General features: G+C 65.6%; 237 protein-coding genes and 1 pseudogene (2 of these 238 only partly in view). 145 read left to right on the top strand and 93 right to left on the bottom strand.

Annotated features, from left to right (window positions below; translation table 11 throughout):
* The 13 genes from ACIG5A_RS22740 to ACIG5A_RS22680 all read left to right on the top strand — a co-directional run.
* A protein-coding gene (locus ACIG5A_RS22740; RefSeq protein ID WP_397243070.1) for a hypothetical protein crosses the window boundary here: on the top strand, positions 1–171 show its 3' portion. Its footprint begins 1,452 nt before the window's first position; only the last 171 of its 1,623 coding nucleotides appear in the window; its start codon lies off the left edge, out of view; it ends in the stop codon at positions 169–171.
* 58 nt (positions 172–229) lie between these two features.
* Entirely contained in the window at positions 230–619 is a 390-nt protein-coding gene (locus ACIG5A_RS22735; RefSeq protein ID WP_397243068.1) for a hypothetical protein, read from the top strand.
* Positions 620–1,036, top strand: coding sequence for an ankyrin repeat domain-containing protein (locus ACIG5A_RS22730; RefSeq protein ID WP_397243066.1), 417 nt, complete (start codon positions 620–622; stop codon positions 1,034–1,036). It abuts the gene before it with no gap.
* A gap of 356 nt (positions 1,037–1,392) precedes the next feature.
* On the top strand, positions 1,393–2,181 hold the full coding sequence (locus ACIG5A_RS22725; protein ID WP_397243064.1) for a hypothetical protein: 789 nt from the start codon (positions 1,393–1,395) through the stop codon (positions 2,179–2,181).
* A 95-nt stretch (positions 2,182–2,276) separates the two neighbouring features.
* Positions 2,277–2,879: a hypothetical protein gene (locus ACIG5A_RS22720; RefSeq protein ID WP_397243062.1), complete on the top strand. Its 603-nt coding sequence runs from the start codon at positions 2,277–2,279 to the stop codon at positions 2,877–2,879.
* 255 nt (positions 2,880–3,134) lie between these two features.
* On the top strand, positions 3,135–3,338 hold the full coding sequence (locus ACIG5A_RS22715) for a hypothetical protein (RefSeq protein ID WP_397243060.1): 204 nt from the start codon (positions 3,135–3,137) through the stop codon (positions 3,336–3,338).
* 73 nt (positions 3,339–3,411) lie between these two features.
* Entirely contained in the window at positions 3,412–3,630 is a 219-nt protein-coding gene (locus ACIG5A_RS22710) for a hypothetical protein (RefSeq protein WP_397243058.1), read from the top strand.
* A 119-nt stretch (positions 3,631–3,749) separates the two neighbouring features.
* Positions 3,750–4,268, top strand: a complete 519-nt coding sequence (locus tag ACIG5A_RS22705; RefSeq protein ID WP_397243056.1) for a DUF6907 domain-containing protein — start codon at positions 3,750–3,752, stop codon at positions 4,266–4,268.
* 160 nt (positions 4,269–4,428) lie between these two features.
* Positions 4,429–4,923: a hypothetical protein gene (locus ACIG5A_RS22700; RefSeq protein ID WP_397243054.1), complete on the top strand. Its 495-nt coding sequence runs from the start codon at positions 4,429–4,431 to the stop codon at positions 4,921–4,923.
* A 150-nt stretch (positions 4,924–5,073) separates the two neighbouring features.
* A complete protein-coding gene (locus tag ACIG5A_RS22695) occupies positions 5,074–5,382 on the top strand; it encodes a hypothetical protein (RefSeq protein WP_397243052.1) in 309 nt (102 codons plus the stop codon).
* A gap of 93 nt (positions 5,383–5,475) precedes the next feature.
* Entirely contained in the window at positions 5,476–6,087 is a 612-nt protein-coding gene (locus tag ACIG5A_RS22690) for a hypothetical protein (protein WP_397243050.1), read from the top strand.
* A 626-nt stretch (positions 6,088–6,713) separates the two neighbouring features.
* Positions 6,714–7,136 carry a hypothetical protein gene (locus ACIG5A_RS22685; RefSeq protein WP_397243048.1) on the top strand — a complete coding sequence of 141 codons (423 nt, stop codon included), beginning with the start codon at positions 6,714–6,716 and terminating at the stop codon, positions 7,134–7,136.
* Between the two features lie 360 nt (positions 7,137–7,496).
* Positions 7,497–7,901 carry a hypothetical protein gene (locus ACIG5A_RS22680; RefSeq protein ID WP_397243046.1) on the top strand — a complete coding sequence of 135 codons (405 nt, stop codon included), beginning with the start codon at positions 7,497–7,499 and terminating at the stop codon, positions 7,899–7,901.
* Between the two features lie 235 nt (positions 7,902–8,136).
* On the opposite strand, the gene ACIG5A_RS22675 is transcribed toward ACIG5A_RS22680, so the two are convergent.
* A complete protein-coding gene (locus ACIG5A_RS22675; RefSeq protein WP_397243044.1) occupies positions 8,137–9,099 on the bottom strand; it encodes an ATP-dependent DNA ligase in 963 nt (320 codons plus the stop codon).
* An 840-nt stretch (positions 9,100–9,939) separates the two neighbouring features.
* On the opposite strand from ACIG5A_RS22675, the gene ACIG5A_RS22670 reads away from it, so the two are divergent.
* The 3 genes from ACIG5A_RS22670 to ACIG5A_RS22660 all read left to right on the top strand — a co-directional run bounded on the left by ACIG5A_RS22670 (position 9,940) and on the right by ACIG5A_RS22660 (position 11,018).
* A complete protein-coding gene (locus ACIG5A_RS22670; RefSeq protein WP_397243042.1) occupies positions 9,940–10,143 on the top strand; it encodes a hypothetical protein in 204 nt (67 codons plus the stop codon).
* A 100-nt stretch (positions 10,144–10,243) separates the two neighbouring features.
* Positions 10,244–10,633, top strand: coding sequence for a hypothetical protein (locus ACIG5A_RS22665; protein WP_397243040.1), 390 nt, complete (start codon positions 10,244–10,246; stop codon positions 10,631–10,633).
* Positions 10,634–10,829: 196 nt separating this feature from the next.
* The gene (locus tag ACIG5A_RS22660) at positions 10,830–11,018 is read left to right on the top strand and encodes a hypothetical protein (protein ID WP_397243038.1); all 189 of its coding nucleotides are present in this window, start codon (positions 10,830–10,832) and stop codon (positions 11,016–11,018) included.
* Here ACIG5A_RS22660 and ACIG5A_RS22655 read toward each other — a convergent pair.
* Positions 11,002–11,301 (bottom strand): hypothetical protein, encoded by a 300-nt coding sequence (locus ACIG5A_RS22655; RefSeq protein ID WP_397243036.1) that lies wholly within the window; start codon positions 11,299–11,301, stop codon positions 11,002–11,004. The two genes, ACIG5A_RS22660 and ACIG5A_RS22655, sit on opposite strands and share 17 nt — an antisense overlap.
* A gap of 61 nt (positions 11,302–11,362) precedes the next feature.
* On the opposite strand from ACIG5A_RS22655, the gene ACIG5A_RS22650 reads away from it, so the two are divergent.
* On the top strand, positions 11,363–12,976 hold the full coding sequence (locus ACIG5A_RS22650; RefSeq protein ID WP_397243034.1) for a hypothetical protein: 1,614 nt from the start codon (positions 11,363–11,365) through the stop codon (positions 12,974–12,976).
* 128 nt (positions 12,977–13,104) lie between these two features.
* Here ACIG5A_RS22650 and ACIG5A_RS22645 read toward each other — a convergent pair whose 3' ends face one another.
* Positions 13,105–13,629, bottom strand: a complete 525-nt coding sequence (locus tag ACIG5A_RS22645; RefSeq protein WP_397243032.1) for a hypothetical protein — start codon at positions 13,627–13,629, stop codon at positions 13,105–13,107.
* Between the two features lie 178 nt (positions 13,630–13,807).
* Positions 13,808–14,215 (bottom strand): hypothetical protein, encoded by a 408-nt coding sequence (locus ACIG5A_RS22640; protein WP_397243030.1) that lies wholly within the window; start codon positions 14,213–14,215, stop codon positions 13,808–13,810.
* A gap of 137 nt (positions 14,216–14,352) precedes the next feature.
* On the opposite strand from ACIG5A_RS22640, the gene ACIG5A_RS22635 reads away from it, so the two are divergent.
* Complete coding sequence (locus tag ACIG5A_RS22635) at positions 14,353–14,613, top strand: hypothetical protein (protein ID WP_397243028.1); 261 nt, start codon at positions 14,353–14,355, stop codon at positions 14,611–14,613.
* 340 nt (positions 14,614–14,953) lie between these two features.
* Here the strand turns inward: ACIG5A_RS22635 and ACIG5A_RS22630 are convergent, their stop codons facing one another.
* Together ACIG5A_RS22630 and ACIG5A_RS22625 are read right to left on the bottom strand one after the other, a co-directional pair.
* The gene (locus tag ACIG5A_RS22630) at positions 14,954–15,409 is read right to left on the bottom strand and encodes a hypothetical protein (protein ID WP_397243026.1); all 456 of its coding nucleotides are present in this window, start codon (positions 15,407–15,409) and stop codon (positions 14,954–14,956) included.
* Positions 15,410–15,571: 162 nt separating this feature from the next.
* Complete coding sequence (locus tag ACIG5A_RS22625) at positions 15,572–15,991, bottom strand: hypothetical protein (protein WP_397243024.1); 420 nt, start codon at positions 15,989–15,991, stop codon at positions 15,572–15,574.
* A gap of 301 nt (positions 15,992–16,292) precedes the next feature.
* Between ACIG5A_RS22625 and ACIG5A_RS22620 the strand changes: the two genes are divergently transcribed.
* Entirely contained in the window at positions 16,293–17,054 is a 762-nt protein-coding gene (locus ACIG5A_RS22620) for a hypothetical protein (protein WP_397243022.1), read from the top strand.
* A 144-nt stretch (positions 17,055–17,198) separates the two neighbouring features.
* On the opposite strand, the gene ACIG5A_RS22615 is transcribed toward ACIG5A_RS22620, so the two are convergent.
* A complete protein-coding gene (locus ACIG5A_RS22615; protein WP_397243019.1) occupies positions 17,199–18,320 on the bottom strand; it encodes a helix-turn-helix domain-containing protein in 1,122 nt (373 codons plus the stop codon).
* Between the two features lie 86 nt (positions 18,321–18,406).
* Between ACIG5A_RS22615 and ACIG5A_RS22610 the strand changes: the two genes are divergently transcribed.
* Positions 18,407–18,832 (top strand): DUF6884 domain-containing protein, encoded by a 426-nt coding sequence (locus ACIG5A_RS22610; RefSeq protein WP_397243017.1) that lies wholly within the window; start codon positions 18,407–18,409, stop codon positions 18,830–18,832.
* A 538-nt stretch (positions 18,833–19,370) separates the two neighbouring features.
* On the opposite strand, the gene ACIG5A_RS22605 is transcribed toward ACIG5A_RS22610, so the two are convergent.
* Positions 19,371–19,523, bottom strand: coding sequence for a hypothetical protein (locus ACIG5A_RS22605; RefSeq protein ID WP_397243015.1), 153 nt, complete (start codon positions 19,521–19,523; stop codon positions 19,371–19,373).
* Positions 19,520–20,092: an ADP-ribosyltransferase gene (locus ACIG5A_RS22600; RefSeq protein WP_397243013.1), complete on the bottom strand. Its 573-nt coding sequence runs from the start codon at positions 20,090–20,092 to the stop codon at positions 19,520–19,522. Before ACIG5A_RS22600 ends, ACIG5A_RS22605 begins: the two co-directional genes overlap by 4 nt.
* Positions 20,093–20,192: 100 nt before the next feature.
* Here ACIG5A_RS22600 and ACIG5A_RS22595 point away from each other — a divergent pair.
* From ACIG5A_RS22595 to ACIG5A_RS22580, 4 genes and pseudogenes are all read left to right on the top strand, one after another.
* Positions 20,193–20,447: pseudogene (locus ACIG5A_RS22595) on the top strand (transposase); the annotation flags it as partial.
* Between the two features lie 138 nt (positions 20,448–20,585).
* On the top strand, positions 20,586–20,867 hold the full coding sequence (locus tag ACIG5A_RS22590) for a helix-turn-helix domain-containing protein (protein WP_397243011.1): 282 nt from the start codon (positions 20,586–20,588) through the stop codon (positions 20,865–20,867).
* Between the two features lie 80 nt (positions 20,868–20,947).
* Positions 20,948–21,169, top strand: coding sequence for a hypothetical protein (locus ACIG5A_RS22585; RefSeq protein WP_397243009.1), 222 nt, complete (start codon positions 20,948–20,950; stop codon positions 21,167–21,169).
* Positions 21,170–21,219: 50 nt separating this feature from the next.
* Entirely contained in the window at positions 21,220–21,453 is a 234-nt protein-coding gene (locus ACIG5A_RS22580; RefSeq protein WP_397243007.1) for a hypothetical protein, read from the top strand.
* A 536-nt stretch (positions 21,454–21,989) separates the two neighbouring features.
* On the opposite strand, the gene ACIG5A_RS22575 is transcribed toward ACIG5A_RS22580, so the two are convergent.
* The 4 genes from ACIG5A_RS22575 to ACIG5A_RS22560 form a co-directional block, all read right to left on the bottom strand.
* Complete coding sequence (locus tag ACIG5A_RS22575; protein ID WP_397243005.1) at positions 21,990–22,469, bottom strand: macro domain-containing protein; 480 nt, start codon at positions 22,467–22,469, stop codon at positions 21,990–21,992.
* A gap of 300 nt (positions 22,470–22,769) precedes the next feature.
* Complete coding sequence (locus tag ACIG5A_RS22570; protein WP_397243003.1) at positions 22,770–23,060, bottom strand: hypothetical protein; 291 nt, start codon at positions 23,058–23,060, stop codon at positions 22,770–22,772.
* Positions 23,061–23,182: 122 nt separating this feature from the next.
* The gene (locus tag ACIG5A_RS22565) at positions 23,183–23,641 is read right to left on the bottom strand and encodes a hypothetical protein (RefSeq protein WP_397243001.1); all 459 of its coding nucleotides are present in this window, start codon (positions 23,639–23,641) and stop codon (positions 23,183–23,185) included.
* On the bottom strand, positions 23,641–23,973 hold the full coding sequence (locus ACIG5A_RS22560; protein ID WP_397242999.1) for a hypothetical protein: 333 nt from the start codon (positions 23,971–23,973) through the stop codon (positions 23,641–23,643). Before ACIG5A_RS22560 ends, ACIG5A_RS22565 begins: the two co-directional genes overlap by 1 nt.
* Positions 23,974–24,291: 318 nt before the next feature.
* Here ACIG5A_RS22560 and ACIG5A_RS22555 point away from each other — a divergent pair, with 318 nt between their 5' ends.
* The 3 genes from ACIG5A_RS22555 (at position 24,292) to ACIG5A_RS22545 (ending at position 25,423) form a co-directional block, all read left to right on the top strand.
* Positions 24,292–24,528, top strand: coding sequence for a LuxR family transcriptional regulator (locus tag ACIG5A_RS22555; RefSeq protein WP_397242997.1), 237 nt, complete (start codon positions 24,292–24,294; stop codon positions 24,526–24,528).
* Between the two features lie 15 nt (positions 24,529–24,543).
* Positions 24,544–24,705, top strand: a complete 162-nt coding sequence (locus ACIG5A_RS22550; RefSeq protein ID WP_397242995.1) for a hypothetical protein — start codon at positions 24,544–24,546, stop codon at positions 24,703–24,705.
* A 250-nt stretch (positions 24,706–24,955) separates the two neighbouring features.
* Positions 24,956–25,423 carry a putative phosphothreonine lyase domain-containg protein gene (locus ACIG5A_RS22545; protein WP_397242993.1) on the top strand — a complete coding sequence of 156 codons (468 nt, stop codon included), beginning with the start codon at positions 24,956–24,958 and terminating at the stop codon, positions 25,421–25,423.
* Positions 25,424–26,020: 597 nt separating this feature from the next.
* On the opposite strand, the gene ACIG5A_RS22540 is transcribed toward ACIG5A_RS22545, so the two are convergent.
* Positions 26,021–26,386: a hypothetical protein gene (locus ACIG5A_RS22540; RefSeq protein ID WP_397242991.1), complete on the bottom strand. Its 366-nt coding sequence runs from the start codon at positions 26,384–26,386 to the stop codon at positions 26,021–26,023.
* Between the two features lie 1,531 nt (positions 26,387–27,917).
* Between ACIG5A_RS22540 and ACIG5A_RS22535 the strand changes: the two genes are divergently transcribed.
* The 15 genes from ACIG5A_RS22535 to ACIG5A_RS22465 all read left to right on the top strand — a co-directional run bounded on the left by ACIG5A_RS22535 (position 27,918) and on the right by ACIG5A_RS22465 (position 39,150).
* Positions 27,918–29,180 (top strand): tyrosine-type recombinase/integrase, encoded by a 1,263-nt coding sequence (locus ACIG5A_RS22535; protein ID WP_397242989.1) that lies wholly within the window; start codon positions 27,918–27,920, stop codon positions 29,178–29,180.
* Positions 29,181–29,183: 3 nt separating this feature from the next.
* Positions 29,184–30,185, top strand: coding sequence for a hypothetical protein (locus ACIG5A_RS22530; RefSeq protein WP_397242987.1), 1,002 nt, complete (start codon positions 29,184–29,186; stop codon positions 30,183–30,185).
* 120 nt (positions 30,186–30,305) lie between these two features.
* On the top strand, positions 30,306–30,506 hold the full coding sequence (locus tag ACIG5A_RS22525; protein ID WP_397242985.1) for a hypothetical protein: 201 nt from the start codon (positions 30,306–30,308) through the stop codon (positions 30,504–30,506).
* A 205-nt stretch (positions 30,507–30,711) separates the two neighbouring features.
* Entirely contained in the window at positions 30,712–31,374 is a 663-nt protein-coding gene (locus ACIG5A_RS22520) for a hypothetical protein (protein WP_397242983.1), read from the top strand.
* A 148-nt stretch (positions 31,375–31,522) separates the two neighbouring features.
* Positions 31,523–32,206: a hypothetical protein gene (locus tag ACIG5A_RS22515; RefSeq protein ID WP_397242981.1), complete on the top strand. Its 684-nt coding sequence runs from the start codon at positions 31,523–31,525 to the stop codon at positions 32,204–32,206.
* A 704-nt stretch (positions 32,207–32,910) separates the two neighbouring features.
* Positions 32,911–33,573: a hypothetical protein gene (locus ACIG5A_RS22510; protein ID WP_397242979.1), complete on the top strand. Its 663-nt coding sequence runs from the start codon at positions 32,911–32,913 to the stop codon at positions 33,571–33,573.
* On the top strand, positions 33,570–33,944 hold the full coding sequence (locus ACIG5A_RS22505) for a hypothetical protein (RefSeq protein WP_397242977.1): 375 nt from the start codon (positions 33,570–33,572) through the stop codon (positions 33,942–33,944). The genes ACIG5A_RS22510 and ACIG5A_RS22505 overlap by 4 nt, the downstream gene beginning before the upstream one ends.
* Entirely contained in the window at positions 33,944–34,900 is a 957-nt protein-coding gene (locus ACIG5A_RS22500) for a hypothetical protein (protein ID WP_397242975.1), read from the top strand. Before ACIG5A_RS22505 ends, ACIG5A_RS22500 begins: the two co-directional genes overlap by 1 nt.
* Positions 34,897–35,328, top strand: a complete 432-nt coding sequence (locus ACIG5A_RS22495) for a hypothetical protein (protein WP_397242971.1) — start codon at positions 34,897–34,899, stop codon at positions 35,326–35,328. The genes ACIG5A_RS22500 and ACIG5A_RS22495 overlap by 4 nt, the downstream gene beginning before the upstream one ends.
* A 68-nt stretch (positions 35,329–35,396) precedes the next feature.
* Entirely contained in the window at positions 35,397–35,816 is a 420-nt protein-coding gene (locus ACIG5A_RS22490) for a hypothetical protein (RefSeq protein ID WP_397242969.1), read from the top strand.
* A 165-nt stretch (positions 35,817–35,981) separates the two neighbouring features.
* Positions 35,982–36,977, top strand: coding sequence for a hypothetical protein (locus ACIG5A_RS22485; protein ID WP_397242967.1), 996 nt, complete (start codon positions 35,982–35,984; stop codon positions 36,975–36,977).
* 439 nt (positions 36,978–37,416) lie between these two features.
* Positions 37,417–38,034, top strand: a complete 618-nt coding sequence (locus ACIG5A_RS22480; protein ID WP_397242965.1) for a hypothetical protein — start codon at positions 37,417–37,419, stop codon at positions 38,032–38,034.
* Positions 38,035–38,102: 68 nt separating this feature from the next.
* Positions 38,103–38,462, top strand: coding sequence for a hypothetical protein (locus tag ACIG5A_RS22475; RefSeq protein WP_397242963.1), 360 nt, complete (start codon positions 38,103–38,105; stop codon positions 38,460–38,462).
* On the top strand, positions 38,459–38,653 hold the full coding sequence (locus ACIG5A_RS22470; protein ID WP_397242961.1) for a hypothetical protein: 195 nt from the start codon (positions 38,459–38,461) through the stop codon (positions 38,651–38,653). Before ACIG5A_RS22475 ends, ACIG5A_RS22470 begins: the two co-directional genes overlap by 4 nt.
* Positions 38,650–39,150 carry a hypothetical protein gene (locus ACIG5A_RS22465; protein ID WP_397242959.1) on the top strand — a complete coding sequence of 167 codons (501 nt, stop codon included), beginning with the start codon at positions 38,650–38,652 and terminating at the stop codon, positions 39,148–39,150. Before ACIG5A_RS22470 ends, ACIG5A_RS22465 begins: the two co-directional genes overlap by 4 nt.
* A gap of 114 nt (positions 39,151–39,264) precedes the next feature.
* Here ACIG5A_RS22465 and ACIG5A_RS22460 read toward each other — a convergent pair whose 3' ends face one another.
* Positions 39,265–40,386, bottom strand: a complete 1,122-nt coding sequence (locus tag ACIG5A_RS22460) for a hypothetical protein (protein ID WP_397242957.1) — start codon at positions 40,384–40,386, stop codon at positions 39,265–39,267.
* A gap of 1,858 nt (positions 40,387–42,244) precedes the next feature.
* Between ACIG5A_RS22460 and ACIG5A_RS22455 the strand changes: the two genes are divergently transcribed.
* From ACIG5A_RS22455 to ACIG5A_RS22430, 6 genes are all read left to right on the top strand, one after another.
* The gene (locus ACIG5A_RS22455) at positions 42,245–42,601 is read left to right on the top strand and encodes a hypothetical protein (RefSeq protein WP_397242955.1); all 357 of its coding nucleotides are present in this window, start codon (positions 42,245–42,247) and stop codon (positions 42,599–42,601) included.
* 779 nt (positions 42,602–43,380) lie between these two features.
* Entirely contained in the window at positions 43,381–43,611 is a 231-nt protein-coding gene (locus ACIG5A_RS22450; RefSeq protein WP_397242953.1) for a hypothetical protein, read from the top strand.
* Positions 43,612–44,019: 408 nt separating this feature from the next.
* Entirely contained in the window at positions 44,020–44,574 is a 555-nt protein-coding gene (locus ACIG5A_RS22445; RefSeq protein WP_397242950.1) for a hypothetical protein, read from the top strand.
* Between the two features lie 997 nt (positions 44,575–45,571).
* Positions 45,572–45,919, top strand: a complete 348-nt coding sequence (locus ACIG5A_RS22440; protein ID WP_397242948.1) for a hypothetical protein — start codon at positions 45,572–45,574, stop codon at positions 45,917–45,919.
* 268 nt (positions 45,920–46,187) lie between these two features.
* The gene (locus ACIG5A_RS22435; protein WP_397242946.1) at positions 46,188–46,688 is read left to right on the top strand and encodes a hypothetical protein; all 501 of its coding nucleotides are present in this window, start codon (positions 46,188–46,190) and stop codon (positions 46,686–46,688) included.
* Positions 46,689–47,813: 1,125 nt separating this feature from the next.
* On the top strand, positions 47,814–48,164 hold the full coding sequence (locus ACIG5A_RS22430; RefSeq protein WP_397242944.1) for a hypothetical protein: 351 nt from the start codon (positions 47,814–47,816) through the stop codon (positions 48,162–48,164).
* 995 nt (positions 48,165–49,159) lie between these two features.
* Here the strand turns inward: ACIG5A_RS22430 and ACIG5A_RS22425 are convergent.
* The 5 genes from ACIG5A_RS22425 to ACIG5A_RS22405 all read right to left on the bottom strand — a co-directional run bounded on the left by ACIG5A_RS22425 (position 49,160) and on the right by ACIG5A_RS22405 (position 54,094).
* The gene (locus ACIG5A_RS22425) at positions 49,160–51,148 is read right to left on the bottom strand and encodes a hypothetical protein (RefSeq protein ID WP_397242942.1); all 1,989 of its coding nucleotides are present in this window, start codon (positions 51,146–51,148) and stop codon (positions 49,160–49,162) included.
* 558 nt (positions 51,149–51,706) lie between these two features.
* Positions 51,707–52,741 (bottom strand): ParB/RepB/Spo0J family partition protein, encoded by a 1,035-nt coding sequence (locus ACIG5A_RS22420; RefSeq protein WP_397242940.1) that lies wholly within the window; start codon positions 52,739–52,741, stop codon positions 51,707–51,709.
* Entirely contained in the window at positions 52,741–53,451 is a 711-nt protein-coding gene (locus ACIG5A_RS22415) for a ParA family protein (RefSeq protein ID WP_397242938.1), read from the bottom strand. Before ACIG5A_RS22415 ends, ACIG5A_RS22420 begins: the two co-directional genes overlap by 1 nt.
* An 83-nt stretch (positions 53,452–53,534) precedes the next feature.
* On the bottom strand, positions 53,535–53,795 hold the full coding sequence (locus ACIG5A_RS22410; protein WP_397242936.1) for a type II toxin-antitoxin system RelE/ParE family toxin: 261 nt from the start codon (positions 53,793–53,795) through the stop codon (positions 53,535–53,537).
* 14 nt (positions 53,796–53,809) lie between these two features.
* Entirely contained in the window at positions 53,810–54,094 is a 285-nt protein-coding gene (locus ACIG5A_RS22405; RefSeq protein WP_397242933.1) for a type II toxin-antitoxin system Phd/YefM family antitoxin, read from the bottom strand.
* A gap of 278 nt (positions 54,095–54,372) precedes the next feature.
* On the opposite strand from ACIG5A_RS22405, the gene ACIG5A_RS22400 reads away from it, so the two are divergent.
* The 4 genes from ACIG5A_RS22400 to ACIG5A_RS22385 all read left to right on the top strand — a co-directional run bounded on the left by ACIG5A_RS22400 (position 54,373) and on the right by ACIG5A_RS22385 (position 57,138).
* Positions 54,373–54,702, top strand: a complete 330-nt coding sequence (locus tag ACIG5A_RS22400; protein WP_397242931.1) for a hypothetical protein — start codon at positions 54,373–54,375, stop codon at positions 54,700–54,702.
* Between the two features lie 200 nt (positions 54,703–54,902).
* Positions 54,903–55,571 carry a hypothetical protein gene (locus tag ACIG5A_RS22395; RefSeq protein ID WP_397242929.1) on the top strand — a complete coding sequence of 223 codons (669 nt, stop codon included), beginning with the start codon at positions 54,903–54,905 and terminating at the stop codon, positions 55,569–55,571.
* Positions 55,572–55,853: 282 nt separating this feature from the next.
* Positions 55,854–56,207: a hypothetical protein gene (locus ACIG5A_RS22390; RefSeq protein ID WP_397242927.1), complete on the top strand. Its 354-nt coding sequence runs from the start codon at positions 55,854–55,856 to the stop codon at positions 56,205–56,207.
* Positions 56,208–56,676: 469 nt separating this feature from the next.
* Positions 56,677–57,138, top strand: a complete 462-nt coding sequence (locus ACIG5A_RS22385) for a hypothetical protein (protein WP_397242925.1) — start codon at positions 56,677–56,679, stop codon at positions 57,136–57,138.
* Between the two features lie 112 nt (positions 57,139–57,250).
* Here the strand turns inward: ACIG5A_RS22385 and ACIG5A_RS22380 are convergent, their stop codons facing one another.
* Both ACIG5A_RS22380 and ACIG5A_RS22375 read right to left on the bottom strand, forming a co-directional pair.
* Entirely contained in the window at positions 57,251–57,595 is a 345-nt protein-coding gene (locus ACIG5A_RS22380; RefSeq protein WP_397242923.1) for a hypothetical protein, read from the bottom strand.
* Positions 57,543–57,788 carry a hypothetical protein gene (locus ACIG5A_RS22375; protein ID WP_397242921.1) on the bottom strand — a complete coding sequence of 82 codons (246 nt, stop codon included), beginning with the start codon at positions 57,786–57,788 and terminating at the stop codon, positions 57,543–57,545. The genes ACIG5A_RS22380 and ACIG5A_RS22375 overlap by 53 nt, the downstream gene beginning before the upstream one ends.
* Before the next feature lie 509 nt (positions 57,789–58,297).
* Between ACIG5A_RS22375 and ACIG5A_RS22370 the strand changes: the two genes are divergently transcribed.
* From ACIG5A_RS22370 to ACIG5A_RS22360, 3 genes are all read left to right on the top strand, one after another.
* Positions 58,298–60,007, top strand: a complete 1,710-nt coding sequence (locus ACIG5A_RS22370; RefSeq protein ID WP_397242919.1) for a hypothetical protein — start codon at positions 58,298–58,300, stop codon at positions 60,005–60,007.
* Positions 60,008–60,205: 198 nt separating this feature from the next.
* Positions 60,206–60,403 carry a hypothetical protein gene (locus tag ACIG5A_RS22365; RefSeq protein ID WP_397242917.1) on the top strand — a complete coding sequence of 66 codons (198 nt, stop codon included), beginning with the start codon at positions 60,206–60,208 and terminating at the stop codon, positions 60,401–60,403.
* Between the two features lie 412 nt (positions 60,404–60,815).
* Positions 60,816–61,427, top strand: a complete 612-nt coding sequence (locus ACIG5A_RS22360; protein ID WP_397243962.1) for a hypothetical protein — start codon at positions 60,816–60,818, stop codon at positions 61,425–61,427.
* Positions 61,428–61,652: 225 nt separating this feature from the next.
* Here the strand turns inward: ACIG5A_RS22360 and ACIG5A_RS22355 are convergent, their stop codons facing one another.
* The gene (locus ACIG5A_RS22355; protein ID WP_397242915.1) at positions 61,653–61,826 is read right to left on the bottom strand and encodes a hypothetical protein; all 174 of its coding nucleotides are present in this window, start codon (positions 61,824–61,826) and stop codon (positions 61,653–61,655) included.
* Between ACIG5A_RS22355 and ACIG5A_RS22350 the strand changes: the two genes are divergently transcribed.
* From ACIG5A_RS22350 to ACIG5A_RS22340, 3 genes are all read left to right on the top strand, one after another.
* Entirely contained in the window at positions 61,819–62,160 is a 342-nt protein-coding gene (locus ACIG5A_RS22350) for a hypothetical protein (protein WP_397242913.1), read from the top strand. The genes ACIG5A_RS22355 and ACIG5A_RS22350 overlap by 8 nt on opposite strands.
* 124 nt (positions 62,161–62,284) lie before the next feature.
* Positions 62,285–62,635, top strand: coding sequence for a hypothetical protein (locus ACIG5A_RS22345; RefSeq protein ID WP_397242911.1), 351 nt, complete (start codon positions 62,285–62,287; stop codon positions 62,633–62,635).
* 65 nt (positions 62,636–62,700) lie between these two features.
* Complete coding sequence (locus tag ACIG5A_RS22340; RefSeq protein ID WP_397242909.1) at positions 62,701–62,991, top strand: hypothetical protein; 291 nt, start codon at positions 62,701–62,703, stop codon at positions 62,989–62,991.
* Positions 62,992–63,387: 396 nt separating this feature from the next.
* Here the strand turns inward: ACIG5A_RS22340 and ACIG5A_RS22335 are convergent, their stop codons facing one another.
* Positions 63,388–64,023, bottom strand: coding sequence for a hypothetical protein (locus ACIG5A_RS22335; RefSeq protein ID WP_397242907.1), 636 nt, complete (start codon positions 64,021–64,023; stop codon positions 63,388–63,390).
* A 958-nt stretch (positions 64,024–64,981) separates the two neighbouring features.
* Here ACIG5A_RS22335 and ACIG5A_RS22330 point away from each other — a divergent pair.
* The 6 genes from ACIG5A_RS22330 (at position 64,982) to ACIG5A_RS22305 (ending at position 71,073) form a co-directional block, all read left to right on the top strand.
* A complete protein-coding gene (locus ACIG5A_RS22330; protein ID WP_397242905.1) occupies positions 64,982–65,491 on the top strand; it encodes a hypothetical protein in 510 nt (169 codons plus the stop codon).
* A gap of 880 nt (positions 65,492–66,371) precedes the next feature.
* Positions 66,372–66,533 carry a hypothetical protein gene (locus ACIG5A_RS22325; RefSeq protein ID WP_397242903.1) on the top strand — a complete coding sequence of 54 codons (162 nt, stop codon included), beginning with the start codon at positions 66,372–66,374 and terminating at the stop codon, positions 66,531–66,533.
* Positions 66,534–67,235: 702 nt separating this feature from the next.
* Positions 67,236–68,738, top strand: a complete 1,503-nt coding sequence (gene istA, locus ACIG5A_RS22320) for an IS21 family transposase (RefSeq protein WP_397242901.1) — start codon at positions 67,236–67,238, stop codon at positions 68,736–68,738.
* 26 nt (positions 68,739–68,764) lie between these two features.
* A complete protein-coding gene (gene istB / locus ACIG5A_RS22315; protein ID WP_397242899.1) occupies positions 68,765–69,589 on the top strand; it encodes an IS21-like element helper ATPase IstB in 825 nt (274 codons plus the stop codon).
* Between the two features lie 139 nt (positions 69,590–69,728).
* Positions 69,729–70,130 carry a hypothetical protein gene (locus ACIG5A_RS22310; protein WP_397242897.1) on the top strand — a complete coding sequence of 134 codons (402 nt, stop codon included), beginning with the start codon at positions 69,729–69,731 and terminating at the stop codon, positions 70,128–70,130.
* A 370-nt stretch (positions 70,131–70,500) separates the two neighbouring features.
* On the top strand, positions 70,501–71,073 hold the full coding sequence (locus ACIG5A_RS22305; RefSeq protein ID WP_397242895.1) for a hypothetical protein: 573 nt from the start codon (positions 70,501–70,503) through the stop codon (positions 71,071–71,073).
* 391 nt (positions 71,074–71,464) lie between these two features.
* Here ACIG5A_RS22305 and ACIG5A_RS22300 read toward each other — a convergent pair whose 3' ends face one another.
* A complete protein-coding gene (locus ACIG5A_RS22300) occupies positions 71,465–71,590 on the bottom strand; it encodes a hypothetical protein (protein ID WP_397242893.1) in 126 nt (41 codons plus the stop codon).
* 317 nt (positions 71,591–71,907) lie between these two features.
* Here ACIG5A_RS22300 and ACIG5A_RS22295 point away from each other — a divergent pair, with 317 nt between their 5' ends.
* The gene (locus ACIG5A_RS22295) at positions 71,908–72,201 is read left to right on the top strand and encodes a hypothetical protein (protein ID WP_397242891.1); all 294 of its coding nucleotides are present in this window, start codon (positions 71,908–71,910) and stop codon (positions 72,199–72,201) included.
* Positions 72,202–72,373: 172 nt separating this feature from the next.
* Here the strand turns inward: ACIG5A_RS22295 and ACIG5A_RS22290 are convergent, their stop codons facing one another.
* Complete coding sequence (locus ACIG5A_RS22290) at positions 72,374–72,679, bottom strand: hypothetical protein (protein ID WP_397242889.1); 306 nt, start codon at positions 72,677–72,679, stop codon at positions 72,374–72,376.
* Between the two features lie 552 nt (positions 72,680–73,231).
* Here ACIG5A_RS22290 and ACIG5A_RS22285 point away from each other — a divergent pair.
* The 11 genes from ACIG5A_RS22285 to ACIG5A_RS22235 all read left to right on the top strand — a co-directional run bounded on the left by ACIG5A_RS22285 (position 73,232) and on the right by ACIG5A_RS22235 (position 81,726).
* Positions 73,232–73,492, top strand: a complete 261-nt coding sequence (locus tag ACIG5A_RS22285) for a hypothetical protein (RefSeq protein ID WP_397242887.1) — start codon at positions 73,232–73,234, stop codon at positions 73,490–73,492.
* Between the two features lie 313 nt (positions 73,493–73,805).
* Positions 73,806–74,258: a hypothetical protein gene (locus ACIG5A_RS22280; protein ID WP_397242885.1), complete on the top strand. Its 453-nt coding sequence runs from the start codon at positions 73,806–73,808 to the stop codon at positions 74,256–74,258.
* 143 nt (positions 74,259–74,401) lie between these two features.
* Positions 74,402–74,794, top strand: coding sequence for a hypothetical protein (locus ACIG5A_RS22275; protein ID WP_397242883.1), 393 nt, complete (start codon positions 74,402–74,404; stop codon positions 74,792–74,794).
* A gap of 202 nt (positions 74,795–74,996) precedes the next feature.
* Positions 74,997–75,590, top strand: coding sequence for a hypothetical protein (locus ACIG5A_RS22270; protein ID WP_397242881.1), 594 nt, complete (start codon positions 74,997–74,999; stop codon positions 75,588–75,590).
* A 227-nt stretch (positions 75,591–75,817) separates the two neighbouring features.
* Positions 75,818–78,349, top strand: coding sequence for an ATP-dependent DNA helicase RecG (locus ACIG5A_RS22265; protein WP_397242879.1), 2,532 nt, complete (start codon positions 75,818–75,820; stop codon positions 78,347–78,349).
* Between the two features lie 182 nt (positions 78,350–78,531).
* The gene (locus ACIG5A_RS22260) at positions 78,532–79,053 is read left to right on the top strand and encodes a hypothetical protein (RefSeq protein WP_397242877.1); all 522 of its coding nucleotides are present in this window, start codon (positions 78,532–78,534) and stop codon (positions 79,051–79,053) included.
* Positions 79,054–79,275: 222 nt separating this feature from the next.
* Positions 79,276–79,494, top strand: a complete 219-nt coding sequence (locus ACIG5A_RS22255; RefSeq protein ID WP_397242875.1) for a hypothetical protein — start codon at positions 79,276–79,278, stop codon at positions 79,492–79,494.
* 165 nt (positions 79,495–79,659) lie between these two features.
* Complete coding sequence (mihF, locus tag ACIG5A_RS22250; RefSeq protein WP_397242873.1) at positions 79,660–79,971, top strand: integration host factor, actinobacterial type; 312 nt, start codon at positions 79,660–79,662, stop codon at positions 79,969–79,971.
* A 140-nt stretch (positions 79,972–80,111) separates the two neighbouring features.
* Positions 80,112–80,459 (top strand): hypothetical protein, encoded by a 348-nt coding sequence (locus tag ACIG5A_RS22245; RefSeq protein WP_397242871.1) that lies wholly within the window; start codon positions 80,112–80,114, stop codon positions 80,457–80,459.
* A 27-nt stretch (positions 80,460–80,486) separates the two neighbouring features.
* Entirely contained in the window at positions 80,487–81,377 is an 891-nt protein-coding gene (locus tag ACIG5A_RS22240; protein ID WP_397242869.1) for a hypothetical protein, read from the top strand.
* 46 nt (positions 81,378–81,423) lie between these two features.
* Positions 81,424–81,726 carry a hypothetical protein gene (locus ACIG5A_RS22235; RefSeq protein ID WP_397242867.1) on the top strand — a complete coding sequence of 101 codons (303 nt, stop codon included), beginning with the start codon at positions 81,424–81,426 and terminating at the stop codon, positions 81,724–81,726.
* Here ACIG5A_RS22235 and ACIG5A_RS22230 read toward each other — a convergent pair.
* Entirely contained in the window at positions 81,716–82,282 is a 567-nt protein-coding gene (locus tag ACIG5A_RS22230) for a hypothetical protein (RefSeq protein ID WP_397242865.1), read from the bottom strand. The two genes, ACIG5A_RS22235 and ACIG5A_RS22230, sit on opposite strands and share 11 nt — an antisense overlap.
* A gap of 348 nt (positions 82,283–82,630) precedes the next feature.
* Here ACIG5A_RS22230 and ACIG5A_RS22225 point away from each other — a divergent pair, with 348 nt between their 5' ends.
* The 3 genes from ACIG5A_RS22225 (at position 82,631) to ACIG5A_RS22215 (ending at position 85,862) form a co-directional block, all read left to right on the top strand.
* Complete coding sequence (locus tag ACIG5A_RS22225) at positions 82,631–83,890, top strand: hypothetical protein (RefSeq protein ID WP_397242863.1); 1,260 nt, start codon at positions 82,631–82,633, stop codon at positions 83,888–83,890.
* Positions 83,891–83,975: 85 nt separating this feature from the next.
* Positions 83,976–84,932 carry a hypothetical protein gene (locus tag ACIG5A_RS22220; protein ID WP_397242861.1) on the top strand — a complete coding sequence of 319 codons (957 nt, stop codon included), beginning with the start codon at positions 83,976–83,978 and terminating at the stop codon, positions 84,930–84,932.
* Between the two features lie 282 nt (positions 84,933–85,214).
* Positions 85,215–85,862, top strand: a complete 648-nt coding sequence (locus ACIG5A_RS22215; protein WP_397242859.1) for a hypothetical protein — start codon at positions 85,215–85,217, stop codon at positions 85,860–85,862.
* Between the two features lie 63 nt (positions 85,863–85,925).
* Here the strand turns inward: ACIG5A_RS22215 and ACIG5A_RS22210 are convergent, their stop codons facing one another.
* Together ACIG5A_RS22210 and ACIG5A_RS22205 are read right to left on the bottom strand one after the other, a co-directional pair.
* Complete coding sequence (locus ACIG5A_RS22210) at positions 85,926–86,366, bottom strand: hypothetical protein (RefSeq protein ID WP_397242857.1); 441 nt, start codon at positions 86,364–86,366, stop codon at positions 85,926–85,928.
* The gene (locus ACIG5A_RS22205) at positions 86,363–87,691 is read right to left on the bottom strand and encodes an AAA family ATPase (protein ID WP_397242855.1); all 1,329 of its coding nucleotides are present in this window, start codon (positions 87,689–87,691) and stop codon (positions 86,363–86,365) included. Before ACIG5A_RS22205 ends, ACIG5A_RS22210 begins: the two co-directional genes overlap by 4 nt.
* A gap of 354 nt (positions 87,692–88,045) precedes the next feature.
* Here ACIG5A_RS22205 and ACIG5A_RS22200 point away from each other — a divergent pair, with 354 nt between their 5' ends.
* Positions 88,046–89,734, top strand: a complete 1,689-nt coding sequence (locus ACIG5A_RS22200; protein ID WP_397242853.1) for a VWA domain-containing protein — start codon at positions 88,046–88,048, stop codon at positions 89,732–89,734.
* A gap of 422 nt (positions 89,735–90,156) precedes the next feature.
* On the opposite strand, the gene ACIG5A_RS22195 is transcribed toward ACIG5A_RS22200, so the two are convergent.
* Positions 90,157–90,843: an XRE family transcriptional regulator gene (locus tag ACIG5A_RS22195; RefSeq protein WP_397242851.1), complete on the bottom strand. Its 687-nt coding sequence runs from the start codon at positions 90,841–90,843 to the stop codon at positions 90,157–90,159.
* A 182-nt stretch (positions 90,844–91,025) separates the two neighbouring features.
* Here ACIG5A_RS22195 and ACIG5A_RS22190 point away from each other — a divergent pair, with 182 nt between their 5' ends.
* From ACIG5A_RS22190 to ACIG5A_RS22180, 3 genes are all read left to right on the top strand, one after another.
* Complete coding sequence (locus ACIG5A_RS22190; protein ID WP_397242849.1) at positions 91,026–91,970, top strand: DUF932 domain-containing protein; 945 nt, start codon at positions 91,026–91,028, stop codon at positions 91,968–91,970.
* A 477-nt stretch (positions 91,971–92,447) separates the two neighbouring features.
* Entirely contained in the window at positions 92,448–92,771 is a 324-nt protein-coding gene (locus ACIG5A_RS22185) for a hypothetical protein (RefSeq protein WP_397242847.1), read from the top strand.
* A gap of 34 nt (positions 92,772–92,805) precedes the next feature.
* Positions 92,806–93,246 carry a hypothetical protein gene (locus ACIG5A_RS22180; protein ID WP_397242845.1) on the top strand — a complete coding sequence of 147 codons (441 nt, stop codon included), beginning with the start codon at positions 92,806–92,808 and terminating at the stop codon, positions 93,244–93,246.
* Positions 93,247–93,296: 50 nt separating this feature from the next.
* Here the strand turns inward: ACIG5A_RS22180 and ACIG5A_RS22175 are convergent, their stop codons facing one another.
* The gene (locus ACIG5A_RS22175; protein WP_397242843.1) at positions 93,297–93,641 is read right to left on the bottom strand and encodes a hypothetical protein; all 345 of its coding nucleotides are present in this window, start codon (positions 93,639–93,641) and stop codon (positions 93,297–93,299) included.
* Positions 93,642–93,921: 280 nt separating this feature from the next.
* Positions 93,922–94,926, bottom strand: coding sequence for a hypothetical protein (locus tag ACIG5A_RS22170; protein ID WP_397242841.1), 1,005 nt, complete (start codon positions 94,924–94,926; stop codon positions 93,922–93,924).
* Positions 94,927–95,160: 234 nt separating this feature from the next.
* On the opposite strand from ACIG5A_RS22170, the gene ACIG5A_RS22165 reads away from it, so the two are divergent.
* Both ACIG5A_RS22165 and ACIG5A_RS22160 read left to right on the top strand, forming a co-directional pair.
* On the top strand, positions 95,161–96,474 hold the full coding sequence (locus tag ACIG5A_RS22165) for a hypothetical protein (protein WP_397242839.1): 1,314 nt from the start codon (positions 95,161–95,163) through the stop codon (positions 96,472–96,474).
* Positions 96,475–96,957: 483 nt separating this feature from the next.
* Positions 96,958–99,270, top strand: a complete 2,313-nt coding sequence (locus tag ACIG5A_RS22160) for an AAA family ATPase (RefSeq protein WP_397242837.1) — start codon at positions 96,958–96,960, stop codon at positions 99,268–99,270.
* Between the two features lie 193 nt (positions 99,271–99,463).
* Here ACIG5A_RS22160 and ACIG5A_RS22155 read toward each other — a convergent pair whose 3' ends face one another.
* Positions 99,464–100,717 carry an AAA family ATPase gene (locus ACIG5A_RS22155; protein ID WP_397242835.1) on the bottom strand — a complete coding sequence of 418 codons (1,254 nt, stop codon included), beginning with the start codon at positions 100,715–100,717 and terminating at the stop codon, positions 99,464–99,466.
* Positions 100,718–101,153: 436 nt separating this feature from the next.
* On the opposite strand from ACIG5A_RS22155, the gene ACIG5A_RS22150 reads away from it, so the two are divergent.
* The 6 genes from ACIG5A_RS22150 (at position 101,154) to ACIG5A_RS22125 (ending at position 108,738) form a co-directional block, all read left to right on the top strand.
* Entirely contained in the window at positions 101,154–102,506 is a 1,353-nt protein-coding gene (locus ACIG5A_RS22150) for a hypothetical protein (RefSeq protein WP_397242833.1), read from the top strand.
* Positions 102,507–102,758: 252 nt separating this feature from the next.
* On the top strand, positions 102,759–103,484 hold the full coding sequence (locus tag ACIG5A_RS22145; protein ID WP_397242831.1) for a hypothetical protein: 726 nt from the start codon (positions 102,759–102,761) through the stop codon (positions 103,482–103,484).
* Between the two features lie 157 nt (positions 103,485–103,641).
* The gene (locus ACIG5A_RS22140; protein ID WP_397242829.1) at positions 103,642–106,080 is read left to right on the top strand and encodes a hypothetical protein; all 2,439 of its coding nucleotides are present in this window, start codon (positions 103,642–103,644) and stop codon (positions 106,078–106,080) included.
* 138 nt (positions 106,081–106,218) lie between these two features.
* On the top strand, positions 106,219–106,515 hold the full coding sequence (locus ACIG5A_RS22135; RefSeq protein ID WP_397242827.1) for a hypothetical protein: 297 nt from the start codon (positions 106,219–106,221) through the stop codon (positions 106,513–106,515).
* A 442-nt stretch (positions 106,516–106,957) separates the two neighbouring features.
* Complete coding sequence (locus ACIG5A_RS22130) at positions 106,958–107,506, top strand: hypothetical protein (RefSeq protein ID WP_397242825.1); 549 nt, start codon at positions 106,958–106,960, stop codon at positions 107,504–107,506.
* Between the two features lie 245 nt (positions 107,507–107,751).
* Entirely contained in the window at positions 107,752–108,738 is a 987-nt protein-coding gene (locus ACIG5A_RS22125) for a hypothetical protein (protein WP_397242823.1), read from the top strand.
* Positions 108,739–108,740: 2 nt separating this feature from the next.
* Here ACIG5A_RS22125 and ACIG5A_RS22120 read toward each other — a convergent pair whose 3' ends face one another.
* The 4 genes from ACIG5A_RS22120 to ACIG5A_RS22105 are packed head-to-tail and all read right to left on the bottom strand — an operon-like array spanning position 108,741 to position 110,792.
* Positions 108,741–109,367 carry an alpha/beta hydrolase gene (locus ACIG5A_RS22120; protein ID WP_397242821.1) on the bottom strand — a complete coding sequence of 209 codons (627 nt, stop codon included), beginning with the start codon at positions 109,365–109,367 and terminating at the stop codon, positions 108,741–108,743.
* Positions 109,364–110,152: a metal-dependent hydrolase gene (locus ACIG5A_RS22115; protein WP_397243960.1), complete on the bottom strand. Its 789-nt coding sequence runs from the start codon at positions 110,150–110,152 to the stop codon at positions 109,364–109,366. The genes ACIG5A_RS22120 and ACIG5A_RS22115 overlap by 4 nt, the downstream gene beginning before the upstream one ends.
* Positions 110,146–110,403: a hypothetical protein gene (locus ACIG5A_RS22110; RefSeq protein ID WP_397242819.1), complete on the bottom strand. Its 258-nt coding sequence runs from the start codon at positions 110,401–110,403 to the stop codon at positions 110,146–110,148. Before ACIG5A_RS22110 ends, ACIG5A_RS22115 begins: the two co-directional genes overlap by 7 nt.
* Entirely contained in the window at positions 110,400–110,792 is a 393-nt protein-coding gene (locus ACIG5A_RS22105; RefSeq protein WP_397242817.1) for a hypothetical protein, read from the bottom strand. The genes ACIG5A_RS22110 and ACIG5A_RS22105 overlap by 4 nt, the downstream gene beginning before the upstream one ends.
* A 49-nt stretch (positions 110,793–110,841) precedes the next feature.
* Here ACIG5A_RS22105 and ACIG5A_RS22100 point away from each other — a divergent pair, with 49 nt between their 5' ends.
* The 5 genes from ACIG5A_RS22100 to ACIG5A_RS22080 all read left to right on the top strand — a co-directional run bounded on the left by ACIG5A_RS22100 (position 110,842) and on the right by ACIG5A_RS22080 (position 117,002).
* Positions 110,842–111,918, top strand: coding sequence for a hypothetical protein (locus ACIG5A_RS22100; RefSeq protein ID WP_397242815.1), 1,077 nt, complete (start codon positions 110,842–110,844; stop codon positions 111,916–111,918).
* 474 nt (positions 111,919–112,392) lie between these two features.
* Entirely contained in the window at positions 112,393–114,072 is a 1,680-nt protein-coding gene (locus ACIG5A_RS22095) for a UvrD-helicase domain-containing protein (RefSeq protein ID WP_397242813.1), read from the top strand.
* A gap of 80 nt (positions 114,073–114,152) precedes the next feature.
* The gene (locus ACIG5A_RS22090; protein WP_397242811.1) at positions 114,153–114,317 is read left to right on the top strand and encodes a hypothetical protein; all 165 of its coding nucleotides are present in this window, start codon (positions 114,153–114,155) and stop codon (positions 114,315–114,317) included.
* Positions 114,318–114,814: 497 nt separating this feature from the next.
* Complete coding sequence (locus ACIG5A_RS22085; RefSeq protein ID WP_397242809.1) at positions 114,815–115,174, top strand: hypothetical protein; 360 nt, start codon at positions 114,815–114,817, stop codon at positions 115,172–115,174.
* Between the two features lie 307 nt (positions 115,175–115,481).
* Positions 115,482–117,002: a serine/threonine-protein kinase gene (locus ACIG5A_RS22080; RefSeq protein ID WP_397242807.1), complete on the top strand. Its 1,521-nt coding sequence runs from the start codon at positions 115,482–115,484 to the stop codon at positions 117,000–117,002.
* 97 nt (positions 117,003–117,099) lie between these two features.
* Here ACIG5A_RS22080 and ACIG5A_RS22075 read toward each other — a convergent pair whose 3' ends face one another.
* The 5 genes from ACIG5A_RS22075 to rpsF form a co-directional block, all read right to left on the bottom strand.
* Positions 117,100–121,392: an LAGLIDADG family homing endonuclease gene (locus ACIG5A_RS22075; protein WP_397242805.1), complete on the bottom strand. Its 4,293-nt coding sequence runs from the start codon at positions 121,390–121,392 to the stop codon at positions 117,100–117,102.
* A 69-nt stretch (positions 121,393–121,461) separates the two neighbouring features.
* A complete protein-coding gene (locus ACIG5A_RS22070) occupies positions 121,462–122,421 on the bottom strand; it encodes an NADAR domain-containing protein (protein WP_397242803.1) in 960 nt (319 codons plus the stop codon).
* A 76-nt stretch (positions 122,422–122,497) separates the two neighbouring features.
* On the bottom strand, positions 122,498–122,851 hold the full coding sequence (locus tag ACIG5A_RS22065) for a hypothetical protein (protein ID WP_397242801.1): 354 nt from the start codon (positions 122,849–122,851) through the stop codon (positions 122,498–122,500).
* Between the two features lie 148 nt (positions 122,852–122,999).
* Positions 123,000–123,563 (bottom strand): single-stranded DNA-binding protein, encoded by a 564-nt coding sequence (locus ACIG5A_RS22060; protein WP_397242799.1) that lies wholly within the window; start codon positions 123,561–123,563, stop codon positions 123,000–123,002.
* Between the two features lie 92 nt (positions 123,564–123,655).
* Positions 123,656–123,943: a 30S ribosomal protein S6 gene (gene rpsF / locus ACIG5A_RS22055; RefSeq protein WP_397242797.1), complete on the bottom strand. Its 288-nt coding sequence runs from the start codon at positions 123,941–123,943 to the stop codon at positions 123,656–123,658.
* 190 nt (positions 123,944–124,133) lie between these two features.
* Here rpsF and ACIG5A_RS22050 point away from each other — a divergent pair, with 190 nt between their 5' ends.
* Entirely contained in the window at positions 124,134–125,603 is a 1,470-nt protein-coding gene (locus ACIG5A_RS22050) for a glycosyltransferase family 87 protein (protein WP_397242795.1), read from the top strand.
* Here the strand turns inward: ACIG5A_RS22050 and ACIG5A_RS22045 are convergent.
* Complete coding sequence (locus ACIG5A_RS22045; RefSeq protein WP_397242793.1) at positions 125,600–126,136, bottom strand: CGNR zinc finger domain-containing protein; 537 nt, start codon at positions 126,134–126,136, stop codon at positions 125,600–125,602. The two genes, ACIG5A_RS22050 and ACIG5A_RS22045, sit on opposite strands and share 4 nt — an antisense overlap.
* Before the next feature lie 79 nt (positions 126,137–126,215).
* Here ACIG5A_RS22045 and ACIG5A_RS22040 point away from each other — a divergent pair, with 79 nt between their 5' ends.
* Positions 126,216–127,115: a DMT family transporter gene (locus ACIG5A_RS22040; protein ID WP_397242791.1), complete on the top strand. Its 900-nt coding sequence runs from the start codon at positions 126,216–126,218 to the stop codon at positions 127,113–127,115.
* 1 nt (position 127,116) lies between these two features.
* Here ACIG5A_RS22040 and ACIG5A_RS22035 read toward each other — a convergent pair whose 3' ends face one another.
* From ACIG5A_RS22035 to ACIG5A_RS22025, 3 genes are all read right to left on the bottom strand, one after another.
* Positions 127,117–127,737, bottom strand: coding sequence for a Tellurium resistance (locus tag ACIG5A_RS22035; protein WP_397242789.1), 621 nt, complete (start codon positions 127,735–127,737; stop codon positions 127,117–127,119).
* A gap of 80 nt (positions 127,738–127,817) precedes the next feature.
* A complete protein-coding gene (locus ACIG5A_RS22030; RefSeq protein ID WP_397242787.1) occupies positions 127,818–128,927 on the bottom strand; it encodes a DUF475 domain-containing protein in 1,110 nt (369 codons plus the stop codon).
* 172 nt (positions 128,928–129,099) lie between these two features.
* Complete coding sequence (locus ACIG5A_RS22025; RefSeq protein WP_397242785.1) at positions 129,100–129,675, bottom strand: TerD family protein; 576 nt, start codon at positions 129,673–129,675, stop codon at positions 129,100–129,102.
* A gap of 183 nt (positions 129,676–129,858) precedes the next feature.
* Here ACIG5A_RS22025 and ACIG5A_RS22020 point away from each other — a divergent pair, with 183 nt between their 5' ends.
* The 4 genes from ACIG5A_RS22020 (at position 129,859) to ACIG5A_RS22005 (ending at position 135,931) form a co-directional block, all read left to right on the top strand.
* Entirely contained in the window at positions 129,859–131,070 is a 1,212-nt protein-coding gene (locus tag ACIG5A_RS22020; protein WP_397242783.1) for a hypothetical protein, read from the top strand.
* A 118-nt stretch (positions 131,071–131,188) separates the two neighbouring features.
* Positions 131,189–132,346: an HpcH/HpaI aldolase/citrate lyase family protein gene (locus tag ACIG5A_RS22015; protein WP_397243958.1), complete on the top strand. Its 1,158-nt coding sequence runs from the start codon at positions 131,189–131,191 to the stop codon at positions 132,344–132,346.
* A gap of 70 nt (positions 132,347–132,416) precedes the next feature.
* Positions 132,417–135,068 (top strand): phosphoribosyltransferase, encoded by a 2,652-nt coding sequence (locus ACIG5A_RS22010; protein WP_397242781.1) that lies wholly within the window; start codon positions 132,417–132,419, stop codon positions 135,066–135,068.
* A complete protein-coding gene (locus tag ACIG5A_RS22005) occupies positions 135,068–135,931 on the top strand; it encodes an HAD family hydrolase (RefSeq protein WP_397242779.1) in 864 nt (287 codons plus the stop codon). The genes ACIG5A_RS22010 and ACIG5A_RS22005 overlap by 1 nt, the downstream gene beginning before the upstream one ends.
* A gap of 12 nt (positions 135,932–135,943) precedes the next feature.
* Here ACIG5A_RS22005 and ACIG5A_RS22000 read toward each other — a convergent pair whose 3' ends face one another.
* Together ACIG5A_RS22000 and ACIG5A_RS21995 are read right to left on the bottom strand one after the other, a co-directional pair.
* Positions 135,944–136,123, bottom strand: a complete 180-nt coding sequence (locus ACIG5A_RS22000) for a hypothetical protein (RefSeq protein WP_397242777.1) — start codon at positions 136,121–136,123, stop codon at positions 135,944–135,946.
* Between the two features lie 73 nt (positions 136,124–136,196).
* On the bottom strand, positions 136,197–136,667 hold the full coding sequence (locus ACIG5A_RS21995; protein ID WP_397242775.1) for a MarR family winged helix-turn-helix transcriptional regulator: 471 nt from the start codon (positions 136,665–136,667) through the stop codon (positions 136,197–136,199).
* Positions 136,668–136,819: 152 nt separating this feature from the next.
* Here ACIG5A_RS21995 and ACIG5A_RS21990 point away from each other — a divergent pair, with 152 nt between their 5' ends.
* Entirely contained in the window at positions 136,820–137,977 is a 1,158-nt protein-coding gene (locus ACIG5A_RS21990) for a hypothetical protein (RefSeq protein WP_397242773.1), read from the top strand.
* 12 nt (positions 137,978–137,989) lie between these two features.
* On the opposite strand, the gene ACIG5A_RS21985 is transcribed toward ACIG5A_RS21990, so the two are convergent.
* From ACIG5A_RS21985 to ACIG5A_RS21970, 4 genes are all read right to left on the bottom strand, one after another.
* Positions 137,990–138,400: a PIN domain-containing protein gene (locus tag ACIG5A_RS21985; protein ID WP_397242771.1), complete on the bottom strand. Its 411-nt coding sequence runs from the start codon at positions 138,398–138,400 to the stop codon at positions 137,990–137,992.
* Positions 138,385–138,639: a type II toxin-antitoxin system Phd/YefM family antitoxin gene (locus ACIG5A_RS21980; RefSeq protein WP_397242769.1), complete on the bottom strand. Its 255-nt coding sequence runs from the start codon at positions 138,637–138,639 to the stop codon at positions 138,385–138,387. The genes ACIG5A_RS21985 and ACIG5A_RS21980 overlap by 16 nt, the downstream gene beginning before the upstream one ends.
* Positions 138,640–138,707: 68 nt before the next feature.
* Entirely contained in the window at positions 138,708–140,282 is a 1,575-nt protein-coding gene (locus ACIG5A_RS21975) for a TerD family protein (protein ID WP_397242767.1), read from the bottom strand.
* A 36-nt stretch (positions 140,283–140,318) separates the two neighbouring features.
* Positions 140,319–141,644, bottom strand: coding sequence for a TerD family protein (locus tag ACIG5A_RS21970; RefSeq protein WP_397242765.1), 1,326 nt, complete (start codon positions 141,642–141,644; stop codon positions 140,319–140,321).
* Positions 141,645–141,826: 182 nt separating this feature from the next.
* Here ACIG5A_RS21970 and ACIG5A_RS21965 point away from each other — a divergent pair, with 182 nt between their 5' ends.
* From ACIG5A_RS21965 to ACIG5A_RS21915, 11 genes are all read left to right on the top strand, one after another.
* Positions 141,827–142,450, top strand: a complete 624-nt coding sequence (locus ACIG5A_RS21965) for an AIM24 family protein (RefSeq protein WP_397242763.1) — start codon at positions 141,827–141,829, stop codon at positions 142,448–142,450.
* Positions 142,451–142,461: 11 nt separating this feature from the next.
* Positions 142,462–143,157 (top strand): AIM24 family protein, encoded by a 696-nt coding sequence (locus tag ACIG5A_RS21960; protein ID WP_397242761.1) that lies wholly within the window; start codon positions 142,462–142,464, stop codon positions 143,155–143,157.
* A gap of 2 nt (positions 143,158–143,159) precedes the next feature.
* Positions 143,160–143,921: an AIM24 family protein gene (locus tag ACIG5A_RS21955; RefSeq protein WP_397242759.1), complete on the top strand. Its 762-nt coding sequence runs from the start codon at positions 143,160–143,162 to the stop codon at positions 143,919–143,921.
* A gap of 443 nt (positions 143,922–144,364) precedes the next feature.
* On the top strand, positions 144,365–144,649 hold the full coding sequence (locus tag ACIG5A_RS21950; protein ID WP_397242756.1) for a hypothetical protein: 285 nt from the start codon (positions 144,365–144,367) through the stop codon (positions 144,647–144,649).
* A 216-nt stretch (positions 144,650–144,865) separates the two neighbouring features.
* The gene (locus ACIG5A_RS21945; RefSeq protein ID WP_397242754.1) at positions 144,866–147,469 is read left to right on the top strand and encodes a polymorphic toxin type 28 domain-containing protein; all 2,604 of its coding nucleotides are present in this window, start codon (positions 144,866–144,868) and stop codon (positions 147,467–147,469) included.
* A 116-nt stretch (positions 147,470–147,585) separates the two neighbouring features.
* Positions 147,586–148,008 (top strand): contact-dependent growth inhibition system immunity protein, encoded by a 423-nt coding sequence (locus tag ACIG5A_RS21940; RefSeq protein WP_397242752.1) that lies wholly within the window; start codon positions 147,586–147,588, stop codon positions 148,006–148,008.
* Between the two features lie 159 nt (positions 148,009–148,167).
* Entirely contained in the window at positions 148,168–148,611 is a 444-nt protein-coding gene (locus ACIG5A_RS21935; RefSeq protein WP_397242750.1) for a hypothetical protein, read from the top strand.
* 167 nt (positions 148,612–148,778) lie between these two features.
* On the top strand, positions 148,779–149,351 hold the full coding sequence (locus tag ACIG5A_RS21930; RefSeq protein WP_397242748.1) for an SMI1/KNR4 family protein: 573 nt from the start codon (positions 148,779–148,781) through the stop codon (positions 149,349–149,351).
* A gap of 123 nt (positions 149,352–149,474) precedes the next feature.
* Positions 149,475–150,311 (top strand): SUKH-4 family immunity protein, encoded by an 837-nt coding sequence (locus ACIG5A_RS21925; protein ID WP_397242746.1) that lies wholly within the window; start codon positions 149,475–149,477, stop codon positions 150,309–150,311.
* Between the two features lie 90 nt (positions 150,312–150,401).
* On the top strand, positions 150,402–150,719 hold the full coding sequence (locus tag ACIG5A_RS21920; protein WP_397242744.1) for a YrhB domain-containing protein: 318 nt from the start codon (positions 150,402–150,404) through the stop codon (positions 150,717–150,719).
* 11 nt (positions 150,720–150,730) lie between these two features.
* A complete protein-coding gene (locus ACIG5A_RS21915) occupies positions 150,731–151,609 on the top strand; it encodes an ADP-ribosylglycohydrolase family protein (RefSeq protein WP_397242742.1) in 879 nt (292 codons plus the stop codon).
* 108 nt (positions 151,610–151,717) lie between these two features.
* Here the strand turns inward: ACIG5A_RS21915 and ACIG5A_RS21910 are convergent, their stop codons facing one another.
* The 4 genes from ACIG5A_RS21910 to ACIG5A_RS21895 form a co-directional block, all read right to left on the bottom strand.
* Positions 151,718–152,110 carry an SgcJ/EcaC family oxidoreductase gene (locus ACIG5A_RS21910; protein WP_397242740.1) on the bottom strand — a complete coding sequence of 131 codons (393 nt, stop codon included), beginning with the start codon at positions 152,108–152,110 and terminating at the stop codon, positions 151,718–151,720.
* Between the two features lie 65 nt (positions 152,111–152,175).
* Entirely contained in the window at positions 152,176–153,882 is a 1,707-nt protein-coding gene (locus tag ACIG5A_RS21905) for a glycosyltransferase family 87 protein (protein ID WP_397243956.1), read from the bottom strand.
* Between the two features lie 40 nt (positions 153,883–153,922).
* Positions 153,923–156,058: a transglycosylase domain-containing protein gene (locus ACIG5A_RS21900; RefSeq protein ID WP_397243954.1), complete on the bottom strand. Its 2,136-nt coding sequence runs from the start codon at positions 156,056–156,058 to the stop codon at positions 153,923–153,925.
* Positions 156,059–156,742: 684 nt separating this feature from the next.
* Positions 156,743–157,156 carry a DUF5318 domain-containing protein gene (locus tag ACIG5A_RS21895; protein WP_397242738.1) on the bottom strand — a complete coding sequence of 138 codons (414 nt, stop codon included), beginning with the start codon at positions 157,154–157,156 and terminating at the stop codon, positions 156,743–156,745.
* A 157-nt stretch (positions 157,157–157,313) separates the two neighbouring features.
* Here ACIG5A_RS21895 and ACIG5A_RS21890 point away from each other — a divergent pair, with 157 nt between their 5' ends.
* Together ACIG5A_RS21890 and ACIG5A_RS21885 are read left to right on the top strand one after the other, a co-directional pair.
* Complete coding sequence (locus ACIG5A_RS21890; protein WP_397242736.1) at positions 157,314–157,868, top strand: PadR family transcriptional regulator; 555 nt, start codon at positions 157,314–157,316, stop codon at positions 157,866–157,868.
* Positions 157,861–158,961: an inositol-3-phosphate synthase gene (locus ACIG5A_RS21885; RefSeq protein ID WP_397242734.1), complete on the top strand. Its 1,101-nt coding sequence runs from the start codon at positions 157,861–157,863 to the stop codon at positions 158,959–158,961. Before ACIG5A_RS21890 ends, ACIG5A_RS21885 begins: the two co-directional genes overlap by 8 nt.
* A gap of 64 nt (positions 158,962–159,025) precedes the next feature.
* On the opposite strand, the gene ACIG5A_RS21880 is transcribed toward ACIG5A_RS21885, so the two are convergent.
* The 6 genes from ACIG5A_RS21880 to ACIG5A_RS21855 form a co-directional block, all read right to left on the bottom strand.
* Entirely contained in the window at positions 159,026–159,451 is a 426-nt protein-coding gene (locus ACIG5A_RS21880; RefSeq protein WP_397242732.1) for a GyrI-like domain-containing protein, read from the bottom strand.
* Between the two features lie 9 nt (positions 159,452–159,460).
* Entirely contained in the window at positions 159,461–159,919 is a 459-nt protein-coding gene (locus tag ACIG5A_RS21875; protein WP_397242730.1) for a GyrI-like domain-containing protein, read from the bottom strand.
* Between the two features lie 277 nt (positions 159,920–160,196).
* Positions 160,197–162,452, bottom strand: a complete 2,256-nt coding sequence (locus ACIG5A_RS21870) for a transglycosylase domain-containing protein (RefSeq protein ID WP_397242728.1) — start codon at positions 162,450–162,452, stop codon at positions 160,197–160,199.
* A gap of 263 nt (positions 162,453–162,715) precedes the next feature.
* Positions 162,716–163,555, bottom strand: coding sequence for a carbohydrate ABC transporter permease (locus ACIG5A_RS21865; RefSeq protein WP_397243952.1), 840 nt, complete (start codon positions 163,553–163,555; stop codon positions 162,716–162,718).
* Positions 163,556–163,596: 41 nt separating this feature from the next.
* Positions 163,597–164,589, bottom strand: coding sequence for a carbohydrate ABC transporter permease (locus tag ACIG5A_RS21860; protein ID WP_397242726.1), 993 nt, complete (start codon positions 164,587–164,589; stop codon positions 163,597–163,599).
* A gap of 45 nt (positions 164,590–164,634) precedes the next feature.
* Complete coding sequence (locus ACIG5A_RS21855; protein ID WP_397242724.1) at positions 164,635–165,936, bottom strand: ABC transporter substrate-binding protein; 1,302 nt, start codon at positions 165,934–165,936, stop codon at positions 164,635–164,637.
* A 123-nt stretch (positions 165,937–166,059) separates the two neighbouring features.
* On the opposite strand from ACIG5A_RS21855, the gene ACIG5A_RS21850 reads away from it, so the two are divergent.
* The 3 genes from ACIG5A_RS21850 to ACIG5A_RS21840 all read left to right on the top strand — a co-directional run bounded on the left by ACIG5A_RS21850 (position 166,060) and on the right by ACIG5A_RS21840 (position 168,473).
* On the top strand, positions 166,060–166,905 hold the full coding sequence (locus ACIG5A_RS21850) for a DUF2786 domain-containing protein (RefSeq protein ID WP_397242722.1): 846 nt from the start codon (positions 166,060–166,062) through the stop codon (positions 166,903–166,905).
* 182 nt (positions 166,906–167,087) lie between these two features.
* Positions 167,088–167,600: a TIGR04338 family metallohydrolase gene (locus ACIG5A_RS21845; RefSeq protein ID WP_397242720.1), complete on the top strand. Its 513-nt coding sequence runs from the start codon at positions 167,088–167,090 to the stop codon at positions 167,598–167,600.
* Between the two features lie 495 nt (positions 167,601–168,095).
* A complete protein-coding gene (locus tag ACIG5A_RS21840) occupies positions 168,096–168,473 on the top strand; it encodes a hypothetical protein (RefSeq protein ID WP_397242718.1) in 378 nt (125 codons plus the stop codon).
* Between the two features lies 1 nt (position 168,474).
* On the opposite strand, the gene ACIG5A_RS21835 is transcribed toward ACIG5A_RS21840, so the two are convergent.
* From ACIG5A_RS21835 to ACIG5A_RS21825, 3 genes are all read right to left on the bottom strand, one after another.
* Complete coding sequence (locus ACIG5A_RS21835; protein WP_397242716.1) at positions 168,475–169,443, bottom strand: o-succinylbenzoate synthase; 969 nt, start codon at positions 169,441–169,443, stop codon at positions 168,475–168,477.
* A 319-nt stretch (positions 169,444–169,762) separates the two neighbouring features.
* Positions 169,763–170,521: an SDR family oxidoreductase gene (locus ACIG5A_RS21830; protein WP_397242714.1), complete on the bottom strand. Its 759-nt coding sequence runs from the start codon at positions 170,519–170,521 to the stop codon at positions 169,763–169,765.
* 187 nt (positions 170,522–170,708) lie between these two features.
* The gene (locus tag ACIG5A_RS21825) at positions 170,709–171,878 is read right to left on the bottom strand and encodes a thiolase family protein (protein ID WP_397242712.1); all 1,170 of its coding nucleotides are present in this window, start codon (positions 171,876–171,878) and stop codon (positions 170,709–170,711) included.
* 101 nt (positions 171,879–171,979) lie between these two features.
* Here ACIG5A_RS21825 and ACIG5A_RS21820 point away from each other — a divergent pair, with 101 nt between their 5' ends.
* A complete protein-coding gene (locus tag ACIG5A_RS21820; RefSeq protein WP_397242710.1) occupies positions 171,980–172,495 on the top strand; it encodes a winged helix-turn-helix transcriptional regulator in 516 nt (171 codons plus the stop codon).
* Positions 172,496–172,609: 114 nt separating this feature from the next.
* On the opposite strand, the gene ACIG5A_RS21815 is transcribed toward ACIG5A_RS21820, so the two are convergent.
* The 5 genes from ACIG5A_RS21815 to ACIG5A_RS21795 all read right to left on the bottom strand — a co-directional run bounded on the left by ACIG5A_RS21815 (position 172,610) and on the right by ACIG5A_RS21795 (position 178,346).
* Entirely contained in the window at positions 172,610–173,692 is a 1,083-nt protein-coding gene (locus ACIG5A_RS21815) for an ABC transporter ATP-binding protein (protein WP_397242708.1), read from the bottom strand.
* Between the two features lie 112 nt (positions 173,693–173,804).
* Positions 173,805–175,253 carry an MFS transporter gene (locus ACIG5A_RS21810; protein WP_397242706.1) on the bottom strand — a complete coding sequence of 483 codons (1,449 nt, stop codon included), beginning with the start codon at positions 175,251–175,253 and terminating at the stop codon, positions 173,805–173,807.
* A 15-nt stretch (positions 175,254–175,268) separates the two neighbouring features.
* On the bottom strand, positions 175,269–176,117 hold the full coding sequence (locus ACIG5A_RS21805; RefSeq protein WP_397242704.1) for an acyl-CoA thioesterase domain-containing protein: 849 nt from the start codon (positions 176,115–176,117) through the stop codon (positions 175,269–175,271).
* A gap of 9 nt (positions 176,118–176,126) precedes the next feature.
* Positions 176,127–177,404 carry an NAD(P)/FAD-dependent oxidoreductase gene (locus ACIG5A_RS21800; RefSeq protein ID WP_397242702.1) on the bottom strand — a complete coding sequence of 426 codons (1,278 nt, stop codon included), beginning with the start codon at positions 177,402–177,404 and terminating at the stop codon, positions 176,127–176,129.
* Between the two features lie 30 nt (positions 177,405–177,434).
* Positions 177,435–178,346, bottom strand: coding sequence for a TauD/TfdA dioxygenase family protein (locus ACIG5A_RS21795; RefSeq protein ID WP_397242700.1), 912 nt, complete (start codon positions 178,344–178,346; stop codon positions 177,435–177,437).
* 241 nt (positions 178,347–178,587) lie between these two features.
* On the opposite strand from ACIG5A_RS21795, the gene ACIG5A_RS21790 reads away from it, so the two are divergent.
* The 8 genes from ACIG5A_RS21790 to ACIG5A_RS21755 all read left to right on the top strand — a co-directional run bounded on the left by ACIG5A_RS21790 (position 178,588) and on the right by ACIG5A_RS21755 (position 185,727).
* Positions 178,588–179,367, top strand: a complete 780-nt coding sequence (locus ACIG5A_RS21790; RefSeq protein ID WP_397242697.1) for an LLM class F420-dependent oxidoreductase — start codon at positions 178,588–178,590, stop codon at positions 179,365–179,367.
* A 193-nt stretch (positions 179,368–179,560) separates the two neighbouring features.
* Positions 179,561–181,351, top strand: a complete 1,791-nt coding sequence (locus ACIG5A_RS21785) for an ABC transporter substrate-binding protein/permease (protein WP_397242695.1) — start codon at positions 179,561–179,563, stop codon at positions 181,349–181,351.
* 2 nt (positions 181,352–181,353) lie between these two features.
* The gene (locus ACIG5A_RS21780) at positions 181,354–182,079 is read left to right on the top strand and encodes an amino acid ABC transporter ATP-binding protein (RefSeq protein WP_397242693.1); all 726 of its coding nucleotides are present in this window, start codon (positions 181,354–181,356) and stop codon (positions 182,077–182,079) included.
* Between the two features lie 148 nt (positions 182,080–182,227).
* Entirely contained in the window at positions 182,228–182,524 is a 297-nt protein-coding gene (locus ACIG5A_RS21775; RefSeq protein ID WP_397242691.1) for a hypothetical protein, read from the top strand.
* Positions 182,525–182,612: 88 nt separating this feature from the next.
* Positions 182,613–183,671, top strand: a complete 1,059-nt coding sequence (locus tag ACIG5A_RS21770) for an alpha/beta fold hydrolase (RefSeq protein ID WP_397242689.1) — start codon at positions 182,613–182,615, stop codon at positions 183,669–183,671.
* Between the two features lie 10 nt (positions 183,672–183,681).
* A complete protein-coding gene (locus ACIG5A_RS21765; protein ID WP_397242687.1) occupies positions 183,682–184,521 on the top strand; it encodes an alpha/beta fold hydrolase in 840 nt (279 codons plus the stop codon).
* Positions 184,522–184,573: 52 nt separating this feature from the next.
* Positions 184,574–185,551, top strand: coding sequence for a UDP-glucose 4-epimerase GalE (galE, locus tag ACIG5A_RS21760; protein ID WP_397242685.1), 978 nt, complete (start codon positions 184,574–184,576; stop codon positions 185,549–185,551).
* Positions 185,548–185,727, top strand: coding sequence for a hypothetical protein (locus tag ACIG5A_RS21755; protein WP_397242683.1), 180 nt, complete (start codon positions 185,548–185,550; stop codon positions 185,725–185,727). Before galE ends, ACIG5A_RS21755 begins: the two co-directional genes overlap by 4 nt.
* Before the next feature lie 316 nt (positions 185,728–186,043).
* On the opposite strand, the gene ACIG5A_RS21750 is transcribed toward ACIG5A_RS21755, so the two are convergent.
* From ACIG5A_RS21750 to ACIG5A_RS21735, 4 genes are all read right to left on the bottom strand, one after another.
* Positions 186,044–187,303, bottom strand: a complete 1,260-nt coding sequence (locus ACIG5A_RS21750) for a CHAT domain-containing protein (protein WP_397242681.1) — start codon at positions 187,301–187,303, stop codon at positions 186,044–186,046.
* Positions 187,304–187,373: 70 nt separating this feature from the next.
* A complete protein-coding gene (locus tag ACIG5A_RS21745) occupies positions 187,374–189,083 on the bottom strand; it encodes a tetratricopeptide repeat protein (protein ID WP_397242679.1) in 1,710 nt (569 codons plus the stop codon).
* Between the two features lie 213 nt (positions 189,084–189,296).
* Positions 189,297–190,322 carry a hypothetical protein gene (locus ACIG5A_RS21740; RefSeq protein WP_397242677.1) on the bottom strand — a complete coding sequence of 342 codons (1,026 nt, stop codon included), beginning with the start codon at positions 190,320–190,322 and terminating at the stop codon, positions 189,297–189,299.
* Complete coding sequence (locus ACIG5A_RS21735; RefSeq protein WP_397243950.1) at positions 190,322–191,710, bottom strand: hypothetical protein; 1,389 nt, start codon at positions 191,708–191,710, stop codon at positions 190,322–190,324. The genes ACIG5A_RS21740 and ACIG5A_RS21735 overlap by 1 nt, the downstream gene beginning before the upstream one ends.
* 146 nt (positions 191,711–191,856) lie before the next feature.
* On the opposite strand from ACIG5A_RS21735, the gene ACIG5A_RS21730 reads away from it, so the two are divergent.
* The 3 genes from ACIG5A_RS21730 (at position 191,857) to ACIG5A_RS21720 (ending at position 195,575) form a co-directional block, all read left to right on the top strand.
* On the top strand, positions 191,857–192,402 hold the full coding sequence (locus tag ACIG5A_RS21730; RefSeq protein WP_397242675.1) for a lipoprotein LpqH: 546 nt from the start codon (positions 191,857–191,859) through the stop codon (positions 192,400–192,402).
* Between the two features lie 127 nt (positions 192,403–192,529).
* Positions 192,530–193,333: a hypothetical protein gene (locus tag ACIG5A_RS21725; protein WP_397242673.1), complete on the top strand. Its 804-nt coding sequence runs from the start codon at positions 192,530–192,532 to the stop codon at positions 193,331–193,333.
* Positions 193,334–193,505: 172 nt separating this feature from the next.
* On the top strand, positions 193,506–195,575 hold the full coding sequence (locus ACIG5A_RS21720) for a PhoX family protein (protein WP_397242671.1): 2,070 nt from the start codon (positions 193,506–193,508) through the stop codon (positions 195,573–195,575).
* 3 nt (positions 195,576–195,578) lie between these two features.
* Here the strand turns inward: ACIG5A_RS21720 and ACIG5A_RS21715 are convergent, their stop codons facing one another.
* Positions 195,579–196,307 (bottom strand): glycoside hydrolase family 25 protein, encoded by a 729-nt coding sequence (locus ACIG5A_RS21715; protein ID WP_397242669.1) that lies wholly within the window; start codon positions 196,305–196,307, stop codon positions 195,579–195,581.
* A gap of 89 nt (positions 196,308–196,396) precedes the next feature.
* Positions 196,397–197,734, bottom strand: coding sequence for an amylo-alpha-1,6-glucosidase (locus ACIG5A_RS21710; protein ID WP_397242667.1), 1,338 nt, complete (start codon positions 197,732–197,734; stop codon positions 196,397–196,399).
* A gap of 174 nt (positions 197,735–197,908) precedes the next feature.
* Between ACIG5A_RS21710 and ACIG5A_RS21705 the strand changes: the two genes are divergently transcribed.
* The 3 genes from ACIG5A_RS21705 to ACIG5A_RS21695 all read left to right on the top strand — a co-directional run bounded on the left by ACIG5A_RS21705 (position 197,909) and on the right by ACIG5A_RS21695 (position 200,451).
* Positions 197,909–198,604, top strand: a complete 696-nt coding sequence (locus ACIG5A_RS21705; RefSeq protein WP_397242665.1) for an SDR family oxidoreductase — start codon at positions 197,909–197,911, stop codon at positions 198,602–198,604.
* A gap of 127 nt (positions 198,605–198,731) precedes the next feature.
* The gene (locus ACIG5A_RS21700) at positions 198,732–199,508 is read left to right on the top strand and encodes a polysaccharide deacetylase family protein (RefSeq protein WP_397242663.1); all 777 of its coding nucleotides are present in this window, start codon (positions 198,732–198,734) and stop codon (positions 199,506–199,508) included.
* Between the two features lie 148 nt (positions 199,509–199,656).
* A complete protein-coding gene (locus ACIG5A_RS21695) occupies positions 199,657–200,451 on the top strand; it encodes a polysaccharide deacetylase family protein (RefSeq protein ID WP_397242661.1) in 795 nt (264 codons plus the stop codon).
* Positions 200,452–200,510: 59 nt separating this feature from the next.
* On the opposite strand, the gene leuS is transcribed toward ACIG5A_RS21695, so the two are convergent.
* Entirely contained in the window at positions 200,511–203,357 is a 2,847-nt protein-coding gene (gene leuS / locus ACIG5A_RS21690) for a leucine--tRNA ligase (protein WP_397242659.1), read from the bottom strand.
* 351 nt (positions 203,358–203,708) lie between these two features.
* Here leuS and ACIG5A_RS21685 point away from each other — a divergent pair, with 351 nt between their 5' ends.
* Complete coding sequence (locus ACIG5A_RS21685; protein ID WP_397242657.1) at positions 203,709–204,113, top strand: SdpI family protein; 405 nt, start codon at positions 203,709–203,711, stop codon at positions 204,111–204,113.
* 14 nt (positions 204,114–204,127) lie between these two features.
* Here the strand turns inward: ACIG5A_RS21685 and ACIG5A_RS21680 are convergent, their stop codons facing one another.
* Genes ACIG5A_RS21680 through ACIG5A_RS21665 form a run of 4 tightly spaced genes read right to left on the bottom strand, consistent with a single transcriptional unit; the run spans position 204,128 to position 208,607 of the window.
* Entirely contained in the window at positions 204,128–205,165 is a 1,038-nt protein-coding gene (locus ACIG5A_RS21680; protein ID WP_397242655.1) for an aminotransferase class I/II-fold pyridoxal phosphate-dependent enzyme, read from the bottom strand.
* A gap of 5 nt (positions 205,166–205,170) precedes the next feature.
* Positions 205,171–206,199, bottom strand: coding sequence for a 3-oxoacyl-ACP synthase III family protein (locus ACIG5A_RS21675; protein WP_397242653.1), 1,029 nt, complete (start codon positions 206,197–206,199; stop codon positions 205,171–205,173).
* A 9-nt stretch (positions 206,200–206,208) separates the two neighbouring features.
* Entirely contained in the window at positions 206,209–206,916 is a 708-nt protein-coding gene (locus tag ACIG5A_RS21670; protein ID WP_397242651.1) for an SRPBCC family protein, read from the bottom strand.
* Positions 206,913–208,607, bottom strand: coding sequence for a thiamine pyrophosphate-binding protein (locus ACIG5A_RS21665; protein ID WP_397242649.1), 1,695 nt, complete (start codon positions 208,605–208,607; stop codon positions 206,913–206,915). Before ACIG5A_RS21665 ends, ACIG5A_RS21670 begins: the two co-directional genes overlap by 4 nt.
* Before the next feature lie 169 nt (positions 208,608–208,776).
* Here ACIG5A_RS21665 and ACIG5A_RS21660 point away from each other — a divergent pair, with 169 nt between their 5' ends.
* The 3 genes from ACIG5A_RS21660 to ACIG5A_RS21650 all read left to right on the top strand — a co-directional run bounded on the left by ACIG5A_RS21660 (position 208,777) and on the right by ACIG5A_RS21650 (position 211,179).
* Complete coding sequence (locus tag ACIG5A_RS21660) at positions 208,777–209,292, top strand: EXLDI protein (protein ID WP_397242647.1); 516 nt, start codon at positions 208,777–208,779, stop codon at positions 209,290–209,292.
* Positions 209,293–209,410: 118 nt separating this feature from the next.
* Positions 209,411–210,412 carry an ATP-binding cassette domain-containing protein gene (locus ACIG5A_RS21655; protein WP_397242645.1) on the top strand — a complete coding sequence of 334 codons (1,002 nt, stop codon included), beginning with the start codon at positions 209,411–209,413 and terminating at the stop codon, positions 210,410–210,412.
* Positions 210,409–211,179 carry an ABC transporter permease gene (locus tag ACIG5A_RS21650; RefSeq protein WP_397242643.1) on the top strand — a complete coding sequence of 257 codons (771 nt, stop codon included), beginning with the start codon at positions 210,409–210,411 and terminating at the stop codon, positions 211,177–211,179. Before ACIG5A_RS21655 ends, ACIG5A_RS21650 begins: the two co-directional genes overlap by 4 nt.
* Before the next feature lie 67 nt (positions 211,180–211,246).
* On the opposite strand, the gene ACIG5A_RS21645 is transcribed toward ACIG5A_RS21650, so the two are convergent.
* The 3 genes from ACIG5A_RS21645 to ACIG5A_RS21635 all read right to left on the bottom strand — a co-directional run bounded on the left by ACIG5A_RS21645 (position 211,247) and on the right by ACIG5A_RS21635 (position 213,281).
* On the bottom strand, positions 211,247–211,954 hold the full coding sequence (locus ACIG5A_RS21645; RefSeq protein WP_397242641.1) for an anti-sigma factor family protein: 708 nt from the start codon (positions 211,952–211,954) through the stop codon (positions 211,247–211,249).
* Positions 211,951–212,502, bottom strand: coding sequence for a sigma-70 family RNA polymerase sigma factor (locus ACIG5A_RS21640; protein WP_397243948.1), 552 nt, complete (start codon positions 212,500–212,502; stop codon positions 211,951–211,953). The genes ACIG5A_RS21645 and ACIG5A_RS21640 overlap by 4 nt, the downstream gene beginning before the upstream one ends.
* A gap of 134 nt (positions 212,503–212,636) precedes the next feature.
* Positions 212,637–213,281, bottom strand: a complete 645-nt coding sequence (locus tag ACIG5A_RS21635) for a YqgE/AlgH family protein (RefSeq protein ID WP_397242639.1) — start codon at positions 213,279–213,281, stop codon at positions 212,637–212,639.
* Positions 213,282–213,521: 240 nt separating this feature from the next.
* Here ACIG5A_RS21635 and ACIG5A_RS21630 point away from each other — a divergent pair, with 240 nt between their 5' ends.
* Positions 213,522–214,283, top strand: coding sequence for a lysophospholipid acyltransferase family protein (locus ACIG5A_RS21630; RefSeq protein WP_397242637.1), 762 nt, complete (start codon positions 213,522–213,524; stop codon positions 214,281–214,283).
* Positions 214,284–214,288: 5 nt separating this feature from the next.
* Here ACIG5A_RS21630 and ACIG5A_RS21625 read toward each other — a convergent pair whose 3' ends face one another.
* A complete protein-coding gene (locus ACIG5A_RS21625) occupies positions 214,289–214,600 on the bottom strand; it encodes a GNAT family N-acetyltransferase (RefSeq protein ID WP_397242635.1) in 312 nt (103 codons plus the stop codon).
* Positions 214,601–214,728: 128 nt separating this feature from the next.
* On the opposite strand from ACIG5A_RS21625, the gene ACIG5A_RS21620 reads away from it, so the two are divergent.
* Together ACIG5A_RS21620 and ACIG5A_RS21615 are read left to right on the top strand one after the other, a co-directional pair.
* The gene (locus ACIG5A_RS21620) at positions 214,729–216,279 is read left to right on the top strand and encodes an alpha/beta hydrolase (protein WP_397242633.1); all 1,551 of its coding nucleotides are present in this window, start codon (positions 214,729–214,731) and stop codon (positions 216,277–216,279) included.
* A gap of 85 nt (positions 216,280–216,364) precedes the next feature.
* Positions 216,365–217,483, top strand: a complete 1,119-nt coding sequence (locus ACIG5A_RS21615; RefSeq protein WP_397242631.1) for a glycerate kinase — start codon at positions 216,365–216,367, stop codon at positions 217,481–217,483.
* On the opposite strand, the gene ACIG5A_RS21610 is transcribed toward ACIG5A_RS21615, so the two are convergent.
* On the bottom strand, positions 217,480–217,836 hold the full coding sequence (locus tag ACIG5A_RS21610) for a winged helix-turn-helix transcriptional regulator (RefSeq protein WP_397242629.1): 357 nt from the start codon (positions 217,834–217,836) through the stop codon (positions 217,480–217,482). The genes ACIG5A_RS21615 and ACIG5A_RS21610 overlap by 4 nt on opposite strands.
* Positions 217,837–217,974: 138 nt before the next feature.
* Between ACIG5A_RS21610 and ACIG5A_RS21605 the strand changes: the two genes are divergently transcribed.
* Positions 217,975–218,856 (top strand): NAD(P)-dependent oxidoreductase, encoded by an 882-nt coding sequence (locus ACIG5A_RS21605; protein WP_397242627.1) that lies wholly within the window; start codon positions 217,975–217,977, stop codon positions 218,854–218,856.
* The gene (locus tag ACIG5A_RS21600; RefSeq protein WP_397243946.1) at positions 218,775–219,737 is read left to right on the top strand and encodes an NAD(P)-dependent oxidoreductase; all 963 of its coding nucleotides are present in this window, start codon (positions 218,775–218,777) and stop codon (positions 219,735–219,737) included. Before ACIG5A_RS21605 ends, ACIG5A_RS21600 begins: the two co-directional genes overlap by 82 nt.
* Here the strand turns inward: ACIG5A_RS21600 and ACIG5A_RS21595 are convergent.
* Positions 219,726–219,980, bottom strand: a complete 255-nt coding sequence (locus ACIG5A_RS21595; RefSeq protein WP_397242625.1) for a helix-turn-helix transcriptional regulator — start codon at positions 219,978–219,980, stop codon at positions 219,726–219,728. The genes ACIG5A_RS21600 and ACIG5A_RS21595 overlap by 12 nt on opposite strands.
* 118 nt (positions 219,981–220,098) lie before the next feature.
* The gene (locus ACIG5A_RS21590; protein WP_397242623.1) at positions 220,099–220,578 is read right to left on the bottom strand and encodes a hypothetical protein; all 480 of its coding nucleotides are present in this window, start codon (positions 220,576–220,578) and stop codon (positions 220,099–220,101) included.
* Positions 220,579–220,827: 249 nt separating this feature from the next.
* On the opposite strand from ACIG5A_RS21590, the gene ACIG5A_RS21585 reads away from it, so the two are divergent.
* Complete coding sequence (locus ACIG5A_RS21585) at positions 220,828–221,274, top strand: nitroreductase family deazaflavin-dependent oxidoreductase (RefSeq protein ID WP_397242621.1); 447 nt, start codon at positions 220,828–220,830, stop codon at positions 221,272–221,274.
* A 7-nt stretch (positions 221,275–221,281) separates the two neighbouring features.
* Here the strand turns inward: ACIG5A_RS21585 and aroQ are convergent, their stop codons facing one another.
* Together aroQ and ACIG5A_RS21575 are read right to left on the bottom strand one after the other, a co-directional pair.
* Complete coding sequence (gene aroQ, locus ACIG5A_RS21580) at positions 221,282–221,719, bottom strand: type II 3-dehydroquinate dehydratase (RefSeq protein WP_397242619.1); 438 nt, start codon at positions 221,717–221,719, stop codon at positions 221,282–221,284.
* 31 nt (positions 221,720–221,750) lie between these two features.
* Complete coding sequence (locus tag ACIG5A_RS21575) at positions 221,751–222,356, bottom strand: hypothetical protein (protein WP_397242617.1); 606 nt, start codon at positions 222,354–222,356, stop codon at positions 221,751–221,753.
* A gap of 376 nt (positions 222,357–222,732) precedes the next feature.
* On the opposite strand from ACIG5A_RS21575, the gene ACIG5A_RS21570 reads away from it, so the two are divergent.
* On the top strand, positions 222,733–224,412 hold the full coding sequence (locus ACIG5A_RS21570) for an NTF2-like N-terminal transpeptidase domain-containing protein (protein ID WP_397242615.1): 1,680 nt from the start codon (positions 222,733–222,735) through the stop codon (positions 224,410–224,412).
* Here ACIG5A_RS21570 and ACIG5A_RS21565 read toward each other — a convergent pair whose 3' ends face one another.
* The 3 genes in view from ACIG5A_RS21565 to ACIG5A_RS21555 are tightly spaced (at most 53 nt apart) and all read right to left on the bottom strand, a layout consistent with a single transcriptional unit that may run on beyond the window.
* Positions 224,413–224,781 (bottom strand): DUF3054 domain-containing protein, encoded by a 369-nt coding sequence (locus tag ACIG5A_RS21565; protein WP_397242613.1) that lies wholly within the window; start codon positions 224,779–224,781, stop codon positions 224,413–224,415. It abuts the gene before it with no gap.
* A 53-nt stretch (positions 224,782–224,834) separates the two neighbouring features.
* The gene (locus ACIG5A_RS21560; RefSeq protein WP_397242611.1) at positions 224,835–225,923 is read right to left on the bottom strand and encodes a YbhN family protein; all 1,089 of its coding nucleotides are present in this window, start codon (positions 225,921–225,923) and stop codon (positions 224,835–224,837) included.
* 4 nt (positions 225,924–225,927) lie between these two features.
* Positions 225,928–226,729 carry the 3' portion of an adenylate/guanylate cyclase domain-containing protein gene (locus tag ACIG5A_RS21555; protein WP_397243944.1) on the bottom strand. It continues 719 nt past the right edge of the window, so 802 of the gene's 1,521 nt are visible here — the last part of the coding sequence; the start codon falls outside the window, past its right edge; it ends in the stop codon at positions 225,928–225,930.

Here is a 226,729-nt window from a genome sequence, read left to right as displayed (position 1 = left end):
TGCGAGCTGATCCGTCACGACTACCTTCTCGACACCGGCGCGACCGTCACCTGGTGGCAGGTCGACTACTTCGAGGGCGGGATGAGTGGCGGTGAGGGAGACAGCTTCGAGTACTACACCCTGCACAGCAGCGAACAACCCGCCCGGCAGGCCTGGCGGACCGCGGATTGACCTGCTGCACAACATGATCCGACACCCGGGTCTGCCTGCCCCGCCGAGGAGTTTCACTATGCCGCGACAGCCACCCACCCCAAGCAGTCGCTACCACAGCCGCCGCGACCGCAGCCCCGAGGCACGTAACGCTCACGCCGATGCCTCCAAACGCTGGCGTCGCGACCTGGCCCGGGCCGCGTTCACCGACGCCGACCAGGACGCGCTGCTCGCCGCGATCACCCACGGCGCCCGGCTCCGCGACGCCGCCGCCGACCTCGGACTCAGCTACCAAGCCGTCTACAAACGCGCCGAATGGGACACCCGGTTCGGACAACGACTCGAGGAAGTTCTGGCGCACACCTGCCCGGCTGGAATCCATTGCGGCACACCGACAGGAGCCCGCTTCCACCACGGGCACTGCCACGCCTGCCGCACCGCCCACCACCCCATTGCCCCAAGGAAGTAAATGACGCACCGAGACGAATGGGGCCGGACCCCACTGCACTACGCCGCCCTCGACGGTGATCTCGATACCCTCGAGCGTCTCCTCGAAACCGAGGACGTCAACGGCCGCGACAACGAGGGCTGGACCCCGCTGCACTTTGCCGCACAGGAAGCGCGCCCCGCCGTGGTCGAACGACTCCTCGATGCCGGTGCCGACATCGACGCCTTGACCCAGAAGGGCCTGCCCGCGATCTACTGGGCTGCCACGGCCACCGGCGGTGACCCCGTTGCCACCATCCGCGTGCTACGCGCACGCGGCGCCGATCCCAGACGCGAGACGATCCAAACCTACTTCGGCCCCACAAGCCCGCTGCGCTACATCGGCGAGACCAGCAAACCCCACATCCGAGTCGAATTCGCCGACCTGCTCGATCATTAACGTGGGTTCATCACCCCGTCGGAGCCCCTGGAGTTCGAATGCTTCGGTGGATCATCACCACCGTCAGTTTGGCGTTCCTGATCTTGTCCCTGGTCAGGCTGGCGTGCGGCATGGACTTCGGACGCCCCCGCCTGCGTCCCCGTTGAGGTGTCTGGGAGACGCAGCCAAGGTCGCGAGCCCCGCCCCAGGAGTGGGGCCGGTCTCTTGCTCCTGTATTCCGTCACGCCTGTTTGTCGGTGCGCTGGCCGATGATGGTGGCGGCATCGGCTTGTATTCCTGTGGCCGCCATAGGGATACAGGATGCTTGTTCACCGGCAGGCCCGGCCTGATGCCCACGATGGATGTGAGGGGACTCGATGACCACCACCGACCGCCCGGCCCGGCAAGGCCAGCCCTGGACCGCCGAGGATTATGCGTTGTTGTTCGATGCGCTCGCTCGTGGTCTCGACGATGACGATGTCGCCGATTTCTGTGATCGCACGCCGACCGGGATCCGAGCGCGGGCGCGGTGGCTGCTGGATGACGCGTATACGAGCAGTTCGGCGCTGCGTGCGCTGCGCAAGATGGCGACCGCGCCGGATTTCGAGTGGGAGCCCTTCGTCCGGGAGGCGCACCAGCGGCACGGGCTGCCGCTGTGGGACGCGGCCGCCGATGAGGTCCTGATCACGGGCTGGTCGGCGGCGCGGCCGCCGGCCATGGCCGAGCTGACCGAGCTGCTGGGCGCCGACGAGCGCGACATCGCTCGCCGGTGCATCCGGTTGCGGCTGGCCGAGCACTGCGGCGAGGTCGTCGACCACTTCGGCGCTGCGGCCGGGGGAGAGCTGGAAGTCTTGGCGCGGTTGGCACGTTCGGCGGTCCCTGTCGGTGTCCTGACGGTCACCGGTGTGGACGGAGTGGTGGTGCACCAGTCGCTGCATCCGAATATGCGCGCCGCGCTCGCGGCGCTTCCGGAGCTTCGTTTCGGTGAGGGGGTCGAACCGGTGGTGTGGACGGCCACCCTGCGGGCCGTCGGCGAGGGACACACTCGCGGCCTGCGTACCGGTGTGTGGGGTGAGTGGCCCGCGGACCTCGTCGCGAGTGCGGACCTGTCGCCCTCCGTTCAGCCGGTGCGCCGCGGGTGGCGCAGGCTTCTCGGAAGAGAATAGAGCCAGAGATCGGGCGAATACGCCCTCGTTCGCGAGTACCGTTGCGGTCCAGCCGATCCGGCGGGCATGTCGGAGGTCGGTGGGAAAATCGGGCGATGGGTGATTTGGAAGACGACCTCGAAAAGCTTCATGCCGCCGAGCGCGAAGCGGCAGCGGCCAAAGCCGACGACCGTCAGCAGCGCGTGAGGCTGGTCGCGGAGTTCTTGGCGCTGCTCGAGCGGCGGGGCTGTACGCCGGAACCGGTGTGCCGGGTGGTCGGCGCGAAGGCGGTGACGGAGAAGACCGGATTCCTCAGTTCGCGGCAATGGTGTCTGCACGCTGTGGAGATCGTCGCGCGCGGGTGGTGGCTGCGTCCTCCCGGAACTGGTTGGGCTACCAAGGGAAACGGGGAAATGCTGCTCACCGATGGGCGCTACGCGCTGGTGCTCGTGCATGATCTGGACCAGGCGCTGTTCGACGTCGGTATTCGCCGACACGCCAAGTGGATCGAGGACGAGCCCAACTATCCGCCGTTTCCTCGCCATAAGGTGAAGACGGTCGACGGGGAGGACTTCGACTACCGTCCGGTCTTGACGTTGAGCCCGCCCAGCCCGCCTGTGCCGTTCATGGCCTGCGCTGATCGGTACCCGATCGGCTCTCTCAAAGGGTTGCTGCTCAACGCAGCCCACGCCTACACGCGAGATGGCGGCAGGTCATGAGCGACACGAAGCCTGTGCAGGACAACGATGATGGATCCGAGCGGTAGGATTCGGTCAGCTCCTCGGTCAACGGGAAGGTTGCCTATAGGGCACATCTCCATCCGAGACGTTCGTCGAACGTCTCGCCCGACGTTGCGAAGACGTCTGGATGGGGTTGTGTCGCGCCTTCGGAACACTTGACGACTCCTCGCCATCCGGACCCGGACCCGAGGTGGATCGTTGTTCGAGGCAATTCGTACCTTCGGCGGAATCACGGTGCTGGTAGCGATCTCGCTGCTGTGCATCCTGTCCCTGACCGCGGTGTTCTCGTCGATTCCCGAGCGGCGAAGAGCCGCTGAACGCGTGCTGATGATCCTGTGGCGACCGACGTCGGGAATCGTGCGCCCGCGACTGGCTCGCAATGCCGAACCTCCAGAAGCCACGGAGGACGTGAAACAACCGGACCGTGAGAACCCGTGACTGCTCTGCCGCCCTTTCGACGACGGCGGCCGGTGCCCCGATAGCATCGGCGTGAGTCGAAAGGAGCTGAGGGATGAGCGATTTCGAGTATGAGCTGCTGGGGTTGTGGGATCAGCTGCGCGCGGTGCGCGAGTCCGGCGCGCTGGGTGATTACCGGCGGATCCGATCGGAGATCGTGGCGCTCGAGCCGATTGCCCAGGCCCTCGATGAAGGCGACAGCGACGAGCTTCGGGCGCGGATGCTGTACAGCTACCTGCGGGCGGCCAGCGCGCCACTCCGGCGGCATCGGTGAGCGCTGCATGCCACGATGTGGCTAGAGTGTGCTCACCCGCTCTGGTGGAACGAGGGTGAGGATTCATCTGGGGTGGGAAGTGTACCGCGTAGCTGGACAAGTAAAGGGGGAACCCCGCAATGACCGTCGTTCTGGCCTGCCCGTCGTGGTGCGATGTCCATGTCAATCCGGATCCGACCGAGCCGGAACACGGCGGATCGCACTACGGTGTCGCTCAACGGGTTCCATTGAGCCGCGAGGTCACCCGCAGACCACCAGAGCCCGTGATGTTCGTGCAGCTGTTCGGATACGACCACGCCGGGTCCCGAGACAGCATGATCGACCTCGTGCTGCCCACGAAGCTGCACGTGGAGCTGACCGCTGCCCAGGCACGGGCAGTCGCCGAGGCGGTGATCGCGGCCGCAGATGTGTGTGGTGCTGCCCCCGGAGCGGTCAGCGAGAAATTTGGTGTGGACATACACGATCCGTTCGATTTCCCGGTGCAAGTGCAGCCCGTCGGGCCCGCCGGGGCCGACGACATCGCGTATGTGGAGTTGCTGCTGCGCCACCGATACTCGGCGGAATTGACGGAGGCGGAAGCCAGGATATGCGCCGCGAACCTGCTGAACTCGGCCGAGTTACTCGACGCCGTCGAGTAACCGGCACCGACAGCGTGATTCACCTACCTGGGCTCGCGCGCCGGGCGGTATGACCAGTAGCGCCGGTCAGTTCGGTCGCTGCCGAAGGCTGCAAGAAGTGTCGGCGAATTCGCACGTCAGCGGCGGGAATTGGGTTGAAACACGGTGATCGGCCTGGCATATGTTCGACGTGTCCGACCGACGGTCCTGCAGAGCCGAAGAGAACCAGCATGAGATCGCCGAACCTCGCCGAATCGCTGACAACGTCAGTGGGTTCGCCGACCGCACCTACGATTTGCCGGAAAGTGCAGCGATGAGCAGTGACCGTGAACAGCTCGCCGCGATCGTGCGCGTCGTATTCGACCGTGGCCCAGTCGAAGGGCCGATCGCGGCGATAAACCTCGCCGACGCCTTGCTAGCCGCAGGCTGGCATCCACCTGCCTGCGTCATCGAGACCCCAGCCGATCTGGCGCTTCTTCCCACGGGAACGCCGATAGGGTCACGAAGCTGTGGTGTCGGTCAAATTGACCACGGAATGGGTGGTTGCTTGGTCGGGACGATGACCATCGTGTACATGCTTGCCGAGGGCATGATCGGTGAGTGCATCCGCGATCTGCCGCCCGCTTCGTTCCTGTGGACCGTGCTGCACACTCCGACCGAGGGCGGGACAGAATGAGCACACCAGAATTTCGCGTCTGCCATCGGTGCGGCCGTCGTGGAATCCGCCAATTCATCTACGTTGCGGAGGGCTGGAAATGCGCATCATGGGCGTCCTGCACGCGGCGTTCTATGGAGCGTAAGAAGACCACGGAGAAGGCGGGTACTGATGGCGAATGACAAAACGCTCAAGCAGATCGAGTGCGCGCTCGCGGACATGCTCGACGCCTACGCCGGACTGCGTGCAACGTACATCCCCCGCGACTGCCACAGCCTCGCGCCAGGTGACCGGGAGATCGCCAACGAGGTCGCCGGAATCCGACAGGCCGCGTACATGATCCGCAACCGCGGGGGCGAGAACACGGGCATTGGGCTGCCGTCGTGGCTGTGGGACGACTGGGAAGCGAAGCAGCGAGAGGTATCGGAGCAGCTCGCCGAGTTCTTGGTCGTTCCGCGTTCAGAGAGCATCGGCCCGTGAACTCGTCTCTTCCTAGTCTTATGGCTCAAAATCGTTGCTAATCAACGCAAATCACGCCTGAATCGCAAGCCCAACTCCGCAAACGGGGGATCGATGACCGACCTGACTGACCTTGACCAGCGTTTGCACGTCGCCCTCACCAGCGGCTGCGGCGAGCTGCTCGCAACGGTGGCTGATGAGCTGGACCGGGCTGAACTGCCGACACTGGCCCAAGTCGTGCGTGAACGTGGCAGCTGGCAGGCGCGGCTTTCACCCAAGGTTGCTCCACTCGACCGCGGTGACACCACTGATCGCCGTCGACTAGCGACCGAAGTCGCTGCTGCCCTGGACAATCTCAACCCCGAAGACCCGACGGCGCGCACTGCGCTCGCCCGCCGAATCGCCGAGGCAGGCATCACGGACAGGATGCACGTGCAAGAGCTGCTGAGATCCGGCCCTCCTACCAAACTCATGAACTACGGTGTATCGCTCGACGAAATGAGAGCGATCACACGTGAGAACCTGTCGAACGCGTTCGCTACGCAACTGATCACACTCAACTGGCCGCGCGACAAGCGAATCGAATACACGTTAGGGCAGTTACTGCCCGGACTCGCGGAAGGCGCTGATCGCTCGCGCTGGCAGGAGCTCGGCCTCGAAGGGATGGCACTGACCCGGTACCGGGATCAGTTGCTGGAGCTGCGCGACCTGCCAAGTGATGCTTGAGCATTGGCGAGCCGCGGCGCCGTCTCCCGCATCACCGCAGTCTCCCCGGCAACGATCTACTCCGACGGGGAGCCGCTGGAACAAGCGATGACCCGCTACCCCGAAGACAACGAATTCGGGCCGTATGGCGACGCCGCCAAATCATGGACGACCAGTCGAAGCTGATGCCCGCCAGCGGGGGAACTGGACAGCCAGTGACCGCTGAGTTCAAGAGCGCGTGCGGTGCCGGCGCATGTCCGCCTTGGTGTCGTCGGTCAGGATCGCGGCACAGCCTGCGCGCAACTGGCCCCCGCGGCTGTGCCCGGATAGGTAAGGTATGCGCACCCGCACAGCGCACACGGGATCGGTGTAGCCATGCTCGGCCTGCGGTGTCTTCAAGGCGGGCGCCTTGTCCACCCGCGCGGCTGTGGTGAATCCGGACGGGTACACGGCCCGCAGCTTCCGCCCTTACTGCAGGTACTCGAGGGCAGGTACACGTGGTGGGAAAGGTCGGTGGTCGAGTTAATCTGCGATGATTCTCGGTTCGGGTGGGGGTAGGCGTATGCCGTGCGCGTTGTTCGATCTCAGTCTCCAGGTTCGAGCGCATCGCCAAGCCTTCTGCGCAGTAGGCGGATTGGGCAGAATCTATGACTGAAACAGTCGGCAGGCCCATGCACGAGAGTGAACGTGGCATCGAGAAACAGTACTCACGAACACGGATGGACTCCATGGGCTGCATAGCAGAATTTACCGGCGAACTGACTGTTAACCCTCCCCTGAACGAACGCGAGACCGAGCTGGTGGAGGACGTTTTCGGCTACGGCGTGAGCTCTGAAGGCGCGGTGATCACTATCCACGTCGCGACTAAGCCCTCTGCGACCATGGAGAACTTGGAAGACCTGCTCGAGCTCCTTGCACGAGGTAGGGCATCGGAGATCGATCCCGACACGATCAGATTCCTCACAACGCCACCAACCATGCACGTCATCTCCGGTCAAATTGAGTACATGGGCGAAGAGAGTGGCGAAATCACGATCGAAAACTCCCAACTCTCCGGCGGCGGCTGGTAGTCAGACCACCACCGCACAAGGGTGCGGTCAGTGTGGGCCTCGACCTCGACGACGAGGAAGGCCCGCTGGACCGGTTCGACACCACCGCAGTCGTCGCCGGATAGATGTCACCCGGCGGACCAACAGCCGGTCGGCCTTGAGCTGTCAACGCCAGCTAGGGATGCGGCCAACCCCGTTCTGATCGCCAAATGCCTTGCACCGATTGGAGTTTCCATGCCAGACAAACAACGACCCAACACAGAAGCCACTCCCGCCGGGCAGAAGTACTTCGACCTGCACTGTGATTCGCCTGGCACCAGGCTCAGCACCGCCCGTGCGGAAGCCCGTTGCGACTGGCCATCCTGCGGATTCCCGGCCGCCGTGACCCCCGAGCGTGTCGCCAACGCGTTCCGCTCTTATCTTCGCTCCGACCCCGGCATCGACCACATTCTTTTCACCTCGATCGGGCGACGCCTCAGCCGCCCTTACCTCGAAGCGCACGTGGTCGACGGCCGCGTGCACGTGAAGGTGGCACCACTGCACCACGCTGATCCTCATACCCGCGCCATCGTGCACCATCTGCACGCCACCATCACCGATACATTCGAAAGCATCTGCCCCACGACGATCCTGATCACTCCAGACATCGCCGGATTGAACCGATGGGCGCAGACAGTGCTCGCGAACGAACGTGGCGAAAGCACCGATGCCGGGATCGCGCGCAGCGTGTTGGGCCTGCTGCGCGGCGATCCAACCGACGCTCCCGGTCCGACAAACGAGCACTAGCTGCGCAGCGGCGTGCGGACACGATCTCGACGCACTCGCGGAAGAATTGGCCACCCTGAGTACCTGGAATTTGAGGCTACCGCGAGTGGAGTCGGGGCAGGGCGCCACCCCTGCTGCGCCTTCTCGCCGACAGCCACCAAATCCAGCAGGCCATGACCGCTAGGCCGGACGGTGCCTGAGTCATAAGCCAGGGCAGGGAAGTTGTCGCGACGGCCGGGACCGAAGCCTGGGCGGTTCATTTCGACGGTAGTTTGACCTCGTTCGGAGCACGGTCACTGCGCAATCCGAGCCACACCGGGTGGCGCAGCGCAGCGGGACTGCGTTCCCGATAGCGGACCTCACCGACGATCTCGGCGCGGACCCACCGCACCCCAGGAGGCAGAGCCTGCGGCGGATGGACAAGTGGGCAGGTCGGGGTGGCCAGCGCGTTCAGCCGAGATTGCAGCGCGCGGCGTTCGAGGTCGCTGAATCCGGTGCCGACACTTCCCAACCATTCAAGCTCACCAACATCGTTGTGGGCGGCCAAGTGCAACGACGCGAACATGCCACGGTTGCTGCTCGCCCGGCTGGGTGTCCAGCCGCAAATGATCACTTCGGTCCGGCGCGTCAGCACCACCTTCAACCACATGCGGGACCGGCCGGGGGTATAGGCGGAGTCCAAGCGCTTGGCTATTATGCCTTCAAGCTGGTGTTGTTGGGCGACTTCGAGCATCCGCGACGCTGGAATCCCTTGCCAGGCGGGGGGAGTCACGATCGGCGGTGTCGACAAGTCGAGGGCATCTAGCATCGCCCGACGCTCCCGCAGCGGCAACTCTGTCACGTCCTCGCCGTCGACGCGCAAAAGGTCGAACACGTGGAGGCGGGCAGGTATGGAACGCAGTAGATCGGCAGTGGGACGGGCGGTGTGCAGGCGGCGCTGCAGGCGCCGAAACGAAGGCGCCCCGCTGGTCGGGTCCGGCGTAACGATCTCCGAGTCCAGCACCATATCGCGGCCAGCGGCTTGTTCGGACAAGGCGACGGCGAGGTCAGGAAAGCTGCGGGTGAGGTCGTTGCGGTTACGGCTCATGATCCGAACCGAGCCACCAACTATCTCGACGAGCCCGCGGGCGCCGTCCCATTTGAATTCCAGCGACCAGCGAGGGTCATTGTCCGCAGGCGGCTGGCCTGCGGACGCCAGCATCAGCGCCGGTAGTGACACCGGATCAGCTTACTTGTAGCAAATTGCATCCGCGTCGGCCGGCTGGCTTCGTTGGCATCAACTCCGAATGAGACGATCGCGGGTGCATGCGTGCTGCGAACTGAGCGGAAACAGCCCAGGAACTCGGCGACCTCGACTTTGTCCGAAGGGAGTCACGCGTCCATGATCACCGTCTCGCGGCCCACGGGCGCAGACGTTGGGCCCCTGCCTGACACCAGCACAAGCTAGCGTGGCAGCAAGAGTTCACACCCCCGAACTGGAGAAACACGATGTGGGACTGCGAGGCGTACGGACCGGAGCTCACCGCGATCGGAGTGCTGTGTTTCGTGGCAGATCGTGACCACGAACGGGTGTGCGCAAACACGCAGGAGTGTCACATGCAGGTAGTCGCAGCACGACAGAAGACCTTCCGGCGAATCAACGAGAAGGCGGCAGCCGACCCCCGCGACCCGACATGGGTTCATCTCGCCGAAGTGATCAACCGACCTGAGCAGCTACATGGTGGCACCGACCAGACTAGCGACGAAGATCCCAACCGCTGAGCAGGTCAGGGCAGGGCGATCGACAACCAGCCGCCCCGGCACCGTCGTCGGCAGAACCGCGGAAGCCACCGAGAAGCCGCGCAGAGCCCTCGCGAGAACCACTGACAGTGCTGGCGTTGCCTTTGCCGAAACATGTTGGCGGGTTACGGAAGTCGCGCCTTGGTCGGCGTTGCAACAGCGGAGAACGCGGCTGAGACGATGGCAAATGTCGGGCCCGTGGGGTGACCAAACCCCCGTCGAGCCTCCCCCACGGGCCTGACATGCCAAGCCCACCTTGCCACAAAGGACAACCCCGACCATGACTCACCCCACCACACCCGAACAGAAGATCGAAGCCCTCCGCGCCATACTGAAGCCTGTAATCGACTGGTACGAAGGTGTTCTCGCGCAGGGAGAGCCGGACGGAAGCTACCTCTACGACGCCACCATCGAGCAGTTCCAGGATCGGCTGAATCGTGGTGACTTTCAGTCGATCATCGAGATTGTGCGGCGCAGCGAATGACGCGTGGCAAGCCGATCGTGGGCCGTGCGTAAGCTGTTCCATTTCCGGAACGCGAGATAGGCTTGGTGTTCCACTTCCGGAACAAACCGTCAGGGAAGCCATGAGCGACACAGAGTATCGCGATTGCGTCAGCGTCGAGAAAACCCGCCGCATGCTCACCCGAATGCGCGAATTGCTCGACAAAGCTGAGGCGACACTGGACCCGGACTTCGGGACGATCCACTCCGACCCTGTCGCCCGTCGCGGCAACGCTGCCGCGATCCGGGCCGACTACCTGGCGAAATTGCAGCGGGTATCGGGCTGGGTACTGCGCGACGCGGTCGCCGACGGCCTGGCGCACGAGATGACCTGGCGGTGGATGGGGGTCTCGTGCCAGCTGCCGGTAGGCACACTGCATCGGCAGTACAAGGCTGGCGGGCGGATCGTTGTCCGCGACAACGTCACCCAGGAGTTGGACTACACCGAACCGGGACAGCCTGCCGAGAGCTGATCGCTTTCCAACTCACGCAGGTCGATCCCATCGTCAACGATTTGACCGCGCACGTTCGGAGCTGGTCGACGAGCCGACAGAGTCTGATGCGGGCTCACCGGACTGTGGCCGAGCAGAGCGATGTCGTTCTCCGCACTATCCCCAACCCGAACCACTATCCCCAACCCGAACCGACTACAGCAGCAAGGATCAGCCCATGAGCATCGATCACGCCTTCAAGCTCGGTGACCCCGTCTGGTACGGCGGATACGAGCACCGCATCACCACCGTCTGGCCCGACGGACACCTCAGCGTCGTATCGGACCGGCCCGACGCTCCGACGGCGTTCCGCGGCTACACCCACGCTCAATTCGTCGCTCACCGCTACGTCAACAGCGAGGACTGACCATGCACGCACCGTCGAGCACATCGCCGCCACTTTCCAACTCACCGTCGAATGCCGCCGACAGGGAAAGCCGGTGTGGCGTCCACAGTCGCGCTTCCGCTGCCTGCTGGGTCGCTTCGGGTCTGCATTCCTCTGTCGCAATTCGGTCGAGCAGGCGAGCGTGTTTGTCCTGGTCGACCACTGAATACGGGTCGGGGTAGAGGTGGTTGAGCGCGGCGTGTACCTGGCTCTTCTCTTTTCGATCAGCGGCCAGCGAGGGGGCCGCCTCGAGCCCTTCGGTCACCAGTCGCCGACCAGGGGCCCCGGATTGTCGGAGCCTGCAACAGATCGGTGCCATGCCAGTAGTGTCGGCGAAGATCGACCGCCGCCAGGCAGTCTCACCCCTGCCGGCCAACCGAAACAAGGGAATTGTGATGATCCGCCAGGACGGCGCAACTTGCGCCAGACTCACCCGCGAGCAACTGCTGCAGCGATTCGGCGAGCAGCTCATCCCGACCACATCTGGGAAGCTCGGGATCTGGCGCACATTCAACCTGGACCGATCCGTCGCTGCGGAGTACGACGCCCGGGCAGATGAGTCTGGTGAGTTCGCGTGGGCAAGCGACGACGAATACGAATCTCTGCGGCTCAAAGCGGCCCGGCTACTGGTAGCGATGCGCGCGGACCATCTCGCGGAGAGCATGGGCGGAAACAGATTTGGCTTCGCTGACCAGATCGCTCGTGAGGGTGACCAGGTCACCTATCAGGTGTCGGCAGCGTTCGGATTGACCGGACCAGACGGATTGCTGCCGTGGCTCGGGCCGGTCACGGAGGAACAGACTCCGATGTTCCACACTGACCGTGAGCCCAGTTTCGCGCGGGTGCTGCGCGCCGAGGTGACCATCGACCTCAAGGAAACCCCCGACGCTGTTGTGGCGCTGGAGCTGCCCCACGAACGACAGTTGGTGACATTCGGCCCCGATCCGCGCCAGCCTAATCGGGTAAACAACGAGGTCGCGCACCAGCTGCACGTGAAGATGACAAGAGGTGAGGACCTGGTTCCGGTTCCCTTCGTCGCCGCAGCGAACCTTCACTGGGCCGTGGAGCCGGTCCCAGCCTTCACCGATCCGGGGTCGGCGCAATTCGAAGTACTGGCAACCGCTGACGACATCACCCAGGCCCAACGGCTCGCCGTTGACAACCTCGAATTGATTCACGCACACCGTGCGGGATCCGACGCCTACCAGCGAGCTCTGACGGTTGTCGGATCCTCAACACGCGAGGTCGTCTCCGTCGAGGAGCTCGGTGATCTGGTCGCAACCCGCCTCGGGATCGCCATTCGACCAGCCTCTCGACCGCATACGCGGGCATCCTGGGGCGACAAGCGGGAAGAGTTCGACGACCTGGCATTCCTTAGGCACTACGCCGAGGAACTTCGGTCGGCCGAGCTTCCTAGAGCTCAGCTCGCCAGCGAGCTCGCTGGCGTGCGTCGGGAAGCGGCCGACAACATCCACCTGCGCAAGTCAGCTGGATGGGCGTTGGCCACCAACCTGATCGAGCGTCTGATCGCTGACTTCGGATCCATCGACACTGTCGGATTCGTGTCGTGGGACGACAGCCCCTACCGCTACGACATCAACTTCTCAATTGCAGTGGAGGACTTCACCGGCCACCGCCTGCGCATCGACGGCGAACAGATGTGCGCGAAGTTCGAAATCCGCGGATTGGTCGTCGATGTCAGCACACTCACTGCCGACCAGATCTGCGCGGCGGCACTCGAAGGATCCGCCATGTTCCCCAACGGCTGGAGCGACCATCAAGCCCACCAGCAGCCCCTGTTCGACAACGCCTGCGCGGGCCGACTTAAAGGCCTGTTTGCCAGCGTGGAAGCCGTGCACGCCAACGGGTTCCACGCAGGCCGGGCACGCGCCCTACGACAGTTGCGGGTGATCGCGGACCCGAACAGCGTGCACATCTAGGCACGATCGGTCCCTCGGGTTCCGCCCACACCCAATCGGTGCTAGGACGATTGGCACCCCGTGACAAAAGCTACTGCCACCAGTGAGTTCCCTCCCAAGGAGGTCATTGAGGAATTCCCGATTCGATGTCAGTAGCGCTCGGACCGTACTGCGGTACACGCCCGCCACAGCACGCCCCAAACAGCATCAACCATCACCGGGGACCGGGTGGATTGGGCGTGGGTGAAATCTGCCACGGCGCGCGGGGTCAACGTCCAGACCCGCATGAACTGCTGGGCGAGCGGAATCGCCTCGGCGAAACGCGCGTTGGACGCCTTGGACTCCGCCGTCGACGCGGGAAACCCGAATTCTTTACTTATAGCCATGTGCGCGGCGGTTCCACCAGGCAGTTCAAACCCATCACCAACCAGCAGAGACATGCGCGGAACACCCTGGTCATCACGTGCGTCGGCAGGACATTCCCGGCTCAGGAGTCGTGCGAACGCGAATGCCAAGTGGATGTTCCCAAACCCGGGGTGTTGTCGATCCAATCCTTGCAGCACTGACGCGGTGAGCGCCTTCTTGACCGCCTCCGGATCCTGTAGCCGATACGCGTTGAGTAGATCCTCCGCGACGGCTCCCACCGCCTGGTCGATTGAAGTTGCCTCACCCACCCACCTCACGCTACAGGCTTAGGTCAAGCCCGTTTCTCGGGTCCAAGCCGGAATCCGCGAGGCCTGCCGACATCGCCTGCGTTGCGTGAGAAGGGGATGCCTTGGCCCGGTTGGTGCCTGGGCGGATGCAGGCCGAATGCTGGGCTCGGCTCCCGGCAACAGGGAAGCCTCCAATATGTTACTTGGTCTCACGCTCGGCGAGCTGCTGGGTGATCATCCAGGCCAGCACGCGCCGCACCGTGCTGGCATCGGCGCCAACGAGCCCAGCGATTTCCTCGAGCCGATACGGCACACTGCGGTCCGGCAGAGCAGTGATCGCCTGGAACACGGTCAGATCGCCGGTGTCCTGGCTGACCGCCTCGAGATCGGGGAGCAGCTTCTCGCACACGACGGCCGCGTCCGTGCCCGGCCAGCACAGCGCGATCTCAAGCTGCGCCACGTCAGCGAGGTCGCCGGATTCTGTGGTGAGTTTCTCGATGAGGGTGCGCAGTTGTTGGGGCTCCACGCATTCCAGCGTCGTCCTGCTGTCGGGTGGTGTCCAGGGGCGGGCTGGTTCTGTGGTGTCAGCCCGGTGGTCTTCGCGCATCGTTCGTGGGCGGATTGTCGAGTCATGTAGGCAACGCGCCCCGATTGCTTCTCAGGAGGCCCCAGGTACAACGGTTTGCGAAACTCATTCTTCGAATCATCATCCCGAGAGGGCTGTTCGCCGATTGGAGACCCTTCATGTCCGATGACGAGCGCGTGGACGAGCTCGGTCGCTTCTCGTTCCGCACTGCTGGCCAACTGCGACTGCTCGGCGAGCGGATGACTGCGCTGTCGTGGCAACCCGACGGATACACCCCGGCCGACCTCAGCAAGCTCGCTGATGCGCTGCAGGGCATGGCATTGCGCTGCGCGATGAGCACCGGGAACACGGCTCTGCTCAACGAACTGTCAGGCCACAACTTCCGCGAACTCGGCGGCGACACCGGAGACTCGCAGTGACCCGCTACGGCTACGCACGGGTCTCGACCCGCGACCAGTCCACCGACTACTAGGTCGATGCCCGGCGAGATCGAGAGTTGACGAGGAGAACCTGTCCATCGAGAAGGTGACCGGCGAGCCCGACGGAAGCTATCTCCACGGCAACTATCAGCCGATCGCCGAGATTCTGCGGTGCAACAAGCGACCCTCGGCAAGTACGTTTGGCGGGTGGTCGTCGACGCCTGGCCTCCCACGGCGGCCAACCCATCGCTGACCAGCCGTTCGAATGGCGGGAAGCGATCGTCAACAACCGCACCTCAACCCCGACGACGCCAAGCCCTGCCCGTGATCCGGCGCCTGGTCAGCATCCGGGCATTCGGCGTTCGTCGCCGGGTGTTAGGCACGGTGTGAGATTCGCCCAGCCGTCCGGACTCACCCAGCCGTCCGGTGGGTCCGGGAAGTAGGTGTCGTGGGCGTCGAGGTGATCGACGACGTGCGGGCCGATGAGCCAAATCGACGTCTGGCCACCCGGGTAGAGGACAACACGGTAGAACTCGTCCCAGTAGCGCACAGGGACGTACCGGTTGATCCTGTGTCGTACGCAGTGGATGAAATCGATTGTCTCACCGAGGTACTCAGCTTCGAGCTCAGCGAGCACCAGCTCGAAGCCTTCAACCAGTTCGGTTCCGGTGCCGAGCTCTTCGGTGACAATGGCTGCCAGGACGTCGTTGAGTGCGCGCCATACCCGCAGGTGTGAGGTCGCGAATCCCGGAAAGCCGGTGAACTTCCACTGCGGCTCGTCACGAAGCAGCTTCATGAGCTGCGACGATAGCCGCCAACGGGCGTCAGGCGGCCGCGATGAGGCTCGTGTCGCCCGCAGGTTGTGGGCGCGGAGGGTTACTTACCGATCGACAACGACCAGAGACCTGCGGTGTTCACCCGACTGTCCGGGCGCGGCGGATGACCTTCAACGGCGTCTTCATTCACCGAGGACGAAGAATGATGCCTGGACCCGGAGGATGTGGTCGGGTCGTTCCTGTTCGTAGCGTTCGAGGATCTCGGCGGATTTCTTGCGCTTGAACAGCAGCACGTTGGCGGGATCTTCGTCGAGACCGCATTCGAGGGCCAACTGGGCGCCCTCGCGCAGGGCAATATCACGGTCGGGATACACCCACACATCGAGGCGGCCACCACCGCTGTAGCCCTTGTGCGCGAGAGTCCACACGGCCGGACTGGTTTCGATCTCGACCGTGCCATCGGGATGGTATGCCTCCGAAGAGATCTCGTACCGGATGGACGCTGCGGACTTCGTGCGACTGCCCCGGCGGCGGCGGATGATCAACCGATCATCGTCGACACGCAGCGACGGCTGGGGCTCCGGATCGCGGCGATCGGTCACGTGGAGCACCCTATCGGTTACTTGGAGTATCGGGGCCGGCTCTGAGTTGGGGGTCATTCCCGGTGGTCGCGTCTTCTGGCGCCTGGTCGGCAGAATCGTTTCGGCGGGTTCGGGCGTCGACGACATGTAGGCAGATCATTTCCTCGGGCGCTGCTGGGCGCGCACATCGTCACTACCGACGCGCTGCTGCTGACCAGCGACAACCTCGCCGACGTCGTCGACTCCAAGGCCATGATGTGCGTTCGCGGCGACGCGTAGATTGAACACGGAGTCACGCTCGGTGAGAGGAAAGTCCCCGATCATGTCCGAGGCCATGCGAGTGCTGGTACCCGACCATCCCGACCTGACCGGCCAACTCGGCCGTGCCATCGAGTTCGCCGCGGCCCTGCGCCACGCAAACGACATCGACGACACCGACGGCGAGGAGCCGTGGCGGCTGCCCGATCAACTCGTCGCTCCAGAGCTCCAGGCGGCGCTGGAAGCGATCGTGTTGCACGACTGGCGCTTCGACGTGGGCAGCGACACCGCACGCACCGAGATCGGGCTCACCCATGCCGACGTTGAACACATGGGCCTCTACATCGCGACCGCGACCAGAGCACAGCTGTCACTGCTGCGTGCCGCATTGGATACGATCACGCAGGCCGAAACCACCCCGCTCGCACAGCGCGGACCTGAACAGCGGGAGATCGCCCATTTCGCCGAGGTTTGGTCCGAGGTCGACGAACACGACGACTACGACGCGTCGCTGTCCGCGTGGCGGACCGTCGTGCAGATTCTGACGCTCGCCATCTCGACGGCACCGGCCGGAGCGGGCGAGCGCCCATCGCGGCTCTACAACGCGGAAGGGTTCCTGCTACCGGCCGCCGACGTCGCCGGGTCGACCCCGGCCGGGGACACCGTGGTCGTGCTGGACCGGATCGACTCCGACCAGGGGCGGTCGGTCGACTTGGACAATGCGGCCTGGAGGGCCTGGCAGCGACTCAGCGTCGAATGGCACGCCGCCGTCTACGGTGCCCGGTCCAACGACCCAGACGCCCGCTTGAGCTCGTTCGCCTACTGAGCTACGGCAGGGTCAAGCTGCTCGACGGCCCGATGACGTTCCCCTAGGCCATGCCACTGGCGTGCATCGCTGGGCCGACGACATCGGGGAAGTAGGGGACGGTGGCGCCGTGTGCATCGACGACGCACAGATCGACAGCGGTACTCACGAGGTGGATTCCTTCCACGCAGGGTTGGGCTGGCCGTCGGGGTCGAACGGCCAAATCGGAAGCGCCGGTGTGGCATTGAGTCGGTCGAGATAGGGCGCGACGGTCTCAGCGGGCAGCTCTGCCGCCAGCTCGCGCGCGTAGGCCCGGTGACGCGCGGCCGCCGCCCAGGACTTGCTGGCGTCTGAAGTCCGCTCGCACGCGGCGATCGCCTCATCCAGTTCTGCGGCACGCAGCGTAATCTGCAGCATCAATTCCGCTGGCGGGCCGATGAATTCGTCACGCACGGCATCACGAAGCGTGGACAGGAACATCGACTCGACCAGCATGCTCATCGGCCGCACTCGTTCGGCGACAGCGTGCACGCCCGGGTCGTACTCGCCCCGCCGTCGCTGCTCCGCCAGCCACTTCTCGAGCCGTGCCACCCGATCTTCGGCGGGTCCGAACTCTTCGCCCGGCGGACGACCACCGAGAGCGAACCGGCGCACCTGCCCGCGGTAGTAGGTCGCGAATTCCGTAACCGCTGAGCCCCAATCGGTTTGCGCGGTCTGCTGGTCGACCTCGAATATGTCAGCGATCTGCTCCCAGGTCGCGCCGCGGGTGAACATGGCGACAACGCTCTTGGCGAGCGCGTCCTGGGCGTAGTAGAGCAGCCGGCGCAGGTCTTCGGCCTCGGATGCGAGGCTGTTCTCATCGCTGCGGCTGCGCCCGGTGGGCACCATCGCGCGTGCGAAGTCCGACAGCTCCCGCATCGCTTCGCCCGCGATCAGCTCCGCGAGCGCGTTCTCCGAATAGGGCGCGCCCGCCAGCGATTTCGAGAGAATGTCGCGCTGAGTGCTCGGCTGCGGGGGTGTCACCGTCGCGGGCTGCGGGTCGGGGAACAGCGCGCCGATCTCGACACCGAGAGCGTCGGCGAGCGCGAACTGATTGTCCAGAGAGATGTTCTCGTTGCCGAGCTCGACCTGGGTGTAGTACGGCCGCGACAAGCCGGTTGCGGTCGCGATCGCCGCCTGCGTCAGGCCCGCCTGCTTGCGCAGGTCCCGAAGGCGCTGACCGAATGCGCGGCGGCGGGCGAGGACACGGTCATCGGCAGATTCCGGCACCTCTGGACTGTAGGACACCCACCAAATGTAATCTATACCGAACTCATATGTTGGATATACATTACGTTCCTATTGGATGTCCTGCCTGAAGGGTGGTTCTTGTCATGAGCACATCGCCGCTGGTCATTTCCTCGTGCGGGGCGCGCAAGGCCCCCGCCGCCTGCTCGGCGGGCAGCCTCTACACCGGTTCGTATGCGCGAATGTGCCTGCGCGCGGCCCGCGCGCTCGCCGCGGACTCCGACATCCGCATCCTGTCGGCTCGCCACGGCCTGCTCGGACTCGACCGCGAAGTCCAGCCGTACGACACCCGCCTCTCGTCCCGCGATGCCATCACCGCCGACCGACTGCGCGCCCAGGCCGCTGACGACGGGTTGCTGCACCGGCCCGTGATCGTGCTCGCCGGAAGCGCCTACACCGCGCTCGTCCGCCAGGTATGGACCGAGGTCACCACGCCGTTGGCCGGGCTGCCCGGGATGGGCGCGCACTTGGCCCGCCTCGCCGATATCGCCACGACGAAGGCGCTGTCGTGAACGCCGCGAATGCCCCGCGACCCGCGTGAGCGCACTGGCATCCCAAGAAGTCGCACCGGCCGGCGCGGACGGACTCATCCACGCGCTGATCGGATACCGCATCCATGTGGATCCGATGCGCGCCAATCTCCGTGACGCACGCAGGCTGTGCGACGAGATCACGTGCGATATGTGCCTGCACGATTGCCCGTGTTTGGCCTGCTCAGGGTGGTGCTACTGCGAAACACCACCAGAGCGAGCCGTCTACACCGACACGGCACCGGCGCCGCACCTCTGACCGTCACCGTGCAGGTGTCGCGCGGGACTCGTCCAGCCAATCCCGCTGTCCAACAGCCTGATCTAACGTCTCATGGGACAGGATTCGCCCTGTTGTCCCCGGTAATCTTCATCGGGTCGATTGATGGATTCGTTGTGACACCTCCCCCGTGCGCCGACGCCTGTTCCCGCAGGGGCACCGACAACCGACTGCGGGCCCGACGTCGCAACGTCGGGCCCGCGATCGGGGTCTATGGAGTCGGATTCAGCGATGCAGAAGTTTCTACCGCTCGCGCGTGCCGGTGGCAGTCGCAGCGGGACGTGAGGGCAGCTTGCGGCCCAGCAGTTTCTCGGCTTCGCGGCGGTTCGCCTCGATCTGTTCCGGGGTCAGCGGCACCCTGCGCGCGCGCCATGGTTCCTGCGTCAATGCGCTCATTGCTCGCCTCCCTTGACGATCGCCTGAATGACCCAGATCTTACCCGTTCGGTCCGGGCTCACGCCGAGTACGACGTACCGGCGGGCGTCGATAAGGAGCACCTCCCGCTCGCGGGGAACTGGGCTCAGTTCTCCCAGCCGCAGTACGGGCGTGCCGGTCGGCACCAGCAGATCCAGGATCACCGGGTTGCGTCGGCGCAGGGACCGGGGCGGGACGGGTGTGCCGGAGGTCGACAGAAACCCGTCGTGGGTGAACTCGGCATCGATGAGTGCGGCCGCCGACTCCTCATCGACGAGCCCGTACGCCGCGGCTTCGGCTTCGCGGGTCACGCGAACCGTTTGCGGTAGAGGATATTTCGCCAGACCTGACCGAATAATCTTGATCCGGCGCTCCAGTGCAGTCGTCATCGGGATCTGCCCCCATAAGGCATCGTTGACGTCCTGGAACGCATTGTGCGCGTATGCGGAAATCACGTCCCGCTCGGAATCGGTGAGTCGGTCGAGGCTCTGGCTCGCAAGCGCCGCATCGGCCCAAGGCCACTCGTTGAAGCCGAAATCGTCGTCTGCCACAGCGCGGATTGTGCCGCACCTGTCCGTCCGCCTGCTTGTGGCACAGCAAGTCGCACGATGGGCCCGGCTCAGCGAGGTGAGCGGGGCCCGTGCGCGGGCCGAGGATCCGATCCCGGTCGCGACCGAGACCGAGCACGGATTATGGGTCGCGGCGCTGCGGGAGACCGGACGAGCGATCTACCCGATCAACCCACTGGCCGCATCCCGCTACCGGGCACGACATGCGGTGTCGGGCGCTAAATTCGACGCCGCCGACGCGGTGCTGCTTGCCAACATCCTGCGCACCGACGCCGCCGCGCACCGACAGCTGCCCGCCGACACCGAGTTGGCTCGGGCCATTAGAGTGCAAATGCGCTGGCACTGACCAGATGCAGTTGACAGGGAACTGTGCTCGTGCCCGCGCTTGCCAGCGTCTGGGGCAGCCGGTAATGGCGTGGGTGAACCGAGAACGCACAACGGGGGGTGACGACCAGCAGTGACACCGGACGAGGACGTGATCAGACGTGCGCTCGGCGCGGAAGTCCTGCGACGCCGAAACGCACTCGGCTTGGTCCAGCGCGACGTCTGGCAACGGGCGAACCTCGCCAAGAACGTATACCTGCGCATCGAGCGCGCCGAGCGCACCGCCGCCATACACCAACTCATCGCGATCGCGGACGCGCTCGAGGTGGGTCCGGCCGAACTGCTCACCGCCGCGCTCGACCGCATCGACCGCGGCGACGTAGCGCCACGACGCGGTACCGAGGACGAATGGCGCAGCGCGCCACGTGAGTAACGCTAACTTCGCTCGTTCTGCCAAATGCCGATCTCGGCACGCTTGAGGTGTGGGCCGGCACCCCGACCGTGGATCGCCCCATGATCGGAATGTGTGACTCCGCGAGCTGCCCGCAAGCCACCCACCACCACTTCCCCGTCTGGGCCGAGCACGCCGAACGCACCAAGACCTTCCTCGGCCAACTCGGCAAAACCCGAACCACCGAGCGCACCCGGCTGCAAGTCGACTACGACCGCGCCGTCCGGGTCATCGCCAGCATCGACACCGCCACCCAAACCATCGCGCAGGAACACCAGGCATGAGAATCACTGCCGCGCAGCGAGTTCAGAACGAGAACCGAATCCGCGCCGCCATGGACCGGCTGCTGCGCGAAATGTCAGCGGGCCTTCAGTCACTGTGTGAGGTCCGGGCCCACCGGCGAACGCTGCGGCAGTTCACCGACGAGATCGACAAGCAACCCGACGAGTTCGCGATCCGCAGGCTCCAGCGGGAGCGTGCCACTGGTGTCGGCGTCGAGGAGGTAGCGGCCGATCAGGGCCAGTTCGCGCGCCTGGCGGTTGGAAAAGTGGACCGACTGATCGTATGAGCCGGTGGCAGCGCTGATTCGGCGTAGGACCGACAGATCGTATCCGTCGGGTAGCGCGACCGGATGTCCATCCTCAAGGGCTCGTTCGGCGCGGTAAGCGATAATGAATGGGGGGCAGCCGTACATGCGGGTACACCGTGAGGTGTACCCGGTCCCGTTCGGAACGAAGGAGGCGGTCAGCTCGGATGGCAGGTATTGACGGTCCGTGATGGAGTCGCTTTCGGTTCTGTCTGGAATGGCCCTGGCCGTACATAGAAGGCGATTGCTGGGTTCCGGGGTCAAAGGTTCGAGGGGTTCTGCAAGCTGGCCTGCAGAGGGGGCATTTCCTCAAACTTACGAGCGTACTGCTCCCTATGGGGTGCCGTCATGGCTGTAATCCTGCGCGACTGGCTGCTGGTGGTTCCATGCCTGGGTTTCGCGGTCTTCGCGGTCCGCGAGTACCGCGACTTCGCCAGGGAAGCAACGCAACACGACTGAGTAGCCGCTTGTCAGTGATGTGTTTGGCGACGGCCTTTCTGCCAGATCGCTGCCCGGCATCAGGCGAGATCGTAGATGGTGACCGCGATGCCTCGGTTGATGAGCTGGGCGTGGAGGAGTGGCTCGATCTCGGACCAGGTCCCTCCGGCCAGGCCCGTGCCAATACGCGGTAAGTGGACAGACGCGTGTAGATCGATCGCCTTGTCTGCCACCGTGTTCAGGCTGGCCTCGATCGCGGCGTAGCGGATGGGTGGGGTGCCGGTGTTGCCACGGCGGATGCCGTGCTGGCCGATCATGTTGGCCACCCAGAGCTCCGGCTCGACCTGTACGAATTGGACAGCGCCGAGCTGGAAATTGTTGCTGGCGCGGTCACGGTACCAGGCGCGATACGCGCCTTCCGGTGCACGCCAGCGCCGCGAGAGCGCGACGACGAAACCGCGACCCCAGCCGCCCCCGTCATTGCAGACGTGGGCGAGGATCTTCACCCCGTGGCCGACTGGAGCGGTCGCATCTCCCTGGACATATCGAATGTCGGTCATGGTGTTTTCCGTCCAATCACAATCAGAGTTCGAGGGTTGGGAAGAGTGTCGATCAACCGCCGTGGCCAGGGTTTCAGTTCACCGGTGACGGGGTCCGGGATGCCGTGCTGCGCGGCCATGGCCATGACATAGTCGATCAAGGCTTGGAGCGACCCACCGAACTTGTGCCGGATCAGATCCCGCAGTGCCCGCAGGTCGTGGCCCCGGCGGAACTCGCCGGTTGCGGGCTTCGTGCACCCGCACCCGCACAGACGCGGTGCGGGCGCGGGCATGTTCGAGTCGATACTGGCGCAGTGCATTTCAGTGCCAGCCTTCGAGGCGTCCGAAGCGGCGCACGATGGGCCGATGGAGGCTTCCGTGTCGGATGAAGTCGGCGATGTCTTCGGCTTCGGTGGTTTCGACGGATTCGTCTGCAGGCAGCAGCCCGGCCTGACGTAACGCCGCCAGGATCGCGTACTGGGCCCCGAGCGGTGAAGCGGTGCCGCCCTCCTGCAAACGGAACAGCATCACGATGTCGCCAGGGCGAGCGTCGAGAGGGTCGGCAGTCGGCTCCACGGCCGCCGGGAGGTTCTGCATGAGCTTGTTTCCCATCGATTCAAAAGGACTGGTAGATATTAGGATTGGTGATCGACGTCGTTGTTCCGGATCTGAGAGAGACGCCGGGTTGGGGTCGGGCCAGCCCGGCGTGTTGCCAGGCTGACCGCGTTGGTTCGTCACAAGTTTCGGCGGCGGGCGTCATCCTCGGCGGCAGAGCGGGTGAGGTAGTCGTAATGGCCTCGCTCAAGCAGGAAGTCGGCGTGGTCGTCCCGGTAGATCAGCAGGTGGGTGCTGTAGTTCTCGCCGCGACGGGTGAGCACAGCAGCGTGGGCGTAGGTGTGCGTGTCGAAGCTGCCGCCGTCGAATCGAGTGATCTCCAGGACTTCGATGCCGGAGAGGTGTCGGGGCGCTTTGGCGCGGAACTCGGCTTCGGCGATCCGGGTGTCGCCCTTCGGCTTGCATCGCATTCTTATGACCCGCCCCAGATGCTTGCGGTGGGCGGGGTCGAGCGGGTTGTCGTAGTAGCCGATCGGAGGGTCGCCGGCGCATTCGCAACCCGGTGTGAAGGAGTCGTCGTAGGAATACCCGCACCGCAGGCACCAGCCGTTCTGGTTCGTCTCGCTCGTCGGTGTCATCACATTCCCCGTTCGTCGGCGATGCTCATCAGTTCGGCGATGAGACGCCGCACGTCGGGGCCGTCGAGGTGAATCCAGCTGTCGAGGGTGAAATCGGTGCCGGTCAGCAGGGTTCGGATGCCGATGGAGTCGGAGTTGTCATGCACATCGAGCCGGGCGTTCGGGTCATCGGTGCTGCGGAATTCGCGGCGCATCCGGATGGCTTCGGAGCGCGTGCCGTCGCTGGCGCGGCAGTGCTCGCCCTGCGTGGTGTCGTGCTTGTCGTAGATGTTGCTGTTGTGGAAACGGGTTTCGTTGTCGCACAAGGCACATCGAACGGTGGTGGAGTCCATCGAATACCTCCCGGCAGAGTTTCAAGACTGTCTTGAAAAGCTTAGAGTCGACGATATACCCTCGATCCGACATACTCAAGACTGTCTTGAAACTCTGCTGGTTGAGGAGACGAGATGAGCGATGCTGCACCGCAGCCCGAAGAACCCGCCGCCGGTGCCATCGACCGCCGTGCGGTGGATCGGACGTCCGTCGAGGGTCGACGGCGCTTAAGTGGGCACGTCCGATCGCGGTTGCCGGCGCGGATCGGAGATAATCCATGCGTGCTACGGGCCGGTCCGCAGGCACAGGTACGTGGCGAGCAGGTAGAGCGAGGTGGCGTGGACGAGGGCGAAACCGAGGACGAGTTGGTGGCCGCGTTCAAAGCAGCGCACGCCGATGCCAAACGACTCGATGCCGAGCTCGCCGCCGCCCGAGCCCGCCGTCGCGACGCCGGACAGAAACTGCACACCCGGTTCGGGCGCGGAACCTCCTGGCTGGCGCACCTGATCGGCGTGAGACCCCAAGCGGTCGACAGCCTTCTGAAGTATCACCAGCGCAAGAAGCGCGAAACCTGAACCGAGAGGGCGACAATGACGAATTCGACTTCCGTCGTGGTGCTGAGGCGCAGCGCCTCTCTCAACTTCGTGACCGACGCGTGCGCGGCGCTGGCCGAGGAGGTCAATCGCGTTCGGGCGGCACGCCCGGCTGATGGCCAACTGGCCGAGGTATATGCCGAGCTGGTCATCGCTTAGAGGCTGTCCGTCAGTATTCCCGCGTATCTACCCCGCACGCAGGCGGGTATTGTCACCGTCCGGATCGTCTCGGATTGTGACGATCCACGCGCGAAGCCCCGCCCGCGCCCTAGTCAAGCACCGGGCGGGGTCGCCGCGGATGCTCGCGGCGCTGGATGCGCTCGCCGTGCTGGAGACATGCGCCGATCGGATGGCTGCTCGGTTGCCCGGGTGACGGTCTGCGCCGTAATGCCGCGTTACGGTGGGGCTTATGGCTGATACCAACGGGCTTGTTGGACCTGGTCGGCTTCTTCCTGATCGGCGATGGTTGTCGGTCTGGCAACCCGAGGGCCGCTACGGCAGCTGGGGTGGCAAGTGGTTGCTGTTTCCCGAGCCGGCGGTGCTGTCCTACGCCTGGCAGCTCATCGCTGAGGCAACTCTCGCCGGTCAGCTCGGCCCCAAGTCCGAAGCCCGTACCTGCGGCAACCTGATCCGTGTCTACACCGGCGACCACCGCGACCTCGCGGACGTCAGCCGGGTGCTGGCGGAACTGCGCGCGTTGGGATTTCGCCAGCGCATCATCTACAAGGAAGACTTCGCGGAGATGCTCGGGACACATGAGGCGCTGTATTGCTCGCAGCAGAATTCCTCGGAGGTTCAACAGCTGAGGGTATCGGAGGCAGTGCGGATCTGGGGACCGGCGGGCTCACCTGCAGTGGCTGGTCCTGAACGGGGGTAAGGGCCAGGCCAGGCTCGGGATCCGCGGCTTTGCACGGGGCGGCTCGGCGATAGCGTCGAGTGAAGCCGGGTCCGCGGACCCGGCTAGCGAGCGCTATCGCGGGCGGCACGACGGGCTTTGGCCGCCTTCTTACGCCGCCCCGCAGAAGACGGCGTCGGCGCGGGTGATCGCGGCGGGCCAGGACTTGCCGCACAGCGGGCAAGTCTTCCGCGGCCGCGCCGGTTGGCCGCCAGAGAGCCAGCGGCGGTATTCCTCCCCACCGAAGGCGATGAAGTTCGGTGACGCGCCGTTCGTGGCGCTTGCGATCCCACCAGGCGCGCGAGCGGCACTTCGCGCTGCAATAGCGGCGGCTACGGTGAGCGCCCTGCGGCAGCGGCGCGCCGCATTGCCCGCATCGGTGCGGGCGCGCACGCCGAGCTGCGGTATTCATGCCGCTCGGCGAGCCGCGCGTCGGGGACCCTTCGACGATTGCCAGAAGAGATGGGAGGACTTGCGGTACTGCTGCCAGCGGTAGTCACAGTCAGCACCGCATGGAAAGGGGGAAACGGGCAGGCCGTCCGCCTGGGTTCTCTGCTGTCCGGCAGAGTCTGCGCGCGTTCAGGCGATTGCGATCAGCGCGCCCGGGTCCCCGGCTGCGCGAGTGATATTGGCGGTCAACCGGATTCGTGATCCGGTGAGAACGCCGGTGTAGGCGGTGCGGCCCTCTCGCCGTTCCTTGGCTGTGGTGGCTTCGGCCATGCCCACCGCATCGGCCCACACGAGCAACGCGGCTTCGGCGCGGCTGCCCGCCTCGGCGTCCACCATGCCGATGAACTCCGGGGTCACACCGTCCTCGGTTCCCACGCCATAGCAGTTCCACATCCACATCACCCCCGGCAGGCGGTGGCCGACCATCTCGGCGGCCGCCGTGTTGACCGCCTCGGTGATGGCGGAGTACGCCGCCAATGTCAACGCATCGTTCATGCAGTTCAGCCTGACAGCACCCATCGACCCAAAGCACCAAGAGCATGTGGCGTGTCGCAACGCTAGAACGCGCGGCAGTCCCCCGCCTCTCCATGCTTCCTCCCACCGAGCTGGTTCCACTGACGGAACCGATTCGCCGTGCGCACCGAGCGATCTACCCCGGTCCGCATGGCGATCGGCCGAGCGCCGCCGCTGTTCGTTCGAGGGTCAGTCGAGGGACGTCAGTCGCGGACGACATCTCGATGACAGTCGAACTCAAGAACGGTCCGGGACGACTTTGGGGTCCGTGAGGCGAAGTTCGACACACCGTGCGCAATCGACGCCGGAGCGAGCTCGGGGATAACGGGTTTCTGCCCAACTTGCGTCTGTCGTGGTGCTAGGAGCGCCACACAGTGTCTCGCCCATGGGGTCTCGGTAGGTTTCCGCGAACTGGACGCGATGGCGGTGGCTGTAGGTGCCGTTGCCGAAGTTCTTTCCGGCGCGCTTGCGGATGTGCGCGCTGCGGCTCGGGTCGGTTGTCATATCGCTGATTGCCTCTTGTCGAAGTGGGCGGCGACGTCAGATCGTCGCCGACGAGCAACCTCGGAATGACTGGCCGCGGCTACAGCTCCGACACCGACGCCGATCTGCGCTATGCGCGCACCCTCGACGATTGCCCGAGCACCGTACCATCCAATCCGGACCGGCGACCGTCCACCGAGCAGGAAGTCCCTGTCTTGCGGAGATCGGGGAGAGCTCGCGGCGCTGGCGCGCGCCGGTCGGCTCCCTTCGAGCTCCGTTTCGACGAACGCGGCGGCCTCACATCGTGACGGAATTGAGCAATGGATGCGCGGACGGAGTGGCTTCGCCGTGCCCTACGCCGAGTAGGCTCAGCGACCGAAGCCCCGCCCGATTCACCGGCCGTCCTCAAGCGGACCGGCATCGCCGGGGTTTCGCCATGAGAGCCCTCGGCCCCGGTAACCACCCAGAAGTTGCTCTTATCGGCGGTTAGCGTTACGGGGCCAGGTCGCCATTCGGCACCATACTGACATCTGCACTGACGAATCCCGTGCGTGCCGCTCCTGCTTCGAAATCCGCAGGTCACCGCGATCCTTCTACTGACATTCGGGTGACGAGGACTGCTGACATTCAGTGACGAATCCGCAGGTCAGTGCACTGACATCGGGATGACGAATCGCACTGAGGCGGGAACTCTCACTTGGCCAGATTCGTCGAGACGTATCAACGCAGGTAGTAGGCGCACTAGAGCTTATTGTGTATACGCCCGGTAAGAGCAATTATCGGGCGCAACCAAGGGTAATACAGAGGTAGATGGCTGTTTTTGATGCTAGGATTTGCGGCATCTGCACTGGATAAGCCGAAGTAGACATGATGTCGCTCGACGAGCTGACCGTCGAGTGGCATCCGCGCGCAAGGAGTCTCATATGAGCTGTCGCGAATTCAGAGGCGCGCCAAGTGCTTCCCTCGAGAGAATCGTCACTGTGACGAAAACGTGTCTGGTGGCAGCGGCGTCACCCTCCAGGCGAGGCCGATGAACATCCGCCGCACCAGCCCCGCCGCCCGCGCGGACGCGCCCGCCGCGCCCTTGCCCGAGGCCAGGCATGCGCGGCGCACCGAGAGCGGAACTGCCCTGCAGCTGGTCTCGGAGACAGCCGCCGCCATCATCGACCCGGACGATGAGGACGCCGCAGCAGTCGCTATCTACCGGCAGAAGGCAGTTTCCGAGAACACTCGCAGCACCTACGCGACCGGATGGCGCCGGTTCGAATCATGGTGCATCCAGAAGAAGCGCACCGCGCTGCCGAGCTCGCCGGACACCGTCGCCCGGTTCGTGGCCTGGCTGGCCCGGCAGGTCGACGACAGCGGCGAGCCAGGGGTGAAGGCCTCGACAATCACCACCTGGTGCGCGGCCATCGGTGCGGTGCACGCCGAGCACGGCTACACCAACCCCGCCGCGGACCCTGCCGTGCGGGAGACGCTGCGAGGTATCCGCAGACACCGGACCGAGGCCGGGGAAACCGAGGACAAGGCCGCGCCGATGATGACGGCCGACCTCGACCGCTTCGTCACCGCCATCGACGACCAGGCCCGCACCTGGCGTCAACAGGTCACCGCCCGCCGTGACATCGCGCTGCTGGTACTCGCATTCGCTGGCGCCCGCCGCCGTATCGAGGCAGTCACGTTGCAGGTCCGCGACCTCACCGTCGAGTCCGACGCCGATGGATATCGGATCCGGATCGCCTTGCGCGGCACCAAAACCCGCCGCGACGCCGTCACCTACTTCATCCTGACCCGCGGTGAAAACCCCAAGCTGTGCCCGTGCTGCGCTCTGCTGCGCTGGCTGACCCTGCTCGCCGACTACGATCACGCGGTCGCATCCACCGGCGCCGACGCCGGAGTCGTCGCCGTGCACAAGCGGCTGACACTCGAGCGCGACCTGGACCCGAACGCCCACTACTGCGACCGCGCGCTACCCCGGTTCCCCACCGTCAAGGTGCCCATATTCCGGGCCCTGGGCCGCGCAGGCGTGCCAGCGCGCCTCGAACCGTTGACCGGGCAAGCGCTCGGCCGGATGGTGCACGCGCGAGCACGCGCCGCCGGCTACAGCCGTGAGCAGTCCGCAGCGTTCCGTGGGCATTCCATGCGAGCCGGTGCCACCACCCAGGCGTTGGACAACGGCGCCAGCTACCGCGAGGTGATGAACATGACCGGCCACCAGCAGATCGACACCGTCCGCAAGTACGACCGCGCGCCGCTGCACCGGGCCAACGCCACCCGCAAGCTGGGGTTGTAGCCGATGCCCGAGACACCGGATCTGTCGGCGCTGTCAGCCGAATACCGCCGACAGTGGCGCGATTTCGCACTCTGGTGCCAAGCCAGCAACCTTCCCGCCCTGCCGACCGGCGCTGACACCGTGCATGCCTATCTCGCCGAGCAGCACGGCGCAGCGGTCAGCAGCCAGCGGGCGCGGGTAGCCGCGATCAACGCTGTCCACCGCCTCGCTGGGCACCCCCTGCCAGGGCGTGCCGAGTCGGTTCGCCGTGCCCTCAACCCGGACAGAACCTCACGACTGAGTCGCGCCCAGCTGCGCGTGCACGAGCTGCTGCCCGACCTCGCTACCACCGGCTGGCCTGGCGGACTGTTCGGCCGCCGCGACGCCGCCATGCTTGTCCTCGCCGCGGCGGGCCTGTCCTTCACCACACTCGCCGACCTGCGACAACGCGAACTACGCGTCGACGACGACGCAGTCACTATCGGAGCCCAACCCTTGCTGGTTCTGCCGGCCACCGGCGATCCACACCGCTGCCCGGTCATCGTGCTGCGCCGCTGGGCAGCAGTCGTCGTGCTCGCACCACACGCCGCAGCGTCATTCCTCCTCGAGCACCACTTGAACAGCGATGATCCCATTTCCACTACAAGGTTGCGGCCCGAGCACGAGGACCTTCCAGTGCTGACTGGATTCGATCATCGTGGCACTCCGCTCGCTCTGCCCGGTCGCCTTGCCCCCCTCAGCGCCGCGCACATCGCCACCCTCGCCGCCGCACATCACGCCGGCCGGGCACCGACACGCAAACGCACCCCACCCCCGACTCCGACAGCAGCACCCACACCGGCACCGCCGCCCGACATCCAGCTCGACCCTGGCTACTACGCCGCGGGAGTCGCAGCCCGCCACCGTGCCCGCGATATCGGCTCCGACCTCGACGAGTTGTTCGACCGGCTCGACCGCGAAGCCACGGCGGCACTCGAACGCAGCAACGCCGCGTTGAACGCTGCCATCGGTCACACATCTGGGTAGTCCTTGCTCCTGTCCTGAGCAATCTCGGCCGGTCGGGTGATCTGGACTTGGATTGCAACAATCTCGAATGGCGCCGTGCAGAGTTCTCGCAAGACAACAAGTTTCGAAAGGGGCAACGTCATGAGTGAACCCGCTGTGGTCCGCAATGCCGACGACTTCACGAATCTGACCGCGGGTGACCGGGTTGCATTCGGCCCGTGGGGGCCGGGCACGGTCCAATGGCACCAGGGAGATTCGGTGATGACCCGATGGGACCGCTCCGGAGACCTGATCGCCGTTCCGAAAAGCTCCCCCCACCTCTCTCGGGTGGAAGCTCGCTGATCACGATCAGCCTCGACGGCGGCGGTGCGCACCAGCACCGGTTGAACTATTCGGAAATTCCGTAGTGTTCGGCGCCGCTCGGCGAACCGCTACTAGCCGTTGCGTGTAAATCGGCGTGGCGGTCGACGACTGCAACATTCCGGGCGAGGTCCGACAGAGTCGCTCCACCACAGAAGTCGCCCTCACCGATCAGGAATCCAAACCCATGACCAGTACGAACGCCGACGCCCAGATCATCCCGGACGCAGCCCAAGACCCGAACGACGACCGAACAGCCCCCATCAGCGCGCACCTCAACCGAATCAGTCAGGACGTAGCGGCGCCACTGGTCACCCTCGAACAGGTCGTTCGGTGGGGCGGTGCCAGGCTCACCCCAGACGAACTCGCGCGGCTGCGCGACCGGATTCCGACCTCGTCGATCCCCGACTCGATCAGCAGCCTCGTCGGCGAAATCGTCGATGACCGCCGTGCGGTGCGTGCCGCGACTTCCACCTCGTTCGTCCCACCGCCCGAACTGCGCGGAAGCCTGTTCGGCGGTCATACGTCTGAACAGGTCAACACGGTTCTGGGACGTATCAGCGACCTCAGCGGGGTCCGGGTGATCTGCGTGTGGGACGACTTCGACGGCGAGTTCTACGGCTACTCCAACTTCTATATCGAGGACGACGAACACGAGCTCATCCGCGAGGTCGGCGGGGACCTGTGGGTGTGGCTCACCGAGCCCTCCAACAGCCCGGATTGCCCCGACACCCCCGGAAGTCCTGCCGACTGGTTCGGCAACCTGACCACGTCCTTCACCGCGGGTGACCTCGCCTACGACGACGGCCTCCACAACTACGCGATCAGTGACCAGCGTTGGGCCGACTGACCGAACCAGTGGCGTGTATATAGGTGATCGAGTCGATTCGATCGTCGGCTCGTCCGACGATTGGTCAGGCACAGCCGCGGTGGACCGTCGGTGACCGGTTGTGGTGGGTCAACAAGTTCACCAAAGACGCGTAGCACTGCGTACGACCTTGCTGCAGAGTGATCGCCGCGCCCACCCAGTTGTTCATGGCTACCGCGCCCACCTGGCCCAGCACGGGCACGAGATCCGGTTGACAGATCGAGGCCACAAGGTTTGCCAGTCCTGGGCCACCGAAGAGGAGCTCGCAATCAAACCCCCGCCGCTGGAGGGGTGTGATTGCGGTCGTCCTGCGAGGAAAGCGGATCTACACCAGAAGGAGCACTTTGTGAGTAGCGAAATCGACACGGCAGCAACGGGCTTTCCACCATTGCCTTCACGGAACGGGAACTGGTGGATCGAAGACATACCCGATTGGAGCTACCAGGCGTCGTGCGCAGCGGGGTTCGGGACCGCACATCTGCGGGCATTCGGTGATCTCGGCACCGACCTGGTGATCGTGTCCGAGCGTGGCGTCGGCGCATCGGTCACCAACAGTGCCGAACACATCTGGGCGGCGGTGGTCGCCGACTTCGGTAACCGTGACGGCGATGTACCGGTGGTGCTGGAGCACTGGCCCGCCGGTCCGGGTGCGACCGAAGCCGAGCACCTCGATCAACTGGTGGTGATCGAGGGCGCGCCGCGTTGGCGCCGAATCTGGCCGGTGCCGGACACGAACCCAGACCATGCAGACAATGTTGCCTGGATGCAGGCCATCGGCCATGCCGTCATCGCAGGGCTCAGCGGCCCGAGCTGACATCTCTCGTGTGACACCAGATTCTCGGGAACCGCGCCTACACACCCTGAGAGCGAACGGCACCTTCGAGCTGGTCACCGTGATCACAACCTGAAAGCGGTAGGTCGACCCCACATACTCACCCGATCCCTCGCCGCCTGAGACATCGACCCCGAATTGATCGCCAGACCACGCGGCCACGGTGACGGCCGTGTCACCCGCATCCTGGTGGTCAATGACAGCGACAACGCCACCGCGCTCGTCGTCACTATCACCTGAACGAAAGAGTCCACCCCGGCACTGGCACAGCTCACCGACCAGAGACCGTGGCTTCGCCGATTGAAACAGTCGGAGAGCGGCGTTGAGAGCATCTGAAATGTCGGCCCTGGGAAGTCGAACGCGCTTCCTCCCCAGGACCTGACTGCCAACACCCAACGCTAGTCGAAGGATCACCCGATGGATGCCTCTGCCATGCGCACTCGACCTGCCGACCCACCTCCCCCTCCGCGGTCAGGATCTGCACGGCGATCGCCGATCGCGAATGGCCATCGGCTCGGTGTTGCGGCCGCAGCGGCCCTGGCCATGCTCTCAATTGTGGTCGGCGCGGCGTTCTCCAAGCCGGAGGATGCGCCCCTGCTCCCCGACGAGCCTTCACAGGTCGGCTGCGGGTGGACCTGGAGGCCCGGTACATGCCTGCTGCGCGCCACCGATCGGATGATCGACCAGTGAGCGTAGTTACCAACTTCCTTCTGTACACGACCCTGGATGAAACGGGTACTCCCGGGTTTCTGGCCGCCGTCGGTGCGTTGCCCGGCGGCGGAGCAGTGCCAGGGCGAATTGACACCCGAGGTCTTCCCGGTCCGAAAGCGTTCGAAGGCGAGCTCTACGCCGTCGCCGGGAACTGCTGGGATATCACCGGGTTGCAGCAGCTGGTCGACGAGACGTTGTGGAGCGATCCGACGCAGGTCGTGGTGGTCTGCTGTACCGAAGACTCTCCCGCTGTCACGTTCCGGCCGCGTCGCGCTATCGACGGCGGGTGTCGCACATTCGCTCGCTTCACTGAGTACAGCGACGACGAGCGCACACTCCGGAATCTGTGGCTGCAGGTCGACGGCAACGAAGCTGCACTCAGTCGGCTCGACGGTTACCTGAAGGACTGCGACGACGACTGCTTCGAGCTGGCCGCCGACCGAATCACCGAGGTCGAGGTCGATCTGCTTGTCAAGTACAGCGAGAAGGACCAACGCAGCCACACGAAGCTGACCGGAAGCCTCATCCTGCCCAACCACTTCGGCACCGACGAACCACACGATTGGTTCGACGACGGCGCTATTGGCGGCTACTTCAAACACAACGCCCAAGCACCTGAAGGAACACAAACCGAATGATCTCTGCAGAATCAGTCGCTCACGGACGCCAGCTGCTGGCTGCGATGAAGACAGAGCCGAGCGAACGAACTCGCGACGACCTCCTGGCGTGGGTAGGACAGCAGCTACCGATCTTGCTCGACTACAACGAAATTTTCGCCGCTCAGCAGAAACTGACAAACACCGACTACGTCGAGTGCCTGGCGAGCGCCGAACACGAGTTCATGAACCACTTCCGTGTCCACCCAAGATATTGGAGCACCGTAAGCGATGCCGAGCGAGAAGAGTGGCGCCACATCGCGCGACGGTGGGTCACAGTCCTCACCGACAGAGACATGCTGCCAGCGACGGCCGCAACCCCTTCGGCACGCTGCGACATGGGCAACCAGTGATGGTCGAGCGCTTGTCGGCCGTTGACCGTATCGCCCAATACCGCCAGGAATACGTCGCGATCGGCGACAACGTGACCGAGCTGTCGGACCTCGAGTTGCTGAATCAGGTCCTCGCGGCCCGCGAAGGTCACTGGCGAGCCACCGAGGACATGGTTCACAAGGTGTGGCGAACTCTTGAACCCGAACGACAGCGTCTCTTCGACGCCGGGTTCACCGCCGCCACCCAAGGACTGAAAGATCGTGCTGACCGCTACGTCCGCGATGCCTTCGCCGAGTGGGCGCGACCGATGTCCGAAGTGCTGGGCCGTATCGCAGTCCTGCCAGACCGGCCGAAACCGATCGTGCTGGCAGCCCTCAAAGGCGCCGCCGATAGGGCCCGCACCTTGCTCTACCGCGGGCTGGACGGTTATCGAGTCGGCGATCCGCGCGCGATGTGGGAGCCCACCGATCACCGTGAGATCGTCATGAACATCGAAACCGTCGTCAGTGTGCTCAAAAACCGCAGGGGTCTCACTGGCGAGGCGGTACTCGACGCGATCACCGTCGTGCTTGAGCAAGGACAGCGCCTGGACGTGTCATTGCTGACCAAGATGGGCACCCCTCCCCCGCATCCAACGCCCACCTTCGTCGGCTCCGCCGATTGGCACAAACGCGGTGATGGTTCGTACTACGAACGCCAACACCCAAGCGAAGCCCGCGTCGTCGCCTACCAGCTGGGTGACCGGTGGAACCTGGCGTTGTGGTCACCGGCCGGACGATTACTCGCTGATGGCAGCACCACTGAAGACCTGGTCGCTGCCCTCGCCGACGAGCTGCTGCGCCACGCACTGCCCTGGTCGGCGCAACCTGTCGGCGCCAGCTACCCATGGCGCCGTTTCGCTGACCTCGCCAAGCACATCCAGGATGCACGCTCAGGCTCTATCAGCGAGGCTCCAAGCACGAAGGCAGGAAATTGAACGTCTACACAACATCCGACGCCACGACGCACTGCGAGAGCTGCGGCGCGCCGTACCTGACCGGCGAACACAGCTTCTGTCCGGCATTTATGGCAGAAAGGGAGCGACGGATAGACGAATGCGCGAACCGCCGCACAGGCCACGCCTGGAATGTCGAAGGTGAAGGAGGCGGGCTCCCGTCTCTCACCTGCTCTGACTGCCGCTGCGGCGGCGACTGGGCCTACCCGGACATCATGGACATGCTCTTCGACACCGAGTACGAGCTCGATGAGCGCACCATCGTGTTCGGAGAAGAACTCCCCGACGAGGAAGCGAGCCGATTCGCAATACCTGTAGCCATTCGGATCGAGGAGGTCCGGTACGTCTCGATGAACAGTATCGGCTACGAGTACGACGTCGTTGTCCATCTCACTCAACGCACAGCCTGACAAGATCGACAGCGAGCTGTCGGATCGGAACTGGAACAGTCGCTGAACGGGTCGGCATCCTCGCTGAAATGGGAAACAATCACGGCGCATGCGTCTACTACGGCTATGACCTCGGCGATCTCTATGACTGGAACGAATTCGAGTCCCTCGCACCGACCTGGTGGGACGAGGCAGACAGCCGCGGGCCCGACTGGGAAGCCGAATTGATCCAGCGATTGGGCGGACAGCCCATGGGCTATAGCCCAGAGAAGGCCGCTCTGCTCGCCGCTGAGCAAGCCGAAGTGGCCAGCTACGGCTGGAACGAGGAACCTCGCTGGTCGATACGGATCAAAGCATCCGTCCAGGCTGTTGACGACTACGGATCAATTCCGCTGAAGCCGCTGCTCGTCGCCCCGGAATGGGATCAACAACTCACCCGTCTGATCACACTGCTCGAATTCCGAGCTCCGGCCAGCCAACCTGGCTGGCACCTGGCCTGCGACGGATAACCCGGATCCCATATCCGGCCAGGCCTTCGGAAAGCGAATCGCTGCCGCACGCCAGCTCCGCAGTTCAATCCGTCCAGACGCCCCCACCAACGGCGAGGCGCTGTCGAACACAGCCGCCGACAACCGGCAGGTCAGCCGCTCCGAAGCGACATCTGAGCTGCAACAATGTCGCTCACCGTGATGGATGGTCGGTGCAGCACAAGGCAATCGAACCTAAGGACCACTGCCGTGAATCCACCAAGAGTTGAAGTCATCGCCATCCGCGACAGCGACGGCCCCACCGACATCACCGTCTACATCAACGGCCAACAGGCCCCCACCGATGAATACGTCATCGACGCCGGAACTGGATGGAACTGGGACGAGTGGCTCGAGCAGCGCGACGCGAACATCGCCATCGCCTCCCCCGGCTGCCTGCCACACCTCATCGACGCCTACGACAACCCACCCAGCGGGCACTACATCGAGGAACGCGACGACACCGACTGGCTCCACGGCATCCCACACGAAATCCTCTACCCGCCCCTAACCCGGCTCGCAGACGACGCCATCGACTGGATCACCCTCGACGTCGACCGCCACAGCAACTCCCACGACGTTGTCCTGAACTACCTGCGCGAGAACCTACGCCCCGGCCACACCCTCATCGCCCACACCCGCGCGTCAGCCAACCCCCGTCAGACCGACGCCTCCCACATGCTGTATGCAGCCGTCGCTGACGCCAGCGGCACCGTCAGCGCCCATGTCATGCAATACCGTCGCCGCCGCGACCACGGTCAGTCCACGATCCACCTCAAACACGAACACGAAACCCACCGACCCGCCGCAACGGACGGAGTCACCGCACGCCTGCTGGCTGCCCTCTCCCCCACCACAAGCGGGCGGGCGCAACTGTGGCGCTGGTCGGCACGCGTAACTCATGAAGCCGCGGTCAGGGCCCGCCAGCGCGCCAAGACCGCTGTCGGAAGCGTCATCCGCCTGCGTCACAGCCACAACTTCGGCCCCAACATCGGCATGGTCGACACAGTCAGAGTCGTCTCACCGCGCAAGTTCCAGATCGTCACCGTCTGCGAGGACGGCCGGTTCACTAACGGTCCGACTGTGACCGCACCGACTCGGTGGGCTCTGGCCGCATTCGACACCATCACACCCACTGCCTGACTGCGTTCGGTCCGTGGGCCTCGTATGGCCCACGGACAACGCTCCCCCACGTCTCCAGACAGTCCGAAACAGTCGGAGAAGCCCCTGCATACGGTCAACCAGAGGCCCAGCAGCACACGCCTGCCAGACCACGCCAAGAACCGAGCAAACGGAAGCAACCCACCATGCCCGACAGCCGATCGGCCACCCCTCACCCCCCGAGCTACCCGCACCCGCCTGCTGCTCTCGACCGCCACCACAGCACCTTCAGCGGACAAACCAAACCCGCGATCAACCCCCACGGCTTTCTCGCCACGCTCGAACGAAGCTACGCCCGATACCTAGAGGTGAACGGGAAACCGCCACCGCAAGACCCGATCTCGCGGCGACCGACATTCATTCCGGACCCACAAGAGCACCGCCCACCGCCATTTCGCACCGTGCGGGCCATCATCACACGGTGGCGGCGATGAGCCCTTCGGTCCTGTACCCCGATACACCCGAAGATCGCGAGTATCAGCGGTTCCACAAAGCAGTCACCGAAGCCATCCACGACCTGGAATGGCAACCATTGTCTGTCCGCCGCGCCATCGCCGATCAAGCCTGGCGGAACCTGCACCCCGACAGCCGCCACCCGGCAGATACACCCGACACCGAGCAGAATCACTTGCCGACCTTCATCTGGCGCGCCCGCCACATCAAGTCCCATCCAGAGTTGGACACACTGCCAATCGGGTCAATCCTTCTGGAGCTTCGGCCGATCCGGCAGCGCCCACAACGTGCGGAGCTATGGATCCGCGCTGAGGACAACCACGACGGCGAACCTCAATGGGCCAGATGCGGCGACACAACAACATTCCCGTCCGAAGAGATTGAATTGCCAGTGGTCGTCCTGTGGTCACCGCAAGGGCACAGCCGCAATCGCCGAACACCTCCAACGAGCCCTACACCAAGGCTGCGAGCGATGGGACGTGCTGATCAGAAAGCTGACGCCGCCCAGGAGGCATACAACGATCGGCTCGCGGACATCGCGAAGACACCCCGTCGGCGAACTCGACCCGAGAACGGTGGGCACTGATGGGTATTCGGGATGACCCAGCGAGCTCGCCCCCTGACACAATCGGCAGGAAAGGCGAGGCCCGCCAAATGAGCGACCTGGAGAAACGTGACGACCTCTGCAGGTCCCGCGGACTGTGCCCAGCGACCGACGACCTGTCCGACATCCACATCCTGCAGGCAGCGACCACTCTATCCGCCGACTACTACCGGTTCCCGCGAGACGGGTCGTGGTGGCGTCTGCTGGAACCGCTACCACGCCCAGTCAGCGAACGAGAGTTGTGTGACGCCCTTGGTGCATCGCCGGAACAAATCGGCGCCACAACCCTCGCACTGATCGAGCGCGAGCTACTGACCGGGTGCGTCTGCTGCGTCTGCGCAGCCAAGCGCCCCGGCTTCTTCCATGTGACCGACGACGGTCGCCAGCTCATCGAAAAGGCACAACCATGACCGAGGAAATCACCGCCAGCGATGCATCTGCGCCGTTGGCGTACCTCATCGCAGCTGAACGCGACAGCGGGCTCAGCTTCCGCAGGGGCTTCTACGGCAGCCTCGCAAAAGCTGACGAAGCGGTCGGCCGCCTCGATAGCCCGCGCGGCGTCCGGTACTTCGCAGCCGAGATTCGGGAGGTGAAGCGGTGACGGAGCGACTTACCGAGATCCGGAACCGCTGGCTCTACCTGCGAGACGTCCCGTTCAAATCGCACTCGGACTTCGTGCGTCTAGGAGAACAAGCATTCGCCGACATGGCGATTCTGCTCGAGCTGTGCGACGCTGCGCGGTATCTCCCACTTGAGGAGATACTCGAAGAGGTCTGGAACGACGGCAACGCGGCCAGGCTCGACGGCACGACGGAACCTGGCCGCCACGTTGGGGAAAAAGACGACGCGGCGACCGACCGCCGGGACCGGGTGATCCGCACGGCGCTCGAAAAGCTCGGTGAGACATCGCAGCCCCCGCTCGGGTATGTCGTCCTCGACAAACGCCCGACCGGCTCAGGTTGGGCTCACACCCTGGCGTCCTCGTTCGCCTGGCCATCCCTGACGGATGCGGATAGGTCGCGACAGGACCTGCAAGAGTCGTCCGGTGTGCCTGCAGATCGTTTGGCTATCGGCGAGATCCGGGAAGTTCATCCGTGACTGATCGAATGCGCCGATCGATTCCACACCCGCAGACGTCACCTGACACGGTCTGATCTTCACAGTCGAGTTATCAGCGTCCGGCCGGAAAGAGTCTTTCCGGCCGGACGCATCTCACTCGATGATCCCCGCACGCGCCGACGCCTTCGGCTGCATGAGCCAATCCTCGAAAGCCAACGCTGTCCCCGACTCAGACCACAGCTGCCGTCGTCGGGTCCACTCCCGATACGACGACCGCAGCGACGGCACCAACAGCTTCTGCGACAACGCGTAACGCACCCCCTCATCGGCAACCTCGATCGGCCGAACCACCATTGGACTGCCCTTCACTGTCCAATCCGGCGCCACACCCGACGGCAGCAAACCGACATCCTGCAGCAGCCCGTCCTCCCACCCGTGCGGGCCGCGGTGACCCTCCAGCTGCATCTGCACATCCGCAGTCACCTGCCACAAAACCTGCGCGAGATGCCCACGATCAAGAGCCTGCTTATAGCCACGCACCACCTGCAGCACCCGCCACCGCTCCTTCAACGTCACCTCCACCTCGACCGCGATCAACCGGCCCTGAACCACCGCGAAAAAGTCCGCCCAATGCAACTCCTCCCCCACCGGGATACCCCACCACCGCATCCGGTCATCCGCATCACGCGACGGACGAACACCAACGCCCACCCCGCCGCCGGCCGCCGCGACGGCAACACCACACAACTCGGCGAACGCTGACGCCCGACGACCATCGTCGATGGCGTGTTCCAGCGCCCGCGACTGCCGCTCCGACACCACCACAATCCGCCGTCGGTGCATCCGCAACGCCGAATCAGCGACCAACAGCCGATGCAACATGCGCCCCTCGCCAGGCGTCATCCCCCGCAACTCCGGATGATGCACTGCCCTCGCCACCGTCAACCCCGCCGCCGTCGGATACACAATCGTGCCCGCCCACCGCAGATTGTCACTGCGCTCCAACAACCCAGCGTGCGCCATGAAAGACACCCGCTCCTTCGCCGTAGCGAACACCCCGCCATAGAAATGCTCCGCCACCTGCCGCAGCGTCAACGCCCCGAACCGCCCCGCGAAATCGAGCACCTGCTCATCAACCTCCGACCGACGCCAGCCATGGTTCCTGGCGGTACCCGAATGCGTGCCCTGGTTCGCCACACGCCGCAGCCGCGCCCGCACCCGCTTCGTCATCTGCACCCGCCCGAACGGCAACTCGCTCCCCGAGAACTCCGGCATCGACCATCCCTTTCCACGATCTACAAGTCCCGCCCGCGGTCCCACCCGCCAGGCGGGACCGCAACACGACACTGACACCCTCCTTCTCCGACCCCAACACTCCCGAAAGTCACACCAGTAACATCCACCGACCGCGCTGACTCACCTTCACTCCCGCGGTCACCCTTCAGGCTCGCCTGGTCGGCCCCGAGGGGGCCTCCCTGGCTGCCTTGCGGGTGACCGCGTGCGTTCGGTGCCGGTGGCACCGGCAGGTCGACTCCCGTCGGCCCTTGTGCGGGCATCAGAACACTCGCTCGCTCGCGTCCTGATGCCCGCGGGGCCGCCGTCCGTCGAGGACCTGCCGGTGCCACCGGTTTCCCGTTCGTCTGGTCGCGTCGTGCGGGTGTGGCTCGGGCCGCCTCCGGCGGGACACCTTGGGTCGCCGGAGGCGTTCGTGTTGCGGGTGTTGGTGCCGTCCGGGGTGGCGCGGCGGCTGGGTGCACCGAAGGTCATCCTGAGGTCAACCCTGCCGATGGCCCGGCAGCGCACATGCGGGGGCGCCCGCGGGTCGGAGCGGAGCGGACCGCAGCGTCAGCACTCGACGGCACCACGACGAGGTCAACCCAGGTCACCCGCAAGGTGAGCTGCCGGATCGCGCCGGAGGCGCACCCAGCCCCCGGCCAACCCGGTGGTCAACCCAGGCCACCCTCCGCCGGCGGTGGCGGCGGACGATCGATCAGCCGCGGGTCCTCGGCCCCTCGGGCCGACCTGCGGCGACCGGACACCCAACCCACCGTCACCGCCACAGCACCGCCTGTCGGGGCATCCGAGGCCCCCTGGGGGCCTCGGATGCCCCGACAGGCTCAACAACCGCAACGACTGCACGACGCACCCCACGACAACGTCAACCCAAGGTCACCTCAACGCCAACCCTCGAGCCATCCGCAACAGCAACGACGAGAGGGGGTTGTTTGTTTGGGCGCGCGCGGCGCGGAGTGCGGTGGTGGTGGGTGGCGCGGCCGCGGTGTATATGTGTGGTGGACGTATACATCGGTGGTGGGAGGCTGTCCGGATGGTTGTGGTTTCGGAGCATGCAGCGGAGCAGGCGGCGGCTCGGGAGGTGTTGCGGTGGGCGTTTGCGCGGGAGGTGGAGCTGCGGTCGCGGCTGGAGGAGGCTGTGGCGGCGACGGGGGCGGGCGTGGATGGTGCGTGGAGGGCGAAGGTGCCCTGGGGGCAGATCCGAGCTGATTTGGGTGGGGTGAATCGGGCGGCGGCGAACGCGCGCTGGCGGGCGGCGCGGAGGCGTGCGGCTGCCGGCGACGCCGGTTCGGGTGAGGCGGTGGATCCGGTGCTGTCCGGGTTAGCGCGGCGGTGGGGTGGGATGCGGTCGTTGCGGGAGTTGCAGGCGTTGGAGGTGGCGGCTGAGGCGGGTGCTGAGGTCGCGAGTGCGCGGGAGCGAGAGACGGCCGCGGGCGAGCTCAGTCGTCGAGGGTATGAGGTCGACGGTCTGGCGGAACAGGTGCGCCGTGATGCCGCCGAGGCGGGGCGAGTGGCGATGGTTCGAGCAGCGCGTGACCGTGAGGTCGGGATGCTGGAAGCGTGGTCGGTCGTGTCACAGGCTGCGGCTGAGTTCCAGCCGATGTGGCGTCGCGAACCAGGTTCTGTGTCGAGTGGTTGATCGGTGATGGGTGGGTTCGTCACTGCTGTCCGCCGCGATATGAGCGGATGATGCGGCACCTGGCGTTGCTTGCGTGTGCGAATGAATGATCCGGTGGGGCCAGGAGGTGGTGGGACCGCTCGGCGGGCGGGTTGAAACACACGCCTTGTCGGCTCCCTAACTTCGATCTCGTCAACTGCCGAGCAGCATCTGGAGGATCGAATGACCGGCGAAGTAGCCCCCGTCACTGTCGAGATCACTGTCGCGATCACCGCGCACGGGGTCGGCAAGGCTTCCCAGCGCAAGCAGATGGCGGCGGTAGTCGCTGCGGTGAGGGCGGCGGTCGCAGACCGAGATGCCGTGGAGGCTGACGTGATGGAGCGGAGCCGTCTGAATAGGGAGGCGATCGTGCTCAACCACGCGGTTGTCTTCGACGGTCGCAAATACTTGGAGCAGCGGCGTCGGCTGATCTCCGCGCAGGATCGTCTGGACATGATTGTTCCGATCGCGAAGTTGGTGCTCGGCCCCGACGCTGTGAATGCTCTGGTGGGTGGCGGCTTCGTCGTGGTGAGCGACTGAGCGACGAATAGGGACTGCTCCGGGTGCTCTGCCCTCAGCTGGCGGGGCACCCGGGGTTGCGTCGCTACGGCGGGCTGGCTTGGCCGGAGTGTGAACTGTCCGCGTGCGTGCTGCGGCGGCTAGTTCCCTGGGACTGACGGTGGACTGGGCCTGATGTCAGCACGATTAGCCTGCTGTCGTGCTCGGTGCGGCAGTCTTGGACTGAAACAGTGTTTTGCTGGGCCGATAGCGTTGTGGTCAGTCGGATCGCAGCGATGATCCGGCTCCCCGTGGGCGGGGGGCGCCCCACCGAATCTGTATACGCGGAGTCTCCGTAGCCAGAGTTGCAGATTCGGTGGACTGGATTCGGTTTCCAGGCGGGGGCGGTGAGCCGGGCCCGCGTTTCTCAGGTGGCCCCTGAGGGGCGTGTTGTGGCTGTCGGTCGGCCGTGCAGTTGGGTTAGCCACCCGCTGTGCGGTGTCACGTCTCGCGAGAGGTGTGAGCCCGCCGGCTACAACCCAACGAGGCGGTAGCCGGCGGTGACCTCGTTGCCCCGTCGAGCGCGGGTTGTCCGCTCAGGAACGTCGATCTGGTGGCACGTCTGCCTCGTTGGCCGCTGTCGGTCTCCAGGCAAAGTCGTCACCAGGGTTGAGGGTGCAGTTGAGGCCCGCTGTCCAGATCTGTTCGCGAGAGACGGGCGGTGTCGAGGTGGGGCGGATTCGCGATCGAAACACCGAGGTTGGTGGCGGTGCAGCGTTGGTCCCACACCGGATTGGCCGCGCTGATGAGAGGACCGCACGATGACCGCCCCTGAGAACACCACCGTGAACGTCGAGGTTTCGACCTACAGCACCGAGAACGTTATGACACCTCGGACAGTGGATGGCGCTACGGCCATGGCAGAGATCGCCCAGCTTGCGATGCGGCATGACGTGGAGATTCGCTACGACGTCGCGAATGCCTGGTTCGAGTACGTCGTGCGCGTCTTCGACGAGGTCCACATCTACAGCTGCAAGGACCCTAGGGATTGACGAAGTTGAGCCACGAGATCGCGAATCTCGTGGCTCAACACGGTTCCTGACTGGGTTGAGGTCGGCTTGACGGAGGATGCGCCAACAGCGCGTTCGCGACAGCCTCAACCTGACGCCGAGACCGTGTGCCGTAGCTCCCTGAGATCGGTGTCCCGGCGGCGGGGCGGCGGGGAATCGTTTGCTCGGTGCTGGGGCGCTGTGGGGCATGCTGGACCGCTTTTCGGATGCCTCTGCGAGAGCTCCGATGCGCGTGGCAAGCAGCGGGGTACCGATCCCGTTCGAGCCGCGTGGTTGTCCGGATTTGGCGTCGCTGATCTACGGGCCGGGTTTCCTGGTGCAACAGCCGTGCGGGGGTGTTCGTAGCGTCGGTGACGCATTGAGTTGTGTTGGTTGAAAGGAGTTCGCCCGGTGATGGTGACCTTGGATGATGTTCTGACTGGTACCGGCCCGTTGGCGGTGGAGCTGATGCACAAGTCGCGCGGATCGGTCGAGTCGATCCCGCATGCCCAGGACGACTGTGACGTCGACGGTTACCGCGCCGAACTGGCTTGCGATGCGTTCTGGGCCGCTGTCGAGTTGTGCGGCGGTGATCTTGTTGCCGGTGATCGCCTGCATCGCCAGATGTGGGCCTGGTCAATGCGGATGGTTCCTCCCCCGTGCTCGGACGTGCTTGCGGCGCTGCATGCCGCCACCGGCAACGCGCGGGAGATGCGGCGCTGGGCGGCGCTCGCCGCAGCCGGGTTCGGGAAAGGTGGACGGTGGCGAGCCGTTGCTCACGGAAACGCCTGCCGACTCGCGCGGTACATCGCCGACGTCGACAGCGAGCTTGAGGCCACACGAGGTGTACAACGCCGCGATGTCGTGGGCCGAGCAGCAGCGGTATTGCTGATCTGTCGTGGGATGCGACCGTTTGCTGTCGGGCATCGGCCAAGGCACTGCCGCTGGCGCAGCGAAGGGGCATAACGCGCTCATCAGCCATCAAGTCGTGTCGACAGGATCGCAACGGTGAGGCACCCCCGTTCGCACGAACACCGCAGCTGCCATCGGTCACGCTCGCGAACGGCGCGGGCATGTCCAACGCGTGCGTTCGCGCGAACACTGCCAAACCGGAACCCTTGGCACGGCGGCAATGGTGCTGGCGTGTCTCCCCGGGAGACGCTGTCCGAAGGAGAAAGCGGCCCGGTGTTCGCGAGCGGAATGACGCGTTGGTAGGCGACCATCGGGCCGTCGAGATGTGTTCGCGAACAGGGCGTCACGCTGATGCGGGCGTTCGCGAACATTCCGTCGCAGGGCCACCTGTTCGTGCAAACAACCGTGGTCGAGGTCGTGGTTGTTCGCGAACCGACGTTGACGGAGATGATGCTGTTCGCGTGCTCGGTTTTGGCCACACTGCGACTCCGCAGGACGCGGGTGTGTTCGCGAAGAGGAATGAACTGCCCCGTGTCGTTCGCGAACACGAACAAACGAACAACGCCGCCGTTCGGCCCCCGTCAGTGCACGATGACGCCAACGGTTCCGGCGGCGCCGGAGCTGAAAACATGCGCTGGTCCGAGCTCATCACGTCATCTCGTCAGCACCGGAGCTACGCCACTAGGAGCACACTTCATGCGCGCAGCCGCCATCACTATCGCCGTCGGCAGCATCGACGCTGACACCCACCGCCTGCAGGTAGAGGGCTGTAGTTGCCGCAATCACGCTGGCGGCCAAAGAACTCCACGCCACCAACGAGGCGGTCGAGGCCCACTCCGACGAGCTCGAAGAGGGGGTTGAGACTGGGCGGAATCCGGCGCTAAGGGCGCCGAGTTTGTGAAGGCGCGGTCAGGTTTCGACGAGGTGGCACCTGTCCGATTCCCTGTGGTGCGGGGCTCGGCATGTTCGGGAACGGTCGAAACACGGGCTTGGTTCGCTCGATACGTTCGGCTCGTCAACAAGCAACTGAGCACAACCCCCGGAGGAAGTCATGACCAGCTCGATCGCCGTGCCCGTCACTGTGACTGTCGCTGTTCGCGATGTTGATTCGACCGCCCATCGCCAGCATCTGGAGGCCGTGGTTGCCGCGATGAAGATCGCAGTCGCAGGCCAATTGAGTGCCCTGGCTGTCGTTGTGCAGGGCGACAACGACCACGGCGAGGCTTTCAAACGTGGTGACGCGATCGTGATCGGGCCCGACTACCGCCGGGCGGTGCACAATCTGGAGAAAGCCGTCGCTCGGGTGGACCTGTTGCTCCCTATCGCGGACGCCATGCTGCCCGCCGACGCAGTGGAGGCGCTCCTCGGCGGCGGGGACGTCGCTCTCGGTGCCGAGTAGCCTCGCTGCTTCACCGGTCTCCCTCCGTTCGCGAACGGAGGGAGACCGCTCAGCTCGCCGGTTCGCACGTGAGGATTCGCGGTGGCGGGTGAACGCCAACTTCGAGAACGTGGTCGCTGTGTTCAGGCAGAGCCACGTCTACGGCCTCCGGGTGGACTAGCTGCGCGTCCCACGGCGGCGGCGCGCTGTCCGGCCCGTGCTGGTTGAGGTGTTCGAATCGGTGCCCAGGGTTACAACACAGGTCTGAGGTGCCTTCGATAGTCGTGGCATGACCAGCATGAATCTTCCGGCGGACGCCGAATTCCACCTCACGCTCAGCGTCGGGCCATCGGCTCCGCATCGGCTCGAGTTGCATAGTGATGCCCACGTGGTTGGCCGGATCATGTGGGATCCACATTCCGGTGACATCGGCATCGTGGAGACTCACGCCGGATTCGTGCGTCGCGGTATCGGAACGGCGCTGCTGACCAAGGCGCACCAGGTGGCGGACGAGCACGGTCACGCGTGCCCTGCAGGTTCGGTGTTCTGGACTGTCGCCGGTGCTGCGCTTCGCGACGCGTTCGGACGGTGCCCGAGGCCCGACATCGGCCACATCCCTGTCGTCAATCACGAGGGAATGGGCGCGGGCAGCACAGATCTGCGCAGCCACATGGTCGATGACCACGGTTTTGGTGCGTCGGCTGACATGATCCGCGCGATGACCGTGGACACCTTGGAGGCATGGCACACCCGTATCCGTCGATTCGATCCCTGCGCGTTCAGCGGCTGAGGCCCGCTGGGGGCGCGGATGGTGATCCGCTCGCCGGCCTCCTGGTGCGTGTTCTCGCGAAGCGGGAGGCAATTCTCCTGTCGCATCGCGGGTACTGGTCGTTCTGGCGATTCTGGGCCCGTTGTCGGACCATCGGGGTGGGTCTCTGCCGACGGCGGACCTCGGGGGGGTCGCGGAGGCGTTTCGCTGTACAGCGTCTCCCGGGGAGACGCTGTCCGCTCGTCTGGCTGTTGGTGAGGTTGAAACAGCCAGACGAGCGGGGCGTTTGATTACTGTCGATACCGAGATCAAGCGTCTTCCAAGGAGATCCGCGTGTGCGCTACAAGCCCTGCTGACCGGAACTACCAGGCCCTTTTGCAGCAGCTGAGTGATTCGGTGATGCATTCGCCGCGAGGCGGGGCGAACCGAACCCTCCAGTCGCTCGGCATAAAGGCCATCCGAGAGGCAGGCGTGCCGAATCTCCGAGAGACAGGCGTGCCGAGTCGCGGAGTGGAGTCTTTGCGCGCTTACGCCACGGAATGCCGTCGGGCGGCGGAGATAGCCGACCAGATGGCCACGATTCTCGAAGAGCCTGCGGACATCTGAAGATGCCGAGCTGCCTGGATCCCGTGGGACGCCGAATCCCAACTGACACAAGCCCGGCTGATGGTCGACGCGGCGAAGGCAGCCGATGTGAGGACGGCCCCTCCCCCGTCGTCGGAATCATGCGCCGTCGCGCGGCGAGTGTGTTTCGCGCGGGCGTTGTTGCGCGAACTCACGCCGTGCCCCTGGTAGCGAGTCGGACGTTGGGGCACTGTCCTGTCGTCCGACCGCCGCGTTCGCGAACACCATGGGAGTGTTCGCGAACGCGGCTCTGCCCGTTCGCGTGAACGGGTTCCCCGTCAAGGTGTCCGCCAACAGGTGGACTGTTCAGGGTGCTACCGAAGGGCGGCGCGTTCGCGAACGTCGACAGACGCTGTTGATGACGTTCGCGAACACTGCCGCTGACCGTGAACATAGCGACCAACGACGCCTCGGCCCTCGTTCGCGAACGAGGGGCGGCGGGCTTGTTGGTGCAACACCAGCCGCTGGTCGTTGTTGACTGGCCACACAGCCAACGCGATCGACACTGGAAGGTCACGAACAATGACAACTGAACAGCAGAATGCGAACGGAGAACTCCAGCCCGTTGTACGGGCCACTCGTTTCGAGGTGAACTGTGTTCCCGAGACCGACACGGGTGCGTGGCACTTCGCTGTGACGGTGGTCTATTGCCGCGGCGGCCGGTGGGTTGTCAGGGATCGGGACGACCGCTGCTACGACTTCGACGGCGTTGTGTCGTGGGACTATGGCTCGGATGCCCCGGACGAATGGCTCGCGCGCTACCGGTTCACCGACGTGGAGCAAGCGCTCGAGGTGGCGAAACGGGTCGCACCAACCATCACGGTGAACGGAGTCACTGTCGCGGAAGCCCTGGCGAACCCGGAGTTGGAGTGACGTGGAGTGAGTCAAACGGTGGAGGCCGGTAACCGATCCTTCGGTGACCGGCCTCCACCGTTTTGTCGCTGAGGGTGTTCGCGAACGCGTTCGCGTTGGTGGCGGTTGTGCTCGCCTTCGTGTTCGCGAACACGGTGAGGTGGAGCTCGCTCGTGTTCGCGAACGTCGCGGGCTGGCTGGGCAGCATTGTCCGGACGGCCGGGGCCGTCCGGACAATGCGGACAGGGGCGCGGTGGAGAAGAGATTGCACAGCGGGTGCGGGATGGGCAGCTACAGGCGCGGCTGCGGGGCCAGCAGAGGCCGTCGGCATCATCTTCATTGAGATGGCCAGTCCGCTGTAGGTGTTCGCGAACGCCCATAGTGGACTGGCGGATTGTTCGCGAACGCGCTATTGCGACTGGGGTCTGGGTAGCAAGACTGTTCGCGAACGCGTTCGCGAACGCTATTGCCTCAGCGATGAGAGTGAGGCTGGCCAAATTAGGGGCATAGGCGCGCGTTCGCGAACGCGTTCGCTGCTGTGCTCGGCGAGCGCCTGTCCACTTGAGGGTGCTGTTCGCGAACGGTGCCCTGCGGTGCCCCGCTGGCGTGTGCGGCTGCGCGGGGGTGTCCTCGGGAACATGGGTTCGAGCCGGGCGTGCATCTGAACGTATGACCAGTACGGTTACCGGACCTCACGCGGGCCCGCAACATTGCCTCCGACGCGACCTACATTCGGACGCGACCGTAGTGACGAAAGGTAGATCAGCGATGGGCGCCGCAGTAGCGGTGTGTCGTTTGAGCCGCTCTTCGACCGGGGATGGGTCCCGCTGGGCAACCTCACCTCGAAGCAGAGGTGGAAGGCGGCCCACCGCTCCCCCGGCCCTGCGCTCGAACAGATCGGATACACGATCGCCGAAGACCGCGCCGCAAGCTGATGGCCCGGCGGCCGTGCTACGGGTGCAGTGGAAAGGGGCCTTTCCACTGCACCCGCGTCAAGCTCTGACCGGTGCACTCTGCTAGATCGTTGGCAACCCGTTCGGAGCGGGTGGGGCTGAATGCGTGACGGGTGTGGCGAGCGGGTGAACAGTTGGCAGTGGTGGGCCGGGATCTACGGGTAGCTGGGATGTGGCGATGGATGTGGCCTTGCCGTAAAGCTCGCTCATGGTGTGGTGGATGAGAAGGACGACGGCGATCATGATGGGCGCGATCGCGTGGACGAAGATCCCGTATCTGTCGCCGTTGCGGAAGTACGGGAAGGTGTTCAGTGCGACAGTGAGCGCCAGTAGCACCGCTTCGGCTGTCCAAACGCCGTAGCGTTTGAATTCGATCTTCCATTCGGCGAGCTTGAGGGTGCCTTTCATCAGGATGACCAGGCAGACCGAGACCATCGCTTCGATGAGGAAGGAGAACCAGAACAGAGGATCGGTGGGTCCCAATCCCGGTGCGATGTTGTGTTGGACGTTCACGGCTGACCAGGAGAAGCCGGCGGCGAGAACCAGGTATGCCGCGCGGGCAAGCCAGCGGCGATCGTTGTAGAGGTCCGCCAGCTTGGCATGTGGGCTGGACAGGCGACGCTGCTCCGCGAGCGCTTTGCGCGCTGTGACAAGGTCCTTCAGGTCGAGTTGTTGGATCTCGGCATCGACCTCCCGGATCCTTGCCTCGATCTGCAGTGCGGCATCCAGTGCCGCGCGTTCTGCTTCCTTTCGCTTCTTCGCGACTTCCCAGCGGTTGTCGCGGTCGAGCTCACGGAGCCTAACGGCGAGATCTTTCTCTGCCTCGATTTCATCCTCTGAGAGGGCTTCGGTGAGCGCGGGGTCGTTCTGCCATGCGAGCCGTGCGCGGTTCTTGGCAACCAATTCGGCCAACTCCGGCGCAAGCTCTGGCGGCGGCGCCGTCACCTGACCGGCTTGCGTCCGCGAGGCCGAAGCGGGTGGAGGCGGGTCAGTCCTGTCCGCTGGTGTGAGGCCGCCGTTGGTGATGATGACTGCGGGTGCCTGTGACGGCGGCTGCTCCGGAGTCGGCGTGCTTCCCTCCTGCTCCTCGGAGGCTTGGGATCCATTGTTGGTGATGGGCTGCCGTCTCGACGTTGCGGGAGTCCGAAGTGCCTTCGGTCGTTTGCTCGACCGCGACCGGGGCGCGGTGAGCGGACTGCGTTGGAAAGGCTCTTTCCAGCGCAGCGGCGGTGCGGCGGCGTTCGTCTCGCCCGGCGCGGATTTCCGATCATCGGGTCGTGTGCCGTCCGATCGGCCGACGGGGGCGGCTGCGGGCACGACTGGGTCGGGAGGTGCGGAGGAAGGGGTGAGCGGCGCGCTGGTAGTGGGTGGATCGGCGGCTACTCCCCCAGCATGTCGTGCCTCGTTGATTCCAGCGAGCACCGGAGTTCGGCGTACCTGTTCCTCGTGCGGACTAGCTGTTGTCCCGTGGAGACGCTTGCGGCGTAGTTGGATCTCCTGCATCAGTTCCGCCTCGAGGTCAGCCAAGGGGTCCGACTCTGGCGTGGCGTCGTGGGTGTGGATGATCGCTCCGTCCGTCGGCGGGTCGGTGACGCGTTCGGGTGCTTCGGATGCGCACGCGCTCGTGGCCGGTGAGGACCCTGCGGAAGGCGCGGCAGCGGCTCCTGCTGCTTGGCTCGGTGATTGTGTCGGTGGGATGCGCGCGGTCGGCGTGAAGACCGTGGTTCCGGAGTCGCTCGAGGTGGTTGATACGAATATTCGGCTGTTCGGCTGAGGCGCGCCGAGTTGCTCGGTGCGCGACACGGTGTTGCTCTCGCGGGCGTTGCGCCAGTGTTTGATTTGGGTGGAAACGTAGGAGCGGTGTTGGCTGCCGGACTCGACGCCGTGTGTGCGGAGCCACGCTTGCACGTCGCTGGTCTTGAATGGCTCGGTCAGTTGATCGCACGCATACCAGATTTGCTCCTTCGTGGACTGAAGGGTCGCCAGTGTGGTCCTGGCTTTCCGTTCGGCGATGTTAGGGATGTCGCGGGGGACGGGCGCTGATGTTGTCATGACACGGTGGCCTTTCGGGGCTGCCAGCGGCTGACGTTGTCTATCGATGGCTCCCGATTGGTGCCGGTGACTTCAGGGATCGGGAGGGTGCGGGTGAGCGCGGTGTCCGTAGGCGGTTGAGGGTGCCGTTGGGACCGCGGCGGGGAATGATGTTCCATGGCGGCGAAGCTCCTTCGGCGGCATCGCGGCGTCATGTGGACCGGAGATGGAAAGGGTCTTTCCACGGAGCGGAACCATGACGGGGGCGGTGTGGCGATCGCTGGGGAAGCTAGCGAGTTGGTTCTCCCCGAACTGGTTCGGCTATGTCGATCCAATAGCTGGGTCCTTCGATACCGGCGGCATATTCGGTTGATGGAGTGCATGCGATTGGTGCGTTCAGCTAGGCGGTGTTGCTTGAGGTCCAATGGGGAACGGCTCGGTGGCACGTCGTCGGCGGGCGGGGGTGGGGGGAAGCGCGCAGTGACGCATGGCGCAAGACGACGCCGGACGCTTGGATCTGATCCGTGGCGAGCCGTCGTTGGTGGGCGCTGACGTAGCACCCACCAACGACAGAGTCGGCTAGGCGGCGGGCTCGGCCGCCGTTTCGGCGTCGAGTAGCTTGCGGACCTCCGCGAGCAGCTCGGGCGGCAGCTTGTCCCTCAGGACGCGCGCGATGTCGGCGGGAGTCGATCGTTTCGGAATGCGAACCGCGGATGTGGTGGAAAGGGTCTTTCCGCCATCGATGTCCTCGACGGGCTTGCGGTCGAGGCGGGCGGGGAGATAGGGAGGACCGAGTTCGAGCAGCGCATGCTGCTGTTCTTTGGTCAGCCTCGCAATCGGAAGTGCGCTGTCGGCCGTCAGTCTGCCCTTGCCCTTGTCCTTGGCTTTGCCGGCGCTGACAAGACGTTGGAATTCGTCGATGAGTTTGAGGAGGCTGGTCCGGTTGTTGACATGGGTGTGCGAGAAGCCCATCCTGTCCGCGAACTGGCGTTTGGTCTCGCCCGTCTCCTGCATGATCAGGTCCATATCCCGGCCTTCGAGGACGGGATTTCCCCCTGTGCGGTGGGAGTTCTCCTGTAGGCCCGCTTCTCGTGCGTTGCGGGGGATGGCGAGTTTGTCTTCGCGGCGGTACGGCAGTCCGTCGAGCCCCCGCAACCGTGACGCTGTGAGCCGGCGGTTGCCGAGGATGACCACTGCCTTCACGTCCGGCGGGAGTACGTCGTTGGGGTTGTGCTCAAGCCATGCTTGGTCCGAGCAGACCAAGATGGACTGGAGGATGCCGATCGCTTTCGCGCCGTCGGCGAGTGCTTTGAGGTCTTCGTCGTCCTCGTCGTAGTCGTCCTGGTACCGGGGGTTGTCCGGGCGGAGCGCGAACCATTCCAGCGGTGCCCATCCGCTTTCGCCATCTGGTACGAGACCGTCGGAAGCGGGGTCGAAGTCCTGTCGAGTGCGGGGTTCGATGTCAGATTCTTTGATGATCTCGTTGACGATGCTCGTGATGTTGCTGTGAGCGGTCGACGCGAGTCCGGAGTTCAGGCGTACTTGCGACTGGCCGTTGTTGGCAGCGGCCTGCCGCGGCTGTTTGGGTTTGGCGCCGGCTTTCGGTGCGGGCATCAGATGGCTCCGTTGGTTGCGTAGCGGTCCAGAAGTTCTTTCGCGAGGTCGGTGTAGTCGCCGGGGTCCTCGGGCACGGTGCCGTAGACATCGTCATAAGCGATGTTGCGGATGATCTCGGTGGTCAAGACGTTGAGGCCCAGGGAGTAGGGAGTGTCCGGGTCGGGGGTCCCGGTGTCGTCGACGAGGTTCTTGGTCAGGTCTTCGCGAGCGGTGAAGGCTCGCCCTTTGCCTGGAGCCGGTACGCGGGTCAGGAGCACGTTGATTTCGATGGGAGAGCCGCTTTCGTTGACGGCGTAGGCGCTCATATAGGTCGGGACGAGACGGCGCAGTTCGGCTTTCATCGGTCCGACGGGGCAGATGAGGATATCGGCGAACAGGCATCCGTGGGTGAATGCCTCGGGCTGTTCGCCGCCGGTGTCGACGATGATGACATCTGCCTGGGACTGGGCTTCGACATCTCGCGCGAACTTCGACAGCGGTGTGGTGCCTTCTTTCCAGATGTAGAGCTCGAAGGGGAGTTGGTAGCCCAGGCGCTCCGCTTCTTGGCACCAGTCCGTCGCGCCGCGGGTTCGGGTGTCCGCGCAGATCACCGCTACCCGCAAGCCTTGTTGTGCCATGGCAATTGCCAACAGGACAGCAGAGGTGGTTTTGCCTGGTCCGCCTTTGAGTGTGGCTATCAGGATTCGCAGTGGTTTGACTAGCTTCATCGGTGTGGGGCTCCTTGGGGAGGGCAACCTTTCTGGTTGCTGCGTGGAAAGGTTCTTTCCACGCTTTCGGTGTGGGGGGCGGGTCAGTCGCGGTAGGCGTCGCGTCGGCATGAGACACGCATGACCGTGAGGGTGTCGTTGTGAGGGGTGATGGTGAAGGCGACGCGGTAAATACCGGTGCGGATGCGCCAGCTGTCGGATGTGCCGACGATCCGGCGTGCCGAGCCCGGCCGGTCTGCGCTCGCCTGTCCCACGATCAGCGTCAGGACCTCACGCAGGATGTCGTGGGGGAGGGCTTGCAGTTGCTGTGACACGGTGGGGTGGAACTGGATGCGGCTCTGCATCGGCTGAGCCCGCTTCAGGAGGCGATGACGTCGGTCGGTTGGACGCCGAGTTCGTCGAGCATGTCCGCCAACGGGATCGAAGTCTCAGGGGACGTGGCTATCGTTCGCAGGCGCAGAGCGTCGGCGACATCGGCGTGTTCGTGCAGGCGTTCGTAGTCGGCCATTGAGATGATGACTGCGATTTCGCTGCCGCTGTCGGTGACGACCACTTCGCAGCCAGTGGCAGCGACGCCGCGGACGATGTCGCCGACCCTTTCTCTGAGGTCGCGAAGACCGTACGTTGTCCGGGATGAGGGCATGGTGTCACATGTTAGACATGTGACACATGGTGCGCGAGTGGACACGGCGGAGATTTCGCCGCAGTTTCTGGCGAAAAGGCTGGCGGCGTCGCTCTCTCCTGAGTGTGTCGGAGGTTGTGACGTCGTCGAAGGCTGTTGGTGAGTGGAAAGAGCCTTTCCGCCTATCGCCGTAGGTTGTCGCTCGTGGCCGAAACAGTGCTCACGTCTGCTCCCTACGGTCAGCGGTGTTCAGCAACGAGTGTGAACGGCACTCGTGATCACCGACCCTGGGAGTAGTCATGACCACCACCGAGGAACGGCAAGCCGCCGCCCGCACCATCCTTGAACAGCTGGCAGGCTCCCAGCGCCGCCTGATCGCCATGGTTGGCGCTCGGGACTTCCTGGTCCTCGAGAACGGGGTGGCGTTTCGGATCATGGCCAACGCTGCGAAGGCCCGGAATGTGCGCATCACCTTGTCGGGGGATGACACCTATTGCATGGAGTTCGGAAACATTCGCGGGCTCGAGTTCAAGGTCCGGCGTTCCTTTGAAGGTCTGTACTTCGACCAATTGAGGGAGATCTTCGAGCAGACCACGGAGCTCTATCTGAGCCTTGGATCCCAGCGCTGATCACCAGACCTTGAGAAGCACAGGAGATTTCGATGTCAACCTCAATCACATCGGACGGCTACTTCACAGTGGAGCCTCCGCTTAATGCCGCCGAGATCGCGCTGCTGCTCGGATCGGACGAAACGAGCGTCGCCCGCCAATTCGATCGTGAGCATCCGTACCACCCAGAAGCGCTGGGGGACCGATACGGGTACGGGTGGGTGCCGAGCCCGGATGGGGCAGCTATCGAATTCTGTGATGACCCAGACAAATTCGACCAAGCGGCCGAGGTGCTGCAGTACCTGATCTGGACCTTCTTCGCGCCCGAGGCTCGGGTGCAGGACCACCCCGGATTCGAGGACTTCACCTTCGACCACATCATCAGCGGCAACGTCTACATCCGTCACGAATACGCGCGCGGCACCGAAGTCGACGTCAGACAGAACACGGTGTTCTGGAACAACTTGCCCGTTGCGGAACTCTACGACTGGAAGTCGAACGCAGGGACCGAGCTACTCGCAAGGTACACAACAGATTCCGCGCCACTGGTGGAACGGATAGCCGACACCGATCACGCCATCGAGGTAGCCCGCACCGGCGGGGCTTCCCACGCAGGCGGCGAGCTCAGCGCGCCAACGGTCAGTCCAGCAGAGCCGCTCACCGTTCACGGTCTGCGCGAGATGCTCGCGCAGATCCCTGAACAGCTGGACGGCATGCCGCTGCTCGGCCCGGGCGCTCACGGCGTCGGGATGGATTACCTCACCCGGATCGTCTTCATTCCCGCACAACGGATCAGCGGCGCTGAGCCAGGCGAAGGCGCCTTCCGTGACGCACGTGACCACAGCGTCTCGCCTGACGGAGAGCAATTCGACGCGCTCTTCATCTACTGAGCTGACCGCAGGGCCTCATCTAACGTGCAGGTGAGGCCCGCACCGCGGTGGTGCGCCTCACCATCCGCGCTGTCCGCGCTATCGGCAGCATTGGTGCCAGGCTCGGTGAGCCCGCCGAGCCCAGAAGCTGAGTCATCTACCAGAACAAATAGCCCGATTCCGCAGCCTTTGAAGCGGTCGCGTCACGAGCTGTCCAGCTCCGCCGGTGTTGCAACACCCGAAGGTGCAGCCGCCTAGCTTGGTCGTTGTAGGTCAGCGACCCCGTTGCTAAAGGAGAGGTGCATGAACGCGAATCAGAATTACACCGCAGGCACATTCGTCGAGCGGGTTCATGCTCGCCGAGTGCAGGGGATGGTCGCTCGGATCGCTCGGGTGGAGGTCGACACCAATCCGAATGGCGGCATCTCGGTCAAAGCGGTGTGGGCCGATGTCGACAGGCCCGTCTCCGAGGCGCTGGGTGTGGGTAGTGCCACGATGGCGGCACGCCTGAAGCGTGCGATGGAGGCAGGGGTTGTCTATCCGCAAGCGTTCGTGACTCGGGACTTCGACGACCGCACCTATGTGGCGGTCGGCGTTCGAGCAGTGGGCCACGGAGGCGCAGGCATGGGCAAAGACCTGCGGCGTCTCGGATTCTGACAGATTCGAGGAACTGACCCCGCAGCTGCAGCCGTCGCAGTTCTGCGACGGCTGCAGCTGCGGGGTGTGAGGGATGCGCATCGGCCTGCCCGGCGCTGGAATAGATGGAATCGGTTGGGTGGCTACAGGTTCACGCAACCGACGTCACCTCTCCTGCGTCGTCGGCAGCTACATCCGAGCGGAAGTAGGTCGTCTCTGACCGCCGAGAGCCGTTGTGGCTGAGTCGCTGTCGAGTTCATCGCGGGGATCGATCGGCTCGGCAGTGTCCGTGGTGCAACGCCGCAGCGGTCTTGCAGGTCGATGATCTACCACGGCATCCCCGTCGATGCTGCGTTGAATTATGTTGTGCTGCACAGGATCTCGCGTACCGCTACGCCATGGGGGTGTCGGGGCGTCGGTTGAAACATCGCGGTGGTTCTGAACCTACTGTCGGCTCATCGGATTCACCTCCAGCACAAGGAGATTCGCGATGGACGCCGAATTCCTGCATGAATTGGTCATCGGTCCACCAATCGGTGGCGATGACGTCACCACCGATACCCCGCAACGACGTGCATGGTATGAGCGCCGCGCCCGGTTCCTCGCCGAAGATGTCTTGTCGATGTGTGACGACGCGGTCCTGGCCTACAACGACCAGAAACTGCAAGATATGGCGGTGCTTTATCTGTGGTTCGGGACGGAGTTGGTGACGTTCCATCTCCTCGACGAGCATGTGCACCTGTTCACCGAGCGCGGGGTGGTCTTCGTTTCCGGAGGTGACCGGCGTGCGCGGTGGGACAACGCAGGCAAGAGGGAAACCATTGCGAGGTTGGTGCGATGCTATCGACAGCGGACCAACCACGCCGTCACTGACGTCGAAGACAGGGCAGGAAATGTCGTGCAACAACCTGCCCTACCATCACTGAGGAGAAACGCCAGGGAGGCGAGCTGAGAGCTCGTCGGCGTGCAGATCAGAATGCGCTGTGTTGAGTTCACAAGCGCCCTGACCTCAACGGGCGTTTCGATTGAAGGCGCCGCGAGGGTGGCTGGACCGATCGGCGTCTCTACAGGTCCATTGCAGCCCTGAAACGCATGTCGACGGTTTCCATCGCGGTGGCGTCGAGAGCGTCGACGCGCTCGGTCAGGCAGCCGCGTCGCAGTTTCTCCAGCCCGTCGCCCAGATTCAGCCAGCAGGTGCGGCCGTCGATGATCACTTCGACAGCGAGTACGTCGACGGGGTTGTCCGCGCTGACCCGCACTCCGTATAGGACGCGGCGTGCGTCCTGGTCGAGTACTGACTGTGCCGAGACCAACACGGTCAGCCAGTTGTGGGTTTGGACCTCGTAGCGCCAGACCTCACCCCGCCGCACGGTATCCGCGCTGCTCGTCAATGCGGGCAGCGGCCTCATCGAGCTCCAAGTCGGCCAGCGCGTCGGCGGAGTCGTCGCTGGCTACGGCCAGGGGAGGATAGTCCGTGGCCACGTGACGGCGCGCCAATTGCGACACCACTGTGGACTCTGAAACTCCGGCGATTCTGGCCGCGGCTTCGATCAAGCCGACGGCAACAGGGTCGACCGTCCAACTCTTCCGTTTCGAGGACATAGGCTCAGCGTATCAACTATGCGCATCATATGTGCGTACAAATGGTGCGCAGGTGTTGGTGTGCTGGATGTCAAACGGGCCGATGCGTGGCTGTCGCGATCAACTGTGCTCGCGCTTGATGGGCCGGGATCATTGTTGAAGGTTGCGCCGATCCGGCGCTCGTGGTCGCCGCTCGGCGTCAGAATGGCGGCTCTGCGCTGAGATCGCCGTTGGTGAATACTTCCTCGATCGGTACGGACTCGTCCTCAGCGGAGACATCGGCTGGATCGGTGGTCATCGTGGCGCCTTCCGCTGTGCTCTCATGGTCAGGAGCAACGGTAGCGACGGCCAGGCCTTGTGTTGCAGATGAACGGCGGCAGGCGATGGAGTGTGAGCTGCTCTCTCTGGGTGGGTGTTCTGGACCCGATGTCAACACGGTGGAACGTGGGCTGCCAGCGAATCGTCGCGACTTTTGGACACTTTGTTTCCGATCGCTGTGGAAGCTCGCGTCTGGTGGAAATATTGTTTCCATGACTTCAGTACGTGTGATGGGACCGGCCACAATCCGTCCGGACGCACTGTGGCCGAACCTCGAGATGCGCTACCGGCTCGAATCTGCGGAGTGGTTCGACCCCGACACCGGTCGGATGCGGCCGCCGCCGGCATTCGTAGAACTGTTCATCCCCGCCGATGACGACCCGATCGTGACGGTGGGTTACGACGGCGACGGACCAGCGCCGCTGGCCGAATCGACCCGAGAGCGGATCGCCCGCACCGTGCGGTGGCCGATTCCGCGGCTGGTGCTCGACGAGGGGATCTTCAACACGCTCGTGGAGATGTCAGGGTTCTTCGAGCAGCTGGTAGCGGGTTTCTCGGTCGAGCGCACACCGCGCGGCTGGCATCAGCGACTCACTCCGGACGCCGAGGACGTCCGCGCCGAGATCGCCACCATCTTCACCAGGGTGCTGGCGTCGAGGCCGGTGGTGGAGATCCACACGATCGACGAGTTCGACCGCAACGTGCTGGAGTCACTGGTCACCGCCGACACCCGAGACGAGGACCTGCCCGCCGTTGTCCAGGCCCTGACGGCACAGATCACCCCCGCCGACGCGCACAACCTGGTCGTGCTCGACGAGGCTCTCGGTCAGCTCACCGAACAGCGTGACCTGGCTCGCGCCCAGGTCCGCGACCGGCTCGCCATCGTCGCAGGCCTGGCCAGCGGCGACCGCCGTGAGCGTGACGAGTTGCTGCGCCGGATCGCGGGCTGGGACGACGACTCCGACAGCTACCGGTCCCTCGGCTCGCTGGTGGGTTTGTCACATACCGCCGTCCGCAAGATCGTGGCGCAGGTGTCCACCGAGCGTGACGAAGCCCTCGACCACCTCGACGCCACCGTGCGCGCGCTGGGCCTGGCGTGGGATCCCCCACCCCTGCCGCGGGTCCGCACCGACGACTACGACGACGAACCATCGGACCACGAGCTCGAAACGCAGGATCGCGACGACGACTACTACCGGCTCGCCCATGTCCGCCGCAAAACCTGTGCGGTGTGCGGGAAGCCATCCCAGCGGCTGGTGCGCCGCTGGCAGGTCGGCAACGTCAGCATGCCCGCCGACCCCGACGACCCGCACCGCAGCGACGCCGGGTACATCACGGACTTGACCCATCCGCCCAGCTTCGCCGGGCAACCCGAATGGGCCGTGTGCGGAACGGTCTGCGCCCGCCAGATCATCGACACCGACCGCGCCAATCCCCGCGGGACCCGAGTCGCCGGAAGCGACGAATTCTTCTACGCCGTAGAGGGATTCCGCTACCAGCCGCACGACAGCGAGCTTCCCGAGGTGTTGGTGAGCCTGCGCCGCGACCTCGACCCAATCGGCTACCACCGCGATGCGCTGACCCGCGCCGCCGCAACCGGTGATCTGGCAGCCGCGGCTCTGGACCTGGCTGGGCTGCGCCGCGATATTGCCCGCGCCGCAGCCACACTCGCGCGAATCCGTACTTATACCCCCGAGCCTCGCCGCTTCGGGGCGGGCGATATCGAACCCGCCGACCTCGGCCAGGTTCGCCACGGCGACACCATCTACAGCAACTACCAGTTTCTCTACGACGACCGCGCCGACTACTGGGAAGGCCCCGGCCACAGCCGCCGCACCTGGGACGAGCTGACCGCCCTCGGCGAGCTCGTCGAAGTCCCCAGCGAACAGATCCTCCTTCCCAGCACAGACGCCGCACTGTGAGGAGACCCGATGCTCTGACAACTTCACCCGTGATCCTCTCCCAGGGAGACGGCTGTCCGCTCATCCCGCCAATGAAGAGCGCCCTTGCGGCCAGCGCGCCGTCGCGATCGCCTCAGCGGGTCTGCAACAGCGGTGCGAGGCACTCATAGATTCGTTGCCAGCAAGAACGAACCGAACACCACCCGCAAGGAGCGTCAAATGTTCACCGCCGTTGCACCTCACGCGATTGTCGTTCGCACCTTCGACGGTCGCGACACGAGGGGCTTTGTTCACCAGCGGGACATTCGCGCTGATCTCGACACCGCCGAAGGCGCGGCCCTGCTCACCGGCCACGCTGAGGTGCTCTGCAGCAATTGCCTGCGCGATTGGAACGAACTGGTCCACGAGACCTGCTGACACACAGCCTGATCGGGATCCGTACTCCCATGACAGTCGGCCCGCCCACGTTGGGCGGGCCGACTGTCATGAGTTGGCGGCTGCGTGATTCGACGACGACCGTTCGTTGACGCATCCGCCGCGTATTCGTGTTCGAAGAGCCCCACGTCGACGAAGCGAGAATGCTGTCCGCCCGACGGACCGCTGCGGCGAGCGGCTTGAAAACTCAGGCCCCCGTTGGCTCATCGCCGAGCAGGACCGCCTGAAGATGGGTTCCCCGATCGCGCAGTTGATGCGCGGCGTCGACACTGTGAATGTCCTCCCGGGGTGGCGGCAACGTTGTGCTGAGCGACCTGAATCCCGCTACTACTCTGAACTGGGGATGAGCCAAGCGGTTGATCGCGGTAAGAGAGGTCCTGTGACGGTCGAGTCGATGCTTCCGCTGCCGGGCATGCCCGACGGTGGGGGAGTGGCGGGGGAATCTGCTCAACAGTTGGTGCTGATCGGTGTCCCGCAGCCGGTCCGGATTCCCGCAGCCCAGTGGCGATCCTGGCTGACCGATCCCGCGGTTGTCGACCGATTCGAACAGAAGCGCTATCGGCGACCAGGCGATAGATGCTGGCCATGGATCGCCGGAGTGTCGTCGACGGGTCACGGCACTTTCCGTGCCGCGAGTCTGCCGGGCCCGCACCGTCGCGGCACCGTCCCCGCGCACTTGTTCGGCTATCAGCTCGAGTTCGGGGTCATCACACGGCTGGGATGGTCCGACGCCGATGATGCGCAGGTTTGCCACCAATGCGACTTCGCCGGATGCGTCAATCCGAACCATATGCGGCTCGGAACGAACAGCATCAACCGACGTGAATACGAGCTGCGGCGCCGCAACCTCGCCAGCCCGCTGGCCGACGTGCGCGGTGCGGCGGGCCGCACACGCGCGATAGCCGAGGCTGTCCATGCAGGTCTCAGCAACAACGAATCACCAGAATTGATCGAGATGCGGATTGCGGCGGCCGAGGATGTCGGAAAACCGCTGAGCCTGTGGTGACGTGCCGTGCCTTGATCGTCCGTCCCGGACGACGGAGCGATCGCCAAGGGAATCACGTGGCATGCGATGTTCCCGGTTGCCCGCAGTGGAGAGGCGCCGATCGCGCTGTCCGCCAGCTCATCTCACGATCGGTACCCCCGATTGGTCGGAAGCGGTTGATCGGCGAGCGCGCCTCAAGATCGCGGCGCATGGGTTTGCACTCAACCCACCTGCTTGGCGTGGCTGCTAGTCGTCGCTCAGCCGCGCGATGGTGTCGAAATCCGGTGGTCGGTCGTAGTCGGTGGTTGCGGTTTTGGTGGTGTCGGCGTTCTGGAATACCAGCTCCCAGGGACCGGAGTTGATGTCGAAGTTCTTGCCGAACCCGATCCATTTGCCCGCCAACCGTGTGCCGATGGTCACCTTGCTGCAGAAAGCGACCCGCATCGCTACGGAGCATGGCCGCAACTGGGTCGGTGTGGAGGATGTGCAGGCGGCGTTGCTCGAGGAGCAGGCCCCGTTCTGGTGGCCTCGCGCCGGCCTGCCGCCCATCACCCCCGACAAGCAGGGAGCCATCACACCCGCCGACTACCATGGTGACCCGACATCGTTGTCCTACAACGAATTCCGGGATCTGATCAACGAATGGGTGCCCGGCCCGACACCTGACGTCGGGCCCCACCATCCAGCGACGGTCACCTACGAGATCTCCGGACCGCACGCCACAGAATTCACCGCCACCATCGAACGATCCTGACAACCCCGCAACGCCGGAACCATCACACGCGAACGGATCCGGCGTTGCGGGAGACTGCAACAGCTTCGGATACTCGTCATACTGTCGCTCCCATCGGATTCACCACCACCGCATGGAGCTGACCATGGTCGACACATTCGCTTCCCCCTCCCGCGTCATGACCAACAAGGTCAAGGAACTATTGGGGCTGGTCACTGACGATGACCGGGTTATCGGGGACGTCAGCTTCAACACCTACCGGTGGGAATTGGAGTCCTGCGAAGTAACCGGCGGCCCAGCGTCTGTCATCGTCGAGTACTACTCCCGCGATTCCGACTCGCAGTCCTATGTGCGCACCGACATCGCATTGGCCGCAGCGATCGCGGCGGACCGGATTCACGCGGTGCTCCAGAGTGATCTCACCAGCTCCTCGGAGTTGGTGAAGGTAACCGTCTGCGGTTGGTGGGCACGATTCGTAACAAGGGCCGCCGCCTGAAAGAACCAGGTGGCCAGAGGGTTAAGAAGCTGGCCGCTTTCATGTCTGCTCCGTAAGGACTCTCGATGACTCCCACCACCAGCCTTCCCACCTACTCCCTGGTGAGCCAAACCAGCGCCTCGGAACACGAGACCTTCCCCGGGTGCTATTCCGACCTCGCCGCAGCATGGAGGTCAGCTGCCTGGCGCAATGCCCGCTACCCGGGCACCTGCACCTACGTGATCGATACCCGAACGGGTGAACGTGCGCCCCGGTCCGGGGCGCACGAGCGCCCCATCTTCGAGTCGGATGCGGATATCGAGAGCTATTACCGCGTGTGGGACGACGACGAGACGACCTTGTACCGCACCTTCTAGCCGTTTGCATCGGGCCCGGAGGCCCCGGGCTCGATGCAAACGCCTAGACCCTCTGCGAAGAGATGCCTCGCCCGTTGCTGATGGCTCTGGTCGTGCTCGGCACGTTGAGCGCGACGGCCGACCGCCTACTTGACCAACTAGCCGCGTATGCCATCACCGCTGCGGTTCGGTGAACCACTCGCGGGTCAGGCCGGGGGTGACGGGACGGCCGATGAGCCCCAGCTGTCGCCGGAACCCAACTGGACCGCCAGATGCTGTCGCATTCAACAGGAGTCGCGCTGAACGTAACTCGCGATGGTGAGGGTTCGCGACAGCCCCTGAAAGAACTAGCGGGCCAAGACCTACAGCCACGAACCTCAGGGCCAGTCCCGCCAGCCGACTGCGTGGGCGGCGCAGTCAGCTGGCGAAGCCAAGCCGCTCGCGGACCAGCTGGAACCGGCGATCCTCATATCGGTGGAACTCGGCCAAATGATGGACCCGCAGAGCGGCCGCTGCGGCACGGTCAGCCGCAGACACTGCCGACGCCATAACGCCCTCGGCGACTTGAGCGGCGTATTCATGTGCGCGGGACCAATTCGCGACGACGCTGAGGTCGTTGTCCGGATTGGCTTCGGCGAACCGTGCGCACGCTTCCAGCGCCTCGTCGGGACTCTGGAAATCCCAATTGACCAGTCGCCGTTCAGCGGTGGCGGCCTGATCGTCCCCAGAGCCACTCCACTGCCGGTCGTCGGGATCGCCGAAGTCGTGGCCAGCGGGCAATTGAGCGGCGGGCACGGGCGTGCGCGCGACCAACCCGTCGCGCGCCAACCACACGGTGGAGTCGATGTCCCAGCCGTAGAACGCGTCAACGCTGGTCGCGGCGCGGTCGGTGACGTGGACCGCCGTCACCCCGTCGGCAGCCATCGCTTCGAAAGAGAACGGCGCCCGCTCGTCGAACAGGGACGTCACCCACTCGTCGGGATCCGGGTCCTGTTCCACCGGAGGGTAGAGGCGCCGTAAACGCTCGACGTCCTCGACGCTGTCGACGTGCACGACGGCGGCTCCGCCCGCCGCGTCGACTGGAATCAGCTGTGTCCACTGCGATGGGTAGCCTTCCTGGGCACTCCACTTCGTCCAGGTTGTGGCGAGACCGTCTTGGTCGGTGGCGACCGCTGGCGCCGACCACAGGCCGCCGTCGGGTTTCCACGGCGGACTCAACGGATCAGTGATCGGCTCGATGCGATCGGGGTCGAACGGGCCGTCGCTAGGGAAGGCGACATAGGTGGTGTCCGTGTTTCGTGCATGGGTGACCGTGACTCCAGCCTCGGTCAGCCGTTGCCGCAGCCGGGTACCGCGCATCCGCTGTGTGGCGGCAGTGCGATGGTGCGCCGATTGCGGGCAGCGGCGCCCACCACAGCGCAGGGCGCGGCACATCAGCGACTCCAGTCCGATGTCCGTCGCCCGATCAGGCGACGGACTCCCGGCCGTCGCGAGTGTGATTGCGGCGGAACAAGCCGATGTGCGCGTTCGACAGCGATCGAATGACAAGGACCGCTTCAGCGCGCCACGGAGACTTCGCGTCGTCGTTCAGCGCCCGCCATGGCTTGCACGCCCCAGGAAGCAAAACCGCGCGTTCACGCAGGAATTCAGCGACCGCATCGACGGCGTCGGCATGGACCGTGGTCAACGCTGCGGCCGTTCCGCCTGGGGGCGGCGCCGAGGCATCGCGGCGAGCTGGCCCTGTTTGATCAGTTCATCGAGTTGGACGAGAACGCCCGTGATGCTGTCCCCGAAGACCGGCGCAGCCGGCCCATGAAGGGATGTCGGCGAAGGTTCTGCGCAAGCAGCCATGAGTGGGTCTCCTGTCGAAAGGATGAATCCGATAGCCCCACCGTACGAGCCCGGTTCTCCACTGCCGCAACAGATTCAGCTGAAACAACTCGGGTCCATGCCTCATAGCTTCTGCGGTGTCAGACCGACCGCCGGTCAACACAAGCAGAGGAGCCTCGACATGTCGATCACCTTCACCACCGAAATGAGCCCCGTCATCGGCTACGCGGTGCTCGACTACGTCGGCGGTCGCGAGGAGTTCGACAACTATGAGGACGCCCTGCAGCGACTCCAGGATCTGCGCGAACATGGCATCATGCTCGATGGTTTCCAGTCATCGGGCGATCCCGACGAGGATCAGATCAACCTGCACTACGCCCAGGTCGAACCGATCCAAGCCGACCCGGCTCCCGAGGTCGACATGTGCAGTGACAACGCACGCCGCGTCTGCGAAGTGCTGGATGTGCAAGTTTGGGACGCCGAGCCGCTCCCGATCGCCGATTTCCTGGGCCGCGTGCTGATCGCGCTGGGAGTGGCACCAGCGGATGAGGGAATGCCCGCGTACGAACTGGCCCCTCGATGGATCGAGTTCGGGCGCCGCCCGGGTCACCTGCAGGCCAAGTTGGAGGAACTGCGCGACCTCGCCCAATGGGCGACCGGACACAATCGCACCCTCATCTTCTGGGGATGAGCTGGCTCGCCCTGCCGCCAGTGCCCGGCGCGGTGCTTCCGCTGTCGGCACTGGCGGCCGATGCCGATGAACGCCAATCCTTCTGGAGACATCCGTGTGCATCAGCGGGTCACGGCGAGGGTGCTCGCGGTGCGCCTTCGGGTAAAGGTGGCCGTCGCTGCCGTGAATATCTTGCAGAGCGTCCACGATCGGAAAAGTGCCGCGCTGGCCGGTCGATCCTGTCGTCCCTCGACTATTGGGAGAGGGCGGATGGCGGCATACCCGATTCCTTCGAAGGGAAGCTACGGAGGAAATCGTCGTTGCTGCCCCGGGGGAGGGCTCCTAGCTCTCGTATCTCTCGCTGCTCTAGATCGTGCTCGGGGGTGAGCAGCACCGGAGGGAGTTGCATGTCTTGCAGTGTGGCGATGTTACCAGGGTCGAGCGGGTGGGCCATGACCGTGAGTATAGGAACTATTGCCAGCTCACACAGTGGACTTCTTGGGCCACGATGGTGGCATCGCATGCCTCGAGTTGCCTACCCGCCTGCCGACGGCAGGCTGTGACGCAGCGCCGTCTCGCGTTGGCGTTGGGATGTGACCGGACTGACACGCGTACCGGCGCAATGCTGCCCAGTACAAACAGTGAGTGCCGTTGGTGACTCGCTGGCCAACCACGAGCGACCAGTCCATGCCGGCGCCGGGTGGGGCTGGTCCTTCTTGAGAGCAGCGCCAGCAAGCGGCCGTGTCCGGCTTCGCGCCGCCGCAGCAGCTTGAATCCGCGCCGTTTAGTACGGAGACGCCCGAAACGTTGAGGCCGCTCGCACCGCATCGCGACTGAAACGCCGGTGTGCGCGTCCAGGCAGAGTCGGGGCCACCTGATTGACCTTTGAAAGGGACTTGAGATGACTCGAAAAACCATCGACGGAGACGAGGTTGACGCGTTCGACCAAAAGCACCACCATCACGAGAACTGGAAGCCGGGCGTACGCAAGGCGATCAAGACCAAGGCCAACCGCCGCTACCGCAAGCAGTCCCGCAGCGACCTTCGAGGCTACCGCTCGTAGCCGGGCCGGAGACGCCGTTTCATCCCACGTCCCGATGTGGGATGAAACGGTGCTCGGGCCTACTCGATCGGGCAGCGGCAACCGAAGGGTTCAGCCCAGGTTCCAGCGGTCACGTCCCACGAGACGCCAAGGGACAAAAGCGATCCTGTTGCGATGAACCGGCTTACACGACTGTCCAGCGGCCGAACCAGATTTGGAGGGCCACCGTAGCAGGTACTTCCGACAGCGACCTCGTTGATATGGGGACGTCACTGTTGTTGAGGCGACCGAACCCCCAATGTATTGCGCGCTGGCACAGACAGGTTCGAGCTCGAAGAGATCAACTCTTCCGCTCCGGGTGGCGCTGGCGACGTCACGCGGTGCGGTGCCGTTGGCTGTCCGATCGGCAGCAGCGCGCAGAATGGCCTTGCATGTCACGGTTGCAACAGTGCACAACTGCGTTCATAGCGTTGAGGGCGTTCACCGAATCACCAACATGCCCAGGAGACCAATCATGAACGTCCGCGCCGAAATCCTCAGCGAAGCCGCCGAGTCCGGATGGAGCGAAGTGTGCATGCACGGCTGTCAGCGGACATGGAATAGTCCCCGATCGCGGTCTTGAAGCATCCCCAGGCGCGGACATGAAGCTTCCCCGGTGATGGACATCTGAGTTCCCCACCCAGTCTTGGGCAGCTGTTCAGCTACTTGGCAGAGTCGCCGCCCGTGAAGACGAATGAGGAGATCATGGAGATTTTGGCTGCCTATGACCTAACGGGCAGTTACCGCAAGGCCGCCGAGTTGGCTGGCTGCGATCACCACACCGTCCGACGCTACGTCCAGCTGCGCGGCACCGGCATCGACCCGGCTGTCCGGTTGCCGCGAGCGAAGAAGATCGACGTGTTCATGCCGAAGATCGAGGAACTGATCGAGGCTTCCAACGGTCGCATCGGTGCCGATCAGGTCCATAAGAAGCTCACCGCGATGGGTTTCGAGGGCACCGACCGCACCACGCGGCGCGCGGTCGCCGCGGCGAAGGAATCGTTCAAGTCCGGCCACCGGCGAATCCACCGTCCATGGGTCAGCGAGCCCGGGCTCTGGATGCAGTGGGACTGGGGCGAGGGTCCTCGGCTCGGGGATCGGCGCACGTCGTTGTGGTGCGCGTGGCTTGCTTGGTCGAGGTTCCGGGTGGTGATTCCGGTGCTGGACAAGACGATTCCCACGATCGCGGCATGCCTGGATACCACGTTCCGAGCGTTCGGCGGGGTTCCGACCTACTGCCTGACCGACAACGAGAAGACCGTCACCACCACCCATATCGCCAAGATCGCGGTCCGCAATCCCGACATCGTTCCGATCGGGCGGTTCTACGGCACCGTGATCCGGACCTGCCTGCCCGCGGATCCGGCGTCGAAGGGTGGGGTCGAGAACGCGGTCAAGGTCGCCAAACGCGACCTGGTTCCGACCGAGGTGAATCTGCGGCCGACCTATGGGTCGTTCGCCGAGATCGAGGCGGCTTGCGACGAATTCATGGCCGAGGTCAACGGCCGCGTCCATCGCGAGACGCGGCGGGCGCCGGTCGAGATGCTCGGTGAGGAACGGTTCCGGCTGCACCAACTGCCCGAACACCCCTACACCGCGGCGTTCGGGCTGACCCGCCAGGTCCACCCGAAAGACGCCACCATCCAGGTCGACGGAGTCCGTTATTCGGTTCCTCACCAGTTCGCGGGCCGACAGGTGTTCATCCGTTGGCACGCCGAGGAATTGGTGGTGACCTCGATCGTCGAGGGTGTTCCGGTCGAGATCGCCCGCCATGCCCGCTCGACACCGGGGAATCCGGTGATCCTCGACGAGCACTATCCGGACTCGCCACGCGGAACCCGCACCCCGACACCGCAAACCGCGGCCGAGGAAGCGTTCCTGGCGATCGGGCCCGGTGCCGGCGCCTGGCTCGAGGAGGCCGCTGCCGAAGGCACCCGCGGCATCGCGTCGAAGATGGCCGAGGCGGTCGCGTTGGCGAAGCTGCGCGGCACCGGCGCGGTCGACCGGGCCCTGGGCACCGCAGCCATGGCCGGACGGTTCACCGACGGCGATCTGCGCTCGATCCTCGACCACCAACTATTCACCGACGGACCGGTCGAAACCTCACGCGCCGGGGAGAACCACAGCCTGCAACCGGGCACCGGCGGCTGGTCCGGGTTCGGGCACAGACCAGGCGACAACCATTGATGATCACGAGACTGAAGGACCTGCACATGAGCGTTGACACCCCTGCACCACCCCGGTTGAAAGCTCCCGCTGCGCCGACTGCGGCCGCACTGGGATCCTCAGCATTCGACGAAGCTGTCACGCTGACGAAATCGCTGAAACTGCCCCATATTCGGCGGGCAATGACCGAGGTCATTCCGACCGCGAAGGCCCAACGCTGGGATCCAGCCGAGGTGATCCGGGTCCTGCTCGCCGAGGAAGCCGCTGGTCGAGCGGCATCGAACTTGCGGACCCGTCGGCAACGCGCTCAGTTCCCGACCGGGAAAACATTCCACATCTGGAACGAGGACGCCTCCTCGATTCCCGTTCCCACCCAAAGCTCGCTGAGAACGCTGGAATGGATCGGACGTCGCGAAAACCTTTGCGTCTGTGGTCCTTCCGGAACCGGCAAGAGCCATTTCACCGAAGCGCTCGGCCAAGCCGCCATCGACGCCGGAATGACGGTCGCCTGGTTCACCATCGAAGATCTCGGCGGCCTTGTCCGCCGACACCGAGTCGACGACTCGGTCAGCAAAGCGTTCGCCCGGATCACCCGAACCGATCTCGTGATCGTCGATGACATTGGCCTATTGCCGGTTTCCGCTGATGCAGCGGAGGGGTTCTATCGTCTGGTCGACGCGGCTTACGAACGCAAGAGCCTTGCGGTTTCGTCGAACCTGCACCCGTCGGGCTTCGACGAAATCATGCCCAAAACATTGGCCACAGCGACCGTCGACAGACTCCTGCACCACGCGCACGTCGTGGTCACCACCGGCGACAGCCACCGCCTATCCGAAGCCGTCTCCGGCAACGGAGTCGTCGCCCTCACCTGAAGCCGGCCAACCCCGGAACTCAGTTCTGCACCCGGAAAGTTCCCCATCCGCGGACACGAAAGCTCCCCACATCGGGGAGGAATTCTGTCCGCCAGCGTGTCAGACTTCGTGACCGCGAACGGGGAGACCTACATGTCCATTGACACACGGCACTGACGGCTCCGGGAAGGCCGACTTCTACGCAACCACGGATTTCTACGGGCCTACCAGCCAGCGAGTCACTGTCGAATGGGATTTGCAGAACCAACCACTGGGCACGTTCATCTCTCCTCGCCGGGGTGTGGGCTACTACATCGACACCGACCGCTACGGCGCCGAAGGAGTTCTCCGTTCGCTGCTGGCGGCCCTGCGCGAACCTGAAAAATTGGATTCGACGCGATATGCGCCGCCGCCCGCCAACGTCATCGCCGGACCGATCGCTGCCACAGACGTGCAGACCTATCCGGGCTACTTCCTCAACGGACCGGGGTTGCCGCGTGCGGAAGCGTCACTCTGTGAGCATGGCCTGTGGCTGACCGATTCGTGCGCCGTGTGCCCCTGAATCGCGACCGCAATGCACTCACCCGTCATCGGCACACACTTGGCCAGCCAATTGTTCGGTGCCGCGGCGTCGGATGCGTTGCCTGCCTTGCACCTTCACACGAGGTGCGAGGCGTCAATGACGAACCTGCGACGGCGATCACCTTGCCTAGGGGCAGGTCGCCAGGAGCGACCCTTCGAGTTCGGTCCGTTCTTCCCTGTCCCGCAACAACCTTCAGATTGACCACGGTCGATCGATCCGTTCGCGACGACAAGAGGGCGCGGCCAAGCCGTTTGTGCCGGCCGATGGCAGAGCCGTGCTGTGACTATGTCCCGGCCCCCGCGTACCGCTGTGCCCAAGCTGTAAACCACCGGAAACAAGGAAGCACCGAATGAAAGAATTCACCGCGCCCGTGCAGATCGTTGTCGATACTGACAAGCTCCTCGACCAGATCGGTTGGCGTAGCCGTGGCTACGACTCGGACGGCGATCCCTGTGAGGAGACCGGCCCTGCCGAGCTGCGCCGCGACCTCGCGACCGAAGTTGCGAAGATTCTGGCGCTCAAGCTCAGAGAAGAGATGAAGTCGGTGGTGCGCAAGGTGATCGCCGAGATCGCCCGTGACCGCGCGGCCACCATCGTCGACGACGTACTCACTGCTGGATTCCGCAAGACCAACAGTTATGGCGAGCCGGTCGGTGATCCCGTCACCTTGCGTGAGTTGGTCGTCGCCGAGGTGTCGAATCAACTCACAAGGCAGGTCGACGAGTCTGGCCGCACGCCGGACGGCTACGGCCGGACCCGAATGAGCTACGTACAGTATGTCGCCCGTACGGCGGCCGCCGAGGCGTTGCGCGGGGAACTCGGAGCCGCAGCCGCGGCCGCAGTGGACGAGGTCAAAGCCGGAGTGACAGCCATGGTTGCCGAGGAGCTGGGGAAGAAGATCGTACGGGCGGTCACCGGCTGAGTCGCTGACCGAGAATCCGGAATAGAGGCGGGGCGATCTCAACGTCGTGATCGACTGGGACGCTGACGTTTACCTCCTCGGCAAGCCGGATGGCAGTTGTCCCTCACCTCGATTGCGCCACGGTCGCCGTGGCGCCGAGCGCCCCGAGCGCCGCATCGGCGGCCGGGGACGAGCTCCAGACGATTGTCGGGCCCAAGTTCCTGAAGCAACCGTCGTATCCGCCGCAGTTGTTGCCGCTCGATCCACGGAACGTCGATGTCGCGGATCCGGTCGCGGCAGCGGGCGCCGTATGCGTCGAAATCGGCTGTGGGCCACATAGTTACGAGCCTTCTTGGCTGCAGGCTGCGCTCGGCAATCAATCTCATCGAACGAACGGACCTCCATGAAAACCTCACATGCTGAGCCGCAGCCGGATCGCGCGGATGGTCGCCTTTTCGTCGCTGAGCCCGCTGTTCTCGCTCGCCAGCCCGGAGCAGGCCGCAACATCGTCGACCAGTGGTGGGCCGTCGACAACCACGACCGTTTGCTGTTCTGGTACCGCCGCGGATACTACTTACTTTCCGCAATGCGACGTGAGCCCGCAGTTCGTACAGACGCTGTATCCGCAGTATCTGGCAGTTCGAGTGCCCAACATATTTGTCCCCCAACACTTCCGGGATGAAGTCCTCACAGCCGTCGGGTGACTCGATACCGCCACGGAAGCGATCGACTGCTGCCCCAGCGAGGGGGGTGCGGTGAACACATTCCGGATCCTTTCCGTGGAGGCATGGTTGGCTGTGCGTTGGTCGAGGCGTGAGTGTCGACCGTCCGTAGTAGTGATGGAGGTTTTGGACGATGAGCACCGACATGGCCGTGACCACCGCAGACACGGTCGATTCGATCGGTGAAAGGGCGATCGCTTTGGTCAGGGAGGTGGCTCCAGATGCCCGGTTCGGTGCTTTCATCGCTCGCCAGCTCGAAGACCACAGCGAGTATGTACAGGTGAACCGGGTCGATCGGCAAGGCCGAGTTCTCGCTGGTGGCTGGACGTTCCTGGTCAATTCGCGATCCCGCAAAGTGGTTCGTACAGTAGGCGATCCCGCACATCTGGACTTCAAGAACGCGCTGCGTCGCGGCACGATCTGCTGACACGGTCTGCATGTGTTGAGCACCGCTGTCCCGCCGGAGGACTGCGCCAGCGTGGTGCGCTCGTTCAGAGCAGGTAGCGGCAGCTGTGACGGTCGCCGATGAGTCGGCGACCGTGCATGCTTCCCGGGGGTCAGGTTCGTGCGAGCTGAATTATGTTGGGGCGGTGCGAGGTTCAGCTCAGTATCTCGGCGTGGAGGCGGTCGGTGATGTCGACCAGTGGGACGGTGATGTCGCCAGCTTGTGATTCGCGGATTCTGTCGATCAGGTGCGCAATGATTCGGGTGCGGGCGGTGCTGCTGATGGTGGGCAGGGTGAGGTGGCTGTAGGCGATCACGAGTTCGGCATAGGTGTGTGCGAGCGGATCTGGGCCAGGGCGGGATGGGATCGCGTGGATGCGGTTGACCTGCGCAGCGAGGGCGGCGCAGGCGTCGGCGACGAAGCCGACAGGGTCATGTGGGTGCAAGATGACGGTGGTCACGGCCGATATCATGCCCGGCCGGGCGCGACATGCGGGTCCGCCTTCCATGGATTGTGGGTGTCGATCAGCACTATTGCGAGCGGGCCGAAGCTGGCTCGTCCCCACTGGGCGGCTTACCTTCGCGGTGGTCGATCATCGTCCAGCGTCGGCGAAGCCTTGCCGGATCGCTGGCAAGAGAGTGGCGTATTCGGGGGTGAGTTCGGTGATCCGGTCCAGGGCCGGACGTTCGACCTCCCATCGTCCGTTGACGGTGAGCCCGGCGACAGTGCTGGGGAGAGGAGTTTTGTGCCCGTCGGGCAGAACGCGTCGGGCGGGTTGTCGTGTTGATGGTGAATGGCTTGTCCGCTGCTGGCTACGAGTGCCCGGGGGTACCGTTGGGCGCGCGTCGGGGTCAGCTAGATCGCTGAGATCAGCAAATCCATTGGACTGGTGAACGAATGCCGCTGGACTCTGGCCGCCGTCGAGGGCGGCGATACACGACATGCGGCGTGGCGGTGCGTAGGTTCGGGTTCATCGGATTCACCCTCTACGCTCGGAAAGCGGTGCAGTGCCATGACCCTCAATATCCAGACCGCGTTCATAGACAACGCGATCGCGATCGATCCGCCTGATTGCCGCTGCACGGACTGCTGTGTCGGTGACGCGATTCCCTGCGGCGACATGATGGATGTCGAGGAGTTGGCGGAGCAGGTACTCACTGGCTATCGAGACTGGATCGGCCGGTCCGGTCTGTTCCTTGAGCTTGATGCGGTGAACCGGACCTTCTGGCCCAGCGAGCCCACGCCGCGCAATCGGCCGAACCGCAGCTACTAACAGGCGCAAACCTCGTTGGCCCCGGATTACATCCGGGGCCAACGAGGTTTGCGCTGTCGCCGCTCGAAGCGGCCCCCTGGCTCGCAACCTACTGATCTCTACCGCCGCACCGGTTAAGCCTTCGGCCGGTTCGTAGCTGTCCGCTGCGCGCCCCGACATCGGTGAGCCGGCTGGGGCGCGCAGCGGGCGACGAGGCGCCACATGGGCCGTTCGGCGGGACATCCTCCGGACTGTGAATCGCTCAGTGCAACAGTCGCTTTCGCCGTCGATAGCGTCGTGGCCGACACCATCAGCGAGATCTACGGAGAAGGCAATGACCTACGAGCTGACGATCGACCAGACTGCGGTGGCTTCGGCGCTCGCCGAATGCGGCGCAATAGAAGAGGGCGACATCACCGCGGACGGCAAATGGGTAGACACGCTAATCCGAGGGCTGGAGGCCCTTCCGGTCGGCGCGATCACCATGACCTCCCCGAGCGGACGAATCCTGGTGGTGTGCCCTGAATGGCGCAGCGTACTCGACAACGGCGACGACGGCGGACGCTTCACACTCGAGGTCGGCATCGCCCCGGCGGGCGAGAAGAACGCAGTGTGGGGCACAGTCGTGTTGATCGACGGTGGCGACTGGGCGATCACACAAAGGGCGCTGACCGCACCAGGCGTGGCGCAAGCGCCTGATGGCATAGCGCGTGCCAGAGCCCTATTCGACTGGACCCTGGCCGCGGCTACCGAAGGCACTCGCAGCCTCGCCGAACTCCTGAGCTGACAACAAACTACCTCCGGCAGACCTGCCCACCATCGGCCTTCCTGTGGAGGTCCGCCGGAACGTGATCGTGGGACCGCTCAGCCTTCGCAAGCCAGCGGTGATAGCCGACGAACGCACGTCCCCTACTAACGAAAGACATCGCAATGACGAACCCGCCCACCAGAACCGGCGTGCTCTTCGACCGGAGACGAATGCTCGTCGCCGAGCCCGGCCCGTACGCCACCGTGACTCGCGCGGTCGACAGCATCGAAGACCTGGCCACCGCCCTGCAACGCGGGACCGAGCCGCGGGAAGTTGATGGTCAGGCCCGCCACACGAACGCCAACACAGAGGCATTGCGCGGCGCGACGATGCTGCTCGGATTTGCCACCTCGGGGGGAGCGGGCAGCAACATTGCCGACGTAACGCTGGCTGATCTGCTTGCGGACTTGCTCGCAGCCCTGATGTTCGCCTCCGCCGCGGTTGGCACTGATTTCGAGGAGGCATTCTTCCGTGGCCTTCGCTACTACGACCAGGACGAACACGGCGACAGCTGAGACCACGCCGCACCCACCCGGCCGCGGGGCAGGATGCGTGGTTCACGCGTTCGGAGACGCGATCCTGCCAACGCCGCAGCTCACCGCCGAATACTGCCACTATTCGGTGAAAGATGGCTTGGAACACCGCCTTTCGTGGCTCCTACGTTCGTCGTCGACGAGATCGGCAACCGGCCGACACTCGCACCACCGGAGGTAGGACATGTTCAACTGGGTTCACGGCACCGTCACCGCCGCACTGCCGACCAGCGACAGCGGCACCATCGACAACGCAGCCGCCACTATCGCCGCACATTTGAGCGAGCTGTTCGGCACAAACGCCTCGGCTGTCATCGACAAGGCCGACAACGAGACTGGTACAGCGGATTTCACCATCACCGCCAACGGTTGCGTGCCCGCCGACTACCGCATCCGACTCGCTGCAATGGCCAGCTACCTGTCAGGGGTGATCACCGTGCTCGAACACCACGCCCACGCGGTGAAACACGTCCTGGCCGACGGCAAGCTGATCGACCACGACGGCCGGATCATCTTCGCCGACGAGAAGACCGCGACCGAAGAACAGATCAGCTCCGCCCTCAACACCGCTGTCGACGACATCCAGGACATCGCCGACCTACCCGAGACAGGCGCTATCGACGCACTCAACCTCACCACGAATACAGCGCTGCACCGACTGTTCGAAGACCCTGGCGCCACCCTCGCGGAAGTCGTCGACTACTGCTACGGCGACCAAGCCTACGACGACCCCGAGCGAACCGGCCTCGACACGGTCATCGACTGGATCAACAGCTGACCCACCTACTGTCACCGCCCACCCGGCCACGAATGGCTCACCTCTCGGCAGGCCCCCGGACTCAGGTTCCGGGGGCCTGCCGAGCGCATGGCGCGGCAACGATGGGTCGCGCATTCGGTGAATTTCACAGTGCCCGTTGGCAAACCCCACCACTACTGTGCTCGCCCAACTGCTCCGGAACTTGTCGGTGCCGGCCGCGAGCATTACTAGCGAAGGAGGTGACATCGGTGACTGACTCGCTCGCCGCGCTGCGGACCGCTGTCCGCACACTATTGAACGCCGGCACGCACACAGCGATCCTCGAGGCCGCCGACCGCGCCGACACGTGGCATCCGGTTGTCGCTGACCGGATCCGTGACCACGTTCGCGGCTACACCATCGAACTCGACCGACTCGGGGTCGACACGCGATCGCTGTTCGCGGAATCCGGTGATCCGGCAAACAGCGCGAGTTGCGGGTTCGGCGGCGGACCACCTCGACCGCCGACCGACCCAGCCCTCAGCACCGGGATACCGAAACCACAGTTCAACGGCATTGAACCGGTAGCGGAACGGTCCCGCCACCAGGTCGAAGTCGTCACCATTCCCACCCTGTCGGCGAGTGCCGCGCTGAGGCGACGCGCCAACAAACCCGATCTCGAATTCGAAGGGACGCTCGACGGACTACGCGGAGTGCCCATCACCGACCTCGCAGGCATCAGCGGCGATGCAGGGCTGGGAGACAAGGAGCTTCGGCGCCTGACCGCCGCTGGTATCAGCTCCGTGTACGACCTGATGATGCGTGTGCCGCTGCGCTACATCGATCGCTCCCGCATCACCCCGTTGCGGCGACTGCTGCCCGGTATGACCAGCGTCGCTACCGTCGGCAAGGTCACCTCCGCGAAAGCCGACTGGGAAAAGCGATACTCCCGAATCGAAGTCGCAGACGGGCCGGTTCGCCTCACGTCGATGCAGTTCCAGCAGCCCTGGACCGCATCCCGATACAAGCCGGGCGACCTGCTGCTGCTGTGGGGGGACGTCACCGAATGGCAAGGCCGCCTCCAGATGCCGAGCGCGCTGCTCGCACCCATGCATGACGTCACTGTCCCGCTGGTCCCGGTCTACCCACAATCGGACAAACATCAAGTCAGCAGCTGGATGCTCGCCCGCGCGGCACTCGACGCACTGCGACGCCTGCCACGCCTGGAAGACCCACTGCCCGAACGGATCCGAACGGCACGCAACCTGCCCCCACGACTGGACGCGCTGCGCGCTGTCCACGTCCCCGACAACACCACCGACGCCACTACCGGCCGAAACCGCCTCGCCTACGACGAACTGCTGCGGCTGCAACTGGCCATGGGCGCGCAACGGCACGCCGCACAACAGCAACCCGCCGTTGTGCACACCCCAACCGGGCACCTGACCCGACCTTGGCTCACATCCCTGCCATGGCCACTGACCGGAGCCCAACGCCGATCTCTCAGTGAGGTCGCCGACGACCTGCGGCGACCGCGTCCGATGAAGCGGTTGATCCAAGGCGATGTCGGGTCCGGTAAAACCCAGGTACTTATCGCGGCGATGCTGTTGGCGGCCGAATCAGGCCATCAATCCGCGCTGATGGCACCGCTCGGCGTGCTCGTTCAGCAGCACTACGATGAGATCGCCGAGGTATGCACCAAACTCGGCATCCGCGCCTGCCTGCTTCCCGGAGCGAACAAGGCCCGCGCCCGCCGGGAAGCGCTGGCGGGCTTGGCGTCCGGGCAGATCCAGATCGCGGTCGGCACCACCGGCCTTCTGTCGGAGGATGTCGTGTTCCACCGGCTGGGGTTGGCCGTGATCGACGAGCAGCATCGGTTCGGCGTCGAGCAGCGGGCCGCGCTGTTGGCGAAGGCACCACACGGTGCAATCGCCGACGAACTCGGCGCCACAGCCACGCCGATCCCACGGACAGCAGCGATGACGGTGTGGGGTGACACGGACATCTCAGTGATCGACGAGATGCCGCCGGGGCGCACGCCGATCGCCACCTCATGGGAACACAGCGTGCCGCTCGATGATGGCGCCCACCCGCATTGGCGTGATGTGCGCGCGCAAATCGAGCAGGGCCGCCAAGGTTTCGTGGTCTGCCCGCTGGTGGCTGAACCCGAGACACGAGGTGGGCAGGAATCCGAAGCGCAGGCCGCGGCCGCGATCGACACCGCGCAGGCTCTGCGATCCGGGGCATTGGCCGGTGTGCGGGTCGAGGTGGTGACCGGGCGCCAGAAACCAGCCGAGCGCGGAGAAATCATGTCCCGATTCGTCGCCGGTGAGGTAGACGTGCTGGTAGCGACCACAGTGATCGAAGTTGGAGTGTCGGTACCGAACGCAACATCGATCACGATCTTGGACGCCGGCCAGTTCGGGCTGGCGCAGCTGCACCAGCTACGGGGACGGGTCGGCCGCGGCAAGTACCCAGGCACATGCAAGCTGACCGGGGACCTGACCGAGGCGGGACAGCAGCGGATCGACGCGATGTGTTCGACCACCAACGGGTTCGAGCTCGCCGAGATCGATCTACGCCTCAGAGGGCCAGGCGCGCTGGCGGGCACAGCACAGGCGGGGCACCGGGCGGGGCTTTTGGTAGCCGATCTCCTCGCAGATGCTGAGCTGATGGTGGCGGCGCGCGCCGACGCCGCGACCCTGCTCGACAGTGATCCGTATTTGGAGCGGCGGCCGACTCTTCGTGCAGAAGTCGAGCGAGCACTAGGGGCGAACGCTCACTATCTGCAGCGCAGCTGACACTGCCGCCAGCCCGCCACCGTTCACGGTCGGCGATTTGCATCCTGCGATTGGAGAAGGGTGCGGCTCCTTGCCGGTGAGGGCCTGATCTGCGGGAATGTGATTGTGGGTGTCGGTGCGGTTGGCGGCGCTTTATGGTCGGTATTGGGGGCCCGGCCGGTGGAGGCGCGATGGCGTCGTGGATGGACGAGCTGAATCGGCGGGAGGCTGCGGCTCGGGAGCGGGCGGAGGGTCTGCGACGGCGGATCGAGGAGTTGTCGCAGGAGCTGGTGGCGGCCGAGCAGGTGTTGTCGAGGTTGGCGATTACCCGGGAGACGAGGATCGAAATCCTCGGTGGGGCGGTGGAAGTCGTGGAGTCCTTGCCGGAATCGGGTGGGGATGGGGCGGAGGAGCCCGAAGACGAATCGAAGTTCGTTGCTCGGTCGGGGTCGCCGATCGGTGTGATCCGGGTGCCGTTGCGGGGTGAGGGGATGGCGGTGTCGGTGCTGCCGGCCGACTATCGCGACATTCTGGAAGTGCTGACCGATGCCGGGCGCGGGTTGCGGTGCGCGCATGTGGTGGCCGCGTTGGGTCTGGATGCCGCTGATCGGTCGGTGGTGGAGTCGATGCGGCCGAAACTGAAGCGGCTGACGGCGCGGGGGTGGCTGACCGAACCGACGCCGGGTTTGTATACCGTCGCCGACGGCGTCGAGGTCAATGGGTGAGATCGATTGTCGTATAGCAGGATTGGCGGGCTCTTCGGCGCTAGTTTCGAAGGTGCCAACCAATCCAAACCCGTGGAGCAGAGCCCGCGGTCTTACGCGCGGTCTGCGTGTCACCTTGGACCGAGGTGAAGGCCGAACGCCGCTGGAAGCGCATTGGGGTGGCATCAGCCTGGCACGCAACATCACTCACCCCGCGTCTGGAACAGCCTTCGGTCCGAGCTGGTGCAACGCCTGCTGGCCGAGGTCTGCGAACGATGCGGCTCCACCCGCAAGGTCGAGGTCCATCACGTGAGAGCGTTGAAAGACCTCAACCGCAAAGGGCGGAAACCACAACCGGATTGGGTCAAGCGGATGGCGTCCCGCCGCCGCAAGACCCTCGTCGTCTGCCGCGCCTGCCATGAGGACATCCACGCCGGACGTCCGACTGGCAGGCCACGATGAGCACTGGAGAGCCAGCTGCTACGGAAATCGGGCACGGCTGGTTCGGAGGGAGGAGGAAATGCGGCGGTCCTACCCGACCACTCGCGAACAGCCGCACCCATTGGAGAAAGAGCCCGGCATCCTCGGTCAGTCACAAGCCCGTAGAGCACAGAAGGACCCTCATTCATGGCTGCACCGATACTGACCGATGAACAACGCTCGGCCGCTCTGGCCAAAGCAACCGAAGTACGTCGCCTTCGCGCTGATCTGAAGCGGCAACTGAAAACTGGAGCGATCACCTTCGAGCAGGGGCTGCAGAATCCCGATATCGCTGGAATCCGTGTCGTGCAGTTTCTTCAGTCTCTGCCCAGGGTCAGCAAGAAGCGGGCGAAGGGCATCATGGCTGATCTCGGCATCCCCGAGAACCGCAAGGTCCAAGGCTTGGGATCTCGCCAGCTCGACGAGCTGGCGAGATTGTTCTCCACGTCGGCCGCATAGCCGCGGTTGGGCCGGGCCGCGGACTCCCGCAAGGGCCCGACGGCCCTGGCCCGCTCGCATGATCTGGAACAGGGCGGTCACCCGCAATTACGGTCGGGGCCATCGGATTCACCACCATCCAGGAGGAGGCACGCTTTGCCATGGCCGCCATCAATTTCACCCAACTGGCCGCGTCGGGCTATCTGGGCATCACCGCAGTCACCGTCACGTCAGTGACGAACACGGCCGCGTTCATCGAACTTCTCGACCTCGACGTCCGAGAACGTCGACCGATGCGCAGCCGCCAGCCCACACCCACCGCCGAACCAATCGGTTCGGCCGCACGTGGACGGACCCACTACGGGACCCGGCTCAAGCGCCGCGCCACTCGGCATCGCGTCTGCGGTGAGCTAGCCAGGTCGAGTTGCCTGGTCGCCACGACCACTGTGGCTATAGAAGCAGGCGCGGCCGCTGGGCTGCGCGACAGGACGTGGTTCTCTGCGGCGTGATCGACCCCAAGCAGTTATGGAGTGCGTATGGGCACCGAAGTACCCTGGTTGACCGACCCGCAGAAATGGCGCGCGCGGACTGACGGTTCGCCGGCTGGTGACCGCGCCAAGTATTGGCGGTTGGCGCGCGAGCTGTGCAACGCGCTCGACGACACCGCACCCGATCACGCGTCGACCGACATCGTTGTCCGCTCCGCCGATTCGGTCTGGCTGGCGTTCGATCTGCTGGCCACACCGCGGGAGCCGCAGATCCGCGGCCAGCGAAGCCACACGATCCCCGTTGGCGGAGCTGCGCTGCCCGTCGTCGACTCGTTCAACCGGCCGATGCGGATCTGCTGGCAGCACAACGGGATCCGGTTCCGGCGTCTCACAGCCCTGATCGCTGGCGCCGACGCCGGGATCGCGCTGCCGGTGCATTGTCTGCCGCGGCCTTGGTTGCCGCTGACCGTCCGATCGATGGCACTGTCGACGTCGGATTGGGTTCGCGTCGACGCCGACGGTGACCAGCCTGTTATCGCATCATCGGCAGTGCGGAGGTGTCCGGCTTGGTGTCAGTTGCCTGCGGGGCACGACAATTGGGTACCGACGCAGATGGGTATAGTGCGCCATCACAGTGGGGCCCACCGATATGCGGTGGGGCCGCGGGCAGTCTCGGTGACGATCGGCTGCTTCGAGTATGTCGATGCGGCGGGTATCAGCTGGAGCCTGCCGGAGGTGGCATTGGCCGACGCGACGGCACCTTCGAAAGCGGAGGCCGACTTCGTAGTCGGGTTGATGCCACACATCGGCGCGGCGGTCGCTGCCGCCGCGCAACCGCCGCCGCTGCGGCTGCAGATCACCGGTGACCGCCGACTGGTGAGTGTCCCCGCTCACCTCTGCACTCGAGCAGCCACGACAAGAAAGGCTGCTTCGGTGTGAACAACCTTGCACGGCAACATCGTCCGGAGCAGCCAGGAGTCGCGGCGTGAACAGCGATGTCGTGACTGTCCAGCTCATCGATGAGCTTCGAGCGGTTTGCTGGTCCGGCGGCGTCTTCGCCGGTGATGGTGCGCTCGTTGCCGCCGCGACCGCGCTCGCTGCCGCCGGAGCCCAGATCGAGGTCGCGCCACCGGGTGGTTACGTGCGCGCGGATTCGACGACTCGTGCGGGGGCGGCCGCCGCGATGCTAGGTGCTGCGCGGGGGCGCGGGATCGTCGTGCAACAGGATCCGACGCTGTGGCGGGAGCTCGGCGTCGGATCCGATGGCACGTCCGGAATTATCCATTAGGAGAAGAGATTCCGGCCAGGTCACGCAGTCGCCGATCGTCGCGTCCGATCAACTCCACCGGCCGCACAGCATGCTGTTCGGTCATCCACCACGCCGCAGCACGCCAAGGGTCGCCAACAGCGTCGAGGTGCCGATTCACCTCAGTAACAACGTCGAACACCCGCGCATGTTCGAAGTCGAATTGGAACGCCGGAAACAGGTAGCGGCTCTGAATGTTCAGGCCTATCAGTCCGCCGCCCGCGCGCAAGCGGCTGGCGGTCGAACGATGGCTCGTACCGGGGGTGCCGAGTGCCTTCGACACCTGGCTCGAGGTCAGCAGGGGTTGTTCGAGAATGGCGTTCTGGACTTCGATCACCTTGGCGGCGCGTTTGATCGCGCGGTCCACCAGATCACCGGTTCCCGCTTCGAGAGCGGCGGTCAAGGTCGGTCCAGCCGCAAGCAGAGCCGACAGCTCTGTCCGGACCGCGGCGAACGATTCGCGCTGGTTGATCTCATACAGCACGGCGCGCACCAGGTCGGCGTCCGACAGTTTGGCCAGCGGATGGCGCGGCGGCACGTGCGGACCTCCTCTCCGGTGGCCGGGTGATGTGACGTTGGCTCCGCAATCATGCCCTGTTGCCGCCGTCCCTGTCTGCGGCAGGCGGGCCGCACAGGTCCCTCGAGGCGCACAGTGAGCTGGGGACGCTGAATTGGCCGGTAGTGTGATCAACATCGGATTCACCGTCGCGGAGGGGCTGTCATGTGCCGTGGCTGTTCGGACGTGGGCGGTGGGCGCCGCTGCCCATCGCAACGTGGCGCGCGACGCCGCGCGTATCAACGAGCCCTGTACGGGGCTCGTATCGCACAGCGGAACCCGGTCGAAGTCGCAGTAAATGATCCCGCGACACTTGAAGTCGCCGGCGCGGTGACCGAACAACGTGTGCGCGATGCGATCACCGCCGTGCAGTACGCATGGGAGGTCTACGAGCGATCGCGTGGGTCGGCTGTGCAGGCCACAGGGGCTGCGGTCGAGTACGAAATAGCTGTCCGCAGCGTCGGCGCGTTGATCGCGGCACAAGTTGACGACGAGATCAGCGCCCGGCTGGGCGAGTTCGACGACCGTCAGCTCACAGCCGCGGAACAGAACTGGCTCGCCGACCGCAAACTGCACCAAGACCGTATCCTCAAGTTCAAGCAGTGGCAGCAAGACGCCGCCCACGACGCACGTCGAAACCCCGCTGCCCTCACCGAGCTTAAGGAAGCCGAGAAGGCCCAGGCTGTCCTGCTGAACCAGCGAACAGCCCAGCTCGAGCAGGACCGCCTGACCCTGGCGCGCCGCCGCGCTGACCGCGGCCGCGACGAAGGCCAGGTCACCGCGGAGGTGTTGGGCCGCTACCGTCCATATGGAGGGCACACCCCGGATGTGCACACCGAAACCGCTGCGCATCCTCGCGCGATGATCACCCAAGCGGTGCAATCGTTTCCCGACGCGTGGATGTCAGCTTCAGATGAGGGCGGTCCGCTCCTGGTCAAGGAAACCGAAGGCAGAGCCCACTATCGAGCGATGACCTTCCGAACCACCCGTGCCGCGGTCGATCATTCCATCGCCGCTGCCGCACCCTATGATCTCGGCGTAGCTCGCCGCGCGGATCTGCCTCCGAAACCAGACACCGATCCAGACACCGCAGCCTGGACGATGAAGCTGAACCCACTCGGCACCTACCGCTGGGTCGCAGTGCGCGACCCGACCTCGAAGCGATGGTTCTGGCGGCTCCGGCAGGTCCGCGGGAGCCAAGAAGTCGTCGCTGAGCTGCTCGTCCCGGCCCCAAGCCACCACGATCAGCGGCAACGAGCGGTCACCGTACATGAGATGTCACACCGCGTCGAAACGTTGCGGCCGGAGATCCCTGTGGCGTGCAAGACCTTTCGCCAGCGCCGCACCAGTCGGCCCGACGGGGAACCGGCCACCTTGACCCAATTCGCGCCCGGCGAGCGCGCCTTTCTCGATCACTTCACGCACATGTACGGCGGCAAGGACTACGAGGGATCCGTGCACACCGAGGTGCTGTCGATGGGTATGGAAGCGGTCTTCACCGGCACCTACGGCGGTTTGAAGGGCTACCAGGGCCATCGCGCCGACCCCGATCATCGGCACCTGATCCTCGGGTTGTGCGCCACCGCGTAGCGGCACGACGAGCGGCGAAATACCCGGTGTGGCCGGTGGATATGGTGAGCCGCAATCGGATTCATCGACTGCGAGGAGCATGTCCGTGACCCAGCCCAAACTCGCACACGCCACCGCGTGGGGGCGAATGTATGGCCGATACATCGGCGACGAGCCCCGAGTGCCGTCCATCACCACCGTGCTGGCGCAGGCACCCGACGGTTTGTCTCACTGGCACGGCCGCGTCGCCGGCGAAGCGATGAAAGCCTATCTGGCCGGCGGGACCGAGCTGGCACGGTTTCCTCACATCACCGAAGCGCTCGAAACCGCGCGCCGCGACCGCAAAGATCCTAAACGTGCTGCGCTGCGGGCGATCGCAGCGACGGGAGCGTGGCTGGCTGACCAAGCGGCGCAACGTGGCGATCGAGTCCACGACTACGCCGAGCAGGTCGCATTGTTCTATCTCGGCAGCGGCACCCGGGAGGCGATCTCGGCGGCACGAGAGACGCTCAAAGCCCACGGTGAGCTGGACTACGCGCGGCAGTTCGACGACTGGTGGCGCCGCTATGAGGTGAAGCCGGTATTCGCCGAGGCCAGCGTGTGGAACCACAGCATCGGCTACGCAGGCACGATCGACATCGGCTTCATCAGCAACGCAGTGCTGATCATCGCCGACTACAAAAGCAAAGAATCGTGGGCCGGACACCCCAAGGCCCTCGATCCCAAAGTGGCGTTGCAGTTGGTCGCGGGTATGAACGCCGAAGAGTACTGCATCTGCCCAGATGCGCCAGGGGCGTGGGAGCCATGGAACTGGTCGAAACCACGCATGCTGGTCGGCATCGGCGTATCTGACGCCGGTGTCGACACGCAGCGTGTCGACCCGGGCCGATACTCGCCGTTGTGGACGAAATTTCAACGGCTTCAAGCGATGTGGCAGTCGCACCATGAGCTGGACATGAGCAGTGTCCTGGCGCCGCTGAGGCCGCCGCCGACGGCGGCCATGTGGCCGGACCAGACCCTGGTTGAGCTCGACTTCTCCTCGATACCCGCGCAGGGAATGTGATCTGAACAGAGGTGACCGGTTCGGGTGCCGCGCCTCGCCGGGGACGCTGAAACCCCTGCTCTGGAAGGCCGTGATGCGACGATGTCAATGCGACCGATCGTGCGGTGCGGAGTCAGGCGACCGTAATATCCACACGACCGAACCTCACTCGGCACGGTGACAGCGACCCGGGTGAGCGACCGTGAGATGGAGGAACGAAGTCAGATGGTGACAGGCCCGCCAGACAGGAAGCGGCGCCCCAAGCCGTGGGAAGATCCACCACGTCCAGGCCCCACGGTCATCGTGAACGTCGACGATATTGTCGCGTCGATGGAACGGTTTCAGCATCTGATCGCCGCCCCCAGCTACAAAGCCCGCGACTGGAAACAGTTCCACCGCGAATATCGCCGCGCCGACCTGATCAAATCAGGTGCACGTTTGGTACGCGCGATCGAGGAAGTCGAGATGGTGACCGCGTGGTCCACCACGCGGCTGGACCAATTCGCCGCGGCCACGGACAACTGGTTGCGGGCCCATCAGCTTCCGGTCGGTCCGCTGGAGCCGCGCTCGCTGTTCAAGGACGGGAACCGGCCGGCCATACAGGTCAAACGCCGCCAATGGTGGCGATGGGACGACAAATACAGCCACACCAACCCGATCATGGCGTGGATCGAACCCAAACAAGAAATGGTCGACGCATTGAGAGCCGACGGCTGTCCGGCTTGGCTGTTCACTGATCTGTATGACCGGTACAAGGCCGGCGAGTTGCTCGAGGCTCTGACGGCAGGGCCTGAGCCGCGGGAGGTTCTGGCTGAGCGTGCGCGGTCGGCTCGTCCGGAGTGGGACAAGGCCGAAGCGGTGTGGCAAGAAGGCCGCACCGAGTGGCGTAAACGTCATATGGCTCGGCTCCGGCAGCGGCAAGCCGAGGCCCGCGAGCGCAGCCATCAGTGACACGCTGTTCGGGAACCCATTCGGTTCCCGAACAGCGATCTCGGCTGTGCCGACAGGCTGCTGTTATCCGAACAGCACACCCAGCAGATCAGGCAACTCGACGCCAGCAGGGCGTTTCAGGCGGCGGAGGCCGTCAGTTTTGCGTACTGGTGACCCTTCTGCGTAGAAAAGCCGCAGATCAGCGATGAGGTCTCGGGTTGCTTGGGTGCGGGTGCGGGTCACCACCGAGCGAAGGCCGACCGGGGCGTCGAACACGACGAGATCGTCGTGAATCGACATCAGCCCTGCTCGGGTAGATGGGGCGCCCCCCATGTGCTTGGTCCAGCAGTACCCGAGGATCGCTTCCAAGTAGTCTGCCGAGTCCTCGCTCGGCGCGCTGGCCAGTCGTACCCCGATCAAGGTGTAGGACTCCAGAGGCTGATCGGCTGTCGGCTCGACGAGCTGGCCGCCGCGCCAGCTCGGCAGCAGGTATCTGTCTCGAACAGCGGAGATCAGGGTGCTCACGGTGCCCCCGCGATCACCCGGGTGCCCAGAGTCAACGGAGCTGGGTCGTTGATGCCGAAGTGTTCGGTGACCGCTTCCTGCAATGTGGTGAGGGTGTCAGGGTCGGGGCAGGCCGACATCAGTGTTGCCAATGCGACTGTTTCGCCTAGGCCTGCGTCGAGGGCCTGCTGGAATACCAGCAGGTGCCCGATCTGGGGCACCCAGAATCCGTCGCCGCTGTTGTCGCGGTCTTCGTCAGATTTCTCCTGCATCGACTTGGCGACTTCGATTGCGCGGATGTCGACTCCGGCTTCGGTTGCGGCGGCGAAGTCGGCACGGACTTCGATCGCGATCGGGAACCGTCGCATCAGCGCGGGGTCCAAGGGACGCACACCTACCCCGCTGTCGTTGTAGCTCAGCATCAGGAAGAACCCCGGTGCGGCGCGGACGGGTTCGGCTCCTGGCAGATCGTCACGGTTCAGTAGCCCCCGCCCGTCGCTGACCGACATCAGCACGTTCAACACCTCCGAGGGCACACGCGAGGCCTCGTCCATCAGGAACGGCAAACCCTTCAGCATCGCCACGGCCAGCGGGCCGTCGACGTAGTTGAGGTCGCTGCCGTTGGCGACGTATTGACCGACGACCTGGCCCACGGTCATATCTCCGTGGCCGTACATCACGATGAGCTCGTCGCCGAACGCGGCGACCGGCAGGGTCGACTTGCCGCCGCCCGGCGTACCGAAGAACCGCACATTGAGCTGCGATGGTCCGCCGTGGCGGGTCTGCTCGCGCAGATGCCTCAGCAACGCGACATCGGAATGGCCAGCAACCTCACGGGAGAAGTACCGGCGGCCGTCAGACAGCACAATGCCTCCGACTTCGGCTGCGGGCAGGGCCAGCTTCGGTTGCGGTACCGGGGACGCGACAGAGTTCATCAGTCGCGATGGTCCGGCTGCATGCAGCTTGTCGAAGGCGTCGGTGACGGTCGCGGGCCCGGCGCTCATCACAGCGCTTTGAAGCTTGATAGCAGCGACCAGGTTTCGAGGGTCGATGTTGTTCCTTGATGTGCTGGCTACCTCGAAGACCACTGGACCTGCGAGAACAGACCTGTAGCCCTTCTGCTTCTTTTGGGTCCATTTCGAGACCAGTTCGGCCCGTGCTTCGGCAGCTGTTTTGTTGGGTTGGTTCAGCTGGAGCCGCATCCGGTTGGAGACCCACAGGGAGCTCTCGCCGGAGCAGTTGATGACGTGGTAGGAGCCGTCGGTTCGGCGGTAGGTGAACGAGGCGTACACCTTTTCTGTGGGGCTGGACGGGTCCTGGATCGCGAAACCCGCGATCGTGATCATGTGCATGGCATCCTCGATTGGTGCTGGAGAGGTGAATCCGATTGCCAAAACCCTAAGTCCGGCGCTTCGTGGATCGGCCCGACTGTTGCACTGGTGCTGTTTTCCCAGTTCGCTTGCGCCGCTGGCTATATTCGGTGCCGTTCCGGCTTGTGAGGGTGCGATTGTGTCCAGTGCGCGCTGCGACGGCTGTGGCGAGATTGTTTGCTGCGGTGATTAGTTCGGCTCGGGAGAGGCTGTCGCGGCGCTAGGTGAGGCCATGCATTCGACCGCTGGTCTCGTGATCGAAACAGTCCCGGCCATCGCTTCGCAGGATGAGGTCATATTGCCCCTGCCCTGTGAAGGACTACCAAGAACATGTCGGCATCATCTGCGGTCGCGCAGGCCTGGCGCTCCGCATCCCATATTCACTGGCGGCATCTGGCCGCCAGATGTAAGGCATGGACGGTCATGTTGAGCGGTCGCCGTGATGTGATCGTGGCGATCACCCCAGCCGGGACGCCGTCCCCTCCGGCTGGGGTGTTCAACCATGTGACGACCACCATCACTCTCGACGCATGCCAGACCCTGCCCGGCCGCCCCGACCCCGCTCACATCGACCTGCGCGACGGTGGTGACCGTGCACGTCACCCGGTGCTGGCCGGAGTGCTGGCCCACGAGATCGGCCACGCCCTCCACACACACCGGCGTGGACACCTGGATACTGGACTAGGCGATTGGCCTGCGCTGCTCGAGGAGCCCCGGATGGAAGGGCGAGTGGTCGCGACCTTCCCGACCGAGGCCCGCCAGTGGCTTCGCGCCTCGGTCGAGCACATCCTCGGAACTGTGGAACCTTCTGACTCGATCTCGGCGGCCCGGGTCTTGATCCTGCTGGGAGGTCGTGTCCTGGCCGACGTGCTTGACGAGCACGACATCCCCGATCTGGACGAGCTGCTGAAGCCGTATTTGACGGTGGAGCAGATCGCGGTCATCGGACTGGAAACCGCGCGAGCGGTCGCTGCCGCAGACGGCGATCTGGACACGCTGATCTCGGCCGCGCGGCGGATCGCTGCACTGTTCCCCGACCACACCAGCGACGACTGCGACCCTGACGACGATACCGGCGGGCACAGTCCCGGCGGTGCAGATATTGACCCTGATGGTGCAGTGAGGCGTGCGCTGCGCGCTATCTCCAGCAGCGCAGCCCGTGATCTGCGTTTAGCGGCTGGAGTGCGGGAGCCCTCACCCGCGGCGCAAGCGCGGGCGCGGGCCACAGCGGCGAGGCACGCAACCGTGGTCGGCGACCACCAAACAGCCACCGAAACCCGGCATCCGAGCCAGGCCCGCCCCGCCACGGGAGACGAGCAGCACGAGTACCGCGCATTGCTCGCCCGACTCAAAGCAGCGCAGACACGAGAACAGATCATCACCCAGGTCGCATCGATCGCCCCGCCTGGACGGCTGCGGACGGCAGCGCTGGTACAACGCGCCGGTCAGGCCCAGGCCGGTCTCACCCCGACCGCCACCCCATGGTCGTCGCCACGTCGACGCACCGTCGACAGCCCGCCCCTGGTGCTGGGCATCGCGCTCGACATCTCCGAGTCGATGGAGCCCTACGCCGAACCAACCGCTGCTGCCGGGTGGATGTTCGCCCGTGCGGTCCGGCAGCTCGATGGTGAGGTCGCCACGGTCACCTGGAACACCAGCGTGTCGTTGATGCAGCCCCCCGGGCGATCGACCGACGTGCAAATTCCTGAAATCGGTGGCGGCTCATCCGGTTTGCCTTCCGCGCTGCGCGCGTTGGAGCGCACGCTGATGCTGGACCGCGCGCGGGGCGCGCGCGTCGTCGCGATCATCACCGACGGCGACCTATGGAACCCCGAAGAGGTGTACGAGGAGGTGGACCAGTTGATCATGAACGGGGTGCGGGTGCTTTGGCTGACCTCGCCGGACTCCTACGACGTCCCGATGGATCCACCTACCGGCGTGACGGCGGCGATGCTCGATGATCCGTCGAGCATCGGCCGGTTGATAGGCGACTGCGCCGTCAAGGCCCTCCAGATGTGAAGTGAGCTCGTGCTGACATAGATCGCCCCCGCCTTGCGTGTTCAAGGCGGGGGCGATCTCTATGACCACTGCGACCCGCCCCAGGGCAGGTCGCAGTGGTCATCGGGCCCGTCCGGCGGCGGGCCCGGCATCAGCTGCGGCACCAAGTTAATCACAATTTGATGGCATAGTAAATCTTGAATTTTAGTAACAATTTACACAATCGTGTAGTAATCACCAAATATAATTGAGATGGACGCGAATGTGCTCGCCGCGTAGGCGGCTGAGGCGGCTGAGGCCGCTGACCACAGGGCCGAGGTCCGGTCTGCTCCCGTGAGGTGTGTGGGCGATCGGTTCATCGCGGGGAAGCCATCGCTGTCGTTGGACCCGACGGGCCCCCGTGTGGTCGCTGGCCGCACTTTGCAGCGTAACCAAGATTGTGATCAGCCCAGGTCAGGCCGCTTGCGTAGCAATCGCTTCCGGAACCTGGCATCTATGGACGCGTCGACGTCGGGTAAGTGCCCGGCCAGCCATCGTCGATACAGCTTGTCCTCGGCTGCATGCTCGGTCGGATCGACGGCACCTGCCAGATGCGAGCTGAACACCAAGTCGATCACCGGATGCACAGGTTGATCGCCGCCGGCGTTGCGTTCGAGCAACTCGGTCAGCCATGCTCCTGTGCTTTCCGAGACGAACGCGTTGAGCTCCGCGACTGTGGCCGCGGCCGCGGCGCGCAACGGTGAGCTGTCCACAGTCTGATCCAACGCAAGCTGAAGCTTCGACAGTGTCGTGAGCACTACACGAAGGCTTTCCAAGGGAACCGGGACCTCATGAGGACCCATCACCAAGATCTCGCCGCTCCGATTGGTGGATGGTGCGCCGTTCGTGACCGGCGCGGGATCGCCACCTTCCCACGTGCGCGCGGCGCTGCCCGGCAGCCATCGCAGAGGTGTGTCCAGCTTGTCCCGGGTTGCTGCCCTCGGAACAGGGCCCTCGGCCCTCTCGATGTTGCCCACCGTCACATTCGAGGGACCGCCGTAGTTCGCTATGGCGTTCAGAGAGATCCCGAGGTCTTTTCGGCGCGCTTTGACGATCTGTCCGAACCGTTGCCGTCGCGCGATCGAGTCCACAACCATCAGAGTATTCGACGCACCATAGAAATCATCAAACTTTGCGAAGCTTCGCGTGTTTCTGCAGATCAGGCGGCCAAGAATCCGTCAACATCCCCCCGCGAGCATTGCAACACAGTCAGCAGGTCCTTTGTAGCTTCGATGACATCAATCGGATTCACCTCAGCAGGGACTTCAACACCATGACCATTCTCGAAACCAGCCGCCGCACCGCTTCCACTCGCCGACTCGGTACCGACGTCTCGACCGCGCAATGCCTCGACGAAGCGCTCGCGCTTGCTCAGCTGGACTGGACGATCGAGGAACATCCTGCCGACAACATCATCGTGATGAGCAACGGCCGCATGATCGACACGTTCATGCCCGGCCGCCGCTTGTTTCTGCGCAGCGACAACCACATGACCTTGAACGTGGGCGGCGGCCGCTACCACCCGGTCGACAACCGCACCGCGTTCGCTGTCGCCGACCACGCGGTCGCCATGGGCGCTCGCTTCACCGTCGCCGGGGAACGCAAGCACGGTGCCCTCGCCTACCTCGAGCTCGACCTGCCCGATGCGAATGTCAAGGTCGGCGGCAAAGACCTGGTCACATTCCAGATGGTGCTCAAGGCCGCCCACGACGGCCAGGGCAAGATCTCCGGCTCGGCCAATGCTCGGCGTTTGGAGTGCACCAACGGCATGACCGCCAACATCGGGGTCCCCTATGTCTTCGAGATCGGCCACACCAAGAAGGCCGACGAGCAGCTGGCGGAGGCGAAGAAGCTGATGCAGGACGCAGTCCAGTACGCACGCGGATTCGCCGCCGTCGCCGAACACATGCTCGACACACCCATGAACCGGCGCGAGTTCGTCGCATTCATCGACGGCCTGTACCCCGAACCCGACGCCGCCGACGCACGCAAGCACGGCCGGTGGGAGCGGCGGCGCGATGACATGGTGTCGCTGTTCATGTTCGCCCAGACCAATGACTTCGGTCGCCAGACACGCTGGGGTGCGTACTCGGCGATCACCGAATGGCTGGACTGGGGCGTCACCGCCAAAGCCGACCACGAGGTTCTGGCCGCCCGCCAGTTCGACAGCACCCACCAGGACACGAAGAACCGGGCACTCGGCCTGCTCATGGCCTAACTACCAATCGCTGTGGGCCGCGACCACCTCCGAGTGGGCGCGGCCCACCTCTAACCTTGGTCAACAGAACCCGTCACGTGACCCGCACCGTGCGGCCCCGTGGCTAAGGTCTCGCGTCGGATGCCGCTGGGCGGCATCGACGTCGTCCGCCCAACGATCAGGAGTCAACCGCAGTGGAGCACCTCGGCCCGTCTGCCTCCACCCCTGCCGACACGACCGTTATCCGCGATGACCACGGGGACCTGGTCGTCACCGCGCAATCCGGCGACCGAGTCGGCAGGATCCGAGTCCACGAAGGAACTCTCAGCTTCCGAGACGACTTCGCACGAAAGCCCCTTCCGGTCGAGGTCGCGCTGCTGCTGGCAACCGCACTGCAGGTAGTAGCCGTCGAACACGCCGAGCGCCAAGGAGAACCACAGCCGTAGCTTGGCGCGAAGTCCCGGCTCCACCGGCCGGCCCTGAGCCAGGAGCAGACGAATGCCGCTGCATGAAACCAGAATTCGCTTTACCGAGGCCGAAGCGACCGAGATCGACCACGCCGTCGATCGCGCACGGACACAGCGCGTCGTCGACGAGCTGCTGAGTCGACTAAGAGTGAACAACGGCAGCATCCGCGATCTGAAAAAGGGGCCCGCTACCCAAAAGCAACTTGAGCAGGCGCGCGCAGCGGCCGAGGACAACCTTAACCTGCTGCGGTCACTGCCCGAATCCGAGTTCCGCGATGACACTCTCACCGCAATTGATGCGGTGCTGCGCAGGATCGACGAGGGCCTGAAGATGCTCACCGACGGGCATGCCTGAGCCAGCTGACCACCGCAGAAGGAAGGAATGTCGAGTGCCGCTTGCGCCAGCGACTCAGCAGCTCGGGCCAAAAGCCGACCGGATCTCGGCGATGCGCAAGCTCATCTACTGCGCAACTCCGACCCAGGCCCGCCAATTGCTATGCGCAGCAAAAGAATACGCATCGCATCAGCAAATCGCGTTCTCCGCGCTCGAACAGACACTGACCGACGCTTACCGGGTGGGATACGCTCGCGAAACTCGTCCGCGGGCCTTCTCCGAGCATGACCGGACCGTTCGTGCGGCTCAGATCGCTGGCCGATTCCCGTGGGGGGCCGAACGCGCAGTGGTATACGCTTCAGCTGCAGTGTTGTTCGAAGCAGAGGCCAACAGAATCGGCTCACAAATCCGCCCGACCCTGCTCAGACCCGTTCTCATGATCCTGGGCCCTGAGCACTGCTGGATCGGGCACGCGAACACGCTGATACCTGTCTAACTGTGGTGTCATGACGTCAGTGGCCGTGGGCGGTTTCACTCGGCGCTCACCTACAGCTCCTCGAACAGCCCGAACATCTCACCGATCGACCGCAGCAACAGACAGTTCTCGAACGTGCAGTCCTCGTCGCATTCGGAGGAATCGCGGTGATCGACGACGCAGCCGGTGCAGCCGTAGCCGTGTCCGCACACGTCGGGGGTGTGGTCACGCTTGTCGGGTTCGCCGCCCAGGCGAATGCGGTCGGACAGTTTCGTCGCCGTGTACGCCGTGCGATACGCCGCGCAGTACGCCTCACGGCAGCGGCCGTCGAGATCAAACCACTCCGAAGTCAGCTGCCGGTATGACGGGTCGAGCGCCAGCCCGGTCGACGGGAATCCGCCTTTGCGACAACACATTTCGTGCAGGGAATTCACCCACTATCCGACGGACAGTTGCGCAGCAAGCCCTCAATCAGCGGCACTCGGTCAGCCTCTTCGCCCGACGCTGCCAGCCAACGGGGTCACCTGGGTTCCCAGCGCCAACGCCCTGCGGCCTTGGTGAAGCGCACAAGCCCGACACAGCCGTTGCCCCCGATCCACGCTACTGACAGATCGCTCCGAGCGTGCCGCACACGGCGTTGCTTAAACATGGCTGCAGGACAGCAGTATCGGGGTGAATAGGTTCTTCACCGGTGCCTCACGGAGACGGACCTGTCGCTGCGATCCATCTGCGCTCAGCCAGTTCAGTGGTCGGACGCCGCGGTGACAGTCGAGTGCCAACCGGCCAACTACGAGTACAACCCGTCGCAGATGCGACGCTCGGGCGGACGGACGGATCAGTCGCTGTTTGGGGCGAAACCCTCGGAGGGACTCGATGAGACGACAACCGCGCCGCCGACCGCAAGGCGGCGGCGCGCTGTCCACGCCGACGCGGATCTACCTCCACACAAACCGAATTCGGGCGTCGCGCCCACCAGCGTCGCAGCAGCCTGATGTCGAACGTCAGGCTGTTTCCACCAGAACCAACGCCACACGCGGCGCGCCCGACATCGTGCGAGACCTCGATCGACTCTGAACTCTCGCGGGGTTCGATGGCCTCACTCGATACACCACAGGCCGCCGCGGCATCCAGATCGATGATGGTGACCGGTGCTTTGTGCGGCTTCGAGGGCTTGCTGGCGAAGCAGTCGCGTATGCCGAGGCGGGTGGCGTCTTCAGCGACCGTTCGCGGGTGCACTTTGAGCGCGATTCGCAGGAAGTTCAGCGACACAGCCCTGCGGGCTCCTTCGCGATAGACCTCGTCGCGCTCGGATGCAGTGAGGGTGTCGCGAACTCGAGCTGGCTCGGTAAAGACGAGCTCAACCTTGATCGGATCAATGCCGTCGTCGGCGGGCACGGACTCCAATGCCGGCAGCCAACCGGCAGCGAATTCGTTGCCGTGCACCGCGATGTCCGGCGTGCCGTCCATCGTCCACGCGACTCCCGCCTGAACGATGCCGATCGGCGCCAAGCCACGAAGAATGTCTGCGCGCGTGCGCGCGCGGCACGAGACCAGCAGAGGACAGTCTGCGCACAGTGCGACCGCGTGCGAACGGTCCTCGGCCTCATCTGATTCGAACAGGTCGAGTACGGCGTCACAGCGCCGTGTAGGGACGGTTGATGCGGCGGTCGTGCTGGAACCGCCGAGCATGGTGATGCCCATGGGTGGGTGGTCCTCGATGTGCGTTTGTGGTGAATCCGATTAGTTGGACGATAACACGGAACTAGCTGCGGTTTCGTCGTCCCGCCGATCACAACCACCCGCATCGGGCTGTCCAACACTCCTATGCCGACGGGATCAGCAGGCGAAATCGCTGGCCAGGCACTGTTTTCGGCACCGCTAAGGCGTTTGTCGCCGACTGAAACACCTGGACTGTTCGGATGCCACGATTTCGCCATGACGTATGTGTTCGGGACCGTGGGCTGCACTCATCTCGGCTACACCAGCCGAGGTATGCGCATCCACCGCGGCCGCAATCTGCGCCTCATCGACGGATACGTGGCCAACGAACTCGTGACCACACAAATGATCTCCGCCGGCTGCCGCGGAATCTGGCACGGCGGCGATGTCTTCCACTACTCACGGCCTCAGCCACACGACATCGAAGCCGCTCACCGTGCTGACGATCTGCGTTACGAGGCTGGGCTCTGGGCTGGCGTGAACACCGGAAACCACGACGCCGGTGCAGCTGCGAACATGTCGGCGTCTGCGGTGCTGCACCGTCCAGCGATGAACTGCCGGGTGGTCTATCTCGATGGTCGCCGCGGTGAACCCACACCGGGGACGACACATACCGGCCTGTATGAGGTTCTCCGACCGGACCCTGATCGTGACTTGTACTTGCACGTGGTGTCGCACTTCGGCCTCGACCCTGCGCTGCGCGCGGCCGGAATCGTGGTTGACCCGATACCCCTGGACCACGGCGTGAACATCTTGTGCTCGCACGGCATTTTCGTGGGGGACTCGCGCCTGTACAAAGCGGTTGAGCGGCACGGCGCCGACCGGCTCATCCCCACCGAATGGGTCACCCGTGGATGGGACGTCACCTTGCTCAGCGACTACCACACCCCAGGCCGCGTCGACGGATTCGGTGACGCTGATGGGCGCGGCCAGGTCTGGTACACCGGGTCCACAGTGCGACGGGGCTTTTCGGATGATGAGTCACCGCGTGGCTGGCTGAAAGTCGTCGTCCCCGAGCGCGGAGCTCTGCAGGTGTCGCTGCAGCAGATCTGGCAACGACCGCAGACCGAGTTTCCGTCGATCGACGCACGCGGGCTCACGGTGTCGGAGATCAATGATCGAGTTCGCGACCGGCTGGCTAGTCAGGGATGGGTCGATGAGCGATCGCAGGCCCTGACTGGTGACGGTGGATGGATTGTGCGCCAACGCATTACCGGCACCAGCTCAGGACAACGGCACGACCTGCAGGCGCTGATCGGGAAGTGGGCCCAGGCCGCCGAGGGCGCCGCGTTCTGGCGTGTGAGGTTCGACGACCCACTCACAGCGGTCTCGGCCGCGCGCCCGAGCCATGTCCACGCCGCGATCACCGAACGCGTCGTGGACTTTCAGCGGGCGCTCGACGAACGCCTCACCGCCGGAAATCTCGCCAAAACGTTGCGCGAATCACCTGAATCTCTACGCGATTCAGCGCTGCAGCGAGCCCGAGCTGCACTCGGTGCGCCACAACAAAGCCCAGGTACCTCCACCTAGTCCGGAGAGAGGTGCCACTACCTTCCCCGAACAGCCCCACCCTTGAAGGAGACAACCGTTGGATCCGATTTCGCTTGCCACCGGAGCAGCGATCCTTGCTGTCGGTGCCGCCATTGGCTACCCCTGCGGGCGCCGCAGTGCTCGCAAACGCAAACCCACTCAGCCCCGCTGCTCCTGCGGGCACCCACGATCAACCCACAACGACGAGGGGGCCTGCACCGATACCCGCGTGCAGGCCACCCGTTGGAACGAGCTTGGCCTGCCGATCAAGCGCGAACGCCTCCCGTGCCCATGCCATCGCTACGACGGCCCGCGCCCTCTCGAAGAGCTGTGCCTCACCCAGGTGCTTCCGCCCACCTAGCTCCAGCAGTTTCGATGATGACCCGAATTCCGTTGCCTGCCAACTGATCGCCGTACAGCGTGATCCAACGCAGAATCTTCGCGTCAGGTCATTGTCGGGCATCGGGGAGAAGGGATCTGTCGATGTTTCGCTTGAAGTCGTTGCGCCTGAGCAACGTTCGCTCCGTCGAGCAGCTGGAGTTGTCCATCGACCCGCACGGTGCGACAGCGTTGTTCGGGCCTTCCGGAGTGGGAAAGTCAGGGATCCTCGACGCACTGCCGTGGTGCCTATGGGGCGATGCATCGGCGACGACAGTGCGCCGCGACGGCTCCACCGGGCCGGTGGAGGTAACCGCCACCATCCAGATCCGCGAAACCACGATCGTCGCGACCCGCAGGCAGACGCGGTCGACGGCAGGAACCGAAACGACGACTGCCAAGCTATCGATCGACGGGGTCCGCCAACCCAACGTCACCGCCGCAACGCTGACTCGAACCATGGTGGAGCTGACAGGGCTGACAGCGAAAACCTTCCGCGGAGCCTTCTATATGGCCCAAGAACAGCTGACCAACTTGATGGTGGGAACACCGGCGACCGTGCAGGACACCTTTGAGCAGCTGACCGGTCTGGACGAGCTGAGCCGAACCATCGACCGAATGCGAGATCAGTGCAAGGAAGCCCGCATCCGCGCTGAAGCCCTTCCAGGAGACCCCGCACACGTTCAGCGGACCGCTATCGACGCCGACGCCGCGCGAGCAGACACCGAGGACGTGCGACAGCACGCCCGCTCAGCAGCCGAGAAGGCCAGCCAGGCTCACACGGTCTGGAAAGCCGCAGACGCTCACGCGCGCCGACTGCAGCAACGGCAACTCGACGCTCGAACCTCACTGGAGGACGTCATCGCCGCCGAAGCGGTGGCAGCAGAGACCGATAAGGCGCTGACCACGGCGAAGGCTGCCGTCCACGCCGCCGGTGCCGACCCGGCCCGACACCCACATCGGGAACTGCGCGAGCTACAGAACTGGATAGATCAATGGGAAAGACTGTTGGTGGAACTGACCAGCCACGGCTCCGCCCTGAAGGCCGAGACCCAAGCCGCCGCAACCGCCCACGCCGCCGCCGCGGCCACCCGAGCGGCGGCCGCGGGGATCGCAATCAATTCCCTGGCCAACCGCAGCGACGAGGCTGAACGAGCACGAGAACACGCGCAGAAACGTCTTATTGTTGCCGAGAAGATCGACACGCGTACCTCGGACGTGGTGACGCGCTTGACCGAAGCGCGCACCGCACTGGCACGGCTGAACACCTCAGCTGTGTGTTGTCCGACCTGCCAGCAACCGCTCCGCGATGCAGCTGCGGCATTGGATGCGATTCGTATTCAACTCGATGGGGCCGAATCCGATGCCGCTCACGCCAGAAGAGCTCTCAGCACCGCTAGGGCAGACGCTGCCCGCACCGATCGCACGGCGCGTGAAATCCGCGAAGAGATGACCACCGCACAAACCCAACTGGCGAAAGCAGAGCAGACCGAAGACAACGCACGAGCTGTGGACATCCGACGGCACGATGCCGCCGCGTCGCTGGCCAGCGTCGTCACCAAGATCACTGGCCGCCCGGTCCCACCGGACCCCGACCGTGCGCGGCAGGCAGCGCTGAGAGTGCATGCCCGGATCACCGAAGAGCTGACCCGCACACGTCGGCTGCTGGCCGTATGGGAATCTGTCCATACCGCAGCAGAGCAGGCACGCACCGCGAGTGAGGAACTCAGCCGCCGTCGCGCCAAGGTCCTGCCTTCTCCCGACGCTGCAGAGGTGGTCGACGCGGTCGCAACCGCGGACACGGCGCACAGCCAACTCGAGTCGCTACAGGCCGCGGCTGCCGACGCCGCCGCGGACGCTCGCGGAGCCGAGGTCGCGGCGATGCAACTCGCTGACATCGCCGACGACGCGGCCACGAAATGGGCGCGCAAACAACAGGAGATGAGTCGAGCCGAGGAAGCCCGCATCGCTCGCGATCTGCTGATCGCGCTCCGTCGCGATCTGCTCGCTGAATACTGCGACACCATCTCCGCAGCGGCGACCGAGATCATGCAACAGCTTGGCGGTGAGCACCTGGGATTCCATATCGACAGCTCTTTCATCCCGCAGGTCGTCCTGTCGGATGGAACAACACGGGCGACTCGCCAGCTGTCCGGTGGGGAAAAGGCCCGGGCCGCGGTGTGCGCGTTCATCGGAATCGGTCGGCAACTCGCTGGTGGCGGGCCGCCGGGGATGATCTTCGCCGACGAGATCACTGCAGCACAGGACGAAGCTTTCCGTCGCGAGATTTTGGCTATGCTGCGTGCCCTGGAGACGCCGATGATCGTGGTGTCTCATACCGCCGATGTTCTCGACATCGCCTCGCACGTGATCGAGCTGCAGCGGCCGCCGATGGGAACGACGCAGATCGCCGCATAGCCCCGCGCAGAACCTGCGAGGTGGATTCGTCGTGCGCGCTCATCGCTGACAACCTCGGTTCGATCGACTGGCACGACACGAAAGCGCCAGTGGCGCAATGCAATTCACTTAATATGGCCCCGCGCAGCCCTGGCGCAACGGTTCGGCCGGCGGTGCCTGGCCAGAATGGCACTCCGGCAGGGCGGCGGGAAGGTCAACTGACGGTGGTCAATTCGACTATCGCTCCCTCGCCGAGACCGAGCTTGTTCTCCAGCGCCCGCGCGATGGCGAGCCGCTGGAGCTCATCTGGGCAGGCCGAGACGAGGGCACTGGCAGCGAAACGTAGACCGAAGTGTTCGGCGACGTCACGGGCTTTCAGCAACGATCGCAGCGTCGGAACCCACGGCGCTTCTCTGCCGGTCACCGCTGCCACAGCGCTGTCAGCGGCGAGTATGCGTGCCGCGTCAACGAATTCGGAGGGCACTCCCAGCTGCGCGGCGGTGTTGAGGTCGGTAGGCACCGAGATGGTGAACGCGATGCGATCGAACAGCGCGTCATCCATGCCGAATCCGCTGCCGGGGTTGTAGGTGATGGCGACGGCGAACCCTGGCGCCGCGACGACTTCGCCGATGTGCGGGTTGGCCAGATCGCCATAACAGCGGCGATGATCCATCACCGAGAAGAACACCTGCTGCACTTCGCGAGGAGCGCGGGGGAGCTCGTCAGCAAGGAACGGCAGCCCGGAGCGCATCGCGATCAACAACGGCCCGTCCTTCCAGGAGAACCCACTGGGGGCGTGTTGGTCAGGAACGAAGCGGCCTATGACGTCCTCGGTGCTGCTTTCACCGTGGAAGGTATGTACCACCAGTTGTGGGGCGGCGACCTGTACCAGCGTGGTCTTTCCCGAGCCCGGCTCCCCGGCCAACGCGACGTTCAATCCCAAGCTGAGAGCTTTGCGCACGACCAGGACGTCGCTGAGCCCGCCGACAGTGCGCGCGATATATGGCGATCCGTCCGGGGTTGTGAACTCGGTCGGGCCGCCCAGCGCGGGGTGATCGTCGACGGCCGGTTCGGGCAGAGTCGTTGTCGCTGTGGTCGATTGCGGGGTGTCGAGCAGGGCTCGCAGGAAGCCGTCGACAGTGTGATCGTCCTCGCTGTCGAAGTAGGCGGTAAGAAACGATGTCACCAGAGAGCGGTCGGGGATGGCGTCAGGAAGGAGCACGCACCGCAAGGGGAGTGTGGCGGGGTCGCCGACGCCATCGCGGGATTGCTCGACATCGTTGGCGAGTTGGAAGGCGGCGTCGAGAAAGCCATCTACCGGTGCGGCGGGTTGATGCCGCTTCAAGGCGCCGCGGGCAGAGCTGATCCGCACCAGATCGTCTTGGCTTCGATGGAGAACGAAATGAGCCTCCGCGTCGGTCGCCGTCCCGGAGTCACGCCTCCATTGCGCATACCCGAAAGCGAGCATTGTGTGGTGGTCTCCTCCAGGTGCGGCTGGATCCGATTGTGAGCCTGAGCTTCTCCGACTGTTCGCCGTCGACCAGTCGTCCCCGGGGACGTCACGGGTGGAAAACGCACGGCATAACGTTCACCGCGTGGACTTGTCGGCGAACGGCGCTGAGGACCGCTGGAAGGTGAGCGCGTGGTCAGCGACCGCGTTAGCGCGCGCCGCCGCCGGCCGCGACGACGTGTCCGTATCGATCACAGCCCGATCCAGGTCAGGGGGAGCGGATTTCGACATCGGCACAAGGATCATTCCGGTCGCCGCCGCAGCCGCAGGACTGTCGGCCGACCAATCCACGGTGTTGGTGAACTCGCTCGCGAGCCGGTTGAGGGCTCCGGTGTTCGCTGGACTGGTTCTGGCCGGGGCGGCTCGCGCCGCGCATAGCAGATGGGTCGCCGCTGTGCCCGCTGATGTCAGCTCAGAGCTGTTTTCCACGGCATGGCAGCTGGATCGTGCGCGGGCCAGATCCCGGTTGGTGGCCCGTCGCCCGGCAGACCGATTGTTCCTGCGCGCCGCCGCCGATCGCCTGGTCCCGGACGGGCTGATGGGGGACGTCACCCGAAGGCTGGTCTGCGATCTACTGCCTGAGATCGAGTGCGGAGTGCTGCCGACCTGGCTGCGACCACAGCTGCAGACGCTCGCTCGAGAGGTGTTCGGTGCCGAAGAACTCGCGCAGATGACTGATGTCTGGCAGCAGGTGCAAAACGTCGACGACGACGACACCACGACAATGCTGATGCTGGCGCGACGATGGCTGGATCTGCACCAACAACCAGGCGACATCGCAACTGCCGCTGGCGGCGATCCGCACATGGGCTCGGCGATGGTCGCCGAGATCCTCGCCCGCATCGCCGGAGACGCGATCACACAGGCGAAGGTGGAGGGCCTGCGGCTGACGCGCCACCAAGTGCTCGCGGACAACCAGGCCGCCGACGCCCGCGATCACGTGCACAACACCGAATGTGGCGCAGGAACATTCGGTCCTGGTCGGCGGGTACAGGTCGGGTTCAGGCCACCAACCGATGACGAGCGTCGGCTGCGCGCATTGGTAGTGCGGCGGCTACAACGCGCCCAGTATCGTGCTCCGCACCGAACAGGAGCGCGGGTCGGCTACCCCACCGGCCGGGCGCGCGGAAACGCGTTGATGCAGCGCGCGGCGCAGCGCGCACAGAACGTCACGGTGACCGCGCTACCGTGGACCAGCCAACGCTGGCAGATACCACCCAAGCCGCCGATTCGTGCGGGGTTGGTCATCGACCTGTCCGGATCGATGACCAACTGGCTTCCTGCGGCGGGTGTAGCGATCTGGACGCTGGCATCGGCAGTCGATGCACTGGGTGGCCTCGCCGCGGCCGCAGGATTCGCCGGGCAGGTGTATCCGCTGCTGCGGCCCAGCTCACAACCGGCGCGGGTGCCGGATCTGACCCAACGCGGCGGATCCGACGGTTGCGCCGACGCGATAGCCGCTGTGAGCGCCGGTGCTGGCCTGCTCCAGCCCGGCGCGACGGCACTCATTGTGCTCACCGACGGCTATTTGCCCGAACCTGATTGGCCAGCGATCGATCGGCAGGTTCAGTACCTGTATCGGCACAAGGTTGTCGTGGTGTGGGCGCTGACTGCGGCCCGTGATTCGCGCACGGCCGTGCCCGCGAACACCGTTGTCCTGGAAAACGTTGCGCCCAACGCGTTTCCGCTGATCGTCGCTGACGCCCTCGCAGCACAGTTGACCAACGCCGGCGACAGACCGCACTGATCTCGAAGAGGGCGTCAGGATCGCGATCACCCGCAACGTAGGTCGCGGGCATACCACTGGTGGGCATTGCGACGGACGGAACCTGGCCCGGTTCTGGTCCGGGCGATCTGCAATGGAGAACAGTCGCTTTAGCGTCCCGTTCAACAGCTTTCACCACCACGCTGAAGCGAGGACGCTTTGACCAGCCCCCGATGCCCGATCACCATTGACCAAGCCAACGCGTGGGATCCCTTTCAGACTGCGCCGCCGATCGTGGTCACCGACGGTGCGAGCACCACTGTCGGTCACGGTCGGCTGCTGCCGCTGGTGGGCAACCGCCGCCCCTACCAATACGACGTCAGATTGCCCGACAGTCAACGCATCTACGCCGACACTCCCGAGGACGTGATCGCGGTGATCGTCGGCGGCGACTATGCGCAGCTCGTCGCCGCCGCAGCGGACTTGGAGGAATCTAGCGACCAAGACGCCATCGATGCCGTGCGCATCGAGCGGGTGCGTTTGCGGCACCGCCACGCCGATCAGGTGCGGCTAAGGTTGCAGCAGGAGATCAATGAGCACGCCCGACGCGATCACAGTTGGGACACTCTGGATCCCGCTGAACGTCAGCAGTTGGAGTCGGCGGCAGACCCCGACGGCACCTACCCGGTCGGCATTCCGACTGAGCAACCGATGATCAATGACAGCGGCTCCGTGGACACTGTGTGGCGCGGCATGTGGTTCACCAAGATCCAGTTGGTGGTGAACACCGGCGACTACATGCCCTTCTCAGACGCACTGATTCCCGAATCGCACTACGCCGAACCGGATTCGGACGGCAGGTTGGTCGTGGTAGCAGGTGATCCGAATCTGGTGCTGCTGGATATCTCCGATGAGGTCGCCTACCTCAATTCCTTGCAGACGTGCGGATACGCCGAAGTCACCATCCGCGAAGTAGAACAGCCCGACCCGCATTTCCGGCGTATCAGCGTGCCCTCCTAGCCGCATGCGGCACTGTGGCCAGCACCGACAACCGGACAGCGTCCTTGCGGATGCACGCGGATGAGTTTCATGATGAACGCATCGGATTCACTTCCTCGGTGTTGAAAGGAGCTGCCCCAGCCGTACCCGCGCAGGGTTGGTCAGGGGCAACGGCCACATGGTTTGCAGGGAAAACAAATGCCGGTCCACCGCGATCCGGCTCGCGAAAGAACTGAACAGGGCCCAAGGCTGGGCCCCGCTGCATGACCGCGAACTCCAGTCGGCTCTGCATGAGCGCACGCACGAATTCGACGCCGCACCGGACATGACTACCGAGCAGCAGATCGCATTCGTGAAGGGACTGCGTCAGCAGATCGAGAACGATCAGGACCTGTCCGAGCAGGAGAAGTACCGGATCTCTCATCGGCAGCCGGGCCTGATCACCCGGCTGGACGAGGAAATCGAGCGCCTGCGGACAGGACAGATCACCGACCAGTACGGACGAACCCGCCCTCTGCAGGACATGAACCGCAACAGCGGCGCTCAACTGCAGGCGATGCAGTATCTCGGCACGATGGTCGGGCGTATTCAGCGGGCCAAAGAGGACTATTTCGAGCTCAACGCCCGCCACACCGGCCGCAGCGTCTCCGAAGTGCGCGCGCAGTGGAACACGATCATGGACCGAGAGGGCGAAGGCCGCGGCAACGTAGGGATCTCACTGCGTGACGACTGGCGCGACCAACTGGCAGTGGCAGGACTGTCGGCGCAGGCGCAAGCCGACATCGGGCAATCCAAGCGCGCACGTGACGCATTGGCGGAGATGGAATCGCAGCGCCAGGCGGTGCTCGCCAAGCAGCCACACCGGCCCACCATCCGCCCCGAGCACCGCCGCCGCTACGTGCCGCCTGGCCAGGGCCAGATCCGCTGCGACAAGTGCGGTCAGTTCGGGCACGACGGCAGCGCGTGCCCCAACAGCGACCTCGTCGGTCAACGCACCCAGTTGGCCGAAAAGCACCGTGTCGCAACCAATCAACTCAAAGCCGCCAACATCGAGCGCTACCTCGCCAGTGGCGAGGTAACCGACGAAGCCGAACGGCGCGCGCTCGAGGCCGAACGCGACAGTTTCACTGCAGGACAGCCGGTTGGCACGGTGGCCGCCGCCGACGCCGAACTGCGACGGATCGCCCAGCAGGACAGCCAGATTCAAGCCCAGCTCGACGAGCGGGCACCGAAGGTGTCCACCTGGGTACAGGAGGTCGCCTACAACGAAGAATCCGGTCTGATGACCGTCACCCTGCAACCTCGCCGACGCAAGGACGGCACACAGGTGCCCGCGATGACCTACGAGTACCGAGTCACAAAAGACGAGGCAAACCGTATCCTCGAGCATCCCGATGTCGGAGTCGCAGTCAACCAGTCGGTGATGCAGCACGGCAAAGGCCGCACCAACGACGCCTATCACTGGGAGAACCGCGCCGACGCCGAAGCCGCGCGCACACAACACCAATGCCCGACCTGCGGGCGGTGGGCGTCGATGACGTCCTCACACACCTGCCCGGTCAAAGGGGCGCGTGCGACAGCGACAGAAACCGACGACCGCGCCGAGCTGACGCTGTGGCGCAGAAACGCGCGCGCCGCGCAATCCGCCGGCCAGGAACCACCACCCAAGCCGATGCCGCGAGTACCGGTCACCGGCGGCAAACATTGGCAGCTACCCGGCGGCGGAGTCGCCTACATCCCCAAACCCGACGCCATCCGCGCGGTCACCGATGACGGGAAAGTCGCCGCCGCGGCGGTCACGATGAAACGGCCCGACGCGACGGTGTCCGGGCAGGTATCGGTGTGGCAGGACCCCGACGGCGCCCGCCTGGTGTCACCGCTGCTGCAGGCAGGCGGAACTGGACTTCGCTGCACATGCGAGACGTACAAAGACCAGGGGCGTTGCCCCCACATTCGAGCTGCGACGCTGGCGGTGGCCAGAAACTGGGCTGCGCACCCCATCCTTGATCCCGACGTCCGGCCCGGAGTATCGGTGGCCGAGGTACACCGAGACCGTACCAGCGACACCGCATTCGACGCGCCCAAACAGCAACCTGAGCGCCTCAACTACTCCCGAATCCGCAAGTTCCGCACCGACCGCGTCGGAAACCACCTGGCTGGGCTCTGCGAAAAGCAGCGGCGCGGTGAACCGATCAACGGACCCACCGTTCGGCCACCTCGCGACGCCGAAGGCAACACGATCACGTGGCCCGACACTTTCCAACGCCCCGGCGGCAACCGCACCCACGCCGGCAAGCCCGTAGACCTCAACGATGCCGCAGCAGTCCAATACCGCTTGCGTGCAGCCTTCTTCGCGCGGACCCGCAAACACTGCTCGGTGCGCATCGATCCCGACGGCGGGATGGTGGTCACAGTGCCGAAAGCCCGCCGCGCACCGGATGGGTCGATTCCACTCGCCGAGCGCCGAGAGCTGTGTGCCACCTTCGGTATCCCAGCCGAGCGTTCCCGCGCCGACGGCCTACACATCCCGAACGACACCTCCTGGCGGCACGAAATGCTGTCCCGCGCCTACGGCGACGAACTGACCGTGCACGCCTCACGATTCAGCGTCGCGTAGCAGCAGCTCATGCCGCGCAACACCTCACAGCCGGTCCATCTGAACGCGTCTCGAGAGACGTTGTGGCACTGCAACATTCAATGCTGCTCGCTCCTAGCGTCGTCCACGACATCAACACTGGACGCAAAGGGAACCGACATGGGCGCAGCGACACGGATCGACACCGCCGTGCAGATCGAAACCCGTTCGCAGACACAGCTATACCGGCTCGACCCACCCCTGATCGGCGACGACGGGCAGGCCCACTCCTACGGTGCAGCGATGCGCAACCCGCACACCGGTGTGGTCGACATCTTGGCCGCCGACCACACCGGCCACATCGTCACTGACCAGATGGGATACGTCGCGTTGCGCAACTCCAGCCTGAACCGACGTGCCCACCGCACCACCATCGCCGACGAACTCGCCCATCTCGGCTACAGCGAGCACGACTGAACTTCGCCGCAGCCATCAGCGTGGGCGGGGGCTGCGGTGAGAGACCTCGCCCGCCAGGACCACCCGAGCACCTGCGATGCACGTCTTATGCGGAATATGAGCTCACTGCAGTTCCGGGCCCAAAGATGACAGTCCACTGGAGCACTTCCCGCTGGTGAACAGCACGACGAGGCATGACGGTGGTTTCAGTACATCAACAAGCGCGGGCGGTCGCCGAACACGGTCGACTCCTCGCCGGACTCACAACGGGCTGGACGGAACTGACCTATCCCACCAATGAGGAGCTCGCCGCCGCGACCCGTTCCGCCTTGAGCATGTCTGCGAAACGACCAACAGGATCGTCCCCACAGCCGCTGAGCCTCCGGCACAACCCACCCGTATCGCGTCCAGGACCGCCTTGGACGCGGTACGGACCACTTGAACCCATCGAACAGGAGAACACATGAATGTCAAAGCCGCCCCCAGCTGCGGCCTCTACTTCATCAACGATGGCGAAAAGCCCTATCTGACAGTCGAATTCGGACACACCGACGACGGCGTCCTGGCTGTCAACCTCACCACTGTGCCGGTCGCCAGGCAGGAGCCGATCCGGGTGGCCCTCGATGGGGCAACGCTTGTCGAGCACAACCTCCCGGCAGCGGAGAAAACGTGCGACTGTCCCGAGGACGCCCAGTCGGTGCTCGGCGGTGTGCATGTTCGCCACAGCGAGGGCTGCATCTTCGGCGAGCCCTGCCAGTATGCCTGGAACGACCAAGGCTCCCTCTACACGGGCAGCCTTGCCGACTACGCAGACCAGTGGCTCGACCGCATCAACTACGACGATCACGGCACTGATGCCGCCGCAGTCCTGCACACCGTCACCGAAGCGACCACACGCAGCTGGCCCGTGACGGTCACCTTCATCGAAATGGACGACAGCGTCCAACTCCACTACCGACTGTCTGTCGGCCCGGAATGGGTCTCCGTCATCGTCGATGGTCGCGTCGTCTGACATTCCCGCACGATCAGCTCAAGTGGCTGCAGAAGCCACTCGGGCTGATCGTTATCCGGTATTCGCAATCACTGACTTGAGCAGAACGACTGGCCGATGGGCCACCCATATCCCCCACGCTCACCGACCCAGCACCGAAAGGTCTCTGCGGTCACCGAATCCAAGCCTGTTCAAGAGATCGCGAGGGAGAAGCGCATTTCTACTGTGGCCGAGACCGCCGTTGGTTGACCCTGTTGGAGTGCGCCGTGACTTCCTCGACCGATCTCGCTGCTGACGTGCGCCCAGCCGACGACGGGCCATGCACACCGGAAGAAGCCCGCGAACTGCTGGAGCGGGCTGCGACCGCTGCTGTTGAATTCGAAGTCACGATGCGCCAGATCCTGCGACGGAAAGCCTGGGCTCCGCTCGGCTACTCGGGACCACGGGAGATGTTTCTGGCTGAGTTCAAAGACGGCGGTCTGATCAATCAGCAGACCGGCAAACCTTATGGGCGTGCACACATCTACCGCATGGCCAACCTCGCCTTGTTCTTGAGCGAAATCGAGGACCGGACCGGCATCGACGCTGCCGAGCTGGGTATCCCCGAAAAGGCTCTGCGCGCGGCCCGCGCCAACGGCGTCGACCCCGATCAGCTGCTCGAGCAGATCGAACAGCGGGTGACCGCAGCCACTGTCGACGCCCTGTCCGAGCCCGAGGCGGTACAGCAGATCGTTGACGACGTCATCAACCACGCCGCAGGACGAATCACCACACCAGGGCACGAAACCGACGGTCCCGACGGAAGATCCGCTGTCGGGGATAGCGATGACAAGCCGGTCGATGACAGCGCAGCGAGCGACAGCAGCGACCGGCTAAACCGTGATCCGCACCCGCAACTCAGGGACGGGAAGAACGCGTCCGATCCGTTCAATGCCTTCGGCAGTCAGAAGCAGGGCTCGCTCGCTCCGAATACCGACGAGTCATCGTGGGCATCAGCGGTCGCTGGCGCGCAGGCGTGGGTCGACTTCATTGAAGAACTTCGCCGGATCAACAGGCTCGGACAGCAGCTGGCGAGCTTGCCCGAGGTCGAGGCGAAGCTTCCCGAATTCCTCGATGCCTGCGACGACTCCGAGCTCGACGCATTCACTGAACTCCTCGACAGTGTCCGCCGCACGATCACACCATTGCCGGACTATGTCGCGGCGATCGAGGCGATTCGCGGAGAAGCACGCACCCGCGCCGAGGACATGTAGATTCAGCCGCCGAGCGCCGTTTCGAGCGCCGGCGCCGTCGCGTCGACACAGCCACTGAAGCTGGCCACGCCACGATAGAGAGCGGGATGGCGGGTAGCCAGGATCGCCGCCGCGGCCGCACCCATGGACACACCGCCGACCGCGTTGCGGCCGTTGCCGTGGAATTGTCGGTCGATCAACGGCGGCAGTTCACGGGTCAAGAAGGTCTCCCACCGCATCAGGCTGCCGAGGTGATGATCAGGGCGCTGCCAGTCGCTGTAGTAGCTGCCTTCGCCGCCCACCGGCAGGATCACGTTGACCTGCTTGTCAGCGAAAAACGCGTCGATGTCGGTGAACTGAGACCAATTCGTGGTCGGCGGGCGGGAGTCGACCCCGTCGAGCAAGTAGTAGCTGGGCCGCGCTGTCGTGCCTGGTGGATGCAGGACTTCGACGGGGATGATTCGATCCATCGCGGGGGAGTACACGGACACCAGTGATTTGGTCGGCCGGATGTCGTCGACGCCCACGATCTCCGCGTCGACTTCTGGCTGTCCGAGCGCCACCGGGATACCAGACAGCACCATTGCCACGGCAGCGACGGTGATCGTCGTCCGGCGAATCACGCGAATCGCCAGCGGCAGCGTCGTCATCGGGCCGTGGTGGCGGACGTGACCGCTGGTGCTACCGCGATGACCGCCACCACTGCGGTGGTGGCGGTCAAACCCGGTAGCAGAGCGAGCTTTTCGAAGGTTCCGTTCGCGCGGATCCGCAGGATGCTGGGCAGAGCGAACTCCCACCACCGTTTGCCGTTGATGACCACGAACGGTGCCAGAAATGGGATTCCTTCTTTGGTGATACCGTCCCCGAGGCAATGGGTGATACACCCGATCGTGATCATCAATCCCAGACTCGTCGAACCTGTCGCGGCGGGCATCGAGATCCAGGCGGCCGCTGTCAGAGCTGCGGTCGCGGCCATTACCGAGGGCGGGCCGACCTGTTTTGTCCAATCGCTGGCGAGGCCGCGCAGCGCCAAGCCCAGCATCAGGAACAACGTCAACCCGATAATCGGCTTCCCGATCCCAGCGATCAACGCCGACACTCCCGCACCCACGGTGACAGCGAACAGAAGGGTGTGGGTCAATGTCCGGTGCCCAGGGTCACGATGGTTGTCGGTCGGCGTTCGCGTCGCCCTATAGAAAAGTGCTGAGGCGGTATTGAGTGCTTTCGCCGCGCCCTGTGACGCCGTCCCGAACGCGCGGGCGACGGTCGAGTGTGGCAGGTCCAGGTCGGGCAAGAGCGCCGCCCCCGCGCAGACTCCGCCCCACACAAACGTTTCCGCTATCGATGACGGTCCGCCCCATCGCTGGGGCAGGAGTTCGGCGACGATCATCCCCGCCGCGGCTCCGGACATGGCATGCGTCGGTCCCATCACCATGGCGTGGCCCAAACGCAGTGCACCGTCAACGAGCTTGCTGTGCCGTCGTAGCCGATCAAGGCGCCGACAGCATGGGCAACAATCGGGATCCACCGGTAGGTGAGGTCGGCTATCGCGTTGACCACCGCACTCACCAGCCGCAGCCCTACGGTGGCGGCGTCGGCGCCGGAGGCCCCGCTGTAGTTGACGTAGCCGCGGTACACCCCGACTGCCACGATCCCCCACATTGCCATTTTGAGCAGGGTCTTCACTTCGGCTCCTCAGCTCTGGAGGGCGGGGGAGGAGGTGTGGTGGTGAATGGGAGGTGCTTGTCGATCTGGTCGTGGACGATCTGTCCGCCCTCGTCGACGCCGGTCTGGACTGTGCCGCGGGCGCGGTCGAACCAGCCCGGTTCAAAGATCGTCACGCCGCCGCCAGCCAACCTGAAGATCCCCAACGCGATTCCGGTGATGGCGACGAACCAGAGCACCCGACTGACGACGCCGTCTCTACTACGTGGTGGCCGCGGACGCTTCATCAGGCTGTCCCTTTCGCTGACGCAACTGACAGCGCGCACCGTATGCAGCGGGTTCTCCACCGCCACGCAGTCAATGCCCCCAACCCGTTCGAGCGCGACTGCAACAGTTGTCGCATCCTTCACCAAAACTTCGGTCCACCAACGCAATCCAGCACAGGGGGACCACTCCAACATGGCACGCCGCACTGCTCGACCCGCCCGCGCCGCAGCACAACTCGCCGCTGTCGAGCGCATCGAACGCGCTGTCGCCGGACAGCGCCTGCGCGCTGAGCAGTGCGGCGCTTCGCGCGCAGTTGCCCACCTCGCGGCCGGTCGACCATTCATTACCGCGCCGAATCCGACCAGACCCGAGCGGCTTCCGCCGATGAGCCTGTCGGCGGCAGTGCAATCGGCCGCGATCGCATCGATGTGGCGCGCGACATCGCAAACGGCGTTGCTGGTAGATGCCACCCTTACCGAGGAACTGCTGCGCTCGACCTCCGACGCCCTACCGACCACCGTGCTGCGACGACTTCCCTACATCAACCCGCTCGTCGTATTCGCCGAACCCGTTCCCTCCCACGCCGTGGACGGCCGCCCCAGTCAATTGCTCGGATTCTTTGTCGACGGTGCGTGGGGCACGCACGATCGACTCGATGCGCTGGGATCCTCGCTGGAGGCGCCGATCGTCGGGGCCATGATGGTCTCCGAGGTGTGCGACGGCAGCACAGTCACCCATGAAATCCACCGTCTCGCGCTACCGGTGACCGCCGACCGTGTCACCATCACCGACCTGATCACCGAAACAATCAAGCACATCGCCATCCACACGGTCGACGACAGCGAACCAGCCGCCGCACCGACCCGCCAATGCCTGACACACCACCTCCAGGTGGCGGTGAACACGCTGCTGTACCTGTGCGCCGAGGATCCCGACATTCAACCGATCGGCCCGACGAAGCCCAAATCGAACCGCGCTAGCACAAACAACGGCAAAAGGCGTTCCCGCGCAACCGAAGTCGTTCACGTCGGCTGGCGAATCGGCGCACATTTGCGTCTTCTACGTCGACGAGCCACCGAAGCACAACCCGGATCTAATCGGGGCGGATGGAAGCATCCGCCGCGCCAGCGTAAAGGCCACTGGCGGATTGTCTGGACCGGGTCGGGCCGCGAAACATCCAAGTTGAAATGGATTGCACCCTACTGGATCCACCGTGACCAGCTCGGGCTGCCGACCACGAAGTCCACCCTCGTCCCGGTGAAGTCCTGAGCCATCAACGCCTCACCGCGCCCCAACCGGTGCGCCCGACACCTCGCGCCGCGCGCTGCTGCGCCAGCTCGAGCGCACGCTGCTCGAGCGCACCTGCGGTTGTCATAAGCAACAGATTGCGTATGACACCCGCGGGGCAGGGGCAGCTGTCCATTGCAGACCTATAGGAGTGCCCAGGCCCGCCGTCTGGCGCTGACTGAAACACCCGTCCCCCCCTGCTAGCACACTCAGACGGACACGAGTCAGAACGAAGAAGCGGAACGGCCAAGGGACAGGCACAGCCACCGGCAACATGACCCGGCTACGGCTGCACCCCCGCCCCCACTCCATGTCGACGGTCGGACCCGGCATCTTCGGATGGCTGCACCACCGAAATCCGTCCGCCAGCGGAGAGAACCGCGGCGATACCGTCACACGCTCAGAGTCGCCCGCTCCCAACGACTCCGGACCACGAGCCCAGAAAGCCTGCCTGCGATGCCTGCCTTCGAACCCACCGCCGAACAGCTCCACATTCATGATCTGTTTCGAACGGGCAAGCCGCTGCTGATCCGTGCTGGCGCCGGAACCGGCAAGACAACCACACTGCAGCAGCTGTCACAGATCCTTCAGCAGGAGAACCGGCTCGGGCTCTACCTCGCATTCAACAGAGCAATCGCCGTGGAGGCACAGCGAAAGTTCCCGACGAATGTCACAGCGAAGACCAGTCACGCCCTCGCCCGAAAAGGAATCAGCGTCTCAGCCCACGCACCCCTGCTCGACAAGATGGGCGCGGGACGAATCCCGTTGCACGTCACTGGCACTCGGCTCGGCATCCGCAGCATAAGCGTAAGTGGAGCAGACGGCAGCCCTCGCCTACTCACCGACTACAAAGTCACCCGCCACGTCATCCGGACCCTCGACGAGTTCTGCAAGACCGCAGATGAGCACATCGGACCCCAGCACGTGCCCGCGATGGTCGGCCTCGACACCGACGGCGCAACCGAACTCGCCGAGCGCATATTGCCGTGGGCCGAGAAAGCGTGGCGAGATGTCAGCCATCCCAATGGGGACGCGATCAAGTTCGGCCACAACCACTATCTGAAGCTGTGGCAGCTGATGCACCCGCGGATCGGGCGGCCCGGCGCCGCGTTGTTTCTCGACGAAGCCCAGGACACCAGCCCGGTCCTCGCCGCAGTTATCGCCGAGCAGGACCACCTCCACCGCGTCTTCGTCGGCGACCGAGCGCAATCAATCTACGCGTTCACCGGGGCCGTGGACTCCATGGAGAACTTCGGCGACGCAGCCGAAGGCCGACTGACCCAATCGTGGCGATTCGGTCGAGCAATCGCAGAGGCCGCGAACGAGATGCTGGCACAACTCGGCGATGACATGCGACTGGTGGGCAATCCCGCTCGCGAGTCCCGGATCGTGACCGGACCGCAACATCCCCACGACGCGATCCTGACGCGCACGAACGGAACCGCGCTCGCGCATGTCATCGCGGCACTGGCCGCTGGCCGCACCGTGCACATGATGGGCGGGGACTCAGAAAACGCCGTCCGATTCTGTGACAGCGCCGAAAAACTGAAGGCAGGACAACCGGCATCACACGAGGACCTCGCCGCATTCACGACATGGGGCCAAGTTCAGGAGTACGCCGAGGATTCACCCGACGCCACCGATTTGAAAGTATGGGTGCGCCTGATCGACGACCACGGCGTCGATGCCCTGCGTAATGCTTTGACACGGCTTCAACCGGAGGACCGCGCATCGTTGGTCGTCTCGACAGCGCACCGGTCGAAAGGTCGCGAGTTCGAACGGGTTCGACTCGCTGATGACTTGGCCGAGGCGCTCGACAAATCCGACCGTGGGTCGACTGCGTTACGGCAAGAGCGAATGCTGGCATACGTCGCGATCACCCGGGCGAAAATGACCCTCGACCCCGGTGCGCTGGCCTCGCCTGCCGATTCGGCACCGGTTCAGCTCCTCCCCGCAACGTCGCCACCGAGCCAAGCCGTACCCCCGCCCGCCGAAACATCAGGCAATACACACCAGACTGTCTCGGTGTCGTTCACGGATCGAGAGATCGCGGCGTTACAGAGGTTGGCTGGCAACGACCTCACAGGGTGGCTTCGTGATACCGCGCTGTCGCACCTCGCTGACAAAGCCTCGTGACACCTACTTGTGAGAGGCTGCGAGCGCCCCTCAGGGGGCGCCGACTCGGCCAATTTCGGGCCGCCCGCTGGTTGAAACTGGTGCTCGACTTCAGGACGCAGGTTGCGAAGCGCGTTAAGGACCGCGTCATCGGCCTCGTCAGCGCGCTTCATCTGATCGAGCTGTCCGAGGCGGTCCCGGTGGGCGGCGACGCTACCGATCATTTCGGTGATCACCGATTTCGAGATGGCGTCGAATTCCGATGACGGCAGCCGGTGGTTCAACGCTTGCGAGCGGCGGTGCGCGAGCAGCACCAGCTGCCCCTTGCCGGGCGTTCGGCCAACCATGGACTGCAACATTCCCTGCCGGTGGTTGGGACTGTGTGCCTCTCAACTTGTTTGGAGAAGGAGGCGCTCACCATGGCGGCTATGCACGACACGCCACCGACCCCCGACCTGTGCCCGTTGTGCGGTGGGACAGGACTTGGTCGGGCGGTCGACATCGACGGCAGCGCAGCGGAGAGCTGCTGGAAATGCAACGGCCACGGCGACACGCACACTGGAGCTCGCCCCTTCCTGAACACATTTCGGATGACTGCGCGAGGACCAGTCAGATGACACCCCGCCGATCCTGTCGGCCGAAGCACCATCAGCCCGGATGCCGTGACGCTCAGGCAGAGTATGAACTACCGCCGATGAACGCGCCGCCCAGCAACGCTCACCGGCCGCGACGACACCGACTGTTCAACAATCAGGAGTTGGCAATGCCAGACGGAGCCAACCGCATCGTCGATCCGGAGCTCTCCGAGACGCTGGCGCGGTATGCGTTGGAAGCACCGCGCGACGGTGACTGCCTCCATACCGTGGCAAAAGTGACGAACGCACTGATCGAAAAGGGATTCCAGGCCCACGCCATCCCCGTCGCGGGATGGATCGACCTCTCGTCCACCATGCTTGGATTCCTCCATCACGTCACCATCTGCGGTGATGTGATCCTCGACGGCACCGCCCGCCAATTCAACACAACTTTGCCGACCGTCTGGATCGCACCGACCCAGCAATACCTCAGGGACTTGGCCGACAAGACCGGCGTGCACCACGCATCCTTCTTCCCACCGGGCTGAGCAGCCCGTCCTGACAACCTCCGACCTGGTTCTGCCACCGCAGCGGCGGCCCTTCAGCCCCGCGTGGAGCGACTTTCCTCGACGATGGACCCAGACACCAGCACCGACAACGACGACTAGCCCTCCGCCATCGACACCGCCGTCAACATGGTCAGGCCCTACGGCTGGTTATAGCGCGAGATGAGGTGGCATACAACGCTGCTCAATCGCGTGATCTGGCTATCGGGACAATGCGCTGCTGCAGCAATGGAATGCCAAAGTGTCCGAGTAGTCTCACGTAGTCGTCACTGCGAGAGGGGAAGTGTTGATGTTGAACGGCGGTGACGTGTTCGCTGGCTACCATATCGAGCGCCTGATCGGGCAAGGCGGCATGGGATCGGTGTACCTGGCACGACATCCTCGGCTGCCACGGCGGACCGCGCTGAAGCTGCTCAACCGTGAATTGTTCTCCGACAACGAAAGCCGGGCGCGCTTCGCCCGCGAAGCCGATCTGTCGGTCGGACTGGATGGCCACTCCAACATCGTCACCGTCTACGACCGAGGCGCCGAAGCCGACCACCTATGGATCTCGATGCAGTACATCGACGGAGTCGACGCCTCGCAGATCGACCCGCTGGCTCTATCGCCCTCGGATGCGGTAGCGATCATCGAACTAGTCGCCGCCGCCTTGGATTTCGCACACGAACACGGTGTTCTACATCGTGATGTGAAGCCAGCGAACATCCTGCTCGAACATCCTGTGAGCGGGCGACCGCGAGGGGTGTTCCTGACCGACTTCGGTATCGCGCGCCTGCGGGAGGATATCGCCCGCCTGACCCAGACCGGGACATTCACCGCGACGCTGGCGTTTGCCTCACCTGAGCAGATGACCGGTGGACCGACCGGTCCCACGTCTGATCAGTATTCACTGGCGTGCACGCTGTTTTGGCTCTGTTGCGGCGGCGGCCCGTTCGATGCCACCCACCCTGGCGAAGTGGTGCGCGGTCACCTGCAGCTGGAGCCGCCGTCGGTGCGCACCAAACGCCCAGGCCTACCAGCCACGTTGGACGCGGTGTTCGCGCGAGCCTTGGCCAAACGACCGCAGGAGCGGTTCAGCTCCTGCGGTGAGTTCGCCGCCGCCGCTCGCCAGGCGCTGAGGATGAACCCCGAACTGTCGCCGGAACCGCTGATCGTGGCGCGCTCGGCTCCAACGATGCGACGGATCCCCTCCCCGATCGAAGCCGCACCCGAACATCCGCACCGGGTTGCCGAATGTTCGTCTGCCACAGAACCGCCTGCCGGAGTGCGGGATTGGTCGCCCGCGTCAAGCGTCAAGTTCAGACCCAGCTGGTGGCGGGGCAGGAGAGTGACGGGTCTCGTGGGCGGTGGCGCGCTGGCGTTGGTAGCGCTGATCGCGGTGGCTGCAGCGCGACTCAACGGCCCCACTCCTTATCAATCCGATGTGTCTGCGCCAGCGACCGTCGCGGAGCTGACCACGGTGATCGATGGCGCTCTCGACGTGTCGGTGCCGTTGACGGACAAAGGGAAGTTCGTTCACGGCGCGGACAAGGACACCGAACTCGCGCGTCGGTTCCCTGGACTGTTCAACCCGAACAACGCCAAGGTGCGGGTGCTGGACGCGAAGACGATGGGCGGTTCCGTCGAGGCCCACCTGACCCTGACTCCTCCCGGAGGCCAGCCCAAGCAAGTGGTGTTGTGGTTCCGCGGCTACGGCCACCACTGGAAAATTTCCGACGAGTGGATCTGCGAGAGGCTATGGGAGCGCAGCGAGACCTCCCCGGGATGCGCCTACCTCGAGAAATACCGGCGGGTTCCTCCCTCACGATGACGCCCAGCCAGCTTGGCCGGTGGGCGACGGTTCTCAAGGTCCTCGGTGAGATCCGAGTGGACTAGTCACTGGCTCGGTGAGCCACGCCGTCAGACGGTTAGGCCCAGTCGTCCTCCCAGTCGTCGTGACCGAAGTGAACGGTCGGCGCGGTAGCCACTTCGATCGGCGTCGGCCGCTCGAAGTGGCTAGCCTCGCCATCGCTGTCCGAGCCCTCGGTGCGGGCCCGACCGTCCGCGGTCATGACAGGTGATCGGTCGACCAGAACCCATTGCGGATCTTTGCCTCCGTACTGGTTTGGCACCATCACCTGCTGATAGCCCAGCTCACGCAGTCGTGCACGCACCATATCCTTCGAGCCTTCGACAACGAGCGACGGATCCCACGGGGCCGGCTGAGTGTCGTTGGGCAGGAACATGTTCTGCAGCATCTGGAACCCGTTCATCGAGTCATACGCCCAGGCCCGCCCCTTCGGATTACCTTCAGGCGGGAACATGGTGCCGTGGTTGTCGCCCATGATCTGTTTGCTGGTGGCGTCGTCAACGGGACCGATGCACATCCGGAAGTCGAGCTGCGAATCGAGCTGGCCGCCCATGATGCTGCGAGCAGGCTTCTGCGCAGCGGTGACGAGATCGATCTCCACCGCCCGCGCCAACAATCCCAGCTTGTCCAGCAGGGCGTTCGCGGCCGCCTTGATCTCCTCGATGTCCTTGTTGTTCGATTTGGTGAGGTAGGCGACGATCTCGTCGAAGAACAGCAGAAGCCGCTTGGGGCAAGGGCCGTCCTCCTGCTCGTAATCCGGATGCTGGGCGTACAACTCCCGCAGTTGCTGCAAGTTCCGTACACCGCGGCGACCACACCTAGCCTGCCGGTATTCCATCTGCTCGGCGGCGTACTCGATACAGCCGACGATTTCCTCGACCTCGGCTCCGAACCGAATGACATTGGGAAACTCCACCGTCCAGGTGAAATCCATCCGCTTCGGGTCGCAGACAACGGCTTCGAGGTACTCCGGCTGATACAGCACCGCGAACAACGCGATCCCCAACGCAAAGGAATTGTGGGTGGGGATCATGGTGCGGCCGATGAGGAACTGTTGGGAGACGGAGTCGACGGAGATGCACCGCGTGGGCCGTGGAGCTACTTTGACGATGTCGGTGATGTACCGGTGCGTGGTCAGCGCGCGGTTGTGCGATCTTGTCCGGTCGGCCTGCGTGAGGGTCTTGCGAGGGAGGTGGAATACCTGGTCGGTGGTGGTGAACGTGATCGTCCATTTGGGACCGATGTCTCGTCCATCCAGGACTGCTCGGCTGGTGCGGATCGTTGCGCGGTAGCCGAGGCTGATGACGAGTTCGTGTGTCCCGGTCGCGAGTTGTTCTGTGGTGGTCGTGAATTCGATCCCGCCTTGTGGGCTGACGGTGCCGTCGGTGTCGAGTAGACCGGCGAGCAGATCGCGGCGCTGCTGTTCGGATCCGCGCAGGTAGGTCGTTGGAATGTGTTTGAGGGTGCCACGGTCGAGCGACGTGCGGAGAAGGCCGAGTTCGCGAAGCTGTGGTGCTAGACCGTCGATCTTGTAGATGCGGGCACCAGACGCGCCGCTACTGGGCTGAAGTGCCTGGCGCACGGTGTACCCCTCGTCGCTGATGCGGTCGGGAATTTCTGGGTCGGCGCTGGTGATCTCGGCTCGGCACGAGGTGCCGTCTCCGAGCCAGGCGCCTAGCACGTACGGCGGAATGGGTAGGGCGGTGTCGGCCAGGCGAAGGGCGCCGGCGACAGGGATCGAGTGGTTTGCGTAGCCGCCGGCGCGGAGGGTGGCGCGGATTTCGCGGGTGGTGCGGACCTGGCCGAGGGCGCGATGTTCTCGTTGGTTGAACATGGGCTTGTCGCCGTAGTCGGCGATCGCATTCAGCAGTGTCCTCTTCGGATAGAACCGCACCGGCGGACCACCCCGTGTGATCGTCCGTTCAGGGATCATGCATTCGACTGTGCGCGTCTGAATCGTGGACGGAATGTCCGCTCCCTGCAGCCACTGGCGCACCTTCTGTGCAGGTACCTGGGCGGTTTCGGCGATGTCACCGGCGCACAGCGCATTCGCGCCGCGCAGCAACTGACAAGCCTTGATGATCTTGCCCTTGTTCGCCGCCAGCACGCTGTTCGACCGAGCACGCCGTGCCTTCGCGATCAAGTAGTCGACCAGAGCGTCGGCGTCATAGAGACGGACGCGCTGCCGTCGGCGGACCGTCTGAAGGGAGTAGTGATACGTGCGCTGAACCGGATGCTCCCGTATAGGCCCGATCGTGTTCGCCAGAGCGTGCAGTGGCGGTGACGTTGGGTTGATGCCGGTTAGTCGGGCGGCCTCGGGCAAGGTGATTCCGTCGCTGCGTTTTGCGATGAACGCGATTTGCCGCAATCTGGCTGTTGTGTCGGTGGGCAACCATGGCTGCCTCGCACGGTGGGCGTCGAAATGAGTTTGGCTGGACCGGGATACGCGTGCCTGGCGATCTTCGGTGAACCACAGGTGCTCGTCGTCGCACACGACCCTCGACCCGTCGGAAAAAACGACCTCGAAGTTTGTGTCGGTCAGCGGCTGGTCGTAGACCCCGGTGACACGGCATGGCTGTCCGTTCTCATCGAAAACGGCGTCGCCGACATTCAAATCACCGAACCGGGCCCACCCGGAGGGTGTCGCGATCGGCGTCTCGCTGTCGATCGCCTTCCCCGAGCCTGTCTTGCCGCCGAACAGACCGTGTGGAATTTGGGTGAGGTTCCAGACTACTTCGCCGCCGCGGCGTTTCGGGCCGAAAAGAACCTTGCCGTCTCGTGCTAGAGCGAGGAATCGCTCGAATTCCGGTGTGCCTCGCCGTGGGAAGGCGATGAATTCGGGCAATGGTGGTACCGCGGTGAGCAGGACGTACCCGGCCTCGGGATGCCAGGAGTAGTTCCAGTCGCACACGGTGAACAGGGAGTCGAAGTGCTGCTCGAATGCTTGGAGCGTGTCGGGTTTTGATACGTCGGCCGATCCGAATCGCACTTTGATCTTGGCTGGCTGCGCCGTCGCGCGTTCGCTGTCGGATGGCTCCCATTCGAGGATTTCGATGTCGCAGTCGTTGCCCCGCTTGCCGAATTGGGAGTCGACTGCCTGCCATAGCCGTTTGGTCTGCGCTTTTCGCAGGGCTGCAGCATGCTCGGGCGGGAACGCTCGTGCCTGTACTGAGGTGGTCGCGGACACGGTCCACGTGTAGGTCCAGATCAGGCCGGGGTAAGTGGGGTCGAGTGCGTCGTCGGCGGTGTCTTCGAAGGCGCGCTGGCTACGGCGGGTGGTGAAGGTGCCGGAGCCCAGGGATGCGGTGAACGCGACGGGGATCCAGGGATCGCCGTGGTCTGGTTCTTGCCATGCGGTGACGGTGGTGACGGCGGTGTCTTTGGTGCGGGGCATCTGTGCGGCGACGTGGTCGGCTACCCAGCGTTGGGTGAGTTTGCGGTGCGCCGCCACGGATCCGGGTTCGGTGCCGCTGATTTCCAGCTGTCCGGGTGTGGTCCAGTCATAGATCCAGATCTGGTCGGCGCGGACGACCTCGGTGTCGCAGGCGCGTTCGATGGCGTCGCGCACGTCGGGTTGGGAGGTGTTGTGCCCGTCGAAGGTGAACACGACGCGTGCGGGAACGGGGATGGGTCCCTTTTGTGGGTGCTCTCGGGTGGTCCATTCGGGAATGTCGAAGTCGTAGCTGTAGGTCTTGAGCTGGCGGTCGGTGATCTTGAACCATTCGGTGAATTTGGTTCGCAGGTAGGCGATTTCACGTTGTTGGTGCAGGCGCGGGTCGGCGGCGGTGACGGCGTCGGCACGCAGGCGACCGGTCTTGATCACGATGCTGTATGCCCAGCCACCACCTGCGGCGGTGTAGGGGTTGGGTAGTTTGTCGACCGCTGTCTCGAGAAGGCCGCGGGACAGCGGTGATTGTCCGGCGGGGGAGTCTGCAGCCAGGGTGATGTCGACGCGTAGGGGCAGGTTTTTGCGTCCCCACCTGCGGATGGTGACCAGAGCGTCCGGGGCGATGGGTTGGCTGGTCGTCGGGCGTGGGTGGCCGGCCTGCTGGCGGGTGCTGTCGATGATGTTGGCCTGCAAGGTTGTGCGGGCTGCTGTCACTCGGTACGAGCGCACGAGGGTGTAGACGAGGGTGAGGGCGGCGAACCCGCCGAGATAGAGCGGGATAGTGGCTGCGAATAGGTAGACCAGGAAAGCCCAGACGGTGAGGATGAGCCAGTTCCACGCCGAGCGGGGCAGCGGGCCGATCGGTTCTGTGTCGCGAAACCAGGTCAGCAACATCCAGTCGCGCAGTAGCGGCTTGGCTTTGGTGAAGACTGCTTCAACAAAGGTGGTGTTCTTCGCCGCCATGGTGTCCTCCGCCTGGTCAGTTCTCCAGACGGCACGGTAAGCGTCGGGTTCTTCTCGCCTGTGACGGTGCTATCGGTGCTGGTAGATGGCGTGGATGGTGGTGCGGCGGTTGCGGACGTCGATCATGATGACCGGTTTTCCGCCGCAGTAGCGTTTCAATGCTGAGACAGTGCCTCCGCTGGTGATTTCTGGATCACGGACGGCCACTACGGCATCGGCGTCGGTGATCATCAGGTCGTTGCGCAGGTCGAAATGCTGCTTGTGAGCGTGCTCGCCTACGAGGACAAGTCGGTGGGCGCGGTTGCGGAGCCGAACATGTTCGGCTTGCTGGTCGGTGCGCCAGCGCGCCGTTTGACTGGGAAAGGGCTGATAGCCCCAGAAAGGCAATCCCGCGGCTTCGGCGGCCTGGGCCCACCAAATGTCGGCGCCAGTGGCTAGCCCGGTCAGCGCGACTTGGGTGCCGTGATGGTCTCGCAGCTTGCTGATTATGCGCGCGAGCTCAGCTCGCAGCCACGGGTGTGTGGCAGGGGTGATGCGTTCTTCGCGGTGTCCGGTGAGCGCGACACGCGGCCAGCGGTCGCGTGGGTCGCTGCGGAGTTCGCGACGTAGCTGCATGAGAATTCGTCCGAGCCAGTTCTTTCCGATGAGACATGTGAAGCCTGGCTTGCGGCAGCGACCCCAGGTGTCGTCCTGCCAGCTGTTGCCTTCGATCAGCAGGTCGTCGCCGGTGGTGACCAGTCGTGAACACAGCTGCGGGTTGGTGGTGAACTTGATGTGCTGCAGCTGCGCCATGATCGAGTATTTGACCTGCTCCCAGTCCGGGCGCAGCGGCAGCTGCTGGCCGAGCTGTTTGGCGTTCCTCGCTGTCGCGGCGGCCTGGATGGTGCGGCGAATCCGGAGGTCGAAGGTCTTCGCCGCATGGAAGGCATGTTCGGTCGACGGGAACCACATGTCTTCGAACTCGACAGGGTAGAGCTCGAAGTTCGAGAAGCATTGGTGCGGGCCGCGGAATCGGTCGATGACGTTCATGCAGTGGTCCTGAGAACAGTGTTGGTTGGAGCTGGCCGCGCCGGTTCCGGGCGGATGTCGTTGGCGATCAGGGCTTTCAGGCGTGGCGGGGTTTGCTACTGGCGACTACTCGGCGGCGGTAGGGGCCGCGCCGGTTCCGGTCGGCTTGCAAAAGGGTGGCCAGTGGGCTGCCTTCGAACGCGTCCACGTCTGGGCGTGCGAGGGTGGCGATCGCGATGGCGAGTCCGCACAGATGTGTGCCGGTCATGCCGTGGATGAGGCGCTCGAACTCCGCGGGCCCGCCTTCTCCGTGCACGATGGCGACGATCGCTGGTGCGATGTTGTTGATGCGTTCGATGGATTCGTCGTCGAGGGAGCCATCGGCTCGCAGCGTCCATGGTTTTTCATGCCACCGCCGGGTCCTGGCGAGGCGCGTGCGCGCTGATGGCATCGGTGAGTCTCCACGTGGTCGATGTAGTGGTTGGAGTCCTTGGATCTCTCAGGCCGCAGCGCAGCCATATGGCGGCCGTGGCGCTCCACAGTGCCGTGCAGCGCCGGGTGCGGCACGGCCGGACGGAAGTGCCGCAGCACCGGGTTGGCTAGAACGGCGGTTCGTCATCCATGCGCCCGCCCGCGAAGGAGCCTGCCGCTGGAGCGCTGCCCCACGGATCGTCCTCGGCGCCTCCGCCGGAACGTCCGGGGCCGTTGTTGGCGTTGTAGCCGTTATGGCCGCTACGATCGGCGTTGTAGCCGCCACTCGAACCAGAATTCGCACCGCCGCCGAATCCCCCACCGCCGCGGTTGGCCTTGGCGATTTTCGCCCTGGCGTAGCGCAGCGAGGGACCGACCTCGTCGACCTCGAGCTCGACGACCGTGCGCTTCTCACCCTCGCGGGTTTCGTAGGAGCGCTGCTTCAGTCGTCCGCTCACGATCACTCGGGAGCCACGGGTCAGGCTTTCCGCGACATTCTCCGCAGCCTCGCGCCAGATGTTGCAGCGCAAGAAGAGCGCCTCGCCGTCTTTCCATTCATTCGAATTACGGTCGAACACACGGGGAGTGGACGCGACGGTGAAATTCGCCACCGCTTGCCCCGCGGGCGTGAATCGAAGCTCGGGGTCGGCCGTCAAGTTTCCGATGACGGTGATGACCGTGTCGCCTGCCATGTGGGTCCTCCTGCTCGGTGTGCAGTCCGAATGCACTCGCTGTTGCGCTAGAGCCTAGAGATAGGCACCGACGCAATCGAGGGGCGTGCGGACTACTTCTTGGGGCGCAGAACCTTGGTGCGCAGCACCGACTCGTTGAGGCCCAGCTGGCGGTCGAGTTCGCTCACGGTGGCGGGCTCGGCGGTCAGTTCGACGACCGCGTAGATGCCTTCGGCCTGCTTGGCGATCTCGTAGGCGAGCCGGCGGCGGCCCCAGATATCGACCTTGTCGATCTTGCCGCCTTCGGTCTGAACGACCTTGAGCATATTGTCGAGCGACGATCCAACGTTGCGCTCGTCCAGGCTCGGGTCGAGGATGACCATCACTTCATAATGACGCACGGACCAATCACCTCCTGTGGACTAGGAATCGGCCACGGACGGTCCGTGGCAGGAGGGTCGTTGCGTCAGCAACCCGACAAGGCTACATGAACGCCCGTGAGCAGCGAAATCGATCCAGGGTGCGGATGTCGCGATCCGAATCGCAGGGTGATGCGGGCGCGGACACTCCTCGGCACCTATCGTGGTGCCCATGCCGACCGGACTCGCCGCCCGCGACCTGCTCGCCGGGCGCGTTTCCCGCGGTGCCTATGACGGCGTCCGCGGGGCCCTGCGTGGTTACGCAGGCTGCCTCCTCCGGGCCTGTCGCTCCCGCCGCGTGGCCTTGGCCACGGTGGTGGTGCTGTTGTGCGGATTGACCCTGGCGCTCGCCTACCTCAACAAGGCGCGCTGTGCCGGGGCGCCGTTCGCCGCCGACGGCCGCAGCATGGTTTTCGATCTGATCAAGGATTCGGATGTCTGCTATTCCGATATCCAATTCCTGTGGCTCGGCCGCGATATCGATCAGCACGTCTTTCCTTATATCGGCGGCGGCATCACCGCTGACGGCGCGCTGACCGGCGGTGCGGTGGAATATCCGGTGCTCAGCGGCCTGCTGATGTGGCTCGGTGCGCTCGGCGCGAAGACCGACGCCGATTTCCTCGCGCATTCCGCGCTGCTGCTCGCGCCGTTCGCGCTGCTGACCGCGTGGATGCTGGCCAGGCTGGCCGGGCGCGCCGCGCTGCTGTGGGCGGCGGGACCGCCCCTGGTGCTCTACGCATTCCACAACTGGGAACTGCCGGTGGTGTGCACGGCCGTCGCCGCGGTGTACGTGATGGCGGCGCTGACCCGATACTCATTGCGCACCAGGGGAATAGTGGCCGCGATACTGCTCGCTCTCGGCTTCTGCTTCAAGCTGTATCCCGGAATCTTCGTGCTTCCGCTGATGGCGTTCGTGCTGACCGGCGGTATGGCGCGCGATCGCGGGGACGGGCTGGATGTGCGTGGCGCGCTGCAGGCCGCGGCGGCGGCGATCGGCACGGTGATCGTGGTGAATCTGCCGTTCGCGCTGGCCGGTTATGAGGGCTGGCGCGCATCGATCACCTTCCAGCAGCTGCGCCAGGCCGATATCACCACCAATTCCATTTGGTACTGGGGACTTCGGCCGATGTTCGGACCGGATGCCGAGAGCGAGTCGGCATTCCAGAACGCGGTATCGATCGCCTCGCCGCTGCTCGTGCTCGCGTCGTTCGCGCTGGCGATGTGGCTCGGCTGGAAACGGTTCGGCGCCACCGGTGTTTTCCCCTGGGTGGGGGTGAGCGGTGCGATGCTGTGTGGATTCCTGTTGTTCCACAAGGTGCATTCACCGCAGTACACGCTGTGGCTGGTGCCGTTCCTGGTGCTGCTCGAGCTGCCGTTGCCGAAACTGGCCGGATATCTCATCGGCGGGTATCTGATCGCCGACGCGGCCATCGGCATCGGGGTGTTCCGGTACTTCTATTCGATCAGTTCCGGCGGTTCGGTCGACCTGATGGAGAACATCGTGCAGTTCGGCGTGTGGGGACGCGCGATTCTGCTCGTGGCGTTCTTCTTCCTGTTCGCGCGTTCGATGCCGCGCGGATTCCGGCCCGCTCCGCCGCCGGTGCCGCGGTATTACCCGGGCGATTTGGTGCCGGTCGCTTAACGGGCCTGCCGGATGCGGTAGCCGGCGGCCTTGGCCCGGTTGCCGCACAGCGTCATATCGCACCACCGGCGCGCCCTGCCGCGTGAGGTGTCGACGTACAGGCGGGTGCAGATCTCGATCCCGCACTCCTTGATCAGTGCCCGCTCCGGGCCGCCGATCAGTTCGGCGGCACTGCGCGCGACGGCCGTGATGACGCTGTCGACGCCGCCGGTGCGGCTCAGTGTCCCGTCCGATCGCAGTGTGAGCCTTGGCAATTCACCGGCCGAGGCGTCGTTGACGATCTTCCGATCGGCATCGGCGAGCGGCAGATCGCGTGCCGACGCCAGTGCGAGCCGGTAGGTGGCTTCGCGCAGGCGTACGGCGCGGGCCAGTGTGTCCGCATCGCAGTCGGGGGCATCGTCGAGCAGTCCGGCGGAGACCGTCCAGACCGCGAGATTCGACGGCGCGACCAGCAGGTCGTCGCGATAGGTCGTGCGGCCCTTGACCGTTCCCGCGAAGTCGAGGGCGAGGTTACCGCTCACGAAGGTGTACACCCCTCCATAGTAACCGTCTTGACAGGTTATTCCGACCCGTGCAACGGTAATAACCATCTTGGCCGGTTACTTCGGAGGCATGGTGAAAGCTCAGCTCGGTGCGGTCATCCAACCGCTGTTCGTCCTGTTGTGGGCCAGCGCGTTCATCGCGGGGATCATCGGTGTCGGCGCGGCGCCGTCGCTGATGGTGTTGTTCGCCCGCTTCGGGTTCGCGTCGATAGGCCTGGTCCTGTACGCCAGGCTGGTGCGCGCCACCTGGCCGACCAGGGCGGAGCTACCGCATGTGATCGTCGCCGGGCTGCTGATGCAGATCGTGCAGTTCGGCGGCTTCTACACCGCGATGGGGCAGCACGTGCCCGGCGCGGTGGTCGCGCTGGTACAGGGCCTGAGCCCGGTGCTGATCGCGCTGTTCGCCGGCTTCCTCGGCGAAACCGTCACCGCGCGACAGTGGTTCGGCTTCGTCATCGGCGGTGTCGGCGTCGCGCTCGCGGTGGCCGACCAGACCTCGCTGTCGCTGACCGGCTTGGCGCTGTGCGGCGTCGGGCTGCTCGGCTTGAGCCTCGGCACGGTGTATCAGAAGCGCTTCGTGCCGACCGTCGACTCCCGCGCGGCGACCGCCGTGCACATGATGGCGAGCGCGCCGGTCGCCGGGCTGCTCGCCTGGGCGACGGGGCAGCTGCACATCTGGGACGGCGGCCGGTTCGCGGCGTCACTGGTCTGGATGGTGCTGATCAACTCGATGGTCGGCTTCCTGATGTTCAACTGGATGCTGCGGCGCTGGGACGCGACCAAGGTGAGCAGGCTGCTGTTCGCCACACCGGCGGCGACGGCGATCCTGGCCTGGCTGGCCGTCGGACAACCGTTGCGGCCCTTGACGATCGCCGGGCTCGCCGTCGGCCTGATCGGCATGGTGTTCGCCTCGCGCAAGGCGACCAAACCGGCCCCGGTGCCGAGCCCGGAGCCGGTGGCGGTGCGGTGAGTTACTTCCGGCCGCTCTTCCAGTTCATGCCCCAGCGGTAGGCCTCATCGATCTCGCGCTGCGCACCGTTGATGTAGTGCACCTCGCGGTGCACCGTGATGCCGTGCCCCTGGTTCTGCAGCAGCGCGATGGCGCACGAGCGGGCCCCGTCCACCGGTGAATCGAGGCGGACCTCGATCTGCGGACCCGAGGTGGGGAACAGGGTGACGACACCGTCGGCGGCGGCCCAGTTCGGCACGCCCTCGTAGATGAAGGCGAAGATCAGGATGCGCTTGAACGCATCGGGTTTGGCGAGATTGATGTGCATGTTCTCGCCGCCGGTGGAGGAACCGCTGCGGTCGTCGCCGTCGAGCTGGATGAACGGCTCGGAGTTCAAGGAGCCGAAGCTGTTTCCGAGGGCCTGCACGACGCCCTTGGAACCGTCGGCGAGCTCGTAGAGGCAGGCGAGATCGAGGTCGATGGATTTGGCCCGCTTGAAGAATCCGCCCTTCGAGCCCGCCGACCAGTTCAGGTTGACCCGCATGACCCCTTGCGACTCACCGGGTTTGGTCAGGTTGATGCTCGGCGTCGCCTTCGACAGCGTCACCTTGGACAAGTTGACGCCGGGATTGTTCGTCGTCATCTCGATCCCCCTCCGTAGGAATGAAAAAGCGGCAGCGGTGAGGGCCGCTGCCGCTTTGGATTCGGGCTACTCGCCGAGAATCAGCCTACCGGGGTGGCTTCTCGTTCGCCCTCCACTTCTTCGGCGTCTTCACGCCGATTGCGGATGATGCTGGTGACGAATGCCGCGCCGATCAGCGCGACACCGATACCGCCGGTGACGAGTTCGGGGATATGCACCTTGATGGAGACGAACAGGATCACGGCCAGCGCGCCGATGGCCCAGTGCGCGCCGTGCTCCAGGTAGACGTACTCCGACAGGGTGCCCTTGCGCACCAGGTACACCGTGATCGACCGGACGAACATGGCGCCGATCAGGCCGAGGCCGAGCGCGATGATGATCGGGTCGGAGGTGATGGCGAAGGCGCCGATGACACCGTCGAAGGAGAACGACGCGTCGAGCACCTCGAGGTAGAGGAACAGGAAGAACGCGGCCTTGCCGGTGGCCTTGACCAGCCCGGACGGGCCGGTCGCGTGTTCGGCGTCATGCTCCTCGGTATGGAACAGCGAGCCGAGCCCGTCGACCGCGATATAGGTGATCATGCCGAGCAGGCCGGAGATCAGCACGATCGACCGATCCGCGTCGCTGGCCAGGAACTCCCCGGTGAGCAGCAGGCCGATGCCCGCGACGACGACCGAGAGCATATCCATCTTGCCCGCCTTGGCCAGCGGCTTCTCCAGCCAGCTGAGCCAGGTGATCTCGCGCTCCTCGAAGATGAAGTTCAGGAACAGCATCAGCAGGAACATGCCGCCGAACGCCGCGATCGACGGATGCGCGTCGGTCAGCAGCTTCTCGTAGCTCGGGCTGCCGTCCGGGAATTCGAGCGCGCCGTCCGCGGGCGGGTTCAGCGCCAGGTCGAAGGCCTTCACCGGATCGAGGCCCGCGGTGATCCAGACGATCGCCAGCGGGAAGACCAGGCGCATACCGAATACGGCGATAACCACGCCGATGGTGAGGAAGATCTTCTGCCAGAACTCGCTCATCCGCTCCAGCACGGTGGCATTGATGACCGCGTTGTCGAACGACAGCGACACCTCGAGTACGCCGAGGATCGCGGCGAGTGCGAACGCGGTCGGTCCGCCGTACAGGAACGCTGCTATCAGCGACACCACTGTCACGACGATGGAGAAGCCGAAAATGCGCAGGACCACGAGGGGACCTTTCGTAATGTCCGAGGAGCCGAGCAGGCAGCCGTATTCGATGAACCGGTTGGTTGTCTAACGCGCGTCCATCAGATCAGGTTCCTGACCACATCCGAAGAGGGGCCCGGTGATCCGAGCCCCTTCGGGCGGCCCTGTGCCGCCTGGACGTTCGTGAACGTCCTTAGACGTTGACGCCGTAGTCGCGAGCGATGCCGGCCAGACCCGACGCGTAGCCCTGACCGATGGCGCGGAACTTCCACTCGGCGCCGTTGCGGTACAGCTCGCCGAAGACCATGGCGGTCTCGGTGGAGGCGTCCTCGGTGAGGTCGTAGCGCGCGAGCTCGGAGCCGTTGCTGCGGTCGACGACGCGGATGTAGGCGTTGCGCACCTGGCCGAACGACTGCTGACGGGTTTCCGCGTCGTAGATCGAGACCGGGAAGAAGATGCTCTCGATGGTCGGCGGGGTGTTGGCCAGGTCGACGTTGATGACCTCGTCGTCGCCCTCACCTTCACCGGTCAGGTTGTCACCCGCGTGCTCGATGGCGCCTTCCGGCGACTTCAGGTTGTTGAAGAACACGAAATGCTGGTCCGAGAGGACCTTCTTGTCCGCGCCGGTCGCGATGGCGCTCGCGTCCAGGTCGAAATCGGTACCGGTAGTGGTCCGAACATCCCACCCCAGACCGACCGAAACCGCGGTGAGGTTAGGCGCTGCCTTGGTCAGCGAGACATTGCCGCCCTTGGACAAACTGACACCCATGCGGGATCCCTTTCAATCGTCTGCCTGCTTGGTCCCAGCATGTCCGTATCGCCGGGTACGCCATACGACAGTAATAGGTTTCACCGAACTTGCGTAGAAACCAGGGAAACCCTCGGCGAACAGGTACATCTTCCTTCGGCAGTGTGCGCCGGGCACGACGGACCGCCGCATACCATCAGGTTCGTGGCAGGGCGTAGGCGCGGGTGGTTCCGCTCGTCCGGGAATTCCGGATGGATTCAACAGGCGCGGCCGGGGCTGACGGCGGCGTTTCTCGACATGGACAAGCGGCAGAGCGCGGCGGAAGCCGCCGTCGAGGCCGCGACGCAGATGTTCCCGGATCGGCGGCTCGCCGCGAGCTGGGATCCGGTGCGCGCCCGCTGCTACGAGGCGGCGGGCGCGTATCTGGCTTTGAACGAGGAATTGGACGCCGCCGAACGCGACGACACCGCGCTGCCGCAGGGCCAGGCGCGGGTCGACGCGGCGCTGCGACAGCTCAACGACGCGGCTAGGGCGGTTGACGGTTTTTACAGTGGCAACCAGGGGCAGCTCGAACATGCCGTCGCTCTGCTCGGTACGGTGCCGCAGTTGGTTCAGCAGGTCACCCTCGCCGCGGCGCGGGTGCGCGGGCAGGCCGCCGAATCCCCGTACGCGAACTACCCGTCGGTGCGCGCGGGCGCTGCCGCCGTCGATGAGGCTCTGATCACAGTGGAGGCCGCCGCGGCGACCCCGGGCGCGCGCAGGGAGGCCGCGAATCGGCTCGACGCGGCGACCAGGGAATTGTCGGAAACCTTGGCGCAGGCCCCATCTCGGCAGGCCGCGGCAACCACCGCGATCAGTTCGGTGCGCACCAGGCTCGATGCCGTTCGCACCCGCTCCGAGCGGCTCGATCCGGCCTTCTCGGCGTTGTTGCGTGAGTTCAATGCTGCAAGTTCGGCCGATCTGGCTAACAATGGGCGGGAAAGTCAACGGGCCATCGATGCCGCGGACGCAGCCCTGTCGGGGGCGCGTGCGGCATTGGCCGAGAACAACCCGGAGTTTGCACTTGATCTGACCACATCCGCCCGTGAGCACCTCGCAGATGCCGACCGGTTGGTCGACGCCGTCACCAAACGGCTGACGCTGCTGCGCGAGGTCCGCGAGAATCCGCAAGACAAGGCCAAGGCCGTACGATTTCGGCTGCGGGACGCGCAAATGCTCGCGGTGGGCCGAGGGCTCGCCGACGAATGGGGATCTGTGCTCGATGCACAGGTCGAACGGATCGATCGAATCACCGAGGCACTGTCGGGGCGGCACCCCGACTACTGGGCCTATGTTGCCGAGCTGGATACCGTGGGCGATTTCATCGCCGGAGTAGTGGATCGAATGAGAAAACAAGCAGGATCACGACGAGAATGAGGATGGGCCCCCGATGACCGCTGCGGTGCGAGCGACAGGCCCGGAGGCGGCAGCGAAGTGTGACCACGAAGGGCCCGAGGAGCACCGCGAAGAGGTGTCCCTGCGGAAGCGACTGCCACTGCGCCACTTTCGGCAACTGGAAGGGCCGCAGGCGCGCCACCTTTTCCACCGGCAACCCGAACCGTTCGGCGACGAGGCCGACCGGGACATACTGGCCGTCGCGCTCGGCGCGACGCTCTACGCACCCGCGACCAGGCCCGATCTGGCGGACACCATCCGCAGGCGGGCCGCGCGCGGCGTGTGCTCGATGGTGATCGACCTGGAGGACGCCGTCGCCGACGACGACCTCGACGTGGCCAAGAAGCAGACCGTGGCGACGCTGGATCTGCTTGCGGCGAGCGAGGATCCGAATCCGCTGCTGTTCGTGCGGGTGCGCGATCCCGAGTCGATCACCGAGATCGTGTCGCAGCTCGGACCGGGCGGTGCGGTGCTCACCGGATTCGTCTTCCCCAAGTTCGGCAGCGCGTCTGGGCCGAGATACCTTGCGGCGCTTGCCGATGCGCAGGAACAACTGGGTCGCCCGGTCTTCGGGATGCCGGTGCTGGAATCGGCGAAGCTGGTGCACCGGCAGACCAGGGATCACGAGCTGACCCAGATCGCGGCGCTGCTGGCCAAACACCGCGAGCGGGTGCTCGCGGTGCGGGTCGGCGCGACCGATATGTGCTCGACCTTCGGTATCCGGCGCGACCGCGACCTGACCATCTACGACGTGCGGGTGGTCGCGGACGTGATCGCCGATATCGTGAACTACCTGGGTCGCGCCGACGGTACCGGATTCGTCATCACCGGGCCGGTGTGGGAGTACTTCGCCGATCACGAGCGGATGTTCCGGCCGCTGCTGCGCACGGCGCCCTTCGAAGAATCCGATGCGGTGCCGTTCCGTCAGTACCTGGTCAGCCGGGATCTGGATGGGCTACTACGGGAGATCACCCTCGACCGGGCCAACGGCATTCAGGGCAAGACGGTTATCCATCCGTCGCACGTGGCCGCGGTACACGCGCTGTCGGTGGTGACGCACGAGGAGTACTCCGATGCGCTCGACATCCTGCAGGTCGATGTCGGCGGGGTGGCGGCCTCGGAATACCGGAACAAGATGAACGAGATGCGGCCGCACCGCAGCTGGGCGCGGCAGACCTTGCTGCGCGCACGGGTTTTCGGTGTCGCGAACAAAGGTGTGTCGTTCGTGGACCTGCTGACCGCGATGGTGACCGTATGAGCGGTCAAGCGCGGAGGCGGCTGCGAAGCGTGACCACGCAGCGCTCCGCTCATACCGAAATGGATACAGCATGAATTCGCTCGGGCTTGTCCCTTGGGCGACCGAGAATCTCGGTATCGAGCTGCGGCATGCGGAGTCGTTCGTGGTGCATGCCTCGGACGTACTGCCCGCCGAGCTGCCGATCGACACGCTGTTGCTGCCCGGTCTGCGGCGCAACAACAAGCGCAGGGCGCATCTGCTGGTGTCGACGGTGCTCGGCAAGCATCTGCCGACCGATCCGCGGGTGGTGCTCGACGCGGGGAACCGGCTCGGTGATCTGGTGCGCGAGGTGCTCGGCGGGCGCGCCGCCGTCGTCCTCGGATTCGCCGAAACCGCGACGGGACTCGGGCATTGCGTGGCCGCGCGGATCGGTGCGAGCTGCTATCTGCACTCGACGCGGCGCGACGTGCCGACGGCGGCGACGCTGACCGGTTTCGAGGAGGGGCATTCGCACGCCACCTCGCATCTGCTGCAGCCCGCGCCCGCCGACATCTTCGTCAACGATCTGCCGCTGGTGCTGGTGGACGACGAGATCTCCACGGGTGCGACGGCCATCGACGCGGTGCGCGCGCTGCACGCGTTCTCGCCGCGCGCGCACTACGTGCTCGCCTCGCTCGTCGATATGCGCACCGCGGCGCAGCGCGCCGAATTCGAAACGGTGGCAGCCGAACTCGGTGCGACCATCGACACCGTATGCCTGGCCTCCGGCAGCACCGTGCTGCCGGACGGGCTGGTCGACGCGGTCACCGAGATGCCCGATCCTGAGCTGAATCCGATTGCGGCACAGCGTGGTTCGTTCGGCCGAGTGGTACTGCCGTGGCCCGCGTCGGTGCCGGAGGGCGGCAGGCACGGGATTCTCGACTCCGATGCCGTGGCGTTCGAGTCCGCGGTGGTCGCCGCGGTCGGGGTGCTGCGCGCGCGGCTCGCGGCCGACGCACCGGGGCGGCCCGCCATCGTGCTCGGGCACGAGGAATTGATGTACCTGCCGCTGCGCCTGGCGGTCGGCCTCGCGGAGTCCGGCACGCCGACCCGCTATCAGACGACCACGCGCTCACCGGCGTATGTACTGGACGAACCGGGTTATCCGCTGCGCAGGGGCTTCCGGTTCACCGCGCCGGAGGTGGGGCAGGAGCAGCCGCGCTATCTGTACAACGCCGCGTGGTCCGCGGAGTGGGGTGCGAGTACCGCGGCACCGGCCGCGAATCCGATCCTGGTCGTCGTTATCGATACCCCCGCCGACACCGCCGAGCTCGTGGCCGACGGCGGATTGGTCGACGTGCTGACGGCCTCCGGATCCGATGTGCTGCTTGCTGTACTGCCCGAGGCCGATCCGCGCATGCTGCATGCCGAGCGGGCGGATTCGGGCAGGTCCGATAGTTGCGAAGTCGTTGCCGACGGTGGATTCGTTGACGTGACAGGGTCTGGATCCGATGTCATGCTGGCGGTGTTGCCGGTGGTCGGCGCGCACGGCGAAGATGCGGTGCGCGAGCGGCCGGGTGACCTACTGGAAAACGATGATGTGCTGGAGTCGAACGCGGTGTCGCAAGTACTGGCCAACCCTGTTCCGCTGCACGGTCCGGAGTTCGGATCGTATGCGCGCGAGGAGGTTTCCTGGCTGCTGAAGGATCTGTCCGAGATCGATCTCGAGGCCGATGTGGCCGAGCGGGAGCGGCGGATCCAGTCCGGCGCTGCGCATTACGCGGAGTCGCTGCCGATCGAGTATCAGCCGGATGCGGCCTACCGGTCGCTGTTCGACGAGGTGCTCGCGGACAGTGCCGAGCGGCTCGCGCTCGCGGTCGCCACCGTCTCGGAACTCGTTGTCGCCGAGCGTGGCAACGATGTGGTGCTCGTTTCGCTGGCCAGGGCGGGCACGCCGATCGGCATCCTGATGCGGCGCTGGCTGCGCTACGGTCGCGGCGCCGATCTGCCGAGCCTGGACGTGCCGCACTACGCGGTCTCCATCGTGCGCGATCGTGGCATCGACGCGGTCGCGCTGGACTACCTTGCCCGCCATCATGATCCGGCGTCGGTGGTGTTCGTCGACGGCTGGACCGGCAAGGGCGCGATCACCCGTGAGCTCACCGAGGCGCTCGACGCGTATCACGCGGCGGGCGGCGCGCGGTTCAACGACGAACTCGCCGTGCTCGCCGATCCCGGGCATTGCGTGCGCACCTACGGCACCCGCGACGATTTCCTGATCGCCTCGGCCTGCCTGAATTCGACGGTGTCCGGACTGATCTCGCGCACCGTGCTCAACGAAACGCTGATCGGGCCCGGCGATTTCCACGGTGCCAAGTTCTATCGCGACCTGGCGGTCGACGACGTGTCCGAGCGGCTGCTCGATACGGTGAGTGACGCCTTCGACGCCGTCCGCCCCCGGGTGCCCGCCGCGCTCGCGGCCGTTCGCGACGGGGACCGGACGCCGACCTGGACCGGCTGGGCCTCGGTCGACCGTGTGCGCGAGGAATACGGCATCGCCAGCGTGAATTTCGTGAAACCCGGTGTCGGCGAAACCACCAGAGTGTTGTTGCGGCGGCTGCCGTGGCGGGTACTCGTGCGTGATGCGGATGCTCCGGAACACGCCCATATTCGATTGCTCGCCGCGGCGCGCGGCGTGCCGGTCGAGGTGGTGCCCGACCTCGCCTACTCGTGCATGGGGCTGATCAAGGACGTGCAGCAGTGATGTACCTACGAAGACCGGGCGATGCCGACGCCCAGCGCCGTCAGACGCTGGTCGCCACCGACCTGGACCGGACGATGATCTACTCGCGCAACGCGTTCAGCGCGACCGCGGAGGTGCCGACGGTCTGCGTGGAACATCTCGAGGGCGCGCCGCTGTCGTTCATGACGACGGCAGCGGCGCTGCGGATGCATACGCTGACCCAGCCCGCCGCCGTCATCCCCACCACCACGCGGACCATCAAGCAGTTCGGTCGCATCCAATTGCCCGGTGCGCCTTGGCGATACGCCATCACCAGCAATGGCGGCAATATTCTGGTCGACGGTGTGCCCGATATGCGCTGGCGCATCGATATCGATGCGCAGGTGCGCGCGAGTGGTGCGACGCTGTCGGAGGTGAGCGCGGAGCTACGCGCCAGGATCGATGATTCCTGGGCGACCAAGTTCCGCATCGCCGATCATCTGTTCTGCTATCTCGTGGTCAAGCCCAAGCTCGTGCCCGAAGACTTTCTCGCCGAATGGGATTCGTGGTGCCAGGCGCGCGGCTGGTCGGCCTCCCAGCAGGGCCGCAAGATCTATACGATGCCCAAGGCGGTGTGCAAGAGCCACGCCGTCGCCGAGGTCAGGCGCAGGCTGCTCGAATCGGGTGAGCTATCCCGGGATGCGAAGACGCTCGCGGCGGGCGACGGCGCGCTCGATGCCGAAATGCTGCGCGCCGCCGACTCCGCCATCCGCCCCCGCCACGGCGAGCTGGAACAGCTCAACTGGACCAGCCCCAACCTGACCGTCACGCGATCTTCCGGCATACTCGCCGGTGAGGAAATCATCGACTGGTTCATCGACGCCGCGCCCCAACTCACTGATTGACCTACTGAACGATTAGCGCGGAATCCACCGCACGGGCGCGAGGTAGTCGATCCCCGAATCCCGCTGATCCCGCCCGATCCGCTTGGGCCGCAGCCCCGTCCATACCTTGTCCGCGATCCGCGCCCCGCGCCGGCCCTCCGGCCGCGGCTGCCCGGTAACGCCCCGTGTGGGCGCCATTGTCGAATTACTCATCGCCGCAGGCTATGGCGCGAGAACCCGTCGACGCCACTGATTTTCGGTGCCTTCGGCCGCGGAGTGCGCGTGATCAGGCGCGCAGCCGCTGGATTTCGGTCGCGGTGCTGTGTTCCGCGGAGGCGAGAAAACGGAGCAGGACCCGGATTTCGTCCTCGGTGAAGTCGGCGAGGTCATCCCTGGTGCGCGCGATCAGGCCTGAGTAGGCGGCGGTCACTCGGTCCAGCCCCGCCTGGGTGGGTTCGATGAGAACCCGTCGGCGATCGGCGGGGTCGGGGATGCGGCGGACGCAGTCGGCGGCGACCAGGCGGTCGATCATGCGCGAGGCGGAGCCGGTGGTCAGGTTCACCCGCGCGGCGAGCGTGCCGGGTGTCGCCGGACCGTATTGGCCTAGCACGTGCAGGCATTGGACGTCGGTGTCGGTGACCCCGAGGCTGGTGGCGACGACGCTGTTGAGCTGTACGACACGGATCGCCCAGCCCGGCACCGCGGCACGGGTGAGCTCGCTGAGCAGGGATTCTCGTTCCTGGTTTGCCTTCGGCATGGCGCTCGTTCCGGTTGATCGCTGCGTCGCGCAGCGAATTTGTGCTAGTTTCGCTGTGTTGCACAGTAGCTGCTCTATGCGGCAATTGTGTTGTGCGACGTGTGAACTCGGCCTGCTCCCTGTCGGCCGGACAGAGTCTTCGAGGAGATGTGATGACCCTCGCGCCGGAGATCGGCATCGATCCGTTCGCTGTCACCGTTCGTGGCATCGACGAACCCCACCCCGCCCGCGCGGTGCTGCGCGCCGCGGGACCCATTGTCCGAGTGGAAGGCCGGGCGGGCGGGCCGGTGTGGATCGTCACCGACGAGGCCCTTGCCCGCCGGGTTTTCGTCCATCCCCAGATCGCCAAAGATCCCGGCCTCGCGCCCACGCACTGGGATCCGCGCACGGCTGGGCTGGAACCGCCTGCCGCGGAGCAGCTTTCGCTCACCACCTCCGATGGGTCGACGCATACGCGACTGCGTGCCGCGCACGCTCCGCTGTTCACCGCGCTGCGGATGGGTGGGTACGTCGAGCGGATGGCGGCGTTCGCGCACACGTTGCTGACGGTGTGTGCGGAGTCGGGCGACACGGTGGATCTGATGGCCGATTTCGCCACCCGCTATCCGCTCACCGTGATCTGCGATCTGCTCGGCGTCCCTGTCGATCGCATCGAGCAGGCGATCGCCGCATGCCGTCGGATGTACAGCGACGATCAGGCCGACGTCGGCATGGCGATGTCCGCTTTCGCCGATCTGGGTGCGGCGGCGTTGCGGGCGGGAGGTGACGGTCTCGCTGTCGCACTTCGTGATCGGCTCACCGATGAGGTCACCGACCAGCAGCTGCACTACCTACTGTTCACCCTGATTTATGCCGGGCAGTTGACGACCGATCCGGTGCTCGGATTTCTGCTGGCGGGGGTACTCGATCCCGAGCGTGATCCGGCGGATGAACCGCCGATCGAAGAACTGGTGCGCGAGACCCTTCGCATGCATCCGCCTGCGCCCTTTACCCTTTGGCGCTTCACCACGGCCGATATCACCCTGGCCGGCGTGCGCCTCGCCGCGGGCTCCCCATTGCTCATCGATATCCAGGGCATCAACACCGGCCCACGCCGAACGAACGGCCGCGACCTCTCCTTCGGTGCGGGGCCGCACTACTGCACCGGCGCCCACCTCGCCCAGTTCGAACTCGCCGCCGTAGTGCGCACCCTCCGCACCTCCTTCCCGCACGCCCGCCTCACCGTCCCGTACGCCGAACTCCGGCAAACCGACTTCGGCGGAATCCAAGGAAGCCGCCTGTCCGCCCTCCCGGTACAGCTGCGCGAGTGAGTGGGTCGTGGGCTATGGAACTGTGCACACCAGGCAGTTCACGCCCGGAAGGGCTCCGAGATCGGCCTTCTTTTCGGTGGTGACAACCGTGCGGATGGTTGTCGCCGCCGTCGCTGCGATGATGAGATCGTGTGCGCCCCTGGGTTTCTCTGCATGGCGGACGTGCGCCATCATTCGGGCGTGCTCGCGCGCGACGTCAAGTGAGTAGTCCTCGATCGGAGTGGCGGCCAGGAAGGCATCGACGAATGACTTCCTGGCTCCCTGCCGGGCAGCGTCAGCGAGTTCAACACCCAAATACACTTCGGATGCGGTGATCATTGCGATCGCGACATCGTCGTCAGGGCGTAGGACCTGTGACAGATCGAGTTTCTTCCGCTCTGCCGAGATGATCACGCCGGTATCGAGAATCAGGCGTCGTCCCATTCAGCACTCACTCCATCGATCACGGTTCGGCGGGCTTCTTCGACATCCTCGGCAAACCCATCGAGGGTCTCGTGTTCTGCGAACAAGGCAATCAGGTCGGCACCGTTGGTGCGTGTTGCGGGGGCTAACAGTGCGATGCGGCGGCCACCTCGGGTAATCGAGATGGTCTCGCCGTGCTCGGCTTGATCGAGCACCGCGGATAAGTTGCGAGCAACCTCGGTTGCGGTCATCACTTTCATGGAATCAGATTGTCTGATTATTACCTTTGCTGTGTGGTGAGCCGCACCTGGTGGTGGTTGCGGACCCGTCAGTGGTTGTTGCGGAGGAGGCGGGCCTGGCGCTCGGGTTCGGTGGGGAGTAGGTCGAGGTCGAGTAGCCAGGGGCTGCCGGTCCATGGGTCGAAGAGCGGGGTGCCTTCGATGGTTGGTAGGTGGCGGCAGTTCTGGGCGAGCATGGCGAGTGTGCTGTCGGGCGAATCGGATTCGTCGGTGCCGACGATCACGATGGACAGGCCGATCAGCTCGCCGCGGGCCATCAGCAGGCCGATGCGGGTGACGTCGGAGGCCTGATAGCCGTGCGGGAAATCGGCGGCGAGCAACACCCGGTGTTCGGTGGGCGGGGTGAAAGCGTTGCTGTTGTAGGCGATTTCGGCGAGCTCGGCGGCGTCGACCAGTGCCTGCAGCCGGGCCGAGATATCCGAGTGGTCGGTGATCGGCGGACCGTAGAGCATCGGGGTCAGCAGCCCGGCGAATCCGGTGAAGGACCGGGTCAGATCGATCATGTCGATGACGGTGTGCCGATCCGGCGCGGCGGCGATCAGCCTGGCCAGCAGGGCGCCGACGACCGGCGCTGCCGCGGCGGAGGTTTCGGTGTCGATCCACAGCGGACGGGTCAGCGGGATCGGCACGCAGTACGGCACCCGCAGCCTGCCACGGTCGAGCGCGTACAGCTCGCCGAGGCGGATGCCGTCGCTCGGCACCGCTTCGCCGTCCCAGGCGGGGGAGTCCCACGAGGCGAGGGCGGGCGGAAGAATCCGGTCCGCGTCGGCGATTTCGCGCATGAGGTGTGTGCTGTCGCGGTGGTGATTGCCCTCGGCCTGGGCGATCAGTTCATCGCTGCGCCGCTGGGCCGCCTGGCGGGCGGCCTCGGCGGCGGGGGTATTCCTGGTCGCGGGATCGGAGACGGCGGCCGACAGTTCGTTGTCCAGCCTGCGCGCGGCGTAGTCGAGCGAGGAGACCAGCGCGGCGGCCGAGCGTGCGGCATCCTCGAAGATCATCCACAGCCGCTCCAGGCCGTGCTCGACCTCCAGTGGCGCCCCGCCGGCCACCGCCGCGGGCGGTGCGCTCATCGTGTGCGCCGCGGAAGCCGGTGTCACCTCGGGTGATTCGTCCTCCGGCTCACCGTCGACCTCGACGCCGTGCGCGGTGAGCAGTACCGCGAGGCCGCCCGCGTAGCCCTGGCCGATGGCGCGCACCTTCCAGCCGTCGCCGCGCCGATACAGCTCCAGGCAGATCAGCGCGTCCTCGCCGAAGGCGGGCGTGGTGATGAATTCCGCCAGCGGCGCACCGTTTCCGGTCAGCCGCGCGGTCACCGTGCCGAGCCCGCCCGACCGCGCGGGCGCCGCCGGATCGGCGCTCACCACCAGCAGCACCGAGCGCGCGTCACCGCGCACCTCGGTGAGCCGGATCGTCACCTCGCCGCCGCTCAGGCGCACGCCCGCGGTGGCGGGCTGGTTGTAGAACACGAAATCGTCGGAGTCGAACACGCGGAAGTTGTCGGCTACCACCAATGCCGAAACATCCAGTGCGGCCTCCCCTTTCGCGCCGAATACGACCACTTCGGCGGCCAGCGCTGTGTTCTGGCCCGCCTTCAACTCGATCACGGTGTTACGCCCCCGGTTTCCCGTCTTCGTCCTTGCTCAGCCGACCGCCAGGAACCTGCCGAGCTGCGGTACGGCCTCGCCGGGATGCTTGGCCATGAAGCCCTCGCCGAGCGCCTGCATCTTCCAGTCGTTGCCGACGCGGAACAGCTTGGCCATCGCCATCGCCGTGAACGGCATACCGCCCGCGAGGGTGTACCTGGCCAATTCGGCGTTGTTGGTGCCGTCGACCAAGCGGCAGAACGCGTTCTGCACCTGTTCGAAGGTGTGCCCCTTGTAGGAGGTCACCATGAACAGCACCGTGGTGACGTGCGCCGGGATGCGGGTCAGGTCGACCAGGATCACCTCGTCGTCGCCCTCGCCCTCGCCGGTGAGGTTGTCACCCTGGTGCCGGATCGAGCCGTCCTTGGAGGTCAGCTGTCCGTAGTAGGCGACATCGATCAGGTTCGCCTCGGCGAACATGGCCACCGACGCGTCCAGGTCGATATCGACGGTCCGGTTGCCGAACATGCCGCGGCTGCGCACCGGATCCCAGCCGAGACCCATCTTCACGAAGGTCAGCGCGGTGCCGCCCTCCTTGCGCAGGGTGACCCGCTGGCCCTTCTGCAGGCTGACCGGCCGGTCCTTGCTGAGGTTGACCTCGGCGGGCGGCTGCTGCTGCGGCGGTTGCGGCGGCGGCGGATAGCCCTGCGCCGGGCCGGGCGGCGGCGGATAGCCACCGGCCTGCGGCGGCGGGAAGCCGGGGCCGGGCGGCGGCGGGTAACCACCGGCCGGGGGATACTGCGGCGCCTGCTGGGTCGGCGGCTGCGGCGGGTAGGTCGGCGCCTGCTGCGTGGGGGCGGCAGGCTGGGCGGCAGGCGCTTCGTCGACGGTCACGCCGTGGTCGGTGACCAGTGCGGCGAATCCGCCCGCATAGCCCTGGCCGACCGCACGGACTTTCCAGCTGCCCTGCCGCCGGTACAGCTCGAGCGCGATCACGATGGATTCGCTCTGCAGTCCGTCGATCCGGTACTCGTACAAGCGATTACCCGCGGAGTCGGACACGATCGCGGTGGGCGCGGGGAACCGGCCGAAGCTGCTCGACGCGTCGTCGAGGGTGATCACGGCGCGGATCTGATCGATATCCGGCGGCACCGAATTCAGCGCGACGGCCAGCGATGCGGGCTGCCCCTGCGGCGCGGGTAGCAGGTTCACCCCCGGCCCGCTCGGCTGGTTGAAGAATACGAAGTCCGCGTCCGAGCGGACCTTGCCCCGTTCGGTCACCAGCAGTGCCGACAGGTCGGCAGGCGCCGTGAGCTGGACGGATATCACCACGTCGTTGCCGGCCAGCGGGCCGTTCTGGCCTTTGGCGAGTGTTGCGGACAAGATCGACCCTTCGCTTGTCGGTGTTTTCGCTTGCCACTCTACGAGAAACGTCCAGGCGAGCGCCGGAGTAAACCGCCTAACACCTCGGACCGCCCCGCGAGCATCGGTTATCGTGACGCAACGCAGTTGGAATGCGGCGACTTTCGTCATGTTCCCGATCCAGACAGCAGGCAAACTCTCCTATGGCGCAACTGTTCGAACAGTCCAAGAAGGTGATCGAAGCCCATCTCGCGGGGACCAGTCTGCGCGCGATTTCCGGCTCGATGATCGCCTACGAGGGAAATGTGCAGTTCAAGGCCGCCGGATTCGGCGGCGGCGACGGTGTGATCGCCGGACTCAAGCGGCGGGCCACCGGCGAGAAGCTCTCGCTGATGGAATGCACCGGCAACGGGCGGGTCTTCTTCGCGGTGAACGGCCAGCACGTCACCGTGATCGACCTCAACAACGAGACGCTGCAGGTGGAATCGCAGCAGCTGCTCGCCTTCGCCGGGAATCTGCGCACCGACGTCCGCTTCACCGGGCTACGCGGCGCCTCCAGCGGACAGGGCCTGTTCACCACCACGGTGAGCGGACAGGGCCAGGTCGCGCTGTTGTCGGCGGGCGGGCCGCTGATCCATCTCGAGGTGTCGCCGCAGTTTCCGCTGGTCGTCGATCCGGACGCGTTCGTCGCCGCGCGCGGCAACCTGAATCAGTCCTTCGTCACCGACGTCTCGTGGCGCACCCTCGTCGGCCAGGACGCCGGTGAGGCGTTCTCGCTGCGCTGGGACGGTCAGGGCGTGGTGTTGATCCAGCCGGCGGAACGGTAAGGGCGGGGCGGATGTTCGAGAAGGTCAACGGCAAGGTCGTCAAGGTCGACGTCGGGATGGCGGGCGGCGTGGTCGCCCGCAACGGCGCGATGCTGTTCTACACCGGCGATATTTCCTTTGCGCCGCACCAGATTCCGGGTGCGCAGGGCATGGGCGGCGGTGGCGGGCTGATGCGGATGGCGGGCCGGATGATGGCCGGTGAGCACGAGCGGACCATGCTTGCCCAGGGCAACGGCGAGGTGCACTACGGGTTCGCGGGACTGGAAGTCCATGTGGTGCAGATGCAGCCGGGCGCGGTGCTGCGGGTCGAGGCCTCGCGGCTGCTGGCCAACACCGCCCAGCTGCAGAGTTCGATTGTCTCCGTGATGAGTTCGGGCGGCGGCGGTGGCGGTGGCCTGATGGGCGCGCTGCGCGGTGCCGCGAGCGGTGCGCTCACCGGGCAGGGCATGTTCACCACGCAGCTGTCCGGGCAGGGTGCCGCGGTGCTGCTCGCGCACGGCGGATTCCTGGAACTGCCGGTGGGCGGCCAATATCCGGTGGTCGTCGATCCGCAGGCGTTCGTCGCGGCGTACGGGAATGTGCAGACCGAATTGAAGACGGCGCTGAGCTGGCGCGACGCGGTGGGCCGCGGCTCCGGTGAAGCCATGCAGTTGCACTGTGCCGGACAGGGTGTCGTCTACGTGCAGGCCTCCGAAGAGAAGTTGTGAGCATGTCCCAGATCCTGAACCCGATGAATCTCGGTGAGAGCGACAACATCCCGGGAAACGACTACGCCTACTGTATCGACCTGGTGAAGCCGTGGTTCATGCGCAAGGGCGCGATGATCGCCTACTACGGGCAGATGCGCTTCCAGCTGCTCACCCACGGACTGCAGGGCGGGTTGCTGCAGATGGTGTCGCAACAGTTTTCGGCGCCGCTGTTCACCGGCGACTACGTGGTGGCCGAGGGACAGGGCAAGCTGATCATCGGCGACCGCGGCTACAACATCAATTCCTATGACCTCGACGACGGCAACCTCACCATTCGCGCCGCGAATCTGCTCGCGTTCGAACCGGGCCTTTCGCTGAACCAGTCGATCGTCCCCGGCTTCCTCACCCTCATCGGCACCGGCAAATTCCTCGCCTCCTCCAACGGCCCGGTCATGTTCGCCGAACCCCCGCTGCGCGTCGACCCGGAATCCCTTGTCGGCTGGGCCGATTGCCCCTCCCCGAGCCACCACTACGACCAGCGCTGGGTCTCCAGCTTCCTCGCCGCCGGCGCCGCCCGCTTCGGCGTCAACTCCGGCGAGGAACGCCAATTCGACTTCACCGGCGCGGGCACCGTCCTCATCCAATCCAGCGAGAAAATCCTCAGCGACGCCATGGTCGTCCGCACCATCGAAGGCCAACTCCAAAGCGGCATAAGCCCCACCGGCCTCCAACGCCTCCACGGCGTCATCACCCAGCAACTCTCCGGCCAGCAACAGCACTGAGTAGAGCGCGTCGAGAATGGTGACCAGCCTTGCGATTCATCGGGGGTGTCGGTGATTCGCGACTCGAGTGCCTTGTGTTCGGTGATCTTGAAGTGTTAGGCTGAAGCATTCAGCGCCTTTTGCGCCCTAATGAATCCAACCTTGTTGTCTAGGTTGGATTCTTGTGTCCCCCGATCCTGTCTGAGCGAGTACTGCTCGAATCAGATCCGATCGCGTCCAATCTGAATGGTATTGGACCGTGTCGTCGATATCCGGGGGCAGGTGACGTCGGTGTCGCCTGAGGTCGGGTGTGCGAAGTCATTGTGCCCGCACTAATCAATGCCGAGCCGATGTTCGGCTGGCTGCCCGATGTCATAGCGAACGCGCCTGGTCAAAGGCGCTGCACTGCAGGCAATTTATCCGCTGACCTCACTGTTACCAGCGTCTGTCGATCGGAGGTGTCTGTGTACAAGGTCTTCTGTTCGTCGGTGCGTATGTCTGTCGCATCGATCGGGACTGGTCAGGTTGTTTTGGCATCGACGTCGGTTGTTGTGTTTCCAGACGAGCGTCCCGTGCGTGTCGTTAAGGGGTTCGGCCTCGGTGCCTACAACGCGACCACGAGGCTGATGCCCGGTGACACCACTCGTGTCGTCCAGGATCGGCTGTTTCACAACTTCGCTGATCAGTTCGAGAGTGACGGCCACCGCACCGGCCGTTACTCGGTGGTCTGGATGGACAGCGACAACTAACTGATCCCCTCTTCCTGAAACGGTCAGCGGCTCGGAGTATTCCGGGCCGTTTCGTCGTTTCGGGCTTCTTCTTGTGTGGTTCGACGGGCGAGGTCTGGTCGGCGCACTCCGTCTTCTGAATGTGTGAGGTGCCGTGATGGCCGATCGTGAGCCGTTCAAATTCCGACGACTCCTGTTCCGTCGTTGGTGGCGAGTCGTGCGGCGTATTTGGATGCGTTGACCGACAGTTTCATTGCTTCGTCGCAGGCTGCTGCCGCTGCGGCCCAGTTGGGTGGGCGGGTCCACAATTTCGAGGGGATGACCGAGTCCGGTGCGGTGGCGCGGTTGGAGCGGATCTATGCCGGTGAGGATCTGATCGCGTCGGCGCGGTCGTTGTTGAGGACCGAAACAACGTCTGCCGGTGTGGGTTTGGATCCATTGCAGCCGGTTGTCGAGACGGGTGAGTCTTCGGCGGAGACGTCTGCTCCGCCCGTGGCGGCTGGTACGGGCCGGCCGCCGATCAGGACGATCGGTTTTGAGAAAGGGCTAGGTTCGGAGCCCGCGGCCACACCCGAGGAGCAGACACGTCAGAACCAGGCCAACAATGCATTGCTGCAGCAGCAGGTCGAGGAAGCACGCCGTAACAGGCCACCTCAGCGGCAGGCGCCGCTGGATCAGATGTTCCGGCCTGATGGGGTGGCGCCGGCTCCGCCGGTGTCGGTTCCGTCGGGTCTGGGTGAGCTGTCCGGAGTAGGTGCCCCACCCGCAGCCGCCAACACCCCTACAACGCCTGCCGACCCGGCTCCGGCCGATCCTGGCCAGCCGGCACAGCGGCCGCCGACCGCGTATGAGCGGATGTTCGCCGGGCTCCCCGGCAATTCGCACGGCTCGGAGCAAGCGGCTCCGACCGCGTCGGTGCCGTCGTCGTTGGGAGAGATGGCGTTGCCCGGCAACCCCGACTACCGGCCTTCGTTCACGGTCTCGGCATCGTGCGAGACAGGGGTGCCTCCAACACCTGGTGTGGTACCCGAATCGATCACCAACCCGATGCCGACCTTTCGTATCGAACCGGGCTACACAACCAGCGGCTACCACTACACCCCAGAGCAGTTCGCCGCCGACATGGCGACCGTACGCAACGGTCCATACCCGTGGAAGCCCGGATCGGACAACCCATACGACGCGGCATACCAACGACTATCGATGGCGCAGTACAGCATCGAGGAACAGAGCATCGACCTTCGGTGGGCGCACTTCGACGCCCGCACTCAAGAGGAACGCGATCTGCAAACGGCCGCGATGGGCAGGCTGCGTCAGGCCGGTATCCCCTGGCACGACCCCGCGATCGCGAAGTTCATCCACGATCGCGACAAGGTCCCGGTCCTCAACGACCCCTCCAAACCAGCACGATGGGCGCCTCCTCGCAGGTTCACCAACGCCGAACTGCTCGAGCAGATCAAGGAAGCGAACCGAACCAGCACCACCCTCCGTGAGTTGGCCAACGGCGCAATCGACGACATGTTCATCGAACCGTCGAAGGTGCTATGGCAGGCAGCCCACGGCGAGGGCGACCACAGCGCATGGGATATCACCTGGGCCGCAACCAAACTCGGCGTAAACGTAGTGCTCACCGTTCCCGGCCCCGGCGCCGCCGCAGCAGCAGGCGCCAAACTCGCGGTCCGGAGAATGGCACCCGAGTTCTGGGAAGCCATGACCAGCGCCGAGACCGCCGCTCAAGCCGTCCGGGTCGGCAGCGAGTTTCACACCAAACAACTACTCGACGACATCACCACCTACAACCGCACACACATACCACCCAACCGCCTCGCCCCACCCGACTCCATTCCCCGCAACCCACCCCCGATGGCTCCGGAAGCAGCGCCCAAGCTCCCTGCTCCGCGTGCAGAGATGTCACCGGCCGAGATGCCGACGTTCTCCCCGAAGCCCGGCACCCCACCACTGCACGCAGAAGCACCCGTCGTCGAAACGCCCAGACAACTCCCCAACTCTGCAGCAACCGCACCGAATCCGCACACATCCTTCCCAGGAATAGCAGCACACACCCCGGACCCACTCAACACCAGCGTATTCACCAATACCTTCCGCGCGCTGAACGACCCTATCGAGTTCGAAGCATCCCGACTACTCCTGAACAACGACGCCAACCAACTCGTCAAAGTAGCCCAAGCCCACGCAGGCGACCTATACCGCACCTCGGACCTACCTGGGTTTGGTGTTCGAACCGACCTGACAGTTACCACTCGTTCGGACATAACCTTCACTAATAGCGCGAGCAAATCCTATAACCCTCTTGCCGGACAAAATGTGCCAGGCGGGACCGGCGCGAATCTTCGGCCAGGAAATACGGCGAGGCAGTCGGCCGACTCCCCCGTGGTGTCTACGAGCGGCCGCCCGCCATATCCGCCTGGTTCATCTGGCGGTACTGGACGCGGTCTTCCGGAGCAGCCTAGCGCCCGCGACCTCGGTCTTCGTGAGGACGCTCAAAGGGCGTTGGACAAGTTTGAGAACATCAAAGAAGATCCTGTCGGCCGGATTAATTCCGAACCGAATCACAACCACTATGACGCGGCCAGGCGTGAAGCCCGTGGCGAAGTAGTCGCCGAGAAGAGCCCTGGTGTCCCGTTCGATCACATCGCAGATCTTATGAATGCCCGCAATGGACTCGACAGGATCCGTAGGGTCTTAGAGCGAGAGATTGCTAATCCTCCGAACGAGATGACCGAACGAGGTTTGGAAGTATCGATGAGAAAGAAGAAGGAGGTTACAGTAGCTTTAGATCGGCTCAACGGCTTCCTTCACAGCATTGGTCGAAGGAAGTGAGCGGCGCGAGCCGCGACCATCGTGCCACCCGCTCGATCGTGCTTGCCGTGACAATGGTCGAGCTGAGGAGCGGCTGAATAGTGACGCGCATGTAGCACCCGTGAGAGGATCATCAGGTGACATTGGCCCGGAACATCGACAAAGCGAAATCGGTCGAACAATTGGAGGGAGTTTGCTGGACTGAGCCAGCCAAGTTTGCAACAAGCATGGTTGAGGCCGTTTATTTGTTGCGGAAGCGCCCGGTTGGCGAGCTGGCACCACACGAGTTAGCTCGTCTAATAAGCCAGAACATCGGCCTTCCATGGTTGATCCCGATCGCGCTGGATTATCTTCGGGAAACGGCGCCTAGTGAGGCTGCGGGAGGGTTTTACGATGATGATCTCCTCGGTGCAGTAATTACTCGCAACAAAGCATGGTGGGTCACCATGCCCGAATATGTGACCCACCTCAAGGAAACAGTCGAAATGTTGACGGATATCGGCCAGTATCTGAAAGACGATATCGATCAATTCATCTCAACCTTGGCAACGGGCGAGTAATCGTCATGGAAATCGAGATGTATTGCTCTCTGAAAATTGGATCCAGGCTACGATCTTATGTGGGAGTTCATGTGGGCGGGACCGAGTAGAGAGTCGATCGACGAGCCTGGACGTGCTGGAATGCGACACGTATGGCATCTATAGGCCGATGGAGATTTAATGATCGACAAAGATTCTCGGCTCACTGAATGGGAGCGGCAGCGTCGGGAGTCGTTGAGTGGATTGCGGAGCGCGTTGGACGCAGATCATATCGATCTGGATAGTGATCCATTAGCATTCATGGCAACTCTCGACGAGTTTATTGCAGGTCAAGATTTCGAACATATGGATGACGATGATTGGCTCTGGTTACACACGATGTTGGCGGCATACGTGGCGCAGGTTTTTCTGGTTGAACATCACGCAAAGTGGGATCTGATCACAGATGAGCGAGGTTCTAATTACATTCTGATAGTTCGCGGTCGCGATGGGGCCGACCATTTTGTGTCGCCAATGGATATAGTCTACGATGACTTCGGTCGAGCCATGCCGCCCGAGATCCCGAGAATCCTGGCAGCAGCTGAGCTTGCTGCGGGCATCGGATCAGAGTTGTGGGAGATGTAGCGAGAGCGATCATCTCCTACGATAAGTTTAGTTCGCAACGGAAGCAATGTTGCTAAAGCCTCTAGGGTGAGGAGCGTATACGGATCGAATAAATAAGATACTAGGGTCGCAATCAGGAAAGTATCCCGAAGGTTATATGACAACCATATTCGAGATTGAGTAGGATTATGAGCGAACCTGCCGACTGGCCTGCGCTTATTGGGATGATGATCATCCTGAAGAGTGATATTGATCGAGCCGATCCTGACCATTTGCAGGACTACGATCTGCCAAGGATACGCGCCGTCGAGTCAGAGTTGCTCGACATCGAAGGCAATCTAGATATTGTATTGCCTTCGTGTTATCGGGAATTCCTTCTGCATGCAAATGGCTGGTCGGCATTTTATTGGAACACTGACCTATTCGGCACCGTGGAGTTCAATGGAGGAGGTGCTGCTCAAGTTGCCTGGGAATCGATTGACATATTCGAATCCGAGGCGGTGCTCGGGGATGTGGGCCTGTCTGCTTCTCAAGTGGTGCCAATCGGTGCGGGCATCGGCAGTGAAAATCTCTTCCTTTTGGTGCGGCCGACTGTTCCTGATCTCGGCGGCAACGTGGTATGGATCAGCGGTGGTGACAGTGTTGAGGTATATCGAGATTTTGTGGATTTCTTTTCGTACATGATAGAGATGCATCAAATCATCCTCGATGAACTGCATGCGAAGCACGGCATCATCAATGGCGCTGACGACGATGACTGATATTCTTGAGTAAAGTAAATAGATCACTTTCATGGATTGCAATTGGATAGCGCTGGCGCAGTCGAAAATCTTGATATCGACCTGTGCGCTAGATAACGTCCAGACAAGAATCGAAGCGCTCAGATGGTGAACCCTTTCTATGTCGACGTAGCCGCGAAGGTTGAGCGACTTAGGTCGATTATTTCCGATGACCATGGCGATGACGGAGATTTTTTAGCCCTGTTCCCCGCCGGGATAGAGTTGGCTGAAGACAGCGTTCTCGGCAGCTATAGACGGCAGATGGAGTCTATAATTGATTCCGGCCGAGCCTCGGAAGACGTGCGCGCGGGCCTCGATGATCTTTCGCTGCCTAATGCCATGCTCGAGCTGTATCGAATAACTAATCATCCGACGGCGGATCTGGTTGAATTTTTCGGACGCTTCACAAAGGACTGCTGGGATGCATGGGGAGGAGAGAAAGGTACCCTACCTTGCCCGGTTGATGAGTGGAAGGATGAGTTCAAAGCGCCCATTGATGCCTATCCGGGTATAGATTTTCTTCCTGTATGTGTGTCGTATGTTTACTGCTCGGCGCTGCGCGGCGAGATGGACCTGTATAGCAGGATTCACTTGGAACCTCACGCAGATGACGGTGGAGACGCAGTCACTACGATCTTGGTTGGGGAGGTGCCGGATTGCGATCAGATGATATTCCTCTTCGATACGCACCACGGTTCGGTGTTGTTCTTGGATCTAGAGGCCGGCATCCCCGAATTGGTCAATTCAAGTTTAAAATGTTTTGTGGAATTCCTCTACCGGTTTGCCATGTTTGCAGAAGCTGATGAGGGGATTGAAGGGCGTGCAATCCGTGCGGATGATCTATATCGTGAGTTAGCGCAGCTGGATCCGTCGGCCTTCGTAGAATCGGATTCTTGGTGGTCTATGATATTTCATGAGCTTATGTCCGCTGCAGAAGTATAGTCTGGGGTCGATGAGAAGGATCGCCAGGCGGTGAGCTGCAGGTTGGACGATAGTTATCGAGGATGCCCGCTGGAGAGAGTTGAGGGCCTTATGGGAGTGACGCTAGAACAGGCTCGAGTTATTGCTGAGCGGTTCTTGGCCCAATTTTCGACGAGTGAGCGACCTTTGGCTCTCTATCCAGAACCTGATGACGAGGGTTGGAGCTTCGTGTTCGAATGGAACACGAAACGCTATTACCGGACCCGCGATACATCGGACTCGGTAGGCCCCGGCTCTGGGCCCATAGTTGTGGTGAAGTCCAGTCGTGACGTGTGGATGTTGGCCAGTGCGCCCAGCTTTGATGTTCAGCTGGCCGAGTACGCTGAGCGAAACAACATCAGATCTCAGGGAGAGCAGGCCCGCTCATAGTCTCCGTCGTGATGGCCGACCGTCGTGAACGTGCCGTTGGGTCACTGCGTGGTTTGGCGGTGGGGGATGGGTTCGGGTCATGTTTTGCCGATCCGATCAATCTTGTTGCTCTACAGTCGCGTTCATTGCTGCCGGGGCCGTGGTTGTGGACTGATGACACGGAGATGGCCTGTTCGGTCTTTGCTGTGTTGGACCGGTATGGGCGGGTTGATCAGGACTGGCTCGCTGAATCTTTTGTGGCGCATTACGACATCTATCGGCGGTATGGGCCTGGAACGAACAGGATTCTGCGGTTGATTCGGCAGACGGGGGCTGATTGGCGTGAGCTTGCGCCTTTGGCTCGGGGCGGACACGGGTCGTGGGGGAACGGTGCGGCGATGCGGGTGGCACCGTTGGGTGCCTATTTTGCTGATGACCTGGATCGGGTGGTGCGGGAGGCGGCTGCGTCAGCTGAGGTGACTCATACCCATCCAGAGGGTGTGACCGGTGCGATTGCGGTGGCTGTTGCTGCGGCGCTGGCAGTTTCGCGGCCGGATCTGTGTGGGGGCGGATTTCTCGATGCGGTCGCTGCGCGCATGCCGGCGGGGAGAGTTCGGGATGGTATCGGTGCGGCCGACGCAATGTCGGACGCCGCTGAGGCGGCGGCGGTGTTGGGTAATGGGCGGGAGATTTCTGCGGCCGACACGGTTCCGTTCTGTCTGTGGATCGTCGCTGCGTATCCGAACGATTTCGCTGAGGCATGTTGGGCGACTGTCGCTACGGGCGGTGATGTCGACACCACCTGTGCCATCGTGGGCGGCATTCTCGGTGCTCGCCTCGGTGTCGCTGGGGTGCCGAGCGAGTGGCTGGCTCACTGCGAACCGCTCCCTAGATGGGTCGCTGCTGGATGATGGGATCGTGAACAGAGCGCAGGCGAGGCTGTTCAGGCTCAGGTGACGCAATGGTCGAACAGCACTGAATCCCGCACTGCGGTGGGGGATTCAGCGCTGAGGGGAGTGCTAGCCGGTGCTGACGGGGGTGTTCTGGCCGGTGCGGATGCGGCCTTCGCCGTCGCGGAATTCGACGGTCAGGATGATCAGGCCGTGCATGGGGTCGTGCGCCGGGTCGGCGCTGTCCCTGGTGTGCTGGCGTGCCACGATCTGCACGACGGTGGGGGTGAGTTCGATGGTTGCCTCGTGCTGGTAGCTGACGCTGATGTCGTGCAGTGGTCCGCCGGGGGCGAAGACGAAACGCTGTTTGGTGAGCAGTTCCGCGCGGCCCTTCGCCAGGCTGCCGCTGAAGTTGACGAAGGTGGTGTCCTCCCAGAACAGCGCGTTCATCGCGTCGGCATCGTTGGCGTTGAAAGCATCCTCGTACCGCGTCAACAGATTCAACGCCGCATTGTCAGTCATCGACTTCTCTTCCCACTCAGCTCGTAACAACACCGCAAACCCTAGAACCTCGAGTGTGCTTTAGGTCAACCGCGGGCGGGGGCTGGGCGGGGGCGCAGCGGTGCGGGGAGCCAGGGGAGCAGAGGGTCGGGGGCGCGGTCGATGATGCCCGCGACGGGGTCGTCGGTGAATTCGCGGCGGACCAGGTCTTCTTCGGGGCGGTAGATCTGGCGGACTATCAAGGCGCACAGGGCGATTACGGCGACGTCGCGCACGATGACGGTGCCGGTGAACCATTGTTCCGGCAGGCCTTTGCGGTCGAGGCCGAGGTAGTAGAACATGCGGGGGACCCAGACGAGGGCGTCGATCGTCATCCAGGCCAGCAGGATTCGGCGATGCGGCAGGGCGAGGACGGCGAGGGGGACCAGCCACAGCGAGTACTGCGGGCTCCAGACCTTGTTGGTCAGGAGGAAGGCGGCGATCACCAGGAAGCACAGCTGGGCCAGGCGCGGGCGGCGCGGGGCGGTGAGGCCGATGTAGCCGATCAGCGCGCAGGCGGCGACGAACACCAGCAGCGACACCAGGTTGAGAATGGTGGGCGGTTCGGCGTGGCTGAGGTTGCCGTCGAAGCCGGGCCAGCCGGTGAACGAGGTGATCACGTTGTAGATCGAGTCGGGATCGGCGTGCCGGGTGGTGTTGAGCCGGAAGAACTCTCGCCAGCCGGTCGGGTACAGCGCGAGGATCGGCAGGTTCACCGCGATCCATGTCCCGATGCCCGCGGCCACGGTCAGCCCCGCCGCGCCCAGCGGCCGTGAACTGAGTATCGAAGTACGGTACGGGGTTTCGCGCACCCACAGCATGAGCGAATCCCAGCTGTCCACATCGCGCAGCCGGATGCCGAGGTGGGCGCTCGGCGTGCGCTGCATCGGATCGGACCGCATGGCGAGCACCACGATCGGCCCGAGCAGCAGCAGCGGATACAGCTTGGCCGCACCGCCGAGCCCGAGCAGCACACCGGCGAGCACCGGGCGCCGTCGCGCCCAGGCGAGCAGGCCGGTGGCGGCGAAAGCCGTTGCGAGCGCGTCGAAATTGGTGAAGGCGTGCACGATCACCAGCGGTGAGCAGGCGATGAGCGCGGCGTCCCACACCCGGCGCCCGGCCAGCGTCGCCGACGCCCACACCGTGACGAGCCAGGCCAGCGCGAGCCCGAAGGCGATGACGTTGAAATAGATGACCACCTGCAGTGCGCCGGGCAGTAGCGGCGTCGCGTCCCAGCTCTTTGCGACCTGCATCGCCGCGTACTGGTAGAGGCCGGACAGCACCGGATACTCCATGTACCGGGTTTCCCGATCACCCTCCGGCGTCTGCTCGACCCACTTCTTCTTGTACGGGAAGGCGCCCTCGTTGAGCCGCTCCGCCCCGTACAGCGGCACCGTGTCCGAGTAGCACATGGCAACGTACTGGCGGCCGTTGTTCCAGTCGAGGGTGAGCGAGCCGTCGGCGGTGCCGGTCTGCTGGATGCAGCCCGCCTTGCTGAACCAGCCGAGCGCGAGGAACACCACCGTGAAAAGGAACAGGACCCGCATCGGGGTCCAGAACCCGACGCGGCCGATCAGCGCGTGATCGCCGACCGGCCCGCCGATGACGGTGCTCAGCTGCGCCGTCAGAGAATCGTTGCGGCTCGGCTTGTCTCGCGCGTCCTCCGATCGCAGATCCGGCGCCAGCGGGGCGGGCGAGTCGTAGCCCGCCCCACTGGACTGCAGCCCGCTGGAATGCGGGATCCGCTGGTCCACCAGTTGCTGATCGGTCACGGCAGCCGAGGTTACCTGTCGACTACCTGCCTCGGCTCGGCTGCGTGCCGTTGTCGGTGGTCCCGCCGTTTCCGGAGCGCGGAGCGGTGGTGACCGTCGGCGACGAACCGTCGGTCGGCGCGACGGGCTGACCGGGCAGCGGTCCCGCTTCCGGCTCCTTCTGCGTCTGCGGCTGCGTCTGGCGCTGCTGCGGGGGCGGCTGCGCGCCGGGGATAGGGATCGGGCCGAATGGCGTATCTATCGTCGGCGGCACCCACGGCGGCAGGAAGGTCGGCGCCTCGGTGGTCGATGGCGCGGTATACGGCGCGGTCCACGCGGGCACACCGGCCTGGCCCTTGATCGCGCCCGGCTTCGGGAACGATTCGTTGGGCGTGCCGTCGAGCGCGGCGTCCATGGTCGACTTCCAAATGTCGGACGGCAGACCGGATCCGTAGATCATGCCGCTCGCACCGCGCAGCGGGTCGCCCTGCTCGGTGCCGACCCAGACCGCGGTGGACAGCGACGGGGTGTAGCCGACCATCCACGCGTCCTTGTTCTGGCCGGTGTCGCCGAGCTGGGCGGTGCCGGTCTTGGTCGCGGAATCGCGGTTGCCCTTGAGGTTGTGATGACGCGACCAGGCGGCGATCGGCTTCATCGCGTCGGTGACGTTATCGGCCACCGCGGCGTCGACCCTGCGCTCGCCCGCGACGTCGCCGCGGTCGAGCAGTACCTGACCGTCGGCGGTCACCACCTTCTGGATGAAGTGCGGTGCGTGGTAGATGCCGGAGGCCGCCAAAGTGGCGTAGGCGGAAGCCATATCGAGCACGCGGGCCTGGTACTGGCCGAGCACGATGCCGTTGTTCGGGCCGGAGCCGTCCGGTTCGCTGAGTGTCTTGGGCACGCCGGGAATGGATTCTGGGATACCCAGTTTGTGCGCCATGTCGGCGATCTTCTGCGGACCGTTCTGCATGTCCAGCTGCATCCGGTAGAAGCTGGTGTTCAGCGACCGCTTGAGCGCCTCGGCGATGGTGCACATACCGCACTGCTCGCCCTCGACGTTGGTGATCTTGATGCCGTTCACCGTGATCGGCGAGCTGTCGTACATCTGCGACAGTGGCTTGCCCTGCGCCAGGTTCTCGGCCAGGCCGAACACCTTGAACGAGGAGCCGGTCTGCAGGCCCGCGTTGGCGAAGTCGTAGCCCTGGCCGTCCTCGCCGCCGTAGTAGGCGCGCACGGCGCCGGTGCGCGGATCCACCGAAACCACCGCGGTGCGCAGATTGTCCGGCTCACCGGACATGTTCTTGCGCGCGCCGTCGACGGCCGCCTTCTGCATCTTCGGATCGATGGTCGTGGTGATCTGCAGGCCGGCCTGGTTGAGCTGCTGCTCGCTGATGCCCGCGGCCGCGAGCTCCTTGAGCACCTGAGTCTTGATCAGGCCCTCCGGCCCGGAGTCCTGGGTCTTGTCGCGGGTGGACGCGGCGGGCACGACCTGCGGGAACTGCTGCTTCTGCCGGTCGGCCTGGCTCAGCGCGTTGTTGCCGACCATGCCGTCGAGCACGTAGACCCAGCGCTCCTTGGCGCCCTCCGGATTCTTCTCCGGGTCGAGGCCGGACGGCTGCCGGATGACCGCGGCGAGCACCGCGCCCTCGGAGACCGAGAGCTCCTGCACCGGCTTGCCGAAGTAGGCCTTGGCGGCGGCGTCGATACCGTAGGCGCCGCGACCGAAGTAGATGGTGTTCAGGTAGGCGGCGAGGATGTCGTCCTTTTCCCACTGCTGCGCCATCTTCGCCGAGATCACCAGCTCGCGCAGCTTGCGGGTGTACGACCGCTCGTCACCGACCAGCGCGTTCTTCACGTACTGCTGGGTGATGGTCGAGCCACCGCCCGCGCTCTCGCGGCCGAACAGGTTGTCCCTGGCGGCGCGGCCGAAGCCGGTGATGGAGAAGCCGGGGTTGGTGTAGAAGTCCCTGTCCTCGGCCGCGATCACCGCGTTGCGCACGTGCGGCGGGATCTGGTCGATCGAGACCTCGGTGCGGTTGCCCTCGGGGGGAATGACTTTCGATAGCACCGTGGTGCCGTCGGCGGCGTAGATCGATGCGACCTGGTTGGTTTTGAGATCGCCCGGTTTGGGTACCGACACCGTCATGAAGGCGACAAGGCCCATCGTGACCGGGATCATGGCGAGTGCGATCAGCACGTAGAGCACTCGGCGCACGATCCGCCACTTCGACTTCTTCTTCTGCCCGGGACGGCGCTTGCCCGACCCGCCGGAACCATCGCCGCTGCCGCCGTTGCGGCGCGGTGGCGGACCGGACGGCGGTCCCGACTGGGCGCGGCGCTCACCGGTGGCCGGACGCTCACCGGTCGTCGAACGAGAACCGTTCGCCGGCCGCGGCGCCGCCGGTGTGCCGCGCCGATTGCGTTCGGCGACCGCATCACTCAGCGCGCCGCGCTCGATCTTCTGGGTGGCCTGTGCGGGCGGCGGTCCCGCGGGGCGCTGCGGCTGCGGCGGGCGGCCCTGCTGCGGACGCGGCGGCGGCGGTCCGGGGCGCAACGGCGGCGGCTGCTGCCCGCGCGACTCGGCGCGGTACGGGCCGCCACCGGCGGGGCGCTGTCCCGGCGGTGGGCCGGGACGGGCGCCGGGCGGCGGTCCGGGGCGTGGATTCGGGTATGGGGTGGGACCAGGTTGTGAGCTTCGCGGAGCACGGCCGCCGTGCGGTTCATTCTCGTAGGGCGAATTCACTGACAAGGTCTCCATAACTCGTAACGGGCCGCGAACGTCTGCGCTCGAAACGGCACTGCATGACTCGGTGCGGTCGCGATGACCGCTGCGGACACGTCGAGGCTCCGCACGTTCACATCATCATTCGGCGGCGGTACGCCTGCGGGTACCCGTGCGCCCGCGCGTCGGCGCTGGCGCGGTACCGAGCACATAGGACTGCACCAGATGATTCCAGCTGCAGCTCCGGCATACCTCGACGACATGGACCGAGAACTCTTCGCGAGTCTCGGCGAGACGCACCAACTCCTCCGGGGTGCGGGCCGACCCTGCCACCGGGCCGAGGCCGTCGCCGTAGACCCAGGATACGAGCGTCAATTGCTCTTTCCGACAGATAGGGCATGTGACCTCGCTCCCCCTACCGTGGAACTTCGCCGCACGTAACAGGTACGGATTGGCATCACACACCTCGGCGACATCGACACGGCCCGCATAGACGTCAGCCAGCAGCGACCGGCGCCGGAGCGCGTAGTCGACCACTTGCCGCTGAATTCGCACGCGTCCCAGAGTAGCTGTGTCTAATTGGTCGCGCTGGCGCGCGAGGTGATCGCGGCCCCCTAGATCGCGGGCAGGTGTACGCGGATGTATCGCGCCGATATAGTGGGTAATCGCATCCATCGGTTAGGTCTGTCGATCAGTCAGGAGGTGACGCCCGATGCTCGAGTTGGCGATTCTCGGGCTGCTCCTGGAAGCGCCCATGCACGGCTACGAGCTGCGTAAGCGGCTGACGGGTCTGCTCGGACCGTTTCGCGCCTTCTCCTACGGTTCGCTCTACCCGACCCTGCGGCGCATGCAGGCCGACGGGTTGATCGACGAGGAGGACGCGCCGGGCATCACCCGCCGTGCGCGTCGGGTCTACCAACTGACGCCGATCGGCCGGGAGCGGTTCACCGAACTGCTCGCCGACACCGGCCCGCAGAACTACACCGACGACGGCTTCGGCGTTCATCTGGCCTTCTTCAGCCGCACCCCCGCGGAAGCGCGGATGCGAATTCTGGAGGGCAGGCGGCGGCAGGTCGAGGAGCGCCGAGAGGGACTGCGGGAGGCGATCAAAAAGGCCAGCGGGTCGCTGGATCGCTACACCCGGCAGCTCCATCAGCTCGGTCTGGAATCCAGCGAGCGCGAAGTGCGCTGGCTCAACGAGTTGATTGCCGCAGAGCAATCGACTACGGCGGCACCAAAGAAAGAGGGAAATATCGGCCATGAGTGACACCAATAAGGCTGAGAACGCCACTGAAGTTCGCGTGGCCATCGTGGGCGTCGGCAACTGCGCTTCCTCCCTGGTCCAGGGTGTGCAGTACTACCGGGACGCGGATGAGACCGCGACCGTGCCCGGCCTCATGCACGTCAAGTTCGGCCCGTACCACGTGCGCGACGTGAAGTTCGTCGCCGCGTTCGACGTCGACGCCAAGAAGGTCGGCTTCGATCTGGCCGAGGCGATCTTCGCCAGCGAGAACAACACCATCAAGATCTCCGACGTGCCGCCGAGCGATGTCGTCGTGCAGCGCGGCCCGACCCTCGACGGCATCGGCAAGTACTACGCCGAGACCATCGAGCTGTCCGAGGCCGACCCGGTCGACGTGGTGAAGGTGCTGAAGGACAACAAGGTCGACGTCCTCGTCTCCTACCTGCCGGTGGGTTCGGAGGAGGCCGACAAGTTCTACGCGCAGTGCGCCATCGACGCGAATGTCGCCTTCGTCAACGCGCTTCCGGTGTTCATCGCCTCGGATCCGGTGTGGGCCAAGAAGTTCACCGACGCCGGCGTCCCGATCGTCGGCGACGACATCAAGAGCCAGGTCGGCGCCACCATCACCCACCGCGTGATGGCCAAGCTGTTCGAGGACCGCGGCGTGCAGCTCGACCGCACCATGCAGCTCAACGTCGGCGGCAACATGGACTTCAAGAACATGCTCGAGCGCGAGCGCCTGGAGTCGAAGAAGATCTCCAAGACCCAGGCCGTCACCAGCAACCTGAAGAAGGAGCTGGGCGCGAACGACGTGCACATCGGCCCGTCGGATCACGTCGGCTGGCTCGACGACCGCAAGTGGGCCTACGTCCGGCTCGAGGGCCGCGCCTTCGGTGACGTGCCGCTGAACCTGGAGTACAAGCTCGAGGTGTGGGATTCGCCGAACTCCGCCGGCATCATCATCGACGCGGTGCGCGCCGCGAAGATCGCCAAGGACCGGGGCATCGGCGGTCCGGTGCTGCCCGCCTCGGCCTACCTGATGAAGTCCCCGCCGAAGCAGCTCGCCGACGATGTCGCGCGCGCGCAGCTCGAGGCGTTCATCATCGGCGCGGAATAGACAACCACGCCAACGAGAACCGGCCGGAGGCGAAATGCCTTCGGCCGGTTCTTTTTTGCTCGATTCAGTCCAGGGAGACGTAGACCTCGACCGAGGTCGGCCCGGTGTAGCGCTCGATCTCCGCGGTGTGCGAACGGGTGATGGTGCCCGCGCTCTCCGCCTTGGCGACCTGCGCCCACGCGGTGCGCAGCAGATCGTAGGGCTTGTCGGAGACGACGAACTTGGCGTAGCGGCCGGTGGGGATGCGGGTCACCACGTCGCCGGCGTCCATCTCGTCCATCGAGGAGACCTCGTAGCCGAGCACCGCGACGGCGTGATCGTTCTGGCCGATATAGGCCGCCACCCTCGGCACGTTCTTCTCGCGCGCCAGGTACCGGTCCCAGGTGAAGTTCACCAGGTCCAGATCGCGCGCGGTGACCTCGCGGCCCGCGAGCGGGACGGTGAGTCCGGCGATGAGGCTTTCGTCCAGCGTCACAATTTCGAAGTCCACAGCCTGTTCCTACCCGTCGACCTGATCATCCGCCAGCGCCACGAACACCTCGACGGTGCGCGCGTCGGGATAGTGCTCCCAATCGCCGGTGTAGGCGCGCACGAACCGCCCCGCGGCCTCGGCGTCCCATACGGCGCGCCAGATGCTCACGATGGTGTCGCCGACGTTGTCGCCGCTGGCGATGAACCGGGCGAACCGGCCGGCGGGCACGCGCGCGAGCACGTCACCGGGTAATAGATCGGCCAGGCTGCGGCAGCGGTAGCCGACGATGTGGGTCAGATACGAATTGATCTCCGGCGCGTGATCGACGTAAGCGGTGGTCGGCGGGCCGGGCAGCTGGCGAGCGAGGTTGCGTTTCCACGCCTCTTCCACCTTCGCGCGGCGCGGCCCCTCGACCGCGAGCGCCGGGCTGCGCAGTACGGTTCCCGCAACCAGCGTCTCGGGACGGTCAACGACATTGAAATCCACCGGCGTAGCCCCTATGTCTCGTCTGTTTTCACTTGGCGGCGCTCCCGGTGCCCTCCGTTACGCACGCTGCCTCCTCCGGGCCATTCACTCACGCCGATGTCGCCGCTCGAGCGCCTATCCTTCCGCATCGATACCGCGGTATCGGCGTCGGCCTGGCCATTGTGGGCCGACCCGTTCGCTGTTCGCTCTTACTCTGGCAAACGATGCTGCCATGCCATCCGTTCCTTGTGGCGTTGGTGTGTGGCGTTGGTGTGTGGAATCACCGGTGGCGGCCGCGTTAACCCGGCACCGGAATGCTGAGCCCGGGGAAGATCTCGACCTGCTTCGGGGGCTGCGGATCCGGCGGGATGATCACCACCGGTTCCGGCGTCGGCCCCTGTGGCGGGTTGAGGATGTCGTAGGCGCCGCCGGACGGCTTGCTCGGCAGTCCGGCCTGGCCGCCGACCGCACCCGGCGCCGGGAACTGCTCCACCGGCGAGCCGTCGAGCGCGCCGTCCATGATCTGCTTCCAGATATCGGCGGGCAGCCCGGAGCCGTAGATGTCGTTGCCGCGCGCGGTGCGGATCGGCTGCGACTGTTCGGTGCCGATCCAGACCGCGGTGGACAGCGAGGGGGTGAAGCCGATCATCCACGCGTCCTTGTTGAGCTTGCTCTCGCCGAGCTGGGTGGTGCCGGTTTTGGCGCCGGACGGCCGATTACCGGCCAGCGCGTGCCCGCTGGAGTATGCCGCGATCGGGGTCATCGCCTGAATCGTGTTCTCCGCGACCGGACGCGGGATGCGCTGCTGGCCCGGCGGCAGCTGCTGGCCGACCTGGTTGTCCGGCCCGCCGCGATCGAGCAGCACGCGGCCGTCGCCGGTCACCACGCGCTGCACGAAGTACGGCTGGTGGTAGACGCCGGAGGCGGCGATGGTTGCGTATGCCGAGGCCATATCGATAGGGCGAACGACGTACTGCCCCAGCACTATTCCGTTGAGCGGCCGATCGCCGTTCTCGGTGAGGGTTTCGCCCGCCACGCCGGGGATCTGTTTCGGGATGCCCGCCTGATGCGCGGCCTCGGCAATGGCCTTGGGCCCGTCGAACATCGACATGGTCAGCCGGTAGAAGCTGGTGTTCAGCGAGCGTTTCAGCGCGTCGGCCATGGTGCACTTGCCGCAGGACTCGCCGTCCACGTTGGTGATCTTGGTACCGCGGTCGGTCACCGGTGAGCTGTCAAGAACCCTGGACAGCGGAATGTTCTGCTGCAGCGCGGCGATCACCGCGAACGGCTTGAACGCCGACCCGGTCTGCAGCGGCGCCTGGGCGAAGTCGTAGCCGATGCCGTCGAGGCCGCCGTAGTAGGCGCGCACCGCGCCGGAGCGCGGGTCGATCGACACCACCGCGGTTCGCAATTCGGCGGGCTGGCCGTCGAGGCGGTCGTGCACGGTGCCGAGTACCGCCTGCTGCGCCTTCGCATCGATGGTCGTGGTGATCTGCAGTGCGCCGGTATTCAATTCGCGCTCGCTGATGCCGGAGGCGCGCAGCTCGCGCAGCACCTGGGTGCGGATCAGCCCCTCCGGGCCGCGCGCGGCGTTGGCGTCGGGAATCTCGGCGAACGGGACCACCGCGGGAAACGCCGCCGATGCCCGCTCACCCGCGCCGAGCGTGCCGAGTTCGACCATGCCGTCGAGCACGTAGTTCCAGCGCTGCGTCAGCTCGGGCAGATGGGTCTCCGGATCGAGGATCGACGGCGTGCGGATGATCGCCGCGAGCATCGCGCCCTCGGCCAGAGTCAGCTGCGGTGCGGGCTTGTTGAAGTAGGACTTGGCCGCCGCCGCGATGCCGTACGCGCCGCGGCCGTAATAGATGGTGTTGAGGTAGGCGGCGAGGATGTCGTCCTTGCTCCACTGCCGCGCCATCTTGGCGGCGATCACGAGCTCGCGCATCTTGCGCGTCACTGTGCGCTCCGAGCCGAGGAAGGCGTTCTTCACATACTGCTGGGTGATGGTCGAGCCGCCGCCCGCGTCCTCGCGGCCGAGCAGGTTGTCGCGGGCCGCGCGCAGGAATCCCGAGGTCGAATAGCCCGGATTGGTATAGAAGTTGCGGTCTTCGGCGGCGATGATCGCGTCGCGGACCGGCAGCGGCACGTCGGCCAGCGGGACCGGGGTGCGATTGCCATCCGGCGGAACGACTTTCGCGATCACCGTGCTGCCGTCGGCGGCGACGATGGTGGCGATCTGATTGGTCTGCACCGAGGACGGGTCCGGAATCTCGGCACTCCAGTAGACGAGCACGAACAGCAGCGACGGCACCGCGACGAACATGATGAACAGCGCCAATAGGAGGCGGCGGAAGCGCTCACCCCGGCTGCGCCGCGGCCGATCCGGTGCGGGCGGCGGTACGGGCCGTGGGGCGCGCGAGGATCGAGAAGCCTTCGCCGACCGGCCCTTTCGCCGCCTGGCGCCTTGCTCGTTCCAGCCCGCGACCGACGCATAGGGTGCCGACGCGGGCGTGCCCCCGCGCCGTTTGCGTCCTCGCTTGCGAAACGAGTTCACGACTGCGCCTCGCTGGCGCTCGGCTCCGTCGTGCGCTCGCGCGCGCTGCACCCGTGGTTCACTCGCTGGCGCTCGCTCACGAGCATCTCCCTCCGGAGCGTCGGTAGAAACTCACCTGCACGGACAACGTAAGGAAACGGCTTCGGCCGCACTCTACCGCGCCCGAGGGACCCGCGATGCTATCACCGAGTACGCGCGCTTCACATCGTGAATTCGCGCGGAGATCTACTGTGCGCCCGGGCCGCTGCGGGCCCGGGCGGACTTCAGCTCTTGACGCCGCCCGCGGTGAGGCCGGAGATGATGCGGCGCTGGAACAGCAGCACCATGATGACCAACGGGATCGTCACGATGGTGCCCGCGGCCATGATCGCGGTGTACGGCTCGACCAGCGGATCGTTACCGGAGAACCGGGCGATCGCCACGGTCACCGGCTCGGTCTTGTCGCTGGAGAGCAGCCGGGCCAGCAGGTACTCGTTGACCGCGGCGATGAAAGCCAGGATGGCCGTGGTGAATACGGCAGGCGCGGCCAGCGGCAGCATTACCAGCCGGAACGCCTGCATCTTGGTGGCGCCGTCGATGCGCGCCGCCTCTTCCAGTTCCCAGGGCAGTTCGGCGAAGAACGAGGCGAGGATGTAGACGGTCATCGGCAGCACGAACGAGATGTTCGGGATGATCATCGCCTGGTACTGGCCGATCCAGCCGAGGTTGGTGAACAGCTGGAACAGCGGGGTCACCAGGACGACCACCGGGAACATGGACGCGCTCAGGATGAGCCCGGCCACCAGGTACTTGCCGCGGAACACGATCCGCGCCAGCGCGTATGCGGCGAAGACGCCGATCACCAGGGCGATGGCGGTGGTGACCGAACCGATGACGACGCTGTTGATCAGCGCCCTGCCGAAGTTGTTGCCGCGGCTGGTGTCGAAGGCGTTGCGGAAGTTCTCCATGGTCAGGTGCGAGGGCCATGGCGAGTTGTCGAAGGTGTAGGCGGGGTCGCGCAGCGCGGTGACCACCATCCAGTAGAACGGGCCGAGGCCCCACACCAGCACGATCAGCACGCCGAGGTAGATCCGCCCCGACTTGAGCCGCTCCGTCCACGGCACGGCGGCCTGTCCGGCGGGCGCCTGCTCGGCCACGTCGACGCTCACTTCGCCTCCCGCTGTTCTTCCTGGGTGCGCACCGCGTTGGCGCCCAAGACCTTCACCAAGAAGAAGGCCACCGCGAAGATGAGCAGAAAGGTGATGGTCGACAGCGCGGCCGCGCTGTTCGGGCCCTGGCGCACCTGATCGACGACCAGGATCGACGCCGTTCTGGTCGCCGCGTTGTTCAAGGTCATGATCGCGGGCAGGTCGAACATGCGCAGCGCGTCCATGGTGCGGAAGAGCACCGCGACCATCAGCGCCGGTTTGAGCAGCGGCAGGGTGATCTGGGTGAAGCGTTGCCACGCCGAGGCGCCGTCGACCTTGGCCGCCTCGTACACGTCGGCCGGAATCACCTGCAGGCCCGCAAGCAGCAGCAGCGCCATGAACGGCGCGGTCTTCCACACGTCGGCCACGATCACCGCGAACCGGGCGGGCCAGGCGTCGGCGGTCCACAGGATGTGCGTGCCGAGCACCCGGTTCACCACGCCGTCGTACTGGAACATGAACTCCCACAACCGCGCCGTCACCGCGGTCGGGATCGCCCACGGGATCAGCACGGCGGCGCGCAGCAGCGCGCGGCCGTGGAAGGACTTGCCCATCACCATGGCCATGCCGAGACCGATCACGGTATCCAGCGTCACCACGACCACGGTGAGGAACAGCGTGACGCCGATGGCCATCCAGAACTGGGAGCCGAGCGTGCCGGTCGGGCACGACACCGTCTGCCCGCCCGCCTGGCACTGCTGCAGCAACCAGTGCGTGTAGTTCGAGAATCCGGCGTTGCCGCCCTCGACGAACATGCCGGTGGACTTGTCGAGCCCGGAGTCCTTCTCGAAGGACATCCAGATCGCCCGGAACACCGGGTAGCCGATGACGACGGCGAGTGCGAGCAATACGGGCGTGACGAACACCCACGCCTTACCCGATCGCCGCAACTCCGCTGCCAGCGCGCCGAATCCGCGCGCCTTCTTGGCCGTTCCCGAAGGATCCGACACCGTTATCTCACTCCTACGGGGTGGTCGGGTCCGTTGCGCTGACCGTTACGATCCGGCCGTTTCGATGCCCTTCTGCATGCCGATGATCGCGTCGTCCACGGACTTGGTTCCGGTCAACGCAGCATATGCGTTGTCCTGGACCGCCTTCGACACCGCAGGGTAGAACGGGGTCACGGGGCGCGGCACGGCGCTGGTGATCGAATCCTTGAGCGCGGGCAGGTACGGCATCTTCGCGATCAGGGCCGGATCGTCGTACATCGAGGCGCGCACCGAGGGCAGCGAACCCGAGGCGATGATGTGCTGGGCGTCCTCGCTGATCAGGAAGCGCAGGAAGTCGAGCGCGGTGGCCTTGTTCTTGGAGAACGCGCTGATGGCCGCGTTGTAACCGCCGAGGGTCGAGGCGCCGACGCCGTTCTCACCCGGCAGCGGCGCGACGCCGTACTTGTCCTTGACCTGCGAGGAGTCCGAGCCTGCCTCACCGAAGAAGTACGGCCAGTTGCGCAGGAACAGCAGCTCGCCCTTGGCGAAGGCGTTGCCGCTCTCCGGCTCCTTGAAGGAGATGGCCGCCTTGGGGATGTCGCCGTTCTTGTACGCGTCGACGAGCACCTTCAGGCCCGCGCGGGCCTGCGAGCTGTTCACCGTGGGCGTCTTGCCGTCGGCGCCGACGAAGGTGCCGCCGTAGGCGTTGATCACCTCGGCGGTGTTCACCGTCAGGCCCTCATAGGGTGCGAGCTGACCGGCGTAGCAGCCGATGTTGTTGTCCTTGGCCACCTGGCACTGGCCGAGCATTTCCTTCCAGGTCTTCGGCGCGTTCGGGACCAGATCCTTGCGGTAGAACAGCAAGCCGCCGTTGGTGTTTCGCGGCGCCGCGTACAGCGTGTTGTTGTAGGTGGCGCTGGCGACCGGCGGCTGCAGCAGTGCGGAGGTGTCGATCGCGAAGGAGTCCTTCAGCGGCTGGATCCAGCCCTTGGCGGCGAACTCGGCGGTCCACGGCACGTCGAGGGCGACAACGTCGTAGTTCGACTGCTTGGAGCGCATGTGCTCGACGAGGTCGTCGTACTGCTGCGAGGCGTCGTTCGACTGCTCCTTGAACGTCACCTGCTCGTTCGGGTGCGAGGCGTTCCAGCGCTCGATGAGCTGCTTGACCACGCCGGTCTCGGTGGTGTCCTTGCCCTCGACGTAGGTGATCGGGCCGCGGCCGGACAGGTTCTGGCCGGTCGGATTGCCCCCGCTGTCATTGGAGCAGGCGCTGGCGAACGTCGCGGTCAGCAAAGCCGCCGCGGTCGCCGCCATGGCCGCTCGGGACACGAGCGACGAACGTAGGGACGACACCTTCTTCAAAGCCATCGCGGACACTCCAGGATCGAGAACGTGAGCAGCAGCACACCCTGTCGGTGCACAAGGCAAGATACATGGTGTTCATGTGCCACGCCCGAATTGCGTAGGAAACTTTAGCTAGGGTAGCGGGCAATGACTTCGCCCAACACGGTTCCCGATCGGATGCTCACCCGCATCGGCGGGCTGTTGCGCCAGGCCGAATCCACCGACAACGAGCACGAGGCCGAGGCGTTTCTCGCCGCGGCCCAGCGCCTGGCGACCAGGTCCTCGATCGACCTCGCGGTGGCTCGTGCCCACGTGGCGGGGCGTGAGCGCAGGCCGACGCCGATTCAGCGGGTGATCCCGATCGGCGAGCCCGGCAAGAAGGGGCTGCGCACCTATGTGCAGCTATTCGTCGCGATCGCGCATGCCAACGACGTGCGCTGCGATGTTGCTCGTACCTCGACCCAGGTGTACGCCTACGGATTCGACTCCGATATCGATGCGTGCGAGGCGCTCTACACCAGCCTGCTGGTGCAGATGGTGCGCGCGTCGGATCAGTACATCAAGTCGGGGCAGTACCGGACGGCGACGGTCGACAAGGTCGTCGTCGAAAAACGCTGGGGCCGTAGGGTGCAGCGGCAGGTGCAGGCGCCGGTCGCGCCGGTCACCGCCAGGCTGAACTTCCAGATGGCCTTCGCCGCGCGGATCGGCAAGCGGCTCGCCGAGGTGAAGGCGGAGGTCGAGGCCGAGGTGGCGCCCGCCGACGCCACCTCGACCAGTACCGCGATCGCCTTGCGCAACAAGGAGATCGAGCTCACCGACTTCTACACCAGTACCTCCGAGGCACGCGGCACCTGGCGCGGCCCGCAGGCCTCGGCCGGTCATTCCGCCGCGGCGAAGCGCGCGGGTGACCGCGCGGGCAAGGCGGCCCGCTTGGGCAACTCGCCGGAACTCGGCGCCGCCCGTGGCCAATTGACCGCGCGCGACGATGGCTGAGCGGTGCTGGACCGCACCCGCCTCGGGCGACGGTCCGCTCGGCGAGCTGGACGAATGATCATCAGGAACTGGTGTAAGTGCTCTCTCGCGTTTTGCTGCCCTCAGTTCCTGATGATCGCTCGACCAGGACTTAGGTGGCGTGTCGCGCTCGGCGTGTCGCGCTGGCAAGGGGCGGTGACGGGATGAGTGTTCGGGATGGTCAGCGGGCCAAGGTGTACGACGCCGAGCAGTTGGTGCGTGGCGTGTTCGATCGGGCCGATGAGCACGGGAATCGGACCGTCGAGCTGTACGGGTCGCAGCTGACGCTGCCGATCGAGCGGCGGTTCGCCTCGGTGGCGTCGGTGCAGAGCTACGCCGACAAGGTGCTCGCGCTCAATTGGGTACGCGCGCAATGGGATCGGGCATCGACCCCGGTGCGCGTCCGGTCCAGGGCCGGAGCGTCCGCCGCGCACTACGAGTCCGCCGACGCGGTGCTGGCCGTGCCCCTCCACGCCGGCGGCACCGCGTGGGCCCTGCGCGAACTCGTCGTCCTGCACGAGCTGACCCATCACTTCGAACCCACCCCCGGAGCCGTCGCTCCCCACGGCCCCGAATTCTGCTCGCGCTACCTGGAATTGGTCGACGGCATCATCGGCCCGGAGGCCGCCCTGCTACTGCGCACCACAATGCTCGGCTGCGGCGTGCGCATCGGTTGACCCGTCGCACCGGCACCGCCGCCGCACGGTCCGTGCAGCGCGCGGCCGGATACGACGCTGGTAGTGGAGGTGTCAGCCGCAGCCGGGGCCCGCGGCACAGTGCGCGGTGCACGGTCCGGTTGTGTCGGATGAGTGAGGGCGCCCGGCTGAGGTGCCGCGGATTGCTCATGGTGTGCGGAAGCGGTTCGGGTGTGGTGCGTTCGGTGTGGTGGCGTGGCTGGTGCGGTGCGTGGCCGGGGGTGTTGCGGATCGCTTGTGGTGCGTGAAAGCGGTTCGGGTGTGGTGCGTTCGGTGTGGTGGCGTGGCTGGTGCGGTGCGTGGCCGGGGGTGTTGCGGATCGCTTGTGGTGCGCGGAAGTGGTCCGGGTGTGGTGGCGCGGCGAGTGGGAGCTCGGGGCCGGGGCGTTGCGGATTGTGGGCGGTGCGCGAAATACGTACGTGGACTGAGCAATTCCGCTCGGTCGGTCGATAGTACGAGCGGGGGAACGTGGCGGGCATGGGGGAATCGGAGAGTGGGACGCATGCGGCGCAGCCGGTGCGGGCGGGGGATATCGGCGTTGCGGTGCTGCTCTACGTCGTGGCGTTGGGGCTTGCCGTGCTGGCCTACTGCGGGCTGGTGATCGTGTCGATCGCGACGATCGAATGTGGTCCCCACCATTGCAATCCGGGAATGATCGATCTCGGCTGGGGGATCCCGATCGTGAGCAGCGTGGCCGCGCTGATCGGTTCGGCGGCCATGATGTTCCGTGCCGCGCGTCGGCGCACCATTGCCTGGATCTGGCCATTGGCCGCCATCGCGATCATCGTCGCGACGTTCTTTCTCGGCGCGTATCTGATCGATAGTGGCGTCCCGCCGCCCGAATGGAAGAAGTGAACTACTCGGATATCAGCCGCTGGACGCGATCGAATCGCTGCTGCCACCAGGTAACTCGGTCCGGGTCGGGGTGGCGGTAGCGTTCGAGCAGCGCCGGATCGGGGACCGGTGGGCCGCTCGGGACGGGGAGGTAGCCGTCGACCTGGCGCAGGGAATCGGTGACGAGGTCGCCGTCCAGGAGGGACAAAGTTCCCAGCCCGCAGGCGAATTCGAGCTCGGGGAGCGCGGCGGCGAGTGCCAGCTGGGCGGCCAGGCCGATGCTGGTTTCCAGGGCGGAGGACACCACGCACGGCAGTCCGGCGGCCTCGGCGACCTGGAGGGCTCTGCGCACCCCGCCGAGCGGTGTGCATTTGAGGACGGCGATATCGGCGGCGCCCGCCACCGCGACGCGCAGCGGATCCTCGGCGCGGCGGATGGATTCGTCGGCGGCGATGCGCACCGCCACGCGGCGGCGGACCGCGGCCAGTTCCTCGATGGTGCGGCACGGCTGCTCGACGTACTCCAAACCGCCTGCGGCCTTGTCGAGTTGGTTGATCCGGGTGACGGCGGTGTCCACATCCCACACCGCGTTCGCGTCCACGCGAACCGCGCCGCCGGGACCGAGCGCGTCCCGCACCGCCTCGACCCTGGCCAGATCCTCGGCCAGCGAATCGGGATGGTCGGCGATCTTCACCTTGGCGGTGCGGCAACCGGAACCGGCGACAATGGCGTGCGCCTGCTCCGGACCGACCGCGGGCACAGTGCAATTGATGGGAATGCGATCACGCACCGGCGCGGGCCAACCCACGGTGACCTGCTCGACCGCGGTGGCCAGCCAGGACGCGGCCTCCCGGTCGTCGTACTCGGGGAAGGGACAGAACTCCCCCCATCCGAGCGGCCCCTCGAACACCATCCCCTCGCGCAAGGTGATCCCGCGGAACCTCGTCCGCATCGGAATGGCGTACACAACGCTGCTCACGGGATCACTCATCGCCGCCAGCGTAATCCGGTCCTTCGACTGCGCGCATCGCGCGGCCTCACCTGGCCGTCACTGTCATCTCGTCGGTGTCGGCCGTTTCGGATCGTGCGTGGTGCAGGGCTCGCTCGCCGTTGCATCGTGGTGCTGGCCGTTCCGATTGCGTGCGGTGCGGGGTGTGGTTGCCGTTGTGTTGTGGTTTAGGCCGTTTGGATTGTGTGTGGCAGCGCCGCCGCTGTGGGCTGGGGACTGGGCGATGCCGAGCGTGTAGTTCTGGTCGGCGCACCGGCGGATGCGGCCGCTGCCGCGCATTCGGCCGCCGCTGCCGCTGACTTCAAATCGCTTGGGCGAGGAAGGCTTCGAAGGTGCGGTGGCCGTGAGTGGCGCCTTCGAGGGCGAGGTTTTCGCCTGCGCGGTAGGCGCGGCCGATCTTGCCGGGGACCGGGACAGGGAGCAGGAGGCGCCGCTTGCCGGTGGCGTGGAGGTAGGTGCGGATCAGGTCGGGCAGCGTGTAGACCTTGGGGCCCGCGATATCGGGGACGCGGCCAGCGGGCTCGGCAAGTGCGAGCTCTACCAGGCGGGCGGCCACCTCGGCGGTTTCGACCGGCTGGGCGCGGAAGACGCCGGGTGCGGGCACGATCGGCAGCTTCGCCATCGTCTGCACGACTTTCAGTGTGAGGTCGTGGAATTGGGCCGCGCGCAGGACGGTGAACGGGATACCCGATTCGAGGATCGCGCGCTCGGCGCCGAGCTTGGCCTTGAAGTAGCCGAGCGGCACGGTGTCCTCGCCGATGACGCCGATGTACACGATGTGCCGCACACCGGTGGCCTTGGCGGCCTTCACCAGGTTGCGGGTCGCCGCCTCGTCGTTCTTGGCGTCGCCTGCCAGGTGCACGACCGTCTCGATGCCCGCCAGCGCGGCCTCGATGCCCTGGTCGTTCAGCAGGTCGGCGGCGGCGTAGGTGATGCCGTCCGCGCCATCGCGCGCCGTGCGGGTGAGGATGCGTACTTCGCGGCCCGCGGCGCGCAGCAACGGCACGACGTGTGTGCCCAGCGTGCCGGTGCCACCGGTAACCAGAATGGGTGTGGTCATTGTTGTCACTCCTCGTCCGGGCCGGGAGTTCGTTCCTCGGCCGCCTCAGCAGGTCTTCACCGCATTAGACGATGCGGAACCCCGAAGGTGTGACAGCGCAGACCTCGGTGTTCCCCGGATCACAGCGCGGAGTGAGTAGTCGGTGCGGCACCCGCCTCGCCAGTCGGGTGCCGCCCGGCTCGAACGGTTAAATCCGTTCGAGGATCATGGCGTTCGCCAGACCGCCTGCCTCGCACATGGTTTGCAGGCCGTAGCGCGCGCCGCGGTCCTGCATGGCGTGCACCAGGGTGGTGGCCAGGCGGGCGCCGGAGGCGCCGAGCGGATGGCCGATGGCGATCGCGCCGCCGTTGACGTTGACCCTGCTCATATCGGCGCCGGTCTCCTGCGCCCAGGCCAGCACGACCGGGGAGAATGCCTCGTTGATCTCGACCAGGTCGATATCGGCGATCCGCAGCCCGGCGCGGTCGAGCACCTTCTTGGTGGCCGGGATCGGCGCGGTGAGCATGAGCAGCGGATCGTCGCCGACCACCGCGAAGCTGTGCAGCCTGGCCAGCGGCTTCAGGCCGAGCTGCTTCGCCTTCTCGCTGGTCATGATCAGCACCGCCGCGCTGCCGTCGCTGACCTGGCTCGCGGTGGCCGCGGTGATCTCCCAGCCGATCTGCGGGAACCGCTCGGCCATCGCCGGGTCGTAGTAGGCGGGCTTCAGCTTGGCCAGTGTCTCGAGTGTGCTGCCGACGCGGATGCCCTCGTCGGTCTCCAACCCGTTGATCGGGGCGAGTTCGCGGGCGAACAGGCCGTTCTTCGTTGCCAGCGCGGCCTTTTCGTGGCTGCCGAGCGCGAATTCGTCCAGCTGGCTCCTGGTGAGGCCCCACTTGGCGGCGATCAGCTCGGCGCTGATGCCCTGTCCGACAAGGCCGTCCGGGTAGCGGGCGGCGAAGCCGGCACCCGAGGGATCCTCGGAGCCGATCAGGTTGGCGCCCATGGGCAGCCGGCCCATCGATTCGACACCGCCGGCGACGACGATGTCGTACGCGCCGGAGATGACGCCCTGTGCGGCGAAGTGGATAGCCTGCTGGCTGCTGCCGCATTGCCGGTCGACGGTGGTCGCGGGCACGGATTCGGGGAATCCGGCGGCCAGCGCGGCGCGGCGGGTCATATTGAGGCCCTGCTCGCCGATCTGGGTGACGACGCCCGCGATGACATCGTCGATGAGTACGGGATCGATGCCGCTGCGGGCCACCACCTCGCGCAGGCTGTGTGCGAGCAGGTCCACCGCGTTCACGTTGTGCAGGGCTCCGTTGGGCTTGCCCTTGCCGATCGGCGTGCGTACCGCCTCGACGATCACCGCGTCCCTCATGGGTACTTCCTTTCCGACCGCGAGCCCGGCCGCTTCGCCTGGCTCTATCAACACATAGTCAGCTTACACCTGACCTTAGTTTGGGCAAGTCAGGCCGAGCTATGATGTGTGTCATGGCAGCAGTGATGGAAGGACCCCTGGCGGATCTGAGCTCGTGGAAACCGACGGAATGCTCGATCGCCAAGGCGATGGAACTGGTCGGCACCCGATCGGCCATCCTCATCCTGCGCGAGGCCTATTACGGCACAACGCGCTTCGACGGTTTCGCCGCGCGGGTCGGCATCACCGACGCCGCCGCCGCGACGCAGTTGCGCAAGCTCACCGACGCGGGCCTGCTCACCAAGCAGCCGTATCAGGAGGAGGGCAAGCGCACCAGGCACGAATACGTGCTGACCGAGATGGGCCTCGGACTACTGCCCGCGGTGCTCGCGCTCATGCAGTGGGGTGATGCCTACCTGCAGCAGGGACCGCCGCCGCTACTGCTGGTCGAGGAGGCGACCGGCGCGCCGGTGCGCGTCGAGATCCGCAGCGCCACCGGCAACGAGATCGCGCTCGACGAGCTCGGCGTCCGGTTGAACGAGGAATACAAGGCCAAGCGCCGCCGCGCCAAGGCATGAACCAGCGCCGCCGCGCCAAGGCATGAACCAGCCAGCTGGATCTCCCCGGCCACTGGCTCGCCGAGTCTGCGAACAGGGCGCCCGATCGCGCGCCCTGTTCGGCTGTGGGCGTAATCAGTTGAGACGGCGCCCGTCGACGGCGGAGAAGAAGTAGGTGTGGTCGGCGTCGGTGGACAGCCGCACCCTGGTGCCCTTCGACGGCGGGTTGCGCCAATCCGCCCGCGCCACGATGGTCTCCCCGGCGCCGTTGGCCAGTCCGTTGGCCGTGGTGCGGCCGTAGATGTAGGCGTCGGAGCCGAGTTCCTCCACCACGTCGACCTCCATTTCGACACCGGCGCCGCCGATTTCGAGATGTTCGGGCCGGATGCCGACCACCACGGAACCCTCGGCCGCGTCGGCGACCGAGCGCGGCACCGGCAGTGCGTGACCGCCGAGCGAGACGCTGCCGTTCTCGACCGGCAGCGTGAACATGTTCATGGCGGGCGAGCCCATGAAGCCCGCGACGAACGCGTTGGCCGGATCGCGGTACAGGTCGCGCGGGGTCGCGCACTGCTGCAGCAGGCCGTCCTTGAGCACGGCGACCCGGTCGCCCATGGTCATCGCCTCGACCTGGTCGTGCGTGACGTACACGGTGGTGGTGCCGAGGCGGCGCTGCAGCTGCGCGATCTGGGTGCGGGTCTGCACGCGCAGCTTCGCGTCCAGGTTCGACAGCGGCTCGTCCATCAGGAACACCTGCGGCTGGCGCACGATCGCCCGGCCCATCGCGACGCGCTGGCGCTGACCGCCGGACAGCGCCTTCGGCTTGCGGTCCAGGTACGGCTCCAGATCGAGCAGCTTGGCCGCCTCGAGTACCCGCTTCTCCTTCTCCGCCTTGGCGACCTTGGCCAGCTTGAGCGCGAAGCCCATGTTCTCGGCGACGGTCATGTGCGGGTAGAGCGCGTAGTTCTGGAACACCATCGCGATATCGCGTTCCTTGGGCTCCGCGTGCGTGACGTCGTTGGCGCCGATCAGGATTCGGCCACCGTTGACGTCCTCCAGCCCCGCGAGCATGCGCAGCGAGGTCGACTTGCCGCAGCCGGAGGGGCCGACGAGAACGAGGAATTCGCCGTCCGCGATCTCCAGATTCAACTGGTCGACAGCGGGTTTGGTGGCGCCGGCGTAGAGCCGGGTAGCGCGGTCGAAGGTCACCGTAGCCATGGCAGAATCACATCCCATCCCGGCAGGAACGTGCCGGACGATCCGAGTAAGGGTTTCGGCGATACTACTGGATCTGCGCGATTCGTGGGCGATCTGCTCGAGTTCGATCGTGCTATCGCTTGACCGGCGCGGCCGAATTCGTTGTGCGCAGCGGAATCTCCTCGACGAGGAAGGAGATCGCGAAGCCGATCGCGCAGATGATCGTGGTCACCAGGAACACCCGGCCGATGCCGGTGGCGAAGCTGTCGAGGTAGCTTGCGCCCTCGCCGCGGTCGTGGCCGCGCACCGCCTGGGCGAACAGTGCACCGGACAGCGCGAGCCCGACGGAGCCGCCCATGGTCCGGAACAGGGTGGTCACGCCGGTGGCGGCGCCGATATCGGCGAGGCCGACGCTGTTCTGGGCAATGGTGACGGTGAGCTGCATCGTGCACCCGAGCCCGATGCCGAGCATGGCCATGGCCAGCGCGAGGATCGGACGACCGGTATGCGCGTCGACCATGGCGAGCAGCGCCGCGCCGCTGGTTCCGGCCAGCCCGCCGAGCACGAAGAAAATCTTGTACCGGCCCGTCGCGCTCATCAGTTTTCCGGTGAGGTGGGAGACCAGCACCAGCGGGATCATCATCGGAAGCAGCAGCAGTCCGGAGTTGGCCGCGGAAAGTCCCTGCACCGTCTGCTGGAACAGCGGCAGGTACAGCGTCGCGCTGAACATCGTCACCCCGACGACCAGCGCCGTCAGCGTGGTCACGACCATGGTCCGGCTGCCGAAGAACCGCAGCGGTAGCACCGGTTCCCTGGCGCGGCGTTCGACGACCAGAAACGCGCCGAGTCCGGCGATCGCCGCGGCGGCCGCACCGAGAATCGGCGGGGATAGCCACGGGTATTCGACACCGCCCCAACTGACGATCAGGACGAGTGCGGTCACGGTGACGGCGAGAGTCGCGCTGCCCCAGTAGTCGATTCGCACCGGCCTGCGCTGGCTCGGCAGGTCGAGCAGCCACCAGGTCCACGCGATCGCCAGCAGCCCGAGCGGGATATTGACCAGGAACGCCCACCGCCAGCTCAGCGTCTCACTGATGACACCGCCCAGCAGCGGACCGCCGATGATGCCGATGGCCATGGTGCTCGCGATCATGCCCTGGTAGCGGCCGCGTTCGCGCGGGGCGACGAGCGCGCCGATGATCGCCGAGGCATTCACCACGATGCCGCCCGCGCCGAGACCCTGCAGCGCGCGGAACGCGATCAGCGCCGCCATCGACCAGGCCAGGCCCGCGAGCAGTGAGCCGGTGAGGAAGAGCGCGATGGCGGTGAGGAAGACAGATTTCCGATGCCACCAGTCGCCGAGCTTGCCCCACACCGGCGTCGACACCGCGAACAGCAGCGTGTAGACGATGACCACCCACGCCGCCTGCGCCAGCCCGCCGAGCTGAGCCACGATCCTCGGCATCGCGGTGCCGACCACCGCGGTGTCGAGCATGGCGAGCAGCATGGCGAGCAGTGCGCCGACGATCACCAGCCGCACCGGGCGCCGGGCGGTCGGTGGTGGCGGGATCGTCGCGGACATCGTTGGTGCCGTGCGCTATTCGACGGACTGCGGGAAGCGCGTCGTCAATCCGGGCGTGACGTTGCCGTGCAGATCCAGCTGCTGCCGTTCGCCCGCTATCGCGCTGACCGTCGACGTGGCGATCGGTCCGTCCGCGTCGTACAGGGTCGCCGAGCAGGCCGCGATGCCGTCCGCGCTGAGGTGGTCGTCGGCCTCGATCCCCATTTCGGTGCTCGACGGCAGCCGGGCGAACACCATCGACACATCGATGTTGATGTAGCCGACGCCGCCGGATCCCCAGTTGGCGACGAAGCTGGCCTGCTCGCCGAGTATCGCGGCGACCACGAACGGTGTCGGCGCCTCGCCGTCGATCAGCGTTATCCGCCGCAGCCACGTGCGTTTGCGGGAACTGTCGTGATGATCGCGCATGCTCGTCGACCAGCCGGACGCGTGCCCGTCGCTGCCGAACAGCGGTTTTCCCGGATCGGGGAAGTCGGGGCCGCCGGTGGCCGGAATCGGTCGCGCGCGATGGCCGGACCACACGATTCCCGGCGGCTGCGCGGACTTGCGCAGCAGTACCAGCCTGGCCCGCGCGGCGGGCCGCCCATCGGCGTATACCGTCGCCTCGGCCGACCGTAATCGCTTGCCGTCCCGGATGATCCGGCTCCCGACCGTCAGCGGACGGGCAGGCACCGGCCGATGCAATTCCACGTCGAACCTGCCGGGGACGAATTCCGGTGCGAAACAGTTCGTTTCGAACTCCCTGGCGACCAGGCCGCAGATCGGCGGGCCGGACAGCGCGCGCTCGGACCACAAACTGAGTGCCTGGGCAGCGGGCACGAAGTACCCGTTCTCGGTGGTGAAGAACACCGGCGTGCTACTCATGCCACCTCGCTATTCCGCCGCGCTCAGAATCCGCTGGGCGATACGCTCTTTCAGCAGCGCGTACTGCTGCTTCTCGTCCTCGGTGGCGAACAGGCCGTTCAATCCCGACATGACGGTGACGAAATCCCTGATGCGGGGCCGCAATCGGTCCGGATCGATGATGTCCTGCGCCTTGGCCCAATAGTCCTCCTTGTGGTGCTTCGTTTCGTAGAAGAAGCGGACGAAGGTCAGGATCTGCGTGATGACCCGCCGATAGTTCTCCTCGTACCGGTTCATCGCGGCCGCGCCCGCTGCCGGATCGGTGAGCGTCGTATCGACCGCGGCGACCAGCCCGCGCGCCGCGCGCAGCCCGAGCGTCATCCCGGTGGACAGCAGCGGATCGACGAACGCGGCCGCGTCGCCGACCAGCGCCCAGCCGCTGCCGTGGATGCGGTCGCAGGTGTAGGACCAGTCCTTGGTGTTGCGGAATTCGCTGGCGCGAAAGGCATGACGCAGCAGGCGGCTGACCTCGGTGGTCTCGGCCAGCTCCGCGTAGAACAGGTCGGCCATCTCCTGGCGTGACTTGCCGCTGCGCGCCATCTGCGAGACGTGCCCGACGCTCGTCGTGCCGTCGGACAGCGGGATGCACCAGAACCAGCCGTTGTCGGTGTGCTCGGTGACGATATCGCCGCGCTTGGTGCCCTCGTAGCGCTCGGCGCCCTGAAAATAGGCCCAGGTGGCCATGTTTCGGAAGTCCTCGTTCCAGGTGATCATGTCGAACCAGCGGCCGAAGACGGCTGCCTGGCCAGACGCGTCGACGGTGAAACGCGCACCGGCGGTGCACACGCCGGGTGCGGCGCGGGTGCCGTAGGAGACGCCGGTGACCCGGTCGCCGTCGAGTATCGGTGCGGCCACCGAGGCCTCCTCGATCACCTCGACGCCGAGTTCGCGGGCGCGGGCGAGCAGCAGCGCGTCGAAGTCGGCGCGGCGCAGCTGGAAGGCGTACTCGTACGGTGAGCCGTCCGCGAAGCGGAAATCCCAGGTGCCCTTGTCGGCGCCCCAGCGCAGTGTGCCGCCGTATTTCTTCACCGCGCCGCCGAGGTGCGGAATTCGGTCGAATATTCCCAGCTCCTCCAGCGCCGGTATCGCTCCGGTGAGCAGCGATTCACCGATGTGATAGCGCGGGAATTTCTGTTTCTCCAGCAGCAGGACCCGTCTGCCCTTCTTGGCCAGCAGCCCTGCGGTCGCCGAGCCGGCGGGCCCTCCGCCGATGACGATCACATCGTATTCATTGCCGACGTCGTTCATGACATATCTTTCTCGATGCGCGATCGGCGATCAGAGATCGGCCAGTGTTCGATCGTCATCGATGAGCACCCGCTCCAGCAGGCGTGGCTGATCACCGTAATTGGTCACCCCGTAGTGCACGGTCGACCTGTTGTCCCAGAATGCGACCGAATTCGGACGCCAGCTGAAACGCACCTGATATTCCGGTTTCCGATAGGCGTCGCTGATCCGGTTCAGTATTTCATTGCTCTCCGCCCGGTCCCTGCCGATGATCGAGGGATTGTGCGAATAGTTGACCCAGAGGATTTTCCGCCCGGTCTCCCGGTGCGTGCGGACCACCGGATGGGCGACGAGCGGATACATGAACCCGGCGGCGTTGAGCGCGAAGCGGAAGTCGTGCGCGACGTACGCGCGCTTCAGCCGGTCCTTCATGGGCTGTTCCAGCGATTCGTAGGCGAGGTTGGCGTCGACCCAGATGGTGTCGCCGCCGACCGGCGGCAGCGTCACCGCGCGCAGCACCGCGCCCCAGGCCGGGATCAGCCGCCAGCTGGTGTCGGTGTGGTAGCCGTCCCAGGACGGCCGCGACGAGCCCGAGGTGGGTTTCGTCGCCGCGGGATCGCCGTCGACGCGGTGCGCGCGGTCGCGATATTCGGCCGGGATGACATAGTCATCGAGCGCGACGCGATGCACGGCGGGGGTTTCCGGATGATCACTTCGGGAGATCGGATGGATATAGAGATTGCCGAATCGTGCGGCGAATCGGGCCTGCTGCCGATGATCAATATCCTGATCGCGGAAGAACAGGACTTTGTATTGCAATAGAAGTTCTTTGACGGCATCGCGTACTTCGTCATCGATGTCGCGCCGGAGATCGATGCCGGATATCTCCGCACCGATGGTCGGTTGCCACAGGGTGACGGTCATGCCCAATTCTTCGGCGCGCGTCATGGTAGCCGCGGTCATATTTCCCCTCGATTCATTCAGCGCGGAAACCGTGTCCAGCGCAGAATCTGTCATCGGTCGCCGCCGGTGCGGGCGACCGATTAACCGCTACTCATGGGATGTTATCAACTCGCACCGAGCCGGTCTATGACAAGTTCCAGTCGAAAATGTATATCCGCCTTGCCGGTTTAATGGCGTGCCGGATCCGTGTGCCGCCGGTAGCCTCGACCAGGGAATCTGCCCGAGCGACAAGGGAGCTCAGATGAATCGACCGGTTCGGATCGGTGTCCAGCTACAACCGCAGCACGCACCCAAGTACGGACTGATCCGCGATGCGGTGCTGCGGTCCGAGGACGCGGGTGTGGACATCGTCTTCAACTGGGACCACTTCTATCCGCTCTACGGCGATCCGGATGGCGCGCACTTCGAGTGCTGGACCATGCTGGCCGCCTTCGCCGAGCAGACCGAGCGGGTGGAGATCGGCGCGCTGGTCAGCGGCGGCGGCTACCGCAACCCGGACCTGCTCGCCGATATGGCGCGCACCGTCGACCACATCAGCGACGGCAGGCTGATCCTCGGCATCGGCGCGGGCTGGTTCCAGAAGGACTACGACCAGTACGGCTACGAATTCGGTACCGCGGGAACGCGTTTGGATCACCTGAAAACCGTGCTCGCACGCATCGATGCCAGGCTGAAGCAGCTCAACCCGGCGCCGACCCGCGATATCCCGATCCTGATCGGCGGCGGCGGTGTGAAGAAGACGCTGCGCCTCGTCGCCGAATACGGCGATATCTGGCACAGCTTCGCCGACCTCGATGTGCTCGCACAGAAGAACGCCATCCTCGCCGAGCACTGCGCCGCCGTCGGCCGCGACCAGGGCGAGATCGAGCGCTCTGTGGCATGGCCGGGCGTCGAGCAGGCGGCGGCGTTCGTCGCGGCGGGGGTCACCCTGTTCACCGTGGACACCGGCGGCCCCGAATACGACCTGACCGAGGTGCGGAACGCGGTGCGCTGGCGCGACAGTATCGCCGCCGGCGCCTGATCGCCCCAGGTGGGACGGGGCGTGACGTTGTTCACCGCCCCGTCGGGCGGATCGAGGCGGGGCACGGCGATCGATTCCCCGGCGCAGCGGGGAGAATACCGCGGCGGCAGGCGGCAGGCCGCCGTCACGACTCGATCAATTCCCGCTGACCGCAACTCTGGATTTGACCGCGGTCCGGGTTAGGTTGTCGATCATGGCTCGTTTGTCCGCTGTGCGCGCTGGTGCGCTGCTCGCCGTAGTCCTGCTCGCCGTCGGCCTGTCGGCGACGGGCTGCGGGTCCGGCGACGATTCGTCGAGCCGCGACCTATGTACCCCGCCCGGTCTGAGCGCCGCCTCCGCGGCGCCGACCAACCTGGCGTCCGCCGCGGCGGCGGGCAGCGACAAATACACCACCGCGTCCGTCGTCCCGCTGAACTCCATCGACGTGACCAAGCTCGGCCTGATCACGCCGGGCAAGCTCAGCGTCGGCACCCTCTCGGACGCGCCGCCGAGCATCTGCGTGAACTCGAAGGGCTCGTTCACCGGTTTCGACAACGAGCTGCTGAAGGCGGTGGCCGCCAAGCTCGGGTTGCAGGTGCAGTTCGCCGGTACCGAATTCGCCGGTCTGCTCGCCCAGGTCGCCGGTAACCGCTTCGATGTCGGCTCGTCGAATATCACCACCACGGACGCGCGCCGCCGGCTCGTCGGCTTCACCAATGGCTACGACTTCGGCTACTTCTCCCTCGTCCTGCCCAACGGCAGTGCCGTCAAAGGCTTTTCGGACCTGAACCGCGGCACCAGGATCGGCGTCGTCCAGGGCACCGTGCAGGACGAGTACGTGATCAACCAGCTGCACCTGGATCCGGTGAAGTTCCCGGACTACAACACCGCGTACGCGAACCTGAAGTCCGGCCAGATCGATGCGTGGGTCGCGCCGTCGGTGCAGGCCGAGGGCCTGGTCAAGCCGGGCGACGGCACGTCGGTGGCGCAGAACACCTTCAGCCTGGACAACTTCGTCGGCTGGGCGGTCGGCAAGAACAACCAGCCGCTGATCGACGCGCTCAACAGCGGCCTCGACGCGGTGATCGCCGACGGCACCTACGCCGCGCTCTACCGCGACTGGGTGCCGCGTGAGCTGCCGCCGGGCTGGAAGCCGGGCTCGAAAGCCGCCGCGCAGCCGCAGATGCCGGACTTCGCGGCGCTCGCGGCTCAGCAGAAGAAGTCGGACGACACGCCGCAGACCGCGCCGAAATCGACTGTCCAGCAACTGAAGGACACGTTCTTCGACTGGTCGCTGTACCGCAAGGCATTTCCCGATCTGTTCAAGACCGGTCTGCCGAATACCCTGATCCTCGCGCTGGTTTCGGGCGCGATCGGCACCGTGCTCGGCATGCTGCTCGCGGTGGCGGGCATCTCGCGCAGCCGCTGGTTGCGCTGGCCGGCCCGGGTGTACACCGATATCTTCCGCGGCCTGCCCGCCGTGGTGATCATCCTGATCATCGGGCTCGGCATCGGCCCGGTGGTCCGCGATATCACCGGCAACAATCCGTATTGGCTCGGCGCGCTCGCGCTCGCGCTGCTCTCCTCCGCCTATATCGGCGAGATCTTCCGCTCGGGTATCCAGTCCGTCGAGCCGGGACAGCTGGAGGCGGCGCGCGCGATCGGCTTCGGCTACCGGCAGGCCATGACGCTGGTGGTGATCCCGCAGGGTGTGCGCCGGGTGCTGCCCGCGCTGATGAACCAGTTCATCGCGCTGATCAAGGATTCGTCGCTGATCTACTTCCTCGGCCTGCTCGCCACCCAGCGCGAGCTGTTCGCGGTCGGCCGGGATCTCAACGCGCAGACCGGAAATCTCTCGCCGCTGGTCGCGGCGGGCCTGGTCTATCTGCTGCTGACCATCCCGCTGACGCACCTGGTCAACTACATCGACCGCCGGATGCGCACCGGCAGGCCCGACCGGCCCATCGACAAGCTCGAGCAGGCCACGATCACGGAAGGGCGCTGACAATGAGTGCATCCCTCACCGGCACCGGTCTGCATTTGCGGCTCGGCCACAATCAGGTGTTGCGCGGCATCGACATTCACGTCGACGCGGGCAAGACGAGCACCGTCATCGGCCCGTCCGGATCGGGTAAGTCGACGCTGCTGCGGGTACTGAACCGGCTGCACGAACCGGACAGGGGTGACGTGCTGCTGGACGGGAAGTCGGTGCTCACCGAGGATCCCGACCGGCTGCGTCAGCGGATCGGCATGGTGTTCCAGCACTTCAACCTGTTCCCGCACAAGACGGTCGCCGACAATGTCGCGCTCGGCCCGCGCAAACTGCGCGGGCTGTCCAAGGAGCAGGCGCGTGCGCTGGCGCTCGAGCAGCTCGAGGTGGTCGGCCTGCGGGACAAGGCCGATACCCGCCCGGCGAATCTGTCCGGCGGACAGCAGCAGCGGGTGGCGATCGCCCGCGCGCTCGCCATGAAGCCGGAGATCATGTTCTTCGACGAGGCCACCTCGGCGCTGGACCCGGAGCTGGTCAAGGGCGTGCTCGCGCTGATGGCCGAGCTGGCCTCCGGCGGTATGTCGATGATCGTGGTGACGCACGAAATGGGTTTCGCGCGCACGGTTTCCGACAATGTCGTGTTCATGGACGAGGGCCAGGTTGTGGAGACGGGGACGCCGGACGCGCTGTTCGACAATCCGCAGACGCCGCGGTTGCAGCGGTTCCTCTCCGAAGTGCTGTAACGCTTTCCGGCGGGTGACACGCGGCGCGCCATTGGCAACATGCAGGCATGCGCATCGGTTACTGTGTTCGATCGGCGGTACTCCCTGGTCACGGGAGCGCCCCGTGCTCGGCTCCACTGTCCACCACCATGGAAAGAGGGAATGTCGAATGACCACAGCACATATCGAGCACACCGAGCACGACCACGCGCACGGACCGGGCTGCGGCCATGCCGAGGTGCCGCACGGTGATCACGTCGACTACGCCCACGACGGCCACCTGCACCGCGAACACGACGGCCACTACGACGAATGCGAGCCGTCCGGCCACACCGAACATCCCGAGCACATCCACGTGCACGGCGACGGCTGCGGGCACGAGGCCGTACCGCACGGCGATCACCTCGACTACCTGCACGACGGGCACCGGCACGCCGCGCACGACGGTCACTACGACGAGCACTGACAACACCGTCCCCAGGAATTGGGGACAAGCCCGCCGTCACGACATGCCTAGACTGGGAATCGCCAGAGCCCTACCGAGGAGGCTTGGGATGTCGTACCGGTGGCCGTTGGACCCCGCTGACCTGTTCGCGGAGCGGTATTCCCAGATGCGCAGAACCGGACTGCCCGAAGACGACGTGGACGCGTTGCGCGCCAAGGTCACCGAGATGTGGACCGACGAGGCGGGCGGCTGGGTGCACGAATGGTCGCTGCTTGCGGCGGGTTACGCGATGGCGGGGCGGCACGACCTGGCCGCGCTCGCCTACGGGTGGGCGAAGTTTCCGTGCCTCGCCGACGATGCGAAGCGGGCCGCGTTCGCCAACCAGATCGTCCAATACGAGCTGGCCGCAGCCGATTTCGGCGTCGAGTTCGACCGCGGCCTGCTGACGCTGCCGCACCGGGGTGGCACCACCGAGCTGCCGGTGCACCTGCTCTCCGCGCCCGGCCTGCCCGATGACGCCCCGGTGCTGCTCGCCAGCGGCGGCGTCGATACGTGGAAGATGGACCTGCACGGCATCTTCGGGTATTTCGCGCACCGGACCGGAATGCGGGTGCTCGCCTTCGATATCGCCGGCACCGGCGAATCCACGGTGCCGATGACGCCGGATGGCGGCGCCGACATCGTCGACGGCCTGATCGCGCACGCCCGCTCGATCGGCAACGGCACCGTCGCGCACCTCGGCATTTCGATGGGCGGCTACTACGCGGCCCGATCCGGGCTGGCCGGTGCGGTCGACGCCGCCATCGTGCTCGGCGGTCCGGTCGAGCACGCCTTCACCCGGCCGGGCGAGTCCCGCTTCGGTATGTCCGGAATCATCGGCAACGCACTGGGTTTCGATCATCCGCCGACGCCGGAGGAGCTGGCCGGACGGTGGCGCGAATTCTCGCTGCACTGTCTGCTCGACAAGGACGACAACGCCCCGATGCTTGTCGTCAACGGCGCCGACGACGTACACGTGCCGCAGCACGACACCGTCGTGTTCAACGGCCGCCGCGATACCGAGGTCGAGCTCATCGCGGGCGCGGGCCACTGCGCCACCGCGAAACTCGCCGAGATCCTGCCGAGAATGGTTATCTGGCTCACCGCGATCACCCGGACCGGCCTCTAGAGTCGACCGGGTGATCGAGGCAATCGAGATTCCGACCGCTGCGGGGACCTTCGACGCGCTGGCCTGCGGCGCACCGGGCGGGCGGGAAGTGCTACTGCTGCACGGGTTTCCGCAGAGTGCGCTGGAATGGGAGTTCCAGCTGACCGCGCTCGGCGGCGGCGGTTGCCACGTCGTCGCGCCGGATCAGCGCGGGTATTCCCCCGGCGTGCGGCCGGAGCCGGTCGCCGACTATCGGATCGAGGAGCTGATCGGCGATGTCGCCGCGATCGCCGATGCGCTCGGATGGCAGCGGTTCGACCTGGTCGGGCACGATTGGGGCGCCTACGTCGGCTGGGCGGCCGCCGCGGCGATGCCCGCGCGGATCCGCACGCTGACCGCGGTGTCGCTGCCGCATCCCGCCGCGTTCCTGCGTGCGATGACCGAGGACGAGGATCAGGCGCAGCGCTCGCAATATTTCACCCTGCTGCGCAAACCGCGGGTGGCCGAGCGGGTGCTGCTCGCCGACAGCGGCGCCGGTCTGCGCAAGATCTTCGACTGGAAGATCGCCGAGGACCGCATCGACGACTACGTGCGGCGGCTCACCGAGCCGGAAGCGCTGACCGCGGCGCTGAACTGGTACCGGGCCATGCATCTGTCCGGGCCGACCGGCCCGGTGTCGGTGCCGACCCTCTATGTGTGGAGCACCGAGGACACCACCGTCGGTTCCACCGCGGCCATGGCCACCGAGCGGTACGTGACCGGGCCCTACCGGTTCGAAATGCTCGAGGAGGTGTCGCACTGGATTCCCGAGCAGGCGCCCGAGGAGCTGACCGGCCACCTCATGCGGCATCTGCTCGCCCACCGCACCTAGTATCTGCTGAGTTCATGCGCGTGCCCTGACCGACCTGATCGGAAGGATGACCATGAAGTTGCTCGTCACCGGCGGCGCCGGATTCGTCGGCGCCACCGTCACGAGGCTGCTGCTCGACGCGGGGCACGAGGTGGTGGTGCTCGACGATCTGTCCCGCAACGACGACAGGCAGATACCCGCCGACGCGACGTTCGTGCGATGCCGGGTGCAGGATGTGGCCGAGGTGCTCACGCCCGCAGCGGGATTCGACGCCGTACTGCATTTCGCCGGTTTGATCGCGGCGGGCGAGTCGATGGTGCATCCGGAGTGGCACTGGGACAACAACACCCGTGCCTCGCTGGCCCTGCTCGACGCCATGTGCGTTGCGGGAGTGCACAAGCTGGTGTTCTCCTCGACCGCCGCCGTCTACGGCGAACCGAGCGAACTGCCCCTGGTCGAGACCTCGGCGACCGACCCGGTCAACACCTACGGCGACACCAAACTGGCCATCGACCGCGCCATCGCGAGCTTCGCCAGGGCGGGCGGCCTCGGTGCCATCTCCCTGCGCTACTTCAACGTGGCGGGCGCGCACGACTGCGGTGACGGCACCATGATCGGCGAACGCCACCAGCCCGAAACCCACCTCATCCCGCTCGCCCTCGACGCCGCCGACGGCAAACGCGACACCTTCAGCCTCTTCGGCGACGACTACCCCACCGCCGACGGCACCTGCGTGCGCGACTACATCCACATCACCGACCTCGCCCGCGCCCACCTGCTCGCCCTGGACGCGATCGCGCTGGGCGAGCACCGCATCTACAACCTCGGCAACGGCATCGGCTTCTCGAATCTCCAAGTCATCCAAGCGATCCGCGACATCACCGGCCGTCCCCTCCCCATCGAAACCGCTCCCCGCCGCCCCGGCGACCCGGCCACCCTCTTCGCCTCCTCCGCCCGCGCCACCCGAGAACTCGGCTGGACCCCCGAACAACCCGACATCGCCGACATAGTCCGCGACGCCTGGCGCTTCCACCAACTCCAGCAACAGTGAGCGTTGATGATCCGGAGCCGCTCGAGGAAACCATCGCGGTCCTGTCCGACCCCGAGACCGTGGCCCGACTGGGCGCCTCCGACGCCGAGTTGGCACGTGGTGAATCGGTCACCGTCGACGAGTTGGCCAAGGCAATGGCGCACCGTAGTTCGTCGGGTAGCTCAGATCATCGGTAGTGGCTTGACCCACCGTGACCATTCGATCTGCGGCGTATACCCGTTCGCCTTCCACGCCGTATGAGCGAGGTCATTGTCGTCGAGAACCATAGCGTCGACGCGGGTTCCGCCGAACGGGCGAAGCGGTCCTCGGATCAGAGCGTCTGGGTCACGAGCGATCAGTGCTTCCATAGCGGCAGCCGTATCGGCGGGGCGGTGGGCGTCCTCGGCGGCGGTTTGCCAAAAGGTAAGGACAGCAGAGACATCACGGCCGGCCGCAGGACGGATAACAAACTCGGACACATCGCTGGCCTAGATCCTCTATAAGTGGCGCACCCTAGTCGTGGACGGTGGCGAAGGCCGCCCAGAGCAGGGGCGAGTGTTCGATCGAGCCGGTGGTGCGCCAGGCGGATAGGTGGGTGCGCTGCCAGGCGTTGAGGGTGTGCATCGGAGCCGGGTCTTCGTGGGCTGTGTCGATGGCGCAGATGGCGTCTTGCAGTGGGGTGGCTTCGGGTGGGGCGGCGGCTAGGCGGTGGAAGGCCAGGTCGGTGGGGAGGGGCCAGCGGGTGGCGGTTACCAGTTCGGCGCCGTTGTTGAGCATGGCGGCTACCAGGCCCAGTGCTTCGGTGAAGCGGAGGTCGCCGCCGCTTTCGCAGGCGATGAGGGCTACTCGGCTGGGGATGGGCCACAGGGCCTGGCCGGTAAGGGGGTTGGGGGTGAGGGTGTGAGTGCCGAGGAGTAGGTCCTTGGCGGAGAAGGGGCGGTGGGTGCGGGTGGGGGTGGCGAAGCCGAGGGTGTCGGCGGTGCAGGGGAGGTGGAGTTCGGCGGTTTCGCTTTGGCCGGATTCGGGTGGGGCGGCGGTGACGTGACCGACGTAGAGGAGGCGGCTTGCGCCTTTGTGCAGGGCGGTGCTCAGCCAGGTGCGGTCGATGTCGGTGCGGCGGAAGGCTTCTGCGGGTGCGGTGATCGCTGGACTGAGGCGGCCCTGTGCGGAGTATTCCGTGATGCGCTGGGCCAGTGGGGTGTTCGGGTCCATACGGCCGAGGATCGAGCCCAGCGGTGAGTCGGCGCGGTAGCCGGGGATGCGTGGATCGAGGATGGCGACGATCGGCTGATCGCGGGTCTCGTTCCAGGAGTTCGCTTTTCGATCGGGTGCGCCGACGATGCCCGCTGGGGCGAGTGCGCTGAGATCGGCGATGTCGAGCAGGCGGAATTCCGGGGAGGGGGCGAGTAGCTCCCAGGGGATTTGGGCGAGCCGGGGTGCGGGCTGGATTCGGATGTGCGGGCGGACCCCCTGCTGGAGGAGATCGCGAAGCTGGGTGGCCAGTTGCAGGTGCAAGAAGGTGCGGGAGAGGGTTCTGCCGAGTTCGTATTCCGTGGCCGGGGTGGCGAAAGGTCCCGCGGTCAGTGCGTGTTCGAGGCTGCCTGGGACCGAGGGGTCGGGCAGTGCGGTCTTCAGCTGCTGAAGGGCCTCGGCCACCTCGGCCTCGCGCGCGAAACTCACACCGGGAGCGGCGTCGTGGTGCAACCAGCGCCAGGAAATGTAGATATCGCCCGCGTCGGCCATGCGCACCAGGACCGTTGGCTGCTCGTTCATGCTGTGTCCTTTGTGGCGTGTGCGGGGCCCTGCGTGGTTGCGCTGCGCTGCCGCCTCCGGGCCTGACCGCTCATGCCAGCACCACTCGATCGGCGCGGACGGCGCGCCCGTATCGGGCCTCGGCGGCGGCGATGTAGTCGGCCAGGGCGATATGGCCGTCCGGCGCGACAGCCAGTCGCGGTGGTGGCGATACCGCGAGTCCCGCACCGATCGCGACCTCGGCGAGTGCGGAACCGAGGCGCAGGGCGGAGCCGAGTTGCAATGCGGCGGCGGGTTGCAGTGCGGAGCCGAGGGGCGATGTCGGGCCGAACTGCAGTGCTGGGCCGGATTGCGGTGCTGGGCCGGGTTGCGGTGCTGGGCCGGGTTGCGGTGCCGGGCCGGGTTGCGGTGCCGGGCCGAGGGGCGGTGCCGCGTCGGACTGATCCGGCGCAACCGGTCCGGGATCGAGGAATTCCAGGGGGAGGCGCTTCGATGCGACGCGCACCGATCGGTCGACCTGCAAGGTCGTGCCCGCGCACTGGGTGGCGATGAGGTCGTTGAGCAGGTCGACGTTGCCGGAGAGGTAGGCGAAGCGGAAGGCCAATCGCATGGCGGGGTCGGCGATCTCGCGGTTCCACTGGTCGCGCTGATGTCCGGTGGGCATGGTGTAGCGGACCGCGTCGATGGCCAGTGCCGAGGTCACCGCGAGCTGCGCTACGTGCGGAAGTAGTCCCGGGTCGACGTACTCCCACGAATCGAACAGTGCCTCCCACAGCGCGGCGTGCCAGAAATCGAGCTGGGCGCAATGCAATCCGAGGCCGAGCGAGGCGTAGGTGTCGTGCGCCTCGGCCAGCATGGCCTCGGCCTCGTTCAGATGGTCGGCCGTTTCCGTCTCGGCCGTCAGATGCCCGGTGGTGAAGATCAGTGACGCGAGGCGGGTCTGCACGTCGGCGGCGTCGACGATCGCACCGGACTCGCGGAAAAGGGTGAGGGCGCGGGTGTACAGCTCGCGTGCGCGCTCGTAGTCGTCGCGGCCGTCGGCGAGAAAGCCGAGCATCTTGAGCCCGATGCCGCAGCGATGCGCGAAGCCGCACCGCTCGAAATACTCCTGGCTCGCCAGCACATACGGCTCGGCTTCGTCGAGCCGGTTGCGCCGCAGCTGCATGATGCCCAGGTTCTGCTGCGTCTCGGCGACACCCTTCTCGTCGCCCGCCGATTCGAAGGCCGCCAGCGCTTGGCGCGCGAAATCCTCCGCCAGCTCGTGTCTACCGGTGTCGAAGTGGATGCCCGCCATGCTCATCAGCGGATGCCCGGCCAGCTGCGGCGCGAATCGCACTGCGACATCGAGTGATTCGGTGGCCAGCTCGAGCGCGTACGCCCAGTGCTGGCGGTGCATGGCGACGGAGGTGAGCGACAGCAGGCACGGCAGGCGCAGCTCGGTCTGATCCTCGCTGCCCGATAGCAGCGTTCGCGCCTGCTCCAGCGCGTCCTGGGCGCCGTCGAGATCGCCGAGGTGCTGCAGCGCCTGCGACAGGTTGATCAACGCGGAGGGCCGCTTCGCCGGTTCGTCCTCGGGCATCTCGGCCAGTGCCTGGCGGAACATGGCGACTGCCACGGCGTGCTCGCCGAGCTCGTCGTGCATATTCGCCGCATTGATCATGGCGCTGATCCGCAGGCCGCCCTCGGCGGTCCGGACGACGTCCTCGAAGATGCGCAGCGCCCCCGCGATATCGCCGCGACCGTAGGCCTCCGCGCCCGCGATGAGGATCGCGCGGCCGTCGTCGGGTGGTGTGTCGTTCATATCAACAATCCGAATTCCTAGCGGCCGGGGCGATTTCAGCAAGCAGTCTGTGGGTGACCCGGTCGGCGGTAGTGGTCCCGCGTGGTGATCTCGTGCTTGCCGGGCCGTCCGATCTACTGCGCGGGAGCCCGTTGTCCGGCGTGCCGGTGTTCGTGAGAATCCCGCATCCAAGTCTCGCGCTACGATTCCGGGCCGGTGGTGGATCGATATTCATCAGTAGTCCGAATCCGAGGCCGCCGCTGCGATTTCGGCGAGCAGGAGCGCGTCGACGTGGTCGATTGTTCCGGTCGCGCGCCGCAGTCGCGCGGTGGCCAGGTCTCGTACCTGCTGACGCAGCTGTGGGGCGTTCGGTGCGGAGGGTGCGGCCGGGCCGACTCCGGGGACGTAGATATCCACATTCGCAGTGGAGTCGGTGCTCGACGGTGGCGTGGCCTCGCCGATCCAGGTGTCACCGGTCAGCGTCAGCTCGGCCTCGGTACTACCGGTCGATGTGCCGATGATGGCCCGTGGGCGCAGAAGTGCCGGTAGGTCGAGCGCTGTGCCGAGTCCGGGTGCCGCGACAACGCCGACTCGGACGACCGTCGCGCCCGACTCGCGGGTGACCGTCCAGGTCACCGCGCGCTCGGAGGCGTCGAGCAGACCAGGCGGGCAGCGCCGCCAATCCCAGCCTCCCGTTCCACGGGACAGGATCAGCGCACCCGCCCGTGCACCCGGCCCGGCGGCGAGGGCGTAATCCTCCGCGCGGCCGAGGGATTCGGTGGTAGCCGGTTCGGTGGCGTGCATCGACGCGTCGGCCCCGTCGACGAGTGCTTCGCACTCCTCGGTCAGCTTCGCGATCTCCTCCGCGAGCAGCCCGGCGTCCAGCGGCGCGATCCCGTCGATGGTCGACGCGGGCCACCAGCGGGCCGCCCAGTGCGCGTAACCGAGCCGCCAGGCCGCGGACACCAGCTCCGGGCGAGATGGGTCGACCGCGAATTCCTCGTCCTCGCCGCCGACTTCGGCGATCACCAGCGCGATCCGCTCGCCGTACACCGCCCAGATCCACTCCTGAGCGAGGTCGAGATCGTCGATCACGGCCGCCGGAATCCGCTGTCCGGCAGGCAAACTCCAGGACAGATGCCCGCCGAGCACCTCGAGCACAGCGGTATCGATCGCGGGCGTACCGTCGAGCACGGTCGGTGCGCCGGGCGGGGCGATGACCACGAGTCCGTCGGCGTCGCGCCGGATGTAGACCGTCATCAGCTCGCCCTCGATTCCGGTTCGCGCACCGTCGCCGACACACTCAGCGCCTGTTTGACCCGCATGCGGTGGTCGAGGATGACGGAGCGGGCGACGCCGTCCAGCAGATCCCACAGCTCATCGGGCAGAGAGACGGACAGCTCGCGCACATCGCGGCCGTGGAGCCGGACCCACAGTCTGCGCAGATAAGGGCGCCAGGGGGTCCGCAGCTCGGCGGCGATGGCGGACAGTGGGCTCTCCGTTGGTGTGGCGTGTACCGCGAGCCGCCTGGCCTGCAGCACATACGCCTCGCGTCGCCATCTGTTGTTGACGACCTGGTGCGCGGTAGTTCCCCAGGGCTGCCGAGGGATCGACTCGGGCTCGCGCGGCGCTGCGCGCAGGTCTGCGTTCCTACCGCGCTCTCCATCGCCCGCGATCGGCATGGAAGGCACCTGCTCGGGAAACGGCGAGAGGCCGACGGCCAGTACCGCACCCGCTGTCGCCGCCACCCGCAGTGACTCGTCGAGCAGCGCCCACGGCGCGCAACCGCGGGCGATCTCGGTGGTGACGAGTTCCGGAATCGGCGGCAGCTCGGCGCGATCGCTCGACGCCTGCAATGCCGTGAACACCCGCTCGAAGATGGTGCGATCGAACGCTCTCCCCATATCCGCCTTCGAGGCCGACGCGCCGAGCTCGGGGCGCTGCGGCACGGGATGCGCGGTGAGCCCGAGTTCCCGTGCGGTGGGGTCGGATTCGTCGTGCCACAGGCCGATTCCGTAGTGCGTGCCCGCACGCTGATCGATCAGCGAGGTAAGGAGAACCGGCTTCGCGCCGTACTGCTGGAGCCGGGCGGCGGCGCAGGCGTCGAGCAACGCCGCGAACTGCCGCGATCGATCCTCGAAGGCGGTGTCCACCAGCGGTCGTCGCCGCCAGGCCACCTCGATCAGACCGGTGAGCTCGTCGGCGCGTGCCTGCTCGGCGACGTAGTCCTTCAGCGCCTGTGTCGTCCGCCCGGCCGCGTACCCGTGGATCTCGCGCAGCGCCTCCTCGGCGGTTCCGTTGTCCCGCAGCGCATCCGGCATGCCGGACAGGTGCGCGAGCTCGAAACACTTGCGGAAGTACAGATCCTGCGGATGCCCCTCGGTGATCCGCATCCCGCGCCGCACCTGCTTCAGCACGGTGAACCAGGCGGCCGTCGCGCGCAGCACGTCGGCGCTCGCGTGGATGCGCGCCGCGAGCAGCACCGCACCGTCGGCCGAAAGGAGCGGCCCGGCGCACGCGGGATGCTGCACCGGCCGGATCACCAGCGGATCGAGGATCAGTTTCACCGTGCGCCGCAGCGGTCCGCCCTGTGGCCCGCTGAGCGGTTCGACGCCGTCCAGCTCGCGCCACACCTCGTCGAGCACCATGGCGCGCGGTCGTCGCATATGAGCAGGTTAACCGACATCCGGGGCCGCGGGAGGGCCGAAAACCTGGGATCGGTAGGGCGCAAACCGTTCCTACGGTTTGCGTATCGGCTCCACCCGGGGGCCACCACAGAACACAGAGGACCATCATGAACACCACCCCGATCCGGGCCACCACCGTCGCCGTCGCGGCCGCCGCCGCGCTCGCCCTGTTCGTCACCGGTTGCAGTGACAACGCCAAAAGCGGCAGCGCACCGGCCACCTCCGCGGCGCCCGCCAGTCCGGCCGCACCGGCCGCCCCCGCGGGCAAGTCTGCCGCCTCGGTCGACGGCAAGGCCTTCGACGCGAAGTTCGACACCACCTGCGTCAAGCAGGGCGACACGCTCGCGCTGGCACTGACCGACCAGGCCAACTCGACCTACGGCACCCTTTCGGTGAGCGCCACCGTCACCGGCGCGGACACCGTGCAGGCCGTCGCCATCGCGGGCACCAAGGGCGGCGCGACCGGCCTGCCGTACGCGGTGGGTTACGGCAACGGCCAGCCCGGCGGCTCGGCCAAGCTGGTCAAGGACGGCAAGAACTACAAGGTCACCGGTGAAGGCGTGAGCGCGCCCGACCTGACCAACCCGCTCGCCGGTCCGACGACCGCGAAGTTCGACATCACCTTCGCCTGCTCGACCATCGTCGGCGGCTGACCGACCCGCCCCAACTTTCCGTCGGCCCGGCCGCGTCACTTCGAGGGGTGACCCGGCCGACCGGGGTCCAGGCACGCGCCGGGCCGACGGGATTTCGCAGCACCACATCGAATCATCAAGGAGCATCATGAAATCCGTTCTTCGCCGGGGCGCGGTGGCCTTCGCCGTCCTGGCCATCGGCTACTACGTCTGGCACGGCCTCACCTACGTCAGCAGCGATCCGTACACACCGGACGAGATCGGCTGGGTCGGCCCGCAGATGTCGCTGCCGATCATCGCGATCGTCCTCGTCTCGATCATCTTCCCGCTCACCGGCGACGGCATCATGCAGGCATTCACCGGCCACAACAGTTCCGAATTCCGCGGTGCGCCCGTCGGACTCGGCACCGTCAAATCGTTCGCGCAGACCGGGCTGACCATCAACGATCAGCCGCAGGTACGCATCGAATTCAGCGTCGAGGGCGCCGACGGCAAAACCTTCGACGCGCACGCGAAATTGATCGTGCCGCTGACCGAACTCGCGCTGCTGCACCCCGGCGTCGTGCTGCCGGTGCGCTATCTCCCCGATAAACCGGGCAAGGTCGAAGTCGACCTGTCCGACGACAACACCGCGGCACAGGAAGCCATGAACGAGGCCATGATTCGCAAGGGCTTCACCACCAGGGCCAAGCTCGATATCGCCGCACGCGGTATCACGGCGCGGGCGGTGGTGCGCTCGCTCGATGTCCCCGGCGAGATTCACGACGGGCACACGAGGGTCGACCTCGGCCTGGTGGTTACCCGGCCCGACGGCTCGACCTTCGCCGCCACCGTCGACAAGTTCCTGTCGCCGGGAAATATCGGCCAGGTCCAGGTGGGCCGGATCATTCAGGTCCACTATCTACCGGACAACGAACGGGAGATCGTGATCGCTCTCCCGGTCAATGCTTAGCCCCTGCAACGAATATCGCGTCCGATCACCTGATCGGGCGCGATAGTCAATTGCTTGCCATTAGCCACCATGCGGTGAGGGTCGCCTAATTGGCCGGTCGTTCATCTGGTTGTTTCCTCGGCATTGTCTACGGCGTTTACCGTGCGCGCGTCAGCTCGATCCAGGAGTAATCGTGAGCCCCAAGCCCCTCGCCCTCTTCGTCAAACGGGATGGCCTGCCCAAGCGGTCGGCACTCACCTGTCAGTACAAGTGCGGCAACGCCTGCTACCACGAGGCGCCGAACACCTCCGGCAATGAATATTTCGGCGATATGGTGCGCGCCGCATTGACCCGCCGCGGCATGCTGAAGGGTAGCGCGGGCGTGGTCGTCGCGGTCGGCGCGGCCGGTTTGCTCGCCGCGTGTGGCGACGACGCGAAGGCAACCGAGACGGCGGGCGGTTCGCTGATCGACGGTGTGCCGGTCGGCACCAATTTCACGCCGGTCGCGCCGAATTCCGATGACGCACTGGTTATCCCGCAGGGATACGAGCACAACGTGGTGATCCGCTGGGGCGACCCGCTGTTCGACGACGCACCGAAGTTCGACGCGGACAAGCAGACCCCGGCAGCGCAGGCCAAGCAGTTCGGCTTCAACAACGACTTCGCGGCGCTGCTGCCGATCGAGGGGCAGGCCAACAGCTATCTGCTGGTGGTCAATCACGAGTACACCACCGAACCGCAGATGTTCAAGGGCTACGACAAAGAGAACCCGTCCCTTGAGCACTACCAGACCGCGCTTGCGGCACACGGACTTTCGGTGGTCCAGGTCAAGGGCGAATCCGGATCGGGCAAGCTGACACCGCAATTCGGCAAGTACAACCGCCGCGTCACCGGCAGCACCGAGTTCGTCATCACCGGCCCCGCCGCGGGCAGCGAATTCCTGAAGACGAGCACCGACGCCGCGGGCACGAAGGTGCTCGGCACCTTGAACAACTGCTCGGGCGGTCTGACGCCGTGGGGCACAGTCCTTTCCGGTGAAGAGAACATCAATCAGTACTTCGCCAACGCCGACAAGGCGCCGGAGCAGGCCAAGGCCGGGCTCAAGCGCTACGGCTTCCCGACCGGTGCCTCGGAACGCAAGTGGGAGCGGCACGAGGCGCGCTTCGATCTGGAGAAGGAACCCAACGAGGCCAACAAGTTCGGCTGGGTCGTCGAGCTGAATCCGTGGGATCCGACGGCGGCACCGATCAAGCACACCGCGCTCGGCCGGTTCAAACATGAGGCCGCGACCATCCACGTGGCGAAGGACGGCACCGTGGTCGCCTACATGGGCGACGACGAACGCTTCGACTACATGTACAAATTCGTGTCGTCGCGCAAGGTGCAGTCCGGCACCGGTCAGTCGAGCATGCGGCACAACCTGACCATTCTCGATGCGGGCACGCTGTATGTCGCGAAGTTCAGCGGTGACCACCCGGACAAGATCGATGGCAACGGCACCGTGCCCTCCGACAAGGGTTTCACCGGTACCGGCCAATGGATTCCGCTGCTCGTCACCGGCGAGGACGGCAAGGGGACCTCGAAGGTCGACGGGTTCACCGCCGAGCAGGTCGCGGTGTTCACCCGGCTGGCCGCCGACAAGGTCGGCGCCACCAAGATGGACCGCCCCGAGGACTTCGAGGCGAGCCCCAAGTCCGGCAAGGTCTACGTCGCGCTGACCTACAACGAGCAGCGCGGCAAGGAGGGCAAGCCCGGCGTCGACGAGGCGAATCCGCGCAACATCAACAAGTTCGGGCAGGTGCTCGAGCTCGATGACGAGCACGCGGGCACCAAGTTCACCTGGAACGTGCTGATGCTCTGCGGTGATCCGAAGACGAGCGACACCTACTTCGCAGGCTTCGACAAGAACAAGATCAGCCCGATCGCCGCGCCGGACAACCTGGCCTTCGACGAGTACGGCAACCTGTGGATCTCGACCGACGCCTCACGAGCCAACAACGCCAACGATGGTTTGTTCTCCGTGGTGCTCGACGGGCCGCATCGCGGTGAGACCAAGCAGTTCTTGACTGTGCCGTTCGGCGCCGAGACCTGCGGCCCGATCATCACCGAGCAGCGGATCACCGTCTGCGTCCAGCATCCGGGTGAGCGCGACGACGCGACCGCGGAGAAGCCCGCCTCGCACTGGCCCGACGGTGGGGACAGCCTGCCGCGTCCCGCGGTGGTCTCGGTGTGGAAGAAGGGCGGCGGTCGCACCGGGGCGTAGCGGTCACATATTCGCGAAGCGCGCGAAATCGCCTTGGGCGCCGCTGTATACGTTCACATCGGTGCGCCCGTCGATGCCGGGAATGTCGCCGCGGTCGGTGGTCTGCCAGAAGGTCCAGGCGGGCCAGCCGCCCGGCACCTCGGGGTGTTCGTTGCCGCGGTAGTCGGCGATCCACAGTGGGTAGCGGGTGAATTCGGTGCTGTCGGCCATCGCGGTCTGCCAGAAACGCGGATAGGTGTAGACGATCGGCGTCCGGCCGGTGAGCGCGCGGACGGTGTTCAGATAGCGGTGCGTCCAGTCGATCAGCGCGCTGGGCGCCAGGCCGCCGGAGTTCTCCAGATCGAGCACCGGCGGCAGGTCCATCGGGCCGTTCTGGCCGAGCACCACCGCGGCGTACAGCGCGGCCTGCGGTTCGGGCGCCAGGTTCGGGCGCGCGTAGTGGTAGGTCCCGCGCGCCACGCCCGCGGTGCGCATCAGCACGCTGTCCTGGACGAAGTACGGGTTGACGTAGTTCGTGCCCTCGGTCGCCTTCACCATGGCGAAATCGTGGCCGGCTCGCTTGACCGAGAACCAGTCGATCATCCTGCCGTCGATGTGCTGCCAGGACGAGACGTCGGGACCGGTCGGGGTGGCCGCCGCGGTCGCCATCATGGTTGCCGTGAGGATGCCGGTTGCCAGGGATAGGGCCGCGCTTCGGCGCCGAATCGTCGCTCGCCCACTCCGTTTGTCCATGGGCTACGACGATAGCCACTGGCTCTCACTGGATCGGTGAGGCAAGCGGTGGTGTTTGCTCAGTGTTTACAGATGGTCGAGGTTTACCGCTAGCCGAGCCAATCCAGCACCGAGGCCGCCGTCCACGACTGCTGCATGCTGCCGAGTGGTGCGCCGGTGAACGGTTCGTAATACTCGGCGAAGCTGCCGTCGCTGGCCTGGCGTAGGCCCTCGGCGCGCAGCATGTACGACCGCTCGGCCCAGCCGCGGCGGGCGAAGACCCAGGAGAACAGCCAGCTCATCACCGGCCAGACCGGGCCGCGCCAGTACTCGCGCGGCCGGAAATCCTTGGACACCGGCGAGGTCGACGGCGGCAGCGCGTACTTCAGATCGGGATGACCGCAGAACCGCGGGCCCTCGAACAGCCGGACCAGGCTGCGCTCGGTATCGCGCGGCAGCCCGCCGCACAGCAGCGGCGCGAACATGGCGATCGTCTCGGTGGTGATCCAGCGCTGCAGCCGCACATCGAAATCCCGTGCGGCGCCGGTGCGCGCGTCCGCGGTGGCGACCACGCCCGCCCGGAAGCGGTCGGCCCACGCGTATAGGTCGCGCACATCGGCATTGGGCTGCTTGTACTCCTCGCCGATATTGGCGAGCACCTCACAGGCCAGCGCGAAGATCGCGGTGACGAAGACGTCCTCGACGGCGAAGCTCATGGTCGAGGCCAGCTGATAGTCGTCGTAGCCCGCGCGCCGCATCTGCTCGACCAGCCATAGGTAGCGGTCGTATTCGCGGTCGCTCGGGCGCTGCGTCGGGTCGTCGACCACGCTGGTGTCCTCGCGCCGATACGGCGGCAGGTCGCCGGGAATCACGTTGGCGTAGGCGCGATCCCAGCGCGGCGAGTTGTCCATCCCCGATTCCCAGCCGTGGTAGATCGTGATCCGGCCGCTCTCCTTGGGGTCGCGTGCGTGGGCGAGCCAGCGATGCCAGCGCACCAGATCCGGCCAGCGCCGGTTCAGGAACTCCTCGGCAACCGCCCTGGTGCTGCGGCCGTGCCTGCGCGAGTGATCGAGGATGCGCTGCACCGCGATGGCGTGCACCGGCGGCTGGGTGATGCCCGAGGTGTCGGGGCCGTCCGGCGCGTTGGCGGCCAGTTTGCGGCACTCCCAGCGGGCCGGGCCGGGAAAGTAGCCGTCGACGCCGTTGGCGAAGACGATGTGCGGGATCATCCCGTTCTTCCACTGTGCCGAGAGCAGCGTGTCCAGTTCGATCACCGCGCGTTCCACGCTGAGCGGGGCAAGGCCCACCGCGACGAAGGCGGCGTCCCAGCTCCACATGTGCGGGTACAGCCGCGGCGCCGCGCTGGTCATGGTGCCCAGGTCATTGCCACGCAGCAGGTAGGCGGCGCGCGCACCGAGCTGGGTGGGGGTGAAACCCGGGTGTGCCATCCCCCCATTCTGCGATGTCACCCGTAGATATGCCCGCGCTGTGTTGTTGTCCGGTACGTGTGCGGTCGATCTCACTCCGGAAAGCCCCGTCATGTATGCATGCATCGCTCACGGCACGCGCCGCGCTACGGGTCTTTACGGCCCCTTTTCCGTGGGCAAACTACCGTACTGTTCATGACACCTGCCGTGACCAGCACGCCCCGACCGTCCGCGCTGATCACCGGCGCCAGCCGCGGCCTGGGCGCCGCCATCGCGCGCGAGCTCGCGCCCACGCACGACTTGCTGCTCGGCGGGCGCTCGGCCGATTCGCTCGGCAAGATCCTCGCCGAACTGCCCGGCGCCACCGGATGGCCGGTGGAACTGACGGACTATCCGGCCGTCGCCACCGCGGCCGCGCCGATCCGCCGCCTGGATGTGCTGGTGCACAACGCCGGTGTCGCAGATCTGGACACCGTCGCCGAATCCTCCGTGCAGCAGTGGCGGCATACGCTGGAGGCCAACGTGATCGCGGTCGCCGAGCTGACCAGGCTGCTGCTGCCCGCGCTGCGCGCCGCCAACGGGCATGTGGTGCTGATCAATTCGGGCGCCGGGCTGCGCGCGAACCCGGGCTGGGCCTCCTATGCCGCGAGCAAGTTCGCGCTGCGCGCGTTCGGCGACGCGCTGCGGCTGGAGGAGCCGACGCTGCGGGTCACCTCGATCCATCCGGGCCGGATCGACACCGATATGCAGCGTGCGCTCATCGCGAACGAGGGGCGCGAGTACCGGCCGGAGGAGTTCCTCAGGCCGGAGACGGTCGCCGCCGCGGTGCGCAATGCCGTCGAGACACCGCGCGACGGGCATCCGACCGAGATCGTGCTGCGCCCGTACTGAGGTCCGCCCAGCGGACCGCGATGCCGTGAATTCGCTATGGGGGCAGTAATTCTCGGGTGTTGATCGGACGCGCGCCGCTATGGTCTCGTTGAGGCGGTATCGGATCGTGGCAAGGCCTGGGGGCGGAATGGATAGGCGACAGTTGTTGGCCGTGCTGGTCGCGGGCGGTGCGATGGCGGTCGCGGGCGGTGCCGCCGAGGCACAGCCGCCGTTCACCGGGTCGGCGGGTGAGCCGTTGCCCGCGCCGCTCGTGCCGCCGCCCCCGCCGCGATCGCGGACGCCGATCGGACCCGGCCCGCTCAGCGCGCTGCCCGCCGGGGGCAACGAGATGGCGCTCACCATCGACGACGGCGCCAGTCCCGAGGTACTCGGCGCCTACCTCAGGTTCGCCAGGGATACCGGTACCAGGCTCACCTTCTTCGTGACCGCGTACTACCCCTCGTGGAGCATCCACCGGGACGAGCTGCGGCCGATGGTCGAATCGGGCCAGATTCAGCTCGGCAACCACACCTGGGACCATCCCGACCTGACGAAACTGTCCGCCGGTGCGGTGGCCGCCCAGCTCGAGCGGGCCAAGAACTACCTGTACGAGAACTTCGGCACCGACGGCACGCCGTACTTCCGCCCGCCGTACGGCAGGCACAACGGCACCGTCGATCAGGTGGCCGCCGATCTCGGCTACACCGTGCCGACGCTGTGGAACGGCGAGATCGGCGACGCGGTGATCGTCACCGAGCAGGTGGTCGCGCAGATGGCGCGCCGGTACTTCCACCCGAGGGCGATCGTGCTCGGGCATGCGAACCAGATGTCGGTGACGCGGGTCTTCGACCAGTACCTCGACCTGATCAGGGAGCGCGATCTCGCGCTGGTCACGCTCAACGATGTCCTGCAACCGCCCGGTTGAGCAGACTGGAAGGTCTCGAATTCGACTCGCCGTCGTCGCTAAGTGTGTTCGCGGACACCTCCGGCCGGTATCGTGCTGAGCGTTTACGCGTCCATTACGTAGGTGATCGGCAGCACGCCGAGTTCTGAGCGAGGCCAGGTTTTCGAAGGTGGATAGACGTCAGTTGTTGTCCCTGCTCGCCGCGGGTACCGCAGTCGCACTGACCGGCTGCGCCACGGCCGAGGGTGAACCCATCAATAGCGGCTCGGCCGGGAACCCGCTGGTGCCGCCGGCACCGCAGCCGCCGCTGTTGCCGCCGCCGCCCGGCGGGCCGAAGGCCGCGATCCCGGCGGGCACCATCACCGCGCTGCCCGGAGCGGGCACCAGCATGGCGCTCACCGTCGACGACGGTGCCAGCCCCGAGGTGGTCGGCGCCTACATCAAATTCGCCAGGGACACCGGCGCCCGGTTCACCTTCTTCGTGACCGCGTACTACGACTCGTGGAGCATCCACCGAAACGCGTTGCGCCCCTTGGTCGAATCCGGTCAGATCCAGCTCGGCAACCACACCTGGGACCACGCCGACCTGACCAAGCTCTCCGCTTCCGGCATCTCCTCCCAGCTGGAACGGGCCAAGAACTACCTGCGCGACAACTTCGGCACCGACGGCACACCGTACTACCGGCCGCCGTTCGGCAGGCACAACGCCACGGTGGACCGCGTCGCCGCCGACCTCGGCTACACGGTGCCGACGATGTGGTACGGCTCCCTCTCGGACTCCGGCGTGATCACCGAGGACTACCTGATCGAGTGCGCCCGTAAGTATTTCAACCCGCAGACCATCGTCATCGGCCACGCCAACGCCCCCGCGGTGACCCACTGCTACGGCCAGCTCGTCGACATCATCAAGGAGCGCAACCTCTCCATGGTCACGCTCAACGACGTGCTGCTGCCACCGCGCTGAATGAGCCGACGAAGGGCCCGTACTCGAATCGAGTACGGGCCCTTCGTAATTCGTATTCGCTAGGCGACGATGTTGATCAGGCGGCCCGGCACAACGATCAGCTTGCGCGGTGCGGCGCCGTTGAGCAGGGCGGCGATCTTCTCGTCGGCCAGGGCGGCCTCCTCGATCGTCGCGGTGTCGGCCTCGGCGGGGACCTGAATGCGGCTGCGGACCTTGCCGTTGACCTGGATCGGGTACTCCACCGACTCGTCGACCAGCAGTGCCGGATCGGCCTCGGGGAACGGGCCGTGGGCCAGGGATTCGGTGTGGCCCAGGCGTTCCCACAGTTCCTCCGCGATGTGCGGGGACAGCGGCGCCACCATCAGGACCACCGGCTCGACGACCGAGCGCGGTGCGCCGTCCGGGTAGGTCTTGGTCAGGTGGTTGGTCAGCTCGATCAGCTTGGCGCCCGCGGTGTTGTCGCGCAGCGCGGCCAGATCCTCGTCTACACCGGCGATCGTCTTGTGCAGCAGGCGCAGCGTCTCCTCCGACGGCGCGTCCGCGGTGACCCGCACCGCGCCGGACTCCTCGTCGACCACCAGGCGCCAGATCCGCTGCAGGAACCGGTGCGCGCCGACGACATCCTTTGTCGCCCATGGGCGCGAGGTGTCCAGCGGGCCCATCGACATCTCGTAGAAGCGGAAGGTGTCGGCGCCGTACAGATCGCACATCTCATCGGGGGAGATGGCGTTCTTCAGCGACTTGCCGATCTTGCCGTACTCCTGGAACACCTCGATCTCGGTGCCGGTCGTATCGGTCCAGTAGAACTTGCCGTCACGCTCGACGATCTCGGCCGCGGGCACGTAGGCGCCGCGCTCGTCGGTGTAGGCGTGCGCCTGGATGTAGCCCTGGTTGAACAGCCTGCGGTAGGGCTCGCACCCGCTGACATCACCCAGATCGAACAGCACCTTCTGCCAGAACCGCGAGTACAGCAGGTGCAGCACCGCGTGCTCGACACCGCCGACGTACAGGTCAAGGCCGCCGGGATCGTTCTCGCCGTGCTCGGCCGGGCGCGGGCCCAGCCAGTACTGCTCGTTCTCCTTGGCGCAGAACGTTTCCGAGTTGGTCGGATCGGCGTAGCGCAGCTGGTACCAGGAGCTGCCCGCCCAGTTCGGCATGACGTTGGTGTCGCGCCGGTACATCTTCGGGCCGTCGCCCAGATCCAGCTCGACATTGACCCAGTCGGTGGCCTTGGCCAGCGGCGGGGACGGCTCGGAGCTGGCGTCGTCCGGGTCGTAGGTCACCGGCGCGAAGTCGTCCAGCTCCGGCAGGCGCACGGGCAGCATGGATTCCGGCAGCGCGTGCGGCGCGCCGTGCTCGTCGTAGACGATCGGGAACGGCTCGCCCCAGTAGCGCTGGCGGGCGAACAGCCAGTCGCGCAGCTTGTACTGGATGGTGCCCTTGCCGTGGCCGTCGGCCTCCAGCCTGGCGATGATCGCGGCCTTGGCCGCGTCGACCGAAAGCCCGTTCAGGTAATCGGAATTCACCACGGCGCCGTCGCCGGTGTAGGCCGCCTCGGCGACATCGCCACCGGCGATGACCTCGACGATCGGCAGGCCGAGCGCGGTGGCGAAATCCCAGTCGCGCGCATCGTGGCCCGGCACCGCCATGATGGCGCCGGTGCCGTAGCCGCTCAGCACGTAGTCGGCGATGAAGATCGGCACCTGTGCGCCGTTGGCCGGGTTGGTCGCGTAGCCGCCCAGGAAGACGCCGGTCTTCTCCTTGTTCTCCTGGCGCTCCAGATCCGATTTGGCCGCGATCGACTTGCGGTATGCCGCAACGGCATCCGCCGGTGTCGCGGCGCCGCCGTTGGTCCAGCGAGCGTCGGTCCCCGCGGGCCACTGTGCGACGGCCAGCTTGTCGACCAGCTCGTGTTCCGGCGCGAGCACCACATAGGTCGCGCCGAACAGGGTGTCGGGACGGGTGGTGAAGACCTCGATCTGCTCGCTATCGGCGTCGAACTCGACCTGGGCGCCGCGCGAGCGCCCGATCCAGTTGCGCTGCATGGACTTCACGTTCTCCGGCCAGTCGAGCCGGTCCAGATCGTCGACCAGCCGGTCGGCATAGGCGGTGATGCGCATCATCCACTGCCACAGGCGCTTACGGAAAACCGGGAAGTTGCCGCGCTCGCTGCGGCCGTCCGCGGTGACCTCCTCGTTGGACAGCACGGTGCCGAGACCGGGGCACCAGTTGACCATCGAATCGGTCTGGCGGACCAGGCGGTAGGAGTCGAGCAGCTCGGCGCGCTCGGCGCCGTCCAGCGCGTCCCAGGTGCGTCCGTCCTCGATCGGCCGTGCGCCGGAAGCGAATTCGGCCTGCAGCTCATCGATCGTCCGGGCGCGGTCCAGGTCGGTGTCGTACCACGCGTTGTAAATGCGCAGGAAGATCCACTGGGTCCAGCGGTAATACTCCGGGTCGGTGGTCGCGAACGAGCGTCTGCGATCGTGGCCCAGGCCCAGCCGGTCCAGCTGCCGCTGCATGGTGGCGATATTGGCTTCGGTGGTCACCCTGGGGTGTGCGCCTGTCTGCACCGCGTACTGCTCGGCGGGCAGGCCGAACGCGTCGTAGCCCAGTGCGTGCAGCACGTTGCGCCCGCGCATCCGGTGGTACCGCGCGAAGACGTCGGTGGCGATGTAGCCGAGCGGATGCCCGACGTGCAGACCCGCGCCGGACGGGTAGGGGAACATGTCCTGCACGAACAGCTTGTCGGCCGGTGTGGCACCCGCGAGCGGACCGACCGGGTTCGGCGCGTGGAAAGTTCCACGCTCGTTCCAGGTCTGCTGCCAGCGGCGCTCGATGCGGCCGGCAAGCTCGGCGTTGTACCGGTGTTCGGGTACATCGCTTTCGGTTGCTCGAGTGTCCTGCACGGTCCTGCCTTCTTGTTATCGCCGATCACCGACAAACTACGTCTATCAGGGTAGAACGTGTGGTCCACCCGATTTGAAATCGGGCCGTGATGAATTTACCGACGGGTGGGTTCGGCACGCCGGGGCCTTCTTCGACCGGCGCGTCCCGGTATTCGCGAATGCTTGTGTCGCTTCGACTTTCGGCCAACAGTCAGCAAACGTGGCGCCAATCACAGTGCGTGGGTAGCTGCTATTACCGGGGTTGACTCGGCGATGTGGAAATCGCTTCTCCGTGTGTCGCGCGCGCGGCTGCTGGGCGATTGCGGGGGAGCGGCCCGAGGCCGACCGGCGCCGGTGCGCTAGCCTGGCTGAGTGTTCGTCGTCGCTCTCGTCCTGTTGGTGCTGGCCGTCGTGGCCATCGCAACCGGCGTACTCGGGCTGACGGGTCGGCTCCCGCGCAACCGCTTCGTCGGTGTGCACACCGAGGCCGCCCTCGCCAGCGATCAGACCTTCCGCATCGCGAACCGCGTTGCCGCGCCCACCTCGGTGGCCGCGGGCGCGCTGTTGTTCGCCGGTGGACTCGTCCTGCTCAGCGCCTCCGGTGTGGTCGCCGTCGCGCTCACGGCCGGTGTCGCCCTCGTCGCGCTGTTCACCCTCGGCGCAGGCGCCAATGCCGCCGCCGCCGCGGTGGACCGCCTCGCCCCGGTGCAGACCGGCGGCTGCGGTAGCGCCTGCGGCGCGTGCTCCCTGCGCGACGCCTGCGAACCCGCCAACTGAGCGCTGCCGGTCCGCTAACGCAGGGATTCGAGGGCTTGCAGTACGGCGGTATCGGCGGCTGGGTCGCCGACGGCGATGCGAGCGCTGCCGTCCGGATAGGCCTTGGCGGCGATACCTGCGCGGCGTAGTGCCGTTGCCACGCCGGGGCCGGGTAGGTAGAGGAAGTTGGCGTGGCTGCGGGGGACGGCGATACCGCAGCGGCGCAATGCGTTGCGCAGGGTCTCGCGTTCGGTGGTGATACGCAGGGTGCGGGCCGCCAATTCCGGTTGGGCGGCGTAGGAGGCCGCTACCGCCGCTACCGCCGCCGCTGGGACACCGAACGGCAGTTGCAGCTTGCGCACCCTGGCGGCCAGCTCGCGCCTGCCGAACGCGTAGCCGATGCGCAGTCCGGCCAGCCCGTACGCCTTCGAGAACGAGCGGAGCACGAGCAGATTCGGATGCCTGGCCAGCAGCGCCAGCGGGTCGATGTGATCGGCGGCGCCGAGGAATTCGACGTAGGCCTCGTCGAGGATGACCGGTACCCGGGCGGGCACCGCGCACAGGAATGCCTTCAGCTCGGCCGCGCCGAGCACGGTGCCGGTCGGATTGTGCGGCCTGCACACCACGACGAGCCCGGTGCGCTTGTTGATGGCGCGCACCATCGCCCAGACATCCTGGTTACCCGCCTTGTCCAGCGGCACCGGGACCGTCTCCAGCTCGGCCATCCCGGCCATGATCGGATAGCCGTCGAAGGTCGGCGCGCCGAACACCACCTCGTCGCCGCGCCCGGTCAGCGACTGGATGATCTGCATGGCCACCCCGGTGGCGCCCGCGCCGACGATCACCTGATCCGGCTCGACCCCGAGGTGGCCGGCGATCAGCCGCGGCAGCCGCCGCGGCAGGAACTCCGGATAGCGATTCGCCTGCGCCAGTGTCTCGTTCACCGCGCGCAGCACCGAAGGCAGTGGGGGGAACGGGTTTTCGCTCAGGCTCAGATCGAAACGGTGCTCCGTACGCTCGGTGCCGCGGCGGCGCTGCGATGGCCTGGTGTTGTCGGCCAGCCCGATGGACATGCCGATCACCCCGCACTGGGCGCGGCGCCCCACCGGACGGCGGCCGCCCCGGCGAAGTCGCCCGCGTGGGCGAAGGCCGACATGAGCACCACCGAGCCGTTGCGCAGCCTGCCCGCCCGGTTCTCCACGTCGAGGGTGATGGGAATGCCTGCGGCGAAAAGGTTTCCGCACTGATCGAAGGTGTCCGGATGCCGTTCGGCGGGCAGCTCGAGCGCGTCGTGCCAGTTGCGCAGGAACAGCCGGTTCGGCTGATTGGTGACGAAGGTGTCGATATCGCGGCTCTTCACCCCGATGCGTTTGCACACCTCGAGCGCCACCTCGGGGACCAGCCGGTTGCCGCGGGCGAACACCTTGGTCACCTTCGATTCGGTGAAGCTGACGCAGCCCTGGCCCTCGCCCGGCTCCCAGTACTTGCGATCGCCGTTGGTGCTGAACGACATATCCCCGGCGAACTCCGGGTAGGTGCGGCATTCGATATCGAGAATGGGCGCGCTGTCGTTCTTGACGAGCAACCCGACGCCGCAGCCGTCACCCGGTACCGGCGCCTGCGCGAGTTTGCGGATCTCGGTCTGGGTGAACACCGGCCCGGCGCAGTTCTGCGTCGCGACGATCAGCGCGGTGCGCGCGTCGGTGGTCTGTAACACCATGCGTGCCATCGACATCATGTGCACGAACGCGGCGCAGCCACCGTTGTGCACGTCGTAGAGGTAGCCGGGCCGCATGCCGAGCCTGCGCGCCACCTCGGGCCCGCAGCCCATCACCGGGTTGTCCGGCAGCTGGGTGTGCGTGATGAGCACATCGATGCTCGAAAGCAGCTGCGATCCATGGCGTTGCACGAGTGGTGCGACGGCACGCTCGGCCATGTCCACGGCCGTCTCGTCCCGGTCCACATGGTGGCGGCCCTTGGGCGCGCGGAACATGACGTTCTTCGCCATCCGGTCCGAACGGGAGAACTGAGTGAAGTATTCGGTGCCGACCGGTTCGCCGGGCAGGTAACTGGCGACGTCGACGAGGCTGACCTTCGGGAAACTCATGGCACCGCCTCACTTCATCCAGTCGGGCTTGATCGGAAGTCCGTGCGCCGCACGGTATTCGCAGATCGCCCTGAGGTTGTCCATCTCCAGCTGATGTCCGGCGGAGAACATCTCCCAGAAGTCGCCGACCCACACCGGCCGCTTCGGCGGCGCGGTCTCCGGGTACGGGTTCTCGTCGTAGAACGGATGTTTGCAATTGACCCACAGCACAACCGAACCCGGCTTGTTGAACACCACCTGCGCGTCGATCACCCGCATCAGATAGATCATCCACAGGTGCCGGCCCTGATCCCAGGCACAGTGATAGTCGACGGTCATCGCGTCCGGATTGGCCACGGTGCGGGTGAAGATCTTGGTCGCATCGCCGAGCCGGTCGTAGGCCAGCCACAGTCCCGGTTCCTCGGTCTCCTCGAAACCGCGCAGGCTGTAGGTCCATTCCTCCAGCGAGCGGGTATCGGCCAGGTATGCCCACACCTCGCGCGGCGGCGCGGCGATATAGGCCTGCACGGGGCAGAAATCGCCGTAGATCTGGTCGTGCGGGTACACCGACCGCAGCATGTCCATGATGATCGGGGTGGTCGCGTCCTTGTCGGAGTTCTCGATACGGAGCACCCCGGGCACAACCTCCTCCGGAATATCGCTGAGCGCAGGCAAAGTGGTGGGTCCACCCGTCGCCCGGCCGCCACCCGTCATCGAATCACTGTGCGATGCAGTCATTGTTGTCTCCTAGATGCTTCCAATGTCGTCAGAAACGGCACGAACGGCGGTATTTCATCGGGGTCGCAGTCGATCGAAATGAAGGACGGCCCAGGTAATTCGGTGCAGTGGCGCACCGTGTCGGCCAGCTCGCCGATGGCGCGCACCGAGAACGCGGGCAGCAGGGGGAACATGGCGGCGATGCCGTCGCCCAGCTGGGACGGCTGGAATCGGTTGAAGCTGTACCGATCTCGGTAGTACAGCTGTTCCCGGGTGACGCACATGCCGTGCGCGTTGTTGTTGAGGACGATGAAGGTGATCGGCAGCCGGTGCTCGATGGCAGTGTGCACCTCCATCCCGTGCATGTAGAACGAGCCGTCGCCCGCGATGACCACGGTGCGCCGGATCCCGTCGCCGCGGCGGTGGCGCGCGAAGGCGGAGCCGATCCCGGCGCCGAAGGCGTAGCCCATCCCGCCCATGCCGAGGGCGACGACGAAGCGGGCGCCGCGCGATATCCGCAGGTGGTGCACCGCCGCGGCGCCGGTGTTGCCCGCGTCGGCGAAGATATCGGTGCCGTCGGGCAGCGCGTGACCGATCGTCTCCATCAGCTCGCGATAGCGCAGACCGGGGCCCGTCGCCGGGGGAACCTGTAGCGGTGTCAGGGAATTCGTGCCGCGATCGAGCCCGCGATCGAGCGCCGACGGCGCCTCGGCGAGCTCATCGGACAGCGTGGCGAGTGTGCCTGCCAGGTTGGTGCTCGCGGCGTGCATCGCGGGCACGTGCGGCGCGGCCGCCCCGATGCTCGCCACCACGCAGTGCGCGAGCGGCTCGTCGAGCCCGGTGCGCGCGGTGATCGGCAGCCGGGTGCCGATGAGCAGGCACAGCGCCGCCGAGCGCAGCGCCGCGGTGAGTTCCGGATGCCCCATACTGCCCGCGACGCCGCGGAAGCCGGGATCGGCGTTGTCGTAGACGTCTTTGGCGTCGGGCGCGACGCCGACCGAGGCATCCAAAATGGCTGCCAGCCTGGCCAATTCGTCGCGCGCGTCGTCGCGGGCCACCTGATCGCCCGCGATGATGACCACCTTCCCGGTGCGCCGCGCCGCCGCGAGCGCCGCGCGGACCCGGACCAGCTCGCCCTCGTCCTGGATATCGAAGCGGGCGGGCGGGCGGAACGGCGCGATATCGCCGACGTCGGCCTGCTGAACATCCTTGGGCAGCAACAGCACCGCGGGCCCGCCGCGCCGGGCGGCGCCGACCGCCCTGGCCACCTTCGCGGGCAGGTCGGCGCCGGTCTCGACGCGCGCGCAGTACCGGGTGATCTCGCTGAAGAGACCGACCGCGTCGATGGTGCCCGCGCGTCCGCTGGTGTCCTGGAAGGCGCCGTTACCCTCGAGCGCGGTCGGCGGCTGGCCGATCAGCGCGAGCACCGGCACCCGGGAGGCAAACGATTCGGTAAGCCCGGCAACGAGATTCATCGCGCCGCCGCCGGAGGTCGCGGCGACGACGCCGAGGCCGCCGGTGGAGCGCGCGTACCCGTCGGCCATGGTGGCCGCGGAGAACTCGTGCTTGGCGATGATCCCGGTGACATCGTGCGGCGAGTCGAAGATCGCGTCGTAGAGATCCTCGATATTCGCGCCGTCCACGCCGAAGATATGTCGTACGCCCAAGGTCGAAACGGCTGCTACCAAATAGTCAACGACCCGGGCCGGCATAGGCGCTCCTTGTTCGCAGCAACCGTCTAACGCACTGCGGAGCGCATCGGCGATCACATACCTCGTACACGAGGAATACGAGGCGGCCGGGCCTGTGGTTCACAACGAGTTGAGCATGGCCGCCGACCAGCTACTTGCCTATACGTATACATCTACGTATAGTTGAGCCATGCCCAACAAGACTATCTACGTTGCCGATGACGACCTGCCGCTGTTCACGCGCGCCCAGGAGCTGGTCGGCGGCAACCTCTCCGGAGCGGTGGTCGCGGCGCTGCGCCGGTTCATCGAGCTGGAGGAGGGCAGGCTCGAGGGCTTCGACGAGGTTGTCCTCAAGGTCGGCCACAACGGCGCCCGCCAGGTCCGCTTCTCCGGTGCGCTGCTGTTCGAGTGGCGCGATATGAACGACGAACGCATCGAGCATATCCGCGTGTTCCGCACCCGCAAGGGCAAGTTCGCGCTGCACGTGCAGCACTCCAGCTGGGAGCACTACCCCAACGACACCAACTGGCTCAAGGATCTGACGAACTGGCGGCGCATGCTCGGCGTCGGCGACCAGGACTGGGGCGAGTTCACCCTCACGGTCGTGGATTCGATCGAGGAACTGAAGGGGAAGGTGCCCGACAAGCTGTACGAGCGGGTGGCCGATGCCGCGACCCATCCGCACATCGAGGACCTCGACATCTAGTCGAATCATCCTCCGCGACAACCGAAGAACACCGCACAAGCCGACTCCCCCAGGGGAGCGGTGGCGCTGAAACATGCAGTCATTCGCAATCATTGATGAAATACCCGAAAGGACGACCATGGGCAACGGCCATCGCGCGCCCGCCATCTCGGCGCTTGGTCTGCGCAAAGCGTTCGGCGAGCACGTGGTGCTCGACGGCATCGATCTCACCGTGCCGGAGGGAACGATCTTCTCGCTGCTCGGCCCCAACGGCGCAGGCAAGACCACTACCGTGCAGATACTCACCACGCTCATCCACGCCGACGGCGGCGACAACCGGGTCGGCGGATACGACGTCGAGCACGAGCGTGCCGCGGTGCGCTCGCAGATCGGGGTGACCGGGCAGTTCTCCGCGGTCGACGAGCTGCTGACCGGCCGGGAGAACCTGCTGCTGATGGCGGATCTGCACCATATGCCGCGCCGCGACAGCAAGCTGCTCGCCGTCGAACTGCTCGAGCGCTTCGATCTGGTCGAGGCCGCGGACAAGCCGGCGTCCACCTACTCCGGCGGCATGGTCCGGCGCCTCGACCTGGCCATGACCCTGGTCGGCGATCCGCGCATCATCTTCCTCGACGAACCGACCACCGGGCTCGATCCGCGCAGCAGGCGCGGAATCTGGGACATCATCCGCGGCCTGGTCGACGACTACAGCGTCACCGTCTTCCTCACCACCCAGTACCTGGACGAGGCCGATCAGCTCGCCGACCGCATCGCGGTGCTCGACCACGGGCGCATCGTCGCGGAAGGCACTGCGGCGGAACTGAAACGGCTCGTCCCCGGCGGGCACATCCGGTTGCAGTTCGCCGAGCGCGGCGCGCTGCTCGCCGCCGCGCACAGCCTCGGCGCCACTGCCCGCGTGCTCGACGACCATGACGAGGACGCCGACGATCTCACCCTCGCGGTGCCGAGCGACGGCAGCGTGAAATCCCTTCGCGCCGTACTGGATCGGCTCGACGACGAGCGCATCGAGGTCGAGGGTCTCTCGGTGCACACCCCCAACCTCGACGACGTGTTCCTCACCCTCACCGGCCGGCCCTCCGCCGATACCGACCCGACCCTGGACAAGGAAGTCGCACGATGAGCACCACGTCCACCGCCTTCGCCGATTCGGCGACCATGCTGCGGCGCAACCTCGTTCACGCCAAGCGCTATCCGAATATGTCGGTCGCTGTCATCGTGATGCCGAGCGTGCTGCTGCTGGTATTCCGATTCGTCTTCGGCGGCGCGCTCGAGAAGTCCTCCGGGGGCCACTACATCGATTACCTCGCCCCCGGCATGCTGCTGATGGTTCCGGCCTACCTCACGGCATCGGTGGCGGTCTCCATCTGCACCGACAGCACGAAGGGCATCGTCGACCGGTTCCGCACCATGGGGATCACCCAATCGGCGATGTTGACCGGGCATGTGATCGGGGCGCTCCTGCAGGCGATGCTCGGCATCGTTTTCATGAGCCTGGTCGCGCTGCTGATCGGATGGCGGCCCGATGCGAACGTGATCGAATGGATCGCCGCGTTCGGCCTGCTCGCGTTCGTATCCTTCGCGCTCAACTGGGTCGCGGTGGCCGTCGGCCTGCTCTCGCCGAACCCGGAGGGCGCGAGCAACATGCTCTTCCCGATCATCATGTTGCCGTTCCTCGGCAGCGGCCTGGTCGGCACCGAAACCATGCCGGTCGGCCTGCGGCAGTTCGCGGAGTTCCAGCCGTTCACGCCGATTACCGAGACCATCCGCGGTCTGCTGATGGGCACCGAGATCGGCGCCGACGGGATCATCGCACTGGCCTGGTGCGTCGGCCTCGCGGTGGCCGGGTACCTGTGGTCGAACTCGATCTTCGGCAAGCGGATTCGCTGAGATCTACTGCGGCGCAACTGGTTCGGAAATCCCCCGGTCGAGTACGACCGGGGGATTTCGTCGTCCGTCACACCGTCGCGGTCAGTATCACCTTGCCGGTCGACACCGAGCGGATCTCGATATTGCGCACCTGATCGGGTGTGCCGTCGATGGTCCGGTCGATGGTCAGCTCGGTGCCAGGGCCCGCGGGCCACGACCCGAGCTCGGCCTGCTGACCGTCGGTGCGGGTGACGAACAGCGAGAACTTCCAGTTGTACTTCTGGTCGCTCGGCCCGTAGGTGCAGTTCATGATCACCCTGGTCTTGCCGTCGGACGCGACCAGTTTCACGCTCGCCGACACCGGGGTCGGTTCCAGCGGCTGCATCGTCCGCTCGGCGAACACCTGACCCGAGCCCGGTCCGTTCGACGACGTCACCGAACTGACCACCGGCACCGCGATGGCCACCGCGGCGGCGGCCGCGGCAACGGCACTGCCGATGGCGATCCATCGGCCGCGCCGCCTGCGCTGTTCGGTCGCCGCGGCGAGCCGGGGCAGCAGCTCGGGAATCGGCGGCTCCGCGGCGACGGGCGGCTCCGGCGCCTCGATCATGGCCAGCGCGGTCTCGGCGTCGACCATCGCGAGCATGCCGGGCAGGCCGGCCAATTCGGCGACCCCGGCCCGGCAGGTCGGGCAGCCCGCGAGATGCTCCTCGAACTCCCTGCGCTCGGATCGGGTGAGCGAGCCGAGCACGTACGGGGCATCCCACGTGGTGTAGTCGTCAGCAAGGTCCGTCATTGGTTCGTCACCCCCATCTCCTGAAGTGCCAGTCGTAGTGCCCGCATGCCGTAGTGCATCCGGGATTTCACCGTTCCCGCGGGAATGTCGAGTTCCGCGGCGATCTGATGTGTGGAAAGGCCCCGATAGTAGGCGCGCACGATCACCTCCCGGTGATCGGCGCTGAGCCTGCCGAGCGCGTCCGCGACCAGCCAGCCGTCCAGTGCGCGGTCGGCCTGGTCCGGCGCGGCCACCTCCGGCGGGTTGTCCGTGCGGAACTCGCGCCGGTTGCGGGCGCTGCGGTGTTCATCCACGGCGAGATTCCGCGCGACCGTGAACAGCCAGGCCCTGGCCGATGTGGTCGACTGATCGAGCACGTTCGGCCGCTGCCAGGCCCTCAGCAACGTCTCCTGCACTATGTCTTCGGCCCGCCCTGGATCGCGAACCAAACCGAGCGTGTACCGCCATAACGCCGACGCGTGTTCCTGATAGAGAACCCGCATCAGCTCCGTTTGGCTCTCGGGCTCGTCCGCCTCTCCGCGTCTCCTGGCCCAAGTGGGTGCCTCCAGATTTGCGTTGGCGGCCGGCGGTTGCTTGCCGGGCTGGGTTTCGGGCGTGCCCGATGAGTTACCCATGTTCTCGCCAGATCAGTTGTTGCGTTTCATATGGTGACTCCTTGGTTGTGTCGTAGGAGTACACGGCGTCAGTTGCGCTCTAGTTCAATCGGGTGGGTGGCCAGCAGGGAAAGAGGCAGCGGCTGGCGGCGCAGCACGTGCGCCCACAGATCGGGGTGGCCCGCGTTGATCGGGTCGGAGGGCAATGCGGACAACACGATCCAGTCGTTGTTGTCCAGTTCGCCCTCCAGTTGGCCGAAGGTCCAGCCCGCATAACCGGCGAAGATGCGGATGCCCTCGACCACGGGGGCGATGTGCCCCGGGTCGGCGTCGAGATCGACGAGGGCGACGCGGCCGTCGATCCGGCGCAGCCCCTGCACGCCGTCGAGCGACGCGCCGACCCGAATGGTGCCGAGGCATAGCGCGGCATCGCGTTTCACCGGCCCGCCGATGAACAGCGTGCGCGGCGCGGCGGCCGCCTCCGACCAGCGGGGTAGGACGTCGACCACCGCGGTATCGCTCGGGCGGTTCAGTACGACGCCGAGGCTGCCCGCCTCGTTGTGCTCGATGATGTAGACGACGGTGCGCCGGAAAGTCGGCTCGACCAGTTCGGTGGCCGAGAGCAGCAGGGTGCCCGCGCGCACCACCTGCTCGCCGTGCCGGTAATCGCGCCGCCTGCGGTCGCCGTGCCCGCCGCGAGTCTTCCGATCATCCGGGTCATCTCCGCGTGCCACCCGGACATCATCGCAGTTGTTCCGCGCAAACGCGCCCCCTGCGCGGTACTTACTGTGGGTAATTTTTGCGGTGTCATCCCGAACTGTGCCAAGGCGACGATTGACTTCGCGAGTACCTGGGTATCCCGTCGGGACGTCCAGAGCTGAACCACGGCACCGACCGCCGGCCGCCGACGCCAACGGAAGCGGCACTTGGTCTGGCCCGAAGTCGCGGAGAGGCGGAACAGTAGGCTCGGAGCCATGGAACCGCCCGAGGTGTTGCTCGAGAACTGCGACGCCGTTTACGACTTCTATCGGGATCATCGGCAGAATCGGCTGAAGGCATGGGGTGCGTACGCGCTGCTGTCCCGGCGCTGGTTTCCGCGGGTCGGCTATGCCGCGGGAGCGCGGGAAGCGTTGCACCGGTTGATCGCCGAGCGGCGGCCGCTGCTGATCGCGATCAACCATCTGTCCGAGAACGACCCGTACACCGTGGCCGCGGCGGCGTGGCGCAGTGAACTGCGCCGGGTGATCGGACGGGTGCGCGTCCTCGCCAAGGACGAGCTCTTCCTGGAGCCCGAGCAGCGCCGCAAGATCGACATGATGGGCGGCATCCCGGTATTCCGCGGCAAGGACCACGGATTGCGCGCGGTCAACGCGGCCGGCCAGCGGATGATGGACATCTGCGCGGAGCGGATCGTGCGCGGCGACGGCCTCGCCGTCTTCCCCGAGGGCACCTGCAACGAGGTCGATCCGACCCAGGTGCAGCCGGTCGGCAGCGGCATCGGGCATATCGCGTTCCGCGCCGCCAAACTCGGTGTCGAACCCGCGCTGGTCAGCATGGGTCTGAGCTACGGCCCGCGCGCCGATCCCACGGTGCAGCCGACCAAGGAGCAGGCCAAGTCGGCCAGCTTCTACTTCGGCGTGCCGATCACCGAATTGCCAACGCGCCCAGCGGAAATCGCGCGGCTGGTGCGCACCGATCTGCAGCAGGCGCTGGACGGCGCCGTCGCGGCGTATTGAGGGGGCTACTGCGGCAGGCCGAGCCGGTCGCGGGCCCAGTGCGGCACCATCGACAAATACTGCGGCCTGGTCTCGATGAAGTGGTGCACCATCGGGCACATCGGCAGCGCGCCGAGACCTTCCGCGCGGGTGGCGTTCAGCGCCGCCTCGATCAGCACCCGGCCGTAGCCCTGGCCCTCGTGCTGCGGATAGATCTCGGTGTGCACGAAGGCACGCTCGGAAACGGTGTCCTGATATTCGACGTAGCCTGCGATCGCACTGTCGACGTAGATCTCGAAGCGTTCCAGTGCGGTGTTGTTGCGGACCTCGGTCGACATGGCTCGACGCTACACGGCGGTCCGGCGAAAACGGGTGCTCGACTTGTCTGTCGCGGCGGGTCCGCACAGAATGCTGGTGGCCGGGTCGCCCGCCTGCGTGCGACGGCGGCTCGGCGGAGGTGCGGAAAATGACGATGACAGTTCGAATTTCGCGGCTACTTGCGGTTTTCGCGGCCACGACCCTGGTCGGCGGCTCGATCGCGACCGGCCTCGCCGAGGCGACGCCGGGTATCTCGTTCGGCTCCTGTCCCGAGGGCGCGGTGCAGCCGGATCGCGGCGCGCAGTGCGCCGTCGTGCGGGTGCCGATGAACCACGCCGAACCCGACGGCCCGGCCATCGAATTGACCGTCAGCCGGATTCCGGCCACCGGGCAGCGGCGCGGCGTGCTTGTCGCCAATCCCGGTGGGCCGGGCGCGGACACGCTCGACTACTGGGCGCGCCGGATCGACACCATGCCCGCCGAACTCGCCGCGCACTACGACCGGGTCGCGGTGCAGCCGCGCGGATTGCGCTGGGCCACACCGCTGCAGTGCGTGACGGGGACGAATATCGGCCGCGACGCGATGAAGAAGGCCTGCGACGCCGAGCAACCCGGCTACCTGGACGCCATCACCACCGAGAACACCGCGCGTGACCTCGATGCCGTGCGCGCCGCGCTCGGGGTGGAGCGGATCAGCTACCTCGGCACCTCCTACGGCACCTACCTCGGCGCGGTGTACGCCTCGCTGTTCCCGGGCCGGGTCGAGCGAATGGTGCTGGACTCCAACGTCAATCCGGACTGGGTGTGGACCGAGGAGTTCGCCCAGCAGCAGTCCGCGGGCAAGCAGCGCCTCGACGATCTGTTCACCTGGATCGCCGACCATCGCGCCGAATATCGGCTCGGCGACACCACGTTCCAGGTCTATCAGAACTGGGTGCGGCTGGTTTCGGCACAGGGCGGCGGCTGGTACGCCAATCTGACACCGCCGCCGGCAAGCGTGTCCGACCTACCGGGGCACCTGCCCGAGCCGCTCGCCGAGATCGCCCGTGACGGGCTGAATCTCAGCATGGAGCAGTCGGGCAAGGTGCAGAACCTGTTGCGCGCCTTGGTGACCGGTGGCGTGTCGGCGCAGGTGCCGATGCTCGGCGCGACGACGGTCGCCACCTACACCCGCACCTTCTGGCCGATCTTCGCCCGCGCGATGTCCGAGGCCGCGATCGATCCGGCGAATGTGGCGCGGCTGCTCGCCATCGAGGGCGCCACCGCCACCGATCCCACCGGGCGGCTCGTCTTCGCCGCCATCACCTGCAACGAGAACGCCGTGCCAGGCCGGGTGGAGCTGCTCGGCGCCGCCGTCGGCACCATCGCCTCCGGCGGCAATGCGATGGACGCGCGCGCCGATCTGGTCCGTTCCGGAATGAGCTGTGGCGGTTGGCGGCCGGTCACCACACCGGTGCCGCTCAGCGGCGCGGGGTTGAGCACACCACCGCTGCTGCTGCAGAGCAGGCACGACGCCGTCACGCCGTATCCGGGCGGCCCGGCGCTGGCCCGCGCGATGAACGGCGCGCTGATCACGGTCGAGGGCGGCGATCACGGCGCCTTCGGGCGCGGCAACCGGGTAGTGGACGACGCGGTGCTGACCTACCTGCGGACCGGGCAGGTCACCATCGATCACGCCGATCAGGCGCCGCTCGGCTGACCGCCGATGCTGCCGCGCCGCGGCGATCGGAGGGCTCGGCCTGACCGCCGCTGCACGGCGCAGGGGGACGGCCGACAATGTGGAGATGATCTCCCCGCCCCGAGTGCTGCTCGCCCCGGACAAGTTCAAGGGTTCGCTGACCGCGCCGCAGGTGGCGGCCGCACTTGCCGCCGGTATCGCGCGGGTGGCGCCGGGCGCCGAGATCCGGCAGGTACCGGTCGCCGACGGCGGCGACGGCACGGTCGACGCATTCCTCGCCGCGGGCTGGGAGCGAGTCGAGCTCGACGCGCCAGGGCCGACCGGCGAGCCGTCGGCCGCCGCCTACGCGGTGCACGGCACGACCGCCGTCATCGAATTGGCCGCCGTCGTCGGCATCACGAAACTGCCTGCGGGACAGTTCGATCCGCTGGGTGCGGGCACCGAGGGGCTCGGCGTGGTGATCGCGCACGCGCTCGACCGCGGCAGCACCGATATCGTGCTCGGGCTCGGCGGCAGCGCGTCCACCGACGGTGGGGCGGGCATGCTGCGTGCCCTCGGCGCTCGCGTGCTCGATCCGGAAGGGCGCGAAATCCCTTCCGGTGGCGCCGCTTTGGCGCGGGCCGCGCACTTGGATCGTGGCGCGATGCATCCCGGACTCGCGACCGCGCGCGTCACCCTGGCCAGCGATGTCGACAATCCGCTGCTCGGCCCGAAGGGCGCCGTCGCGGTCTATGCGCCGCAGAAGGGCGCGGGCCCGGCCGAACTGGCGACTCTCGAAGCCGCACTGAGGAATTGGGCCGAGATCGCCGGTCCAGAATTCGCCGACCTCCCGGGTGCCGGCGCGGCGGGCGGTACCGGATTCGGCGCGCTCGCGGTGCTCGGCGCGCACCTGCGCAGCGGCATCGATGTCGTGCTCGACCTGCTCGATTTCCGGACCATGCTGGACGGCGTCGACCTCGTCGTCACCGGCGAGGGCTCACTCGACGCGCAGAGCCTGCACGGCAAGGCGCCCATCGGCGTCTGCCGAATCGCCCGCGCGGCAGGCATTCCCGTGGTGGTCGCCGTCGGCCGCACGTTGCTCACCCCCGCCGAGATCCAAGCAGCCGGTTTCTCGGCCTGTTACAGCCTCGCCGATCTGGAGCCGAACCCGGCCGTCTCGATCGCCGACGCCGCACCTTTGCTCGAGCGCTTAGGCGAAGAGATAGCTATCCACAACCGCCGCTAGCTCGCCGAGGCGAGGAGATTGCCGAGTAGCTCGCGGCGGTTCTTGTCGCCCCATTCCTCCAAGGGGCGCAGGGCGACGCTGAGCTCGTCGCCGAGCGGGGTGAGGGAGTACTCGACGCGGGGCGGGATCTCCGGGTAGATCTCGCGGTGCACCACGCCGCTCGCCTCGAGCTGGCGCAGGTTCTCCGAAAGCACCTTCTCGCTGACGCCGCGCAGGAGTTTGCGGATCTCGCCGAAGCGCCGAGGGCCGTCCGCGAGCACCCACATCAGATGCAGTTTCCATTTGCCGCCGACGACATCGATCGCCACGGACATGCCGCATACGTCGTGATCCGCGTCACTGCTCATGGTCACCGCACTCCTTCTGACGATATTTCGAACCTAGAGGTAAGCAACCGCACCTGGACGTTCGGTCTTCCCGACTCTACCTGCGGCGACGCAGGATGAATCCCGAAGCGAACAGCAACCGAACGAAAGTCGAAGGGGCACACAATGTCCGAGCAGAACACCCCCCGCTCCGTCTCCGTCGTCGGCCTCGGCCCGATGGGTCAGTCCATGGTCCGCGCCTTCCTTGCGGCCGGTGTCGAGGTGACCGTGTGGAACCGCAGCACCGCCAAGGTCGACGACATGGTCGCCCTCGGCGCCAAGGCGGCCGCCACGGTGGCCGAGGCGCTGGACGCCAACGAGGTGACGGTGCTCAGCCTCACCCACTACGCCGCCATGTACGACGTGCTCGGCCAGGCGCTCGACCACCTGCCGGGCAAGGTGATCGCGAACCTGTCCTCCGATTCGCCGGAGAAGGCGCGCGCGGGCGCCGCGTGGGTGCGCGAACACGGCGCGCAGTTCCTTTCCGGCGGCGTGATGTCGGCGGGCGACAACATCACCCATCCCGCCTCGTACATCTTCTACAGCGGGCCGAAGGACGTATTCGACGCGCACGCCGAGCTGTTGCGCCCGCTGAGCCCGCAGGAGTACCTCGGCGCCGATGACGGTCTCGCACAGGTCTTCTACCAGGGCCTGCTGACCATCTTCCACCCGTGGCTGCTGGCCTTCGACCAGGCGACGGCCATGATCGAGCGCTCCGGCCACAGCATCGCCCAGTTCGTGCCGTTCGCGATCCGCTCCAGTGAGGCGTTCCCGTACTTCATGCAGGAGTTCTCGGTCGCCAACCAGAACGGCGGCTGGGCCAGCCTGGCCAGCCTGAAGATGATGGACGCGGGCGCACAGCACATCATCGACGCCAGCGAGGAGGTCGGCGTCGACGCGGGCCCGTCGCATATGGCGCAGTCGTACTGGCGCAAGGCCGTCGCCGCCAGCGAGCAGGCGGACACAGCGGTGTCGACCTACGAGCTGTTCCGCGGCGGCGACAAGTGAATCGGCGATCGGTCACCGTCATCGGCCTCGGGCCGATGGGCATGGCGATGGTCGAGGCCTTCCTGGCCGCGGGTGTCGAGGTGACGGTGTGGAACCGCAGCGCCGAGAAGGCCGTCGCCGCGGTCGCTCTCGGCGCGATGCGCGCCGACAGCGTCGCCGCGGCGCTCGACGCCAACGAGCTCACCGTCGTCGTCCTCACGCACTACGCCGCGATGCACGAGGTGCTCGGCCAGGCGCCGGATCACCTGGCGGGCAAGGTGATCGTCAACATGTCCTCGGATTCGCCGGCGAACACCCGCGCCGCGGCGGCGTGGATCACCGCGCAGGGCGGGCGATTCCTGGCCGGTGGCGTGATGGCGCAGAGTCACGGTCTTGCCCTGCCGGGTTCGTATGTGTTCTACAGCGGGCCGGCGGAGGTGTTCGAGGCAGGCAAGGAGCTGCTCCGATCGCTGACCCCGTACGAATACCTCGGCGAGGACACGGGTTTGGCCCAGCTGTACTACCAAGCCGTGCTGGCGATCTTCAACCCACTGCTGCTCGGGTTCGAACAGGCGCTGGCGTTGATCGTGCGCTCGGGTGACGACATCGATCGCTTCCTGCCCTACGCGCAGCGGTCGATGGGCAGGCTCGACGAGGTCTACGCGGGTTTCGCCGCCGCGGCCAAGGCGGGCGGCTGGGGTGATCTGGCCAACCTGCGGATGATGGAGGCGGGCGCGCGCCACGTCGTCGAGACCGGTACGGCCATCGGCGTCGATTCCGCGCTGGCCAGGACGGTGCAGGACTATTGGCGCAGAGCGGTTGCCGCCAGCGAGCGGGCGGGCCGTGCCGTTCCGGTCCACGAGGTGTTCACCGGGGCCGTGCCGGCATCCTCAGCCCGCTGATCGGGAGGAGTCGGCGCCGGTGCCGAGACGGGGGAAGGGCGTGGTGGAGAAGATGACCTCCACCGCCACCTCGAAGTAGGCGGCGATGTGCAGCGCGAGGTGCAGGCTCGGGCTGTATTCGCCGCGCTCCAGGTAGCCGACCGTCTGATAGTGCACGCCGAGCGCCTCCGCGAGCTCGCGCCGGGAGATCCCGCGTTCGGCCCGCAACATGGCGATCCGGTTGTAGATGACCTCAGAAGACACGCTGCATCGCTTTCTCCCCCTTGGCCGACGGTCGACCGAGGTAGCATACCTACTACATATAGGTACGACAATGCTGTGCCGAAGTCCTGACCGGCGGTGGCCGATCAGGACTTGTCGATCATTCGTCGACGTTGACGGTGCCCGAGCAGTTGACCGGCGGCACCGGGATCAGGCCGACGTTGGTCACCGACAGGTCGATGCGAACGGGGCCGGTGCCGGTGGGCACGTCGGAGAAGGCGACGGTGCTGCCGTTGTAGAAGTTCACCCGGCTGTGCTGGACGGCGCTGCCCGAGGCGCCGGTGGACAGGTTGGTCCAGTTCAGCGTGACATGGGTGTCGTAGCCCCAGGTCAAGGCGCCGCCGGCGTGGGCGGTGAAGGTCGCGGTGCCGTACTGCTTGTACTGGGATTCGATGACCTGAACGCTGTACGGGGTATCGATCACGTTGGGGCTCATGGCCGAACAACCCTGGATGACCAATTTCGAATCCGCCGCGGCGACACCGGTCGCCGACAGTGCCGCGATACCGGCGACCGCCGTGGCCACCGCGATTCGGGCAACCGCTTTCCGTGCCGCGATCTTCTTCCGCCGCAACAACATAGTGCTCCCTCCGTGTTGTCATCGCCTCAACAGGCAATCGCACGCTAACACCTGCGCCGGTGTCGTCGCATCCTGACTTTTGTTGACTTGACCCAGCTGGTTCGCTGGCCAGCGGGTCTGCGTGGCCGGAGCGCTCGGGATCACATTTTTCGGCCCCATCGAGAAAAGAGAGCACTGCTCTTGACTGGATGGCGACGTGCGTGGAACACTTCTCTCAACAGAGAGCAGTGCTCACTAAGGAGTAAGAGAATGAACGCCGCCACCCGCTACATCGCCCCCGCCGGCCTCGACCCGATCATGAACCGGTTCTTCAACATGCTGCCCAAGCTCGGCATCAGCGTGATGGGCTCGCGGCTGCTCGCGGTCCGTGGCCGCAAGAGCGGGGAGTGGCGGACCACGATGGTGAATCTGCTGATCGACGAGGACGGCGCGCGCTACCTGGTCGCGCCGCGCGGCCACACCCAGTGGGTGCGCAACCTGCGGGCCGCGGGGGACGGCGAGCTGCGGCTCGGCCGCAAGGTCGAGGCGTTCACCGCCGCCGAGGTGGCCGACGCCGACAAGGTGCCGCTGCTGCGGCTGTACCTGCGCAAGTGGGGCTGGGAGGTGGGCAAGTTCTTCGACGGCGTCACCAAGGACGCCTCGGACGAGCAGCTGGCAGAGATCGCGCCGGGCTTCCCGGTCTTCCGTATCTCCTGATCACGCGTCAGCGGGTGGCCAGGAACTCCACGGCGGCGGCGTACCCCTGGATGCCCATGCCCGCGATCACCGCGGTCGCGATGGGGGAGATGAAGGAGTGATGCCGGAACTCCTCGCGGGCGTGCACATTGCTGATATGCACCTCGACGATGGGGAGTTCCGGAATCATCAGCGCATCGCGCAGGGCCACCGAGGTGTGCGTGAGCCCGCCGGGATTGATGACGATGCCGGACTCGACGCCGCGGGCCTGGTGGATCCGATCGATCAGTGCCCCTTCGGAATTCGACTGGAACGCGGTGATCTCCCTGTCGAACCGCGCCGCGGTCTTGCGGCACAGCTCGACGACGTCGTCCAGTGTCGCCGCCCCGTAGACCTCGGGCTGCCTGGTGCCGAGCATGTTCAGGTTCGGGCCGTTGAGCACCAGGATCGGACCGGTATCCACCATGTCCGCAACCTTAGTCCGCAATCAGATACTGCTAGAGCCCCTGGGGACCTTCCGTGCGCAGATCGTCGACCTTGCGCATCGCCGCACGCAGCTCCTCCAGCCACGATTCCGCGTGCTGGCCAGCCAATTTCACCGTCCAGGCGAGCGCGTCCGCCCTGGAGCGCGCCACACCCGCGTCGACGAGCGTGTCGAGCACCTTGCGCTCGGGCTGGCGCAGCCGGGTCATCACCGGAACGGCCAAGTGGGTGAACAGGATTCGGTGTCCGTCCACCGAGACGCCCCAGGCGACACTGCGCCCGTAGCGCTGCTGCGCCTCGTTCGCGATCTGCATGCGCGCCGGACGGGTCGACTCGCGGAAGCGGGCGACGGCGCCCTCCTTGGTGGCGTTCGGCACCTGCTCGGTGGGGGAGTCCGCGTCGGCATCCTCGGCGGGCTTGGCATCGGCCGGCTTGGCGATAGCGAGTTCGCCGATCACCACGATCTCGTCCCGGTCGATCTCGATGGTCGGCGGGCCCGCGAACCAGTCGGCCGGCAATCGTCCGGCGAACCAATCGGGCGCATCGGCGGCATCGGGTAGATCGGCCTGCTGCCAACCGCCCGGCCTGCCGAAACCGCGTCCCCGGTGGGTGTGTCTCATGGGGATTCTCCTACTTACTGTGCTGTGTGTGTTGCAGTGATTACAAGATTACGACGCAACGAAGCATCCGTGTTCCGCTCTGTGCGAACGGGGATGAACGGCGGTCGGCCTACCGTGATCCCCGCTGGTCGCGTCTTGAAACGCCGACCTCGAGCGTTATCGACACAGCCGAGCCCGTGGCCGGTACGGTAGCGGCGCCGGTTTGTCGCCGGGGCGAGTGGGCAACCCTATGATCGGCCTAATCCGATGGGAGTTTTCGGGCACAATTGAGATGCTGAGCATGGGTAACGGCCTCGGTGGCCGAGGCACCGCGGACAGGTCTTTTTCAGGTACGGTGGTCTTGTTACTGGAGTGACAAGAGTGAAGAGTGGGCGACATGGATTTCTGGGGATCCCGCCGCTTCCGAGTCCGGGGCGCGATGGCACTCACGGGGGTAGCGGCCCTCGCGATTGCGATGGGATCATGTGGCATACGGGAGAAGACGAATGAGCCGGAGGCCATCGTCGAGCGCTTCACCACCCTGCTCGATGATCAGAATCCCGTGGACGCCGCGCAGCTGACCTCCTACCCCACCGCGGCGTCGGCAACGCTGAAGCAAATGTTCGCGGGGCTGCAGCCGGGCAAGGTCGACTACAAGAAGACACAGTTCATCAAGCTGGACTCCGAATCGGCCATCTTCAGCATGGATGTCGCCTGGAACTTCGGTGAGAACAAGAACTGGAACTACACGCTGCAGGGCAATATCCGCAAGCTCGCCATCGGCTGGCGCATCTCCTGGGATCCCTCGGTGGTCATGCCGCAGCTCGACCACAACCGCACCGTCCGGCTGGTGCGCACCCAGCCCGCACCCGCGCCGCGGGTCAACGACATCGTCGGTGAGCCGTTGATGACCGAGCAGGTGATCAACGTGATCAAGCTCGATCCCGCGCGCATCACCGACCCCGTACTCTCGACCGATCTGCTGGCCAAGGCGATCGAGCCGGTGGCGCCACTGATCACCGGGCCCGCGCTACTGCAGCAGCTGGCCACCTCGCAGGGCAAGCCGATCGTCGCGGTAAACCTGCGCCAGCCCGACTTCGAGATTCTGGAACCGGCTATGGCCCGCATCCCCGGCGTGGTGATGGAGAAACAGCCGCGGCTGATCTCCGCCGATCGCCGGATCTGGTCGCCGATGCTCGACGCGCTGCGCAAGGTGCAGCAGGACAGCCAGGAGCAGCACGCCGGTTGGGGCGTCCAGGTTTTCGAGCAGGACGGTCGCTACGTCGGCCAGCTCGCCGGACAGCAGGGCCCGCCGGGACCCGATATCGCCGCGACCATGGACCAGCGCTTGCAGCGCGCGGCCGAGGACGCCGTGGTGAGTTACGGGACGCCGTCGTCCATCGTGGCGATCCAGCCGTCCAGTGGTGCGATCGTCGCGGTCGCGCAGAACAGCCAGGCCAGCGAGCACGGCGCGGTCGCCTTCACGGGCCTCTACCCGATCGGCGGCATGCTCGAACTGTTCCGCAATATCGCCGCGGTGAGCAAAGGCAAGGCGCCGCAGGACATTTCGCTCCAGGATGCGGCCGACGCGGCGACCGTGCTCGGCGTCGGCATCGACTTCAAGGTGCCCGGCCTCGACGAGGTGACCGGGCGCAACGCGATCGCGGGCCGCAGCGCCGAGCAGGTGCGCCAGGGCGGCGGCACCGACGCGGTGCTGGCCAGCCCGTACGGCATGGCGATCGCCGCGGCGGCCATCGCGCGCGGTGCGGTGCCGCCGCCGATGATCGAGGCAGGGCGGCCGAGCACCACCGAGGCACAGCTCGCCCCCCTGGCGCCCGCGGTGATCGACCGGCTGCGCGCCATGCTGCGTGAGGGCACCGATCGGCCCGAATTCGCCAGCGTGCGTGGGTATCGCGACGTCACCGGCTTCACCGCGACGGCGGGGCCGGACGGCTGGCTGATCGCGAATATGGGTGATCTAGCCTTCGCGATCCACATCAACGATGTCGACAGCGGCGACGCGACGGCGCGGATGGCCGCCCGACTGCTGCAATCCCTCGCCAGCCCGGATCAGTGATCAGTTCAATGCCTTGATGGCCGCGCGCCAGCCGAGCAGGAACAGTGCGAGCGCCGCGGCGGCGATCACCGGGAACAGGCCGGACACACCCTGCCCGCTGATCAGCCGGAGTAGTAGACCGCCGCAGAGCGTGCCGAGCCAGACCAGAATCCCGGTGGGCCACAAGGCGGTTCCGTCGAAACGCACATCGCGGTAGATCCACTTGGCCGCGGCGAGGGCGACCAGCCAGCCGATGGCGAGGCCGACACCGAAGGGCCAGAAGGTCCGCAGCAGACCGGTCAGCACTGCCTCGTCATGGCTCTGCCTGCCGATCACGCAGAACAGGATCACCAGCAGCGCATCGACCACCAACGGCACCAGTTTCTTCACGCGGGCAACAGTAGTGGTGCGCACCGACGTGCCGTCGACGCGACACCCACCCGTCAGAACCTCCGCTCTTCGAATTCCTTCTCGAATTCGGCGTCGTCGGCCTGCGGTGTGCGGAACAGGAACGCGAAGACGATCCAGCCGACGATCGCCACCAGAATGAAGCTGACCAGGCGATACACGAAGGCCGCCGCCACCGCCTGCGCGGCGGGCAGGCCTGCGCCCGCGGTGAGGCCGTAGATGAGCGTCGCGTCGACGTAGACGATGCCGCCCGGTGCGAACGGAATCGAGCCGACGGCCTTACCCGCGGTGAACGCGATGAGCAGGCCGGCGACGGTCGGGTCACCGCCCACCGCGTAGCAGGCCGCGCCGAGACAGGCCACATCGGCGACCCGGTGCAGCAGCGCCCACACGGTTACCAGTGCGCCGTCGCGTTTACCGAGATCCACCGACTCGAGCTGGGCGAGCAGTTCGCCGATCTTGTTCGCGCCCTGGGCCGGTGGGCGTTTGCGCACCCGATTGATCAGGCACAGCGCCCGGCGCAGTACCGCCTCCAGCGAGCCGGGATTCTTCGAGACGTAGTTGCCCGCCCACACCAGCGCGACCACGCCCGCCACCGAAAGGATCAGCTTGAACGGCCCGATCCGATTGCCGACCAGCACTGTTCCGCCGACGCCGAGCAGCGCGAGCCCGGCCGCGGCGACCACGCCGGAGAACACCAGCTGCCACGACGCGACGATCGGGCTCGCGCCCCAGCGGCGGGTCTGGCGGTAGGTGAACGCGGTCGAGAACACCTGTCCGGCGGGCAGCGTCACCGACATCGCGGTGGCGCCGTAGACCACGGCCACCGACTTACGCTGGCTCACCTCGACGCCACCCGCGTGCAGCAGCTGTTTCTGCACCCGGCTGAACCCGCTCATCGACAGCGCCTGCATCCACACCGCGGCCGCGAGCCAGCCCCAATGAATTTCGGTGAGTTTCTGCCAGGATTCGTGCAGGCGCGGCCACAAATAGATGCCCTCGGCGATCAGCAACGCCAGCAGCGCGGCGCCGAGAACCCATTTGGCCCACCAGAATTTGCCGCGGCGGATGTCGGCCGTGGGCCCAGGTGCGGGGTCGCCCGCTAGTTCCCCGTTGGCCGTCACGCCGTCAGCCTAACGAACTCGCCGTATCCACGCCGGTAGCGTCTTGCGGGTCGGCGACATATTTCGGCCAGGCCAGCAGGGTCTTTCTGCGCCGCCCGCGCAATTGGACCTCGTCGCCGGTTTCCCACTCGTCCTGCTCGCTTTCCTCGGCGAAATATAACGCGCTGCCCGAGGCAAGCACCCGCCCTGGCTGATCCTTGGCCAATTCGGTCAGCCGGGATGCTTCATTGACCGGATCCCCGATCACGGTGTATTCGAAACGATTTGCCGCACCGATATTTCCGGCGACGGCCAGACCTGCGGAGACGCCGATGCCGATATCCAGACCGGGCACCTCGCGCAGCACTTCGCGCAGCTCCCGCGCCGCGGCGAGCGCGGCGGTCGGCGCGTCGGGCCGGTCAAGCGGCGCGCCGAAGATGGCGAGCGCGGCATCGCCGACGAACTTGTTGACGAACCCGTTGTGCCGGTCGATCACGTCGACCACGATCCGGAAGAACTCGTTGAGCAGGCTCACCACCTCGGTCGGCGGGCGCTCGGCCGCGGTGGCCGTCGAGCCGACCATATCGACGAACAGCACCGCGACGAACCGGGTTTCACCGCCGAGCTCGGTGCCGTAGTCCAGCGCGCGCTGCGCGACATCCTCGCCGACGTGCTGGCCGAACAGCTCCTGCAGCTGGCGGCGCTTGGCCGCCTCCTCCATCATCCGGTTGAAACCGACCTGGAGCAGGCCGATCTCGCTGCCGTCGAACACCTCGACCTGGACGTCGCGCGCGCCCTCCTGCACACGGTCGATGGCCTGGCTGAGC

It is taken from the genome of Nocardia sp. NPDC052566 (assembly GCF_044547285.1).
GTDB lineage: Bacteria > Actinomycetota > Actinomycetes > Mycobacteriales > Mycobacteriaceae > Nocardia.
Note: the sequence above shows the minus strand (reverse complement) of the source record. Positions and strands in the feature narration are given on the sequence as shown.

Coding starts and splice junctions, on each gene's coding strand:
- ACIG5A_RS22735 (WP_397243068.1), top strand. CDS start 230: ATGCCGCGACAGCCACCCACCCCAAGCAGTCGCTACCACAGCCGCCGC.
- ACIG5A_RS22730 (WP_397243066.1), top strand. CDS start 620: ATGACGCACCGAGACGAATGGGGCCGGACCCCACTGCACTACGCCGCC.
- ACIG5A_RS22725 (WP_397243064.1), top strand. CDS start 1,393: ATGACCACCACCGACCGCCCGGCCCGGCAAGGCCAGCCCTGGACCGCC.
- ACIG5A_RS22720 (WP_397243062.1), top strand. CDS start 2,277: ATGGGTGATTTGGAAGACGACCTCGAAAAGCTTCATGCCGCCGAGCGC.
- ACIG5A_RS22710 (WP_397243058.1), top strand. CDS start 3,412: ATGAGCGATTTCGAGTATGAGCTGCTGGGGTTGTGGGATCAGCTGCGC.
- ACIG5A_RS22705 (WP_397243056.1), top strand. CDS start 3,750: ATGACCGTCGTTCTGGCCTGCCCGTCGTGGTGCGATGTCCATGTCAAT.
- ACIG5A_RS22700 (WP_397243054.1), top strand. CDS start 4,429: ATGTTCGACGTGTCCGACCGACGGTCCTGCAGAGCCGAAGAGAACCAG.
- ACIG5A_RS22695 (WP_397243052.1), top strand. CDS start 5,074: ATGGCGAATGACAAAACGCTCAAGCAGATCGAGTGCGCGCTCGCGGAC.
- ACIG5A_RS22690 (WP_397243050.1), top strand. CDS start 5,476: ATGACCGACCTGACTGACCTTGACCAGCGTTTGCACGTCGCCCTCACC.
- ACIG5A_RS22685 (WP_397243048.1), top strand. CDS start 6,714: ATGACTGAAACAGTCGGCAGGCCCATGCACGAGAGTGAACGTGGCATC.
- ACIG5A_RS22670 (WP_397243042.1), top strand. CDS start 9,940: ATGACTCACCCCACCACACCCGAACAGAAGATCGAAGCCCTCCGCGCC.
- ACIG5A_RS22665 (WP_397243040.1), top strand. CDS start 10,244: ATGAGCGACACAGAGTATCGCGATTGCGTCAGCGTCGAGAAAACCCGC.
- ACIG5A_RS22660 (WP_397243038.1), top strand. CDS start 10,830: ATGAGCATCGATCACGCCTTCAAGCTCGGTGACCCCGTCTGGTACGGC.
- ACIG5A_RS22640 (WP_397243030.1), bottom strand. CDS start 14,215: ATGCGCGAAGACCACCGGGCTGACACCACAGAACCAGCCCGCCCCTGG.
- ACIG5A_RS22635 (WP_397243028.1), top strand. CDS start 14,353: ATGTCCGATGACGAGCGCGTGGACGAGCTCGGTCGCTTCTCGTTCCGC.
- ACIG5A_RS22630 (WP_397243026.1), bottom strand. CDS start 15,409: ATGAAGCTGCTTCGTGACGAGCCGCAGTGGAAGTTCACCGGCTTTCCG.
- ACIG5A_RS22620 (WP_397243022.1), top strand. CDS start 16,293: ATGTCCGAGGCCATGCGAGTGCTGGTACCCGACCATCCCGACCTGACC.
- ACIG5A_RS22610 (WP_397243017.1), top strand. CDS start 18,407: ATGAGCACATCGCCGCTGGTCATTTCCTCGTGCGGGGCGCGCAAGGCC.
- ACIG5A_RS22605 (WP_397243015.1), bottom strand. CDS start 19,523: ATGAGCGCATTGACGCAGGAACCATGGCGCGCGCGCAGGGTGCCGCTG.
- ACIG5A_RS22585 (WP_397243009.1), top strand. CDS start 20,948: ATGATCGGAATGTGTGACTCCGCGAGCTGCCCGCAAGCCACCCACCAC.
- ACIG5A_RS22580 (WP_397243007.1), top strand. CDS start 21,220: ATGGACCGGCTGCTGCGCGAAATGTCAGCGGGCCTTCAGTCACTGTGT.
- ACIG5A_RS22575 (WP_397243005.1), bottom strand. CDS start 22,469: ATGACCGACATTCGATATGTCCAGGGAGATGCGACCGCTCCAGTCGGC.
- ACIG5A_RS22570 (WP_397243003.1), bottom strand. CDS start 23,060: ATGGGAAACAAGCTCATGCAGAACCTCCCGGCGGCCGTGGAGCCGACT.
- ACIG5A_RS22565 (WP_397243001.1), bottom strand. CDS start 23,641: ATGACACCGACGAGCGAGACGAACCAGAACGGCTGGTGCCTGCGGTGC.
- ACIG5A_RS22560 (WP_397242999.1), bottom strand. CDS start 23,973: ATGGACTCCACCACCGTTCGATGTGCCTTGTGCGACAACGAAACCCGT.
- ACIG5A_RS22550 (WP_397242995.1), top strand. CDS start 24,544: ATGACGAATTCGACTTCCGTCGTGGTGCTGAGGCGCAGCGCCTCTCTC.
- ACIG5A_RS22545 (WP_397242993.1), top strand. CDS start 24,956: ATGGCTGATACCAACGGGCTTGTTGGACCTGGTCGGCTTCTTCCTGAT.
- ACIG5A_RS22540 (WP_397242991.1), bottom strand. CDS start 26,386: ATGAACGATGCGTTGACATTGGCGGCGTACTCCGCCATCACCGAGGCG.
- ACIG5A_RS22535 (WP_397242989.1), top strand. CDS start 27,918: ATGAACATCCGCCGCACCAGCCCCGCCGCCCGCGCGGACGCGCCCGCC.
- ACIG5A_RS22530 (WP_397242987.1), top strand. CDS start 29,184: ATGCCCGAGACACCGGATCTGTCGGCGCTGTCAGCCGAATACCGCCGA.
- ACIG5A_RS22525 (WP_397242985.1), top strand. CDS start 30,306: ATGAGTGAACCCGCTGTGGTCCGCAATGCCGACGACTTCACGAATCTG.
- ACIG5A_RS22520 (WP_397242983.1), top strand. CDS start 30,712: ATGACCAGTACGAACGCCGACGCCCAGATCATCCCGGACGCAGCCCAA.
- ACIG5A_RS22505 (WP_397242977.1), top strand. CDS start 33,570: ATGATCTCTGCAGAATCAGTCGCTCACGGACGCCAGCTGCTGGCTGCG.
- ACIG5A_RS22500 (WP_397242975.1), top strand. CDS start 33,944: ATGGTCGAGCGCTTGTCGGCCGTTGACCGTATCGCCCAATACCGCCAG.
- ACIG5A_RS22490 (WP_397242969.1), top strand. CDS start 35,397: ATGGGAAACAATCACGGCGCATGCGTCTACTACGGCTATGACCTCGGC.
- ACIG5A_RS22485 (WP_397242967.1), top strand. CDS start 35,982: ATGTCGCTCACCGTGATGGATGGTCGGTGCAGCACAAGGCAATCGAAC.
- ACIG5A_RS22475 (WP_397242963.1), top strand. CDS start 38,103: ATGAGCGACCTGGAGAAACGTGACGACCTCTGCAGGTCCCGCGGACTG.
- ACIG5A_RS22470 (WP_397242961.1), top strand. CDS start 38,459: ATGACCGAGGAAATCACCGCCAGCGATGCATCTGCGCCGTTGGCGTAC.
- ACIG5A_RS22460 (WP_397242957.1), bottom strand. CDS start 40,386: ATGCCGGAGTTCTCGGGGAGCGAGTTGCCGTTCGGGCGGGTGCAGATG.
- ACIG5A_RS22455 (WP_397242955.1), top strand. CDS start 42,245: ATGACCGGCGAAGTAGCCCCCGTCACTGTCGAGATCACTGTCGCGATC.
- ACIG5A_RS22450 (WP_397242953.1), top strand. CDS start 43,381: ATGACCGCCCCTGAGAACACCACCGTGAACGTCGAGGTTTCGACCTAC.
- ACIG5A_RS22440 (WP_397242948.1), top strand. CDS start 45,572: ATGACCAGCTCGATCGCCGTGCCCGTCACTGTGACTGTCGCTGTTCGC.
- ACIG5A_RS22435 (WP_397242946.1), top strand. CDS start 46,188: ATGACCAGCATGAATCTTCCGGCGGACGCCGAATTCCACCTCACGCTC.
- ACIG5A_RS22430 (WP_397242944.1), top strand. CDS start 47,814: ATGACAACTGAACAGCAGAATGCGAACGGAGAACTCCAGCCCGTTGTA.
- ACIG5A_RS22425 (WP_397242942.1), bottom strand. CDS start 51,148: ATGACAACATCAGCGCCCGTCCCCCGCGACATCCCTAACATCGCCGAA.
- ACIG5A_RS22420 (WP_397242940.1), bottom strand. CDS start 52,741: ATGCCCGCACCGAAAGCCGGCGCCAAACCCAAACAGCCGCGGCAGGCC.
- ACIG5A_RS22415 (WP_397242938.1), bottom strand. CDS start 53,451: ATGAAGCTAGTCAAACCACTGCGAATCCTGATAGCCACACTCAAAGGC.
- ACIG5A_RS22410 (WP_397242936.1), bottom strand. CDS start 53,795: ATGCAGAGCCGCATCCAGTTCCACCCCACCGTGTCACAGCAACTGCAA.
- ACIG5A_RS22405 (WP_397242933.1), bottom strand. CDS start 54,094: ATGCCCTCATCCCGGACAACGTACGGTCTTCGCGACCTCAGAGAAAGG.
- ACIG5A_RS22400 (WP_397242931.1), top strand. CDS start 54,373: ATGACCACCACCGAGGAACGGCAAGCCGCCGCCCGCACCATCCTTGAA.
- ACIG5A_RS22390 (WP_397242927.1), top strand. CDS start 55,854: ATGAACGCGAATCAGAATTACACCGCAGGCACATTCGTCGAGCGGGTT.
- ACIG5A_RS22385 (WP_397242925.1), top strand. CDS start 56,677: ATGGACGCCGAATTCCTGCATGAATTGGTCATCGGTCCACCAATCGGT.
- ACIG5A_RS22380 (WP_397242923.1), bottom strand. CDS start 57,595: ATGAGGCCGCTGCCCGCATTGACGAGCAGCGCGGATACCGTGCGGCGG.
- ACIG5A_RS22375 (WP_397242921.1), bottom strand. CDS start 57,788: ATGTCCTCGAAACGGAAGAGTTGGACGGTCGACCCTGTTGCCGTCGGC.
- ACIG5A_RS22370 (WP_397242919.1), top strand. CDS start 58,298: ATGACTTCAGTACGTGTGATGGGACCGGCCACAATCCGTCCGGACGCA.
- ACIG5A_RS22365 (WP_397242917.1), top strand. CDS start 60,206: ATGTTCACCGCCGTTGCACCTCACGCGATTGTCGTTCGCACCTTCGAC.
- ACIG5A_RS22360 (WP_397243962.1), top strand. CDS start 60,816: ATGCTTCCGCTGCCGGGCATGCCCGACGGTGGGGGAGTGGCGGGGGAA.
- ACIG5A_RS22350 (WP_397242913.1), top strand. CDS start 61,819: ATGGTCACCTTGCTGCAGAAAGCGACCCGCATCGCTACGGAGCATGGC.
- ACIG5A_RS22345 (WP_397242911.1), top strand. CDS start 62,285: ATGGTCGACACATTCGCTTCCCCCTCCCGCGTCATGACCAACAAGGTC.
- ACIG5A_RS22340 (WP_397242909.1), top strand. CDS start 62,701: ATGACTCCCACCACCAGCCTTCCCACCTACTCCCTGGTGAGCCAAACC.
- ACIG5A_RS22330 (WP_397242905.1), top strand. CDS start 64,982: ATGTCGATCACCTTCACCACCGAAATGAGCCCCGTCATCGGCTACGCG.
- ACIG5A_RS22325 (WP_397242903.1), top strand. CDS start 66,372: ATGACTCGAAAAACCATCGACGGAGACGAGGTTGACGCGTTCGACCAA.
- istB (WP_397242899.1), top strand. CDS start 68,765: ATGAGCGTTGACACCCCTGCACCACCCCGGTTGAAAGCTCCCGCTGCG.
- ACIG5A_RS22305 (WP_397242895.1), top strand. CDS start 70,501: ATGAAAGAATTCACCGCGCCCGTGCAGATCGTTGTCGATACTGACAAG.
- ACIG5A_RS22295 (WP_397242891.1), top strand. CDS start 71,908: ATGAGCACCGACATGGCCGTGACCACCGCAGACACGGTCGATTCGATC.
- ACIG5A_RS22285 (WP_397242887.1), top strand. CDS start 73,232: ATGACCCTCAATATCCAGACCGCGTTCATAGACAACGCGATCGCGATC.
- ACIG5A_RS22280 (WP_397242885.1), top strand. CDS start 73,806: ATGACCTACGAGCTGACGATCGACCAGACTGCGGTGGCTTCGGCGCTC.
- ACIG5A_RS22275 (WP_397242883.1), top strand. CDS start 74,402: ATGACGAACCCGCCCACCAGAACCGGCGTGCTCTTCGACCGGAGACGA.
- ACIG5A_RS22270 (WP_397242881.1), top strand. CDS start 74,997: ATGTTCAACTGGGTTCACGGCACCGTCACCGCCGCACTGCCGACCAGC.
- ACIG5A_RS22260 (WP_397242877.1), top strand. CDS start 78,532: ATGGACGAGCTGAATCGGCGGGAGGCTGCGGCTCGGGAGCGGGCGGAG.
- mihF (WP_397242873.1), top strand. CDS start 79,660: ATGGCTGCACCGATACTGACCGATGAACAACGCTCGGCCGCTCTGGCC.
- ACIG5A_RS22245 (WP_397242871.1), top strand. CDS start 80,112: ATGGCCGCCATCAATTTCACCCAACTGGCCGCGTCGGGCTATCTGGGC.
- ACIG5A_RS22240 (WP_397242869.1), top strand. CDS start 80,487: ATGGGCACCGAAGTACCCTGGTTGACCGACCCGCAGAAATGGCGCGCG.
- ACIG5A_RS22205 (WP_397242855.1), bottom strand. CDS start 87,691: ATGATCACGATCGCGGGTTTCGCGATCCAGGACCCGTCCAGCCCCACA.
- ACIG5A_RS22200 (WP_397242853.1), top strand. CDS start 88,046: ATGTCGGCATCATCTGCGGTCGCGCAGGCCTGGCGCTCCGCATCCCAT.
- ACIG5A_RS22190 (WP_397242849.1), top strand. CDS start 91,026: ATGACCATTCTCGAAACCAGCCGCCGCACCGCTTCCACTCGCCGACTC.
- ACIG5A_RS22185 (WP_397242847.1), top strand. CDS start 92,448: ATGCCGCTGCATGAAACCAGAATTCGCTTTACCGAGGCCGAAGCGACC.
- ACIG5A_RS22175 (WP_397242843.1), bottom strand. CDS start 93,641: ATGTGTTGTCGCAAAGGCGGATTCCCGTCGACCGGGCTGGCGCTCGAC.
- ACIG5A_RS22170 (WP_397242841.1), bottom strand. CDS start 94,926: ATGGGCATCACCATGCTCGGCGGTTCCAGCACGACCGCCGCATCAACC.
- ACIG5A_RS22165 (WP_397242839.1), top strand. CDS start 95,161: ATGACGTATGTGTTCGGGACCGTGGGCTGCACTCATCTCGGCTACACC.
- ACIG5A_RS22160 (WP_397242837.1), top strand. CDS start 96,958: ATGTTTCGCTTGAAGTCGTTGCGCCTGAGCAACGTTCGCTCCGTCGAG.
- ACIG5A_RS22155 (WP_397242835.1), bottom strand. CDS start 100,717: ATGCTCGCTTTCGGGTATGCGCAATGGAGGCGTGACTCCGGGACGGCG.
- ACIG5A_RS22140 (WP_397242829.1), top strand. CDS start 103,642: ATGGTTTGCAGGGAAAACAAATGCCGGTCCACCGCGATCCGGCTCGCG.
- ACIG5A_RS22135 (WP_397242827.1), top strand. CDS start 106,219: ATGGGCGCAGCGACACGGATCGACACCGCCGTGCAGATCGAAACCCGT.
- ACIG5A_RS22130 (WP_397242825.1), top strand. CDS start 106,958: ATGAATGTCAAAGCCGCCCCCAGCTGCGGCCTCTACTTCATCAACGAT.
- ACIG5A_RS22120 (WP_397242821.1), bottom strand. CDS start 109,367: ATGACGACGCTGCCGCTGGCGATTCGCGTGATTCGCCGGACGACGATC.
- ACIG5A_RS22115 (WP_397243960.1), bottom strand. CDS start 110,152: ATGGTGATGGGACCGACGCATGCCATGTCCGGAGCCGCGGCGGGGATG.
- ACIG5A_RS22100 (WP_397242815.1), top strand. CDS start 110,842: ATGGCACGCCGCACTGCTCGACCCGCCCGCGCCGCAGCACAACTCGCC.
- ACIG5A_RS22095 (WP_397242813.1), top strand. CDS start 112,393: ATGCCTGCCTTCGAACCCACCGCCGAACAGCTCCACATTCATGATCTG.
- ACIG5A_RS22085 (WP_397242809.1), top strand. CDS start 114,815: ATGCCAGACGGAGCCAACCGCATCGTCGATCCGGAGCTCTCCGAGACG.
- ACIG5A_RS22080 (WP_397242807.1), top strand. CDS start 115,482: ATGTTGAACGGCGGTGACGTGTTCGCTGGCTACCATATCGAGCGCCTG.
- ACIG5A_RS22075 (WP_397242805.1), bottom strand. CDS start 121,392: ATGGCGGCGAAGAACACCACCTTTGTTGAAGCAGTCTTCACCAAAGCC.
- ACIG5A_RS22070 (WP_397242803.1), bottom strand. CDS start 122,421: ATGAACGTCATCGACCGATTCCGCGGCCCGCACCAATGCTTCTCGAAC.
- ACIG5A_RS22065 (WP_397242801.1), bottom strand. CDS start 122,851: ATGCCATCAGCGCGCACGCGCCTCGCCAGGACCCGGCGGTGGCATGAA.
- ACIG5A_RS22060 (WP_397242799.1), bottom strand. CDS start 123,563: ATGGCAGGCGACACGGTCATCACCGTCATCGGAAACTTGACGGCCGAC.
- ACIG5A_RS22050 (WP_397242795.1), top strand. CDS start 124,134: ATGCCGACCGGACTCGCCGCCCGCGACCTGCTCGCCGGGCGCGTTTCC.
- ACIG5A_RS22040 (WP_397242791.1), top strand. CDS start 126,216: ATGGTGAAAGCTCAGCTCGGTGCGGTCATCCAACCGCTGTTCGTCCTG.
- ACIG5A_RS22035 (WP_397242789.1), bottom strand. CDS start 127,737: ATGACGACGAACAATCCCGGCGTCAACTTGTCCAAGGTGACGCTGTCG.
- ACIG5A_RS22025 (WP_397242785.1), bottom strand. CDS start 129,675: ATGGGTGTCAGTTTGTCCAAGGGCGGCAATGTCTCGCTGACCAAGGCA.
- ACIG5A_RS22010 (WP_397242781.1), top strand. CDS start 132,417: ATGAATTCGCTCGGGCTTGTCCCTTGGGCGACCGAGAATCTCGGTATC.
- ACIG5A_RS22005 (WP_397242779.1), top strand. CDS start 135,068: ATGTACCTACGAAGACCGGGCGATGCCGACGCCCAGCGCCGTCAGACG.
- ACIG5A_RS22000 (WP_397242777.1), bottom strand. CDS start 136,123: ATGAGTAATTCGACAATGGCGCCCACACGGGGCGTTACCGGGCAGCCG.
- ACIG5A_RS21995 (WP_397242775.1), bottom strand. CDS start 136,667: ATGCCGAAGGCAAACCAGGAACGAGAATCCCTGCTCAGCGAGCTCACC.
- ACIG5A_RS21990 (WP_397242773.1), top strand. CDS start 136,820: ATGACCCTCGCGCCGGAGATCGGCATCGATCCGTTCGCTGTCACCGTT.
- ACIG5A_RS21985 (WP_397242771.1), bottom strand. CDS start 138,400: ATGGGACGACGCCTGATTCTCGATACCGGCGTGATCATCTCGGCAGAG.
- ACIG5A_RS21980 (WP_397242769.1), bottom strand. CDS start 138,639: ATGAAAGTGATGACCGCAACCGAGGTTGCTCGCAACTTATCCGCGGTG.
- ACIG5A_RS21965 (WP_397242763.1), top strand. CDS start 141,827: ATGGCGCAACTGTTCGAACAGTCCAAGAAGGTGATCGAAGCCCATCTC.
- ACIG5A_RS21960 (WP_397242761.1), top strand. CDS start 142,462: ATGTTCGAGAAGGTCAACGGCAAGGTCGTCAAGGTCGACGTCGGGATG.
- ACIG5A_RS21955 (WP_397242759.1), top strand. CDS start 143,160: ATGTCCCAGATCCTGAACCCGATGAATCTCGGTGAGAGCGACAACATC.
- ACIG5A_RS21935 (WP_397242750.1), top strand. CDS start 148,168: ATGATCGACAAAGATTCTCGGCTCACTGAATGGGAGCGGCAGCGTCGG.
- ACIG5A_RS21930 (WP_397242748.1), top strand. CDS start 148,779: ATGAGCGAACCTGCCGACTGGCCTGCGCTTATTGGGATGATGATCATC.
- ACIG5A_RS21925 (WP_397242746.1), top strand. CDS start 149,475: ATGGTGAACCCTTTCTATGTCGACGTAGCCGCGAAGGTTGAGCGACTT.
- ACIG5A_RS21920 (WP_397242744.1), top strand. CDS start 150,402: ATGGGAGTGACGCTAGAACAGGCTCGAGTTATTGCTGAGCGGTTCTTG.
- ACIG5A_RS21915 (WP_397242742.1), top strand. CDS start 150,731: ATGGCCGACCGTCGTGAACGTGCCGTTGGGTCACTGCGTGGTTTGGCG.
- ACIG5A_RS21910 (WP_397242740.1), bottom strand. CDS start 152,110: ATGACTGACAATGCGGCGTTGAATCTGTTGACGCGGTACGAGGATGCT.
- ACIG5A_RS21900 (WP_397243954.1), bottom strand. CDS start 156,058: ATGATCCCGGTCACGATGGGCCTTGTCGCCTTCATGACGGTGTCGGTA.
- ACIG5A_RS21890 (WP_397242736.1), top strand. CDS start 157,314: ATGCTCGAGTTGGCGATTCTCGGGCTGCTCCTGGAAGCGCCCATGCAC.
- ACIG5A_RS21885 (WP_397242734.1), top strand. CDS start 157,861: ATGAGTGACACCAATAAGGCTGAGAACGCCACTGAAGTTCGCGTGGCC.
- ACIG5A_RS21855 (WP_397242724.1), bottom strand. CDS start 165,936: ATGGCTTTGAAGAAGGTGTCGTCCCTACGTTCGTCGCTCGTGTCCCGA.
- ACIG5A_RS21850 (WP_397242722.1), top strand. CDS start 166,060: ATGACTTCGCCCAACACGGTTCCCGATCGGATGCTCACCCGCATCGGC.
- ACIG5A_RS21845 (WP_397242720.1), top strand. CDS start 167,088: ATGAGTGTTCGGGATGGTCAGCGGGCCAAGGTGTACGACGCCGAGCAG.
- ACIG5A_RS21840 (WP_397242718.1), top strand. CDS start 168,096: ATGGGGGAATCGGAGAGTGGGACGCATGCGGCGCAGCCGGTGCGGGCG.
- ACIG5A_RS21835 (WP_397242716.1), bottom strand. CDS start 169,443: ATGAGTGATCCCGTGAGCAGCGTTGTGTACGCCATTCCGATGCGGACG.
- ACIG5A_RS21830 (WP_397242714.1), bottom strand. CDS start 170,521: ATGACCACACCCATTCTGGTTACCGGTGGCACCGGCACGCTGGGCACA.
- ACIG5A_RS21825 (WP_397242712.1), bottom strand. CDS start 171,878: ATGAGGGACGCGGTGATCGTCGAGGCGGTACGCACGCCGATCGGCAAG.
- ACIG5A_RS21820 (WP_397242710.1), top strand. CDS start 171,980: ATGATGTGTGTCATGGCAGCAGTGATGGAAGGACCCCTGGCGGATCTG.
- ACIG5A_RS21815 (WP_397242708.1), bottom strand. CDS start 173,692: ATGGCTACGGTGACCTTCGACCGCGCTACCCGGCTCTACGCCGGCGCC.
- ACIG5A_RS21810 (WP_397242706.1), bottom strand. CDS start 175,253: ATGTCCGCGACGATCCCGCCACCACCGACCGCCCGGCGCCCGGTGCGG.
- ACIG5A_RS21805 (WP_397242704.1), bottom strand. CDS start 176,117: ATGAGTAGCACGCCGGTGTTCTTCACCACCGAGAACGGGTACTTCGTG.
- ACIG5A_RS21800 (WP_397242702.1), bottom strand. CDS start 177,404: ATGAACGACGTCGGCAATGAATACGATGTGATCGTCATCGGCGGAGGG.
- ACIG5A_RS21795 (WP_397242700.1), bottom strand. CDS start 178,346: ATGACCGCGGCTACCATGACGCGCGCCGAAGAATTGGGCATGACCGTC.
- ACIG5A_RS21790 (WP_397242697.1), top strand. CDS start 178,588: ATGAATCGACCGGTTCGGATCGGTGTCCAGCTACAACCGCAGCACGCA.
- ACIG5A_RS21785 (WP_397242695.1), top strand. CDS start 179,561: ATGGCTCGTTTGTCCGCTGTGCGCGCTGGTGCGCTGCTCGCCGTAGTC.
- ACIG5A_RS21780 (WP_397242693.1), top strand. CDS start 181,354: ATGAGTGCATCCCTCACCGGCACCGGTCTGCATTTGCGGCTCGGCCAC.
- ACIG5A_RS21775 (WP_397242691.1), top strand. CDS start 182,228: ATGACCACAGCACATATCGAGCACACCGAGCACGACCACGCGCACGGA.
- ACIG5A_RS21770 (WP_397242689.1), top strand. CDS start 182,613: ATGTCGTACCGGTGGCCGTTGGACCCCGCTGACCTGTTCGCGGAGCGG.
- galE (WP_397242685.1), top strand. CDS start 184,574: ATGAAGTTGCTCGTCACCGGCGGCGCCGGATTCGTCGGCGCCACCGTC.
- ACIG5A_RS21750 (WP_397242681.1), bottom strand. CDS start 187,303: ATGAACGAGCAGCCAACGGTCCTGGTGCGCATGGCCGACGCGGGCGAT.
- ACIG5A_RS21745 (WP_397242679.1), bottom strand. CDS start 189,083: ATGAACGACACACCACCCGACGACGGCCGCGCGATCCTCATCGCGGGC.
- ACIG5A_RS21740 (WP_397242677.1), bottom strand. CDS start 190,322: ATGACGGTCTACATCCGGCGCGACGCCGACGGACTCGTGGTCATCGCC.
- ACIG5A_RS21735 (WP_397243950.1), bottom strand. CDS start 191,710: ATGGTGCTCGACGAGGTGTGGCGCGAGCTGGACGGCGTCGAACCGCTC.
- ACIG5A_RS21730 (WP_397242675.1), top strand. CDS start 191,857: ATGAACACCACCCCGATCCGGGCCACCACCGTCGCCGTCGCGGCCGCC.
- ACIG5A_RS21725 (WP_397242673.1), top strand. CDS start 192,530: ATGAAATCCGTTCTTCGCCGGGGCGCGGTGGCCTTCGCCGTCCTGGCC.
- ACIG5A_RS21715 (WP_397242669.1), bottom strand. CDS start 196,307: ATGGACAAACGGAGTGGGCGAGCGACGATTCGGCGCCGAAGCGCGGCC.
- ACIG5A_RS21710 (WP_397242667.1), bottom strand. CDS start 197,734: ATGGCACACCCGGGTTTCACCCCCACCCAGCTCGGTGCGCGCGCCGCC.
- ACIG5A_RS21705 (WP_397242665.1), top strand. CDS start 197,909: ATGACACCTGCCGTGACCAGCACGCCCCGACCGTCCGCGCTGATCACC.
- ACIG5A_RS21700 (WP_397242663.1), top strand. CDS start 198,732: ATGGATAGGCGACAGTTGTTGGCCGTGCTGGTCGCGGGCGGTGCGATG.
- ACIG5A_RS21680 (WP_397242655.1), bottom strand. CDS start 205,165: ATGTCCATCGGGCTGGCCGACAACACCAGGCCATCGCAGCGCCGCCGC.
- ACIG5A_RS21675 (WP_397242653.1), bottom strand. CDS start 206,199: ATGAGTTTCCCGAAGGTCAGCCTCGTCGACGTCGCCAGTTACCTGCCC.
- ACIG5A_RS21670 (WP_397242651.1), bottom strand. CDS start 206,916: ATGACTGCATCGCACAGTGATTCGATGACGGGTGGCGGCCGGGCGACG.
- ACIG5A_RS21665 (WP_397242649.1), bottom strand. CDS start 208,607: ATGCCGGCCCGGGTCGTTGACTATTTGGTAGCAGCCGTTTCGACCTTG.
- ACIG5A_RS21660 (WP_397242647.1), top strand. CDS start 208,777: ATGCCCAACAAGACTATCTACGTTGCCGATGACGACCTGCCGCTGTTC.
- ACIG5A_RS21655 (WP_397242645.1), top strand. CDS start 209,411: ATGGGCAACGGCCATCGCGCGCCCGCCATCTCGGCGCTTGGTCTGCGC.
- ACIG5A_RS21650 (WP_397242643.1), top strand. CDS start 210,409: ATGAGCACCACGTCCACCGCCTTCGCCGATTCGGCGACCATGCTGCGG.
- ACIG5A_RS21645 (WP_397242641.1), bottom strand. CDS start 211,954: ATGACGGACCTTGCTGACGACTACACCACGTGGGATGCCCCGTACGTG.
- ACIG5A_RS21630 (WP_397242637.1), top strand. CDS start 213,522: ATGGAACCGCCCGAGGTGTTGCTCGAGAACTGCGACGCCGTTTACGAC.
- ACIG5A_RS21625 (WP_397242635.1), bottom strand. CDS start 214,600: ATGTCGACCGAGGTCCGCAACAACACCGCACTGGAACGCTTCGAGATC.
- ACIG5A_RS21620 (WP_397242633.1), top strand. CDS start 214,729: ATGACGATGACAGTTCGAATTTCGCGGCTACTTGCGGTTTTCGCGGCC.
- ACIG5A_RS21615 (WP_397242631.1), top strand. CDS start 216,365: ATGATCTCCCCGCCCCGAGTGCTGCTCGCCCCGGACAAGTTCAAGGGT.
- ACIG5A_RS21605 (WP_397242627.1), top strand. CDS start 217,975: ATGTCCGAGCAGAACACCCCCCGCTCCGTCTCCGTCGTCGGCCTCGGC.
- ACIG5A_RS21590 (WP_397242623.1), bottom strand. CDS start 220,578: ATGTTGTTGCGGCGGAAGAAGATCGCGGCACGGAAAGCGGTTGCCCGA.
- ACIG5A_RS21585 (WP_397242621.1), top strand. CDS start 220,828: ATGAACGCCGCCACCCGCTACATCGCCCCCGCCGGCCTCGACCCGATC.
- aroQ (WP_397242619.1), bottom strand. CDS start 221,719: ATGGTGGATACCGGTCCGATCCTGGTGCTCAACGGCCCGAACCTGAAC.
- ACIG5A_RS21575 (WP_397242617.1), bottom strand. CDS start 222,356: ATGAGACACACCCACCGGGGACGCGGTTTCGGCAGGCCGGGCGGTTGG.
- ACIG5A_RS21570 (WP_397242615.1), top strand. CDS start 222,733: ATGGATTTCTGGGGATCCCGCCGCTTCCGAGTCCGGGGCGCGATGGCA.